This is a genomic window from Chitinophagales bacterium (assembly GCA_017303415.1).
Taxonomy (GTDB): Bacteria; Bacteroidota; Bacteroidia; order Chitinophagales; family Chitinophagaceae; genus SpSt-398.
Genome location: JAFLBJ010000001.1, coordinates 2,191,513 through 2,422,198 on the forward strand (window position 1 = coordinate 2,191,513; position 230,686 = coordinate 2,422,198).

The 230,686-nt window shown below is 46.2% G+C and carries 176 protein-coding genes and 1 tRNA gene (2 of these 177 running past the window's edge); 81 read left to right on the top strand and 96 right to left on the bottom strand.

What is annotated here, in order from left to right:
* The 4 genes from J0M30_09545 to J0M30_09560 all read right to left on the bottom strand — a co-directional run.
* Positions 1-80, bottom strand: the 5' portion of a protein-coding gene (locus J0M30_09545) for a glycosyltransferase family 2 protein (protein ID MBN8667732.1). It extends 823 nt beyond the left edge of the window; the window shows 80 of its 903 coding nt (coding positions 1-80); it begins with the start codon at positions 78-80; the stop codon falls past the left edge of the window.
* A gap of 43 nt (positions 81-123) precedes the next feature.
* Positions 124-1,248: a sugar transferase gene (locus tag J0M30_09550; GenBank protein ID MBN8667733.1), complete on the bottom strand. Its 1,125-nt coding sequence runs from the start codon at positions 1,246-1,248 to the stop codon at positions 124-126.
* A 45-nt stretch (positions 1,249-1,293) separates the two neighbouring features.
* On the bottom strand, positions 1,294-1,731 hold the full coding sequence (locus J0M30_09555) for a response regulator (GenBank protein ID MBN8667734.1): 438 nt from the start codon (positions 1,729-1,731) through the stop codon (positions 1,294-1,296).
* Positions 1,732-1,988: 257 nt separating this feature from the next.
* Positions 1,989-3,173, bottom strand: a complete 1,185-nt coding sequence (locus J0M30_09560; protein ID MBN8667735.1) for a glycosyltransferase — start codon at positions 3,171-3,173, stop codon at positions 1,989-1,991.
* An 87-nt stretch (positions 3,174-3,260) separates the two neighbouring features.
* Here J0M30_09560 and J0M30_09565 point away from each other — a divergent pair, with 87 nt between their 5' ends.
* The 11 genes from J0M30_09565 to J0M30_09615 all read left to right on the top strand — a co-directional run bounded on the left by J0M30_09565 (position 3,261) and on the right by J0M30_09615 (position 34,345).
* Positions 3,261-4,973: a hypothetical protein gene (locus J0M30_09565; protein MBN8667736.1), complete on the top strand. Its 1,713-nt coding sequence runs from the start codon at positions 3,261-3,263 to the stop codon at positions 4,971-4,973.
* A 279-nt stretch (positions 4,974-5,252) separates the two neighbouring features.
* On the top strand, positions 5,253-12,266 hold the full coding sequence (locus J0M30_09570) for a T9SS type A sorting domain-containing protein (GenBank protein ID MBN8667737.1): 7,014 nt from the start codon (positions 5,253-5,255) through the stop codon (positions 12,264-12,266).
* A gap of 241 nt (positions 12,267-12,507) precedes the next feature.
* The gene (locus tag J0M30_09575; GenBank protein ID MBN8667738.1) at positions 12,508-19,545 is read left to right on the top strand and encodes a fibronectin type III domain-containing protein; all 7,038 of its coding nucleotides are present in this window, start codon (positions 12,508-12,510) and stop codon (positions 19,543-19,545) included.
* A gap of 101 nt (positions 19,546-19,646) precedes the next feature.
* The gene (locus J0M30_09580) at positions 19,647-21,839 is read left to right on the top strand and encodes a hypothetical protein (protein MBN8667739.1); all 2,193 of its coding nucleotides are present in this window, start codon (positions 19,647-19,649) and stop codon (positions 21,837-21,839) included.
* A gap of 14 nt (positions 21,840-21,853) precedes the next feature.
* On the top strand, positions 21,854-22,966 hold the full coding sequence (locus J0M30_09585; GenBank protein ID MBN8667740.1) for an acyltransferase: 1,113 nt from the start codon (positions 21,854-21,856) through the stop codon (positions 22,964-22,966).
* 19 nt (positions 22,967-22,985) lie between these two features.
* The gene (locus J0M30_09590; protein MBN8667741.1) at positions 22,986-23,711 is read left to right on the top strand and encodes a methyltransferase domain-containing protein; all 726 of its coding nucleotides are present in this window, start codon (positions 22,986-22,988) and stop codon (positions 23,709-23,711) included.
* A 22-nt stretch (positions 23,712-23,733) separates the two neighbouring features.
* A complete protein-coding gene (locus tag J0M30_09595) occupies positions 23,734-25,098 on the top strand; it encodes a polysaccharide biosynthesis C-terminal domain-containing protein (protein MBN8667742.1) in 1,365 nt (454 codons plus the stop codon).
* Between the two features lie 112 nt (positions 25,099-25,210).
* Entirely contained in the window at positions 25,211-26,704 is a 1,494-nt protein-coding gene (locus tag J0M30_09600; GenBank protein ID MBN8667743.1) for an O-antigen ligase family protein, read from the top strand.
* The gene (locus J0M30_09605) at positions 26,701-27,417 is read left to right on the top strand and encodes a TolC family protein (protein ID MBN8667744.1); all 717 of its coding nucleotides are present in this window, start codon (positions 26,701-26,703) and stop codon (positions 27,415-27,417) included. The genes J0M30_09600 and J0M30_09605 overlap by 4 nt, the downstream gene beginning before the upstream one ends.
* A gap of 24 nt (positions 27,418-27,441) precedes the next feature.
* A complete protein-coding gene (locus J0M30_09610) occupies positions 27,442-28,602 on the top strand; it encodes an acyltransferase (protein ID MBN8667745.1) in 1,161 nt (386 codons plus the stop codon).
* 370 nt (positions 28,603-28,972) lie between these two features.
* Positions 28,973-34,345, top strand: a complete 5,373-nt coding sequence (locus tag J0M30_09615) for a T9SS type A sorting domain-containing protein (GenBank protein MBN8667746.1) — start codon at positions 28,973-28,975, stop codon at positions 34,343-34,345.
* 81 nt (positions 34,346-34,426) lie between these two features.
* On the opposite strand, the gene J0M30_09620 is transcribed toward J0M30_09615, so the two are convergent.
* From J0M30_09620 to J0M30_09635, 4 genes are read right to left on the bottom strand one after another with little or no spacing between them, the layout of a single operon-like run.
* Entirely contained in the window at positions 34,427-35,023 is a 597-nt protein-coding gene (locus J0M30_09620; GenBank protein ID MBN8667747.1) for an HAD family hydrolase, read from the bottom strand.
* A complete protein-coding gene (locus J0M30_09625; GenBank protein ID MBN8667748.1) occupies positions 35,020-35,751 on the bottom strand; it encodes an SDR family oxidoreductase in 732 nt (243 codons plus the stop codon). Before J0M30_09625 ends, J0M30_09620 begins: the two co-directional genes overlap by 4 nt.
* Positions 35,752-35,760: 9 nt before the next feature.
* Positions 35,761-37,095 carry an FAD-binding oxidoreductase gene (locus J0M30_09630; GenBank protein ID MBN8667749.1) on the bottom strand — a complete coding sequence of 445 codons (1,335 nt, stop codon included), beginning with the start codon at positions 37,093-37,095 and terminating at the stop codon, positions 35,761-35,763.
* On the bottom strand, positions 37,092-37,991 hold the full coding sequence (locus tag J0M30_09635; protein ID MBN8667750.1) for a decaprenyl-phosphate phosphoribosyltransferase: 900 nt from the start codon (positions 37,989-37,991) through the stop codon (positions 37,092-37,094). Before J0M30_09635 ends, J0M30_09630 begins: the two co-directional genes overlap by 4 nt.
* A gap of 142 nt (positions 37,992-38,133) precedes the next feature.
* Between J0M30_09635 and J0M30_09640 the strand changes: the two genes are divergently transcribed.
* The gene (locus tag J0M30_09640) at positions 38,134-39,789 is read left to right on the top strand and encodes a hypothetical protein (GenBank protein MBN8667751.1); all 1,656 of its coding nucleotides are present in this window, start codon (positions 38,134-38,136) and stop codon (positions 39,787-39,789) included.
* A gap of 138 nt (positions 39,790-39,927) precedes the next feature.
* A complete protein-coding gene (locus J0M30_09645; GenBank protein ID MBN8667752.1) occupies positions 39,928-41,622 on the top strand; it encodes a T9SS type A sorting domain-containing protein in 1,695 nt (564 codons plus the stop codon).
* A gap of 49 nt (positions 41,623-41,671) precedes the next feature.
* Here J0M30_09645 and J0M30_09650 read toward each other — a convergent pair whose 3' ends face one another.
* Complete coding sequence (locus J0M30_09650; protein MBN8667753.1) at positions 41,672-42,583, bottom strand: CPBP family intramembrane metalloprotease; 912 nt, start codon at positions 42,581-42,583, stop codon at positions 41,672-41,674.
* Positions 42,584-42,686: 103 nt separating this feature from the next.
* Between J0M30_09650 and J0M30_09655 the strand changes: the two genes are divergently transcribed.
* The 3 genes from J0M30_09655 (at position 42,687) to J0M30_09665 (ending at position 45,059) form a co-directional block, all read left to right on the top strand.
* On the top strand, positions 42,687-43,580 hold the full coding sequence (locus J0M30_09655; protein MBN8667754.1) for a hypothetical protein: 894 nt from the start codon (positions 42,687-42,689) through the stop codon (positions 43,578-43,580).
* A gap of 95 nt (positions 43,581-43,675) precedes the next feature.
* The gene (locus tag J0M30_09660; protein ID MBN8667755.1) at positions 43,676-44,626 is read left to right on the top strand and encodes a hypothetical protein; all 951 of its coding nucleotides are present in this window, start codon (positions 43,676-43,678) and stop codon (positions 44,624-44,626) included.
* Positions 44,627-44,651: 25 nt separating this feature from the next.
* Positions 44,652-45,059, top strand: a complete 408-nt coding sequence (locus J0M30_09665) for a Dabb family protein (protein ID MBN8667756.1) — start codon at positions 44,652-44,654, stop codon at positions 45,057-45,059.
* 3 nt (positions 45,060-45,062) lie between these two features.
* On the opposite strand, the gene J0M30_09670 is transcribed toward J0M30_09665, so the two are convergent.
* The 4 genes from J0M30_09670 to J0M30_09685 form a co-directional block, all read right to left on the bottom strand.
* Positions 45,063-45,986, bottom strand: a complete 924-nt coding sequence (locus tag J0M30_09670) for a sugar phosphate isomerase/epimerase (protein ID MBN8667757.1) — start codon at positions 45,984-45,986, stop codon at positions 45,063-45,065.
* Positions 45,987-46,054: 68 nt separating this feature from the next.
* Positions 46,055-46,885, bottom strand: a complete 831-nt coding sequence (locus tag J0M30_09675) for an MBL fold metallo-hydrolase (GenBank protein MBN8667758.1) — start codon at positions 46,883-46,885, stop codon at positions 46,055-46,057.
* A gap of 34 nt (positions 46,886-46,919) precedes the next feature.
* The gene (locus J0M30_09680; protein ID MBN8667759.1) at positions 46,920-47,234 is read right to left on the bottom strand and encodes a DUF1801 domain-containing protein; all 315 of its coding nucleotides are present in this window, start codon (positions 47,232-47,234) and stop codon (positions 46,920-46,922) included.
* 114 nt (positions 47,235-47,348) lie between these two features.
* Positions 47,349-47,882, bottom strand: a complete 534-nt coding sequence (locus J0M30_09685) for an SRPBCC family protein (protein ID MBN8667760.1) — start codon at positions 47,880-47,882, stop codon at positions 47,349-47,351.
* A 78-nt stretch (positions 47,883-47,960) separates the two neighbouring features.
* On the opposite strand from J0M30_09685, the gene J0M30_09690 reads away from it, so the two are divergent.
* From J0M30_09690 to pruA, 3 genes are all read left to right on the top strand, one after another.
* Positions 47,961-49,085 (top strand): hypothetical protein, encoded by a 1,125-nt coding sequence (locus J0M30_09690; GenBank protein MBN8667761.1) that lies wholly within the window; start codon positions 47,961-47,963, stop codon positions 49,083-49,085.
* A gap of 96 nt (positions 49,086-49,181) precedes the next feature.
* Positions 49,182-50,271 (top strand): peptide chain release factor 2 gene (prfB, locus tag J0M30_09695; protein ID MBN8667762.1). Its coding sequence is split into 2 segments (ribosomal slippage): positions 49,182-49,241 and positions 49,243-50,271, totalling 1,089 coding nucleotides; the frame shifts between segments, so codons are not numbered across the junction.
* A gap of 110 nt (positions 50,272-50,381) precedes the next feature.
* Positions 50,382-52,013 carry an L-glutamate gamma-semialdehyde dehydrogenase gene (gene pruA / locus J0M30_09700; GenBank protein MBN8667763.1) on the top strand — a complete coding sequence of 544 codons (1,632 nt, stop codon included), beginning with the start codon at positions 50,382-50,384 and terminating at the stop codon, positions 52,011-52,013.
* Positions 52,014-52,104: 91 nt separating this feature from the next.
* On the opposite strand, the gene J0M30_09705 is transcribed toward pruA, so the two are convergent.
* Entirely contained in the window at positions 52,105-54,936 is a 2,832-nt protein-coding gene (locus tag J0M30_09705) for a hypothetical protein (protein ID MBN8667764.1), read from the bottom strand.
* A 118-nt stretch (positions 54,937-55,054) separates the two neighbouring features.
* Between J0M30_09705 and pyrR the strand changes: the two genes are divergently transcribed.
* From pyrR to coaD, 6 genes are all read left to right on the top strand, one after another.
* The gene (gene pyrR / locus J0M30_09710; protein ID MBN8667765.1) at positions 55,055-55,579 is read left to right on the top strand and encodes a bifunctional pyr operon transcriptional regulator/uracil phosphoribosyltransferase PyrR; all 525 of its coding nucleotides are present in this window, start codon (positions 55,055-55,057) and stop codon (positions 55,577-55,579) included.
* Between the two features lie 270 nt (positions 55,580-55,849).
* Complete coding sequence (locus tag J0M30_09715; protein MBN8667766.1) at positions 55,850-59,140, top strand: TonB-dependent receptor; 3,291 nt, start codon at positions 55,850-55,852, stop codon at positions 59,138-59,140.
* Between the two features lie 21 nt (positions 59,141-59,161).
* On the top strand, positions 59,162-60,877 hold the full coding sequence (locus J0M30_09720; protein ID MBN8667767.1) for a RagB/SusD family nutrient uptake outer membrane protein: 1,716 nt from the start codon (positions 59,162-59,164) through the stop codon (positions 60,875-60,877).
* Between the two features lie 128 nt (positions 60,878-61,005).
* Positions 61,006-64,395 carry a VCBS repeat-containing protein gene (locus tag J0M30_09725; GenBank protein MBN8667768.1) on the top strand — a complete coding sequence of 1,130 codons (3,390 nt, stop codon included), beginning with the start codon at positions 61,006-61,008 and terminating at the stop codon, positions 64,393-64,395.
* Positions 64,396-64,440: 45 nt separating this feature from the next.
* Positions 64,441-65,367, top strand: a complete 927-nt coding sequence (locus J0M30_09730; protein ID MBN8667769.1) for an aspartate carbamoyltransferase catalytic subunit — start codon at positions 64,441-64,443, stop codon at positions 65,365-65,367.
* Positions 65,368-65,435: 68 nt separating this feature from the next.
* On the top strand, positions 65,436-65,927 hold the full coding sequence (gene coaD, locus J0M30_09735; protein ID MBN8667770.1) for a pantetheine-phosphate adenylyltransferase: 492 nt from the start codon (positions 65,436-65,438) through the stop codon (positions 65,925-65,927).
* On the opposite strand, the gene J0M30_09740 is transcribed toward coaD, so the two are convergent.
* Positions 65,918-66,541, bottom strand: coding sequence for an NUDIX domain-containing protein (locus J0M30_09740; protein ID MBN8667771.1), 624 nt, complete (start codon positions 66,539-66,541; stop codon positions 65,918-65,920). The genes coaD and J0M30_09740 overlap by 10 nt on opposite strands.
* A 22-nt stretch (positions 66,542-66,563) precedes the next feature.
* On the opposite strand from J0M30_09740, the gene J0M30_09745 reads away from it, so the two are divergent.
* Positions 66,564-67,199 (top strand): orotate phosphoribosyltransferase, encoded by a 636-nt coding sequence (locus tag J0M30_09745; GenBank protein ID MBN8667772.1) that lies wholly within the window; start codon positions 66,564-66,566, stop codon positions 67,197-67,199.
* Between the two features lie 21 nt (positions 67,200-67,220).
* Positions 67,221-67,562 carry a cation transporter gene (locus J0M30_09750; protein ID MBN8667773.1) on the top strand — a complete coding sequence of 114 codons (342 nt, stop codon included), beginning with the start codon at positions 67,221-67,223 and terminating at the stop codon, positions 67,560-67,562.
* 199 nt (positions 67,563-67,761) lie between these two features.
* On the opposite strand, the gene J0M30_09755 is transcribed toward J0M30_09750, so the two are convergent.
* Positions 67,762-68,208, bottom strand: coding sequence for an LEA type 2 family protein (locus J0M30_09755; protein ID MBN8667774.1), 447 nt, complete (start codon positions 68,206-68,208; stop codon positions 67,762-67,764).
* A 525-nt stretch (positions 68,209-68,733) separates the two neighbouring features.
* On the opposite strand from J0M30_09755, the gene J0M30_09760 reads away from it, so the two are divergent.
* A complete protein-coding gene (locus tag J0M30_09760) occupies positions 68,734-73,044 on the top strand; it encodes a PKD domain-containing protein (GenBank protein ID MBN8667775.1) in 4,311 nt (1,436 codons plus the stop codon).
* Between the two features lie 4 nt (positions 73,045-73,048).
* Positions 73,049-74,083 carry a type IX secretion system membrane protein PorP/SprF gene (locus tag J0M30_09765; protein ID MBN8667776.1) on the top strand — a complete coding sequence of 345 codons (1,035 nt, stop codon included), beginning with the start codon at positions 73,049-73,051 and terminating at the stop codon, positions 74,081-74,083.
* 19 nt (positions 74,084-74,102) lie between these two features.
* On the opposite strand, the gene J0M30_09770 is transcribed toward J0M30_09765, so the two are convergent.
* From J0M30_09770 to J0M30_09790, 5 genes are all read right to left on the bottom strand, one after another.
* A complete protein-coding gene (locus tag J0M30_09770; GenBank protein MBN8667777.1) occupies positions 74,103-75,821 on the bottom strand; it encodes a hypothetical protein in 1,719 nt (572 codons plus the stop codon).
* Positions 75,822-75,823: 2 nt separating this feature from the next.
* The gene (locus J0M30_09775; protein ID MBN8667778.1) at positions 75,824-76,207 is read right to left on the bottom strand and encodes a BlaI/MecI/CopY family transcriptional regulator; all 384 of its coding nucleotides are present in this window, start codon (positions 76,205-76,207) and stop codon (positions 75,824-75,826) included.
* A 181-nt stretch (positions 76,208-76,388) separates the two neighbouring features.
* The gene (locus J0M30_09780; GenBank protein ID MBN8667779.1) at positions 76,389-78,611 is read right to left on the bottom strand and encodes a sodium-translocating pyrophosphatase; all 2,223 of its coding nucleotides are present in this window, start codon (positions 78,609-78,611) and stop codon (positions 76,389-76,391) included.
* Between the two features lie 107 nt (positions 78,612-78,718).
* On the bottom strand, positions 78,719-80,251 hold the full coding sequence (locus tag J0M30_09785) for an NAD(P)H-hydrate dehydratase (protein ID MBN8667780.1): 1,533 nt from the start codon (positions 80,249-80,251) through the stop codon (positions 78,719-78,721).
* A gap of 94 nt (positions 80,252-80,345) precedes the next feature.
* Positions 80,346-81,581 carry a beta-lactamase family protein gene (locus J0M30_09790; protein MBN8667781.1) on the bottom strand — a complete coding sequence of 412 codons (1,236 nt, stop codon included), beginning with the start codon at positions 81,579-81,581 and terminating at the stop codon, positions 80,346-80,348.
* 111 nt (positions 81,582-81,692) lie between these two features.
* Between J0M30_09790 and serA the strand changes: the two genes are divergently transcribed.
* Both serA and J0M30_09800 read left to right on the top strand, forming a co-directional pair.
* Entirely contained in the window at positions 81,693-82,934 is a 1,242-nt protein-coding gene (gene serA, locus J0M30_09795) for a phosphoglycerate dehydrogenase (protein ID MBN8667782.1), read from the top strand.
* 101 nt (positions 82,935-83,035) lie between these two features.
* Positions 83,036-84,310 carry an NAD(P)/FAD-dependent oxidoreductase gene (locus tag J0M30_09800; GenBank protein MBN8667783.1) on the top strand — a complete coding sequence of 425 codons (1,275 nt, stop codon included), beginning with the start codon at positions 83,036-83,038 and terminating at the stop codon, positions 84,308-84,310.
* A gap of 14 nt (positions 84,311-84,324) precedes the next feature.
* On the opposite strand, the gene J0M30_09805 is transcribed toward J0M30_09800, so the two are convergent.
* The 4 genes from J0M30_09805 to gyrA form a co-directional block, all read right to left on the bottom strand.
* Complete coding sequence (locus J0M30_09805) at positions 84,325-84,840, bottom strand: hypothetical protein (GenBank protein ID MBN8667784.1); 516 nt, start codon at positions 84,838-84,840, stop codon at positions 84,325-84,327.
* Positions 84,841-84,852: 12 nt separating this feature from the next.
* The gene (locus tag J0M30_09810; GenBank protein MBN8667785.1) at positions 84,853-85,590 is read right to left on the bottom strand and encodes a Bax inhibitor-1/YccA family protein; all 738 of its coding nucleotides are present in this window, start codon (positions 85,588-85,590) and stop codon (positions 84,853-84,855) included.
* 227 nt (positions 85,591-85,817) lie between these two features.
* Positions 85,818-87,101, bottom strand: a complete 1,284-nt coding sequence (locus J0M30_09815) for a hypothetical protein (protein ID MBN8667786.1) — start codon at positions 87,099-87,101, stop codon at positions 85,818-85,820.
* A gap of 51 nt (positions 87,102-87,152) precedes the next feature.
* A complete protein-coding gene (gene gyrA / locus J0M30_09820; protein ID MBN8667787.1) occupies positions 87,153-89,717 on the bottom strand; it encodes a DNA gyrase subunit A in 2,565 nt (854 codons plus the stop codon).
* A 219-nt stretch (positions 89,718-89,936) separates the two neighbouring features.
* On the opposite strand from gyrA, the gene J0M30_09825 reads away from it, so the two are divergent.
* Positions 89,937-91,250, top strand: coding sequence for a hypothetical protein (locus tag J0M30_09825; GenBank protein MBN8667788.1), 1,314 nt, complete (start codon positions 89,937-89,939; stop codon positions 91,248-91,250).
* Between the two features lie 23 nt (positions 91,251-91,273).
* On the opposite strand, the gene J0M30_09830 is transcribed toward J0M30_09825, so the two are convergent.
* Positions 91,274-91,852, bottom strand: a complete 579-nt coding sequence (locus J0M30_09830; protein MBN8667789.1) for a PorT family protein — start codon at positions 91,850-91,852, stop codon at positions 91,274-91,276.
* A 55-nt stretch (positions 91,853-91,907) separates the two neighbouring features.
* Between J0M30_09830 and J0M30_09835 the strand changes: the two genes are divergently transcribed.
* Positions 91,908-93,191 carry a saccharopine dehydrogenase NADP-binding domain-containing protein gene (locus J0M30_09835; protein MBN8667790.1) on the top strand — a complete coding sequence of 428 codons (1,284 nt, stop codon included), beginning with the start codon at positions 91,908-91,910 and terminating at the stop codon, positions 93,189-93,191.
* Here J0M30_09835 and J0M30_09840 read toward each other — a convergent pair.
* Both J0M30_09840 and J0M30_09845 read right to left on the bottom strand, forming a co-directional pair.
* Positions 93,188-93,880, bottom strand: a complete 693-nt coding sequence (locus tag J0M30_09840) for an NAD-dependent deacylase (protein ID MBN8667791.1) — start codon at positions 93,878-93,880, stop codon at positions 93,188-93,190. The genes J0M30_09835 and J0M30_09840 overlap by 4 nt on opposite strands.
* A gap of 37 nt (positions 93,881-93,917) precedes the next feature.
* Positions 93,918-94,322 carry an EVE domain-containing protein gene (locus J0M30_09845; GenBank protein MBN8667792.1) on the bottom strand — a complete coding sequence of 135 codons (405 nt, stop codon included), beginning with the start codon at positions 94,320-94,322 and terminating at the stop codon, positions 93,918-93,920.
* 117 nt (positions 94,323-94,439) lie between these two features.
* On the opposite strand from J0M30_09845, the gene J0M30_09850 reads away from it, so the two are divergent.
* Positions 94,440-94,997 (top strand): fasciclin domain-containing protein, encoded by a 558-nt coding sequence (locus J0M30_09850; protein MBN8667793.1) that lies wholly within the window; start codon positions 94,440-94,442, stop codon positions 94,995-94,997.
* Positions 94,998-95,002: 5 nt separating this feature from the next.
* On the opposite strand, the gene J0M30_09855 is transcribed toward J0M30_09850, so the two are convergent.
* The 4 genes from J0M30_09855 to pdhA are packed head-to-tail and all read right to left on the bottom strand — an operon-like array spanning position 95,003 to position 97,960.
* The gene (locus J0M30_09855) at positions 95,003-95,722 is read right to left on the bottom strand and encodes a (Fe-S)-binding protein (protein MBN8667794.1); all 720 of its coding nucleotides are present in this window, start codon (positions 95,720-95,722) and stop codon (positions 95,003-95,005) included.
* Positions 95,723-95,741: 19 nt separating this feature from the next.
* Entirely contained in the window at positions 95,742-96,239 is a 498-nt protein-coding gene (locus J0M30_09860) for a 6,7-dimethyl-8-ribityllumazine synthase (GenBank protein ID MBN8667795.1), read from the bottom strand.
* Positions 96,240-96,250: 11 nt separating this feature from the next.
* The gene (locus J0M30_09865; protein MBN8667796.1) at positions 96,251-96,928 is read right to left on the bottom strand and encodes a tetratricopeptide repeat protein; all 678 of its coding nucleotides are present in this window, start codon (positions 96,926-96,928) and stop codon (positions 96,251-96,253) included.
* A 36-nt stretch (positions 96,929-96,964) separates the two neighbouring features.
* Positions 96,965-97,960: a pyruvate dehydrogenase (acetyl-transferring) E1 component subunit alpha gene (gene pdhA / locus J0M30_09870; GenBank protein ID MBN8667797.1), complete on the bottom strand. Its 996-nt coding sequence runs from the start codon at positions 97,958-97,960 to the stop codon at positions 96,965-96,967.
* Between the two features lie 80 nt (positions 97,961-98,040).
* On the opposite strand from pdhA, the gene recF reads away from it, so the two are divergent.
* Positions 98,041-99,123, top strand: coding sequence for a DNA replication and repair protein RecF (gene recF, locus J0M30_09875; protein ID MBN8667798.1), 1,083 nt, complete (start codon positions 98,041-98,043; stop codon positions 99,121-99,123).
* 17 nt (positions 99,124-99,140) lie between these two features.
* Complete coding sequence (locus tag J0M30_09880; protein MBN8667799.1) at positions 99,141-99,422, top strand: DUF721 domain-containing protein; 282 nt, start codon at positions 99,141-99,143, stop codon at positions 99,420-99,422.
* A gap of 11 nt (positions 99,423-99,433) precedes the next feature.
* Here the strand turns inward: J0M30_09880 and J0M30_09885 are convergent, their stop codons facing one another.
* From J0M30_09885 to J0M30_09900, 4 genes are all read right to left on the bottom strand, one after another.
* Positions 99,434-99,838 (bottom strand): CBS domain-containing protein, encoded by a 405-nt coding sequence (locus J0M30_09885; GenBank protein MBN8667800.1) that lies wholly within the window; start codon positions 99,836-99,838, stop codon positions 99,434-99,436.
* A 98-nt stretch (positions 99,839-99,936) separates the two neighbouring features.
* Positions 99,937-100,986 (bottom strand): ABC transporter permease, encoded by a 1,050-nt coding sequence (locus tag J0M30_09890; protein MBN8667801.1) that lies wholly within the window; start codon positions 100,984-100,986, stop codon positions 99,937-99,939.
* Positions 100,983-102,176, bottom strand: coding sequence for a DoxX family protein (locus J0M30_09895; protein ID MBN8667802.1), 1,194 nt, complete (start codon positions 102,174-102,176; stop codon positions 100,983-100,985). Before J0M30_09895 ends, J0M30_09890 begins: the two co-directional genes overlap by 4 nt.
* 38 nt (positions 102,177-102,214) lie before the next feature.
* Entirely contained in the window at positions 102,215-102,757 is a 543-nt protein-coding gene (locus J0M30_09900; GenBank protein ID MBN8667803.1) for a DUF1599 domain-containing protein, read from the bottom strand.
* Positions 102,758-102,805: 48 nt separating this feature from the next.
* On the opposite strand from J0M30_09900, the gene folP reads away from it, so the two are divergent.
* Positions 102,806-103,660 carry a dihydropteroate synthase gene (folP, locus tag J0M30_09905; GenBank protein ID MBN8667804.1) on the top strand — a complete coding sequence of 285 codons (855 nt, stop codon included), beginning with the start codon at positions 102,806-102,808 and terminating at the stop codon, positions 103,658-103,660.
* A gap of 22 nt (positions 103,661-103,682) precedes the next feature.
* Here the strand turns inward: folP and J0M30_09910 are convergent, their stop codons facing one another.
* Both J0M30_09910 and J0M30_09915 read right to left on the bottom strand, forming a co-directional pair.
* Positions 103,683-104,654 (bottom strand): FKBP-type peptidyl-prolyl cis-trans isomerase, encoded by a 972-nt coding sequence (locus tag J0M30_09910; GenBank protein MBN8667805.1) that lies wholly within the window; start codon positions 104,652-104,654, stop codon positions 103,683-103,685.
* Between the two features lie 29 nt (positions 104,655-104,683).
* Positions 104,684-105,691 (bottom strand): DHH family phosphoesterase, encoded by a 1,008-nt coding sequence (locus J0M30_09915; GenBank protein MBN8667806.1) that lies wholly within the window; start codon positions 105,689-105,691, stop codon positions 104,684-104,686.
* Positions 105,692-105,768: 77 nt separating this feature from the next.
* Here J0M30_09915 and J0M30_09920 point away from each other — a divergent pair, with 77 nt between their 5' ends.
* Positions 105,769-106,185: a nucleoside-diphosphate kinase gene (locus J0M30_09920; protein MBN8667807.1), complete on the top strand. Its 417-nt coding sequence runs from the start codon at positions 105,769-105,771 to the stop codon at positions 106,183-106,185.
* A gap of 50 nt (positions 106,186-106,235) precedes the next feature.
* Here J0M30_09920 and J0M30_09925 read toward each other — a convergent pair whose 3' ends face one another.
* A complete protein-coding gene (locus J0M30_09925; protein ID MBN8667808.1) occupies positions 106,236-107,204 on the bottom strand; it encodes a TraB/GumN family protein in 969 nt (322 codons plus the stop codon).
* A 33-nt stretch (positions 107,205-107,237) separates the two neighbouring features.
* On the opposite strand from J0M30_09925, the gene J0M30_09930 reads away from it, so the two are divergent.
* The 3 genes from J0M30_09930 to J0M30_09940 are packed head-to-tail and all read left to right on the top strand — an operon-like array spanning position 107,238 to position 112,991.
* Complete coding sequence (locus J0M30_09930) at positions 107,238-109,196, top strand: DUF3857 and transglutaminase domain-containing protein (GenBank protein ID MBN8667809.1); 1,959 nt, start codon at positions 107,238-107,240, stop codon at positions 109,194-109,196.
* Positions 109,193-111,109 carry a DUF3857 domain-containing protein gene (locus J0M30_09935; protein MBN8667810.1) on the top strand — a complete coding sequence of 639 codons (1,917 nt, stop codon included), beginning with the start codon at positions 109,193-109,195 and terminating at the stop codon, positions 111,107-111,109. The genes J0M30_09930 and J0M30_09935 overlap by 4 nt, the downstream gene beginning before the upstream one ends.
* Positions 111,110-111,128: 19 nt before the next feature.
* Positions 111,129-112,991 carry a DUF3857 domain-containing protein gene (locus J0M30_09940; protein ID MBN8667811.1) on the top strand — a complete coding sequence of 621 codons (1,863 nt, stop codon included), beginning with the start codon at positions 111,129-111,131 and terminating at the stop codon, positions 112,989-112,991.
* 13 nt (positions 112,992-113,004) lie between these two features.
* Here the strand turns inward: J0M30_09940 and J0M30_09945 are convergent, their stop codons facing one another.
* The 4 genes from J0M30_09945 to J0M30_09960 all read right to left on the bottom strand — a co-directional run bounded on the left by J0M30_09945 (position 113,005) and on the right by J0M30_09960 (position 119,787).
* Positions 113,005-114,921 (bottom strand): menaquinone biosynthesis decarboxylase, encoded by a 1,917-nt coding sequence (locus tag J0M30_09945; GenBank protein ID MBN8667812.1) that lies wholly within the window; start codon positions 114,919-114,921, stop codon positions 113,005-113,007.
* A gap of 123 nt (positions 114,922-115,044) precedes the next feature.
* Complete coding sequence (locus J0M30_09950; GenBank protein ID MBN8667813.1) at positions 115,045-115,914, bottom strand: outer membrane beta-barrel protein; 870 nt, start codon at positions 115,912-115,914, stop codon at positions 115,045-115,047.
* Between the two features lie 153 nt (positions 115,915-116,067).
* Positions 116,068-117,087: a dipeptide epimerase gene (locus J0M30_09955; GenBank protein ID MBN8667814.1), complete on the bottom strand. Its 1,020-nt coding sequence runs from the start codon at positions 117,085-117,087 to the stop codon at positions 116,068-116,070.
* Positions 117,088-119,787 carry a 4-alpha-glucanotransferase gene (locus J0M30_09960; protein MBN8667815.1) on the bottom strand — a complete coding sequence of 900 codons (2,700 nt, stop codon included), beginning with the start codon at positions 119,785-119,787 and terminating at the stop codon, positions 117,088-117,090.
* Positions 119,788-120,067: 280 nt separating this feature from the next.
* Here J0M30_09960 and J0M30_09965 point away from each other — a divergent pair, with 280 nt between their 5' ends.
* A complete protein-coding gene (locus tag J0M30_09965) occupies positions 120,068-120,217 on the top strand; it encodes a hypothetical protein (protein MBN8667816.1) in 150 nt (49 codons plus the stop codon).
* Between the two features lie 75 nt (positions 120,218-120,292).
* Here J0M30_09965 and J0M30_09970 read toward each other — a convergent pair whose 3' ends face one another.
* The 3 genes from J0M30_09970 to dnaK all read right to left on the bottom strand — a co-directional run bounded on the left by J0M30_09970 (position 120,293) and on the right by dnaK (position 124,289).
* Entirely contained in the window at positions 120,293-121,756 is a 1,464-nt protein-coding gene (locus tag J0M30_09970) for a VWA domain-containing protein (GenBank protein ID MBN8667817.1), read from the bottom strand.
* A gap of 137 nt (positions 121,757-121,893) precedes the next feature.
* Complete coding sequence (locus J0M30_09975; protein MBN8667818.1) at positions 121,894-122,100, bottom strand: hypothetical protein; 207 nt, start codon at positions 122,098-122,100, stop codon at positions 121,894-121,896.
* 281 nt (positions 122,101-122,381) lie between these two features.
* A complete protein-coding gene (gene dnaK / locus J0M30_09980; protein ID MBN8667819.1) occupies positions 122,382-124,289 on the bottom strand; it encodes a molecular chaperone DnaK in 1,908 nt (635 codons plus the stop codon).
* A 98-nt stretch (positions 124,290-124,387) separates the two neighbouring features.
* Between dnaK and J0M30_09985 the strand changes: the two genes are divergently transcribed.
* Positions 124,388-124,858: a DUF456 domain-containing protein gene (locus tag J0M30_09985; GenBank protein ID MBN8667820.1), complete on the top strand. Its 471-nt coding sequence runs from the start codon at positions 124,388-124,390 to the stop codon at positions 124,856-124,858.
* A gap of 65 nt (positions 124,859-124,923) precedes the next feature.
* Positions 124,924-126,351, top strand: coding sequence for a DUF4403 family protein (locus tag J0M30_09990; protein MBN8667821.1), 1,428 nt, complete (start codon positions 124,924-124,926; stop codon positions 126,349-126,351).
* On the opposite strand, the gene J0M30_09995 is transcribed toward J0M30_09990, so the two are convergent.
* Positions 126,338-126,850: a GtrA family protein gene (locus tag J0M30_09995; GenBank protein MBN8667822.1), complete on the bottom strand. Its 513-nt coding sequence runs from the start codon at positions 126,848-126,850 to the stop codon at positions 126,338-126,340. The genes J0M30_09990 and J0M30_09995 overlap by 14 nt on opposite strands.
* Before the next feature lie 179 nt (positions 126,851-127,029).
* Between J0M30_09995 and J0M30_10000 the strand changes: the two genes are divergently transcribed.
* Complete coding sequence (locus J0M30_10000) at positions 127,030-128,808, top strand: arginine--tRNA ligase (GenBank protein ID MBN8667823.1); 1,779 nt, start codon at positions 127,030-127,032, stop codon at positions 128,806-128,808.
* A 15-nt stretch (positions 128,809-128,823) separates the two neighbouring features.
* Here J0M30_10000 and J0M30_10005 read toward each other — a convergent pair whose 3' ends face one another.
* A complete protein-coding gene (locus J0M30_10005) occupies positions 128,824-129,849 on the bottom strand; it encodes a tetratricopeptide repeat protein (GenBank protein MBN8667824.1) in 1,026 nt (341 codons plus the stop codon).
* Positions 129,850-130,012: 163 nt separating this feature from the next.
* Complete coding sequence (gene glgB, locus J0M30_10010) at positions 130,013-131,983, bottom strand: 1,4-alpha-glucan branching protein GlgB (protein MBN8667825.1); 1,971 nt, start codon at positions 131,981-131,983, stop codon at positions 130,013-130,015.
* A gap of 156 nt (positions 131,984-132,139) precedes the next feature.
* Here glgB and J0M30_10015 point away from each other — a divergent pair, with 156 nt between their 5' ends.
* Together J0M30_10015 and J0M30_10020 are read left to right on the top strand one after the other, a co-directional pair.
* Positions 132,140-134,917: an outer membrane beta-barrel protein gene (locus J0M30_10015; protein ID MBN8667826.1), complete on the top strand. Its 2,778-nt coding sequence runs from the start codon at positions 132,140-132,142 to the stop codon at positions 134,915-134,917.
* Between the two features lies 1 nt (position 134,918).
* Entirely contained in the window at positions 134,919-135,665 is a 747-nt protein-coding gene (locus J0M30_10020; GenBank protein MBN8667827.1) for a GLPGLI family protein, read from the top strand.
* A 29-nt stretch (positions 135,666-135,694) separates the two neighbouring features.
* Here J0M30_10020 and J0M30_10025 read toward each other — a convergent pair whose 3' ends face one another.
* The 4 genes from J0M30_10025 to J0M30_10040 form a co-directional block, all read right to left on the bottom strand.
* On the bottom strand, positions 135,695-137,563 hold the full coding sequence (locus tag J0M30_10025) for a cyclomaltodextrinase N-terminal domain-containing protein (protein ID MBN8667828.1): 1,869 nt from the start codon (positions 137,561-137,563) through the stop codon (positions 135,695-135,697).
* Positions 137,564-137,570: 7 nt separating this feature from the next.
* Complete coding sequence (locus J0M30_10030) at positions 137,571-139,082, bottom strand: MFS transporter (protein ID MBN8667829.1); 1,512 nt, start codon at positions 139,080-139,082, stop codon at positions 137,571-137,573.
* Positions 139,083-139,233: 151 nt separating this feature from the next.
* Entirely contained in the window at positions 139,234-140,526 is a 1,293-nt protein-coding gene (locus tag J0M30_10035; GenBank protein MBN8667830.1) for a glucose-1-phosphate adenylyltransferase, read from the bottom strand.
* A gap of 12 nt (positions 140,527-140,538) precedes the next feature.
* Positions 140,539-141,957 (bottom strand): glycogen synthase, encoded by a 1,419-nt coding sequence (locus J0M30_10040; protein MBN8667831.1) that lies wholly within the window; start codon positions 141,955-141,957, stop codon positions 140,539-140,541.
* 110 nt (positions 141,958-142,067) lie between these two features.
* Here J0M30_10040 and J0M30_10045 point away from each other — a divergent pair, with 110 nt between their 5' ends.
* On the top strand, positions 142,068-143,699 hold the full coding sequence (locus J0M30_10045; protein MBN8667832.1) for an MFS transporter: 1,632 nt from the start codon (positions 142,068-142,070) through the stop codon (positions 143,697-143,699).
* 89 nt (positions 143,700-143,788) lie between these two features.
* On the top strand, positions 143,789-144,754 hold the full coding sequence (locus J0M30_10050) for an ROK family protein (protein ID MBN8667833.1): 966 nt from the start codon (positions 143,789-143,791) through the stop codon (positions 144,752-144,754).
* A 173-nt stretch (positions 144,755-144,927) separates the two neighbouring features.
* Here J0M30_10050 and J0M30_10055 read toward each other — a convergent pair whose 3' ends face one another.
* From J0M30_10055 to J0M30_10070, 4 genes are read right to left on the bottom strand one after another with little or no spacing between them, the layout of a single operon-like run.
* Complete coding sequence (locus tag J0M30_10055) at positions 144,928-145,890, bottom strand: phosphodiester glycosidase family protein (protein MBN8667834.1); 963 nt, start codon at positions 145,888-145,890, stop codon at positions 144,928-144,930.
* A gap of 52 nt (positions 145,891-145,942) precedes the next feature.
* Positions 145,943-147,868 (bottom strand): gliding motility-associated C-terminal domain-containing protein, encoded by a 1,926-nt coding sequence (locus J0M30_10060; protein ID MBN8667835.1) that lies wholly within the window; start codon positions 147,866-147,868, stop codon positions 145,943-145,945.
* A 23-nt stretch (positions 147,869-147,891) separates the two neighbouring features.
* The gene (gene lipA, locus J0M30_10065; protein ID MBN8667836.1) at positions 147,892-148,812 is read right to left on the bottom strand and encodes a lipoyl synthase; all 921 of its coding nucleotides are present in this window, start codon (positions 148,810-148,812) and stop codon (positions 147,892-147,894) included.
* A 19-nt stretch (positions 148,813-148,831) separates the two neighbouring features.
* Positions 148,832-149,611 carry a hypothetical protein gene (locus tag J0M30_10070; GenBank protein ID MBN8667837.1) on the bottom strand — a complete coding sequence of 260 codons (780 nt, stop codon included), beginning with the start codon at positions 149,609-149,611 and terminating at the stop codon, positions 148,832-148,834.
* 50 nt (positions 149,612-149,661) lie between these two features.
* Here J0M30_10070 and J0M30_10075 point away from each other — a divergent pair, with 50 nt between their 5' ends.
* A complete protein-coding gene (locus tag J0M30_10075) occupies positions 149,662-150,075 on the top strand; it encodes an OsmC family protein (GenBank protein ID MBN8667838.1) in 414 nt (137 codons plus the stop codon).
* On the opposite strand, the gene J0M30_10080 is transcribed toward J0M30_10075, so the two are convergent.
* The 6 genes from J0M30_10080 to J0M30_10105 all read right to left on the bottom strand — a co-directional run bounded on the left by J0M30_10080 (position 150,030) and on the right by J0M30_10105 (position 154,434).
* Positions 150,030-151,328, bottom strand: coding sequence for a DUF2851 family protein (locus J0M30_10080; GenBank protein ID MBN8667839.1), 1,299 nt, complete (start codon positions 151,326-151,328; stop codon positions 150,030-150,032). The two genes, J0M30_10075 and J0M30_10080, sit on opposite strands and share 46 nt — an antisense overlap.
* Before the next feature lie 113 nt (positions 151,329-151,441).
* On the bottom strand, positions 151,442-152,008 hold the full coding sequence (maf, locus tag J0M30_10085) for a septum formation protein Maf (protein ID MBN8667840.1): 567 nt from the start codon (positions 152,006-152,008) through the stop codon (positions 151,442-151,444).
* Positions 152,005-152,940: a geranylgeranylglycerol-phosphate geranylgeranyltransferase gene (locus J0M30_10090; protein MBN8667841.1), complete on the bottom strand. Its 936-nt coding sequence runs from the start codon at positions 152,938-152,940 to the stop codon at positions 152,005-152,007. Before J0M30_10090 ends, maf begins: the two co-directional genes overlap by 4 nt.
* A 31-nt stretch (positions 152,941-152,971) precedes the next feature.
* Positions 152,972-153,214, bottom strand: coding sequence for a Fe-S cluster assembly protein IscX (gene iscX / locus J0M30_10095; GenBank protein ID MBN8667842.1), 243 nt, complete (start codon positions 153,212-153,214; stop codon positions 152,972-152,974).
* 30 nt (positions 153,215-153,244) lie between these two features.
* Positions 153,245-153,580 (bottom strand): 2Fe-2S iron-sulfur cluster binding domain-containing protein, encoded by a 336-nt coding sequence (locus J0M30_10100; protein MBN8667843.1) that lies wholly within the window; start codon positions 153,578-153,580, stop codon positions 153,245-153,247.
* 86 nt (positions 153,581-153,666) lie between these two features.
* Complete coding sequence (locus J0M30_10105; protein ID MBN8667844.1) at positions 153,667-154,434, bottom strand: DUF2520 domain-containing protein; 768 nt, start codon at positions 154,432-154,434, stop codon at positions 153,667-153,669.
* Between the two features lie 77 nt (positions 154,435-154,511).
* Between J0M30_10105 and J0M30_10110 the strand changes: the two genes are divergently transcribed.
* The 4 genes from J0M30_10110 to J0M30_10125 all read left to right on the top strand — a co-directional run bounded on the left by J0M30_10110 (position 154,512) and on the right by J0M30_10125 (position 159,932).
* Positions 154,512-155,354, top strand: coding sequence for an alpha/beta fold hydrolase (locus J0M30_10110; GenBank protein MBN8667845.1), 843 nt, complete (start codon positions 154,512-154,514; stop codon positions 155,352-155,354).
* 9 nt (positions 155,355-155,363) lie between these two features.
* Positions 155,364-155,972, top strand: coding sequence for an SGNH/GDSL hydrolase family protein (locus J0M30_10115; GenBank protein ID MBN8667846.1), 609 nt, complete (start codon positions 155,364-155,366; stop codon positions 155,970-155,972).
* A 128-nt stretch (positions 155,973-156,100) separates the two neighbouring features.
* Complete coding sequence (topA, locus tag J0M30_10120; protein ID MBN8667847.1) at positions 156,101-158,701, top strand: type I DNA topoisomerase; 2,601 nt, start codon at positions 156,101-156,103, stop codon at positions 158,699-158,701.
* An 82-nt stretch (positions 158,702-158,783) separates the two neighbouring features.
* Positions 158,784-159,932, top strand: coding sequence for a glycosyl hydrolase 53 family protein (locus J0M30_10125; GenBank protein ID MBN8667848.1), 1,149 nt, complete (start codon positions 158,784-158,786; stop codon positions 159,930-159,932).
* Positions 159,933-160,003: 71 nt separating this feature from the next.
* Here J0M30_10125 and J0M30_10130 read toward each other — a convergent pair whose 3' ends face one another.
* Positions 160,004-161,437, bottom strand: coding sequence for a Gfo/Idh/MocA family oxidoreductase (locus tag J0M30_10130; GenBank protein MBN8667849.1), 1,434 nt, complete (start codon positions 161,435-161,437; stop codon positions 160,004-160,006).
* Positions 161,438-161,576: 139 nt separating this feature from the next.
* Here J0M30_10130 and J0M30_10135 point away from each other — a divergent pair, with 139 nt between their 5' ends.
* Together J0M30_10135 and J0M30_10140 are read left to right on the top strand one after the other, a co-directional pair.
* Entirely contained in the window at positions 161,577-162,443 is an 867-nt protein-coding gene (locus J0M30_10135) for a transglutaminase family protein (GenBank protein MBN8667850.1), read from the top strand.
* A gap of 9 nt (positions 162,444-162,452) precedes the next feature.
* Positions 162,453-162,950 carry a methylated-DNA--[protein]-cysteine S-methyltransferase gene (locus J0M30_10140; GenBank protein MBN8667851.1) on the top strand — a complete coding sequence of 166 codons (498 nt, stop codon included), beginning with the start codon at positions 162,453-162,455 and terminating at the stop codon, positions 162,948-162,950.
* A 59-nt stretch (positions 162,951-163,009) separates the two neighbouring features.
* Here J0M30_10140 and J0M30_10145 read toward each other — a convergent pair whose 3' ends face one another.
* The 6 genes from J0M30_10145 to J0M30_10170 form a co-directional block, all read right to left on the bottom strand.
* The gene (locus J0M30_10145; protein MBN8667852.1) at positions 163,010-163,504 is read right to left on the bottom strand and encodes a cytidine deaminase; all 495 of its coding nucleotides are present in this window, start codon (positions 163,502-163,504) and stop codon (positions 163,010-163,012) included.
* 29 nt (positions 163,505-163,533) lie between these two features.
* Positions 163,534-165,081: a signal peptidase I gene (lepB, locus tag J0M30_10150; protein ID MBN8667853.1), complete on the bottom strand. Its 1,548-nt coding sequence runs from the start codon at positions 165,079-165,081 to the stop codon at positions 163,534-163,536.
* Between the two features lie 128 nt (positions 165,082-165,209).
* Entirely contained in the window at positions 165,210-166,376 is a 1,167-nt protein-coding gene (locus J0M30_10155) for a sigma-54-dependent Fis family transcriptional regulator (protein MBN8667854.1), read from the bottom strand.
* Positions 166,377-166,630: 254 nt separating this feature from the next.
* The gene (locus tag J0M30_10160; protein MBN8667855.1) at positions 166,631-167,620 is read right to left on the bottom strand and encodes a pyruvate dehydrogenase complex E1 component subunit beta; all 990 of its coding nucleotides are present in this window, start codon (positions 167,618-167,620) and stop codon (positions 166,631-166,633) included.
* A 124-nt stretch (positions 167,621-167,744) separates the two neighbouring features.
* Positions 167,745-168,923: an acetyl-CoA C-acyltransferase gene (locus J0M30_10165; GenBank protein MBN8667856.1), complete on the bottom strand. Its 1,179-nt coding sequence runs from the start codon at positions 168,921-168,923 to the stop codon at positions 167,745-167,747.
* Positions 168,924-169,053: 130 nt separating this feature from the next.
* Positions 169,054-170,517, bottom strand: a complete 1,464-nt coding sequence (locus J0M30_10170) for a gliding motility-associated C-terminal domain-containing protein (GenBank protein ID MBN8667857.1) — start codon at positions 170,515-170,517, stop codon at positions 169,054-169,056.
* A gap of 254 nt (positions 170,518-170,771) precedes the next feature.
* On the opposite strand from J0M30_10170, the gene J0M30_10175 reads away from it, so the two are divergent.
* A complete protein-coding gene (locus J0M30_10175; GenBank protein ID MBN8667858.1) occupies positions 170,772-171,179 on the top strand; it encodes an RNA-binding protein in 408 nt (135 codons plus the stop codon).
* Positions 171,180-171,363: 184 nt separating this feature from the next.
* On the top strand, positions 171,364-172,503 hold the full coding sequence (locus tag J0M30_10180; protein MBN8667859.1) for a hypothetical protein: 1,140 nt from the start codon (positions 171,364-171,366) through the stop codon (positions 172,501-172,503).
* 64 nt (positions 172,504-172,567) lie between these two features.
* Here the strand turns inward: J0M30_10180 and pulA are convergent, their stop codons facing one another.
* On the bottom strand, positions 172,568-174,547 hold the full coding sequence (gene pulA, locus J0M30_10185; GenBank protein MBN8667860.1) for a type I pullulanase: 1,980 nt from the start codon (positions 174,545-174,547) through the stop codon (positions 172,568-172,570).
* 118 nt (positions 174,548-174,665) lie between these two features.
* Between pulA and J0M30_10190 the strand changes: the two genes are divergently transcribed.
* The 3 genes from J0M30_10190 to J0M30_10200 all read left to right on the top strand — a co-directional run bounded on the left by J0M30_10190 (position 174,666) and on the right by J0M30_10200 (position 178,590).
* On the top strand, positions 174,666-176,408 hold the full coding sequence (locus J0M30_10190) for a GMC family oxidoreductase (protein MBN8667861.1): 1,743 nt from the start codon (positions 174,666-174,668) through the stop codon (positions 176,406-176,408).
* Positions 176,409-176,436: 28 nt separating this feature from the next.
* A complete protein-coding gene (locus tag J0M30_10195) occupies positions 176,437-177,099 on the top strand; it encodes a gluconate 2-dehydrogenase subunit 3 family protein (protein MBN8667862.1) in 663 nt (220 codons plus the stop codon).
* Between the two features lie 78 nt (positions 177,100-177,177).
* On the top strand, positions 177,178-178,590 hold the full coding sequence (locus J0M30_10200; GenBank protein ID MBN8667863.1) for a Gfo/Idh/MocA family oxidoreductase: 1,413 nt from the start codon (positions 177,178-177,180) through the stop codon (positions 178,588-178,590).
* A gap of 6 nt (positions 178,591-178,596) precedes the next feature.
* Here J0M30_10200 and J0M30_10205 read toward each other — a convergent pair whose 3' ends face one another.
* From J0M30_10205 to J0M30_10255, 11 genes are all read right to left on the bottom strand, one after another.
* Positions 178,597-179,550 carry a leucine-rich repeat domain-containing protein gene (locus J0M30_10205; GenBank protein ID MBN8667864.1) on the bottom strand — a complete coding sequence of 318 codons (954 nt, stop codon included), beginning with the start codon at positions 179,548-179,550 and terminating at the stop codon, positions 178,597-178,599.
* Positions 179,547-180,296 (bottom strand): hypothetical protein, encoded by a 750-nt coding sequence (locus J0M30_10210; protein ID MBN8667865.1) that lies wholly within the window; start codon positions 180,294-180,296, stop codon positions 179,547-179,549. Before J0M30_10210 ends, J0M30_10205 begins: the two co-directional genes overlap by 4 nt.
* A gap of 79 nt (positions 180,297-180,375) precedes the next feature.
* The gene (locus tag J0M30_10215; protein MBN8667866.1) at positions 180,376-182,619 is read right to left on the bottom strand and encodes a PAS domain S-box protein; all 2,244 of its coding nucleotides are present in this window, start codon (positions 182,617-182,619) and stop codon (positions 180,376-180,378) included.
* Entirely contained in the window at positions 182,616-183,173 is a 558-nt protein-coding gene (locus J0M30_10220) for a GHKL domain-containing protein (protein MBN8667867.1), read from the bottom strand. Before J0M30_10220 ends, J0M30_10215 begins: the two co-directional genes overlap by 4 nt.
* A 15-nt stretch (positions 183,174-183,188) precedes the next feature.
* Entirely contained in the window at positions 183,189-186,365 is a 3,177-nt protein-coding gene (locus tag J0M30_10225; protein MBN8667868.1) for a PAS domain S-box protein, read from the bottom strand.
* A 240-nt stretch (positions 186,366-186,605) separates the two neighbouring features.
* Entirely contained in the window at positions 186,606-188,741 is a 2,136-nt protein-coding gene (locus J0M30_10230; GenBank protein ID MBN8667869.1) for an elongation factor G, read from the bottom strand.
* Positions 188,742-188,852: 111 nt separating this feature from the next.
* Complete coding sequence (locus tag J0M30_10235; GenBank protein ID MBN8667870.1) at positions 188,853-189,233, bottom strand: hypothetical protein; 381 nt, start codon at positions 189,231-189,233, stop codon at positions 188,853-188,855.
* A gap of 152 nt (positions 189,234-189,385) precedes the next feature.
* Positions 189,386-190,069, bottom strand: a complete 684-nt coding sequence (locus J0M30_10240; GenBank protein MBN8667871.1) for a DUF3575 domain-containing protein — start codon at positions 190,067-190,069, stop codon at positions 189,386-189,388.
* A 1-nt stretch (position 190,070) separates the two neighbouring features.
* Complete coding sequence (locus J0M30_10245) at positions 190,071-190,850, bottom strand: hypothetical protein (GenBank protein MBN8667872.1); 780 nt, start codon at positions 190,848-190,850, stop codon at positions 190,071-190,073.
* Entirely contained in the window at positions 190,847-191,404 is a 558-nt protein-coding gene (locus J0M30_10250) for a hypothetical protein (GenBank protein ID MBN8667873.1), read from the bottom strand. Before J0M30_10250 ends, J0M30_10245 begins: the two co-directional genes overlap by 4 nt.
* 151 nt (positions 191,405-191,555) lie before the next feature.
* Positions 191,556-192,458, bottom strand: a complete 903-nt coding sequence (locus J0M30_10255) for a hypothetical protein (GenBank protein ID MBN8667874.1) — start codon at positions 192,456-192,458, stop codon at positions 191,556-191,558.
* A 107-nt stretch (positions 192,459-192,565) separates the two neighbouring features.
* On the opposite strand from J0M30_10255, the gene dnaG reads away from it, so the two are divergent.
* Positions 192,566-194,599, top strand: a complete 2,034-nt coding sequence (gene dnaG, locus J0M30_10260; GenBank protein ID MBN8667875.1) for a DNA primase — start codon at positions 192,566-192,568, stop codon at positions 194,597-194,599.
* Positions 194,600-194,655: 56 nt separating this feature from the next.
* Here dnaG and J0M30_10265 read toward each other — a convergent pair whose 3' ends face one another.
* From J0M30_10265 to rpsO, 6 genes are all read right to left on the bottom strand, one after another.
* Positions 194,656-195,096, bottom strand: coding sequence for a hypothetical protein (locus J0M30_10265; protein MBN8667876.1), 441 nt, complete (start codon positions 195,094-195,096; stop codon positions 194,656-194,658).
* A gap of 198 nt (positions 195,097-195,294) precedes the next feature.
* A complete protein-coding gene (locus J0M30_10270; GenBank protein MBN8667877.1) occupies positions 195,295-196,104 on the bottom strand; it encodes a M48 family metallopeptidase in 810 nt (269 codons plus the stop codon).
* 93 nt (positions 196,105-196,197) lie between these two features.
* Positions 196,198-196,848: a glycerol-3-phosphate 1-O-acyltransferase PlsY gene (gene plsY, locus J0M30_10275; protein MBN8667878.1), complete on the bottom strand. Its 651-nt coding sequence runs from the start codon at positions 196,846-196,848 to the stop codon at positions 196,198-196,200.
* A gap of 79 nt (positions 196,849-196,927) precedes the next feature.
* Positions 196,928-197,740: a 50S ribosomal protein L11 methyltransferase gene (gene prmA, locus J0M30_10280; GenBank protein ID MBN8667879.1), complete on the bottom strand. Its 813-nt coding sequence runs from the start codon at positions 197,738-197,740 to the stop codon at positions 196,928-196,930.
* Positions 197,741-197,816: 76 nt separating this feature from the next.
* Positions 197,817-200,000, bottom strand: coding sequence for a polyribonucleotide nucleotidyltransferase (gene pnp / locus J0M30_10285; protein ID MBN8667880.1), 2,184 nt, complete (start codon positions 199,998-200,000; stop codon positions 197,817-197,819).
* A 70-nt stretch (positions 200,001-200,070) separates the two neighbouring features.
* Complete coding sequence (gene rpsO / locus J0M30_10290) at positions 200,071-200,340, bottom strand: 30S ribosomal protein S15 (protein MBN8667881.1); 270 nt, start codon at positions 200,338-200,340, stop codon at positions 200,071-200,073.
* Positions 200,341-200,606: 266 nt separating this feature from the next.
* Here rpsO and J0M30_10295 point away from each other — a divergent pair, with 266 nt between their 5' ends.
* Positions 200,607-201,224: a tRNA-(ms[2]io[6]A)-hydroxylase gene (locus J0M30_10295; GenBank protein ID MBN8667882.1), complete on the top strand. Its 618-nt coding sequence runs from the start codon at positions 200,607-200,609 to the stop codon at positions 201,222-201,224.
* An 8-nt stretch (positions 201,225-201,232) separates the two neighbouring features.
* A complete protein-coding gene (locus tag J0M30_10300; GenBank protein ID MBN8667883.1) occupies positions 201,233-202,252 on the top strand; it encodes a galactose mutarotase in 1,020 nt (339 codons plus the stop codon).
* A gap of 96 nt (positions 202,253-202,348) precedes the next feature.
* Here the strand turns inward: J0M30_10300 and J0M30_10305 are convergent, their stop codons facing one another.
* From J0M30_10305 to J0M30_10335, 7 genes are all read right to left on the bottom strand, one after another.
* Positions 202,349-203,350, bottom strand: coding sequence for a GSCFA domain-containing protein (locus J0M30_10305; GenBank protein ID MBN8667884.1), 1,002 nt, complete (start codon positions 203,348-203,350; stop codon positions 202,349-202,351).
* Positions 203,351-203,380: 30 nt separating this feature from the next.
* Positions 203,381-204,196: a hydroxymethylglutaryl-CoA lyase gene (locus J0M30_10310; protein ID MBN8667885.1), complete on the bottom strand. Its 816-nt coding sequence runs from the start codon at positions 204,194-204,196 to the stop codon at positions 203,381-203,383.
* A gap of 41 nt (positions 204,197-204,237) precedes the next feature.
* Positions 204,238-205,002 carry a 23S rRNA (guanosine(2251)-2'-O)-methyltransferase RlmB gene (gene rlmB / locus J0M30_10315; protein MBN8667886.1) on the bottom strand — a complete coding sequence of 255 codons (765 nt, stop codon included), beginning with the start codon at positions 205,000-205,002 and terminating at the stop codon, positions 204,238-204,240.
* Positions 204,986-205,543, bottom strand: coding sequence for an NUDIX hydrolase (locus J0M30_10320; GenBank protein MBN8667887.1), 558 nt, complete (start codon positions 205,541-205,543; stop codon positions 204,986-204,988). The genes rlmB and J0M30_10320 overlap by 17 nt, the downstream gene beginning before the upstream one ends.
* Before the next feature lie 78 nt (positions 205,544-205,621).
* Positions 205,622-206,902 (bottom strand): methionine adenosyltransferase, encoded by a 1,281-nt coding sequence (locus J0M30_10325; protein MBN8667888.1) that lies wholly within the window; start codon positions 206,900-206,902, stop codon positions 205,622-205,624.
* 79 nt (positions 206,903-206,981) lie between these two features.
* Positions 206,982-208,469 carry a DUF4270 family protein gene (locus J0M30_10330; protein MBN8667889.1) on the bottom strand — a complete coding sequence of 496 codons (1,488 nt, stop codon included), beginning with the start codon at positions 208,467-208,469 and terminating at the stop codon, positions 206,982-206,984.
* A 42-nt stretch (positions 208,470-208,511) separates the two neighbouring features.
* Entirely contained in the window at positions 208,512-209,327 is an 816-nt protein-coding gene (locus tag J0M30_10335; protein MBN8667890.1) for a glycogen/starch synthase, read from the bottom strand.
* A gap of 125 nt (positions 209,328-209,452) precedes the next feature.
* Here J0M30_10335 and J0M30_10340 point away from each other — a divergent pair, with 125 nt between their 5' ends.
* The 11 genes from J0M30_10340 to J0M30_10390 all read left to right on the top strand — a co-directional run bounded on the left by J0M30_10340 (position 209,453) and on the right by J0M30_10390 (position 221,771).
* Positions 209,453-210,313, top strand: a complete 861-nt coding sequence (locus J0M30_10340) for a pantoate--beta-alanine ligase (GenBank protein ID MBN8667891.1) — start codon at positions 209,453-209,455, stop codon at positions 210,311-210,313.
* 28 nt (positions 210,314-210,341) lie between these two features.
* Positions 210,342-210,686, top strand: coding sequence for an aspartate 1-decarboxylase (locus J0M30_10345; protein ID MBN8667892.1), 345 nt, complete (start codon positions 210,342-210,344; stop codon positions 210,684-210,686).
* Positions 210,687-210,695: 9 nt separating this feature from the next.
* The gene (locus tag J0M30_10350; protein MBN8667893.1) at positions 210,696-211,706 is read left to right on the top strand and encodes a flippase-like domain-containing protein; all 1,011 of its coding nucleotides are present in this window, start codon (positions 210,696-210,698) and stop codon (positions 211,704-211,706) included.
* A complete protein-coding gene (gene rfaE2, locus J0M30_10355) occupies positions 211,703-212,191 on the top strand; it encodes a D-glycero-beta-D-manno-heptose 1-phosphate adenylyltransferase (GenBank protein ID MBN8667894.1) in 489 nt (162 codons plus the stop codon). The genes J0M30_10350 and rfaE2 overlap by 4 nt, the downstream gene beginning before the upstream one ends.
* Positions 212,192-212,262: 71 nt before the next feature.
* Complete coding sequence (ppk1, locus tag J0M30_10360; GenBank protein MBN8667895.1) at positions 212,263-214,359, top strand: polyphosphate kinase 1; 2,097 nt, start codon at positions 212,263-212,265, stop codon at positions 214,357-214,359.
* Positions 214,340-215,230 carry an exopolyphosphatase gene (locus J0M30_10365; GenBank protein ID MBN8667896.1) on the top strand — a complete coding sequence of 297 codons (891 nt, stop codon included), beginning with the start codon at positions 214,340-214,342 and terminating at the stop codon, positions 215,228-215,230. Before ppk1 ends, J0M30_10365 begins: the two co-directional genes overlap by 20 nt.
* A gap of 36 nt (positions 215,231-215,266) precedes the next feature.
* The gene (gene panB / locus J0M30_10370) at positions 215,267-216,082 is read left to right on the top strand and encodes a 3-methyl-2-oxobutanoate hydroxymethyltransferase (protein MBN8667897.1); all 816 of its coding nucleotides are present in this window, start codon (positions 215,267-215,269) and stop codon (positions 216,080-216,082) included.
* Positions 216,083-216,165: 83 nt separating this feature from the next.
* Positions 216,166-217,689, top strand: a complete 1,524-nt coding sequence (locus tag J0M30_10375; protein MBN8667898.1) for an aldehyde dehydrogenase family protein — start codon at positions 216,166-216,168, stop codon at positions 217,687-217,689.
* Between the two features lie 83 nt (positions 217,690-217,772).
* Entirely contained in the window at positions 217,773-219,296 is a 1,524-nt protein-coding gene (locus tag J0M30_10380) for an OmpA family protein (protein ID MBN8667899.1), read from the top strand.
* Between the two features lie 204 nt (positions 219,297-219,500).
* Positions 219,501-221,231: a S8 family serine peptidase gene (locus J0M30_10385; GenBank protein ID MBN8667900.1), complete on the top strand. Its 1,731-nt coding sequence runs from the start codon at positions 219,501-219,503 to the stop codon at positions 221,229-221,231.
* Positions 221,232-221,258: 27 nt separating this feature from the next.
* On the top strand, positions 221,259-221,771 hold the full coding sequence (locus J0M30_10390) for a DinB family protein (protein MBN8667901.1): 513 nt from the start codon (positions 221,259-221,261) through the stop codon (positions 221,769-221,771).
* Between the two features lie 143 nt (positions 221,772-221,914).
* Here J0M30_10390 and J0M30_10395 read toward each other — a convergent pair whose 3' ends face one another.
* Positions 221,915-224,068 (bottom strand): carboxy terminal-processing peptidase, encoded by a 2,154-nt coding sequence (locus J0M30_10395; GenBank protein MBN8667902.1) that lies wholly within the window; start codon positions 224,066-224,068, stop codon positions 221,915-221,917.
* Positions 224,069-224,255: 187 nt separating this feature from the next.
* On the opposite strand from J0M30_10395, the gene J0M30_10400 reads away from it, so the two are divergent.
* The 6 genes from J0M30_10400 to J0M30_10425 all read left to right on the top strand — a co-directional run.
* Positions 224,256-224,329 (top strand) — tRNA-His (locus J0M30_10400).
* Between the two features lie 57 nt (positions 224,330-224,386).
* The gene (locus J0M30_10405) at positions 224,387-224,995 is read left to right on the top strand and encodes a DUF445 family protein (protein ID MBN8667903.1); all 609 of its coding nucleotides are present in this window, start codon (positions 224,387-224,389) and stop codon (positions 224,993-224,995) included.
* 142 nt (positions 224,996-225,137) lie between these two features.
* On the top strand, positions 225,138-227,774 hold the full coding sequence (locus J0M30_10410; protein ID MBN8667904.1) for a TonB-dependent receptor: 2,637 nt from the start codon (positions 225,138-225,140) through the stop codon (positions 227,772-227,774).
* 46 nt (positions 227,775-227,820) lie between these two features.
* Entirely contained in the window at positions 227,821-228,870 is a 1,050-nt protein-coding gene (locus J0M30_10415) for a Gfo/Idh/MocA family oxidoreductase (protein ID MBN8667905.1), read from the top strand.
* Positions 228,867-229,958 carry a glycosyltransferase gene (locus J0M30_10420; GenBank protein MBN8667906.1) on the top strand — a complete coding sequence of 364 codons (1,092 nt, stop codon included), beginning with the start codon at positions 228,867-228,869 and terminating at the stop codon, positions 229,956-229,958. Before J0M30_10415 ends, J0M30_10420 begins: the two co-directional genes overlap by 4 nt.
* A 62-nt stretch (positions 229,959-230,020) precedes the next feature.
* Positions 230,021-230,686, top strand: the 5' portion of a protein-coding gene (locus tag J0M30_10425) for a glycosyltransferase (protein ID MBN8667907.1). The gene runs 393 nt beyond the window's last position; the window shows 666 of its 1,059 coding nt (coding positions 1-666); its start codon is at positions 230,021-230,023; its stop codon lies off the right edge, out of view.

Below are 230,686 nucleotides of genomic sequence, written 5' to 3' on the forward strand. Positions count from 1 at the left end.
GAGTGAAGGAATTCGCAGGTTACGGGTGTTGTGTTCCACGTAAGTGTAACTATTGACACTAAGGGATTAGTGTTTGTCATGCTTCAGGTTTATAGGGACGAAAAATAATAAAAAAGAAACGATTTACACATTCGTTTTCTGAAATAATGCCTTGGGAGTCACTGCCATGATCTTCAGGTCGGAGATCAGGTTGTTCTTCCGGGCATAGTCGATATCCAGGGATATCCGGTCTTCTGCAGACATATCTTCCTGGCCTCTCTTTTTCACCTGCCACAATCCGGTGATACCAGCAGGGGCCATAAACCTTTCCGACCATTCATTGGTAGTAAGTGTTGAGGCTTCGTAGAGGGGAAGGGGGCGGTTACCCACGATGGACATATCGCCTTTCAGTACATTGAAAAATTGTGGAAGTTCATCAAGGCTTGTGTTTCGCAGAAAACACCCAACCTTGGTGATGCGGGGGTCATTTTTGATCTTGAAGAAACTTGCACCGGCACCATTGTTCAGGTACTGGTTCATTTGCTTCATTTCTGCCAATTTTTTGTCGGCATCCATAATCATGGTGCGGAACTTGTAAAAATTGAAAACCTTGAATCCTTTTCCAGCCCGCTGTGCGGTATAGAAAACGGGACCACGGCTTTCCACCCGGATAGCGATCGCGATCAGGATGAATACCGGCAGGAGGAAGAGGATGAGCAGGGAGGCGATCAATATATCCACAGCCCTTTTCACCAGGTAGTTAAAGCCATTTCCTACTTTTGTTATCAGGACCTGGTTATCGATGGTAATATTCGAAGCGGCTTTTTCCATCCGATATTTACCCACCTTGCTGAGAAATTTCACCTTATCCAGAAAAGCCTGGGTTTCGGATACCTCGGTGATATCGTCCACCAGTTTCATGCGTTGAAGCATATCGAACTGGACGGCATTCAGAAATTCTTTATTGTAAACAACAGGAATAAACGACAGCTTATAATGGCTCTTTAGCCAGGTGCAAAAACTGCTGAATTCATTCTCCCGAAAGGGGAAATTGATAATGATGGCCTCAGGAAGTTGGCTATCGTTCTCCATCAACCGAAGTAAGCGGGTCCTGGCGGAAATGTAGCTGTCAGCCATATAGCCGTTGTGTTTGGCGTTGGCCGATTTATGGAAATGGATGTGGAATAATCGCATTTCACTTCCGCTATCCATTTCGGGATGGCCATGCTTGCTGACGGGGTCAGGCAATATGGTAGTCAATGATTTCATGTTCAGTTGTCAATTTTCAAAGGGTTATAGAAAAAAGGGACGAGATCAGATACTTACTTTAAGGGACCCCATTTCAACATTGCTGAAATTGAGGGAAACATTACTGAAGGCGAATTCGGATTCCTGGATCGCTTCCTGAACACGCTTCTGTAAATAAAGCGGATCAAAGGGTTTCAGTAATACTTCGGTGACCCCCAGGTTTTTCAGGTGAGCCCGAAATTCGGGCGAATGATTGTTGGTAACTACGAAAACCGGAATGGAAAGAAACAAATAACTGCTTCTTACATGACGGAGAAAATCATAGTTAATGTCTTGAATATCATCTACGGATAGAATGATGGCGTCAGTTGCGCCCATTTGAAGACTGGCCATTCCGCTGATACAATTCCGATCGGATACGATCCGGTATTGTTTTTGCAGTACAGTTCTTAGCAAGAATGAAATTGCCTCACTCTTCTCAATTATCAATACTTTTCGTTTCATAGCGTAATTCCTTTGAACCAATAATTAATTTAATTATGGTATCGCATAGGTGGAGGCATTCAGAGGAATTCCGGATAGAGGTTTACGATAAGATGATATTGGAGGACAACATTTCAATTATTGAAATGCCAGGGTGGGTATTCAAAGGAAGGGATGGGTTGGCAGCAATAGTAGAATTGGCCATAAAAGTAGTGCCCAGTTCCCGAATTTCAAAATTCCCAAGCACGTATTTTAGTAAATACCCTTAAAGTGGTATGTTAAACCCCTCTTTTGGCCTTTTCCCACAAAACAGACTGATTTCCACGTAAATACCTTAAAAATCCCTGGTATAAGGAGAGGTTCATGAAGACAAAGTAGTAAGGAATCAACAATAACTTAATAATCGGGATACGTACTTTTACGATACTTACCAGCACAGCCAGTCCATAAAAAAGGACCTGGGCTATCAAAAGAACATCAAAAAGGGGAGAGGTGGTTTTTAGTGCCAGAATAATGTTCAATACGAGTATAACCGGAAGCAGAAACGGGCATACCACCCAGCGCAATACCCTGTGCGAAATGTACTGAAAGGAAGCTTTACCATACTTAAATATATTCAACAGGCCGGACAACATCACAACCGACTGAAAACCTCCGGCACTGATCCGGATCTTTCGTTTTCGCTCGTCTGCCAATGAAAAAGACGGTGCTTCGGAGGCAATGGCGGCAGGCTCGTAGACCACCCGATAACCCTTCATGCATACACGTAAGGAAAGAATAAAATCATCCAGGATGGTGCCTTCGTCCGGTCTTTCATACAATTCCTTTCGAAAAGAGAACAATTCACCGGCTGCGCCAACTACCGTATAAAAAGCTGAATCGAGTTTTTTAAGAAATGATTCATACTTCCAGTAAAATCCTTCTCCCGATCCTGCTTTATTGGTACCGTCCCGGGAAATAACCTGTTTCTCCCCAGCCACTCCACCTACCTTAGGATCTGAATAATGTCGGATGATGTTTCGGATGGCCTCGGGGTTCAGGCTTGTATTTGCATCACAAAATATGACAAGGTCATGCTTTACTTCCCCAACAGCCCGGTGCATGGCCGCGATCTTACCCCTTCTTTCGGGAGAATGCATGTGCCTGATACGGGGATGGTTCTTTAAGATATCGCCGGAATGGTCGGTTGAGCCATCCGTTATGAACAATATCTCCAGCCTGTCGGCCGGGTAATCCAGCGCATAGCAATTCCTGATCTTTTCTTCCAGAAAATCTGCCTCATTAAAACAGGGAACCACGAGGGAGGCACCGGGTGCAGGCTCAGGTAATTCCGCGATCTGCGTATTACCTCCACCAAACAGCTTCCTCAACTTTATCAGGAACCAGAGCAATATCCCGTATCCGACATAGGCATAAAAGACAATGAACAGACAGAAATAAAAAAGAATAATTAATAGCATCATACGGGTGATATTACTATTTTGGCAATAAAATTACTCTTATTTTGCTTTTTTCAACTTTGAAAAAGCAAGATTATCAAGATATTACCGATGAAAACAAATGTCTCGATATTTTTAACCCTCGTTTTTGCCACAATGCTTCGCTGGTGGTTGGGGTTGACCAACCCCTTGACCGGAATCGATGATGCCAATATCTATTTTGTATATGTGCGCAACCTGGTCGAAGGACATGGATTTGTGTACATTCCCGGAGGAGAAAGGGTAGAGGGCTTTACATCGATACTTTGGGTTCTTATTCTTTCTGTTTTGTACCTGATAAAATTCATACCATTTGAATGGTCGGTATTTGTGCTTTGTTTTTTTATCACCTGCCGAACCCTGACCGTTCTTCATAAATATATAAAGGATGAAACTGGCGAATCCTATCTGGCCTGGGGTGCTGTGTTATTCTTATTGCTAACTCCCGGTTTTTTGGATTGGAATGTTTTCGCCCTCATGGATACCTGTTTATGGATCTATGCCGTTGTACATGGTACCATATTATTGATCAAAGAAAAAAGATCCACCCGGGAACTTCGGTACCTTACTCTTATCTGTTTACTCTTACCCTTTATACGCCCGGAAGGTTTGCTATTCACCTTTGCACTTGGCGGTTTATTGATACTGTCATTCTGGTGGAAAGGTAAAGGCGCAACCAACGCAGGAAAAATCCCCCCGGTTCATTTTTTCATGCCACTCATTTTTGGCCTGATCGGTTTTTTGACGATCACAATTTTCCGAATTGTTTATTTTGGTTATCCCGTTCCCAATACCTTTTATGCCAAGGTTAGCATGTCGCTCATGGGAAATATCCGGCAGGCTTTCTTTTATTTTTACGATTCCCTGCGCCATACTACGTTTATCCCGTATTTATTATTCCCACTTTCGTTGATTTATTTCTTTATTAAAAAGGGATTTTGGGGTGCTTTGCGGGATTTTAAAGGTATTACGCTGATCCTCTTTATTTTTTTCTTTACGGTTTATCCTTTTCTTTCAGGAGGCGATCATTTCAAATATTCCCGATTTTTTCAAACAGCCTATCCGTTGATCCTATTATTTTTTGTACATACCACCGGAATGGCCTGGGTTCGTCTTCCAAAAATTACAAGCGCAGTGTTGGCCGTCTTATTATTAATGTTGTTAAATGGGAATTCAACTGATGAAGCCAGCTTTCAATCCGATGGATTAAAAAATACACTGACCGGGTATATTAAAAAATGGAAACCAGATATCTTCAATCGTTCCCAATTACAAGGCGAGTTTGATATAGCGATGAATGGACGGAATATTGGAAATACCCTCAACGATGTATTCTCGCCAGCCGATAGTTTCCCATCCCTGGGTGTAACTGCTGCCGGTGGGGTTGCTTATACCTACAAGGGAACGATCATTGATGTACTCGGATTGAATAATCTGGAAATGGCCCACGCTGAAAAGATCAAAACCGGTGTAAAGAACCATGGCTCTTTTAGCCCGCGTATATTCTATAAGCAGAAACCTGCCCTGTTTCTCACTTGGCCCGACCCTCTGACCAGGGAAATGAATCAAAACGAGGCATCCGCCAGGGCTTTTGATGGACTGATGCGTGATTCAACCGGATTTATCAACCGTATTTGCCGGAATATTTTCGCTGACAGCCTTTTCAACCAGAAATATTCTTTTGGTATGATCAAATCCACTAAGGGTCATATATATAGTTACATGGATAACAACCTTCCTGCTTATTTGGAGCAGCATGGTCTTTTAGTGGTATTTATTAAATAATCTTATCCACAATCGAATCTTAATACTTTCTTAATCAATTATTTACAATTTCAAAAAGTACTTAATTCTTTCTCCACTGATCTGGGTGTTTGTTAATTCCTATTTAAAGTGATAATTTCGATTCCGCGAAAACCATTCTGTCCACCTTCCTACCGAATTGCCTGATCCCCCCTCTAAGTAGTTTCACCTATAGGATCCAATCCTTTTCAAGAACGCAAGATTGTAAATTCTACTTATCCCTCGCTAAGCCACCTTTCTTTTATTGTTAAATCTTGCAAAATGAAAAAATTCTTACTCTGTGTCTTCCTTGGCATGTTCCTATTCATGACCGGGGGAGTGAAAGCTCAGACAGGGGTGTTCAATCCGGCCGACCCAGATGTAGTATTCACTACAACTAATCAGCCTGCGCAACCTGCCTGGAATTCCATTGCAAAATGGGGGCACACCAACCGTTTAAACTGGAACCCGTATTCGTATGGGTATCGCTGTTATTGGTTCAATGGTGTTCCGTTTCGGGTGAAATTCCCTAAATCCTACGCACACAATGTGGCGGATGGTAAAAAGTATCCGATGCTTATCTTCCTTCACGGTTTAGGTGAAAGAGGAACAGTATATGATAACGAATACCAGTTACGTCATGGTGGTCAGCAACACGCACAACGCGTGGATGATGGCACCTTTGACGGCTTTTTGCTATATCCGCAAAACACCGATGGATTCTTTAGTAATGGTGCCTTTGACATCATTGCACGGTTTGCGGATTCCATGGCAAAACATATCAAATTAGACATTAACCGGGTCGTTGTTTCCGGTCTTTCTTCAGGTGGTCAGGGTTCCTGGGGTTTTCTGGCGTATAACCCCCGGTTATTCGCGGCAGCTATGCCTATTTCTGCAGCTTCATTGGGTTATATAGCTCCAATGAATTCGCATATTACAGTTCCCATCTGGATCGCCAATGGAGGTCTGGACCCTGCACCTGCACCTTATACTGTTAATGAAGTGATCACCGCGTATAAGAATCTGGGGGGAAATATCCGCCAGTTCTTCTATCCAAATGGTGGACACGGTATTTGGGGAAATTTCTGGAATGATCCGGATTACTTCCCAGGGTTGAGTTCTTTTCATAAGGCTAACCCGCATGTTTTCTTTGGTCGAACCGAATTCTGTCCGGGTGACCCTGTAAGTGTCCGAATGGGCCTGCAGGCTGGATTCAATGCCTACCAGTGGAGAAAGGATGGGGTAGTGATCCCGGGCGCAACAGGTAATGAATATACTACCACAACTTTTGGTACATATGATGCCCGGTTCAGGCGAACCGCTACGGGTGAATGGAGTGATTGGTCACCCACCCCAGTGGTTGTCCAAATGAAAGCACCTACTATTACACCGCCCATTACGATCAGCGGACTTCGGAGTAATGTACTTCCTGCACCGGATGGAAGCACCACCGTGCCGCTTTCCGTACCGGATGATTATGTTTCCTATGAGTGGCGTCGTGTAAGTGACAATGCTCTTGTGGGTTCTACGGCTGTGGTCAATGTAGGCCCTGGAGCGTACCGTGTAAAAGTCAATGAAGAGTTTGGATGTACGAGCAGTTTCAGCCCGGATTTCACGGTGATCAGTGCCACCGGTTCCAATTTGCCTGATGGAGCATCCAGTGCGAGTGCACTTTCAACGTCTAATACATCTCTCCAACTGAACTGGAGTGAGAACCCGAATCCGGTCAACAATGAAACCGGATTCGAGATATACAGGTCTACCACCTCAGGCGGGCCCTATACGCTCATCGCCATCACAGCAGCAGATGTGTTGACCTATGCTGATAACAATCTGTTACCAGCTACCAAATACTATTATCTCATTCGTTCGATCAATAATAACGGTGCAGGCCCCAATACCCCTGAATTCAGTGGAACGACCTTATCGGATAGCCAGCTTCCGAGCGCTCCATCTAATTTGTATGTGGGCAATACATCACGCAGCTCAGTAACCCTTCGCTGGGGCGCTTCTACCGATGATGTGGGTATTGCACGTTATGATATTTATATCAACGGAAGTAAGGCCTACAGTACCTCCAATTTGGAATTCACCGTGAATGGTCTGGTGACCGGAAATACCTATGCTTTCACTGTGAGAGCAAGAGATATTGCCGGTAACCTTTCTCCGGCAAGTAACCAGGTAAGTGCGGTAGTTCGTTTGAATGGTCTTTACTACCGGTATGTGGAAGGAAACTGGAGTGTATTACCTGACTTCAACACCCTGACTCCGCTGGAGACAGGAATTACAGCAACGCCGGATATAAGCGTCGCCAATAGGGCGGATAATTTCGGTATCGTTTGGGAAGGATCTATACGGATCACCCAGGCCGGTAACTACTTCTTCCGTACCAACTCTGACGATGGAAGCAAACTCTATCTCGGTACCTTGAACGGAACAGTAAGCCCGTATAGCCACGCCGGAACAGCGCTTGTCAGCAATGATGGTTTACACGGAGCGCAAAATGCGACCTCCGCGAGTGTTAACCTGCAGGTAGGTACTTATCCGATCGCTATTGCTTATTTCGAAGCCACTGGCGGTAATAGCATCACGGTTAGCTGGCGGACGCCATCAACCGGAACCTCCTACGTGACCATACCAAGTTCTCAATTCACGGATGGTGGTAGTGCAGGTACCTCTCCAAATGATCCCAGCAATTTCACCGCAACATCCGGTGGGTTTGACCGCATCAACCTGAACTGGACGGATAACAGCAATAATGAGAATGGATTTGAGGTTTGGAGAAGTACAAATGCGGAAACGGGCTTTGTGATTGTTGGTCTTGCCTCTGCAAACAGCACTTCTTTTGTGGATAGCCTTGACCTGGATCCTTCCACCCGCTATTACTATCAGTTACGTGCGGTTAGCATTGGTGGACAGTCCAACTTTGCACCGGTTAACTCCGCTCAGGCCAACTGGAAATTCAACAATAACTATACCGATGCTTCTCCAAATGGCCGGACGCTGACGGCGAATAGCTCGCCAACCTTTGATGCAAATGATAAGCAGGAAGGCTCGCATGCCGTAAACCTGAATGGTTCATCACAGGATCTGACCATTAATACCGCTGCGGGTGATTATATCCGTGGAGGATACAATGCCAAAACAATCGCGCTGTGGATGCGTTCAGATGTATCAAACAGCAACCGCGGTATTTTTGATATTGGTGGAAGTGACGATGGTCTGGCCCTTCGCCTGAATGCCAACCAGATCGTTGCAGGCGTAGCCAGTAATAATAGCCGGGCAAGTATTAGCGCTCCTTATAACAGCACCGGATGGAACCATGTGGCACTTGTATATAGTGGCAACACCTTACGCCTCTATGTAAATGGCACAGAGGTGGCCTCCAATACGTCGCTTGTGTTTAGCTCCATTGGTACAACCAATGATGCTTCCATGATTGGGGATGATAATGGAACCACCGCGCTGAATACAACCTTTGGTAATTTTGACGGCCGGATCGATAATTTCAGCATCTATGGTTCAGCCCTGAATGCGACACAGATCCAGGCACTGATGAATGGAGAATTCGATCTCGTTACAGCGGTTACCGATCCTCTGCCGCCAGCACCTGGTGCGCCAACTTCGTTGGTTGCGGCAGGCGTAAGTGCACAGAGCATTGAGCTGAGCTGGAATGATAATAGCAACAATGAAACAGAGTTTGAAATATTCCGTAGTGTAGGCGACAACACCAACTACCGCTTATTGGCCACAAGGAGTTCAAATGCGGGAGCCACAGCCTCCTATGTAGATGAAGGATTGTTTAGCAATGTGCTTTATTACTATCAGGTGCGTGCGAAAGGCGCCGGCGGATTGAGCAGCTTCAGCAATGAATCCAGCAGCCGGACCCTGAACACCATTCCAGTAATAAACCAGGTAGCTGACTTCACGATACGGTATGATGTTCCGTATGTGCTGAACCTGACGGCTACCGATGGGGATGGTGAAAGTATGACCCTGGATCCAGGTACTTTGCCTTCTTTTGCGGTATTTAACCCCACAGGAAACGGAACAGGAACAATCACCTTTAGTGCAGCGTTGAGCCATCTGGGCAGCTATCCTGTACGTGTCATCGTAACCGATGTACAAGGCGGTAAGGATACAGCTGATTTTGTGGTCACCGTAAATAGCAACTATGTACCGGTGGTGAATGCGGTAACCAATGTTACCCTGGATGAAGGAGCGGTACAGGTGCGTAATCTGACCGCCACCGATCAGGATGGCAATGGCAGCTTGGTGTGGGATGGTACTGGGTTACCTTCATTTGTTCAATTGAACGATCTGGGCAATGGTCAGGCGACCTTGACAGTAAGCCCTGGATTTGCATCTGCAGGTGTTTATAATGTTGTATTAAAAGTAAATGATGGCAGTGGTGGATCAGGCACACGTGCGCTGGTGATCACAGTCAATGATAAAGATCCGGGTGGTGGTGTGTATTATGTCAATATGCTCAACCCCGGATATCAGGCCGCTCCAAGCCCATGGAATAATATCAGCAGTACGGCTACAGCAACCTTAACGAGTGAAGCAGGTCAAAGCGGTCCAGTAACCTTCTCGATCCTGAGCGCCCCCTGGAACAGCTGGTATGAAGGTGCAACAACCGGTAACAATAGTGGTATTGTACCTGATGCCGTAATTCGCGATTACTACTATTTTGGCATCTTCGGTGCACCTGAGACGGTTCAATTCCGCCTGGCAGGTCTGCCCCTTGGATACAAATACAATCTGCGAATCATGGGTAGTAGCCGTTGGACAGGTACCGCTAACAATGGTAGTACAGTTTATACCATCGGAGCACAATCACAAACCCTGAACGTTCAGAACAACAGCCAGAATATGGCCGTGTTCACAGGTCTTACCGCTGATGCAAACGGCTTTATCACCGTTACCATGAGCAAGGCCCCAGGCACACCAGTAGGTTACCTGAATGGTCTGATCCTTGAACAAGTGTTTGATGATGGTACAACACCTGTACTTCCCACTGGCCTTACAGCCCAGAACCAACCTGACGGATCTGTCAGATTGCAATGGAATGATGTGGCCTATAACGAACTCCGTTATAATGTTTATCGTTCGACAACAGAAAACGGTGTTTATACACTCCTGAACCCTGGAGCGGACAATGCAAATACGACCTCCTATATTGACGCCAGTGTGTTGAGTAGTACGACTTATTACTATAAGATCGAAGCTGTGAATGGTTATGGACCATCGGGTCAAACCGCCGCGGTGAATGTAACTACGGTAAACAAAGCACCGGTTCTTCCGGCCATAGGTGGTGTATTTGTGAAAACAGGAAATGTGGTGAATGTAAATGTCAATGGTTCTGATGATATAGGAGACGTGCTTACTGTTTCTGTCACTAATCTGCCTGCCTTCGCCAGCTTTACCCCAAGTGGTAATGGAACAGGCACCATCAGTGTGAGCCCGGGTAGCGATGACCTTGGCATCTTCAAAGATGTGAAGGTTACAGTAACGGATAACGCCGGATTGTCAGTAGAAAGATTGTTTGATATCACGGTAACAGATAATGCCACCCGCTCCTGGTATGTGAACTTTGTGGGTACCAAAGGAAGCGCTGAAGGGGTACAACCCTGGAATGATGTGAGTGGATTCCCCTTCAATAATCTGGTGGTAAACAACCTGCGCGATGACAACAATGCCAATACCCCAACCGGACTTCGTCTGGTACAAGGTTGGAGCGAAGGTTGGAATGGTGGTATGGTGACAGGTAACAACACAGGTGTGTTCAGTGATAATGTGTTGAAATCATCCATCTACGATGGCAACACTACCGCGAAGAACTTTGAATTGACCGGATTAAATCCCGCCAAGCGTTACAACGTAGCGATCCTGAGCTCGAATAACTCCGGGTTTAGCACACAGGCTACCTGGACCTCCGGCGCGCAGAGCAAGGTCTTCAATGCGGCGCATAATAGCACCAAGTTGATCCAGTTGAATGGACTTACCCCCAATGCAAGTGGTGTGATCTCGGTTTCTGGAACAAAAGCCGCAGCAGCCACTTATATTTTCATGAATGCATTGGTACTTGAAGAATATGATGCGTCCACAACGCCAATCCGTCCGCTGCGCCTATTTGCTCAGGCAGAAGGATTGAGAGTGAAACTGGAATGGTCTGACCGCAGTTATAACGAAACTGGTTTTGAGGTTTGGCGTAGTGAGTCGGGTGGAAGCTATAGCTTGTTGACAACCTTAGCCTCCAATGTGGAAGCCTATACCGATAACAGTGTACTGGCCAACCGTCGCTACCACTACCGTATACGTGCCATTAACGGCGCTATCCAGAGTGGATACAGCAACAGTGCAAGTGCTTATGTAGCGGAGAAGACTACGTATATCAACCTGAACCTGACCAATCCGGCAACAGCACCATGGAATAACACCAATAAAACACCGCTTTCCGGTGAACAGGTGAGCAATTTCAACGACAATGGTGGTATCAATACCGGTGTAGGGTTGATCATTACACAGGACTTTGGCGGTGCCTTTGACCAGGGTCTGACCGGAGGTACTACTTATCCCGATGCAGTTATGCTCACCAGCTGGTGGGTTGAAGGCCGCGGTGATGAAACAGGTATCCTGAAACTGGTGAACCTGAACCAGGCCAAACATTACCGGATCGGTATAACAGGTAGTTCTAACTGGTCGGGCGACTTCAGTGGTATTTACACCATCAATGGAGCCCATCGTTACCTGAATACACATAAGAACCAGAATAAGACGGTCTATTTCGAGAATGTAGTGCCAAATGAGAATGGAGAGATTTCCATCAGCATGACCGGTGAATCCTTTGCCAACTGGGCCTTCTGGGGTGCGATCATCCTCGAATCGTATGACGATGATGGAGGAAGCGGTGAACCCGTGATCAGCAACCGGAATGGTAACCTGAATGGTAATGTGACCGCTGAACCAGCCGATATGAACAGGAGAGGGGCAGGACAGGACGATCTGGCAGCAGAGAACCTGAATGGTCTGAAAGCCTACCCGAATCCGTTTGTAAATGAACTCCGTGTTCAGTTCAAACTTGAAACCAATGTCGAAAGAATGTCTGTCCATCTGATGGATATCAGCGGCAAAGTGGTGTACAAGAAAGAACTGGGATCCCTTACAGCCGGAACACAGACTCTGCAAATTGGCAGTGGTGGTGAACTCACTACGCTGAAGAGCGGTGTCTACCTCCTCCGGATCACTGGATCCAATGGTGCGACCTGGTTCTTCAAGTTGATGAGGAAGTAATTGATAATCAGGTAATCCTGACAAAACTTAAAAACCAAGCCGGGTTTCCGGCTTGGTTTTTTTATTAAGGTTCAATGAATTAGTGGGCTTGGAAAGGGTGTCAATTTGGAAATATCTCAAAGAATCATATCTTTGTTTATCCCTTCCTCGAAAAGCTGCACGCATTTATCTCCATTTCTTACTGGAAGCCTCATTTAATCACAACTATTTGACTTATTGAATTAGGCCAAACTTAATCTGTATGTTAAGAAAACTACTGTGCGCCTTTTTGGGGCTGTTCCTTCTTGTATCCTCATCCAACGCCCAAGCTGGTGCTCTAGACCCTGCCGATCCGGACATGGTCTTTACCTCCACCAACCAACCAGCGCTTCCAGCCTGGAATACCATCGCAAAATGGGGTCATACGAACCGGCTTTCCTGGGCCAATAAAACACCGTTCCAATATGGGTACAAGTGTTATTATTATAACGGGATGGTGTTCCGTATCAAATTTCCCAAATCATATCAGCATAATGTTGCCGATGGGAAGAAATACCCCATGCTTATGTTCTTACATGGATTGGGGGAGAAAGGTACGTTGTATGATAACGAGTATCAGCTTCTGCACGGCGGTTCCATTCACGCAGATAATGTGAACAACGGAAACTTTGATGGATTTCTTTTCTATCCACAGAATACAACCGGATTTTATACCGATGGGAATTTCATCAACATGACACAGTTGATCGATTCCTTTGTAAAATATATCAAACTCGATATTGACCGTATTGTGGTTTCAGGTCTTTCTGCCGGCGGCCAGGCTACCTGGGGTTTTACTGCGCAGTATCCGAAACTGGTGAGTGCAGCAATGCCGATCTCTGCAGCTTCACTGGGGTATATTCAGAATATGCCCAACCACATCACTGTTCCTTTCTGGCTTTCCAATGGAGGAACCGATGCGGCACCTGCCCCATATACTGTTAACGAGGTTATCACAGCCTACAATAATTTAGGGGGTTACCTTCGACAGTTCTTTTATCCAACACTTGGCCACGGGGTGTGGAATACTTATTGGAATGAGCCTGAATATTTTCCTTCCCTGAGTGTATTTCATAAAGCCAATCCGCTTGTTTACTTTGGCCGTACAGAATTTTGTCCTGGCGATCCGATCAGTGTGCGTATGGGTCTTCAGGCTGGATTTTTTGCCTATGAGTGGAGAAAGAATGGAGTAACTATTTCAGGTGCTACTGCCAGTGAATACACAGCTACCAGTTTTGGCACTTATTCAGCCAGGTTCAAAAGAACCTCAACCGGTGCCTGGTCTGAATGGTCTCCCGCACCCATTGTAGTTCAGGAAAAAACAGCAACTGTAACACCTCCCATCAGTATTGATGGCATGCGTTCTAATGTATTACCAGCGCCTGATGGCAGTACCACGGTACCGCTTTCTGTGCCCACCGGCTATACATCCTACGAGTGGCGCAGAGTGAGCGATAACGCATTGATGGGCTCCACCAATGTAATCAATGCGGGACCGGGTTCTTACCGGGTACGTGTTACTGAACAGTTTGGTTGCAGCAGCAGTTTCTCACCTGATTATGTGGTGATCAGCGCATCGGGTTCAAACCTTCCTGATGCCGCTTCCAACCCAACAGCCATGGCCGTGTCGAATTCCTCACTGCGCCTTGACTGGAGTGAAAACCCCAACCCGGTTAACAATGAGACAGGGTATGAAATATATCGGTCAACCACATCAGGCGGACCTTATACCCTGATCACTATTACCGGCCAGAATGTACTAACCTATACAGACCTGGGTCTTACCCCGGCCGCAAAATACTACTACCTGATCCGTGCCATCAATGGAAACGGAGCAGGTGCGAACAGCCCTGAATTTAGTGGCACCACTCAATCGGATTCACAGATTCCTACTGCACCAACCAGTTTGGCTGTAGTTGGAACCTCGCGTTCTTCTGTTTCTCTTTCATGGGTGGCTGCTACTGATGATGTGGGCATCGATAAGTACGATATCTATATTAACGGTAATAAAGCTTATACAACCAGCGGAACATCTTTCACGGTCAATGGACTTGAACAACAGACCGCCTACGGGTTCTCTGTTCGTGCCCGTGATTTCTCGGGAAATATTTCAGCGCCAAGTAACCAGGTGAATGCTACAACGATTATCTCCGGCTTCTCCTTTAAATATGTTGAAGGCACCTGGAATAACCTGCCCAATTTTACAACGACAACCCCTGTGAAGACGGGGTATACCAATTCATTTGATATTGTTTCGGAAAGATTGGTACCAGACGGATATGGTTTCCTCTGGGAAGGGGTAATCAATATCCCAACCTCAGGTACCTATAATTTCCGCACCAACTCAGATGATGGTAGCCGCTTGTGGTTAGGCGCACGCAACACTACTACCAGTCCTTATTCATTCTCTGGTACATCCACCGTGAACAATGATGGAGTACATGGTGCTCAAAATGCTACGTCCAGCAACCTGAACCTGACGGCAGGAACTTATCCCATAGCTGTAGCCTTTTTTGACCGCAGCAGTGGTGAGTCGCTGACAGTTAGCTGGAGGACTCCAGCAACCGGAACATCGTATGTAACCATTCCGCTGACACAGTTCACAGAGAACTTCACAGCTCCCGGAGGCAGCCCGGCCAATCCTTCTAACCTGGTTGCGACCTCTGCCAGCTATAATAAGATCAATCTTTCCTGGACCGATAACAGCAATAACGAAACTGGTTTTGAGATCTGGAGAAGCACAGAATCTGAATCTGGATTTACCACGGTCGGTTTTGCCGCAGCAAATACTACCAGTTTTGTAGATAGCTTCTCGCTGGCTCCTTCCACCCGCTATTATTACCGTCTTCGTGCCGTAGGTAGCGCAGGTGTTTCCTCCTTTATCCCGCTCAATTCAGCACAGGCCAATTGGAAATTCAATGGCAATTATGATGATGCAACTGGAAATGGAAGAACAGTTACACCAAATAATACACCCACCTTTAACAGCGCCGATAAGCAGGAGGGCAGCCATGCTGTGGAAATGAACGGTTCTACCCAGGACCTGACGGTTACCACTGCTTCGGGTGATTATATCCGTGGTGGTTACAATGCCAAAACGGTTGCATTTTGGATGAAAGCGGATGTGACCAGCTCCAACCGCGGTGTATTCGATCTGGGAGGTAATGATGATGGTTTGGCCATGTATATCAACGCTAACCAATTGATTGCCGGTATCGCCAGCAATAATACACGCCGCAGTCTGACAACCCCCTACAATAACACCGGTTGGAATCATATAGCGCTCGTATATAGCGGATCGACCCTGCGTTTATATGTAAACGGAACCAACGTTGCTTCCAATACCAGTCTCGGCTTTACTTCGCTGGGAACTACTACGGATGCTTCCATGATCGGTGATGATAATGGAACCAATGCACTCAACACAGGCTTTGGCCAGTTTGATGGTAAGCTGGATAACTTCATGATCTTTGGAAAGGAATTAAGTGCCTCGGAGATTGTGGACCTGATGAATAATGTCTATGATTATTCTACAGCTGTTACCGCAGCCCTTCCGGCCATTCCAGGAGCCCCCACTTCGCTCAATGCCTCAGGTATCAGTGCGGGTAATATTCAACTGAGCTGGAATGACAATAGCAATAACGAAACCGAATTTGAAATATTCCGGAGTGTAGGTGATAACAGCAACTATCGCTTGCTGGCCACACGTACCTCTAATGCAGGTGCAACGGCCACCTATGTGGACGAAGGCCTGTTTAGCAACGTACTTTACTTCTATCAGGTTCGTGCCAAAGGTGTAGGTGGACTCAGTGCTTTCTCCAATGAAGCCAGCAGCCGCACCCTGAACACAATTCCTGTCATTAATTCGATATCGAATTTTACGATCCGGTATGATGTACCGTATGTATTGAACCTGAGCGCCACTGATGGTGACGGAGAAAACCTGACACTTGATCCAGGTACACTACCTTCCTTTGCCACCTTTGCATCAACAGGGAATGGCACAGGCACCATTACGTTCAATGCGAATATCAGTCACCTGGGAAGCTATCCTGTCCGTGTCATCGTTACCGATGTACAGGGAGGAAAGGATACTACCGATTTTGTAGTGACGGTAAATAGTAATTATGTCCCCACGATCAACAATGTATCAAACCTTACGCTGGATGAAGGTGGGGTACAGGTAGTAAACCTGACAGCGAATGACCAGGATGGCACTGCCGGATTGGTTTGGGATGGCACTGGCTTACCTGCCTTTGTTCAACTTAACGATCTGGGTAATGGACAGGCTACGCTGACCTTGACCCCGGGTTATGCCGCAGCCGGAGCGTATACCATTGGCTTGAAAGTGAATGATGGAAATGGTGGAAGTGGTACAAACTCTTTTGTTGTGACCGTAAATGATAAAGATCCCGGAGGCGCGGTTTATTATGTCAATATGTTGAATCCGGGCTTCCAGGCAGCTGTAAGTCCATGGAATAATGTGAGCAGTACAGCTACAGTAGCCCTGGCCAATGAGGCTGGTCAAACCGGACCTGTAACCTTCTCCATACTCGATGCACCCTGGAACAGTTGGTATGAAGGCGCTACCACGGGAAATAACAGTGGTATCCTGCCGGATGATGTAATCCGTGATTATTACTTCTTTGGCATCTTTGGTGCACCTGAGACCGTTCAGTTCCGTTTAGCGGGTCTGCCTGCAGGCTATAAATATAACCTGCGTCTGATGGCAAGTAGCCGTTGGACAGGTGTAGCGGATAACGGAAGCACAGTATTTACAATCGGTGCTGAATCGCATACACTAAATACACAAAACAATAATCAGAACCTGGCCGTATTTACAGGGCTGACTGCGGACGCAAATGGCTACATTACTGTGACCATGAGCAAGGCTCCCGGTGCTCCTGTTGGTTACCTGAATGGATTTATTCTGGAGCAGGTATTTGATGATGGCACAAGCCCTGTACTGCCTACTGGTCTTTCTGCACAGAACCTGCCTGATGGAACAGTTGGTATACAGTGGACAGATGTTGCTTATAATGAAACCCGCTATGAGGTTTATCGCTCTACTTCAGAGAATGGTGTGTACACACTGCTGAACCCCGGAGCCGATAATGCCAACACTACATCATATGTGGATGCTACTGTATTGAGCAGCGCAACCTACTATTATAAGATCGCGGCCGTGAATGCCTACGGCACTTCGAACCAGACCAATGCTGTAAGCGTGACCACAGGGAATAAAGCACCCGTGTTTGCTGTAGTGGCCAATCAATTTGTTAAATCCGGAAACAGCAGCGTGCTCAACCTGACCGCTTCCGATGATGCTGGTGATGTATTGACGATGACGGTGACCAATCTGCCTTCCTTTGCTTCATATACAAGTACGGGTAATGGCACCGGTACCATCAACATCAATCCGGGTACTGATGACCTCGGAATCTATAAAGGTGTGAAAGTAACCGTGTCCGATAACTTTGGAGCATCGGTAGAACGCGTATTTGATATCAGTGTGACCGATAATGGTACTCGTTCCTGGTACCTCAATGTTGTAGGTACCAAGGGAACCGCAGAAGGCCAGCAGCCCTGGAATGAATTGGGTGGCTTCCCCTTCAGTGACCTCACCCTTTCAAACCTGAAAGATGATAATGATGCCACCACATCGGTTGGTTTCCGCCTGGTGCAAAACTGGAGCGAAGGTTGGAATGGTGGTATGGTAACCGGAAACAACAGTGGGGTATTTAACGACAATGTGTTGAAATCTTCGATCTATGAAGAGTCAACTTCACCCCGTAATTTCCAACTGACCGGTTTGAATTCGGCCAAACGGTACAACGTAGCTATCCTGAGTTCCAATAACTCTGGTTTCAATACCCAGGCTACCTGGACCTCAGGCAGCCAAAGCAAAACCTTTAGCGCTGCCCACAATAGCGACAAGTTGATCCAATTGAACGGATTGACCCCTGATGCAAATGGCACCATCCAGGTTACCATGACCAAAGCTGCCGCGGCCCGTTTTGCGTTCTTTAATGCACTGGTACTGGAGGAATATGATGCCTCCACCACACCGGTTCGCCCGCTGCGCTTGTTTACAGAAACAGAAGGTCAGCGTGTAAGGTTGGTATGGTCAGACCGTAGCTACAACGAAACCGGGTTCCAGATCTGGCGTAGTGTATCAGGTGGTAGCTTTAGTCTGCTTACTACCGTGGGCGCTAACGTGGAAAATTATACCGATAATTCTGTATCTACCAACCGTCGTTACCAATACCGTGTGCGCGCCATCAATGGGGCCACCAACAGTGGGTATAGTAATACGGCCAATGCCATGATCGCAGAGCGTATCGTATATGTGAACTTTACAGGTAACCAAACACAGGGCAGCCCCTGGAACAATACCACGATCGCTCCGTTCAAAGATCAGATCCAGGCAAATCTCCTGAACAGTCAGAACATCAATACAGGTATCAATCTTGAAGTGACCCAGAATTTTGGTGGAACCTTTGATGTTGGTACAACCACAGGTACAGACTACCCCGATAATGTGATGTTGACCAGCTGGTGGGTGGAAGGACGTGGAGATGAAACAGGTATCTTCAAACTGAAGAACCTCAATCAGGCCAAACACTACCGCATAGGTATTACCGGTAGCTCAGCCTGGGAAGGTGATTTCAGCGGAATCTATACCATCAATGGTACTCACCGCTACCTGAATACACACCTGAACGAGAACAAAGCAGTTTACTTTGAGCACGTGGTACCCAACGAGAACGGAGAGATCACACTCAGTATGACGGGAGAATCCTTTGCTAACTGGGCCTTTATCGGTGGATTGATCATTGAGTCCTATGATGATGATGGTCTGAGCGGCGAAGCGGTGATCAGCAATGGCCTCCAGGGTGAAACCGGGTATGTTGCTCCGGATGGAGACGGCGACGCTCTTGCAGCCCGTAGCACCCCAGCGAATACAGCCCCTGAGGCCGTAATCCTGAAAGGGGTCAGAATATCGCCCAATCCATTCATCGATGAGCTCAACCTCCAGATCAACCTGGAATCCGAAGCTTCGCATTTGTCGGTCCTGATGGTGGATTTGAGTGGTAAACGGGTGTACCGCAAGGAATTGGGTAAAACGTCGGCCGGGCCTCAATTGATCCGGATTGGGGCAGGAGGTGAGTTGTCCAGTTTGAAAACAGGTGTTTACATCCTTAATATCAATAATAACGGGCAATCCATCCAGACCTTTAAATTGCTAAAAAACAGATAAGGCCCTTACCACATATTATTTTCACAGTTTTTATATCCGGTATTTAGAAATACCGGATATTTTTTAGATTTTTGTTGAAAATCAAAAAGTTATTTCGCGTTATGGACCTGTTGTACCTGTTTCGCGTGCTGCTTAAGCGTAAATGGCTGATCCTGATCTTATCCTTTCTGGCTGCTGTCGCTACCTTTTTTCTGGTATTAAATCAAAAAGACAGCTACCAATCGGTGGCCCAGTATTCCACTGGTTTTACCGAAGAAAAGATCCGATTGGCTGATGGGACCACTGCTGTGGATCTTTTTACCGCAGACTCAAAATTCAATAATGTGATCGAGACCTTCCGGTCTCCACGGGTAATCGGTATGCTCTCATACCGCTTATTGATCCATGACCTGGAGAATCCCTCCCGCGCTTTTCGAACGATCAAAGACCAGGAAAAAAAACAGGCTCTCGAACAAAAATTAAAGAGTGATTCACTGGTAAAAGTGATCCGGAAAAAAATATCCCGCTCCGAACAGATCAGTCCGACCAATGAAGCTGATAAGGATACCTACGAGTACCTGAAAGTGTACGGATACGATTACAAAAGCCTGAATGAAAGATTGTCGATCAACCGGGTTGCCCGGACCGACTACCTGAATATTGTTTTCTCTTCTGAACATGCGGAACTTTCCGCCTTTGTGGTAAATACGCTGGGTAGCGAGTTCCTGAACTATTACCAGAACCTGAGTTCCGAGCGTACCCAGACCTCGGCCACCAATATCCAATCCCTCATTAATCAACAGCAATTAAGAATTGATTCGCTCAATTTTCTTCTCCGGGGCCAGAAAGTTAAGCAAGGGGCCATTGACCCGGTAACCATGAGCAAAACTGCCATGGAAACGGTTACCGGTCTTGAGTCTGACCTGGCCACTTCTACCGCGGAGTACAACCAGCATAAATTTCTATACGAAACTTATCAGAAACAGTTGGACGAAATGTTGAAATTGAGTGGGGGCGGTTCAAACTCTCAAACCATCATCAACCTCAAAAATCGTAGGGATAACCTGGCTGCTGCCAATTCCAAACTCACGATTCCTGATCCGGAGACAACCCGGGAGATCGCTGACCTGGACAACCAGATCCGGATCCTTTCCAGTTCTTCGTCCGGGAATTCTGCTAAATCAAAAGAGCGGATACAAGACCTGCAGAACAAGGTGAGTGAGGAAAGGGCCCTGATGGAAGGAGCCGAGTCCACTGTTAAAATCCTAAATACAAGGATAAATTATTATAACGGCAAAAGTAATATCAGCCCGGGAAGCATTGTTGATATCAACGCGTTAGAGAAGCAATTGGAGATCGAGTCCGATCAGCTGGCTACTTTGCGTGAAAGATATAATCAGGCCGAGGGTCTTGTGCGTGATGATCCCACCTCTAATTTTAAGCAGACCCTGGTAGGCCAACCAGCCGTTGAACCAGTGCCAAAGAATAAATTACTTAAAACAGGTTTGGCAGGAGCGGTTACCATGTCCTTGTTGGCCCTGCTGATCATCTTCACCGAACTTTTTGATTCCAGAGCGAAAACACCCAGTCAGTTTCAGAAGCAATTACCCGGTCGCCTGCTTGGTGTAGTAAATGCCATAAGTCTGAAAAAGGTGTTTTTGGATGAATTGATGTCGCAGGATTTTGATGCCGGCAAAAACCGGAAAGAGTATCTGTTTAAAAATTACATTCGGAAATTAAGGCATGAGGTACTCCAGTCGGGCAAAAAGATCATTTTGATTACCAGCACCCAGGTGGGAACCGGTAAGTCCACACTGGCCCAGGTTTTGGCCTATAGTTACCTCCAGAGTAAGAAGAAAGTATTGTTGTTGGATATGAATTTTAACCACAACACACTGACCGAGACCTTTCATCCGGCCAATAATATCACGGATCTTGACCTGGATAATAAGTTACCGGCATCGGAACTGGTCAGGACCCTGGTATGCGCCACTTCATCAGAGAACCTGTATGCCATTGGGTGTAATCAATCATCCGCCACACCTTCTGAAACGATCAACCTGGAGAAGTTCGGGCATTTATTGCATTATCTCCGGGAAGAGTTTGATGTGGTATTAGTGGAGGGCCCTTCCCTGAATGAAAGAGCCGACACACAGGAACTGATTGGGATATGTGAAGGGATCATTACGGTCTTTTCAGCCGATCATGCCATTGGTTCTACCGACCTTAAATCATTCAGGATACTCTCCGGGGTAGGGGACAAGAACCTGGGAGCAGTATTAAACAAGGTGCAAACCGAGAACATCAATTTCTAATTATTAACCCACCCATGAAAAGTGCGTCGAACCGATATGGATGGACGGATTATGCCAAGGGGATAGCCATCCTGTTGGTTCTGTACCGGCATGTTTTTGAAGGGATCAAGAACGCTGGTATGGATGTGGGTCCGTTTCTTTACCTGGAACACGCCAATATCGCCTTCTTTAGTTTCCGGATGCCGCTGTTTTTCATCATTGCCGGAATATTTATTTCTAAAAGTCTTGCCAAACGAGGCCTGCTTTCCTTTGTGGAATCAAAGATGAAGACCATCCTGTATGTATATCTTATCTGGACGGTCCTTCAGATCACGATGCAGATAATCTTATCCCAGTATGTGAATGCGAACCGGGGCTGGATGGATTATCTCTACATTTTTTACGCGCCCCGGTACCTCGATCAGTTCTGGTATCTCCATACGCTTTTCTTTGTGCTGATTCTCTACGCTTTTGTAAAAGAGAAGTTGAAGGTCACCATGCCCGTTCAAATAGCCATCGGTCTGGCGCTTTTCTTTATGTCCGGGTATTTTTACCGTACCGGCATCCAATTGTATTTTATCAATGATATTTTTCACCATTATATTTTCATGGCGACCGGTGATCTGGTGAGCAAATTCTTTTTTAAGCCCGATACATTTAAGAAATTAGGTCGTTGGTGGGTGCTATTGGCAACACTTCCTTTTTTTGTGCTGGCGCAGTATTTCTTTCTCAAGATCAACATTGCCCATATCGATATCGATAAGGGCTATCAATATATCGAGTTTTTTATTCCCTGGCTTTATTTACTGATCGCCTATACAGGATGTTTTTTTGTGATCGTCGTTTGTTTCCTTTTACAGAATTTGAACTGGCTCCCTTCGTTAAGGGCCTTTGGGCAGTACTCCCTTTATATTTATGCCTCCCATGTATTTGCCACCTCCTTTGTGCGGATCATGCTGGTGCGTTTTCTGGGGGTGGATTATATCCCGCTTATTTTGGCGGCAGGTATCCTGGCGGGAGCGGCTGTACCGGTGTGGCTGTACCGGATTTCGCCAAGGATAGGCATGCGTTGGTTGTTTGTGTGGCCTGAGAAACGGGAGGGAAAATTGATTTCCATGAAAGGTTTTGAAACGAAAAAAGTTGAATAATCTGCATAATTAAATTTATATGAAGTACAGAAACCCCCAGACCCGTTTTAAGTTAAAGATCGGCCCTTCTGAAAAGGTGCTCGAAGTGGGTGGAGGTCATAATCCGCACCCCCGGTCGAATATGGTCGTTGACAAATTCACCGATACCAATTACCACCGTAGTGCTGATATCAAGGTGTTAAAAGACCAGCAATTCATGGAAGCCGATGGGGAAAACCTGCCCTTTAAGGACAAGGAATATGATTATGTGATCTGTTGCCATGTACTTGAACATGTAGAGAACCCGGCCCGTTTTCTTCAGGAGCAATTCAGGGTGGCCAAAAGAGGCTACCTCGAAACGCCTTCTTTTATTGGTGAATACCTTTGTCCAAAGGAATCACACAAGTGGATCCTGCTGGAGAAAGATCATAAGTTATACCTCGTTGACAAAAAGAAGCTGGGCTTTCAGAATAATATTGATATGGGGGAACTGTTTCAACACTATTTTCCCAAGAACAGTCTAGCCTTCAAAATATTTGAACGTACCCACCCTAATATGATGACCGTTCGTATTGAATGGGAAGGTTCTTTTGAATATGTGATCGATCCGAGTGAGGAGGAGATCATGAAGTATTTTGGCAAGACATGGCCTTATGAATGGGGAGATGCTTTCTTTGAGAAGAGGTCACGCTGGTCAGATATGATGGCTTGTGTCAGGGCTTTCTTTGATATCCTTTATACTGTTTATTTGAAGAAAAGGGCCTGATTCCCGTACCCAATCACCCACATTGAAACGCCTTAAACAATCATATTGGATCTATTCCGGCTTTTTTACCGGCTTACAAAAGGTATCGGTACCTCTGTTCAGTATCGTTTATACAATTGTATTGGCCCATCGGCTTCCGAAAGTGGAGATGGGAGAGTGGTCGATCTTTTTGATCCTTTCCTCCTTTGTGGAAATGACCAGGGCCGGGTTGATCCGCAGCGCGGTGATCCGTTTTCTGAATGAAAAAAGACCTGAACAGGAAGAGAAGGATATTATTTCTGCAGCGTTGATCTGGAATATCATTATCACGCTGCTGGTCGGGCTATTATTGGTCATTTTTCACCGATCTATCGCCAGTGTTTTCAATTCCGTTTATTTTTCCAAGATCGTATGGATATTCTTTGCCGGCCTGATCCTGTTGATCCCTTTTTCACATATCGAGTGGATATTGATCGCGCGTTTAAGGTTCAATACGGTCTTTTGGGGGTATTTTATCCGTCAGTTCTTTGTGTTGCTCTCGATCCTAATATACAATCAGTTTACTGATCAGTTATCCCTTCCGGTATTGGCCATTTTATATTCCTCCGGGATTCTTTTTGGTTTGTTTTATTTTTTGATAAAGACAAAGGGTTATCTCATCCTGCATTTCAGTCAGCAGGTTTGGCGATGGGCCAAGGATATCTTCTCATTTGGTAAATATGTATTTGGAACCGTAGGGTCCATGTTATTCTTTCGTAGTTCTCCTCCCTTCCTGATCACTTCCTATTATGGGACCAGCCTGCTTGGGGGACAAAATATAGCCGACCGGATCACGAATTTTCTGGATATGCCCAGTCAGATCATGGCCGACCTGGTTTTTCCCAAGAATGCCCTGTTGAGTACCGAAGGTGATGCGGGCCGGATCAAGTACCTTTATGAAAAGGCCGTGGGCGTGGCTTTGGCGGTGGGTATTATCCCTTTACTGGTGCTGATCATTTTTTCTAAACAAGTTCTTTTTGTTTTTGGCGGGGCCAAATATTTCGATACCATACCCTACCTGCGTATTGTTTTACTATCTACCCTGTTCATGCCCTTTTTGAAACAATGTGGAATCACACTGGATTCAACCGGTAAACCCCGATTGAACTTTTTTATGAATCTTGGTGTCGCCGTGGTGAATATGATCCTCTGCTTTTTGCTTATCCCACCTTATGGATTGATCGGTGCGGCCATAGCCGTGGTCAGCAGTATGGCGATTGCAATGATTTTCATTCAGTACATCCTGCGGAAACATTATGGGATCAATGTGTGGAACAGTTTCCGGTATGGACTTGAATTCTATGTCACAGCCTGGGGCTTTGTGACAAAATATATTTTTAAAAGAAAACAAATTTCAAACAATGAGTGATCCCATACAGGACCAAGGTGGAAGAAATGACAGCCTGGCCGAGATCATTTCTTTATTGTTTGTGGCCATTGTCATGATCTATCTATTCTTAAAAATATTGTTCTTCTGATCCATGAACCTTTTTCGGGACATATCCACTGAAGTTGCCGGAAAGCGTAATAAGATCTTCCTGGTGTTCATGGCCCTGGTGACCGTGTTGGTGGCATTCCTGTTTTCCGAAGGGTTGGAATCCTTTGCAGTTTTGCTGGTGGTAGGGGGGATTGGCAGTTTTGTGGCCTGGATGTGTTTGGTAAAGACCTATTACGCGTTCTATGTATTGATCTTTATTTCATTCTTTGCCTTTTTTCCAGACCGGCTTTTGGGTACCAGTTTACCCGTAAGTACCGGAATTGAGGTATTGCTCCTGCTGCATTTTGTAGGCACCCTGATCCAATACGGAATGCGCGAAGGGGGCGGGCTGTTAAAAACACCCATTTCGGTCATCCTGATCATCTTCTTTTTCTTCTTATTGGTTCAGTTTTTTAACCCGGATGCCGGTCAAAATGGAGGCTGGTTGTTTTTTATGCGTCGTTATACCGGGTTTATGCTGATCTATATCATTTCCTACCGGATCATCAATACCCGGGAGAAACTCAAGTATTATATCAAATTTTGGGTGGTTATGTCCATGCTGGCCGCCCTCTATGGTTGTTACCAGCAGTTCTTTGGGCTCATGCCCTTTGAAATGCGGGACCTGCTCAGTAAACCCGAGGAGTTTGGACTATATATGCAAGGAGGGCTGCTCCGGAAATTTTCATTTCTATCTGATCCGGTCACTTTTGGGGTGCTCTGTGGTTCCATGTCCATCCTGACGCTCATTTTTGCGTTACGTCCCCAGCCCCGGAGGAAAAAGGCCTTGCTATTTTTGGCCACCTTTATTTTTGCCATGGGCATGTCCTTTTCCGGCACACGTACCACTACCATTATGATACCTGCAGGGGTGGCCCTTTATAGCCTGATGACGATAACAAACCGTCGGACCCTGATTCTGGTTTTTTCGTTTATTATGTTGGTTCTCTTTATCTTATATGCACCCATATCCAACCCGGTAATCGACCGGATCCGTTCTACCTTTTATGCCTCGAATGATGCCTCCCTTAATGTGAGGGATATCAACCGACGATATATTCAGCCTTATATTCATGAACATCCGATCGGTGGCGGGCTGATGACCACTGGTACGCCAGGAATTCTCATGAACCCCGATCACCCGCTGGCGGGGTTTCCACCAGACAGCGGCTTTCTGCTTTCTGCCCTGGAGATCGGGTGGCTGGGATTTTTGATATACATCCTGATGAATTTCTTTATAATTTACCAGGGAATTCATTTTTACTTTCGTATTCGGGACCCGGAAATGCGGGTGTACCTGATCGGGCTGGTCTGTGCCCTTTTCCCTATCCTGATCACTCAGTTTTCACAGGTCACGGTGGGGCAGATGCCAAGTGTCATTTTCATCTATTCGGTAATGGCCCTGTTCACCCGGATGCGTGAATTTGGCGAAGCCGCCGATAAAGAAACTAAAGAAGAAACCGTTCAAAACGATCACACATTTAACCAAACAATATGAGACCTTTCCTTTTAACCCTGGCCATTTTAGTAAATAGCCTTCTGTTTGCCCAGGATTTGAAAATAAATGCGGCACAGGACCAGCGACGTGATTCCCTGACCAAGGCATTACTGATCCGGTATGCCATGGATAATCCCTCTCTGCGGGCGGCTTCAGCCAGGGTGGAAACAGCCGAATATAATTTAAAGACCGCCAAGGTGGCCTGGCTTGACGCCGTGGCGATCTCGGGAAATATCAATGAGTTTGTGGTAAATGATAATCCAAACGCCAATTTCTTTCCTAAATATAACCTGGGTATCACCTTGCCCTTTAGCATTTTCGGGAAACAATCTAACATCAAAAAGGCGGCAGCTGCACAGGTGGACATGAATGTCGCCCTGAAACAGGATGAGGAGCGCCGGGTTGTAAAGGATGTGCTGACCCGCTATGCTGTTTACCAGGAAAAGAAAGATGTATATGAATTTCAGAAAAGGATCAGTTCTGAATTGCTGGGGGCCTACCAGAAGGTAAAAGAAGATTATGCCGAGGGAGTTGTTACTGAACTTGAGGATGTAAATAAGGCCTTTCAGGCGTATATAAATCAACAGATCGAAGAGCGGACGGCCAAAAAAGACTATGAAGTTTCCATCATTGATCTGGAAGCCGTGACCGGAGTGCCGATGGCTACCGTTCTTTCTACCGTAATGACCATAATGGAGAGCACGCCCAATTAATGATTATTTGTAAAGCCGCCCACCGTGCCTAAAAAACAAAGTATCTTCTTCCCGAACCTGGATGGATTGAGGTTCATTTGCTTTCTGATGGTCTTTCTCTTCCACAGTTACAAGACCCTTTTTGCCAATGTACCCGGTGCTGATTCGACCGTTGGTTTTCTGTTTCAGCACGGAGAGTTAGGGGTGAATTTCTTCTTTGTTTTAAGTGGGTTTCTCATCACTTTTCTGCTGATCCGGGAACGCGAGTTCACCGGGACCATCCATATCGGGAACTTCTATCTCCGCCGGATTCTGCGGATATGGCCCCTGTTCTACCTTTGTGTATTCATTGGATTTGTGATCTGGCCCTATCTAAAGAATTTTATGGGTGATGCGGTGGATGAGACCTCCAATCCTTTATACTACCTCCTGCTTATTAATAATTTTGATTATATCCATCAGCAGTCGATCAGTACCCAGCTCTTTCCCGACGCCCTTATCCTGATTGTACTTTGGTCGGTAGCGGTGGAGGAGCAGTTCTACCTCAGCTGGCCGGTACTGCTCCGGTTTATTGGAAAATCCCTTTACCCGATCCTTTTCATAGCCATAATTGCCTTCACGCTCTGGTTCCGGTGGAGATTCGCTTTTGCGCCTGAAGAGGACCTCCATGCCCGTGCAGTGCTGAAATTTCATACCCTGGCCGTGATAGGGGATATGGCCGTAGGTGCGCTAATGGCTTATAATTGCTCCAGGGAAGGCTGGCTCTACCGTTGGGTAAAAAGGATGCCCCGGTACCAAATGGTCCTTCTCTATGGTGCCGTTTTGGCCATCCTTCTTTTCCATCATATCCTTTTTCCGGAAGGCCTTATGATGGTGCCGGAACGACTGATCATCGCCATTATTTTTGGCCTGGTGATCCTGGAACAGAACTATGCTGAAAAATCTTTTTACAAGTTCTCTTCGTTTACCCGTATCAGTAAACTAGGTACCTACACTTACGGACTGTATTGTTACCATTTTTTAGTGATCAGTCTGATGAGTAAATTCTTTTCCAAATTAGGATGGGACGATAGTAGTTTTGCGCATGCGACCATCTATAGTTTACTATCACTTGCCTTTGTAATTATACTCTCCATCGTTAGTTATCGCTTCTTCGAAAAGCCTTTTTTAAAGTTAAAAGACCGTTTCGCATTTATTGTGAAATAAGCAGTATAAATAATTGATTTTTATATTATTGTAATAATACTTGATAAAGATCAATTCCACCTGTTCGGGGTATACGCTTAAGCAGTCTTGAGCAGTTTCCATTTCTTTTTCCCACTTTTCTAAAAATAATGTGAATAAGCAAAAACTGGATTGGTTTTTGGTTTATCTGCAAAGGAAAATTTACAGTCAGTTTTTTTGAAATGTGGAAAGGATAGTGAATAAAATTTCACTCGTAGAAATACGAAAAATATCAAGTGCTTTTAACTTTAAAATCAATAAAATTTAATCAACCTTGCAAACGTTAAGGTCATGTACCTAAAGACGGAATCCAATACCAGAGTTAAGGCAAAATCCAAAAGAGTAAAACCCTATGAAACCAATTTTCCGTTATCTCTTTCTGTTTAGTTTGATAATAGGACCCGGCAGGCAGGCATACGCGCAGTATGGATTGTTTGACAGTACAACGGTCAATATCAGCGTGAGCGGAGTCTACCCACTAGATGCACTTATTTATAAACCTTCTGATCTGGCCACAGCTCCTTCGAACAAGCGATGGCCACTTATCATCTTCCTTCACGGGGTAGGGGAAGCAGGCACAAATTTATCCAGTCTCCTCGGCACCGGATTACCCAAGAAGATCAATCAGGGACAACGTCCCATTCTGAAGTATGTGAACTTTGGTGGTTATACTACCGAGGCTTTTGTCATTTGCCCACAGAATGGTTCCTTTAGTTTGGATCCCAACAGGCTGCCTCCCTTGTTAAGGGATATGACCAGCCGTTTCCGGATCGACAGTTCCAGGATCTATCTGACCGGGTTGAGTGCAGGAGGAAATATCCTGGGCATGTTGGGTGGTTACTCCACTGCAGCCACGGATACCGCCATGAACAAATACATTTCGGCACAGTTTGCCCGTTCTCCCCACAATGGGAGCATGGTGCTGGATAGTGCCCACCGGGTTGGTCAACGCTGGAAAACTCCCACAGCTTTAATCTGTGGTGCAGTAAATGATGGTGGTACCGAAAACGCCTTCCGTCAGTTTTGTATCGATCTGCAGAACCGCCTTGACAACTATTACACAAATTCCTTTTATGAAGCTGTTGCCGGTTGGGGCCATAACAACTTTGATGTGACCTACGATACCGCCCGCCGGTATCCTTCGCTGGGCAATAGGAACTTCTATGAATGGTTGGCTCAATATACCAACACCTACGCTACTTCCTATAACGGGAATACCGGGAATAACCCGCCAACGGCTACGGCTGTGGCAGATAAAACCGTTTCCCTTCAAACCAGTTCCTTTACCATTTCAGGTTCAGGGGTAGATACAGATGGGAGCATAACTACTTACAACTGGACTAAAGTATCAGGTGGAACGGCCAATATCATCAATCCAGGAAGTCCAACTTCCACCGTCACCGGTTTTCAGGAAGGGACATATAAGTTTCGGTTAACGGTAACCGATAATGCCGGGGGCACCCATTTTGATGACATGTTGGTGCATGTGGTGGATAGTGGGCTATATAACACGTCCAATACGGATGCCTATACCTGCTCCAATGCCTTTCGGATCGTAGTGCTCGGTTCTTCCACTGCGCAAGGCGCAGGCTCGGTACCTTATTATGACAGTGCCTGGGCCGGGAAGTTCAGAACGTATATCCGTAGTAAGAATCCATCCATGGAATTGATCAACCTCGCTAACTCGGGGTATACATCTTATCATATCCTGCGTCCTACAGGCTATACTGCTCCTTCAGGTCGTCCAGCCGTGGATACAGCAAAAAATATTACCAAGGCCCTTAGCCTCAATCCGGATGCCATCATCATTAATCTGGCGTCCAATGATGCATACAATGGCTATACACTGGCCGAACAACAGGCCAATTTTGAGGCGACCATGGCTCTTGCCAATGCCGCCAATGTGCCTGTATGGGTTACCACCTCTCAGCCCCGGACAAGCATGATCGGGTCCAATATTCCTTTGTTGACCGCCTTTCGTGACTGGGTTTATACCCGGTTTGGAAGTAAGGCCATTAATTTTTGGGATGTTGTGAGCAATCTGGATAGTACCACCATCAATCCGATCTATTCGGCTGGTGATGGCATTCATATCAATAATTTAGGTCACCACGTATTGTATAAAAAAGTGGTGGAAGAACATATTCTGGACTCTTTATGTAACCGACTGAATGCTCCGGCTGCGAATATCGCTCCGGTGGCCAGCGCAGGGGCCAATCAAACTATCACCCTGCCGATCAGTGTGGTTACCCTTACGGGATCCGGAACGGATGCTGATGGAAGCATTGCTTCTTATAGCTGGACGAAAGTTTCCGGTGGCCCGGCCGTGATCGTCAGTGTTGGTTCAGCCGTTACCCTGGTTACCGGATTAACAGCGGGGACCTATGTGTTCCGTCTCACCGTAACTGATGATGACAATGCCACTGCTACAGCCAATGTTACTGTACAGGTGAACAATGCAGCTACTACAACTACTACTGCACCTACGGCCAATGCAGGTTTGGACCAAACCCTGGTGCTCCCTCAAAACTTTACCACCTTGTACGGTGGATGGCCTTCTTTTAGCAAAAAATCAGCTAACGGAGGACCGATCACCCAATGGAACTGGAGACAGATCTCCGGGCCCAACACCGCGATCTTAAGCAAATACGAAGAAAGAAACGTTTCGATATCTGCGGTTGACTCCGCTATCTTCCTCAAGGGACTAGCCCTTGGTACCTATGATTTTGAATTATCCATTACGGATAGTGCCGGTGGAACGGATAAGGATACCGTGCGGGTAACAGTGCAAAACTGTAACTATAACGCCACGCCCAAATCGATCACGATTTCCGCGGGTGTATATTGGCCCAAGGATGCAGCCGCCAATCACAATATCAGACCCGGTGATACCATCAAACTGAACGCGTCCACGATCAATGCCAATACCATTGACATCACGCTGGGAGGTTTTAATGGTTGCCAGGGACAGCCCGTTGTCATCATGCCGATCAATGGACAGGTGAATATGGGATACCTGCGTATAGCCAATCCAGGTGATGGCGCTGGTAATATCAAGGTGAGCTATCTCCACATCGATGGTAGCGGTGTTCCCAGCCAGAAATATGGTATACGCATGAAAGGGCTTGTGGTAGGAACTGCAGACCATGTGGAAGTAAATAATGTATCTATTACAAATTCCAACCAGATTGGTATTGCAACCGCAATTGCTGATAACGTGAACCTGGAAAGGTTATTCCCTGTTTTCTATCAGCGTGGACTTTATATTCACGATAACTATGTAGCCAACCATGCCAATGAGGGTATGTATATTGGAAGCACCAGTTACGGACCGGGTGGTTGGAACTATGGAAACCCCATTCAGGCACGGGGTGACAGTGTGTATGTTTACAACAATATCATTGAAAACACCGGATGGGATGCCATGCAGGTAGGTTCCTGTGGTTATTCTGAAATATTCAATAATTACACGAATGTATCGGGTACCTCAAATGTGGGTGGTCAGGTCAGTGGTATCAATATCGGTTCAGGTACTTACGGAAAAATGTATAACAACGTGATCCGTAAAGCAGCCGGGCAGGGTAGTGTGATCGCCGGATATGACAGCATTAAAGTGTATAATAACTACTTTGACAGCTGTTCTTATCTCAACACAACTGCCACCAATTTCCCCACGATCCTTTATTCATTTGGTAGCCATCACCAACCCGAGGCTGTTAACGCCCAACGACTGGTGATCACCAATAACTACTTCCGTAATCCCTACAATGCTGTTCGCGCCATTCAGATCACAGACTATAATAATCTGGCTGATCCTGGTCGCGTGGATTCCAACAAAGTATGTATGCCCAATCTGGGTTCGGTAAACCTCAGCAGTTTCATCTTTGTCAATGACAACCCGGGTAGTACAGCCATTGGAAATACAGCGGTTTGTACCTGGACTATACCTACTTTGCCTTTGGCACCGGTTTGCGGACCAACACTTGCAGATCCTTTACGCCAAAATTGTGGCAATACAGCCCCCAATCAGGCTCCCGTTGCGAATGCAGGAGCAAACCTGACCATTACCTTACCGGTGAATACCGTAACCCTGAATGGTAATGGTACCGATCCCGATGGGGTAGTTCAGGTGTATGCATGGAGAAAACTCACTGGCTCTACAGCCACTATAGTCAACCCTGCCTCTGCTCAAACTGCCGTGAATAGTCTGGTACAAGGTGTATATACGTTTGAGCTGACAGTAACCGACAACGGCGGACTTACTGATACGGATACCGTACAGGTAACAGTCAATGCGGCAGCTAACCAGGCTCCTGTTGCCAATGCCGGCCCCGATCGTACCATGACATTACCCACCAACAGCACAACGCTGAGTGGTTCGGGTACGGATCCGGATGGTTCTATCAGTGCTTATTTGTGGACCAAACTTACAGGCCCCACAACTTATACGCTTTCTTCAACCACGGTGGCGGTTCCAAACCTAACCAACCTGATTGAAGGTGTTTATACTTTCCAATTAAGAGTGACAGATAATGGCGGGCTGACCGATTTAGATACAGTCCAGGTAACCGTTTATGCCTCGATTCCTTCCAACCAGGTCCCGGTAGCCAATGCAGGTCCGGATAGAACGATTACCCTGCCAACCAGCAATACCACGCTGAATGGCTCGGGTACAGATACCGACGGTTCGATCAGCAGTTACCTATGGAGTAAATTGACTGGTCCCAATACCTATACCATTGTTTCACCCGCCAGTGCTGTTACGAATTTGTCGGGATTGGTTCAAGGAGTATATACGTTTGAAATAACAGTTATTGATAATGGAGGTTTGAGTGATAAGGATACCGTACAGGTAACCGTGAATGCAGCGCCTAACCAGGCACCTACTGCCAATGCGGGTCCTGACAGGAATATCACTTTGCCTACTAATAATACTACCCTGAATGGTTCAGGTACTGATCCGGACGGATCCATTGCTACCTACCAGTGGAGCAAGATTGCCGGACCTGGATCCTTTACCATTAACTCACCGGCAAGTGCGGTGACCAACATTACCAATCTGGTTCAGGGCATCTATCGCTTTGAATTGCGGGTGACCGATAATGGTGGATTAACCGACAGGGACACTGTTCAGGTAACCGTGAATGCTGCTGTAACTCCGACCAATCAGGCTCCCGTAGCCAATGCCGGAAACAACTTAACCATCACCCTGCCGATCCATTATTCTACTCTGACCGGTTCAGGTACAGATGCCGATGGTACCATTGCCGCCTATGCATGGAGAAAAATATCCGGACCTAACGAATACACCATTGTTAATGCATCCAGTGCAGTAACGGATGTGAACAGCATGGTGGCCGGGATATACCAGTATGAATTACGCGTAACGGATAACCAGGGTGCCTTTGGGTATGATACGGTTTCTGTAACGGTACTCGGTAACCCGAATACCAGACCCGGATTCCTGGAGTTCAAAGTCTACCCGAACCCTGCCACCGGCAATACAGCCAACCTGTATATGGCCTTTGACAGTACAGGTGAGAAGTATACGATCTGTGTATATTCAATGGTGGGCAAACGGGTATTCCAAAGCGAAACCCTGACAACCGTTCAGACGGGTGTCATCTACCCGCTGGATATTTCACGGTTAAGGAAAGGGGTGTATATCGTTCGACTTGTATTTGCTGATGAACGTCGAATATTTACCCGCTTCATCAAACAATAGAAATAGTAATTTCTTTGATACCCTAAAAGAGGCGCTGAAATTCAGCGCCTCTTTTTATTTTGGGAGGAGGATTATATCTGCCTAACTTCTAAAGGGTTTGTAAGACGGGTGGGTGGCCAGTTGCAACATGGGGCGATCGCCTTTGGAATCTCCATAGGCGAAAATTTCCTTGTATTCATCAAGGTTAAATTGTTCTTTTATACGAACCACTTTCTGATCCCCGTTGCAGTTTTTCCCTTCCAATTTTCCGGTAATGCGCTGGCCTTCTTCCGACAAAAGGCTTGAGATCAACCTTATTCCCATCTTCTCTGTCCAGGGATTGACCCATTGAAAAGCAGATGCCGAAACGATGACCACTTCATGGCCTTTATCCTGGTGCTCCTGCAAACGAGTAAGGGCAGCAGGTCTGATTAAGCCCGGGATCTTCTTCTCCCCAAAGGAATGACACAGTTCCTGAAAGTCGGAGGAAGAAAGCCCACCAAAAAAATGGCCAAGCAATCTTTCCTTTCCGGTTTGTGCATCTACCAATCCGGTTTTTACCGCGGTTAGGAGGGGAGACAGCCAACACATGCCTTTATAATACTGAAAGGGGCCTTTGCTGAAGCGTATCAACTCCAGCATGGTATCATGGGTAGTGATGGTACCATCGAAATCAAAAAAGGCAATTGTTTTCGTCACAATTTCTTCTTTTTGAACATGGATTCAGGAACAAGTTTGATGATCAGCATGATCCATTTCCAGAACCATTTCACATAGAGCACATTTTTTTTCTTCCGAATGGCCAGGAAAACCTTGTCAGCCACCTGATGGGGTTGTGCGGTTAGTAATCCTGGCAGGGCCAGTTCGGCTGTCATTTTTGTATTGACAAATCCAGGCAGTACGGTTAACACATGTACCTGGTGGTGGTATAGGTAATTTCTCAATCCGCTGAGATAGGCTGTAAAACCGGCTTTGGCGGATCCATAAATAAAATTGCTCTGGCGGCCTCTTTCCCCGGCAACGGAACTGATTCCGGCAATGACCCCTTTCTTCATTTTGGCATAATCCTGAGCAATGATATTAAGAATGGATACCGCGCCTGAATAATTCGTATGCAGGGTTCTTTCGGTTAAGCTCCAATCTGTCAAAGCCTTTTCATTATCGGTCATATACCCAAAGACGCAAACGGAAACATCCGGTTTTGCGGGCAGGCCTGCGTAAAAGGCGGCATGTTCATTGGGTTGCATCGCATCAAATCGGTGTGTCGATACAGGAACCTGAAAACGAATCGAAATATCTGATCGGGCAGGTTCCAGTTGATCCGTATTCCGGGCTGCTAACTGAATAGCGTATCCTTCCCTGGCAAAGCGGTGGGCGATGGCCAGTCCGATATCTGAGGTAGCACCCAGGATGAGGACGGTTTGCATATGGTCGGTTTAGTTGGTGGTGATTTGTAAACGGTCGGATTGAATGGAACGGAATTTCTGTTCGGGATCATATTGACGCAGGATGCCGACAAATTCATCAAAGCGATCATAACCCTGGCGAAGCGTTTCGGGTTTCATGCGGGCATCTTTGGATAAATAAAGCCTGCCTCCACATTCCAAAACGATCTTGTCCATTTCATCCAGGAATTCGAAAAGTCCTTTGCGAACGGGGAAATCCAGGGCCAGGGTGTATCCCTTTGTGGGGAAGGAAATGAGATCGTCCTGATCGCCAAAGACCTTTAGTACGGCCAGGAAGGAACCCCATCCACGTTTGCTGATCTCGGATAGAATACGTTCTAATCCATCACGTCGCTCCATGGGGAGAACAAACTGGTATTGAATGAACCCCTTTTTACCATACCCTCTGTTCCAGTGCAGTATGGCATCGAGAGGATAAAAAAATGGTTCGTAGGAAACGATATTGTTAAGCTCCCGTTTGGTGTTTTTATTATAATAAAGAAAATTGAAAAGCTTTACCGTGATCGTATTCAACACCCAGGAAGGCAGATTGAAAGGGAAGGTCAGTTGTTTCTTTTTTGGAAGAGCCAGGGGATCATTTTTCCGTTTGTCTTTCAGCTCGTCCAGTTTGGTGTGCTCACCGAGTATGAGTATACTCCGGCCAAATGCCTTTCCTTTTTTCAGGCAATCGATCCAGGCCACTGAATAGGTATAGTGGGCATATTGATCAAACAACTCCAGTACATCGGTCAGGTTTTTGGCCTTTACTTGTTTTTGCGTGATATAGGAAGTTTCGATCTTTTTAAGTTTGAATTTAACCCGGGTAATAACACCGGTAAGCCCCATACCCCCGCAGGTCGCTTCAAACAGATCGGGGTATTTTTCGCGGGAGCAGGTGACCAAACCCAGTTTGGCCGTATAGATATCCATTTCTACAACGTGGCGGGATATAGCGCCATCCACATGGTGGTTTTTTCCATGAACATCACTGGCAACGCCACCTCCGATGGTGATGAACTTGGTGCCGGGTGTTACAGGCAGGAACCAGCCTTTGGGAACAATAATCTCCAGGATCTTGTCCAGGGTCAGACCAGCCTCGCAATCGAGGATACCGGCTGTTGTATCAAAGGACAATACTTTTTCGAGCTTTGTACACGTAATCGTGTTCTGGGCCAGGGAGGCGTCGCCATAGCAGCGACCATTACCCCGCGGAATGATATGGGTTCTGTTTTCAAGGAGGCCGGGCAGGTCTTCTTTCCAGCTAAAACTTTGATCATCGCTCGCAACCACCGGGTAATTTCCCCAATTAGCGATATTCTTTTTCATCGTATTTTGAAAGGTAGTTTATCAACGTACAAAATGACAAAAAAACTGGCTACCCATAGAAGTAATGTCAATTGGATGAATCGGTCTCTATACAGGATCTTCGTTGGTGATCCTGAATCGGCTTTTACAAAGATAATCTGTAAATACCGCATGATACCTGCCAACATGAAAATACAGGTATAATACAAGCGGTAATTATTATCAAATTGCTCGTAATTCTTCTTTACCTCGTCCGACATGGTGTACATGAAATAGGCTACAATGATCACAGAGCAGATAAGGGCGATCAATACATTCAGGAACTCCAGGTTATAGCCTTTGATGGCTTTCCGCATATCGGTGCCGGATTGAAGTTTCAACAACACATCATCCCGCCTTTTTCCAACGGCCATAAACAGGGCCAGCAGGAACACCATGATATTAAGCCATTCGGTAATGGGAATCCCCGATAATACAGATCCACCTTTGATACGCAAAACAAAACCCACGGCAACGATCATGATATCCAGTATAGGTATCGTTTTCAATCCAAAGCTATAAGCCAGGTTCATCAGAAAGTAGATCGCCAGCACCAATACGAATTTCTCACGGGCAAAATAGGCGATGGTAAAGCCGGCGATAAGCAGCATCACCAGAATAGCGATGGCTACAGGTTTACTTACCGAACCAGAGGCCAGAGGTCGCTTTGATTTGGTAGGGTGCTTGCGGTCATCTTCTATATCCCGGTAATCATTAATTATATAAATCGCGCTGGCCACGAAACAGAAACTGAAGAATCCAGGCAAAACCGCCAGGATCTTGTCCAGGTCAAATATGGCCTGAGCAAAAAACAGGGGTACAAACAGGAAGAGATTCTTGGCCCAGTCCTTTGGCCTCAATAACTTAATAAATTCCAATTCATTATAATTTGAGCCGCCAAATTAATAAGGAAAACCCAAAGTAGGAAGCAGATGCCCCTGAATAATCCAATGCTAACCCATAATTAATTTTTACGGAAGCCTTTCATTTTTAAGGACTTAAAACTATCTTGCCCCACAAATGTCAAACTTAACCACGCGATTTCAGGGTCTTTTTGACAAACTCTTGCAAAAGGGCTGGGCCGAATGGGCCATGATCATTCTTTTGGCCATGGTGCCTCTTTTTACGCATTTTCCTTTTCGGGTGAATATATTTCTGTCCTGGGAAGGCGCTTATCGGCTTTATGAGGGACAGGTGCCGTATCGTGATTTTGGTATTCCGATGGGGTATATGTATTGGGTGGTTCCGGCAGTTTTCTTTAAAATATTTGGCCCTGCCATGATTACACTGGTAAAGGCCCAGGTGTTTATCAATATTATTTCCGGATTTGCCTTCCGTTCGATTTTAAAGAGTCTCGGTTTGGACAGGGGCATTCGATTTATCGCGTTGTTTGTGTATTGTGTGTCGTATTCTTTTTTCAATTTCTGGCCCTGGTATAATCATACGGTGATCGTATATGAGTTTGTGACCCTTGCCTTTCTCTTTCGTTATCTGGGCACACCCGGTACTGGCTGGAGATCCTGGTTGAATCTGATTGGTGCAGCCTTGTTCACGGGCATTACCTTTATGACCAAGCAGGATGTAGGGGGGATGACCCTGCTGCTTGGGCTGTTCTTTTTAGCCTATGGATGGTGGCTTGACCGCCGTTTCAAGCCGGTGCTTGTGTATCTGATCGCTACTGCATTCTTTTTATTCCTCTTCATATTCCCCTTTCTGAGTTATTCCTTTGGCTATTGGTTCAACCATGGCCAGCCACCGCATACAGCGCGGTTTTCGATGGGTGATATCATTGGCGATTTCTTTAATCATTCCCAATGGATCAAGTTCTATCTCTTGTTGATCCTGCTATTTCTCCTCGGAAAAAGAACAAAATGGTTGGCTTTTCTTAAGGATCGGAAAAATGGGTTATTCTTTTTTCTGGTCATTGCTATCCTGGGCGAAGCGGTAGTGATACAAGTGACCAGTTATACCCCTCCGGACAATAATATTTTCTTTCACAGTTTTGCCATTGCCTATTTGTTGTTTTTGGCGGCTGAGGTATTTGATATCCGCTTTTCTCAGTTGCGTTATTTTTTCCCGGCATTATTGGGTGTTGCGCTTTGGTGGAGTGGGGTATTCTGGAAGTACCTTGACCGGTTTACAGCCCGTTCGGCAGGAAAGGAAGAAACAACACAGGCTGTTTCCGGCGAAAACCTGGTGAACAGGAATACATTCATGATCACTAAAGACAGTTCGATACCAGAGGCCCAATGGGTATTTTCCGATATACCGGTCTTTAAAGGGATCTATATGCCTGCCCCAACCGTGGAAGGGATAAAGAGGATACAGGCGATGCCAGTCTGGAAAGAAAAGGGTAGTGAGGTGAATGTTTTGAATATGACTGAGCTTACACCATTGGCTGAAGCGATTCCCTTTAAGTTGGAACGGAGCCCTAATTATCCACTTTGGTATCATTTAGGTGTTTCCATGTTCAATCGGGAGGCAGAAATGTTTGAAAAAAGAATCGGGCAAAAAGAGTATGATGTTGTTTTTTTTGAATACATAAAAGGACTGAATAACTTCTATCCATTCCGCGTAAGAGACTCCCTGCAAGCTCATTACCACAAAATTGATTCATTTTATGCGCCCCGTCGCGGCATGGAAACCATGGGAATCATTGAGATATACACCAAATAGGTAATTTCCTCATTCTTTAAAATATAATGATTTCCGCTTCATTAAGTTGGAAAAAATGGTTTATTTTACAGCTCGATCTCCAATCCGAGGAAAATCCTTAATCCCCGCCCTCCCATTTATTTATTTAATTCCGCAATTATGAAACAAAATTTACCTTTTGTAACCTTTTCTTTTGGATTGACCCGCCGGATTTTCAGGAGGACGCTGATCTCTAAAATGGTAGCCTTCGCCAGTTTATTCCTGCTTTTACAACCTGCTGCCCGCTCACAAGGCAGTGGTAGTGCTGTACAGTTTGATGGAGTGGACGACTACGCCCTCATCTCCACACTATCCTTTAATTCCTCCTACACCAAGGAGGCCTGGGTTTTCTTTACCGGGACCAATGCAACATTTTACAACATTGTTTCCGGACAGAACACTGCATTCTGGGTGAATGGTGGATTTCTTTCTGGAGGCCACCTTGCCACCGGATTTACACAGATCCAGGATCCAACCCCGTTCCCTACAAACGTGTGGACACATGTGGCATTGACCTATGATGCCGGTGTCAACGAATTGCGTTTGTATAAAAACGGGATTCTGGTTGCCGGACCTGTAACACCAGGAGCTTTTGCCGAAGGGCAACAGCAGATAGGCGCTTATTTTGATGGAACCTTTTATATTTTCCCCTGGCTGGGTGCCATGGATGAAGTACGTATCTGGGATGTAGCCCTTACTCAAGCCGAAATCAGGGACTATATCTGCAGCAAAGTGACCAATACCCATCCCCAGTATGCCAACCTGGTTGGATACTACAAAGCCGATGAGGGAAGCGGAGCCATATTAGGAGATGATCTGGGTATCAATGACGCCTCCCTGGTCAACGGCCCTACATGGATCACTTCAGGTGCTTCCATTGGAGATGCCAGTACACATGACTACGTAAATGCCACCAAAACAGCCAGCATTACTTTTGCCGGTACCGGCGAAAGCCTGACTGCCACCAGCACTTCTGGTGCACCTGATGCCATTCACGTTTACCGCGTAGATGCCGCCCCAGCCAATGCTACCGGCATTGCAGGTTTGGGCGATAACAATAAATATTTTGGTGTGTTTCAGGTTGGCGGAACGGCCCCACAATACACAGCCGTTTATTTTTACAGTAATATTCCTCTTTTCCCGGATGAGACCGTTGTACGTCTCTTTAAGCGTTCTGGAAATGATGCCGCCTCCTGGGTCAATTCCTCCGCTACCCAGGATCAAGGTGCCAATACGATGACGGTAACCGGCGAAAGCACAGAATACATTCTTGGTGCTACAGGTTATTCGCTTCCCGTAACATTTGGTTCCTTTAGCGCCAGCCGGGCCAGAAATGGCGTTCAGTTGTCCTGGAGCACGGTTACCGAAGTAAATAACTCCGGATTTGTTATCCAGCATTCAGGAAATGGGGCTCAGTGGACCGACCTTACTTTTATAGCCGGGGCTGGTAACTCTGCCACCGAAAAAAGATATGGATACCTGCATACCTCACCGGTAAAAGGATCTAACTATTACCGGATCAAACAGGTGGATATTGATGGCCGCCCAACACTCAGCGAAACCCGCTTTGTGAATGTGGTAAACAAGGCCGGTATTACTGTCTATCCTGTTCCTGCCTCTAATAGCGTGACCATCGATATTAACAAAGAAGGCCTGTTGAATACAGAAGCCCGCTTAATTGATGTACAGGGTAAAGTCATGAAGCGTATCATCATCAGCAATGTTCAGGAAACAGTCTCCCTTGAGGATCTGATCAGAGGAGTGTACTACCTGCAATTTGCCGATGGAACCGTTCACCAGGTGGTGAAACAATAGGAAGTAAGTATCAACCAACACAATGGCCCCGTCAAAAGCGGGGCCATTCTTATTTTAACAGGTTTCCCAAATATCCGCCCCCCTCCATCATCCAGGCAATACCGAGGTGGACGATCAATCCTCCGATCACCGACCGGGAATGATAACTCACTATTCCCAAAAGCAATCCGCCTCCAAAAGAACTGATACATTCAAACAGGGGCTTCCCAAAATGAATGGTGCAATAAAAACAGGCCATTGGCAAAATCGCATCGCGACCGGCAAACCGGGCAAATGAAAAGATCAGAAAGCCACGAAAGAATACTTCGATCCCAATGAAATCACTTCCATAAGCCAATTCAAAAAGGAACTTTTTCCAGCCCGAATTTTGGGCCCCTTCCAAATAGGGGAGTACCACTTTTAATTTTGGATACATGGCCAGAAAATCGGCTTGGGTGGAGGCAAAAACCACCAACGGGATCATTAGAATCAACATGTATAAATAAGGCCTGAGTGGGGTAGAACGCCAGGTGAGTCCGAAAAAAGAGGGATCCGTTTTTTTATAAAATAAAAATAACACACCAATTATCAGCAATAAGCGGGAGGGCCAGTAAAGAATGTAATCCCAATAATCATTCTTATTTCCCGGTAAGAACCAGGACGCCGGTGGACCAAATCCAGATTTCAGCGAGAAAAGGATCACGGCCGTAAAAAATAGCAACAGGAATTTTGGTTGTTTCCAATAGGAAGCATCATTAAACCATGAACTGAGGAGATAAGGGAGACCAAATGATAAACTAAATAAGAGTATCCGGCCTGTAACACCAGCTCCCGGAAGGCCCGGTAAATTGGTCAGCCATGTTTCCAGCCCATATTTATAATTCAAAAAAATAAGCAGGGCGATAAAGCATATACACAGGGCTAAGAGCCTCTTATTCAGATGCCTTTTGTAGTCTGTCAAATATGGCCAGATGATTTTCATACGTATGGAAAAGTAGTTTTTTTTAACGGGGTATTAAACTTTTTTCATGCAACCCCTTCTTAAAATACGTACTCCATTTCTGAACCCTTTAAAACGTATAGCCATGAAATTTTTAGCCATGAAGAAAATGAGCACGTTGTTGCTCTCCGCTTTACTCCTTGTTTTTTTATACTCCTGCCAGAAGGAGAATAGTGCCAACACTTCAGATAACCTGACTGCAGAAGAAGCGGTGACCTATTCTGATGAAGGCATGGCAGCCGAAGCCAGTTTTGATGATGTTAATGATCTCGCTTTGTCCGCCGCCGATGAAGAAACCAATGCGCGCGAAGGAAATTCCAATGGCCGTCTTTGGTTATTTGCTGAACTCCGTCTTCGTATCGGACAGTGTGCAGAGATTACCGTTACACCCGATGATTCCACCTATCCCAAAACTGTTGTGATTGATTTCGGCGATGGTTGCCTGGGCCTTGATGGAAAGTTTCGCCGGGGTGCGCTGGTGTTGAATTTTTCAGCACCGATTCGTCAGGCAGGCGCTGTGGTATCATTGACCTTCCGTGATTTTTATCTCAACCGTGCTCACCTGGAAGGCACCATCACCTACAAAAATCAAAAAGAAAATGGGGTGCATAAATACAGTATCACGGTTGAAAATGGAGCCTTTACCTTACCAAACGGACGTGGTTTCAAATTTGAAGGTGCCCGCGTAGTCACTCAGGTGTCAGGTATGGATACCCGCAGTATCCGGGATGATGTGTACAAGATCGAAGGCCGCTCGAAGACTCTTTACAATAATGGCCGTGAGGTTGTATTGACCACGATCGATCCGCTGATCAAAAAGATCAATTGCCCCTGGATCTCTGAAGGCACTCTCAAGATCCGTATTAATGACCGTGTATTTAAACTGGATTATGGTTTCCCCAACAACGGCGATTGCGATGATAAAGCGCTCCTGTTGTGGAACAATGATCTTGATCAGAAAGTGATCACCTTACCCTAAAGCATAAACAGCCCCCTCATGTGATGGTCCTCCCCGAAAGGGGAGGACTTTTTTTATGGAAATCCTTCCGTATTTTTATTAAACAAATAACTGATATGAGAAAATTCCTTCTTCCATTCTTTTTTCTTTTTTTCCTTGCCCTTCATTTTTCCGCGTCTTCGCAAAAGGTTAATGGATGTGGGTTTAAGGTGCCTCCCCGGTCCTTGTTAAAAACACGGTTTGCCTCAGTTTATGAAGCCAGGGATATCATTCGAAACATGCTGGATACCATCAAATGGAAGGAGAATTTTAGCGTAAGAGAATCCAATGGTATTCAGAATGCCTATGCCACCATCATTCAAGGTGTGCGGTGGATCGTGTATGACAATAATTTTCTGGAAGATATTGACGAATATGCGGCCACAAAATGGGCTTCCATCAGTATTCTGGCCCATGAAATGGGGCACCATTATTATAACCATGTAGTGTCGAGTCAGGGGAGTACTCCGCCCAGGGAGATCGAGGCCGATGCATTTTCAGGGTTCATCATGGCGAAACTTGGGGCGAGCCTGGAACAATCCATAGCCGCCATGCAAACGATTGGAACTGACAAAGCCAGTTCCACCCACCCGGCTAAGAAAGACCGCCTGGATGCCATAACTCGTGGCTGGAACGCCGGGAAGGCGAATAGTGTGCCTGTTTCTGGTACGGGTAGCGGCGCGGGTACAGGAACAGGAACCGGAACAGGTTCGGGTTCAGGTTCAGGAACAGGCAATCCCACCACGCCGAGTACACCTCCAGCCAGTGATCCAAGCTGGATCTACCTGACAATCCAAAGCAGTAAGAATGAAACCGTTTACCTGAGTGATGATGGAAAGAAATTTCAGGCCGTGGAGATCAAACAGGGGCAGCCCTTTGTGTTCAAGTATGATATTTATAATTATGGGTGGCTGCGCCTCCCTTATTATAACGGATACCGGGTGTTCAAATTAATGCATGGAAAAGACTACAGCATCTTATGGAACAGGAGAAAAGGGATATGGACCGTAGTGGAAGTAGGGGATTGATTCTTTAAAAATTAAACAGAAAAATATGGCAATATCGCGTCGAAAATTTTTAGGCAATACAGGAAAGGCCGCTTTTGCCCTGCCTGTACTTTCATTGGGTAAGGCCAGTACTACCGGAGAGATCGAATACCCTTTTGTACACCAGGTATATGTATGGCTAAAAAATCCGGATTCGGAAAAGGACATTCAGGCCTTGGTGGAAGGTATGCGGAAACTCGCTGCGGTTAAGACCATACGGCAGTATCATATTGGATTGCCGGTAAAATCACAACGAGATGTAGTGGATTCCAGCTATACGGTTTCCTGGTTGGTATTATTTGAGAATAAAGAGGATCAGGATGCCTATCAGGTCGATCCCATACATCTGAATTTTGTTAAGGAGTGCTCGCCGCTATGGAACAAAGTGGTGGTGCATGATTCGATCCGTGTATAAGGATTATTTCTCGTACCCCCATTTTTTCATCACAGCCAGGTCTTCACGGGCGCAGTCCAATGGCGCTTTGCCCTGGTAGGATTCCTGTTCAATGATGTAATGAACATTCTTGGTGTTTTTGCGGATCATATCGATCACCTCCTTGAGGTTTACAATGCCTTTACCCAAGACACAGCTTTCATATTTTTCATGTCCACCACCCGAGGCAGGAATTTCATCTTTTACGTGCAGTGATTGGAACCGTCCGGGATATTTTTTTACAATATCCATGGCTTTGGCACCTCCATTGTACAGATTTCCTGTATCCAATTGCTGGATCACATAGTTAGGGTCTGTATTATCAAGGATCAATGCGTACATGGATTTTCCATTCAATTGTTGGCTGAATTCAAAGTCGTGGTTGTGATAGCCGAATTTCATACCTGATTTCTGGCAGAGCTCACCACTTTTATTGAAGACATCCATGAAACGCATGAGTGAATCATAATCTTTGCGTTGATCCATTTCCAATGCCGGACTGATCACGTATTGTTGTCCCAGCAAGGCTGCATCCTCCACCGTGTATTTCCATTCATCGGTAAAATCCCTGGTGTTTTCATTCCAATGGCTGGCACGTAATACCGTATGGCCACTTGGCATTTTCATGCCCAACCCTTCGAGTAGTTTTTTGAAATCAGCCGGTGTGTAACCATAAAATTTCCGGTTCACATAATTTGCATGTTCCACATATTTATATCCCATCGAGGCCAATTGGGTAAGGGTACCTGAGGGATCTTTATGCATATCATCCCGAACGGAATACAGTTGAATGCCTACCAGTTCGGGTGTTTGTATTGCCTTGTCTTTCCAAAATTGATTCAAGGCCAATAGGCTTCCTGCGGTGAAATAAGAACCCTGACGAAGGAATTCCCGGCGGGATTGTGACATACATTTTTGTTTTTGGTATAGGGAAGATAGGTAATTATTCTGTTCCCTGGCACGGAGAGGATTCCAGGTTAAAAAAGAGAAAGTTGTTCTGGTTTCCGATAGGGTTTGTAAATGGAAATAGTTTCTGTACTTAAAACAGGTAGGTCAAATACCGGGCTTGGTGCATACCGCGAGGCAACATGCAAATGGGTTCTGCCCATATGCGGGGCGAAAAGCTGTTCAACCCGTTTTGGGTCATTGTTATTTTGAGATAGGTGGGAGAGTACAAGGTGTTTAAGTTCCGGGTGCCGGTTTTGGGTAAATAGGTTCAGGGCTTCGTCATTGGAAAGATGCCCTTCACCATCGGAGATGCGTTTTTTAAGGTGGAGCGGGTAAGCTCCGTTCATGAGCATATCCCGGTCGTAATTGGATTCCAGAAAAGCGGCCTGACATTGTTTAAAATAATGTATCACTTTTTCACAGGTCTGTCCAATATCAGTAAGCACAGCCACATGCGTACCGGCGGTAGAAACAACAAAACTGTGCGGATCGGCGGCATCGTGGTATTTCCGGAAAGGGAGCACATGCAGGTCGCCAATGGGCACACTTTCTTCGCTTTGAAACCGAAAGAGGCGGGAAGGGTCGAGGTTCAGCCGCCCTGAACGTTGGGTGCTTTCCGTAATATATACCGGAAGCGCATATTTTTTTGCGAGTACGGGAAGGCCACTAATGTGGTCGGAATGTTCATGGGAAATAAAAATGGCTTTGACCTTGTCAATTTCCAAACCCAATTGATCCATTCGTCTGATCGTTTCCCGGCAACTGATGCCTGCATCGATCAATACCGCGGCTTTGTCCGTTCCCACATAATAACAATTTCCATTGCTTCCTGAATTTATCGATGCGATCTGTAAACCCATTTTAAATAATAAATAATTCGCGGTGTCTCTGTGGTTACTTTTTAGATTTTGGCTTAGCTTTTTTCGCAGCAGCTTTTTCTTCATTCTGTTTCACCCTGAACTTAACAATTTCAGTTATCAGATCGAGGGGGAGGGGCTTGTCCAGCGGAAACTGGATCGTTCCTTTGGAAAATTGGTAGTTCTTTATCTCTTTGACAAAGGCTTCTACGCCAACGGCCCCCGGGTAGAATCCTATATGTTTTGCGTATCCACCAAAATAAACAAGGGGTCCAGCGTGCTTATAGGCCGGCATCATGTAGCTGATCGATTCCTCGGCTTTGGGTGCGGCTGCGCGAATGGTTTTTCGCATTTGCTTAAGCAGTTTCTGGGTCGGGGCCGGGAAGCCTTCAATATAGGCTTCAACTGTGGCGGCAACAGGGCTATTCTTGCGCAAGTTTGATCGGTTTTGGATTATCGATGAGGATTAAATTTCGAGTTTCTTTTTCAGGTTTTCAAAATTCTGGGTCATGTCTTTACCCACCAGTTTATCCATCATGAGGTTCATCACATTCATAGGAAACTTTGTCCGGCCATAAAGCTCCTGTGAAACCTTTGTCTGCCCTTCGCCAACAGTTTCAAACCGGGTACGCGCCCAGTTGGTGGCCTCGAATGGCTTTTTGAACCGCAACTCCACTTCTATTGATTCCCCTTCCTGCATTTTTATGATCTCCTGTTCTCCTATCCCTACATTCTTATCGTCACTTTCCCAGGAGGATCTGAAACCAGGCGTTCCATCGGTACCGGTATATACTATTTTGATCTTTGGGTCACGCATGACCCAAACACTATATTGCTCCTGGTTTCGAATGAGTTTTACATAGTCAAATACGGCTTGCCGGGGGCAGTTTATTAAGACTTCCTTTTGTACAGAAAAGTCTTTTTTGACCAAAAGAGCGGTCACGAGGAAAAGGGCTAAAATACCCCCGACCACATACAGGAGGATGAGTAAAAATTGCATTGGGTTTTCGTTTGGTGACCCCCTAAAGCTACCAATTTCGGGAAATTGTAACTACTTTTATCCCACAATCCACATTTTATGAAAAAAACAAGCCTCTTGTTTCTGGCCATTCCATTTTTGTTTTTGCTTGCCTGCAAATCCACCCGCAAGCTGTATGAACAAGGAGATTATGAAAAAGCCTTTTATTCGGCCATCGATGACCTTAAAAAGAACCCCTCCAATAACAAGGCCCAGGCCATTCTTCCCGATGCATATTCTGCCGCCAGCCGCCTCCATCTTAACCAGATAAAAAGTTCGAGTAATGGGAGTGCGAATAATATCCAGAAGCTGGATGCGATTTATACATCCTATCTGGCCCTTCAGCGTATGTACAATGCTGTGCAAGGAACACCGGGTGCTTTCAATCTGATCCGCGCGGAAGACTATGCTTCAGAACTCGAAGCAGCCGCGCAGAATGCCGCCGATCTGCACTACGAACGGGGTATTGATTTCATGAGCCGGGGGGGAAAGAAGAACGCTCAGAAGGCCTATGAGGAATTCAGTGACGTGGATAGTTATATGCCCGGATATAAGGATGTAGTGGAGCGAAAAGAGGAAGCGCTTGATCTGGCCCTGACCCGTGTTGCGGTGAACAATATCAACCAGCAGTTTGGATTTTACAATGTCAATGCAGCATATATGGACAATGAGATTCTGCGTGACCTTAATAATTTGGGAGATGATAACTATTATGTTTTTTATAATGAATATAATTCTGCCTTGAAAGATATCAGGGTAGATCAATTCATGGACCTGATGATGTCTGATATCTGGTTTGGCAGTCCTTCCTCCAATAAATATTCCTATACTGTTTCCAAAGAAGTCACGGTTACGGGGCCCAAAGATTCTGTGTACAAACAAACCGTCTATGCCACTGTCAATGTGGAAAGGCAGGTCGTGGAGGCCCGGTCGGTCATGAGCTGCCGGGTAACGGATGCCGAAACCCGCCGAATCATTATTACCGAACGGTTTCCCGCCAAATATACCTGGGAGAATCAATTGGGTTCATTTACCGGCGACTCCAGGGCCTTATCGGAAAAGGATAAGGCGATCATCAACGGGAGTTTTAAAAACCCGCCATCTTATGATGACCTTTACCGCGAATTGACCCGGCAGATCATGTCGGAATTCACGAGGAGAATGAGGCAGGTGTATGCTTTGTGAGACGTGAGGGGTGAATCGTGAGGCATGAGGCTTCTCACGCCTCACGCCTCACGCCTCACGCTTCACGTCTCACGATTTCTTCCTATCTTCGCCGCTATGACAGCAGAAAAATTGAAAGATTTGCGGTCCCGTCTTGACGGGATAAGGAGGTTTCTTTGACGTCGAGAACCGTCAACAGAAAATAACGCACGAAAAACAACTATCGCTTAGTCCCGGTTTCTGGGATGACAACAAACGCGCGACTGAGATCATGAAGAATATCCAGCAGAATGAATACTGGGTAAAACTTTATGAATCTACGGCATCGGCAATTGAAGATTTCTCCGTTCTATTTGATTTTTGGAAAGAAGGTGAAGCCACTGAAGAAGAGGTCAGGGAGGCATTTGAAAAAGCAGAATCCGGCGTGGAAGATGCGGAATTCAAAGGTACCCTGAACAATCCAGAGGATGAGCTGCCGGCTGTACTACAGATCAATAGCGGTGCGGGGGGAACAGAAAGCCAGGACTGGTCGGAAATGCTCGCCCGGATGTATCGAATGTATGGGGAGAAGCAAGGCTGGAAGGTGACTGAACTCGATTGGGTTTGGGGTGATGGGGCAGGGATCAAAACCTGTACCCTTCAATTTGAAGGCCCGTTTGCCTATGGCTTTCTGAAGGCTGAGAGCGGAGTACACCGCCTTGTGCGTATTTCCCCATTTGATTCCAATGCCCGCCGGCATACTTCTTTCTCCTCCGTATTTGTTTACCCGTTGGTGGATGATACGATCAATATTGAGATCAAAGACAGTGAAGTGAAGATGGAAACTGCCCGTAGTGGTGGTGCCGGTGGACAGAATGTAAACAAGGTGGAGACCAAGGTATTGCTCACGCACATCCCCACCGGTTTTGTAGTGGTTTGCCAAACGGAAAGAACCCAGTTAGGGAACCGCGAAAAGGCCATGCAAATGTTGAAGAGCCGTTTGTACGAAGAGGAATTGCGGAAACGGGAGGAATTGAAGAATGCGGCCAATGCCAATAAACGGAAAATTGAGTGGGGCAGCCAGATTCGCAGTTATGTTTTCCATCCTTATAAAATGATCAAAGACCACCGCACAGATCATGAGACAGGAAATATTCAACCAGTGATGGATGGTGAGTTGGATGGGTTTATAAAAGCGTATCTGATGCAATCTGCCGAGGAAGGTTAATGACTCGATTGTCAGGGTTTATTCCGCGTTTTATCTGATGTAATTTCGACCTTTAAAAATAAAACCAGCACCTAAAATATTCAAATTCTCAAATCCTCAAATTATTTTATATGAGCTTTGGAACTTTCTCTTACCCGATGCCGATCAATGAGCCAGTACTCAATTATGCCCCCGGTTCTGCCGAAAGAAAAAGGCTGAAAGAAGTATTGGCGGAGTTAAAAGGTCAGACGATTGATGTGCCGATGTATATCGGCAGGGAAGAAGTAAGGACTGGTAAAAAAGTGGCCATGCATCCACCTCATGAAACCAGTCATACCCTGGGTCATTTTCATGCAGGGGATGAAAGCCATGTACACCAGGCGATCGATGCGGCTTTGGCAGCGCGCGAATCCTGGGCAGCGATGAGTTGGGAGAACAGAGCGAATATATTTCTAAAGGCAGCCGACCTGATGGCCACCCGGTACCGCCCCTATATGAATGGTGTGACCATGTTGGGACAAAGCAAGAATGTTTTTCAGGCGGAGATCGATGCGGCTTGTGAGCTGATTGACTTTCTGCGGTTCAATGTTCATTTCCTGAGTGAGATCTATAAGCAACAACCTATCAGTGGCCCGGGTATGCATAACCGAATGGAATATCGTCCGCTTGAAGGTTTTGTCCTTGCCGTTACCCCTTTCAATTTTACAGCTATCGGGGGCAATCTGCCTACCTCTGCCGCGATGTGTGGTAATGTGGTCGTGTGGAAGCCTGCCAATACACAGGTATATGCCGCCCAAATGACCATGCGTATTCTGAAAGAAGCGGGATTGCCCGATGGTGTCATCAACCTCATTTATGTAGATGGCCCCACTATTGGTAAGGTTTGTTTTAATCACCGTGATTTTGCCGGGGTACATTTTACCGGCTCTACAGGCGTTTTCAATAACATGTGGGAGACCATTGGTAAGAATATGTCCAACTACCGGTCCTATCCGCGAATTGTAGGTGAAACAGGGGGTAAGGATTTTGTGATCGCGCATAAAACAGCGGATGCCGATGTAGTGGCGACCGCCTTGCTTCGTGGTGCGTTTGAATTCCAGGGACAAAAATGTTCTGCTGCCTCACGTGCCTATATTCCCTCCAATCTGGCTGCAGCAGTTAAAAAGAAACTGATAGACGGTGTGAACAGTTTTAAGATGGGATCCGTTGAAGATTTTTCGAATTTCATCAATGCAGTAATCGATGAAAAGAGCTTTAATAGCATCAAACGATATATTGACAATGCCAAACAGGATCCCCAGGCGGACCTATGGGTAGGCGGCGTATGTGATTCTTCGAAAGGATGGTTTATTCAACCAACGGTCATAGAAGCAAAAGACCCGAAATATGTAACCATGTGCGAAGAGATCTTTGGGCCGGTATTGACGGTGTACGTTTACCCGGAAAATGAATTTGAAAAAACCCTTGAACTGCTGGATAATACCTCACCCTATGCGCTTACAGGTTCAGTGATCTCCAAAGACAGGGAAGCAGTGGAACTTGCTACCAATAAACTACGAAACGCGGCCGGTAATTTTTACATCAATGACAAACCTACCGGGGCGGTAGTAGGCCAGCAACCTTTTGGCGGCGCCAGGGGAAGTGGTACCAATGATAAGGCCGGATCTATCCTCAATCTGTATCGTTGGTTAAGCCCGCGTACGATCAAAGAAACATTTAATCCGCCTGTGGATTACCGGTATCCGTTTATGGCGGGGGAGTGATTTTCGTGAGATGTCAATCGTGAGACGTGAGTCGTGAGTTCATACTCACGACTCACGACTCACGTCTCACGTCTCTCACGTCTCACGCCTCTCACCGCTCACGCCTCACTGTATCCCCCGAAGGTTTCTTCTTGTTTAACAGTTTGTCCAGTGTGTTCTTTACTTTTTGCTCCGATTTCTTTTTGGTATCCTCGAGGGGTTTGCCAGAAGCGGTATCTTTTATGGCTGTGGTATCTTTCCCAAAGAGTTTATTCTTGAGTTCGTTTTCAATCCCTTTTTTAATATCGTTCGTGATTTCTTTTTTCAGTGCATTTGCTGAATCCTTAATCATGGCTTTGGCGCTGTCTGCTTTTTCTTTGGCAAAATTCAGGGCCTGATTTTTTAGTTCTTCAGCTGCATTTCCTGCCGCTTCCTTGAGTTCTGTTTTAAGGGTAGGGTTGGTCAATGTACCACCCATTTTCATCAGCAGGTTAACCGTTTCACCCATATTCATCGGAACGCCTTTTGCTGTTGCTTTGGCTGCCAGCTCATTTACCAATGAGTTGGCTTGATTACCCAGGTATTTGCGTGGGACCTTCATTTGAACGATATAATCTATGGATTGGTCAAGCCCATGCAATCCACCAATTTCCATTTCGATGTCCTTTACTTTTACCGTAAATGGTTTGACCAATACTTTTCCATTGGCAAATTCAATATAGTTTTTTACATCCTTTATGCTGATCTCTTTTAACTGGTCGATCTGCAAGGTGCTGGCGATCTTCTCCAGGGGTTTGAATTTACTCAGAAAACCATCCAGCAGCAGGAAATTACCCTTTCCGGTCAGGGTATTGAACAAAGGCATCATATCACTGCCCAGGTTGCCGGTCATGGTAAATTCAGAGGACAGGGTTCCTCCGATAAATTGCCCGATGGGCATGAGTTTTTGTACGGTATTAAAGGCGAGGAATGCTTTTTGGGCATCAACTTTATCAATGTCGTAGGTGATGGCAATAGCCGGATCTTTCTTGCTGTTTAAAGTAGAATAAGAACCGTTAAAAGTAATATCACCCCCTAATGCCTGTGCCTTCAGGTTTTTTAAGGTAACGGTTTCATCGGCGATAGACAGAGCCCCTTCAATGTTTTGGTAATCGACTTTGTCGTATATAACTGAACCCGCTTTTGCAAGTATTGACAGGTCAATTCCTTTGGGAACTTCAAAAGCTCCGGTGGAGGTCGTCGTCGTATTGGTATCTGTAGTGGAGGAGGTTCCCATCCAATCATTCAGGTTCATCCGGTCGGCACTCAGGTTGAGTTTTCCTTTCATCACCCCTTTGTTGGTAAGGAAGCCTTGAATATTGTCCAGGTTTCCTCCTGCTTTGAAATTCGTATTCATGTATTTGCCAGCCACATCTCCGGCCAGTGACATGACCGTAATGGGTTTGGACAGGCGCACATTGAAATCAAATGGATCGGTACCCCATTCCAAATGCCCCTGTGGAATATCAACGGTGGTTTCATCCGCAATGCCCGATTGGTTGGTGATAACAGCATGGAGTTGACCATTCCGGATCGGCTTTTCCAGGTCGGCCGAGGCATACATCAGGTCACGCAAATCGAAGAACCCACCCGCTGAAAAGTTTCCCTTTTGCGATTGCAGGGCAGCCATACTTCCTTTGGCAAAAACATCCGCATCCAGTATCCCGGCCAGTTGTGTTTTTTCAGGGAGTTTAATATAGCGACCGATGCTGGAAAGATCGATCCGGCCCTTTACCAGGGCGTCGAGGTATTGTAATGTCTCCGGATTTTTAAATAGCAATTTGAAATCCAGAGGCTGATTATCCATTTTTAAATGCCCCCGGGAGATATCAAGAACAGCATTGTCAGGCTGACCGTCGGGATTGGAGGCGAGCAGGGCAATCTGTATATCGGAAACAGGTTTGGGCAGATCGGGATATTGAAAGAATCCATCCTTTACTTCTGCTTTAACTTCATAGGCAGGCATTTCTACCGGACTGTAACGGCCCTTTACAAAGCCTTGAAACAAGGCCTTTCCGCTTGTTTTAATAGACTGAAAATCCTTTGTGTAGACTGCAGGCACCAGCGACAGCAGGTCTTTGAATTCTGTAGACGGTGCATTGAAACGTATATCCATCAAATAGGAACTGTCGCTTTCCAATTGAAAGAAACCATCTGTCTTTATTTCCAGGTTATTAACCTTGACCAACGCATTCGCAAAACTGTATTTGCTCGTTGCCAGATTGGCCTGAATATCGCTGGTAATATGTGCTTCATTACCCGCCAGGTAGGGGATGCCCCCATAGTTAAATGAAACAGATTGTGCGTCGGTTTGGGTTTTCAGTACGAAATCCTCAGCCATCAGATCGCCGCTTCCTTCGTGGTTTAACCCTTTTACTTCCGCTTTCATGCCTGCGGGTTCATCCTGATAATACAGGTAGGCATCGGTGATTGTGTATTCCTGCAAATTCACTTTAAAAGATGAGGAACTGCTATCAGTGTCAGTGGTAGCGGTATCGGGTTTGGTGATATCCCAATTGGCAAACCCTTCCTTGTTTACCAGCAAATGAATTCGCGGCGACTTCATATCTACCGACCGGATCTTCATATCCGAACCTTTCAGGAAACTCAACAGATTAACCGATACCCCGATTTCAGGCGCTGCCAATAAAGTATCTCCGGCAAAATTTCCGGTACCCGCGACAGAGAGGTCTCGCAATCGCAGGGAAACCTGGGGAAATTTCCTGAAAAAAGATATATTAAGGTCCTTAAAATCCACCACCGCGATCAGGTTCTGATTGATCTCCTTTTTGGCCAGGGTCAGGATCTTGTTTTTAAAGAGAAATGGCGCGGCAAAGGCAAAGAGAACGAGTACAAGGAGTACGATGCCGGATATCTTTAAGGTTCTGAGGAGAATTTTCTTCATAGTATTGATTTTGAACGGGAGATGTAAAATTGCAAATATGAGGCCAGATACGCAAGGGGTTGCATGTTATTGATTTTGAATTTGATGCCCTGAGCCCTAATTTTAGGAAAATTTACGTGTGAAGACCATCCTGAATGAACAGCAACTGGACCTGACCATCCGTCGATTGGGGCATCAGATTCTTGAGAACAACGCCGATCCTGAGCAATTTGTCCTGATTGGCCTGCAACCCCGGGGGATTTACTTCAGTGACCGTATTGTTCAGATCATTCGTAAAGAATACCCCGGTAAGAATATTTACTATGGCAAATTGGATATTACTTTTTACCGCGACGATATCCGCAAAGAACTCCATGTGCCAAATCATACAGATATTCCTTTTTCCATCGAAAACAAGACAGTCATTTTGATGGATGATGTACTCCATACGGGCAGAACCATCCGTGCGGCACTTGATGCCCTTTTAGATTTTGGACGACCCGCCAAAGTGGAACTTTGTGTACTTATTGACCGTCGGTTTAGCCGGCAACTCCCCATCCAACCTGACTATACAGGAAAGGCCATTGATTCACTGATGGCGCAAAAGGTCATTGTCCACTGGAAGGAAAAAGAAGGCAAAGAGGCGGTTGACATACTTGATTGACCGTATTTTTCCGGTTTTTTCACAGGTGTGAATATCTATTTTTAAAAGAGAATGGGTTTCCCGTCCTCCATTTAGTTCTATTTCACATACTGTTTTGCTGATTCCTTATACTTTATTAGCAGGTACACCAACTGTTTAGCCTTTTTGTGCGATTTAGAACAGTTGTTAGTTAAACAATAAGATTAATACCTCTTTTTTAAGAATAAGTTTTCATTAAATTTACCTTGCTTTTGTAACGAATTGCTTTTAAATCTAAAAACTGCTTGCTTTATGGCAAAAAACACTTGTCGTCATGGCGCTATGCCAAGACGCCTCTCTTTGCTCCTATTCTCCATTTTTTTAACGCTGGCGGCCTGGGCACAAAAAACTGTAACGGGTACTGTTACAGATAAGGGATCTCCTTTGCCCGGGGCTACGGTTACCGTAAAAGGAACTGCTGTTTCCACGGTAACCAATACCAGTGGTTCATTTTCCATCGCGGTTCCATCGGGAAGCACTGTACTGGTAATTAGTTATGTAGGTTATCAGACCACGGAAGTGAATGTGGCCTCTATTAGCCAGGTCAGTATTTCGCTGACCGAACAGGTTATTACTGGTGAGACAGTGATCGTAACCGGTTATTCTTCGCAGCGAAAGAAGGATATTACGGGTGCGGTGGCGGTGGTCAATGTAAATGACCTGAAGTCGCAACCAACCTTTGATGCACAGTCACAATTACAAGGACGTGCTTCCGGGGTAACGGTGATCCAGAATGGTGTTCCCGGTTCAGGGGCCCAGGTTAGGATCCGTGGTCTGGGTTCTTTTAATAACAACAACCCGTTATATGTTGTAGACGGGGTGCAAACGGGGAGCATTTCCGGTCTCAACCCGAACGATATTGAAAGTATGCAGGTGTTGAAAGATGCGGCCTCTGCCTCTGTTTACGGGGTGCGTGGTTCCAATGGTGTAATCATTGTGACCACCAAAAAGGGCAAAAAGAAAGGGGTTTCTGTGACCTATGACATGTATTATGGTTCCCAAAATCCCGGAAAGGGTTTTGACCTCCTTAATGCCCAGGAAGAGGGCGAATTGTATTTTCTGGCGCGCCAGAACAGCGGTCTTGCTGTAACAGGTTCGGTTTACGGAAGTGGTAGTTCTCCGGTATTACCCGATTACATTTATTATTCCGGTGCCCCCAATAATGGAGTGCCGATCATGAGTGGAAACGCCGGGGTTAATCCCAGTCTCTATTCACTCAACTATAACCAACTGGGTGATCCGGGATATACACCTTATATCATTGTACCCGCCAACAAGGCAGGTACCAACTGGTATGATGAGGTTACCCGCAATGCGCCGATCACCAATCATAATATTTCAGTCAATGGGGCAGGGGAGAACAGCCGATACCTGCTTAGCCTGAACTATTTCAATCAGCAGGCCATTTCCGAGTATAATTTCTTTAAAAGATATACCGCCCGTTTGAACTCAGAATTTTCAATCCTTGACAGAGTACGGATCGGCGAAAACCTGCAGATTTTTGCTACCGAATCCAATCGGCCAGCCAATAACGATGAAGGAGGTATCATTGCCCAGACCTTCCGTCCCATGTCCATTATCCCTGTATATACCATTGTACCGGGTGATTTTGCCGGAACAGCCGGTGGTAGTGGTTTTGGTACCTGGGGCAACGCCAAAAACCCTCTTGCCGTTCTGTATCGTAACCGGAACAACCGGAATAACGATATGAACATCTTTGGTAACGTTTATATGGAGATCGACCTGATGAAGAATTTGACCTTCCGCAGCAGTTTCGGTGGTGCGATCAACTATAATAATTCATTCACCTATCCTTTCATTGAATACGAACACACGGAGAATAATGCGAATACCACTTATTCCGAGAATTTTATTCGTAACAATAACTGGATATGGACCAACCAGGCCTCCTACAAAGCAAGTTTTAAAGAGCATGACCTCAACGTGGTCGTAGGTACAGAGGCCCAGAAATCAGGCGGTCGTCAGGTGATCGGTTCTTCAACCGGATACTACAGTTATGATTACCTGCCTTTCCTCAACCTGTCGAACGGTTCCACACAAAACCTGAGTGGTAGTGTGATCTATACTCCTGTTACTACACAATCCTATTTTGCAAAAGCGGATTATTCCTTTGAAGGAAAATATCTTGCTTCTCTTACTGTACGTCGTGATGGTTCCTCCAAATTTCTGGATCCCAATAAATGGGGTACATTCCCCGCCTTCTCTCTGGGTTGGCGCATTTCCGATGAAGATTTCTTTGGGGATGTAAAATGGGTGGATGACCTGAAGATCCGTGGTAGCTGGGGTAAAATGGGTAACGAGGCTGCCCTCGGCGCCTCCAACGCCTTTACCACATTTGGTAGTAACCGCCAAAGCTCCTGGTATGATCTGACGGGTACACAAAGCTCTCCCCAGGAAGGTTTCTTCCTTTCTTTTGTAGGAAACGCCCTGGGTAAATGGGAGCAAAGTGTTACCTCCAATATTGGTTTTGATGCCACTTTATTCAACGGATCTACCGATGTGATTTTTGACTGGTATCAGAAAAAAACGATCGACCTTCTTTATAATCCTGCCGGTCAGGCCATCGCTGGTGCGGTTGCCGCTAATAACCCGGCATTCCGCAATGTAGGCAGCATGAAGAACTCTGGTGTTGACCTGATGATCACCAACCGGAAGAATATCAACCGCGACCTGCGTTTGATTTCTACGCTGACCTTTACTACCTATAAGAATGAGATCACCGGGATCAACGGAACCCAACAGTTCTTTGATTTCAACAGTCCTGCCAACGAAGCCAACCGTATCGGTAGCAATGCCACACGGAACTTCGTCGGTAGCCCCCTGAACACTTATTATGGTTATCAGGTGGTAGGTCTGTTCCAATCTGCTTCTGATGTTTCTTCTTCTCCCACTCAGGCAGGTGCAGGCCCGGGCCGTTTCAAATATGCGGATATCAGTGGACCTGCTGGTAAGCCGGATGGAGTAATTGATGCCAATGACCGGACCATTATCGGTGATCCTAATCCGGATTTCAGCTATGGTCTTAATCTGGCGCTTGAATACAAAGCCTTTGATGTTTCAGCCTTCTTCTATGGAGCAGCCGGAAAACAGTCTTTCAACTTTGTTCGGTGGTGGACTGATTTCTCCAGTGGTTTCCCAGGCGGACGCAGCAAGCGTGCCCTGTATGATAGCTGGTTGCCCGATGGTAGCCGCCCCAATGCTACAACCCCCATTCAGGAGGTTACACAAACAGCTGGTGGATTCAGTACCTCCGGTTCTGTAAACTCTTATTATGTGGAGAATTCAGGTTTCTTCCGTTTGCGCAACCTGCAGATCGGTTATACCCTTCCTGCCAGCCTGCTTAGCAAAGTGAAGATATCTAAGGCCCGTCTGTATGTTCAGGGAACAAACCTCTTCACCATTACCAAGTACACTGGTCTCGATCCCGATATCGTGAGTTTTGACGACCGTGCTGCCGGCGTGGATGTAGGTGCCTTCCCAACTGTAAGACAATTCATCATTGGAGCGAATATCAATTTCTAAGACCCTAATAAAATGTTATATATGAAAAGTAAAAAACTGATCCTGCTTGTGGCGGCAACGACCTTAATCTCGTTGGTCGCTTGTAAGAAGGGTTTCCTGAATGTAGATCCCAAAGGTGTATTGGATGAAAATACACTGGCGACTGAAAAAGGAGTGAATAAACTCCTGCTGTCTGCCTACGCCATGCTGGATGGACATGATGGTGGATTGAACCTGGGTGGAGAATGGGGATCCAGTGGTTCCAACTTCCTGTATGGAGCCATTGGTGGCGGTGAAGCCAACAAAGGTTCTGACCCGAATGACCAGGCCCCGAATATGACACCTGTACAACGACATGATGCCACCTCTACCAACGGAGGGCTGAATGATCGTTGGAAAGCTTTGTATGAAGGTGTAAAACGGACCAATACCGTATTACAGGTGCTGGCCAAGGTGCAGAACATCAATGATGACGCCAGAAAAAGCCTCGCCGGTCAAGCCCGCGCACTGCGTGCCTGGTACCATTTCATGGCTAAAATAACCTTTAACAAAGTGCCTTATCTGGATGAGCAGATCGATGCTGATCTGGCAAGTGGCGCTATCCTGGGAGTTACCAATGAAACAGATATCTGGCCCCAGATCGTGACCGATGCCAAATTTGCCTGGGAAAATCTTCCGGCCAATATGGATGCCGTAGGTCGTATCAACAAATGGGTGGCTGGTGCTATCTATGGTAAGATACTGTTGTTCACCAAAGATTTTACTACTGCCAGAACGGTATTGAATGATGTGGTGGCCAATGGAACAAACCCCCTGGGTGTAGCCTTTGACCTGACGACCAATTATGATGATAATTTCAATGTGGATTTTGATAACTCGCGCGAGTCGGTACTTGCATTCCAGGCCTCTTCGAAAGACAATGCCGGTGCGCGTAATGGTAACTGGGGCGACTTATTGAATACACCCGCTACCAACCTCGGTGGCGCCGGATTCTTTTGCCCCACCTACTGGTTCACCAACAGTTTTAAAACAGATGGAAATGGATTACCTGTAACCAATCCACACAATACCGATGTACTGGATCCTGCAGGTATGGCCGGATATACACAGTATAGCGGGAATGTGGATACCAGGCTCGACTGGACCATTGGCCGTAACGGTGTTCCTTACCACGACTGGGGTACCTTCCAGACAACCTGGAGAAGGGATGTATCAGCAGGCCCCTTTGCCAACAAGAAAACCGTAATCCGCCAGTCTCAGGTAGGAGCTACACATGATGCCAGTGTATGGTTCTCTGCAGGGGGTGTGGCCCTGAACATAAATTATATCCGTTTCTCGGATGTGATCCTGATGGCGGCTGAAGCCGAGATCGAAGGAGGAGGCTCGCTCGCAACAGCACAAACCTTGATCAACCGTGTACGTAACCGTGCAAAAAATAGTTCTGTGGTCAGCTTTCCCAACACCTACGGAACTCCCCGTACAGAACCTTATACCGCTGCATTTGCCAACCAGGACGCTGCCCGTACTGCCGTACGGTTGGAGCGTACCCTGGAGTTAGGTCTTGAAGGCTGGCGTTTCTTTGACCTGGTTCGCTGGGGTATTGCCGCCACTGAACTCAATGCCTATTATACCTATGAGAGTGCCATGCCTTACCAGGTGATCCTTGTGCCCAAGCCGACCTACGCGTCACCAGCGCAGGATTTCTACCCGGTACCGCAACAACAAATTGATTTAAGCAATGGATTTATTAAACCATAAGCAGTAGTCAGTCGTTTCATCCTTCCTTCAAATAGGTAAAGCCTTCGGGCTTTGCCTATTTGATTTTTTGGACCTTTCATATATTAGCATTTCGCTGCATAACCAACGAATTGAACAATTACCCACTCATGAGAAATTCAAGGCGCCTGTCAATTTTTTACGGCTTGGTCTTCTTGTCTGTCATGATCTGTTCCTGTGAGGAAAAGGATGGCCTGTTTGTACAAAAAAGCCCTGACCAAACCGGCATTGAGTTTACCAACCAACTCTTTGAAGATGATTCCATCAACATCTTTGACTTTGCCAATATTTACAATGGGGGAGGTGTAGGCGTTGGAGATTTTAATAATGACAGTCTCCCGGACCTGTATTTCACCGGGAACATGGTTTCCAATAAACTCTATTTGAACAAAGGAGCCTTTCGCTTTGAGGACGTAACGGAGGTTTCCCAGACCACAGGTGGAGGAATATGGAGCAGGGGAGTGGCTGTGGTAGATATCAACAATGACGGATGGATGGATTTGTATGTTTGTGCCACGGCAAAACATGATCCGCTCAAACGGATCAACCTCTTATATGTAAACCAGGGCCTGAACAATAACAAAGTACCGGTGTTCAGGGAATTGGCGGCGGAGTATGGACTGGCTGACACTTCTTCCAGTACCATGGCTTATTTTTTTGACTATGACAACGATGAGGACCTTGACCTCTATATCGCGGTAAACCATATCATCAAGGATGAATATGCGAATAAGTTCCGAAAACGTAACCTCAATGGAGAACACCCGAGCACGGGAAAATTATTTCGAAATGATTGGAATGATTCACTGAAACATCCCTTTTATACAGATGTGTCACGTGAAGCAGGGATCCTGATCGAAGGCTATTCCCATGCGGCAAACATTTTTGATGTCAACCAGGACGGATGGCTTGATATTTTTGTAGCCAATGATTATATCTCCAGCAATGTGCTGTACATCAATAACCGGGATGGCACGTTTACTGACAGCCTGTTAGACTATTTTAAACATGGTGCCGCTAATTCCATGGGCTCCGATGCCGTGGATATGAACAATGATGGTTTGGATGATGTGATCGAGGTAGATATGGCGCCGGGTGATAACCTTCGTCGAAAAATGTTTCTCAACGCTAACAATTATCTCACCTATCAGAACAGTGATATGTACGGGTTCCAATACCAGTATGTACGCAACATGCTTCATTTGAACCTTGGCCCATCCCAGCGTGAGGGAGATACAATTCGTCATCCGGAGTTTGCCGAGATCGGTTATTACGCGGGAATTGCCCAAACCGATTGGAGCTGGACGCCCCTGGCTGCCGATTTTGACAATGACGGATATCGCGATATTCTGTTCTCCAACGGGTTTCCCAAAGACATTACCGATCATGATTTCATTGTGTACCGCGAGGATGCAGGCACATTGGTTACCGACCAGGAAATGATCGATGAAATACCCGTGGTTAAGATCCACAATTTTGTGTACCGGAATAATGGCGATCTCCGTTTCACAGACATGACCGCCGAGTGGGGAATGGAAGAACCTACTTTTTCCAATGGGGCTGTATATGTGGATCTGGACAAAGATGGCGATCTGGATATTGTGATGAACAATATCAACGACCCCGCCGGAATTTTTGAGAACCGCCTTGCACCGGTTAAGAAAAATGGGTTTATTCAGGTGGAGCTTTCAGGCCCGGAAAAAAACAGGCAGGCAATTGGTGCCACCATAACCTTACATCAGGGAAAAGAAATACAGTATTTTCATTACAATCCATATCGTGGATATATATCTTCTGTCAGTTCACAGGTACATTTTGGATTGGGGGGTAAACCCATTGATTCGGTAGTGATCCAATGGCCGGGAGGCAAAAGGTCCGTTTTTTTAGCGCCGGCAGAAAATTCAACCATAAAGGCCAATATAGCGTCTGCAGGACCGGCCATTAAAACAAACAGGGACCATGCTGATTCATGGTTTACCGAAGTGACCCGAAGTGTGGGGATCGATTTCCGGCATCAGCAACGCGATTTCATTGATTTCAATATTCAGAAATTATTGCCACATAAGTTTACGGAAGCCGGCCCCCGTATCGCTACAGGTGATATGAACGGGGATGGTCTGGAGGATTTTGTGTTGGGAAGTTCGCCGGGTTTCAGTCCAATGCTTTTCTTTCAGGACCAGGATGGCAAGTTCAGCGAGGAAGCCTTGTTAACCGGGGATCTGGCCGCGCGAAAGAGATCGGATGATCAGGGTCTTTTGTTATTTGATGCAGATGGGGATAGCGATCTTGATCTGTACATAACCGCAGGTGGATACGCGTATCGAAATGAAGATATAGGTTACCAGGATCAGTTCTACCTTAATGACGGGAAAGGTCTGTTTAGGCCTGATAGCAATGCCATCCCTATCCGGAATGTGAGTAAATCCTGTGTACGGGCAGCGGATTTTGATAAGGATGGCGATCTTGATCTCTTTATCGGTGGAAGGGTAAAACCCTGGAATTACCCCCAACCCGTACCCTCATTTATATTTCGAAATGATTCCAGGGATGGTAAAGCCCGGTTTTCCGATATCACTTCCACCATTGCCCCCTTCCTGAAGAACCTGGGGATGGTCACGGATGCCTCCTGGAGCGATTTTGACGGCGATGGCTGGACCGATCTCCTCCTGGCCGGAGAATGGATGCCCCTGACCTTCTTGCGCAACAATAAAGGGGTTTTCGAGGATATGACCACCAGGACAGGCATCGGTGATCGTTCAGGATGGTGGACCAGTCTCTGTAGCGGGGATTTTGATAAGGATGGGGATTTGGACTTTGTGGCTGGAAACCTGGGGGAGAATTCCTATTACAAAGCTTCTCCTGCATACCCCGTATCCGTGTATGCCAAAGATTTTGACAGGAATGGAGTTACGGAAGCTATCCCGACCAGTTTTATCCGGGGAAAAGATACCGATAAAGAAGGACAGGAATTTCCGGCCCATACCCGGGATGATATCGTTGACCAGATGCCCTTCATCAAGAAACGGTTTCTGTCCTATCGTTCCTTTGGCTCAGCTACTTTTCATCAGCTATTTACTCCCGCTGAATTACAAGGGGCCCTACGATTAAAGGCCAATTGCCTTCAGAGTCATTATATCCGGAATGACGGGGGCGGAAAGTTTAGTTTACATCCACTACCGGCCATGGCGCAATATTCGGTGGTGAATGCCCTGGTGACCGCCGATTTCAATGCAGACGGGAACCTGGACCTTTTCCTTTCTACCAATGATTATAGCACTGAACCCGGGAATGGGCGATATGATGCATTACGTGGGCTTGTTCTCCAGGGGGATGGAAAAGGAGGCTTCAGGCCATTGTCCATGATGCAAAGCGGAGTGTGTATTCCCGGTAATGGGAAATCCGTGGCAGGGTTAAAGGCCGCAGATGGTTCCCGGCTTATTGTTTCCAGCCAGAACAGGGGAGCGGTACAGGTATTCCGGCAAAGGGATGGTAAGAAATAATTGGCCCGAACAGGTTTTGGGAATTTGCTTTATCTTCGCTTTTTAATGAGCCTTTCTACCAAACACCTGCTGGGTATTAAAGATCTTACCCCGGAAGATATTCAGACCATTTTACAAACCGCCCAACAGTTCAAAGAAGTTTTGCAGCGACCGATTAAAAAAGTGCCCTCCCTGCGGGATGTCACCATCGTCAACCTGTTTTACGAGAATTCTACGCGGACACGCATATCTTTTGAACTGGCAGAAAAAAGGCTATCTGCCGATACCATCAATTTTTCAGCATCTGGCTCCTCCGTTTCAAAAGGAGAAACTTTACTGGATACGGTCAATAATATCTTATCCATGAAAGTGGATATGGTTGTAATGCGGCACAGTGCCAGTGGAGCCCCGCATTTTCTGGCCAAGCATATTCCGGCCGCTGTGATCAATGCCGGTGATGGAATCAATGAACACCCGACGCAAGCCCTGCTCGATGCCTTATCGATACAGGAGAAGTTAGGATCGCTTGCCGGGGTTCGGGTGGCCATCATTGGGGATATCATGCACAGCCGGGTGGCACAAAGCAATATTTATCTGCTGAAGAAAATGGGGGCGGAAGTGATCGTGTGTGGCCCGCCAACCCTTATCCCCAAATACATGACCGAAACCTTTGGCATCCGCGTGGAGTATGACCTGCGTAAGGCTTTGGAGTGGTGTGATGTGGCCAATGTGTTACGGATACAATTGGAAAGACAAAATCAGGTGCTCTTCTCCTCCTTGCGGGAATACAGCCTGGCTTATGGTATAAACCGCCGAATATTGGAAAGCCTTTCCAAACCGATCACCATCATGCACCCCGGTCCGATCAATCGTGGTGTAGAACTTGACAGCGATGTAGCTGATGGGCAGCAATCCCTTGTTTTACAACAGGTAGAGAATGGCGTGGCGGTCCGTATGGCAGTGCTGTACCTGCTTTCCAACCGGCAGAATTAATTTCGTCATTTACCATTTATATCCCATCTTAGTCCCTGCTAACGGCCTGCTGCCGGAAAATTTAAATTATGGAAAGGATCTGTCTTTTTCCCGGGACATTTGACCCTGTCACACTTGGCCATGTGGATATCATTACCCGCGCCCTGCCATTGTTTGACAAGATCGTTGTTGGGATCGGTACCAATACCGGAAAATCTCCCATGTTCACAAGTGACCAACGACTGGGATGGATCAAAGACCTTTTTGCAGAGCATCCCTCGGTAGTATGTACCACTTATGAGGGACTGACCATTGATTATTGTCGCAAGATCAAAGCTCGCTTTATCTTGCGGGGCATCCGGTATGTGAGCGATTTTGAATATGAAAAAACGATCGCTGATGCCAATCGGCAATTGGACAAGAATATTGAAACCATCTTTCTCACCTGCGAACCCAAGTACACTTCTGTTGCCTCTACCATTGTTCGGGATATCATCCGAAATGGGGGCGATGCCAGCGCCTTCCTGCCCGAAGTGGTGGCGCAATCCGTATTAAAAAGTGGGAAAGGGGTTCAGTCCTGAAGGGTCAGTATCACATCGCGAACAGAGGGGAACATCTGTGGGAAATAGGTTTTGGCTTCAGCCAATCCCACCCACCTGACCTCCGTAATATCTTCTTCAGCCTGGGCTGTCAAAACCTGATCTTTCGGGGCTTTCATCCGGAACCAATTTGATTCTTTTAAAATAAAACGCGTGCCTTCGTGGTAGGTATGATAGGTGGTAAGCAACGGCGAAACCAATTCCAGTTCCTTTATTCCGGTTTCTTCCCTCACTTCACGTAAGGCACAATCTTCAATGCGCTCGCCTTTATCCAGTTTGCCTTTGGGCAGATCCCAGGAACCCCTTCGAAAGATCAACAACAATTCATTTTCCGGCGTTAATACGGCACCTCCACCAGCCACGAAAAGGGTGAACTTTCGAAAGAACTCTTTCTTTAATTTCTCCAGGTCTTTATGAAAAAATACACCGGCATGAATGGCCGGTTGTTGTATTTCATGGATCATGGATTTGATGGTATGCGCATCCAGTTCATCAATAAAGACCGCATCATCGTGATGAACAAACGGCTCGATCTCCTCATTGATTTCATCGCAGAGATACAGGGGTTTATCCTCAAAGTAAATTTTCAGATACATAGCTTTGGTTTACCTTCGCCGCATGACCGATGCGAAAATTGTTGCCGAGAAACTATTACAAGTTAATGCAGTTAAATTAAGTCCCCAAGCCCCGTTTACCTGGGCAAGTGGATGGAAGAGCCCGATCTATTGCGATAACCGACGGATCCTTTCTTTTCCTTATGTGCGTGACTATATCAAATCAGAGCTTTGCAATGTAATTTTTGAACGCTTCCCCGAGGCTGACCTGGTGGCGGGTGTGGCGACCGCAGGGATCGCCTGGGGAGCCATGGCAGCCGATCAATTAAAACTTCCCTTTGTTTATGTGCGTCCCAAACCCAAGGAACATGGAATGGGGAATCAGATTGAAGGGTATTTTGAACCCGGGCAAAAAGTAGTAGTGGTCGAAGACCTGGTATCCACAGCCAAAAGCAGTTTACAGGTGGTGGATGTGTTGAAAGCAGCCGGGTTGACCATCGAAGGGATGGTATCAATATTCACCTATGGCTTTCCACAGGCTACGGAAGCATTTGAAAAAGCAGGGGTCACCTATTTCCCGCTCACTGATTATACCCATTTGCTGGAGGCAGCAGGCGCCAAAGGCCAGATAGAGCCAGGACAACAAGAAATATTGTTAAAATGGCGTCAGGACCCTGCGAATTGGACAGGGGTTTTGTAATTTTCCTTTCAAATACCTTCTATGCGAACTGTTATCCTGCTTTTCCTGGCCATCGGCGGCTTAACCTTATCTTCTTCGGCCCAAACCAAGGCGGTAGAAACAATCAAAATTAAGACGCCTACAGTAGGCTGTGAGGCTTGTAAAACAAGGATCGAAGAGTACCTGAAACGTTATGACGGGGTAACCTATGTAAATGTGAACTGGCGAAAGAAGGAGACCATGGTGAAATTCTTAACCAACCGGATCAATGCCGAGACCATAAAGGCGGCTATTGCCAATGCCGGGTATGAAGCCGATGAATACCCCGCCAATCCGGATGCCTATAACAAGCTTCCAAAGACGTGTAAACATGTGGGGGGATAGTGGTTGGATTAGGGATGTTGGATGTTGTATGGTGGATGTTGGTGATTCATATCATTCAAGGTTAAATAAGAAGAGGGGCCTGAATTTCTTCAGGCCCCTCTTTATTTGTCATTAACTTTAAACATTCTCCACTATCATCCAACACCCAACATCCAACATCCAACATCCAACATCCAACATCCACCATCCAACATCCTCTTCAATCTTCCCTAACTTCCTGTTTTCCCTCAAAAAATACCGGGTATTTTTTATAAAAACCCGCTTTCCCCACTTTTGTCGTACCCTCAACCTTTAGTTGAAGAGGCGTATTCATCAACATGGCGAAGCTATGTTTTAGCAGGGACCCTGAGGCCGCGGTCATCCGGATAGGGATGCTAAAGGATGATTTTGCCGGGATCTTTATTTTTTCTTCCAGTCTGGCTTTGCCCAGGTATTCATTTTCCACATACACATCGAACTCCGCATCCTTCATGGTCACCCCAAATCCGTTGGGGTTAAAATAATCCAGATGAAACCGGATCACTGATTCTGTGGCACCAATGGAGTGGACTTTGAATTTGGATATGCCCTGATAGTCGGGTGGTTTGGCCGTTCGGCAGGAGACCAGGAAGAGCACAATAACCAGTACGGGAAACGATCGCTTCATAATACAAATCTGCATGAAAAATAAATAGCCCGGGTAGGAAAGGGGAGGATTGGGAAGGATTTAAGAAATAGTTCCCGGGACCATGTTTTTTTAGCTGGCTAATTTTCTTGGTTTTTTTATAGAATTCCAATTTAAAAATCAAACCAAATATATTAGTAAATACAAATTTGAATTAAAATAAACATAATCAATGATTAAGAATATTTGTTTCAACTAAAATTAACGGTATAAAGTGCCGATTTTTCCTTCATTTTACCCAAATTCCTGTTGTATTCAACAATGTATATTTATTTGCTCTATGATGCTCATTTAAAATATAATAGCATGGATGTTTGAAATTTTATGTTCAATCGTATTTCATATACAAAAAAAGGTACATGAAATGACCTGAAAAAGGACTTCAAAACCTTCTTCAATCAACTGGCATACAGTCCATTTGTGCAATAGTAGTTTTACCTACAGGTTATACTATCTTTTTGTTAACTTGGGACTCATTTCAGGACAGTTCAGGACATTGAAACACGCATGAGTAAAAGATTTTTGCTGTTTGCCGTATTCTGCACGGCAGCATTGACCCCGCTTTTTGCCCAGGATTTTTCCAATAAAGGAAAAGAATTTTGGCTTTGTTTTCCGTCTCATACCCCTTCGGGCGCCAACCAGGCACAGATGGCTTTGTTCATCACTTCGGATAAGAATTCCTCGGGAACCATATCCGTAAATGGGTTCAATACCACCTTTACGGTGAATGCCAACCAGGTGGCTGGCCCCATTAATATCCCATACAGCAATGCCCATATCAACTTCGGAGAATCCGGGGTTGTCGTGAATAAAGGCATCCATGTATTGGTGGATCCGGGTAAACCACCCGTAGTGGTTTACGCCCATATCTATGCGGGTTTCCGCTCCGCGGCATCCCTGATCCTGCCGGAGAATGTATTAGGGAAGAAGCACTTTGTTGCCACCTTTTACCAAAACAGTACTTCGGGGTCAAAGTCCCAATTTCAGGTCATAGCGGTGGAACCGAATACAACGGTCCGATTCCGCCTGCGCCGAAATGGGGTACTCAATGCACTTTCTACCACGATGGTCTTGACCAATCCCGGGGATGTGCTTCAGATCCAGGATGACCAGGACCTGACGGGAACCTTGGTGGAGTCAATTGCCATCGGATCAGAGACCTGTAAAAAGATCGCTGTATTCTCCGGTAGCTCCTCTCTGGCGATCGGAAATGGAGCTCAAATGGGCGGGTCTTATGACCCCTTATATCAGCAATTGTATCCTGTCAATACCTGGGGAAAGAGTTTTGGGGTGATTCCTTTTGCCAATAACCCCAATGGATTTCACTATCGGGTAATTGCTTCGGAGGATAACACGGATATTGATATTGGCTCAGGACCGATTATTACCTTAAATGCCGGTGAGTTTTACCCGGCTTCGTCTGCGAATCCGGCTCCTGTGAACACTGCCTTTCTGATCACGGCAAGTAAACCGGTCAGTTGCATGCAGTATATGATGAGTTCCGATGCGGCAAATGCCAGCAATGACCTGGGTGACCCGGATATGGTGGTCCTGAACCCGGTGGAGCAGAATATCAATGACATTACGATATTCTCATCCACGCTGCAACAGATTTCACAACGTTACCTGTCGGTATATATCCAAACGGCAGCTTCCGGAAGTTTTCGAATTAATAACGTTCCTCCGGTTTCGAACTTTTTACCCATGCCTGGCGCACCCGGCTATTCTTACCTGGTTGAAAACCTGAGTAACCTGGCCAATCCTTCGTTTCGGTTAACGGCGGATAGCGGTTTCAATGCCATTGCCTATGGTCTTGGAAACTTTGAATCCTACGCCTATTCGGCCGGAACAAATGTGCGTGACCTCTATCAGTTTGTATCGACGCAAAATACCTATGCCACGGTCAATTTTCCTGCGGCCTGTAAGGGTGCCCCTTTCTTTTTCTCCATTGTATTCCCTTATCAGCCTACCTCCATCCGGTGGCAGTTCAATGGACTTTTCCCGGATGTGACCCTGAACAGTCCGGTAGCCGATTCTACCTGGGTGATCGGTACACGTACCGTATACAGGTATAAACTTCCGACCCCTTACATGGCGAATACGGTGGGCACTTTCCCTATTAAAGTACTGGTGCAAAACCCTACGGGAGATGGATGTACCGGGGAACAGGAAATTGATTATGACCTGCAGGTCTTTGCTCCGCCCACCGCCAACTTTAATTTTACAACCAATGGTTGTGTGTCGGATAGTGTATCCTTCTTTGATGTCACCAATACCGATGGACGTGATATCATTAAATGGTCATGGATCTTTAGTGACGGACAGATCGATTCCATCAAGAACCCCAAACACAAATATGCCTCCGCGCCAAGCTATAATGCCCGATTGAGTGTGATCACGGATGTAGGTTGCGTTTCCGATACGATGACCAAAACGGTCATATTAAATGATGAACCGATTGCTAAATTTGGCGCATCGGCTCCGTTCTGTACAGGCCGGACCATCACCTTCTCGGATACTTCATCTGTATCTAACGGCGGTACCCTGGTTAAATGGTACTGGGACTTTGGTGACGGATCACCCTTATTGACCGCAACCACAAACGCGAATCAAACACATGTTTACAATACACCCGGCACCTATGTGGTCAAACTAAAAGTGGAGACCATCACGGGTTGTCAGAGTGAAGAGTTCCCCCGAACAATTATAATTCACCCCAACCCGGTAGCCAGTTTTGCATTGCCCAATGTTTGTCTGCCTGCGGGTACAGCTTCTTTTATCAATCAATCTTCCATCACTGATGGTTCGCAGGCCTCCTTTACGTATGCCTGGAATTTTGGGGATGGTAATACCGCCGGAAATATTCTAAACCCTGTCCATACCTACACCGGAACGGGACCTTATACGGTAACACTTTCGGTGACTTCCAATAATGGTTGTGTGGATGACAGTGTTCGTTTATTAAATACGATCTATGCCCAACCCACAGCCAATTTCGCCGTGGACAAAGCGGAGGTTTGTCTGGGTGGAACATTTAATTTCACGGATCAAAGTACCGCACCAAACAGTTCAATAACGCAATGGTCCTGGGATTTTGGTGATGGAGGAACCTCCACGGTGAACAATCCTTCCAAAACTTATACCAATCCGGGTACCTATACAGTTACATTAACTACGACCTCCGCGATCGGTTGCCCGTCCACGACCAAGACAATGAATGTAACCGTGAATGCGCTGCCAACTGCCCAATTCTCGATCAGTGGGGCTACCTGTGTCAATAAAAATGTTTCACTGGTAGATGCCTCAGTTCCCAATTCCGGGAATATCAATAAATGGTCATGGAATTTTGGCGATGCCTCCAATGCTGTCCTGACCAATGGGGCAGCTTTTAATCATATTTATAACCAGACAGGGCCTTATACGGTTACCCTCCAGGTGGAAACGGATAAAGGTTGTGTAAGCACAGTAACAAGTAATAACCTTACAGTGCATGTAAATCCACGGGCAGGTTTTATTGCTCCCGAGGTATGTTTGACCGATCCTTCGGTAAACTTTACGGATACCAGCTCCATTTCAGCCGGATCCATCGCTGCCTGGAACTGGAATTTTGGCGATGCCAATGCTACGGCGGGTAACCCCAACACATCCGGCCAACAGAACCCATCGCATATTTATTCTGCTACCGGAAGTTATACGGCTCAATTGATCGTTACATCAGATCAAGGGTGTAAGGATACTCTTTCCAAACCCTTTGATGTGAACAGTGCGATTCCGAAGGCTGACTTTAATATCCGGAACAATGCCGCTTTGTGCAGCAATCAGGATATCACCATTGAGAACCTCTCGTATGTGGTGGGCTATGGTAATATAGTTAAGCTGGAGATCTACTGGGATGCCGGCAATGACCTGAGTTTGTTCACGGTGGATGAAACCCCAACACAGGGTAAACAATATTCCTTCCGTTATCCTGAATTTGGCACACCTGCTTCGAGGAATGTTACCATCCGGGTGATCGCTTATTCGGGCGCCACCTGTCTCGAACCCTTGGATAAGACCTTTACCCTTTTGGCTACACCAGAGGTGGTATTTGATCCTGTAAATGGGGTTTGTGCGGATGTATCGCCCTTCCAGCTGACACAGGCCAGTGTGATCAATGGATTACCCGGTTCGGGGGTATTTACGGGTCCGGGTGTTTCTGCCACCGGATTGTTCAATCCTGCTACCGCTGGTTCCGGCTCACATTTGATCCGATACACCTTTACCGGTACAAATGGTTGTGTCAATTTCAAAGAACAAACCGTACCTGTAAATCCGGTTCCTGTGGCAAATGCAGGGCCCGACAAATTCCTGTTGCAAGGCGGTGTGGTGCAATTGACGCCGGTATTAAATGCCAACTTCCCGGTCAATTATCTTTGGACACCTTCCACCGGATTGGATAACCCCACGATTGCCGATCCCAAAGCTTCTCCGTCGGATGACATTACATATACCCTTACGGTAACTTCCGATTTTGGTTGTACCGATCAGGACCAGGTATTTGTGAAAGTGCTGAAAAGCCCGGTTATACCAAATATCTTCAGTCCGAATGGTGACGGGGTACATGACCGTTGGGTCATTGAATACCTGGATACTTATCCGGGTGCTACGGTAGAGATCTATAACAGGTATGGCCAATTGGTGTACAAGTCGGTAGGCTATACCACACCATGGGATGGCACTGTCAATGGTAAACCAGTTCCGGTGGGCACCTATTATTATATTGTTGATCCGAAAAACGGCCGTAAACGCATGGCCGGATATGTGGACGTAATCAGATAAGAAAATGAGAAAAGGATTATTATTCTTATTCGTGAGTGGGTGGCTGGTTCCTGCAATGGCCCAGCAGAAGCCCCACTATACACAGTATATTTTGAATCCCTATATCGTCAATCCGGCGATCACGGGGATCGAGAATTACTGGGATGTAAAAATGAGTGCCCGTGACCAATGGGTGGGCTTAACGGGTGCGCCCCGAACGGCCTATCTGACCGTGCATGGCCCACTGGGTAAAAATGACTATCGCACCTCCGCTACTTCCTATAGCATCCCCGGGCAAAACCCCCGTGGTAAATATTATTGGGAGAATTATACCGCGGCTGAACCGCATCATGGAATCGGGATGACGGTCATCAATGACAAGACCGGAAGTTTTAACCGGTTTACCACCTATGCTTCCTATGCTTATCATATCGGGATTAATCCAACAACAAACCTGTCAGCTGGTTTTTCTGCCGGATTTACTACGGTAAGTATCGATAAAACCAAACAGGATTTTGGTGGTGGCGATCCATTTGATCCCGCCACCGGTGCAGCTATCTCAGGTGAATTGAATAAATTGAAACCTGATATCAGTGCCGGGCTCTGGTTATATTCACGCGATTATTTTATCGGCTTGTCGGCCCAACAGGTGGTTCCGCAGAATATTTCATTTGTAGATGATGCGGCCATAGTGGAGAAAGGCCGCGCTGTGCCCCATCTTTTTCTGACCGGAGGATATCGTTTCCTGCTTACGGAAGATATCAATATGGTGCCTTCGATCATGACCAAATATATACGCAGTTCTTCCCGCCGGGAATTTCAGGTAGAAGCCAATGTAAAAATGCAATACCGTGACCTGTTCTGGGTAGGGGGTAGTTACCGTTTGGAAGACGGATATGCAGGTATGTTAGGCGTTAACGTAGGCAATACGTTTAATATTGGCTATGCGTATGATCTAACTACCTCCAATCTCAATACAGTTAGCCGGGGCACACATGAGATCATGATCGGTTTCCTGATCGGGAATAAATACAGCGAAGCCTGTCCGCGGTGCTGGTAATACAGAAGATAAAAGGGGATTAAAGGCGAACGATCTTACGTGTCCTGACCTTCTTGAGCTGGTCCATCTCTTTGCGTAGTCTCTCTTCTTCTTTCTTTAATGTTTCCAGACTCAGATCCGTATCGGGAATAGATGCCAGTTCGTATGATTTCATCAGCCCTTCGAGTGTCCTTACCTTTTCCTGGGCTTTTGCTACTTCATGGATCACACTGTCCATTTGAATACCGGCCATCGCCATATCCAGCTTCCCATTTAATTGTTCCCAATTGATCTGTTCATATTGAAGCCGGAGTTTTTTCTCCAGGTCGGCCCAATCCTGCGCATTGAATTGCGCCAGGTGTGCTTTTTTCATTCGCTCTTGTTCCAATCGGGTCAGGGCATCCGCGTATTGTTTGCGCATCTCTTCCCATTCCATCTCCTGTACAAGGCGACGTGACACCTCTACGGCATTATCCACTTCAGCTTCTTCCTCCGCTGTCAATACAGGCTCCACAGGTTCACGGAAGCTGACGTATTGGTAGGCAGGGTCATTATAGGCAGGATAACGGACATATTCCTGTTTGACTGCTTCTGGGCTGGTTGATTGGAGCAGGGGTGTTTTTGCTTCGGTAAATGCTGCCGGACGGACCGCTGCCAGTGCTGATTTTGGCAATTCCACCTCTTTTATTTCTTTCTTGTTGGAAGGCCAGGTAAAATGTCCCGCCACCCATTCGTGCAACGTAAGACCTCGCGCTTTATCGTTTGCAGGAGTGTGGAGTACAAGAACCTGAGAGAATAACACCAACAGGATTGCGGAACAAATACCTGCGATATGACCCGGTGTCCACCATTTTTTGACAGTGGGTATCCCCACAATCTGCTCGACCCTTTTCATCAAGCCTCTGTTGCCGCCAGTGGCAGCCATGGCCATCGAAAGAGCCTGTTTCTCTACGCCTGGCCAGCCCTTTTCCAAAGCTAATAGCGCCGTGGCATAAGAGTGGGCATTGTATCCAAACTGGATCACCAGTTGATCACAACTGGATTCGCGGTCTTCTTCGATCTGTTGAATCATCCATCGAACAAAAGGATTGAAGTAAAGCAATGATTGTATGATGGTGAGCAGGAAGTTGAACAGATAATCTTTTCGACGGATGTGCGCGAGCTCGTGCAGCAAAACGGATTCCATCTGCCGCATATCCAGATGATTTACGGCAGCCAGGGGGATCAGGATCATGGGCCGGAGAAAACCAACGGTAACAGGCGACTTGACCAAGGAGGATATCCAAACCTGAACGGGTCTCCGTACTCCAATATAAGATGACATGCGGGCTGTGAATATTTTCCATTCCCCTTGTATCCGGCTTAACCCATGCTGACGGATCAACTGCAGATACCGGTAATTGATAATGAATTGCCGAACGGGAACCACCAATAAGGCGAGGTATAAAATTCCGGCATAGGGGAGAAGGGGCAACAGATTAGCACGCACCTGTGCGATCAAATTGTCATCACCTAACTGGGCAACAAATAGGCGGGCGTCGGAAACCTGACCAAAGGAAGTAAATAAAGTGAAAAGGAACCAAACAAATCCACCTAAAACAAGACCCGTGGCGATTCCGGTACGTACAGAGGACCGGAGCCTGGGGAACAGGAACAGCACAGCCCGGAAAATAACCCATATAAGGGCCATTTGCCAAAAACTGTTCAGTATGGCCCAACCAAGGGAAAGCAGAAAGTTGGATGCTGGCAAAGCAGGCATGCTTACTGTTTTTTCAGGTTATCCAATAACGCCTGGATCTTTTCTAATTCTTCGGGACTGGTTTTATTATTTCCCAGGGCCTGAATGACCAACTGGGTAGGCGATCCGCCAAACAGCGAATCGATCATTTTATTCAATAAATGCTTCTGGGTCTTTTCCCGGTTCACGGCAGGCTGATAAACATGACTGCGCATGGAATTATCCCGCTTCACGAGACCCTTCTCATTCATTATCTGCATGAGTTTCAAGGTCGTGGTATAGCCGGCTTCCTTGGTTTTGGAGAGTTCCTCATGTACCTCCCTTACCGTGGCCGTGCCCTTGTCCCACAGTACCTGCAATATTTCCAACTCACTTTCGGTGGGCTTTATATGCTTGCTGTTTGACATAATGGTAAGTAATTGTAATTCGAATATACGAGTTTTTTCGTATTCTGGATATTTGGTAACCTTATTTAAGATTTTTTAACATCCATTAAGGTATGACGCAAGGAATGTCAAAAGGTTACAAAAAAAAGCCCCGATGTAGAAACACCGGGACTTTGTAATGGTTCTGATTAGACTCTTCGAGTTATTTTGACGGGTATTGCACCGTAACAGACGGGTTGGTTTCCACATTTATCTTGTCCACTTTTACCTCTTTGGCGGTTGTGCCATGGTGGGATCCACCTGTACCATGAACCTGGGCCAGGGTGGGGGCTATAACCAGGGAAACGATCGACATCAGCTTGATCAGGATGTTCATTGAAGGGCCGGAGGTGTCTTTAAACGGATCACCTACGGTATCACCTGTAACAGAGGCTTTATGTGGTTCTGATTTTTTGTAATAGGTTTCGCCATTGATCTCAACCCCTTTTTCAAATGATTTCTTGGCATTGTCCCATGCACCACCGGCATTATTTTGGAACATTCCCATTAACACACCACTCACCGTAGCACCGGCAAGAAATCCTCCCAATGCTTCGGGTCCGAGTACAAAGCCGATGATCAATGGGGAGATGATCGTGATAGCGCCAGGTGCAAGCATTTTCTTAATGGAGGCATCGGTAGAGATGGCCACGCATTTTTCGTATTCCGGTTTTCCGGTTCCTTCCATGATACCCGGAATGGTTTTGAACTGGCGTCTTACCTCTTCCACCATGCTCATAGCGGCTTGTCCTACCGCCTGAATTGCCAGAGAAGAGAATATGAAGGGTATCATACCTCCTACAAAGAGGGAGGCCAATACATCGGCTTTATAAATATCAATGCCATCAATACCTGCTACGCCAACAAAAGCGGCAAAGAGTGCCAGGGCGGTGAGGGCAGCGGAGGCGATCGCAAATCCTTTACCAGTGGCTGCAGTTGTATTTCCTACAGCATCCAGTACGTCTGTTTTTTCGCGAACATCAGGAGGTAATTCGCTCATTTCAGCGATACCACCGGCATTATCAGCGATTGGCCCAAAGGCATCGATAGCCAATTGCATAGCTGTAGTGGCCATCATACCGGCTGCTGCAATGGCTACGCCATACAGGCCAGCACAGTAATAGGAGCCCCAGATACCACCGGCAAGAACCAGGATAGGTAACATGGTTGATTCCATGCCCACAGCGAGTCCGCCAATTACATTGGTGGCATGACCAGTACCCGATTGACGGACGATGGTCAATACCGGGCGTTTGCCCATGGCAGTATAGTATTCGGTAATGATGCTCATTAAGGTACCCACAACCAGACCTACGGCGATAGCGCCAAGGACACCCCATTTGGTAAAGTCATGACCACGCAGGGTCAGGGTTTCGGGAAGAATGAATTGCACCAGGAATATTGAAGCAATGGCGGTCAATACGATCGAGCCCCAGTTACCCATGTTCAGGGCCTTCTGGACAGTAGAGGTATTGATACCGGCATTTTCGGAGATACGAACAAACCAGGTTCCTACTATAGAGAAAAGTATACCTACGCCCGCGATCAGCATCGGGAGCAGGATGGGGGATAATCCGCCAAACTGGTCATCATGGGCAATGGTTTCCTGACCAAGTACCATGGTGGCCAGAACGGTGGCTACATAGGATCCGAAAAGGTCGGCACCCATACCTGCCACATCACCCACGTTGTCGCCTACGTTATCGGCAATGGTGGCGGGGTTGCGGGGATCATCTTCGGGGATACCGGCTTCTACTTTACCTACGAGGTCAGCACCTACATCGGCCGCTTTGGTATAGATACCACCACCTACACGGGCAAAGAGGGCGATGGATTCGGCTCCTAATGAAAAACCGGTCAATACTTCAATGGCACGGACCATTTCAGGACCATTTACCGAAGCACCATCCGGAACAAAGATCATTTTTAAGATAATGAACAGGCTACCCAATCCAAGTACGGCCAATCCGGCAACACCCAGTCCCATTACCGAACCTCCGGTAAAAGATACGTTCAGGGCTTTGCTCAGACTGGTACGGGCGGCCTGGGCCGTACGCACATTACTCTTGGTAGCGATCCGCATACCGATATAACCTGCAGTAGCGCTAAATACAGCGCCAATGACAAAAGCGATGGAGATGGACCAGTGCGAACTGGGGTTTGCCGAAGCCATGATCCCTAACAGGATCGCCACGATCACAACAAAATAACCGAGGATCTTCCATTCGGCACGGAGAAAGGCCATAGCACCATTGGCAATATAGGTGCTGATCTCTTTCATACGGTCGGTGCCTGCATCCTGCTTAGCTACCCACTTGAATTTCACATAAGTGTAGAGAAGGCCGATCACGGCCATCAGGGGAACGACGTAGATCAATTTATCCATAAACAGGTGGTTCTTAAACTACTTTTTAAAGGACGGCAAAGATAGGGGTTGGAACCCGAAATTGGAAGCTGGCGCTCAGAATAATATAGATCGATTTTTTATTGGTTTTATAGCTCAATTATCCCCTCATCCGGACTGGTAAGCAGGGAATAGGCGGCACCGATATGGTCAATCAGGTCGCTGGCAATCAGGGAGGGTTCGGATCCGGTCTCTAAAGCCATGTCCCCGGCTAATCCATGAAGGAAAACCCCCAGCAGGGTCGCCTCCCCGGAGGTATAGCCTTGTGCCAGTAACGCGGTCAGAATTCCGGTTAGGACATCGCCGCTACCGGCAGTGGCCATACCCGGGTTTCCGGTGGAATTGAACCAGGCTGAGCCGTCCGGCAGGGCGATAAAGCTATAATGACCTTTTAAAACAATATTCATTTGCCGCCGTTCAGCTACCTCTCGTGTTTTGGCTATCCGTTCAAAATCGTTGGCGGTTTTCCCAAAAAGCCGCTCCCATTCGCCCGGGTGTGGGGTTAGGATGGAATCGCGGGGTACAAATTCCCAGAGTTCAGGGTATTTTCCCAAAAGTGTCAAGGCATCGGCATCAATGACCATGGGCCGAAGATGGGTATTACATACCTGCCGAAACAGGTCCCTTTGTTTTTCTCCAAGCCCGATCGCTGGTCCGATCCCCAACCCCTGGTGGTCAGCCAAAGGATAGTAACCTTCGATCTCATTGCCGGAACCACTCACCCTGACCATGGCTTCTGGGACCGCTATTTGAAGTATATCCAGACCCGTAGCCGGTACATAGCAGGTTAGTTTCCCCGCACCAGACCGCAGGCAGGCCCTGGCCGCCAGTACAGCCGCACCCATGCTCCCGGTACTTCCGGCTAACAGGGAAGCATGACCGAAATTTCCTTTATGGGCATACCTGTCGCGTTTCTTTAACAAACCGGAGGCGATCTTGAGGGTAACCAGCGTAAATGCAGGCGTGGTGGTCTCTTCAAACCCGGGATGAAGACCGATATCCAATACGGTTACCTGACCAACATGAAGCCCGTTTTCCGGGACGAGCAGGGCAGGTTTCAGGGTTTGAAAACAAAGGGTATGAGTGGCCCAAATTGCGGTGTTTCCCTTTGAGGACTGGTCAACCGATAAGCCACTTGGTATATCGATGGAAATGATGGGGCAATTGGATGTATTGAGATGATGAACGAGGGCAGCGCTCAATCCCTCAAGAGGACGGTTCATTCCCGAGCCATACAAAGCATCTACTACCAGGGTCCCGATTGGTATAGTGGGAAATTGTGATTCTTCCTGAAGGAAATGAATATGTCCGTTGAGTGGATGTAGCCGTGCCAGATTGGTTTGAAAATCGGGAGTACCCAGGTTACCAAATTCAAGAATATACGTGGAGGTGGGAATTTTTCTGGATAATAATAACCGGGCCAGGGCCAGGCCATCACCACCATTGTTTCCTTTGCCACAAAAAATAAATACCGGTGGAAAGGATGTCAGCAAACCTTCCTGTTCCATCCAGTCCAGACAGGCCTGAGCGGCCCTTTCCATCAGGTCAATGGAGGCTACAGGTTCGTGGGTAATTGTATATTGATCCCACTGCCGGATTTGCTCCGCACGGTAGATCTTCATGGGAAATACGTTTCTTTAAAGTTGGGAAACTATTTCCAGAATCAATATGATTTTGTGTACTTCCTGGGACTATTCGGCCCGGGTGAAGGGAACATTAATCCTTTTTGGCTACCAGGGGTGCCGGAGAGCCCATATCACCCGGTTTTTCCTCGGCCTGAACCATCAGCGATTCTTCCCCTGCATCCTCCTCGTTGTCTTGCAGGTATTGACCAAAGATGTCATAGGCCTTACGCGCTGTGCGGTAAATATTGCTGTTGTATTTATTGCCTACAATGATGATCGTTACTTTTTCTTCCGGCAAATAAGCAAAGGCACTGTTATTCCCATGCCAACGGCCATTGTGGTAATAAACGGTCTTCTTATTGGGAAGGGTGATCATTCTCCAGCCCAAACCATAATTATGCATCGAAGGTCTTTCCAGGCTATGGGGTGTAAGCGCCAATTGAAGCATGGAATCGTTGACAACCTCCTTGCCATGTACGGCGAGGCTCCATTTTAAAAGATCGGATGGGGTGCTGTAAATATTTTTATCTCCGTAAGTGTCATCGGCAAAATCAAGTCTCCACAAGGCGCCATTATATTGGAAACTTGGGGTGACCGTTGTTTCCATGTCGGGGGTATACACATATGTATCGGTCATACCCAGCGGCGTGAAGATCTTTTCCTTCATATAGACCGGATATGGTTGACCAGTGACCTTTTCAATGATCAGGGCAAGCAGGACATAATTCGTATTGCAATAGCTGAACCTTGAATTCGGTCTTGATTCCTTACCCGGTTTCATGCTATACAGTGCATCCAGTACGCCCTGGTTACTGATCCGGATTTGTTTGTTCCATTTTCCTTTCTCCAAAAAATACAGGTAGTTGGGTATGCCGCTTCGATGCGTCAATAACAACCGAACCGTTACGCCGGGGTAAGGAAAACCCGGGAAGAATTCTTCCAGCGGTTGATCCAGTTTTACCAGGCCTTGTTCTACCAATTGAAGCATGGCCATACCAGTCATGGTCTTTGACGTGGAGGCAATATGAAAAGCAGTATGCTCGTGAATGCTGTCTTTTTTACGCAGGTCAATCCGGCCATGATAGGTTTCATAAACCACTGTTGAATCCTTGGCCACGAGGATGGCTCCATTAAAGCCGCGTTGAAGCAGGTTGGCTTTCATAAAATCCGCAACCAGGTCATGATATTTTGCGTAGTTGGCGGTGGAGGCGGGATCGGTATAGGCCAGGGTGGGGGAGAGTGTATCAGGATGCTTGTCCCTTCCGGAGACCGTGCATCCTGCCCATATTATGCCCAGGAGGGCGGCTATAATCAGATTGTTTTTCAAAAGAAAATGATTTTACAGTTGGACTTCCAACAAATATAATGCTAAAGCCCTGTAAAACGAATGTTAGTAATACGTTTTTTCAATCGTAATTTCCGCATCTTTGCATGCATTATGAGTACTTCACAGGGAAAAACAAGTTATCCCAAAGACAAGATCCGCATTTTATTCCTGGAGAATATCAGCGATACAGCGGTAAAGAATTTCAAAGTTCATGGTTATGACGGGGTTGAAAAAATCAGCAAGGCCCTGACCGAAGAAGAGCTGATCAAAGAGATCAGGGATGTTCATATTCTGGGTATTCGATCCAAGACTCAAATCACTGCCAGGGTATTGGAAGCGGCCAATAAATTACAAGCCATTGGCTGTTTTTGTATTGGGGTTAACCAGGTTGATTTGCGTAAAGCGACTGAAAAAGGGGTAGTTGTTTTTAACGCCCCCTATTCCAATACACGATCGGTTGCAGAATTGGTCATCGGGCTGGCGATCATGTTGATCCGGCGTATACCCGATAAGAACAAAGCCGCTCATGAAGGCATCTGGATGAAAGATGCCAAAGGGAGTTTTGAACTCAGGGGAAAAACACTGGGAATTATCGGGTACGGAAACATCGGAAGCCAGGTCAGTGTATTGGCTGAATCCATTGGCATGAAAGTGTTGTTTTATGATGTAGAGACCAAACTTCCATTGGGAAATGCCACGGATGCAAAATCATTAAAGGAACTCGTCAGTAAATCGGATGTGATAACGCTTCATGTACCGGAGAACAGCCAGACACAAAATATCATCAATAAGAATTTATTAAAGCATTTCAAAAAGGGTGCGATCCTGATCAACTATGCAAGAGGAACGGTAGTTGACCTCGAGGCTTTGCGCAAAGGCATACTTGATGGACATATTGGCGGCGCGGCGGTGGATGTTTTCCCCTGGGAACCCGAAAAAAATGGCGATCGTTTTCAAACACCTTTGCAAGATCTGCCCAATGTCATCCTGACCCCGCATATTGGTGGCTCTACCGAAGAAGCGCAACAAAATATCGGAGAAGATGTAAGCGCCAAATTGCACAATTACCTGGAGAAAGGAATCACCTTTGGCTCCCATACCGTTCCTGCTCTGGCCCTTCCCCCACAGGAAGGCGCGCACAGGATCCTCCATATTCACCGCAATGTACCGGGTGTACTCTCGGCCATCAACACCCAATTATCCAAACACAATATCAACATTGTTGGCCAATACCTGAAGACCAATGACAGCATCGGGTATGTGGTGCTGGATGTCGATAAGAATATCTCCGGCCGGGCCCTTACTTTACTACGTGAGGTAAAAGAAACGATCAAAGTGAGAATGCTCTATTAGACTGATAACGAATACCTAATTTCGATAGGTTATATCTACTATAATTTTAATTTCAATAATTATTGAAAATTTCATAAATTTGTGTCATAAAACCAAATGACATGAAAGTAGTGATTGCAGGGGGTGGATTTGGTGGTTTGCGATTGGCTCGGAAGTTGAACAATAAACCGGGAGTAGAGGTTTTGCTGGTAGACCGATTCAATTATCACCAGTTTCAGCCCTTATTTTATCAGGTGGCGACAGCCGGATTGGATGCGAGCAATATTTCCTTTCCCTTGCGCAAGGCATTTCACAATAGCCGGAATGTCAAATTCCGATTGGCGGATATTCTGGAAATAAGGTCAGCAGGCAAGGTATTGGTGACCGACAAGGAAGAGATCAGTTATGATGTGTTGGTATTGGCAACAGGCGCGGATACAAATTTCTTTGGTAATAGTGGATTAGGGGAAAAGGCCTTTCCGATGAAGTCAACAGTGGAGGCTTTACAGATACGGCACCGGCTGATACAGAATTTTGAGGATGCCCTGCGGGTAACCGATCCCGAAGAATTGCAACGGCTGATGAATATTGTAGTTGTAGGCGGGGGGCCAACCGGTGTTGAACTTTCGGGTGCCCTGGCTGAAATGAAACGCTACGTATTACCCAAGGATTATCCCGAATTGGATTTTACCAAGATGAATATCTACCTGCTTGAGGGTTCGGGAAAGACGCTCGGAACCATGTCTGAAGCCTCCTCCAGGCAATCCAAAGAATATCTTGAAAAGCTGGGTGTTAACTTGTTAACCGGTACATTGGTTAAAGATTATGATGGGAAAGATGTTTTCCTGCAGGAAGGAGGAACAATTCCTTCCGGGTTAGTAATCTGGGCGGCAGGCATCAAGGGAAATGTACCAGGCGGTATCGGGGAAAATGAATTGGTCAGAGGAAACCGTATTCGTGTAAACCGTTATTGTGAGGTGGTAGGTCATGATGGAATATATGCAGTTGGAGACCTGGCCTATATGGAGACCCCGCTTTATCCCAATGGACATCCCCAGGTAGCACAAGGTGCGATTCAGATGGCGGACCTTATTGCGGGGAATTTGTTGCGTGCCTTGAAAGGAAGAAGCGATAAAAAAGAGTTTGAATATGTAGACAAAGGATCCATGGCAACAGTGGGAAGGAACCTGGCAGTGGTTGACCTTTCAAAACCCAAATGGCATTTTGGTGGGTTTCCAGCCTGGATGGTGTGGATGGGCCTGCATCTGATGTTGATCTTAGGTGTGAAGAACCGCCTGTTTGTTTTTCTCAACTGGCTGTATAATTATATTACTTACGACCAGAATTTGCGTTTGTTATTTCGGGAGTTTTATCGAGATAAGAAGGTTAGCCAATAGCTGTCAGCTATTACCTAATGACCAATTTTCTTCAATATTTTTCTTCCTCTCGACCTGAACGCCGGTGTTTCAGCGTCCCATTGTGTTTCAATGATGGTGGCGAGTTCCTGTTTGATCTCGGGGTAGGTTTTGGAGAGGTTATCCAATACTGTGAGCGCAAAGGCTTTTACAGCGGCGGCCTCGTTGATACGCATGATATAATCAAAGCAGAGATTCATGATCTCCCCATGGTATTTTGCTGGGATATCAAGGTCTTGCATCAGGCGCAGGCTGTTTCTTTTCACTGCAACATGCACCAACGGATCCTGCATGAATTTGATCAGTTTACCCCAATGTTTATGTATAAGAGTGGGATGTGCCTCTACAGCATAGCTTACCGGCCAGGCAGCCCGTTGAATGACACGGTATTCCTTTCCTGTAAACAAGGTAAATAACTGGTCAAAACGCTTCTGGTCACTTCCGATCCATTTTACGATCCGGTTACACTGGGCCTTGGAGTGTTCAGCGAGAAGCGCTTCGCGGATATCCATATAATAATTATATCAATCCCGTCTTCCACCAAAAAGACGCAGCAACATGAGGAACAGGTTAATGAAGTCAAGATAGAGGGTCAATGCACCCATGATGGAACGTTTGCGCACTTCAACGGCTGGGGTTCCTTCCATTTCAATGCCTTCACCAATACGTTTCAGTTTTTGTACATCGTAAGCGGTCAGTCCGGTAAAGACCATGACACCGATAAAACTGATAATATAATCCATGGTACTGCTGCCCAGGAAGATATTGATCACAGAGGCGATAATGATACCGATCAGTCCCATAAACATGATCCGGCCAAAGGAGGTCAGGTCTTTTTTGGTGGTATATCCCATAAAGGCCATAACGCCGAACATAGCGGAGGCGGATAAAAAGCAGGCAACCACCGATCCGATGCTATATACAAGAAGAATAAATCCAAAAGTGATTCCATTGATGGCCGCATACACGAGGAACAAGGTCACCATAAGCGGTGCGGAAAGCCGGGAATATCCAAACGACATCAGTAATACAAAACCCAGTGGCGCAAACATGACGGCGTAGAAAAGGATCTTGTTACTGGCCAGTGCGACGATCCATTCCTGGTTATTGGCAAACATATAGGCGACCAGGGCAGATATCCCGAGCGCGATAAACATGAACGTGAACACATTCGCCATGAAATTTTTAACGGTAGCTTGTTCGCCCACCTGGGGGAGAACTATTTGAGTCTGCTGCGAATGATTAGGCGATTGATAATCCATCTGTAATGATTTATTTGATATAAAGATAGTTGATTTACGGGTTGTCTGAAAGCTCCTGCCAGCCACAGGCCACCCAGTCATAAATTTCTTATAATTTATATTATGTTAAGTAGAAAAATCCTTCATATTACTACCCAATCCCTGTCTGAGTCATTTCAGGCTCCTGTCTGGGGAATAAAAAAGCCGGGTGATTACCCGGCTTTTGAATTATGTGGCACCCCTATCGTTTAGAGGATCTTTTTCATTTTATCGCGGTACTCATCAGCCTTTTCGGGCATCTTTTTCGCGTCGTAGCAGGCGGAAACGATCTCAGCGATCAGTTTCCAACTTCCTTTCTCACTGGCTTTGATATCGGACTTGTGTTCGTAATAATCGTAGCTGGCCAGTGCATAAGGCAGCAGCACATCAAACTTCTGGTTGATCTTATCGCGGAGGTCGTTGCGTTTCTTTTGATCAGCCGGAGTCTGGCCTTTGATCAGGCGTTGCTCTTCCTGCATATCAAAGGTCAGGTTGTACAGGTGGCGGGCCATTAGTACATTGGCTTCATGACCATCGGTTTGTTGCTTGGCGGCCAGGGCTGCATTCAGGGTCTCTTCGATCTTTGTCTGAATCTGTTTGTAATCGGCGGGTTTGGTATCTGACGTGTACGCAAAGTTAAAAAGTTCCACGGCGTAGTTGTACAGCAGGAAATAATTGCCGGGATACTTCTTGGACACTTCTTCATATTTGGCGAAGCGTTTAGGCATATCGGTCTCCCCTGCTTCATCCACCTGAACCTGGATCCAATAATAATTTTCGGGGTACAATTGCTGCCCCAGTGAAAGATATTTTTCGGTATTGGCCTTATCCCCTTTTTCCATATAATGCTCAACCAGGAACTGGTAGATATTCATATAGTCGGGGCCTCCAATTTTAGCATCCGCGATCTGGCTATAGTATCCAACCGCTTCATCCACCTTCTTGGCGTTGTAGGCGGCGGATGCAATGTTTTGTACCATGGACGTATCAAAGGCCGGGAAAGAAAAATCGGATTGACCGTTATTATAAACAAACCCTTTTGACTGGATGTATTTTTCTACTTCCCAGGCTTTCTTAAAGTTTACCAGGGCTCCTTCAAAGGTTTTGTTATTAAAATCATTTACGGCCAGACTGAAATACCCGTTATAGATATCAAATAAGCGGACATTCTGTTCCAGGGTTCCCAGGATATTCTTGGGATCGATTTCCAGGTGTTTTTTGTATGCTTCAAATGCCTCCCATTTTCCGTCTGCCCCGTTGAGGAGCCCGGCGAGGGCGGCATCTTTGGACACTTCATTGTAAACGACGGATTTGTAATACCAGATCCCTTCGTTCTTTTTCATGCTTTTCTCATTGGCCATGTATTTATCTACCATATCCTTGGCCTTGGTCCAGTCCTGTTTTCCGATAGCTTCCTTGATATCATCGATCTTCTGACCGAATACCATTACGGCGAAGAAAGCAAGCAGGGCCGTTAACGTGAATTTTTGCATTTTCGAATGTTTATAATAAAAGATTGGTTAAGCCTTTTTTACCTAATTTGATCACTCAGCAGATGGATTTTCGTTTCCAGGGGTTGCGTCAGGTGTCAGATTCTCGGTGCCGGCAGTCCCATTTTCTTCTCCGGGTTGTTCGTCGATCCGGGTGATGGCGGCGATCTCATCGCCATTATCCAGACGGATCAATTTAACACCCTGGGTGGCCCTTCCCTGTTCACTGATGTCAGCTACTTTCATCCGGATGGTCACTCCGCTACGGCAAGTGATCATCAGGTCATCCGAATCGTTGACGCCAAGTATCCCGACCAATTTACCAGTTTTTTCGGTTACGTTGATCGTTTTCACGCCTTTTCCTCCCCGATTGGTAATCCGGTATTCATCCACGGCTGTCCTTTTTCCGTACCCTTGTTCGCTCACCACCAATACAGTCTTAGATGCTTCCGTTACAGGATTTACACATAGCATTCCGATAACCGCATCATCGGCTTCATCCACATCAATCCCTGCAACACCAATGGCACCACGTCCGGTGGGTCGAACTTTTTCTTCGGGGAATCGAATCGCCCTGCCGCTCTTCACGGCCATCATGATCTCGCACTGGCCATCGGTAAGTTTCGCATCCAGCAATTCATCGCCTTCTATAATGGTGATGGCATTGACACCGGTCTGGCGCGGACGGCTAAAGTCTTCCAGTTCCGTTTTCTTGATGATCCCTTTCCGGGTGCAAAGCACAATATCATGGCCTTTTACAAAGGTTTCATCTTTCAGGTCTTTTACATCAATTACCGCACGTACCTTATCATCCGGGGGTATCTGCACCAGGTTCTGTATGGCGCGTCCTTTACTGGTCTTCTCCCCTTCCGGAATCTCATACACATTCAACCAATAACAACGTCCTTTCTCTGTAAAGATCAGCAGGGTATGGTGGGTAGAGCAGACAAAGAGGTGTTCGATAAAATCTTCTTCCCTCGTTTTACCTCCAATTGATCCTCTTCCTCCGCGACGCTGGGCCCGGTATTCTTCGGCAGGGGTGCGTTTGATATAACCGAGGTGGGAAATGGTGATCACTACATCCTCTTCTTTGATCAGGTCCTTTATTTTTACTTCATCATCGAGGTAGGTGATCTCGGTCTTGCGTTCATCCCCAAATTTATCTTTGATCTCGATCAGTTCGGCTTTGATGATCTCAAACCTTTTTGCTTCATCGGACAACAGGTCTTTCAGGTAAGCGATCAGCTTCATCAATTCATCATATTCTTCCCGGATCTTATCACGCTCCATGCCGGTGAGGCGTTGGAGACGAAGTTCGAGAATGGCTTTTGCCTGGATTTCATCCAATCCCCAGCCTGCATTGACCAGGTTTTCTTTGGCGATATCCGGCGTAGAGGAGGCCCGGATCATCGCGATCACTTCATCGAGGTGATCCAATGCGATGAGGTAACCCAGGAGCAGGTGGGCTTTTTTCTCCGCTTCTGCCAGTTCGTATTTGGTTCGGCGAACCACTACCTCATGACGGAATTCAATGAATTCGGAGATAAGATCCCGGACATTAAGTGTCCGTGGTCTTCCTTTTACAAGGGCGACATTATTGATACCATAGCTGGTTTGGAGCTCGGTATGTTTGTAGAGTTGGTTGATGATGACATTGGCGATCGCGTCCCTTTTCAGGTCGATCACGATCCGGGTGCCTTCTTTTTCGTTGGATTCGTTGTTTACGTGGGCTATACCGTCGATCACCTTTTCATTGACCAGGGCACCGATTCTTTCGGTAAGGGTGTCGCGGCTTACCTGGTAGGGCACTTCGGTAATAATCACCTGCTCACGTCCCGAAGGCTTGGTATCGACATGGAGTTTTCCGCGGAGTACGACCCGGCCCCGCCCAAAATGCATGGCGGCCTTCACCCCTTCCATTCCATAGATGATACCCCCGGTGGGAAAATCAGGACCTTTGACATGTTGCATCAAACCTTCCACGGTGATCTCCCGGTCATCAATATAGGCGATACATCCATCGATCACTTCGCTCAGGTTATGGGGCATCATATTGGTGGCCATACCTACGGCGATACCGCTGGAGCCATTGATCAATAACTGGGGTATCCGGGAAGGAAGGACGGTTGGTTCCTTTTCGGTATCATCAAAGTTGAACTGGAAGTCAACTGTATCCTTCTCAATGTCATCCAGCAGGCTTTCAGCAAGTCTTTTCAGCCTGGCTTCGGTATAACGCATGGCTGCAGGGCCATCTCCATCCTGGGTACCAAAGTTTCCCTGTTTGTCGATCAGCGGGTACCGCATATTCCAATCCTGGGCCATACGCACCATGGCGTCGTAAACGGCAGTGTCCCCGTGAGGATGGTATTTACCCAACACTTCCCCGACGATACGGGCTGATTTCTTAAAAGGGCGGTTAAAATTGATCCCCAATTCATTCATGGCAAAGAGGATCCGGCGATGGACGGGTTTGAACCCATCCCGGACATCCGGCAGGGCGCGTCCGACTATGACCGACATCGAATAATCGATATAGGCCGTCTTCATCTGTTCCTCAATATTGACCGGAATGATCCGGTCCTGATCATTGGTTTCCTGTGGCACTAAGCTTTCGTCCATACGTTCTTATTAAGGGCTTTTTTTTCGGCTTTTTTGCGGTCTGCAAATGTACCGGAATTGGCCCTAATACCGACCCGGAATCCGGTGTTTTTTAGGCCTAATTTATCCACCTGTGTTGGTCTGGCAAACCCTGGCCAGACACCCGATATAACAAGGCTTTTACATTATCGGGTATGTTTTTTTCGTAGTTTTATCGCAGTACCAAACTCTGGACGGGTTATGTCAACTTACCGCATGCTTCGCAGCAATAGGGAGATAGGGCCTTATTCGCTGGACGAGATCATTTCCCTTGGACTAAAGCCCTACGACCTGATATGGGTTGATGGGAAAAGTGCAGCCTGGCGATATCCCAGTGAGATCGCTGAACTGAAGCCCTACGCCCCCGTAGTAGAGGAGCAGCCTTATGACCGGTTCTTCAAACGCCCCATCGCCTCGCAATCCCAGCAGGAAAAAAAGGAACCTGTCGTGGAAAAGCAGGATGCCAACTCCAGCAAATCAGAAGAACCCCAACCCGAAAAGAAACCTGCCTATTCTACCATTGTGGTGGTGATGCCCAAAAAGGATAATACCCGCGTTACGGTTATTAAACCCGTGGAAAAAGCCACTGAAATGGTGACACCAAAGGAGAAAGAACAGCCTGTCGTAAAAATTGAAGATACTCCCCTGATATCCCTGGAAAAGACGGAAGAACCCGAAGTTGAAGTGGTTCAAATGGAGACGAAAATGGAGCGGTCGCTGGACGAGATCAAGGAAATGTATGTAAAGACCTTGCATGACCGGAAAGAGAGATTCAGTCGTCGCAAGCGATTCAATAATGCCGGCCGGTATGCATTGGCCGCGTTTTTTGTGGGAGTGCTTGGAACACTGGTTTACCTGACGCTGACCAATAAGCCCCCCCAACCGGAGGCCTTTGGGGCCAATACCCAGGTGAACCCGGTGCAAAATGAAACAGAGACACAGACACCCGGTTTATTTCCTGCGGTGAATCTGGAAACCGCTAACCAGGGTGAAAGCCTTCGTGAGGACTTACAGGAACCAACTGTGAACAATCCAGGCAAAAAACCAGGGGGTAAAAATAATCCGGCCACTACCCCACTTATCGAGCCGGGACAGGACAAAGAAGATCAATCTATCACGGAGCAGAAACCAGTAAGCTCTTTGGAGGCAGATACCCGGGAGAAAAAGACAAGGAATGAAAAAGATGGAATCCCTCGTTCCTCCGAGGAGTTATCCCGGCTTGTGTCTGTCAATGCCAATGAATATAAAAGGGCCGCTTTTGGCGGGATCAAGGATCTGCAATTAACAGTCTCCAACAAATCCTCCTTTGTGTTGGACCAGGTGCTGGTCGAATTATCTTATCTCAAGCCCAGTGAATTACCTTTAACCACCGAGACGATCACTTTCCGGTCGGTAGCCCCTAATGGTTCAATGACCATCAAGATTCCCGATAATAACCGGGGAATCAAGGTGACCTATAAGATAAAACAGGTCGTCTCGGGTGAATGGAGTGAGGAATGGGCAAAGAATGAATGACAATGGCCATAGGGTAAGGAAAACTATTTCCCGCCACCAAGCCCGATCATCAACGAGATCTGCAATACTCCGTTCTTAAAATCTGGATCGATGGAACTGCTCGTAAAGTCTCCCACTTTCGACAAACCCGCCATGTAGCGTGCTCCCAATCCAAATCCGGATTTTCCCTGAATGCCTAAACCGGCACCAATGGAGAGATCCAGATCTTTGGCAAATTCATTGAAAGTCTGGTTGCCTATATCTTCACTGATCTTAAAGGAGACCTGAGGGCCTGCTTCCAGGTAGAAATTTCCTGATGGTTTAAATTTCAGCATAACAGGGACAGCGATATATGTAGCTTTCCAGGTTTCTGTATTTCCTGCATCTTCTAATTTGGACCCTTGGGAAGAGATCAAAACTTCGGGTTGTACCGACAATCCGGCAAATTGAATATTGAGATAAGCACCGCCATGAAAGGCCACGATGGCTTTGTTCTTTATGGTTCCGAAATCGCCTCCGGTGAAATTGGTGATATTAGCTCCGCCTTTTAATCCAAAATGCAGGGATTGGGAAGAAGCACTTACTCCGGCGAATAAGAGTCCGAGGATCAGAATTCTTTTCATATACCAAGATTTTTATAAAATTAGTACAATCTTTGGACCAGAATAAATTTATTACATGCATCAGATATTGTTGTTGGGTGCCGGAAAGTCAGCTACGGTCTTAATTGATTATCTTTTAGAAAATGCAAGTCGGGAAAACTGGTTCCTTACCCTGGCAGATATGAACCTGGAGGCTGCTAAAAACAAATTGGGGAGCTCTCCCCATGGAAAGGCAGTTGCAATCGATATTCAGCAGCCAGAAGAACGAAATAAGTTTATTGCTGCATCAGATATTGTTATATCCCTGCTCCCTCCCACTTTACACCAATTAGCCGCCTTGAGTTGTGTGGAAATGGGGAAACACTTACTTACGGCATCGTATGTCGACGAATCGATCCAAAAATTAGCTAATGTCATTGAACAAAAAGGATTGCTTTTTTTATGTGAAATGGGTTTGGATCCGGGTATCGACCACATGAGCGCGATGAAGATCATTGATGGAATTCATGCCAAGGGTGGTAAGGTCAATCGTTTCCTATCTCATTGCGGCGGGCTGGTTGCACCGGAAAGCGATGATAACCCCTGGCATTATAAGATCAGTTGGAACCCGCGCAACATCATCCTGGCGGGATCAGCGGGTGCAGTTTATAAAGAAAATAATCAGGAGACACGAAAACCCTATACACAGGTTTTTGAATCCTGCCCAGCTATCTCTGTACCGGGTCTTCCTGCCCTTGCCTGGTATCCCAACCGCGACTCCCTCGCCTATATTCCACTTTATCACCTGGAAGAGGCGCATACCTTTATTCGCACCACCCTGCGCTATAAATCCTTTTGTGAAGCCTGGCAGGGAATTGTAGCGGCCGGGTTGACCAGTGTGGTGGATAAAGTAGAACCTGGCACTACATATAAAGACTGGTCATCCGGATTAAGCAAGGTGCAAAAGGAGAATCATTTTGAAGCCTACTCATTTCTGGGCCTCTTTGATGACCGGAAGATCGAACCTCCTGTGCGTGATTCCGCCACCATCCTTCAGGAACTGACCGAACAAAAACTGATCCTGTCCCCTTCTGATAAGGATATGATCGTCATGATACACGAACTGGAATATGAAATAAATAATCAGCCCTACCAGTTGACCAGCCACCTGGTGGTTAAAGGCAGGGACCATCTGCGTACAGCCATGGCAAAAACGGTTGGACTCCCATTGGGAATCGCGGCCAAATTCATTTTAAATGGAACTATCCGTTCAAAAGGGCTAAAGATACCTACCGAATCCGCTATTTATTTACCCGTACTTAAAGAGTTGGAAAAGGAAGGAATTTGTTTTGAGGAAAAGCAAGAAACTATTAGCTATTAGCCTCCGGACTTTAAAATTTTTATCAGATCTGAAACTCCTTCTGTTGCCGGCTTTTCAATGGTTATCAGGTTTTGTTGGCGGGACGTGTAGGGAATCCTTTTATCAATGATGAATTTTGGAATGGCAGGTTGCGCAAAATCTACCAGTCCAGCTGCCGGATATACCACGAGGGATGTGCCTACTACCACAAAAATATCCGCTTCACGTACCAGCGGAACCGCGGCATCCATCATCGGGACCGATTCGCCAAACCAAACAATATGCGGCCTGAGTTGCGCTCCATCTTCCGCTGTATCTCCAAGCCTTATATCTCCTGTGATGGGGTAGATCAGTTTTGCATTGGATTCGCTACGCATTTTCAAAATCTCCCCATGAAGGTGCAGGACCCGGGTGGAACCGGCCCTTTCATGAAGGTCATCAATGTTTTGTGTAATGATGGTTACGTCAAAATCTTTTTCCAGTTCGGCCAGTCCTGTATGCGCGGCATTGGGTTTCGCTTCGAGTACTCCTTTTCTTCGCACGTTATAGAATTCAAGCACCAATTCCGGATCCTTTCGCCAGGCTTGAAAAGTGGCCACGTCTTCTACCCTATATCCTTCCCACAGGCCATCACTGTCGCGAAAGGTTTTCAGACCACTTTCCGCACTAACTCCCGCACCTGTTAACACTACCATTTTTTTCATATCCAAATTTAGGCGTAAAACTTACCGCAAAGCCTTTATGATGTTACATTCCTGCGAGTTCGAGAATGATCTTGTATTCTTCTTCGGTGACGGGTTGAACGGATAAACGGCCTAATCGGATCAGCGCCATGTTGGCCAATCTTTTGTCCTTTTTAATGGTATCCAGGGAAACCGGCTTCTTTAGTTTTTTATAGGCTTTAAGGTCTACAGCGACCCAGGCCTCTTCATCCGTAGTAGGGTCCTGATAAGATTCCTTGGCTACTTTTGCTATGCCCACGATCTCGAGACCTTCATTGCTGTGATAATAAAATACCTCCTCCCCTTCCTTCATCGATCTCAGGTTATTCCTGGCAGCATAGTTACGTACCCCATCCCACATCGTTTGTTTATCTTTTTCAAACTGATCCCAGGAATACTTAAACGGTTCTGATTTAACAAGCCAGTACATAGTTGGTTCTTTAGTTACAAATTCATTACGAAAATAAAATTTCTTTTCATCTGGCAATCCAATCTTTCTCCACCTGCGTATCTATTGCAAATTGTTTCACCAAACCTCAAACAAACTATGAAACGGATCAAACAATCAGCTTTACTATTTTTGGCCTCTTTGTTTTTCATCCAAACACAGGCTCAGAAAGAGAACACGGTTGAAGTAGGCGGCGCCCCCATGTATCCTTCGAAAAACATTGTGGAGAATGCGGTCAATTCAAAAGACCATACCACGCTGGTGGCTGCTGTGAAGGCGGCCGGCCTGGTGGAGACTCTCCAATCTGATGGACCTTTTACCGTATTTGCTCCTACCAATGCAGCCTTCGACCTGTTGCCGAAGGGTACAGTGGAGACCCTGTTGAAACCAGAGAATAAAGCCACATTGACCAAGGTACTAACCTATCATGTTGTGTCTGGAAAGATCGATGCCAAAGAACTGGTGCGTCGCATCAAAGAAGGCAATGGAAAAACAGAATTGACCACTGTTGCCGGAGGAAAACTCTGGGCCATGATGGAAGGTAAGAACGTGGTATTAAAAGATGAGAAAGGTGGGATGGCTACCGTGACCATCAAAGATGTTTATCAAAAGAATGGGGTGATCCATGTGATCGACCATGTGGTCCTTCCCCAATAATTGAACTACCATCCACTGGCGAGTACATCTGCCAGGTGCATTGTCTGCAGGGCATGTCCGTTTTTTCGGATATAGCCCTGCAGGTGCATCAGGCAGGACAGATCGGTAGAGATCAAGTATTGTGCTCCGGTAGCCAGGGCATTTTCCACCTTCTGCTCACCCATGGCCACGGAAATGGATTCATATTTAACGGCAAAGGTTCCACCAAAACCACAACAGGTTTCCACATCGTTCATTTCAACCAACTCCAATCCCTTTACTTTCTCCAATAACTTCCGGGGTTCTTTTTTTATGCCACATTCCCGTAGCCCGGCGCAACTGTCATGATAAGTGGCTTTGCCTTTCAGCGTGGCACCGAGATCGGTAACCTGCAGAACATTTACCAAAAACTCTGAGAACTCATAGATGCGACCGGTGAGTTCCTTTACTTCATTGTGACGGGAAGAGTTATCAAACAGCTTGGTGTAGTAGTTCCTGACAAAACCAACGCAACTCGCACTGGGGCCGACAATGTACTCTGCCTCTTTGAAATCATCTACAAATTTGGCTCCTACGGAGCGTGCCTCATCCCAAAAACCCGCATTGAAAGCAGGTTGCCCGCAACATGTCTGGTTTGTATTGTAATTGACCACACAGCCTGTTTTTTCCAGCACCTTGACCATATTAAAGCCGGTTTCAGGATAAAGCTGGTCAACAAAACAAGGTATGAAAAGATGTACGTTCATGGTGTTCCGGGGAACGGGTTCATTTGTTCAAGTTACGCGAAAAGGCGATCATTTTCAGGGCGGTGATTGCCGCTTCTTCGCCTTTATGTCCATGTTTTCCACCCAGTCTTTCCCGCGCCTGCTCTTCATTATCTACGGTCAGTACCCCAAAAATGGTGGGAACAGGAAGGAGTAGGTTGAGTTGGGTGATGCCATCGGTGACCGACCGGCACACATATTCGAAATGGGGTGTTCCACCCCGGATCACACAACCCAGGGCGATATAGGCATCTGGTTTGTGCTTTACACTGACATTGTCCCAATGCTTCTTAATGGCAAAGGGGATCTCTATAGCCCCTGGAACGATCAGGGTTTCCAGGCTTTTTACTTTTTCATTCTTAAAATAGCGAAGACAGCCATTCTCGAGTTCATCGGTAATCGCGGCATTCCATTCTGTTTTGACCAAAACAATACAGGCATTCTTTTTCAGAATGCCTGCAGCTGTATTCAATAAGTTACTATTGCTTATATCCGCCATAGAAGAAGCTTTTACAGGCCTCCAAGTTTACCCAGATACTTATCTGCTTCACTACCGGCAGCGGTCCTGGGGAATTTTTCTTTCAATTCTTTGAAAAGTTCAATGGCTTCTTTTGTCTTGCCCGTTTTTTCACAGAGCATTGCAGCCATGGAAAGATATACGGCAGAATTCTCCTTGTCTTCTGTGAAATGACCGGCTGCCTTTTTATACAGATCGATAGCCTTGTCATTTTTGCCTTGTTCGGACAGTACATCGGCATGCAGCTTAAAGGCGGTTGCCTGTAACATTTTCTGATCTGTGTGGAAATCCGAGATGTATTGTTCGGCTTTGGCAAAATCACCGGTACGGGCATAGCAATCGGCCGCATATAAGCGAGCCAGGTTGCCTGCGGGTGTATTGCCATATTTGCTGATCACTTTTACAAAACCCGGATTGATCAGGTCTCCATTCAGGGCTTTCTGAAGTGAATCCCTGCGATAATACTCTTCTGCTTTAAAGAGGGCATCTTCTGCTTTGGCAAGCAAGGGTTCTTTGTAGAATTTTTTATATCCGATGTAGCCACCGGCAATTAAAATGATCAGGGCACTGGCGATCAGGATGGGGCGTTGGTATTTTGACCAAAAATCTTTGGCCTTTTCCACCACTACCTCATTGTGGTCTTTTTCGATCACCTGGTTCTCTTTCGACATATCTGTTGGGTTTTTTTATAAAACGGTTGATTGTTTTTAGTCTACAATAAACGGATAGTTCTTATCCACATAAATATCTTTCAATACTTCATCATCATCCGGCCAGGGGCTTTCTTCTGCAAAGCGAACGGATTCATTCACGATATCATCCACCCGGGCATTGATACCATTGATCTCTTCCTGGGATGCGTGTTTTTGCTGGAGGATGGTTTGAAGAACCTGTTGAAGCGGGTCTTTGTCTTTGTATTCGTCCACTTCTTCTTTGGTACGGTATTTCTGAGGATCAGAAATCGAATGGCCTTTGTACCGGTATGTTTTCATTTCCAGCAAGGTGGGGCCATCACCCTGACGCGCTCTTTTTACAGCGCGGGCTACTGCTTCATGAACGGCTTCGGGGTGCATGCCATCAACAGCATCACCAGGCATTTCATAAGCATCGGCCAGTTTGTAAATATCGATCACATTGGAAGTACGCTCTACGGAGGTACCCATGGCATAGTTATTATTCTCGCAGATGTAGATCACCGGAAGTTTCCAGAGCATGGCCAGGTTGAATGATTCATGCAGGATTCCCTGGCGGGCAGCGCCATCACCAAAGAAACAGAGCACCACATTGTCGGTGCCTTTGTATTTTTCTGCAAAGGCCAATCCCGTACCGGTTCCGATCTGTGCGCCTACGATACCATGACCTCCAAAAAAGTTTACATCCTTCCCGAAGAAGTGCATCGAACCACCTTTTCCTTTGGCATTACCTGTTGACTTGCCATAAAGTTCTGCCATACAACTGTTGACAGAAACCCCTTTGGCAATCGCAAGACCATGATCGCGGTACGCGGTGATATAAAGATCTTCCGGACGTGTAGCGGTCATACATCCCGCGGCAATGGCCTCCTGTCCTACATAGGCATGAAAAAACCCACGGATCTTTCCTTCCATTTTGTACTTTTCTTCCGCCATCAGCTCAAACTGGCGGATCAGTTGCATCAGTTCGTACCAGTACAGGTAAGTCTCTTTGGAAAATTTTGTCGCCACCGGCTAAAATTTTGAGGTGCAAAAATAGGGAATCAGGCGTGGAAATTAGGATTTTTACAGCATAAATTTACACCCCCATCGTGTTGAAAATTAATTCCATATCGTTGGTCCAGTTTAAGAACTACGCAAACCGGACTTTCTCCTTCCCCGAGCGGGTCACGGGTATTTGTGGGCGGAATGGAGTGGGTAAGACCAATCTGCTGGATGCCCTGCATTATCTGTGCTTTACAAAAAGCTATTTTACCCGTCAGGATGGGGCTTGTGTTCGGCAGGGAACATCGGGCTTTCGGCTTGAAGGACAGGTAGATTACAAGGGTATGACGGAGAAAGCTGTATGTCTTTTGCGGGAAAACGGGAAAAAGGAGTTTTCCATTGATGGGTTGGCCTACGACCGTTTTTCTGCCCATATAGGGCGTTATCCCTGTGTGATCATCGCTCCGGATGACATGGAGATCATTACGGGAGGGAGTGAGGACAGAAGGCGGTTCCTGGATGCCCTGCTCAGTCAGGTTGACCCGGAATACCTTCAACACCTGATTCTTTATAACAAAGTGCTGGTACAGCGCAATTCCCAGCTTAAACGCATGGCGGAATCGGGGCAACAGGACCTGGCCTTGCTGGAGGTGCTGGACAAACAGCTTATTCAGGAAGCCGGGCCGATTTTTGAAAAAAGACGGGATTTCCTGGTTTTGTTCCTTCCTATGGTCAAACAGGTGTACAATGAGATTTCCGGGCAATTTGAGGATGTAAGTCTGATTTATGACAGTGAAATGTTGGAGGCTGGTTTGGACGAACTGTTGAAACTGACCCGGAAAAAGGACCTGGCCCTGCAGCGCACCACCTCCGGTATTCACCGGGATGATATCGAGATCCAGTTTGGCGGAATGGCCTTTCGCCAAATTGCTTCCCAGGGGCAACGTAAGAGTTTGCTATTTGCCCTGAAACTGGCCGAGTTGGAGGTCCTACTTCAGCGAAAAGGGTTTCCTCCCCTGCTTTTACTGGATGACGTATTTGAAAAACTGGATGAGGACCGGATTGCCAACCTGCTCGAACGGGTTTGCCTCCACCATGAAGGCCAGGTGCTGATCACCGACACCAATGCCGAACGTCTTGCTGCCCATCTTGACCAAACGGGTATCCCCTATTCCCTCCTTGACCTTTGATTCAGTACCTTTGACCCATGGGCGAATTTTCACTGGGCGAAGCCATTCAATCCTTTCTGGCCAAAAGCCGGATCAAAGGTTCCATCCAATCCCTTCAGATCGAAGAGATGTGGGAGGAAATCATGGGGAAAACCATTGCCCGCTATACCGAAAGCATTCGCATTTTTGGCGATAAACTGGTGATCCGTACAGATGTGGCCCCTTTACGCACGGAACTAAACTTTCAAAAGGAAAAGATCAAGACCCGGGTAAACGAAGCCCTTGGAGAAAATAAGATACAGGAAGTCATCATTCAATAAGCCTTGGTTTCTCAACTCAACTCTACTCGTCGGCTGAGCAAGGCATCCAGGAGATCATCTACGGAAAGTATTCCCCTGAAATCAAAATTATCAAATACCGCCAGGAAGCGTGACTTATGCTGGTGTAGCAACCGGATGCATTTCTCTACGGTATCACCGATCATGGCTGTGGGGAACCGGGTTTCCAAAACATCCCGCACTTTCAGGTTTTGAACCGGGATCTTTTTCATGAGGCTTTTGGCCAGTATCTCATGATCAGACAGGATTCCCATAAAACAATTATTATCTCCCAGTACGATAAGATGATCGGTATTTTCATTGGCCATTCGATGAAGTGCATCATCGAGTGGTTCGGTTGGACCGATTGTATGAAAATTGGGTGATTTTTGATTAAGCAGGACACTGATCTTTTCCATAGTTGAATGGGAAGTTTTTGCCCCTATTCAAGTTAGGACAATATTCCTGACAGAAAGCATGATACTGGTCAGTTCTTTGTCTGAATACCGCCATATTATTATTTTTTTCGAATGCGGGGATCCACCCAACCGTATAGGATGTCTGCCAGTACATTGACCAGGATGAAAAAAGTGGCAGACAAGAGTACCGAGCCCATGACGACTGGGAAATCCAGTTTCTCAAAAGCATCGACGGTAACCTTACCAATTCCCTGCCAGCCAAATATGTATTCAATAAAAAAGGCACCTGCAAGCAGTTCGGCAAACCATCCGGTAACCGCGGTGATCACCGGATTCAGCGCGTTGCGCAAGGCATGTTTGCCAATGACGCGCATTTCAGAAAGACCTTTGGCCCGGGCGGTCCTTATATAGTCCTGTTGCAGCGTATCCAGCATGGAGCTACGGGTCAATTGCGTAATGATCGCGAGTGGCCGGATGCCAAGGGTAAAGGCGGGCAGGATAATATTTTTCAGGGTTAGTCTTCGCTCCCCCGTAAGTTCATCCATTTCAAACCAGTTGCCGGTCAGGTGAAGTCCGGTAAAATCACTCCATACAAATCCAAACAAATAAGCGATCAGTATCCCCATGAAAAAAGAGGGGGCCGAAATACCCAGTATACTGGTGAAAACTGCTGAACTGTCCAACCAGGTATCCTTCTTTACAGCGGAAAGTACGCCAAGCGGGATGCCTAGTAATACAGCGATCAACAGGGCTGCCGTGGCCAGCATCAAAGTGCCTGGCAGCGCTTGAAGCAGAATACTCCCCACCTCCTTCTTTGACTGATATGACCGGCGGAGATACGGCCATTTGACCGCCAGGGTGGTTTTTTTCCCAATGAAAATACCCTTCAGCCCTTTTTTGGTTATTTCCTCCCGGTCGTGAATGGCCAGGGGTGAGATATCATTCATGTACAGTAGAAATTGCTTCCACTTAGGTTGGTCAAGGTTCAATTCCTTTCGGATATTTTCGCGGGTCAGGGAATCTCCGCTTTGTCCCAATACAAGCCGTGAAGGGTCACCAATTCCCTGAAAAAGAAAAAACACAAGCATGACGACCCCGGCCAGTACCAGGCCCCCATATAAGAGGCGTCTAATGATCAGACGGATCATGGTGTCTGTAGGGTGTCGGTTGAATTGAACAATGTATCAGGTTGGATTGGTTCTTCAGGATAAGGAGGTGTTAGCGGCCGCCTGTTGCCCAGCGTAAACAGGAGTCCAAATACAGTACGCTGGCTCCATTTATTCTCTACCCTTCCGCGATTAAGCAGGTAATAGGTAGGCCAGGAACGGGCAGCGGTGCGAATGGCAGTGAAATCGCAGGAAAAAATGGGAAGGTCATCCATTCCCACATCCTTTAGATCTGCCTTTACCGATTCGATAGAGGTAGTGACCAAACATACCGGGATGAATTTCGTATTTGCTAATTCCACAACCGGTCGTAGTTTCTCTTTCCAGTTCCCGGGCATTTTGCCAAGTTCTTCCACGAAGACCAAAATAGCCTGTTCATAATTCAGGATGATGTCGGTGGAATCGGCACCCGTTATACCCCGGAGGGCAAAGCCTTTGATCGGGGGTTCGGCATTTCCTTTTCGAACCAGTTTATCAATACGGTCAATATACTTGTAGGTTTTGAAATCGGCCGGTAATTCTGTTGGTGAAAATTCATACCTCGTACCGTTTTTCTCATAGATATACCGAATGGCAAAACTATCGGTCAATGCCCCTGTCGGAGGCTTCATTTTTTCCGGGATGCTGTTCCCTTTTTTGAATGGAAGGCAATCAATGGGAGGTAAAAAGGCCCAGGCATACCATTGCAGGCCTGCACTCAGGATCACCGACATGCCCAGAAGGACATGCGTGGCCCGGTTGCTGAAAAGAGGCTGGATAAATTTTTTCCCAATCAGTAAGACCAGGATCATAACCAGTAATACCAGGTCCTTGATAAAGGAGGTCTTTGAGGTAATGGGAATACAATCTCCAAAGCAACCACAATTCTTGAATTTGCCCGAGAAGTGGGCATAGCCGGTTAGGAAAGTAAAGAAGACGATTAAAAGCAAGAGTAACCAGACGATCCATTTGGCTTTCCAACCCAATAGTAAGGCTACACCGGCAACGATCTCAAAGGCGATCATGGTGACGGACAGTGCCAGGGTATAGGAATTAAGGCTCCCCCATCCCCACAGGTCAAAAAACTCCTGCATCTTATAACTCAGCCCCAGGGGATCTATGGCCTTTACCAGTCCCGAAAAAATAAAGAGAAGGCCGACGATGACCCGTAAAAGTTGAATGATGTATTTCACGCCTTTGGATTTATGCGGTGTGAAAATAGCCAATAATTCTATGCTTTATCGGGATAAAGGATCAAAGCGAATACCGCATAGTTGATGATATCAAAATAATTGGCATCGATCCCCTCACTGATCAGTGTTTTCCCTTCATTCGTCAAAATTTGCCGGATGCGTTGGAGTTTCATAAGGATCAGATCGACGAAACTTTCCTGGCTCATACTTCTCCAGGCCTCGCCATAATCATGATTTTTATCGGCCATCAGCTGTTCTGCCTGCAAAACATATTTGTTGTACAAGGTTTCGACATGTTCAGGGGCCAGTTCTTCGGGGTCTTTTTCGGTCAGTTGCAGTTGCATCAAACCGATCACTGCGTAATTGATAATTCCCCGGAATTCGCCAGGGATATCATCGGCTACCTTTTGTTGTTTTTTTTCCTGAATGGTGCGTATCCGTTGCGCTTTGATGAAAATCTGATCAACAATTGAAATGGTACGCAGAACCCGCCAGGCCGTGCCATAGTCACGGGTTTTTTTAATAAAAATATCCTTGCTTTGCCGAATGGCCTCTCCGTATTGCTGATGGGTGTCCGTCATTGGTCTTTATTCTATACTTTAGCTTCAAAAGTAACAAACTACCCGCGAATGTTCACATGGAATTGCAAAGGCAGACTGGTGGAATGGGAAGGCCCGTTGGTGATGGGGATATTGAATGTGACCCCTGATTCCTTTTACTCCGGAAGCCGGAAAAACGAGGAAAAAGAATGGATTGATACGGCAGACCGGTTCCGAAAACAGGGTGCTTTTATCGTAGATATTGGGGGGCAAAGTACCCGTCCGGGTGCGGATAAACTTGGTGTGCAGGAAGAGTTGAAGCGTGTGATCCCTGCCATTCAGGCGGTTCACGAGGCCTTTCCCGAACTCCTGATATCAATTGATACATTTTATGGCGAAGTGGCAAGGCAGGCGGTAAATGCCGGCGCCTCTATTGTCAACGATGTCAGTGCCGGCGCCATTGATCCGGATATGATTCCGGCGGTTGCCTCCCTGAAAGTGCCGTATGTATTGATGCATATGCCCGGAACGCCCCAGGATATGCAATCAAAAACAACGTATACCCAGATTGACCTTGACCTGCTTGATTTTTTTACCCAAAAGATAAAAGTCTTAAAGGAACAGGGTATTCATGATATTATACTTGATCCCGGATTTGGTTTTGGGAAAACGCCCGAGCAGAATTTTTCCCTTATCCGGTATTTGCCCGTTTTCCACTCTCTGGGGTATCCCCTTCTATTGGGGGTATCACGCAAATCCACGATATACCGAACGCTGGGCATTACAGCCGAGGAAGCGCTGAATGGCACCACCGTGCTACATACTGCCGGATTACTAAACGGAGCAGATATACTCCGTGTGCATGATGTACGGGAAGCGGTTGAAGCGATCACGCTGGTCAGTCATTTAAAAGAAAAACCTGCCGGTATGGCCGGCAGGTTTTAATAAATTCTTCGAAGATTTTTGGTTATTGGCCTCCGGGCACGATGTCGGGTTGGGCAATTGGCTCATCCGATACTTCGAGTACCTCGATATCAAAAACAAGGGGTTCAAATGTCTTTCCACCAGGCCCAGGCTGGCTGCCATAGGCCAGGAATCCAGGTATGAACAATGTGCCTTTGGCACCCTGGTTAAATACCACCAAACCTTCATCCCAGCCATGGATAACGCCTCCGACACCTACCTGAAGCGGGTAGATATTTGATTCAAAGGTGCTGTCATTGGCCATCAGACGACCCGAATATTTGATCCGGGCATATTTGCCGGCATTCAGGGCCGGGCCGGTACCGGGATCCTGGATCGTGTAAAACACACCAGATTCGGTTTTCTTGGCATTGGTAATATTCTTCTTTTTCAAATATTCTTCCACTGTTTGGATGCCGCGGGCAATTTCACCTGATTTTTGCATTTCTTCCAGGTTCTTCTTGCGTGTTTCAGCTACCTGGGTCATCTGTTCTTTCAGACGACGAGGCATATCCTTTTTCATTTCACGGGTGTATTCTGCCTGGGCAAGGGAATCAACTGTATACACTTCAATGATCCGGAAGCTGGTAACAAAGCGGTCGCCTTTTTTTACATTCATATTGATCTGTGCGCCTCTCTTGATGAGTGAATCCACCATCTCGATCGCCACAGCGCTATCCCCTTTTCGCATTAAAGGAAGGAGCTCGAGAATGCTGTACTGCGTGTTGGGCGATACCTCTACCCGGGCAAAACCGGGCATTTTGCCATGGCTGTCATACAATACAGAATCATTGAATTTGCGTACATAATCAAACTTAACGGCCCACCCGGTTTTCAGCAAAGAATCCTTAGGGTCACCTTTGGCAAACAGTTGGTAAACCAGTCCGCTTTTGGTTTTTTTAAAGGATCCCTGGTTGCAGGCTGTAAAGGCCAATATCAGGAAAGGAATTAATAAGAGCAGGGGCTTTTTTTGCATGTTTTTGTTTTTACTATTGAGTCAGAGTGTTATTCGAGTAAGTGTTTGTTTTCTTTGAGTGCCTGTTTAAAATCAGCAACAGTTTGCTCAATGCTCTTGGAACTTCTGCCACCGGAGGCGTTGTAGTGACCGCCGCCTTCAAAATATTTACGGGCAAAGGTATTACAGTCAAATTCCCCTTTGCTGCGGAAGCTCCATTTTCTTTCCTCGTCACGGTCGATCACAATGGCCACCATTTTAATGCCCTGGATGGTTTGTGGGAAATTGACCAGCCCTTCCGTGTCGCCCGTCTTGATATGGAACCGCAGAAGATCTGATTTGGGCACGGTAAGCAGTACGGTATTGTATTCATACATCACTTCCATGCGGTGCAGGAGCACATGGCCGATAAAGCGAAGACGGTTTTCCAGGTAATTATCAAAAAGCTGGTCATGCACATGCATGTGTTCCAATCCACGTTCCTTCAGATCGGCCACCAGGCGATGCACCCCGGCATGGGTAGAGGAAAACCGGAACGATCCGGTATCAGCAATGACACCCGCGTAAATACAATCGGCAATGGAGCTATTGATTTTATCCGCATTCCCGGAGGAGATGATCAGGTCATAGATCATCTCACAGGTGGAGGATTTAGAGGTATCACTGATGCCGTACTGGAATGTGGCCTCATCGGGTTCGCGGTGGTGATCGATCAGGATCTTGGTACAATCCAGGGCTGCTAATACCGGCGCAAGATTTTTGGTCCGGTCGAGATGGTTAAAATCGAGGCAAAACAGCCAGTCGATCCCTTTCAGGGCTTCTTCGGCTGCGGCGCGGTGCCGGTCAAAATCTATCACTTCTTTACAACCTGGCATCCAGTTCAGCCAGCCTGCCCAATTGGTTGGGGAAATGACCTTTACCTGGTGCCCCAGTAGCTGGAGAAAGGCAGAAAGGGCCATAGCGGAACCCATCGCATCCGCATCAGGTTTTTGATGCATGGTGATACCCACCTTTCGGGGGATGTGTAATTCCGGAAATAGATCAGCAAGGGGTTTCATAAAACGGTGGCAAAAGTAGCTTTAATTTAGGAATTATCGTCGGAGATTCTATCTTTGCGGCGCAAAACACACACAATATGAGTAATCGTACACTTACCATGATCAAGCCCGATGCCATGAAAAGAGGTTATGCCGGGGCCATCCTGGACATGATGATCCAAGCGGGTTTTAAAGTCATTGCCCTGAAACAAACCAAACTGAGCGCGGAAAAAGCGGGTGAGTTTTATGCGGTCCACAAAGAGCGCCCCTTTTATGGAGAATTGGTAGATTTTATGAGCAGCGGACCCATTATCGCAGCGATCCTGGAAAAAGAAAATGCTGTCGCTGATTTCCGGACCCTGATCGGCGCTACCGATCCGGCCAAAGCCGCAGAAGGAACCATTCGTAAAAAATTTGCCAGTTCCATCGGCGAAAATGCTGTTCACGGCAGTGACAGCGATGAGAACGCTAAAATAGAAGGTGACTTTTTCTTCTCCGTTCTGGAGCGGATCTGATCCCTTTTGCAATGAATAAGTAGAACCCGTTCGCCAAAGGCGGACGGGTTTTATATTTCCTGTACAGGAACTACTTTATACGCTACCTGATTGTTCACAGGCTCGATCGAATAACCGGCGTCCCGAAGTAACTGGATCAATCCGTTCTTTCCTGGTAAATGCCCCGCTCCTACCGCGATCACAAATGTTTTATCCCGTAACAGCGTTTTAAGTTTGACCACCCAGTTACGGTTTCGGTTATTCAATAACAGGTCTTCAAAGTTGGCCACACCCATGTCTTCCTGATTGATCAAGGCTTCGAGTTTTTCAAGGTCCTGTGATTTGTAGGCATTTACCATGGTTTTATAGTCCTCAAGGTCTGTATTCACAGAGGCCGTGTCTGCATCAATATACCGGACCAGCAGGTCCGCTTGTTGTTTATACGGGATAGAATCAAAAATGCTCATTTGGTAGGCCAGGGTCTCCAGTCCATTGATCTTTTTCTTGTTCTTTTTTGCCTCGTTCATGATCACCTGCTCCATGGCGATATTTTGGTCGCAGGGAAGATTGTCCTGCATCAGCGTGGATGCGGCAAGGAAGGGTTTGTATTGCTCCAGCATGGAGAATGGCAATAATCCTCCCTTTTCAGTAAAATAGGCCTTTACTTTCTGATAATTTTCCTTGTCCAGCAGGTCAGCAAGGGTTGTATCATTTTTCATTTTCATACCGGTCATGGCCCCCATCATTTCCACCAGGTTATCCATATCTACTTCAAAATAAATACCCTGACTCCTTCGGATAGCCGACCGGAGGCTATCGCTTAATAGTGCATCTTCTTTGCATAACACATGGATGGTTCCAAAAAGATAAGAGGGCTGGGTCATCCCGTTTCCGGTAATGCGCCATAGCAGGGTCTTTTCCAGCGGGGAGTTTTCAGGGGTGGTTACAGTTTTTCTGGACGATCCGCAACCCATATTGACCAAGATCAGGAATAGCGCTATTATCAATTTGTAAACTTGCAGAGTTTTTAAAAAATTCATTATTTTCATTTCTTAATCATTAAATCTTACCAAATGAGAAAAAGCCTTCTTTTTCTTCTCCTGGCTTTCCTGGCCATTCACCTCAATGCCCAGAAGGTCAAAGATACAGAGATTCCCCCCTTCGGTACCGTTGACAAGTCTGATCTGGAACTGACCCAATGTTACTTTGATCCTGATGCAGAAGCCATGATCCTGTTGGAGGATGGCGAGCTAGCTTATATTGACGGGATCGGAATCGTGTTGGAAAAACGGATACGGATAAAGATTCTTAAAAAAGAAGGTCTTGATCGGGCTGATATTCATTTACGATATAATAACAGTGATAAGGACCAGAGTATTCGTGATATCGCAGCCCAAACCTATAATCTGGATCCATCCGGAAAGGTCGTTATTGCCAAGGTGGATAAGAAACAGATATTTGACAAGAACATCAACAAGCGTGTGGCTGAAAAAGTTTTCACTTTTCCTGAAGTGAAAGTGGGCAGCATCATTGAATACAAATACAAACACAATGGTATTGGATTGATCAACTGGTATTTCCAGCATAGTATACCGGTGAAGGTGAGCCGCTATGTGCTGGACTTTCCTGATTATATTCAGATGCGCAATACCCCTTTTTGCTCCAGAAAGTATGAACACAAGGAAGAAAGTAAAGGGGCCCGGGTAGCACAGTCCTATCTGATGAAAGAGATACCCGGTTTTCGCAATGAAAGTAATGTGATCAATGAAGAGGCTTATATGGATCGGTTGGAAACCACCGTGTCTGCTTATAAAGAAGCCAGTGGATTGTGGAAAAACAGAAATGTCAATTGGATACAGGTGATCCGTTTTCTGATGGAAGATGAGGATTTTGGGATACAATTGAAAAGGGATATTCCCCGTACCTCTGATCTGGATCTGGAATTGGCCCAGGTAAAAGATGATTACAACCGGATGAAAACAATTCATGCTTATGTACGGAAGAACATGACCTGGAATGAGTACTATGGCATATGGGCTCTGGATGGCGTGAAAGCGGCCTGGAAGGACAAAAAGGGAACAGCTGGTGAGATCAATCTTATTCTGGTGAATTTACTTCGCAATGCCGGTCTGGATGCTAAACCCGTTTTGGTGAGTACCCATGATAATGGCCTCGTGAACGCCACTGATGCCGGGACCTATGATTATCCGGGTTTCAACCAGTTCAATAAAGTTTTAGCGCATGTAACCATCGGAGGAAAGGTATATGTGCTGGATGGTTCTGAAAAGGAGACCCCTACTCATCTCATCCCCAGGGAGGTGTTGATGACCGAAGGACTGGTCATTGAAAAAATTGATACAGGTGAATGGGGATGGGTAAATCTGTGGGACCCTGCAGAAACCTATAAGGAAGTTTTTGTACTTAGTGGGCATGTGGAAGCCGATGGAAAGGTCAGGGTCAAGGAAGATATTACGAGTATTGATTATTCCCGGTTGCGCAAGATAGGATTGGTCAGAAAAGGGGAAAAGGAATTCAGGGATCGGTTTTTACATGGAGATGATCCCAATATTCAAATTGACAGTTTGACCTTTGAAAATAAGGAATCCGATTCTTTACCGCTGGTACAACATATTCAGTTTACAGAATCCCTTAATGGTACAGGAGATTATCTTTTTCTTTCTGTAAATAAATTCACCGGGTTGGAGAAGAATCCCTTCATCGCTGATACCCGTCAGGCCGATGTATTTTTTGGGGCTAATCAATCCTACCTGATCACGGGGAATGTATTTCTTCCGGAGGGATATGAATGGGATGCGCTGCCAAAAAACCTTCGTATGATCATGCCGGATACGAGCATTTCCATTACCCGGATTTCCCAGGTTTCCAATGACCGGCTTTCCATGCGGATCACCATTGATTTCAAGAAACCCTTCTTTTCCGTTCAGGAGTATGGTGCCTTTCATGAATTTTATAAGCAATTGTTCGACATCCTGAATGAACAATATGTGATCAAGAAAAAAGCCAGACCATGAAAGTTGGTTTCCATAAATTCTTCTGGCTTTCAATTTTTATTTTAGGAGCCAGTTCGGTATTTGGTCAGCAAATTGGAGCAGTGGGTGCTTTCACACAGGCGGAATGGGATATGAAAGCCTGTTCCTTTGATCCGGAAGCGGCAGCTGTTTATTTAGACTATGAAGCAGTCACAGATTATGATGCGGAATATCGAATGATCACAAAGTATCATGTGCGTTTGAAGATCCTTAAGGATAAAGGCATTTCAGCCGGCGATGTGATCATCCCATTTTATCACAGGGAGGATTTTGAAAGTATTACAGATATCGAAGGCGTTTCTATATCTCCAGATCCATCCGGGAATCCGCAAATGAATCACATCGATAAGAAATCCATTTACACCAAACAAGAGAATGAATTCTATAGTACGATTCGATTGGCCTTTCCTGCCGTTAAAGCCGGAACGATCATTGATTACAAGTTTATCAGCACAAAAAAGAACTATGGAGGATTGGAGAATTGGGTGTTCCAACATGAGTATCCGATAATTCGGAGTAAGTATTACCTGGTGATTCTGAGCAATTTCGAGTTTAGTTATTCGGTCATGAAGCAGGCCCAATACAGAGTCGATGTTAAAAATTATCCGGAAAAAGGGGCTATTTCATTTGAAATGAGAAACCTTCCTGGGTTTTTGGATGAAGCCTACATGGATGCCCGTAAGGATTACCTCCACCGGGTAAATTTTCAACTTTCGAGAGACCGCAACGGTAAAAAATACATGCAGGATTGGGATCATGTAGCACAGGAATTTTGGGCAGATCGGGATTTTGGAAAGCAATTGGATGAGAAAATTCCAGATGCCCGGTCGTTTATTATGGGCTTACAGAAGGATCCTTCCCAGGTTTCAAGAATGATTTCCATTTACCATCATCTTCAAAAGAATTTTACCTGGAATGGAATTGAATCAAGGTATTCAATTGAAGGGGTAAGGAAGACCTGGGAAAAAAAGACAGGAAGTTCGGGTGATCTTAATTTGTTGTTACTAAACCTGCTTCAACAGGCAGGAATTGAGGCTGAACCTCTTTTGGTAAGTCGAAGAAGGCATGGAAAGGTCTATAAAGAAATACCTTTTGCGGATCAATTTAGTACCGTTTTTGCTTATGTTATCCTGGACGGGAAGAACTATATCCTCGATGCGTCAAACGAACTGGGTGACCCCTTATTGTATCCAGTATCCGTTCTGAATACAACCGGATTGGTCGTGCGAAAAAAAACAGGTTTATTATTCGATATCAAACCGCAGACATTATATTCCACCATGTCCTCCATCAGCTTAAAATTTTCGGGTGACCAGTTTGAAGGAGAAGGATACCTGGCATGTATGGGTTATGCAAAATATGTGCGGCTTAGTGACTGGAAGTCATCTCCCGCAGAATACCAAAAGGAATTTACTAAAGGAATTGATGAAATTTCCTTGTATGATTTTAAAGTGACCAATGACGAAGCCGATACCCTTGCCCTGGAACATCGATTTAAATTTAAACTACCTGCTACTCAAACCGGAGACTACCTGTTTGTGCCTATGGACCTCTTTTCGGGGCTGGATGCTGCCAATCCGTTTATCAGTACCAACCGGTTTAGTGATATTAATTTTGGGTTTAATCAACGATTTCTTTTAAACCTGATTATTGATATCCCGGAGGGGTATATGTTGGAAGGACTGCCAGCTCCAGCGCGTATCACAGATCCCAGTAAGAGTATCGTCTTATACAGGGAAGCTGCTATGCAGGAAACCACCGGAAAAATCATGATGCGATTTGAGCTGCAGTTCAACCGAAGTAGTTTTTTTAGTAATGAGTACGATATGGTCAAGGAATTATATAAAAGGATATACAATCTATTGGACGAAAAAATAGCCTTTAAAAAGAAATGACATGCACAAATACCTGTTTTTGTCGATATACATATGTGTGGCATTGCTTACCAACGCGCAAACGGTCTCCTATGATCTATCCTCTATTCCAGATTCAGTAAAAAAGGATGCCAGCGTGGTCACCCAATATGATCTTCAACGTGTGATCGTGGAAGAACAGGAAAAGGCGACCTATACCCGAAAACGTATTTTTAGTGTACTTAGTGAACAGGGAAAGGAAGCCCTGATGGTGTATGTTTATTCTACCAAATACGTCAACCTGGATGACCTCGAGCTAAAGGTCTATGACAAAACGGGGAAACAGATTTCAAAATACAAGAAAAAGGATTTGATGATGGAGGCAACGGGAGAAGGCCTGGTGGAGGATGGAGCTTATTATTATGTAAGTGTACCGGCCCCCTCCTATCCCGTTACCTTGGAATTGGACTATGTCATTAAATTCAAGGGAACCCTCAACCTCCCTTCGTTTCAAATTCTACGCCCGGGCGAATCAATCGTATCCTCTCTTTTTGAAGCCATCATACCAATGGAGCTTGGTTTAAGATATCGACCTAAAAATATTTCGATCCAACCTACCATCCGTGATCTTGGAAAATCAAAGTCCTTTTCCTGGGTTGTAAAGAACCTGCCTCCTTTTGAGTATGAGGAAGGTGCTGTAATTTATGGAGATCGCTACCCCTCCGTAGATATTGCTTTAAACAAATTCTCACAATATGGTTACCAAGGTGACCTGAGTTCATGGAACCAGTTTGGGCAGTGGATCGGAGGACTTTACAAGGGACTTGATGCTTTACCGGAAGAAAGAGTTCAGTTTTTTCGTGACCTCGTAAAAAATGCCGGATCTGATAGAGAAAAGGCAAGCATCTTGTATAAGTATATGCAAGAAAACTTTCGGTATGTTAGTATTCAATTGGGAATTGGCGGATTAAAACCATTCTCAGCAACCTTTACTGATGAAAAGAAGTATGGAGATTGTAAGGGACTCAGTAATTATATGAAGGCCGCTTTGGCCTCGGTTGGGATTCGCAGTCACGTGGCTATCATCAATGCAGAATACAATGCACTTCCAGTTGAACCGAGTTTCCCGGCAAACGATTTTAACCATGTCATCCTCTGTATTCCTCAATCCAAAGATTCAATTTGGTTGGAATGTACCAGCAGTACTGCCGCGTTTGGAGAATTAGGAACATTCACAGAAAATCGAAATGCCTTGCTGGTTACTGAGAATGGCGGCGTATTAGTACCTACCCCAAAGAGTAAGGCAGAGGCCAACAGTTTTCTTATTCATAATAAGATTGATCTTTCGGCCGACGCTTCCGGAATGATCGAGTCCAATTTTCATTCAACGGGGGCATTTAAGGAAATGATCGATTATATCCTGAAAGAGAAAAAAGATGACCAAAAGGAGTCAATCGTTTTTACACTTGGGTTTAAACAACCAGATGATTTTTTGATGGCCAAAGAGAAGGAGAAGGTCAATTTGAAACTCCAGTTCGAAAAAATCCCGGAGTTTACAGCCGGCAATAAAATTTTCCTCGCAACCCACCCGTATAAATTATGGACCCGGGTGATGCCCAAAAACGATAACCGAAAGCTGGATTATTATTTCCAAAACCCTTTTATTCATCGGGATACCACCCAGATCAAACTACCTGATGGCTTTTTGGTGGATGCCTTGCCCAAACCACGAGAGTTTAATAATGCGTATGCAGCCTATCGTTCAAATTATTGGTTTGATGAAGCCAGTAAGACCATCCACAGTGTAGTAGAGTTAAAATTATTACAGCACCGCATCCCGGCCAGTGATTTCAAACTCGTTAAACAATTCTTTGAAGAAGTGTTAAAGGAGGAGAAGCAGCGGATTGTGGTGAAGAAGTCGTGAGGCGTCTCACACTTCACGCTACCACCGCCTCTTCCCCATACACCTGATCCTTGAATTGCAGGGAAGGCGATGGAAGGAATTCCCCGAGACCTAACCCGGCCCATTTCTCATCAACCGAACGAATAGTATCAGGGGCGGCGACAATGATATTGGGCCAATCCCGGTGAAAATCGTCATGTTCCTTTGTCTTTCTTGTTCCATCAAGGCCCATGCAGGCAAAGAGTTTACCACCAGCGGCTAATTCTCTTTGGTGCAGGAAATGATCTCGTTTTGGATCAAGGTTATTGCAAAAACGCCAGAGAGCTGTTCCCAAATGACGGGCATTCACGGTATGCTCTACGTAGAGGATCAATTTTATACTTTCCAATTCAGGACGACTACAGAGACGCTCGTGGAGGTCGGATACATGGCCTTTTCTGTCTTTTTTTATGGATACGATAAGACAGGGTATTTGATTATTGAGCAGTTGGCTGTTCACTGAAATGATCTCGGGGAAGTTATTCACTACCTCATCTGTCCAACCTTCTCCACAGGATTTCCATTGATAGCGCTCATCGATCTCTTCTTCTGTTTTTTTGGTTCCATCCATGCACATTTTTCCCCCAAATCCCAGTTTACTGCAACTATGATCCAGAACGTCCATCGGCCCCTGGGAAAAATAGAGATCGGTTGCCGGATTCAGGTTCCGGAATATCTCTTGTGAAAGTGGCAGATAATCACTGATCGGTGTTTCCCCATCCGCCAGCACCAGTATCTTATTAAACATCATTTGACCCGCACCCCACATGGCATTCATCACTTTCTGACCCTGGCCGGCATATTCCTTGTTGATCTTCGTGATGACAAGGTTATGAAATACGCCTTCTACCGGCATATCCATATCCATGATCTCGGGCACCATGGTCATTTTGATCGGGGCCAGAAATATCCTTTCAGTGGCTTTTCCCAGCCAGGCATCTTCCTGCGGCGGAATACCTACGATGGTAGCGGGATAGACCGCATTTTTTCGGTGTGTAATGGCGGTAATGTGGAACCTGGGGTACCAATCAGGTAATGAATAATAGCCGGTATGGTCACCAAAGGGTCCTTCCCAGATCAATTCTTCAGCGGGGTCTACATAGCCTTCAATAATGAAATCTGCATCGGCAGGAACTTCGATTTCAGGTTGGGAGATGCATTTTACCAATTCCACTTTCTTTTTGCGCAGAAAGCCAGCCAACATGTATTCATCAACATTCTCCGGCAGCGGAGCGGTGGCAGAATAGGCATATACCGGATCTCCACCCAATGCCACGGCAACAGGCATGCGTTCTCCTCTTTTCTTGTATTCATTGAAATGTTTGGCCGAAACCTTGTGTTTATGCCAATGCATGCCGGTTAATTGTGGCCCAAATACCTGCATCCGGTACATACCCACATTCCGGGTTTGTGTATGGGGATCTTTGGTGTGAATGATGGGAAGTGTGACAAATGGCCCTCCGTCTTTTGGCCAACAGGTAATTACCGGAAGTTTGGTGATATCGGGATCCATGATCACCACTTCCTGACATTCCCCCCTCCCTTTTATTACTTTAGGCATCCAGGAAGCAAACTGCCCGAGCTTTGGGAGAACTTTTAGTTTGTCGAGGATACCTTCCTTTGGAGCGGACAATAATTTAAACAAGGATTCGATTTCTCTGGCCACATCATCGAGGTGTTGCACACCCAATGCCAGGCACATCCGTTTTTCACTACCATAGGCATTCATCAGAACCGGAAAATCGTAACCGGTGTTTTCAAATAGAAGGGCTTTCCCGCCACCGGGTGTCTTGCTGATTCGGTCGGTTACCTCAGCGATCTCGAGTTTGGGGTCTACATAGGTCTTGATCCTTACCAATTCGCCTGCCTGTTCGAGTACCTGAATAAAATGCTGCTGGTTCTTGTATGCCATTGTCAATTGTATATTACAAAAGTAAATTACAATCGGCACTTATTAATGTTTAACCTGGAGGGGTAAGATGACAGATGACGGATGATAGTCATCTGTCATCTTATTCTCTGTGGTCAAGAAAGCTTAAAGAGGAACTGTCGGACAGGCATTACGGTTTCTTCTTCCCGGCCGGTAGCGACCATCATCTCCGGTCGTTTTTTTACCGATACGGAAGCTGACATTCAGGCCAGTGAAGTAATAGATATCCTTGTATTTCTCTCCACCACGCTGGGCACCTTTGGCGGGAATATTGGGGTCACCGCCGGGTAATTCATCTCCCCGGTAGGCCAGGGAGGCTGCCAAAGGACCGCGGGCATTGATCAGGTCATTCGGGTCGGCATAATTGGTGCTGACATCATCCAGGTAATCGGTCCAGGTCTTTCGAAGACCTACCTCCAACCCCACCCGGATGTCATCGGTGATGGCATATTTGAAACCTCCTCCAAACGGAAGGGAGAGTTGCAGCCTTGAATAGGGTTCTTTATTGTATCCGGCCAATCCCTGCCCTTCGGTTCCCAACGGCTGAAGAAAGCGTTTGGTGCCGGAAGAATCCAGGGTAAATGGATTGAAATGAAAAAGGGCCACCCCGCCAAAAAGATAGGGAGACCACCGTTTGTAATAGAGGTTATTAAAATAGAATTCACCCACCAGACTTAATTCGGTAATAGAGGTTTTGGCAGACAGGTTACGCGCTACCAACACATCCTTTTCCTGGTATTTATCATTTCCCTGAATACGCGCGTGTGTCAACCCGCCACGTAATATGATCTGGTCAAAAAGTTCATAACTCAGGGTAATTCCAATATGGCCATTGGTTTGGCGGAAGTCATAATACTTGTCTACCAGGTCGCCCTGATAGTTTGAGAGGCCTGTGGCCAGCCCCACATGCAAGTCCTGTGCCCTTGATGAAATGGCAAGGAATAAGAAAAATGGTATTGTCCAGAAAGTCTTCATAGCTCAGTTTTGGGTTAACTAACAAAAATGAGGCCTGATTCACCGTCCAATCACTCAACGTATTTAGTAACCGTTTGGTGCCGACTTGTATGTTAGTAAAACCTTAAAAAAATGGGGTATCAGATCCGAAATAGGTCTATACAAGGTAGGAAATTAAAACGGTTCGGTCAAGCTAATACCCAACCCGGCTTCCACGGGGAGTGTATACGAACCATTTTGGTAGGAAAGCCCTGTGGCCAGGTCTTCCGCCAGAAGTAAAGGTCCATCCATATCGAGGAAATCGACCAGCGGAGCCAGATGGGCCATGGCAGCAGAACCGATGCTGCTTTCATTCATACAACCGATCATAATCTTCAGACCTTGTTCGCGGGCCTGGGTGATCATGCGGCGGGCTGGCGTAATGCCGCTGCACTTGGTCAGTTTGATATTGATGCCATGAAAATGACCAGTACATTTTTTTACATCTTCTTCGCCCACACAACTTTCATCGGCGATCAGTGGCAAAGGCGACCAGGCGTATAATTTTTTCATGCCCTCCCAATCGTCCTTGTGCAGAGGTTGTTCCACCAGTTCAACTCCAAGATCTTTGAGTTTGGGGATCCGGTCCATGGCCTGATCCAGGGTCCAACCCGAATTGGCATCAACCCGAAGTATCGAATCGCTATGGCGGCGCAGGGCTTCCACCATCTCCAGATCATTGTCTGTTCCTACTTTCACTTTGTAGATGGGCCAGGGTTTTTCTTCCATTTTGGCCACCATATTCTCTACGGTATCGATGCCGATGGTATAGTCGGTCAACGGTTGATTGGATGTATCGATCTGCCAGAGTTGATGGAGGGGTTTTCCTTTCCATTTGCCAAAAAGGTCCCAGGCGGCAATATCCAGTGCACAAACGAGAAATGGATTTTGCGGAAGGAGATGATGCAGGTAATGCCAATATCTTTCCGGATCGGTAAAGGCAAATTTTTCAACAAATATCTTTTTCCTTTCCAGGTCTTCGATCATTTTCTCCACCGGGATATTGTAGTAGGTAATGGCCGGGGCCTCGCCATATCCACGTACACCAAAATGCTCCAATTCCACTATGAGAGTGGGTTGATGCGTTTTTGTTCCCCTCGAAATGGTAAAGGGGTACCGGAAAGGGAGATCATATCGTTTGTAGCGTACTTTCAATTATGCGTTGTTCCTTCCTGAATGATGTATATAATCGGCCAGTTCGCGGTTAAAGTCTTTTTCTTTGATCAAATCCTCAAGGGTCAGATGCATGCGGTAACGCCAGTAATGTTTAGGGTTGGCCGGAATATTGATCCTTTCCTCATGTGGGTTCTCTCTTCTTATCAATTCATTCATGCCCAGGATATCCTGTAATTGGAAGATACTCCACATGGCGGGTGAATATAAGTGTTGTAATACAATGGCTCGGTTGATCCAGGCTTCGCAGTAATAAGGGGCGTCTCCACCCTGCCCCAGCTCCTGATTGAAGAATCGTTGGATCCGGGTCTTATCTTCTTCCCACCAACCCCGAATGGTACTCATGTCATGGGTGGAAGGGGTCACAACGGATAGATAAGGTGCAGAGGCCGGGTTAAAGAAATCTGTCTTGGAATCTTTGGGCATTCGTTGTATCTCGAGACTCAGGATTCCCAATTGCTTCATCACATCGGGTACACAGGAAGGCACCATACCCAGGTCTTCTCCGCAGATCAGCATATTGGTGGCACGCTTCAAATAAGGAAGCTTGTGCATCGCTTCTGTTTTCCAAAACTCATCCTGCCGTTCGAAGAAATAATTGACATAAAGATCCTTGAGCTTCTGTTGTGTCCCGGCTTCCAGGTACCGGAAGGAAATGGTCCTGTCCATCGCGATCCGGAAATGATAGTTTTCCGGCCGGTCAGGGTCTTCAAACAACAATACATTGGAGATGAGGTCAAACAACACAAACTTGATCCGGCGATTGGATTCGGTTTGTTCAAGCCCGGCAAAGTGGGCCTCCACTTTTTTCTGTGTATCGAATTCGGGACGGAGGGCATAGCTTCCCCATCCATTACCTGATAAATAATTTGATTTTACTTCTTCAAAAAGATCACCGGCGAGTTCACCCAGCACATCATCTGTGATAAACGGTTTAGTATATCGCTGCTGATCAAACCAGATCCCTCGTTCTCCAAATTCCTGAATGGAAACCGGGATCGCAGGTACAAAATGACCCATGATTCCCTCACGCGCATGTTCAGGAATGGCCCAGATGCGAAAGAAACCAAGAATATGATCGATACGGAAGGCGTCGAAATAATTGCTCATTTGCTCAAAGCGCTTTCGCCACCAATCAAAGTGGCCTTCCTGCATCTTTTTCCAATTGTATGTGGGAAAACCCCAGTTCTGTCCCTTGATGGCAAAATCATCTGGAGGAGCTCCGGCCTGGTTGTTCATTTCATAGAGCTCAGGAGCCATCCAGGCATCACAACCATAACGATAGATACCAATGGGGATATCTCCTTTAACGATGATGCCGTGTTTATGCGCATAGGCGGTGGCCTCTTTTAGCTGGCAATGCAGGTGGTATTGAATAAAGTATTGGAGACGGATGGTTTCCCGGGCAGCAGATCCTGCCTGGTCCAGTTTCCTGATCTCTTCCGGGTCATAAGTGGAGTGTGTTTCCCATTCATCAAAATGAGCCGTTCCATATTTATCGCGCAGAAAACAAAAAGCAGCGTATGGTACAAGCCAATGCGCATTGGCCGAATAGAATTCCTTATAGTCTTCATCCTTAAAGATCCGGTCACCATCCTCTTCGTACAGTTCTTTCAGAATACCCAATTTGAATTTCATCACGGTTTCATAATCGACCCCATCGAATTCATTCAATTGTTTTTGCTTTTTTCGGAGCAACTTGATCTTCTCTTCCTGTTTTTTGCCGGCTACGGTTTCCAGGTTAATAAATAAAGGATGCAGGGCAAAAGCGGAAATAGCCGCGTAGGGATAGGAATCCTCCCAGGTATGCGTGGCGGTAGTGTCATTAACGGGCAGGATCTGCACCAGTTTCATCCCTACCTGACGGGCCCAGTCAACCAATAATTGGATATCGGTAAATTCCCCCACACCAAAGCTCTTTTTACTGCGCAGACTGAATACGGGTATGGCCACCCCCGCCCCTTTCCAGGTATCATTGGGAAGGTGAATAAATCCGTCGTGGATATAGGTCAGGCGCTCTGTTCCGGCCGTTGTATGCAGGATGCGGTTATCCCCGGTTTCATACCGCACAAACTTCTCCTCCTTCGTATTGTAAACGCCATATTTGTAGGCAATAGGAAAGGTTTCCGCATTCAGGTCAAGCCTGGCTACCTGCCAGTGACCATCCCGGCCCATGAGGATGGGGTTTTCTGTGTCCCAGTCCCTCAACTTCTCCCCACTTCCCACCAAACAGACCACTTCGTCCTTTTGAACCAAGGGGGCTTTGACGCGAAAAACATGGGAAAAGACCTTATCCTGTCCACTCCCGGATTTTTTGCCCTGTTTTTTAAGCAAAACCTCAGTGAAAGGCGCGGTAAAAAAGCAGTTTTCATACTCCCCGGCATGATTCCAGGTATCCACCAGCACGATCTCCCCTATCCCCTTTTTAGGGATATCGATCACCCGGTCAGTACCCCATTCGGGAATGATCTCTCCGTCTTCCCTTTTTAATATGTATTTGTAATGGTAGGTCCCCGAGCCGGGTTCCGCTATCTCAAGCGTAGCAGTCCAGAATTCATCATTTAAGTAGGTCATGGCAATGGCCTCCGAATCCAGGTCGGTTTCAGGAGAAATGCCATTGTCACTGATCCATAGCGTTTGCCCAAACGATGTATGAAATCGCAGGTAAAACTGTATTTTCATGCCAGTTGGTTGGTAGTAAGGGGGGCAAATTTCGAGGAAGCAAGCAATCTATCCAACTCCATCTGTCCCGTTGAACAAAACTTTTATCTGTGTACTTAGTACACATTGTAAAATAACGAAAAAAGTTTCTGAAAATCCCTGATGAGCCAGGATTTTTGAGAAAAATATGTTTTCAGGGCTTGTTTTGGGATTAAAGGATTTAGGGGATTGATTATTGGGGTTTTATTTTCAATTTTCAAATTGGCAAATAGCCTATATATTTGCGCAAACTTTTTACCGCATGGAAAGAAAATCCACCCTCCTACCCTGGCTTGGTTTTTTTGTATCAACCGCAGCGCTTGTTTTTGCGATCTATAGCCATTGGGAATGGTTGACCCTGATTCTTCCTTTTGTGACTACTTTTTTTGTAAAGGCCATGCGTATCATGTAAGCAACCAAAATCGCTATATAGGAAAGGGGAGCCCGGATAACGGACTCCCCTTTTTCTTTGTTTCATAAGTTAAGGTCAGTTTCCTTTCTTGCCCCTTATTTTGTAGTTGGTGGAACGGCTTGATTTCTGCATGTACTTGACAGAATCGGCACTCATGGTTTCCACTTCCTTTAGCTGATTGGAATAGGATTCATTGACCGATTTCATTTTCTGGATCTCCACGGATTTACTGGCATAACCACTATTTACGATCAGGAATTCCTCGTTATCTTTTACCAGCTTTCTGGCCTGGTCATAGTTTCCTTTATCTGCTTCCAGCATGGCGATCTCCATTTTTTCGTTGGTTACAAAAAGTACGATCTGCTGCATGACCGGTTCATTGAAATAGGTCAGGTACAGTTCGCGGTCGTTGGAGGGGTTTAGTCTGTTCCGGTTTTCCATGGTCATTCTTTCCCGGGTGCTGACATCGTCATAAGAAAGCCGGCAGGTGAAATCCAGGGCTACATTGGCATAATCGTCGATGCTAAAGCGCATCAGGAAACCGCGGGTTTCTTCAGAAAAGAGATCCCGAAGTTGAATGACCAGTTCCTGGTTCACCTGTTCATATTTAAAGGCAAATGCTTTGTCCACTTTTATACCACGGGGTAAACGGATACGCAGTTCTGCATTTTGGGCCGCTACGCTCATCAGGCCATTTAACTCTTTTTCAAAGATCCCGGCCATGTTTTCGGGGTTATCAATGAAGTAATAGTTGCCGGAACCTGCTTCAGCCATATCGGTCATCAGCAGTTCATTGTAATCCAACCCTACCCCAAATGTGGAAACGGTAATACCGTCTCTGTCTTTGAATTCCTGCACTTTGCGGCGGATCTCGTACATAGATGTAAGTCCTACATTGGCCAGCCCATCACTGATCAGCAAGACCCGATTTACATAATTTTTCTTGTAGGTTTCTTTGACCTGGTGGTAACCCATTTCGGTCCCTCCCCACAAATTGGTGGAGCCGCCCGTTTCGATCCGGTTAATCTTGGTGAGAATGGATTCTTTATCGAGTACACGGGTAGAGGATTGGAGTAATTTGACATTGTCATCGTACACCACAATGCTTACAAAGTCATCTTCCGACAATTTATGGATGATATCACGGGCTGCTTTTTTGGCGTAGGCCAGTTTATCTCCACTCATTGATCCGCTGCGATCGATCACAATGGAGAGGTTGAGCGGTGTCTTTGCCCCATTTTCATTGATGAATTTATCCAGTTTGGTTTCGAGGTAGAGGTATCCTGTTCGCTTGATGGTATCGATCTGATAATAATCATTATGCAGACCGGAACTAAAGTGGATCACTCCTTTTTGGGAGGTTATGATCTTCCCTTTATGGTCTTTAGCGATACCCAGGTCGGGTATGGTGGTATCTGCGGCGGAAGGGGGGAAATTTCGACCAATGGTCTTTTGTTTCTGCCGTATACTTCCAAAGCCAACGATAAAGCTGCCCAGCAGGACCAGCCCTGTAGAAAGGAAAAGGGATCTTTGCGTCATGGTTGATAGGTTTTTATACCGGATGCAACCACACCCCTCTTTGCATATCGCTTCCCCTGAATTTTTTTAACCAGAGAAGTGCTTTAACGCTTTACTAACAAAAACGTCCCGCTGTTGGCGGGACGTTTGTCTTAAAATTAGTTCAGGTTCCATTTGCGGATCATCGCGCTGGCCGAACGGGCTTTGCGGTGACGATTCCACATTTCTGCGGCCGTGAAACTTCTTTTTTTGTGGTTTACGTTGGCTTCAATTTCATTCGCCAATGTTTCCTTTACTTCTTGTGCCAGTTGTTGTTTGGTTTCTTCGTTCAACTGCACAGTTGATTGCATGACAATGCTCTTCATAAAAACTCCTTTTTTTGATCTGTCGTTAATTAATCGTCTGAGCGAAACGGAAGTAAAAAAACCAGGGGCAAGCTGTGTAGGACTGGTTTAGGTTACGGTTCTGCGTTCTTCTTGAAGTTGATATCTAACTTGCTCAGCTTATTGCGCTGCAAATATACGACACCTGGGTTGTTTTTGCAAATGATGAGGCAATGAAAATGTTAAGAACCTGTAAAAATGGGTTAAAAAATAAAAGCCAACAGCTATAAGCTATTGGCTTTTAAGATTTAATCACGTGTGTTTTATTTTACTTCTTCAAATTCGGCGTCTGTTACATTTTCACCGGCGGTATTTCCGCCTGCCTGTTGTTGTTCTCCTCCGGCATTGGCACCAGGTTGTGCGCCTGCCTGCTGCGCTTTGTAAAGTTCTTCGCTGGCGGCAGTCCAGGCGGTGTTCAATTCATTGGTGGCAGTTTCAATTGCACCAAGATCTTGCGCCTTATGGGCATCGCGGAGTTTAGCGGCGGCGGTTTCAATGGCGCCTTTCTTATCTGCAGGGATCTTATCGCCGTATTCTTTGAGTTGTTTTTCGGTAGAGAATACCAGGGCATCAGCGGCATTCAGTTTTTCCACCCTTTCTTTTTCGGCTTTGTCTGTGGCTTCATTGGCTCTTGCTTCGGCTTTCATCTTCTCGATCTCTTCTTTGGTCAAACCACTACCTGCTTCGATGCGGATCTTTTGTTCTTTGCCGGTTCCTTTGTCTTTTGCAGTTACATGCAGAATACCATTGGCATCAATATCAAAGATCACTTCGATCTGCGGAACTCCTCTTGGAGCCGGTGGGATGCCATCGAGATTGAATATACCCAGGCTTTTATTGTCTTTGGCCATACCTCTTTCTCCTTGAATCACGTGGATCTGTACGCCTGGTTGGTTATCTGAGGCGGTAGAGAATACTTCTGATTTTTTAGTCGGGATGGTGGTGTTGGATGGAATGAGCGGGGTCATTACTCCACCCAGTGTTTCGATACCCAGGCTCAGCGGGGTGACATCGAGCAATAACACATCTTTTACCTCACCTGTTAAAACGGCACCTTGAATAGCGGCCCCTACGGCTACCACTTCATCGGGGTTAACCCCTCTGTTGGGTTTCTTGCCAAAGAATTTTTCAACGATCTCCTGCACCTTGGGGATACGGGTGGAACCACCAACCAGAATAACTTCGTCGATCTGGGAGGCATTCAATCCGGCATCTTTCAGGGCTGCTTCGCAGGGTTTCAGGCAACGTTCAAATAAATTATCCGCTAACTGTTCGAATTTGCTGCGACTCAGTTTTTTGACGAGGTGTTTAGGTACTCCGTCGATGGCGGTGATATAGGGCAGGTTGATCTCTGTTTCCGAAGAGGAACTGAGTTCAACTTTTGCTTTTTCTGATGCTTCTTTCAGGCGCTGGAGGGCCATGGGGTCTTTGCGCAGGTCGACTGCTTCTTCTTTTTTGAATTCATCGGCCAGCCAGTCCATGACTACTTTGTCAAAATCGTCACCTCCCAGGTGGGTATCACCGTTGGTGGATTTTACCTCAAATACTCCGTCGCCCAATTCTAGTACGGAAATATCAAAAGTACCTCCTCCCAGGTCGAACACGGCCACATAATGGTCTTTTCCGCCTTTATCCAGGCCATAGGCCAGGGCGGCAGCTGTAGGCTCGTTTACAATACGGCGCACATTCAGACCGGCGATCTCACCCGCCTCTTTGGTGGCCTGGCGCTGGGCATCATTAAAGTAAGCCGGAACCGTGATAACGGCTTCGGTCACTTCCTGGCCCAGGTAGTCTTCAGCGGTTTTCTTCATTTTTTGAAGCACCATGGCGCTGATTTCCTGTGGCGTGTACAATCTGCCATCTATGTCAATACGAACGGTATTATTGTCACCTTTTGCCACTTTATAGCTCCAATGGCTGATCTCCTCTGTCACCTCATCAAAGCGGCGACCCATGAAGCGTTTAACGCTCATGATGGTGTTTTGGGGGTTGGTGATAGCCTGGCGTTTGGCCGGGTCACCCACTTTACGCTCCCCATTCTTCAGGAAGGCCACGACGGAGGGAGTGGTACGGCGTCCTTCTTCATTGGCGATCACTACCGGCTCATTGCCTTCCATAACGGCAACGCAACTGTTTGTTGTTCCCAGGTCTATTCCAATAATCTTTCCCATATAGTTCTTCTTTTATGATTCAATTTAACTTCTCAATGATAGTGCCACGGGCCGGGAAGGTGAAAAAATGTCATATCTTCATTACCCAATCGACGGATATGGAATGGTTATGGATCATCCTTGGCATCTTACTGATTCTTACGGGTATAGCCGGTAGCCTGCTCCCCCTTCTTCCCGGACCACCCATTGCATTTGCGGGGCTTTTGGTCCAGCAATTCCGCGATCCTGACCCTTTTTCCACCCGATTTTTGGTGATATGGGCTGTGGTGGTGGTTATCACCCTGGTACTGGATTATGTGATCCCGATCTGGGGAACCAAAAAATTTGGCGGCAGTTCATATGGGGTCTGGGGCTGCACCCTCGGGTTTTTGGCCGCATTCTGGATTGGACCCTGGGGAGTTATCATTGGACCTTTTGCCGGGGCCTTTATCGGGGAAATGATCGCTAAAAATGACTCCAAGCATGCTCTCAGGGCAGCCTGGGGTTCATTTGTTGGGTTCCTGTTTGGTTCCCTTTTGAAATTGGTGGCCTGTTTTGTGATGTTGTACTATTTGCTGGTTAGCTTGTAGAAAGAGCTTTTAGTGATTGGCTAATAGTTCTTCATAATTTATAATCAATAATCAATAATTTTTCAGTGAACCCGATACGCACCCTACTCTTACTTCTTTCCTTGTTCATACTGGCCACTACCCATGCGCAAAAGATTATTCCGGATAAACCGCTTTTGTCGCAAACGGATTTCAAATTGGATTCCTTACCCTACTCCGAGATCAATTTACCCATTCAGATCGACCTGAAACCCATTTACCTGATGGCCGAAAAGAATGTGGATACCCTCTTTTCCTCCCCCAACTGGCCGGATGGCTGGGTGGAAAGTGGTTGTGATACCCGATATAAATACCAGTTTCGGCGGGGGCCCCTTCGGTTAAAAGGGAGCAGCAACCAGCTTGACCTTGATTTTACAGGATACTATAAAATTATTGGGTCTACACGTCTTTGTGTTGGTGGGGCGGTTCTTTCACCCTGGACCAGTCCCTGTAGATGTGGATTTGCCGAAGGTGACCGTCGGGTGGAAGTAGGCTTTACAAGTAAATTGGCCATCCAGTCCAATTATAAATTACTTAATTCAGTGATCCGGAAGGAACCTGTAGCCGTGGATAAATGCACGGTTTGTTTTTGGGGTCAGGATATCACCGACCAGGTCATGAAGGGAATGGCGAGTGAACTTGATCTTTCCAAGAAAGCCATCACCGATTCATTTGGAGTGGTTGACCTTAAACCACAGGTACAGCAGTTTTGGAACCAGCTATCAGCCTCCTATAACCTGAACGGATTAGGGTGGTTAAAAATGAACCCCCAATCCCTGCGGCTGAACCGGTTTGTGATCCGTAATGATTCGTTGAACCTGGCGCTTGGATTGGTTGCCCGGCCGGTTATCTCTTTTGAAAAACCGGAAGACCTGCCTACCCTGGTACCCAACCTTTCTGCAGCTTCAGTAAAAGGCGGATTTAATATCTTCCTGGATGCGGTGCTAAATTATGACTCCCTTAGTCAGTTGCTCAATCAACAGATGATCGGGAAGACCTTTGATCTCAATAAAGGGTTGATCAAAAAAAAGATCACCATTAAAGAGTCCAGGATCTATGGAATCGGAAATGAAAAGGTCATCATCAAGGTTACTTTTAGTGGATCCAACTCAGGAACCGTGTATTTAACCGGTAAGCCATTTTTTGATTCGGCCAGTCGTAAACTCGCCATCAGCGAGGTGGATTTTGACATCAAGACGCGGGCATTCTTACTCAAAAGCGCGGAATGGTTGTTTAGTAAAAAGATCATTCAATCCATTGAAGAGAATTCACGGTTTGACCTGGGTAGCTATATCGATTCGGCTATGGCAATGGCTAATCAGCAGATCAACCGTGAATGGGTAAAGGGTATTTCCAGTTATGGGCAATTGGACAGACTGACGATGGTAGGAATCTATCCGTTGTCCGATAAATTGGTGATCCGCAGTAACCTGGGTGGACAACTGGCCGTGAAAGTAGGGACTATTGAGTTTTAGCCTCGACCTTATTGACCCGAAACGTAAAGAATCGTTGTATCACATAGCTGGTCAGAATCACTACTATGGTGGTGATGACCTGGGAAAGCATGACAAAGATGTGTAGCTTTTCCACCAGGAATTTCAACATAATATAGTTCAGGGTAAGGGTAAAAAGGAAAGAAAAAAGATATCTGAACAATTGGCTTCTGCCCCGAACATTGGAGTCGCTAAAGACCACATATTTCATCAGAAAAAAACCAACGGGAAAACTGACACAGAAAGAAAAGAAAAGAGCAGCCGTATAGGCGGTAAAAGCATAAAAACCCAGATCGAGCATTTGCTCACGTAGAATGAATTTGAAGAAGACATAATACACTAACAAACCAAGTACAGTATTCCCTCCCCCACAGGCGGCATATCGAAAGGTTTGAATATCCATCCATCTCCTAAAAGGCGGATAAAAAAAATCGATCACGGGGATCAATAGTTCACGAGCGGAATGGATGTGCCGGTGCATTGGGCAAAAATAATCAAGAATTAAGAATTAAGGAAGAAACGAAGGATTTTGGTCGTAAGACGTGAGTCGTGAACCGTGAGACGTTGGCCAAAACTCACGTCTCACGATTCACGACTCTCGTCTCATGCCTCACTATTCACTTAAAAACATTGCTTATTTTCGCAAAAAAACTGGCTTTCATGGCTTTAGTTCATCAAATAAGAAAAATTTGTGCCGCGACGATTGGGGATCTGTATGGTATACAGGTAAAGGAATCCGAGGTTGCTATCAATGAAACCAAGCCAGAATTTGACGGGGATTATACCCTGGTATTATTTGGATTTGTCAAATCACTGAAAAAATCTCCTGAGCAATTAGGTAATGAAATAGGCCAGGCATTGCTGGAAAAGAATAGTGAATTGTTTTCCTCCTTTCAATTAATTAAAGGATTCTTGAACCTGTCCGTAAGAGACAATTTCTGGATACAGTCTCTTGAGTCAAACTATGGGGTGGCAGATTTTGGCAGCAAGTCCTCCCTGGGCCGCCGGATCATGGTGGAATATTCTTCGCCCAATACCAACAAGCCCTTACATCTTGGCCATCTGCGAAATAATTTCCTGGGTTGGAGCATTGCTGAGATCTATAAGGCCACTGGGTTTACCACTTTTAAAACCTGTATTTCCAATGACCGGGGTATTCATATTTGCAAGAGCATGGTGGCCTGGCAATTGTTTGCCAATGGGGCTACCCCTGCCAGTACCGGCACCAAAGGAGATCATTTTGTAGGTGATTATTATGTCCGTTTTGGACATGAACACAAGCAACAAGTTGCCGAACTGATCGAAAAAGGGTTGACCAAAGAAGAAGCAGAAAAGCAGGCGCCGATCATGCAGGCCGCTCAGCAAATGCTGGTGGATTGGGAAGCAGGAAAACCCGATGTAGTTGCGCTATGGAAAGAAATGAACAGTTGGGTATATTGGGGATTTGATGTGACCTATAAACGGATTGGTTCAGATTTTGACAAAACCTATTTTGAAAGTGACACCTATCTGCTGGGAAAGAAAGCAGTGGAAGACGGACTCGCCAAAGGTGTATTTTATAAAAAAGAAGACGGCAGTGTCTGGATCGACCTGACTGCCGACGGGTTGGATGAAAAAGTGGTTCAGCGCCGGGATGGAACTGCGGTTTATATCACCCAGGATATTGGGTTGGCGGAACAGAAGCAGGCCGAGTTTGATTGTGAGCAAAGTATCTATGTGGTGGGTGACGAACAGAATTACCATTTTAAAGTCCTGAAACTTATTTGTGAAAAATTGGGAATACCTGGAGCGGCCGGTATCTACCATTTAAGTTATGGTATGGTAGAACTTCCGTCGGGCCGGATGAAGACACGCGAAGGCACCGTAGTGGATGCGGATGATATTGTTGATGAAATGGTAAAGGTGGCCAGGGCCAAAACAGAGGAGTTGGGCAAGGTGAAGGATTTTACACCCGAGGAGTTGGACTCTTTGCATGAAATGATCGGTCTGGGGGCGCTTAAATTTTTTATACTCCGTGTTGACCCGAAGAAGCGAATGATCTTTAACCCGGAAGAATCCATCGATTTTCATGGGTTTACCGGGCCTTTTGTACAATACACCCATGCCCGGATACGATCCATGTTGCGCAAAGCACCCATAAATAAAAGCGTTCCAACGGGTGAAGGTGAACTTTTCAAATTAGAGCGTGAATTAATCCGCAAACTGGAGCAATATCCGGTGATCCTGGATCAGGCTGCCCTGGAACATAACCCTTCCCTATTGGCTATTTATGCGTTTGAAGTGGCCAAACAATTCAATACATTTTACACCGAACATTCCGTATTGAATGCAGAGACGGATGAGAAAAAGCAATTGCGTTTGAAAATTTGTGCGTTGACGGCAGAGGTGATCAAGAATTCAATGGGGCTGTTGGGGATTGGCGTGCCGGAAAGGATGTAATTATTTTAATGGCATTTACATACCCATCATTTGTTTCTTCTGCTTCAGATTCGCCAGTGAAGGATCCATTTCGATGGCTTTATCGCATAGCATAGTTCCCTTGTCCTTTTCTCCTTTCTTTTGATAACACATTCCGATCATGTAAAGGGCGGAAGCGTTCTTTTTATCGTATTCCAACATTTTATCCCAGTACTCCATGGCCAGGTCAAATTTGCCGGCATAGTAATAGGATTCAGCTACGAGGTTGAGAATATTGAGGTCGCTGGGTCTTTTCTTTAGTAGTTCATTGAAGATCTTCAACCCTTCATCCAGATTGCCTGTATTGAGATAGGCGATACCCAGATTGTAGTGGTAGTCGTTTGATTTTTTATACCCCTTCTCTCCTGCCTGTAGCAGATATACCAGGGCATTCTTGTTATCGCCCAAAGCATAGTGGATCATCCCCAATTCATAGATCCATTCCGGGCGCGAAGGGGTCAATTCAATGGCTTTGATATAATGCGGGATTGCGTATTTATAATTGAACATATCGGCATAGCTTCTGCCGATGAGATAGGGAATCTCTCCGTTCCCGGGTTCTTCCTTCTGTGCTTGTTCCAGGTAGCGAATCCCATCGCCATAGTTTTCCTGGTTGTAATAGGTTTTACCCAACATATAACTCACTTTGGCAGTTGCGTCTTTCTCTTTTAATAGCTGGGCATAGCGGATGACATCGTCATGATGTTTCAGGTTGTAGGAGATCTGAAGTAAAAGTTGGTAATGGGTGGCTGAGTTCTCCCCCATTTTTTCCAGTTTCTGCATCATTTCCTTGGCCTGGGCATATTTTCGAAGGTCAAATAAAATGGAGGCTAATTCAGAAACGATCTGTTTATTGTTGGAGTCGTAATGATAGGCTTTGTCGAGGTGTTTCCACACTTCCAGTTTACGCCCTGCCTTTTTTTCAGCTAAACCTTTTTCCAGAAAGAATTGAGCACTATCGGATTGTGCCAAAAGGGACCCCGAGAGGAGGAGTAATAGAAATATCTGGTAGTAGCGGTTCATAGGAAAATTGTTTTGGTCGATTCAGCCGGGTATTAAATGTAAACCATCCGTCCGAAAAGTCCTAATCTCAGACGGTAGAATCGTCTAAAAATTGTGCTGGAAGGGCGAAAATTATGGGAATAGTGGGATTCCCTTAGTAATTAGTAATCAATAATTAACCATTCTACTTTAACACGATCCCTGCCAGAGGGGGAAGGTGTAGGGTGAGTTTGTAAACCATGTTCTCCTCGTCGACCAGTTCGGAGCGGATCTCGGGGTTAAACGTATCCCCTGTTCCCCAGTATTTCCGGTCGTCGCTGTTGAAGATTTCGGTGGTATAGGTATGTCCGTGGACATAAATTTCCCAATCCCGGCGAACCACGGGGGTCATATTCAAAATAACAAGTACATCATCGGTCTTCTTTTTGCCTTTTCGGCGATAGGCTATAACCGATTCGGCCCGGCGATTCAGGTCAACCCATTCAAAACCATACATGGTGAACTGGTTCTTGTAAAGGGCGGGCTCTCCCCGAAGGAGTTTATTCAGGTCGGCCACACAATCTTTCATGCGTTTGTGGCAGTCGTGTTCCAATAGGCCCCAATCCAATTCGGATTTATAATTCCATTCAGAGGTTTGCCCGAATTCACAACCCATGAACAGCAGTTTTCCACCTGGATGCGTCCACATATAGGTGTATAGCAGCCGAAGGTTTGCAAATTTCTGCCATTCATCGCCCGGCATTTTATAGATCATGGGGCTTTTGCCATGGACCACTTCATCATGGCTATAGGGAAGCATGAAGTTCTCATCATAATAGTACATCATGCTAAACGAGAATTTATCCTGGTGAAATTGCCTGAACATGGGATCGATCTTGAAATAATCCAATGAGTCGTGCATCCAGCCCATCATCCATTTCATTCCAAAACCCAATCCGTCTTCAAAGGTGGGCCTGGAAACACCAGGCCAATCGGTGGCTTCTTCGGCAATGGTTTGGACATCCGGAAAATCCCGGAAGATGGTTTCGTTCAGGTCTTTGATAAATGCGATAGCTTCCAGGTTCCCATCACCACCATATTCATTCGGTTCCCATTGGCCATGTTTTCGGGAATAGTTTAGTTTGAGCATGGAACTGACGGCATCCACCCGGATACCATCAATATGAAAAAGATCAAACCAATACCGGGCACTGCTGATGAGAAAGGATTTTACCTCTCCCCTTTTGTAGTTGAAGATATAGCTGTTCCAGTCCGGATGAAATCCTTTGCGCATATCGGCATATTCATAGGTATGGGTACCATCAAACATGAATAGCCCGTGTGCATCATAAGGAAAATGGGAAGGTACCCAGTCAAGGATCACACCTATCCCCGCTTCATGACAGGCGTCAATCATACGCATAAATCCCTGGGGGTCGCCAAAACGGGAAGTGGCAGCAAAGAATCCGGTGCATTGGTATCCCCAGCTTCCATCAAAGGGATGCTCCATTACGGGCATGAATTCTACATGGGTGAATCCCATTTCCTGTAAATAAGGCACCAATCTTTCCGTGATCTGTTCATATGTGTTATATACCTCCTCATTGTTTTTATCCGGCCGCATCCAACTGGCCAGGTGCATTTCGTACACACTCCAGGGTGCTTCGAGGGAATTGTGCTTTTTTCTTTTTTTCATCCATTCCTTATCCGCCCAGTCATACGATGTGTCCCAGGTGATCGAGGCTGTATTCGGCCGTTTCTCCCAGAAACGGGCAAAGGGATCGCCTTTATCTGTTTCAATCCCTTTAAATCCGACGATATGGTATTTGTACACCTCTCCCAGGTTAAATCCTGGAATAAAACCTTCCCATACTCCACTTTTGTCCCAACGGGGATTGAGTTCATATTCATGATTTTTCCAATCATTGAAATTTCCTTTCACAGAAACCGAGGTGGCATTTGGGGCCCAGACACAGAAATACATCCCCCATTGGTCGTTTACCTGGATGGAATGGGAGCCAAATTTTTCATATAACCGATAATGGGTGCCTTGCTGGAAATTTCGGATATCGTCTTCAGTTAGGAGGGAGTAATTCCAAACTGGTTTTGATGTGTCCACATATTCCACTTCTTCATAGCGTTTGGATTTTGCTGTTTTCTTTTTGGAGGAAGCCATGTATGTGGTTTTAGCAGAAATGGAAGAATGGTAGTTGAAATCCCGGAATAAACCCGGTTTAACGTAAAATTAAGGATTAGTGGTTTTGAATCCGTATGGAATTAATGGAATTTAGCATCTTCGAATTTTTCGCAAAACCACCCGTAAAGCAATTGCATGAGATACCGTCTGCCGGCCTTCTGTATAGGCCTCCTTTTTTCCTTTTCTGCCTTCTCTCAAAAATCACAGTTATCCGGAGTCATTTTGGACAGTTTTGAAAAGAAAAACCTGGGTGATGCCGTCGTTTCCCTTGTCAACAAGAAGGATTCCACGCTTTACCGGTTTGTACGAACCAAAACCGATGGTTCTTTTTCCTTTCAAAGTTTGGATACAGGTAATTTCTACCTATATATTCATTATCCGAAATATGTTGATCATGTGGAGGATATCCGTCTTGGAGCTGGCGAAATGCTCAATTTAGGGTCCATTCCCGTCATTCCAGCCAGTAAATTACTTGAGGAGGTGATCGTGAAGCAAAACCGGGCGATCCGAATGCGTGGGGACACCATTGAATACACGGCTGACAGTTTCAAGGTTAGAGACGGGGCATCGGTAAAAGACCTTCTCCGGGTGATGCCGGGACTACAGGTAGATAATAAAGGCCAGGTAACGGCTCAGGGTCAGAAAGTAGAGAAAGTGCTGGTGGATGGGGAAGAATTCTTTGGGGATGACCCGGCTGTGGTAATAGAGAACCTGCGGGCCGATGCCATTGATAAGGTTCAATCCTTTGATAAAAAAAGTGAGCAGGCGGAATTTACAGGTGTCGATGACGGAAGTCGGTCAAAAACACTTAACCTGGTGCTGAAAGAAGATAAGAAAAAGGGCTATTTCGGCAAGGTGGTTATTGGGGGTGGAACCGAGGAACGATATTCTGAAGAGGCCATGCTGAACTTTTTTAAGGGGAAAAAGAAATTTTCCGTGTATGGAATCGCTTCCAATACGGGTAAGACCGGTTTGGGCTGGCAGGACAGGAACAAGTTTGGCGAAGGAGATGATTTTGGCGATGCGACCGTGGAAATGGGTGCCGGTTTCATCATGATCAGCAGTGACGGGGATGATGATTTTGGGGATTGGTCAAATCGGTATTATGATGAAGGGATTCCCCGTACATTCAAAGCAGGAGCACACTATTCGAACAAGTGGCTGAAAGACCAGCAGAATATGAACCTGAACTATACAATTCGGGATATTAAGAACGAGGCCATTGGAAATTCGCTGACAAAATACATTCTACCTGATTCCGCCTATTATTCCCGCGAAAACCACAAAAGTGGTTCTCAGGAAACCAGGCAACTCGCCAGTGGGTTATATGATATCAAGATCGATTCTTTGGCTTCCATTCGGTTCAAGCTGAATGCCAAAAAGGAAAGAAAAACAGGGGCTACCCTTTCAAATACATTATCACAGGATGAAGACCTGAACCTGGTCAATGATAACAAAATTGATAACTCATCCGAGTCGACCAACGAAGCCTACCTGGCCAGTTTACTATGGAGGCAGAAGTTTACCAAAAAAGGGAGGACACTTTCCCTTTCGCTTTCACATAAGTACAATGAAGGAAATTCGACCGGGTTCCTTTTTTCCACAACGGATTTTTATAGTGGCTCTGCCAATCCCTATCTCCGTGATACCGTGGACCAGTTCAAATCGAATTTTTCCAAAACCCTTACCACCAATTCCAAATTGGTGTACACCGAACCTGCCGGAAAGAAAGCACTGGTTGAATTCAACTACGCGTTTAGCCGTATCGGCAGTGATGCCGACCGCCGGAGTTTTGATAAAGTAAACGGGAAATATACTGGGCTCAATCAGGAATTCAGCAATAAATACAGCCTGAATTATCATTCCAACAGCGCCGGGTTCAAGTATCAGTATAACGGGAAGAAACTCGTAGCGAATATTGGAACCAATTTGGGTCTGGCCCGATATGAGCAATTTGATTCTTTGGGAAAAAAGGTAAATGACCTGAAATATACCAACCTCTTCCCTACCAGCCGGATAACCTATAAGATGGCGGCCCAGCGCAGCCTGAACCTGACCTACTCTGGTTCTCCTCAACCACCCAGTTTGGACCAGGTCAACCCCATTCGTGAGAATACCAATTCCTTGTTCATTCAGGAAGGGAACCCCGATCTGGAACAGGCCTTCCGGCATAGTGTGTCTCTGTTCTTTAGTGATTTTAAGCTGTTGACCGGTAGAAATATCTGGATCAATGGTTCCTTTAGTTCTACCAATAATGCCATTGTTAGCAGTCAGGTTACGGTCAACGGTGTTACCACACAGAAGTACATTAACACCAATGGCAATTTTGATTATTATTTTTACAGCTCCTATGGTTTCAAATTGAAGAAGACAGAATTGAACCTGGGTGTTAACCTGCAAACAAATGGGGGCCGGTTTGTGAATTTTGTGAATGGTATTTCAAATACCAGTAATAACAATACAACCGGGCTGTCTTTTAGTGTTTATACATATAAGGAAGACAAATATGATTTCAATGCCAATGTGGGATATAATTTAAATACATCCCAGTCAAGCATTAATCCAAACAAACTCAGCTTCTGGAGTCAGGACCATAATGCAAGTGTCAACGTTTATATTACGAAAAGACTGAGGATCGGCTCTGATGTGAATTTCTATCTCCGTGAAAAAACGGATGCTTTTGACGGGAATAATAACTTCACTGTTTGGGGAGCCACTTTGAATTATCAGGTATTTAAGAAGAAGAACGGCGAGTTCCGACTGGAAATGAATGATATCCTGAATCAGCGTCGTGGTTTTGAGAGGGAGTTCACCCTGAACCGAGTATATGAAAGGAACTTCAATCAATTGGGACGATATGGCATGCTGAGCTTTGTATGGAATTTTACTAAACAACCTGGAACAACAAAATAATATGAGAACAAGGATCCTCCTCATTCTATTTCTGGCTTTCTCCCTGGAGGGAATGGCACAGACCAATTTTATCCGCAAGGCCAAGATCGAGTTTGAACGAAAAACAAATACACATCGTTTGTATTTCTCAGGGGAAACCGATTCCTGGGCTGATGAGTTCAAGAAATTAATACCTCAATTCCGGACAGATTATTTTGATCTCCTGATCGATGAGGGCAAGTCCATCTATCGCCCCGGTCGTGAAGTGGAACAAAAGAATTCGGGATTCTTTGAAAGTCCTGCCATTACCAATACCGTTTACACCGATCTGTCCAAAGGAGCTTCCACCAGCCAGAAACAGGTATTTGAAACACTTTTTCTCCTTCAGGACTCCTTAAAAAAATACACCTGGAAACTGGAGCCTGAAACGAGGACCATTGCAGGCTATGAATGTCGTAAAGCGATCACCCGTATCTGTGATTCGGTGGTAGTGGTAGCTTTTTACTCAGATGAGATCGTTCCTTCTGCCGGACCTGAATCCTTTAATGGGTTACCGGGTGCCATCCTGGGTCTGGCTGTTCCCCGGCTGTACACCACCTGGTTTGCCACGAAAGTGGAAGTGTTATCCGATAAGGATGAGAAATCAATTCTTCCTCCCAGTAAGGGAAAGAAAGCCGATGATAAGGTCATGGTCGCGACGGTTGATGCGGCCATTAAAAACTGGGGCGATAAGTACCATGACCGGTCGATCTGGTTCATTACCTTATAGGATATAGCTATTAGCTAATAGCTATAAGCTTATTTAAGTAATTCAAATACGACACCTTCTTTCGCCGGAATGGAATACCCTTCCAGGTTAAGTATCTCGCCTGTTTGAATATTTCTCATTTTGGTAAAACCTTTCACGCGCTCCTGATAGATACTCCAATCAGGTGTGTAGGCACTATTGCCTGTATTGGTAAGCACCATTACGGTTTGTTTCTCGTCATATCTGAAGTAAACATAGGTGGCATTCCGGACCACATATTGCATGGTCTTTCCGGAGGTGATAGCCGAGGAATTTTTTCGGAAATGAAGAAGTTTGCTCACATAATTGAAAGAGGTATTCTCCATATCTGTCCTACCTGCGCTGGTAAACTTATTTTTTGGATCATTGGCCCAACCACCCGGGAAATCATATCGCACTTCCGCATCGGTCGGGTTCTTAAAATTCTTCATCAGGATCTCCGTGCCATAATACAATTGCGGGATTCCACGCATAGTGAGTAACCAGTTGAGCCCCCATTTCATTTTATTCCAATCCTCCCCTATTACGGAATATATCCTGTCCATGTCATGGTTATCGAGAAAGATGCAATTGTTCATGGGGTTTTTATACACGATATCCTGCGACAGGGTCATATAGAGCCTGTTTACGCCTTCCGTCCAGCCAAAGGGCTGGTTCATGCCTGCATGCATGGCAAAACAAAGAGAGAAGTCGATGGCGCCAGGGGCATTGTGTTTGAATTCAGTATTGATCTTATTTTGGACGAAGTAGGCATTGGCAACTACGGTATTGGCCCAGGCTTCCACAAAGGTGGTCAGTTTGGGAAATTCTTTGGCAAGGGCCGCATTCAGTTTATTGACAAAAGGTTCTTCACAATACTTGTAGGTATCGATCCGGAATCCGTCAAACCCGAATTCTTCGGTCAGCCAAATGGCATTTTGGATCAGGTAATTGGCTACATAGGGATTGTCCAGGTTCACATCGGGTAAATGAGGGGTAAACCAGCCTTTCGCCATATTATTTTTGTCAAATGCAGAGCCATAAGGATCAAACATGGATTCTTCGCGGTGATTAGGGCCTGTAAAACTTGGCCAGCGATTGATCCAATTTTCTTCCGGAGCGTCTTTATTCATCCAATGCCAAAGTCCTACGTGGTTGTAGATCGCATCCTGTATGATCTTCAGCCCTTTCGCATGTGCAGCGTTTACCAGGGCCTTGTATTCTTCATTGGTGCCAAAACGTGGATCGATCCTGTAGTGGTCGGTGAACCAATAGCCATGGTATCCGGCCATATCATTATTGCCTTCATGTTCTTTAGGCATATCATTTTCCAGTACCGGGGTGAACCAAAGAGCGGTGATCCCGAGATCGTTAAAATAATCCAGATGGTCCTGAACCCCTTTGATATCTCCGCCGTGACGTGCGTATTTATTGTTCCTGTCACTGCCATTGTCTCTCAGGTTTGGAAACGCATCGTTGGACGGATCGCCATTGGCAAAGCGGTCGGGCATGAGCAAATAGGAAACATCTTTGGATGTGACTCCCATAACCCTTGTCTTTCCATTTTGGGTACTCCGTGCTTTCAATTCATAATTGATTATAGTTTTCCCCGGGGTAATGCCAAAGAATTCAAATCGGAATTTCTGCGGCCTGGCGGTTTTTGAAATTTCCAGGTCAACGGCGAGGTACTTTGCGTTTGTGAAATGGTGAACCTTTATAACTTTTACATCCGCCGAAGTGGATCGAAATACAAGTTTATTCTTCGGGATTTCTTTTTCTGCTTTTATAAGCACCTGCAGTTTATTGTTTTGCATCCCTGCCCACCAATGCGAAGGATAAATGGTTTGGGAAAACAAAGTGCCAGTTAACAGCAACAGGAAAAGAAAACATAATTTTTTCATACAATTACTATTTGTCTTTGATACGAAGCGTAAGCAGTCCACCCAGGATCATGGAACATCCACCCACCACAATGGTCATGATGGCATTTCCGTCAAAGAGGTGCCTTGTCAAAAATCCAAGTAAGGTGGCAGCAAGAATCTGGGGTATGACGATAAAGAAGTTGAATATGCCCATGTAGACGCCCATCTTTTTAGCAGGAAGGGCTTTTGTCAACATAGAATAAGGCATGGCAAGAATACTGCACCAGGCGAGGCCAATACCGGCCATACTGATGATCAGCAATTGCTCATCCTTGAAGAAATAATAGGAAATCAACCCTAGTCCTCCGCCCACCAGGGCAATAAGGTGTGTTACAGGACGCGAAAACTTCTTCGCCATCACAGGAAGGAGAAAAGCGAACAGGGCAGCAAATCCATTATAGCAGGCAAAAAGTACACCCACCCAATTACTGATCTTATTGTAATCCGCCGATGTTGTATCCGTGGTATTATAGAGATGCTGCGCCAATGCCGGAGAGGAATAGATCCACATGGAAAAGAGCGCAAACCACGAAAAGAACTGAACAACAGCCAGTTTTTGCATAGTGGGCGGAAGAAAGTTCAGGTCATCCATCACTTCGACAAAACCATTTTCTTTTTTCGCTCTGGCAAAGAAGGAAGCGACAATTTGTAAAATTCCAAAGACCAGAATACCTCCGGTCAGTACATAGAGTTCTTTTTCCAGGTTTTCGGAGGGGCGGGAATTATAGAAATATAAACCACCTGTAAGCAAGGCTCCGATAAAACTCCAAATGATTCCTTTCTGCAGAAAACGATCAGCCGGTGTTTTGATCTGAACATGGTTGTCTTCCTCTTTAATATCTCCAAAGGCCTTCATTTCCTCCGGCGAGTACTCGCGGGTGGTAAATACAGTATAGGCGATCGCTGCAAGAAATACAACGGCTCCAATGATAAATGAGATCTTTACTGAATCCGGGATCATTCCGGCAGCGGCTTCGTTCTGCACGCCAAAGGCCGTTAAGACGTAAGGCAAAATAGAGGAAACCACGGCACCAATCCCAATGAAGAAACTTTGCATGGCAAAACCAGTGGTCCGTTGTGAATCAGGAAGCATATCTCCCACAAAGGCCCGAAAGGGTTCCATGGATACATTAATGGACGCATCCAATAACCACAACATCACCGCAGCCATCCAAAGTGCACTTACATTGGGGAAAATAAAAAGGGCAAGGGATGCACAAATGGCGCCGGCCATAAAGAAGGGGCGTCTCCTACCCCATTTGCCTAACCAGGTTTTATCACTAAAATGGCCAATGATCGGTTGAATGATCAATCCCGTCAACGGTGCCGCGATCCACAAAATGGGGATCTCCTCGATCTTGGCTCCCAGAGTCTGAAAGATCCGGCTGACATTGGCATTTTGTAAACCAAAGGCAAACTGGATCCCAAAGAACCCCACACTCATGTTGATGATTTGCCCAAGACTTAGCCTGGGTTTGACGGAAGGAAGAAGCGACATGGCAATCGTTATTTAAATAAAGGTAAGCCCTATTTTAATTAATATGTAAAAAAGACACATTAAAAATTACCCCCTCAATCCCACTCTGGTATTCCATACAATTCGTGAAATCCAATCAAACCAGAAATTCGTCTAATTCGTCAATTCGTGTCTAGATAACGAAACCATTTGGGATAACCGCCGCTTTTTTAATCACCACGATCCCATCTTTAACTGTGTAAAGCGGTTGGTCAGTATTTTCCAGGTGTGGCCCTCCATTGATCCGGACATCATCGCCTATGCGGCAATTCTTATCCAGGATTGCATTTTTGATATAGCATCGGTTACCGATACCCAGCAGGGGGACCCCATGGGAACGGTCACTCTGCATGTCTTCGAGTGTTTCATAATAATCATTCCCCATCAGGTAGGAATTGACTACGGTTGACCCGTTACCAATGCGGGAGCGGATGCCGACTACGGAGCTTTCCACCCGGGAGGCATTGATGATACAGCCTTCGGAAACAACTGTTTTTTCGAGTGTGGTACCGCTAACTTTAGCTGGAGGCAGCATGCGCGCGCGGGTATAGATGGTTTGGTCGGAGTCAAACAGATTGAACAGCGGCAGGTCTTTTGTCAGATCGAGATTGGCTTCAAAAAATGAATAGATATTTCCGATATCCGTCCAATAACCTTCATACTGATAGCTGGCTACCTTGTATTTCTCGATTGATTGGGGAATGATCTCTTTACCAAAATCGGTGGCGTCTTTGTATTCGGTCTGCAACAGGTCGAATAATAATTTTCGGTTGAAAATGTAAATACCCATGGAGGCGAGATAGACCCTGCCGGTTTTTTTCATTTCTGCGCCGGTGTCGCTGACCCAATCTGCGAGGACCTCTTTTTTGGGTTTCTCTACAAAGGAGGTGATGAGTCCGTCCTTTGATTTCAGGATACCGAATTCTGGTGCTTCCCGGTCGGCCACCGGAATGGTGGCAATGGAGATATCGGCTCCCAGGGCTTTATGGTTCTCCAGCATTTCTGCGAAATCCATCTGATAGAGTTGGTCACCCGAAAGGATAAGAACATAATCGCTTTCAAACGGTGCGATATGACGCAATCCTTGTCTTACCGCATCGGCGGTACCCTGGTACCAGGTAGGGTTATCCGGTGTTTGTTCGGCGGCGAGGATATCTACAAAGGCCCGGCTAAAGGGGCTGAAATGGTAGGTATTCTTGATATGCCGGTTGAGGGAGGCCGAGTTGAACTGAGTAAGGACGAACATACGTCCGATCCCATTATTCAGGCAATTCGAAATAGGAATATCCACTAACCGGTATTTGCCCGCAATCGGTACGGCGGGTTTGGAACGGCTGGCGGTAAGTGGGTAAAGGCGGCTGCCTGCCCCTCCCCCTAAAATGACGGATAATATTTCTGTGGAGTGTGTGATCGTTCTGATAGCCATAACCGTTAGATTTTATTTGAGTGACTCATATAGCGATAAATAAGTGTTGGCGGAAGAATCCCAGGAATGATCCAGGTTCATCATGTGGTGGCGCATCCAGTTGTACAATTCTTTTTTGTGTGAATACAGATCTATGGCCCGGCCGACAGAATAGGTGATATCGCCGACATCGGCATTATTGAACCGGATTCCGAAACCCTGGTAGTCACCAAAATCGGTCACCGTATCTTTTAAACCCCCGGTACTTCTTACCAGCGGAACTGTTCCATACCGAAGGGCATACATCTGGTTCAATCCACAAGGCTCTACCCTGCTTGGCATGAGCAGGAAATCGGCACCGGCATACATCAGATGGCTGAGTGGCTCACTGTATCCGATATAGGTATTTACATACCCTTTGAACTGGCTTTTTATATGTTCGAGGTTTTGCTCTACCTGTGGTTCACCCGAGCCCAGCACCAGAAAGTTGGCATTGCCATGATGCTGGTAAATGGAACTGGTGATGGCATCGGGCAAAAGATCGGCCGCCTTCTCTCCAACCAATCGGCCAATGAAAACAAATAGCGGTTTATCTACATCCAGACCAAACTGGCCACAGAGTTCGAGTTTATTTTTTTTCTTGCCCTTATTCACTTCTTCGGGATCATAGTTGGTCGCGATCAGGCTATCCCGGGTTGGATCCCACACATCATTGTCGATCCCATTGAGGATACCCACGCTTTTCCCTTTTTCATATTCAAAAAGGTTTTCCAACCCGTTCGACATGTATTTCAATTCATCGAGGTAACTATTGCTAACCGTAGTGACCTTCCAGGCATTCTTTACTGCAGCGGCAAGGGGATTGATCGTATTGTTCCATTCAATAAGTCCGGCCTTCCAATTGTCCCATGGCGGAATATAGTGGCTTTTGTCCCATCCCATCCAGCCCTGATACTGGGCATTATGTACAGTGAAAACGGTAGGAATATCGGCCAGGCGGTTGAAGCCATAACAATATTTCAGCATGAAAGGGATCATGCCGGTATGGTGATCGTGGCAATGGATGATATCCGGTTTATGTTCCCATCGGGAGAGCCAGTCACAGAAGGCGATCTGAAACGACATGAATCGCTCGGTGTCATCATCATAACCATAGATCTTTTCCCGGTCAAGCAGGCCATTGATATCAATAAGATAAAGGTCGAATCCGAGTTTATTGGTTCGTTCTTTTATGACACTATAATGAAAATGCTGACCACCGAGTGCCTGTCCGCCTTCATGAACGAGATCCCAGTCATTTTTATAAAGAAAAGGTGTGCGGTACATGGGCATGACCACTTTTGCAACATGACCGGCTTTTGTCTGGTATTTGGGAAGGGCTCCCACCACATCACCCAGTCCCCCGGCTTTGGCGACCGGGTAACATTCGGCAGAAACGTGAATGATTTCCATAACTACCTCAAATTAAGTGGTTTTTTGATAGGATGATTATTTGGTTTAAAAATTTTTCGATAAGGTTTTTCCTTACCTTTCGTTTTAAATCAAAAATTAATTCTTGCTGTATGAATCAGGAAACAAAATGGTCCCAGTTTGGTACCTTAATCACCGTCTTTTTCTTCTGGGGATTCGTAGCTGCCAGCAACAGTATTTTTATTCCCTTTTGTAAGAAATTCTTCAATCTGGATCAATTGCAATCGCAGTTGATAGGTTCTGCTTTTTACGGGGCCTATTTTTATGGTTCCCTGATTCTATATGTGCTCTCCGCCCTTGTTGGATTTGACCTGCTTAATAAGATCGGGTATAAGAAGGGGATCATATACGGACTTCTCATTTCGGTGGTTGGCGCCCTGGCGCTGGCACTTATCAGTACCTCCGCCCATCCTACTTTTGGAATGGTGCTTGTTGCATTTTTTATCATTGCCCTTGGGTTTTCGCTGCAACAGACATCCGCTCAGCCATTTGCCATTGCCCTTGGTTCGCCCGAAACAGGTGCTCACCGGTTGAATATGGCCGGTGGAGTCAATTCCTTTGGTACCCTTTTGGGACCTCTGGCCGTATCCTTTATGCTTTTTGGCTCGGCTACCTCCACAAAGGAGGCGACTATCGGCAATATAGAAACGGTTTATTTCTTTTTAGCCGGGTTGTTTACCCTGGCTGCCATCATATTTGCCGTGGCTAAATTGCCCAAAGTAACGAGTGATGAACATTTGGAGAAAAGTCCAAAGGCCATGCGTGTCTTGTTGATTATTGGTTTGGTATTCCTGCCGGTTCTTTTTGCCGACGCCATTCGTGAGCAGACCGGTATACCTAAATCCTATGTGATCTATGCCTCTTTACTGGTCATCCTTTCCATTCTGTTCGGATCAATGTTTACGGCCGCTAAGAACAAATCCGGCTGGGGCGCCATGCAATACCCACAGTTGGTACTTGGCATGATCGCCATCTTTGTATATGTTGGTGTAGAAGTGACCATTGACAATAATTTCGGAGCCTTTTTAAAGCGCCCTGAGTTTGGCGGGTATGATGAAAAACACAATTCCCACCTCATTGCCCTTTACTGGGGAAGTTTAATGATCGGCAGGTGGACCGGAGCCGTGAGTGTATTCAATTTAAGCAAACGGACCAAACAGTGGTTGGTTGGACTTGTCCCCTTCCTTGCCTTTGGTATCATTTGTCTGGCCAATTATCTGAAAGGGAACGATATTTCGGATTATAAATATTATCCGATCATGATCCTCTTACTGGTAGGTGCGAATTTATATTCACAGGAGAAACCCGTGAAATTGCTGACCACGGTTTCCATTATGGCCGCTGCCTTTATCCTGATCTCTCTCTTTACAAACGGGATGGTGGCTAACTATTTGATCATTGCCTGTGGTCTTTGCTGTTCTGTTATGTGGCCCTGTATCTTCTCACTGGCCGTTGCCGGTATTGGCAAATACACCAGCCAGGGTTCCTCTTTCCTTATCATGATGATCCTTGGTGGGGCTATCATCCCACCTGCACAGGGAGCGTTGATCGACCTGGATCTTGGTACTGAGGTAAACGGTATCACCACCGGTCCGTGGACACATATGTCTTATATTGTTCCCCTTGTTTGTTTTGCCTATCTCGCCTGGCATGCCATGAAGAGTAAAGCAGAATTGAAAAAGCAGGGTATTGATTTTGACCAGCAAGTATCTGCGGGTCATTAACCAAATAAAAATGAATTTGTATCTTTCCCGTCCCGTTAGTTTTAACGGGACTTTTTTATTCAAAAACCACAAGGACTATGGCAAAGAAAATGATCAATGAGCAGTTGGCGATCGGTATTGATATTGGCGGAACCGGAACCAAGTTTGGTATCGTGGACAGAAATGGAAATGTACTTTTCTCCAGTGAACTGGCTACCCGGAACCATGCCGACATCGATAGTTTTATCAGTGAGCTTCATGAGCGATTGATGGAATTAGTGGAAAAGGCCGGTGGTGTAGGAAAATTCAAAGGCATTGGTGTAGGTGCACCGAATGGAAATTTTTATACCGGCACCATTGAATATGCCCCCAACCTGCCCTGGAAAGGGATCATCCCGCTGGCCAAAAAGGTCCAGGATAAATTTCATCTGCCGGTTACCGTAACCAATGATGCCAATGCGGCTGCCATCGGCGAAATGATGTATGGCGCTGCCAAAGGCATGAAGGATTTTGTGATGATCACCCTCGGTACCGGTGTGGGTAGCGGATTTGTGGCCAACGGCCAATTGATCTATGGACATGATGGTTTTGCCGGAGAACTCGGTCACAATATCATCATCCCCGATGGTCGCCTGCATGAAGGCACAGGTAAACGGGGTTCACTGGAAAGTTATGCTTCTGCTACTGGGGTTACCCTTACCGCCCTTGAGGTATTGTCAAAAAGTACTGAGGATAGTCTGTTACGCCAGGTGCCAGCGGAAGAAATGAGTTCCAAAAAAGTATATGAAGCCGCTATCCAGGGAGATAAATTGGCCAAGGAGATTTTTGAATATACAGGCCGGATCCTTGGTATTGCCCTGGCGAATACGGTGATGAATTTCAGCCCCGAAGCCATTATTCTGTTTGGCGGACTCACCAAAGCTGGTGACCTTATTCTAAAACCCACCAAAGAACATATGGAAGCCAATGTGATCGAGGTATTCCATAATAAAGTAAAAATATTGATCAGTCACCTGAAAGAAAGTGATGCGGCTATTCTTGGCGCAAGTGCGTTGGTGTGGGATGGAACGAAGTAGAGAGACGTGAGACGTGAAGCGTGAGACGTGAGACGTGAGACGTGAGACGTGAGACGTGAGACGTGAGACGTGAGACGTGAGACGTGAGACGTGAAAAATATTTTGGGGTTGTAAGATATGGGTTTTAAGTTTCACTATTCACTATTCACTATTCACTTTTAACCACTCACGCCTCACGTCTCACGTCTCACGATCAAAAACACCCCCGGCACGGCCCGCTGTCCTTCCTTATCTGAAGGTTTGATCGTTTCTTTTCCGTTTATCAAAAGGCAACTACTTCCTCCCCCATCCAGGTTCATGGCTTCTATGCAACCGATTTCTTTGAGCATTTGGGCAAGTTGGGTAAGGCTGGCTCCTTCGGCCAATCCGGGCATTCGTCCCTGCACGACCAACAACACTAATTTTCCATCGGCCGTATAACCCATTGCGGAGCGTGGATGTTTGTCGTCTATGGCTTTTCCGGCAAATTTCCCTTCTTCATTATTGGTGATCATAATTTCCCCATTCTGGACCAAAACAGGACCCCCTCCTACTGCCGCGATTGGTTTCCATTTACGCCACCCGGTATAGGTGCCGGCAAAAAATGAAAAATCTGTATCCTTGATCGAATCCCTGATCAGGGAGGGTACAGGGTTTTGAAGCGCCAAAACTTTTCGGCTGCCCGAATCAGTCCAGGTCCAGGCTATATCCGCAGTTCTGTTTTTAAAAATACCGATGGCGCTTCCCAAGGGGTGACGCCAGGTCAACGTATCCTTGCCTCTTCCGGGCAGCGAGTGGATATTATAGGCAACCAGTTTTTTGTCTTTGATGATCAGGTTAAGGTTTTGATGGGTTTGAAAGGAAAAGAAGGTCGTATTGATCACCGCCAGGGCTTTTTCATTTTTTTGATAAAATTCTCCGGGGGTGAGTCGGCGCTTGTAGGTGGTGTCCGTTTTGAATTGAAGTTGTTTATCTTTTAGATCAGCGATCAGGTAATAGGCGATATTAGGTTTGCCATCTACCAATGATTCCGTTTTATATACCTGAACGGAGTTTGGTAACGGATTATATTGGTCGGTGACGTTTTGCCATTGTAACTGGGCATTGGAATGAATGGACAGAATGGAAAATGGTAATAGCAGCAACAGGAGTTTCATACAACGAAATTAAACAATTTACCGGGAGGGCAAGAGCGACGGAAAGGCTCTGTTAGCGAATGAGGGTGAAGATACCTTTCATCTCATATTTCTGGCCAACGGCATCAACAGCTTTAAGAATCCACACATAGGTGCCAACGGGTTGCGGCAGGCCTTTTAAACGGCCATCCCAGCCTTCGCCGATCTGTTTGGTGGAATATACCTGTTCTCCCCATCGATTATAGATCGTAAAGAAATCAACCTGGGCGATACCGATAAAACGTGGACGCAGAAGATCATTTAACCCGTCACCATTGGGAGTGAATCCGGTAGGAACATAAATAGCGGAGCCTTTGAATACGGTGATATAGATCGAGTCTTTATCAACACATCCTTCGGGGGTAGTTACGGTCAATTCATATTCCTGGTCATTCTGGAGTGTTACAACCGGGTTGGAAATACCAGGGTTACTTAATCCGATCGGTGGACTCCAGGCATAGGTCGATCCACCTGTAGCGTGGAGCATGGCGGGTACATCCTTTAGGAGGATCGTGTCGTTTCCGGCAAAGGCTTTAGCTTCCAGTATACGCAGGGTATTGACTACTGTATCCGACAGGCATCCCTGATCAGATAAAGCCCATGTCTTTAAGGTAAATGTTCCAGGCCTGGTGTATGTATGGTTGGGCGATTGAACATTGGCGGTAGTGCCATCACCCAGGTTCCAATTCCATTGGGTGATATTGGCGGCCATTTCAGTACGTGTGGCCGAAAGTGATACAAGTTCATTCAAACAAGCATCCGGAGTAAGCGTGGTGAATGCCGGAACGGGATGAAGCAGGGCATTTTTTCGGATGGTATCAGACTCGCACCCGTATACCGAGCGTACCACCAACGCCAGTTCCGGATTTCCGGCAGGGAGATCGAAGAACTGTGGTTGCTGTACTCCGGAAACCGCGGAGCCATTTAACAGCCATGTCCATTGGTTGATGGCACCAACTGAATTGGAGGAAAGATCGGTGATGCGAGGTGGATCACCTGCGCATGTATCTTCTACATTGAAATCGGCCACAGGTTTGGAACCGATCACGATCGTTTTGCGTAACGTATCGCTGACACAGCCATCCAATCCTGTGATCACCAGTTTGGTTTCATAGATTCCGGGCTGGCTATAGATTTTTGGCGGTGGGTTCTGTTGGGTACTGCTGGTGCCATCTCCAAAGTTCCAGTAATAGGATTGAATGGGGCCAAAGGATTGTGACTGGCTGGTGAAAAGGATCGGATCCAGGTCACAACTGGTGTTTGTAGTTCCGAGACTGGTAGAGAAAACGGGGTTTAGTGCTGTACAAAACTGTTGCAGGTTATTGGAACCACCGGTAGCCGCACTAAATCCCCAATACACCATCGGGTCATTATTGAAAATTGTAGCCACAAGGTCAGTTCTGGTTTCCACTCTTAACTCCCCATCAAAATAGGAACGGAGATACTGGGAAACGGGATCCCAGGATATACGTAAAACGTGCCACTGGCAGTCTTCAATATTACCGTTGACCGAAGAAGCTTGTACCGGCCCTGCGAGATCGGCACCATGTCCTATGACACCATTGGCCTGAATGCTGATGTGATCAAATACCGGGTCATTGTCTTCTGTATTCTGCCAGGTATCGAGCAGGATACCCACGGAAGGTACTACGCCGGCAAAGCCGAGTCCGCCTCCGGAGGCGCCGAGGCTGGTACTAATGGGTTGAAGCATGAAGACGATCCCATCGGCTCCATCTGCATCTTTACAACCCAGATAAACATTGAACCAAAAATCAAAGGGTTGACGAAGATCGATCTTATTGGCATTCCATACACTACCACTCTGGGTATTCACTGCATTGGTTAGTGTATAGCAATTACAGGAATTTCGGATCGCATTACCATTGAGGATATACTGTGCCTTTAAGTCCAAAAAGGCCAGCAACAGGCAACCTATCGTGATGATCGTGAATTTCCTCATTTTCTTAAGCCTCAAAAAATCGTTTAAAGCCGGCCTGCTTCCCATTCCCGGCGGCCGATCTCTGGGAACACGTGTTTTTCACTGTGATAGGAGGATCTTACAAGGGGACCGCTTTCTACATAGTCCAGGCCCATTTCATAGCCCAGATCGCGGTATTCGGCAAATTCATCGGGATGTACAAAACGATCTACCGGCAAATGTCGGCTGGTAGGTTGGAGGTATTGACCAATGGTGACCACATCACATCCATTATCCCGCAGGTCGCGGAGTGTTTGGATGACCTCTTCTTTTTTCTCACCCAATCCGAGCATAATGCCACTCTTGGTGCGGATACCGGCCTCTTTCAGGGTCTTGATCACTTCCATGCTTCGCCAGTATTTAGCCTGTATACGCACCTGACGGGTGAGTCTTTCCACGGTTTCAATATTATGGCTGATCACTTCAGGTGCCGCTTCTGCTACCCGGAGGATATTCTCTTTTTGTCCTTTAAAATCAGGGATCAGTGTTTCGAGGGTGGTATCCGGGTTGAGTGTCTTAACCGCTTTGATCGTGTTGTACCAGATGATGGAGCCACCATCGGGTATCTCGTCCCGGTCGACCGAGGTGATCACCGCGTGTTTGACCTTCATGAGGTGAATGGCTTCTGCGACCCGCTGGGGTTCATCCCAGTCCACAGGTTCAGGGCGGCCTGTTGCAACGGCACAGAATCCGCAGCTGCGGGTACAGATATTTCCAAGGATCATGAAGGTAGCGGTTCCGGCACCCCAGCATTCGCCCATATTGGGGCAATTGCCGCTTTCACAAATGGTGTGTAGTTTATGATGGTCCACCAGCCCCCGAACATGCTTGTAATTATCTCCCAGAGGTAGTTTCACCCGAAGCCAGTCCGGTTTCTTTACCCTAGGTTTCGCCGGGGTGGCGGATGATACGGGTAGTTCTGTCATGAAGGCAAAAATAGCACGATTACTTGCGACGACCAAACAGGATAGCAAGGTGGCCCTGGAAGAAAAACTGGTTCTCCTTTTGAAACAGCATCAGGGGCACTTTTCCGGCATAGAATTCAGCGCTAATCCCTGCTTCCAGCCCGGATACCGTTTCGTTGAAACGGCCCCAGTCAAACCGGATGGCGGCTTTGGCAAAGGCCCCGGGTTTGATTTTCATTTCGCCCCAGCCTTTTCCGATGCCCGCCGCGCCATCAATTGGGCCATCTACAAACTTGGCGCTATCGGCAGGTGAATATTTGATGGTTTCAATAAAGCCCCCGTTATTGTATCGGATATAATAGGGTCGAAGAAGACCAACGGATAAACCGCCGGAATAAACACCCATAACTGCAATCCCATTCTTATTTCCTTTTTGGCCAAGTACACGCTGCTGGCCTACGCCAAGTTTAAGGTTGTAAAAATTATTGATCTTGCCGTAGATGTATGGATTACCAAAAAAGACAAATTTCTTGTCTTCTTTTTGGTGTTTGGTTTCATTGAACTCAATACTGTATAACATCGAAACATTTGGCGTCTTGCTCCGACCGAGCTCATAAAATCCGCCAAAACCGTTTGATCTTAACTGTATGGCAAATATGTTCTGCTTGTGGTAAACAAGAACGCCTTCCTCCTCCTGTTTCACCATTTCGTTGATTTTATTGCGGCGGGACTCGCGTTTACTATCGCGGGTAGATTTTTCCTGTGCAACAGCGGGTACCCAGGCAATCAGAATAAGAATTGGCAAAAGGAGTTTCTTCACGGGGATTCGTTTTATTTCTTAGTAACGTAAATTTAGGGCAAATTCCTAAAATGACAGCTACGGTTCTTTATGAAGGTGAATTGCGTACGGTTTGTACCCATTTAAAAAGCGGAAGCCAGTTTGAAACAGATGCCCCAACGGATAACCAGGGCAAAGGGGAACGCTTCTCTCCCACCGACCTGGTGGCCACCAGTTTGGGTGCTTGTATGGTCTCTATCATGGGGATAAAGTCCCGCGCGATGGGGTTTGACCTCAATGGCATCAGCATAGATGTAGAGAAGATCATGTATGCGGATCCCCGGCGGATCGGCGAGTTAAATTTAACATTTCATATACCTGAAAATCTGGTTTCATTGGACACCAAATCCAAAACGATCCTGCGAAATGCGGCGGAAACCTGTCCGGTCTTTAAATCCATTCACCCGGATATCAAGATCCGTGTGGATTGGGGGGCCTGGTCCTGATTTTCCTTTAGCAGGTAATGACCGATCATACAATCCAGACAACGTAGCTGGGTGCAATAATGGTTATGCAGTTCGGTCAATGCCTGGGCATCAAAGGCATTGGCTCCCTGAATACCCAGCAAGCCAAACCCCCTGCAAATCCGGTGTTGTTCTGCCGGCAATGCAGAAAGCCAGTCCAATGCTTTTTCCTGGAAGCGAAATTCGTTTTTGCACTTCCCAAACGTGTATAAAAGCGGACAGACCGTATTGATCAGGATATTTTCAATCATGGATTGGCCCAGATTTTTTGCACAGGGAACCGTTGTGTCTTCAAAGCGATAATGATCATGCCAATAGTTCCCAGCTGTTACAGACAACCATTCCCGGATCTCCTCTATCTGATCAGCCGTCTGAAACCGGGCGAAGAAATGTTGGTAACGACTTATCAGTATAGCCAATTGGGCCAGCCGAATGGTGGGAAAATTTCCGGGTCGCATCCGGGAGAACTTGATGGGTTCGTGAATTGACTTTAGCCCGTATTTTTTTCGCAGGAATCGGAATTCCTTCTGTAATAAGCGGGGATAGGTTTCATGAAAATGTTGTTCAAGCAAACCCGCTTGTCCCAAAAGAAGGGCTTCTATCTGATACGGTTGATTTTGGTGACGGTTCAGCAGGGACAGTGGGGTCGCTTGAGCCAGTGCCTGAAAGGCCGATCCATTCACTTTCCCTCCAAAGTTTCCAGCCAGCATCCACCAACAGGTTTCCTCCCAATGAAAATGATTCTCTTCCAGCTTGAGAAGGATCGGTTTTGATTTGTGTTCCATGCGTTCTACCATCAATCGCTCCTTCCATTTTAACCAAACCTCTTCACTGACCCGGGAAATTGACCTTTCACAAGGAATGAACTGACCAACCTGAAGAAGTTGCTTGTATCTCTCCAGGAGAATAAAGGGAACACGTCCGGAGAGTTCCAGAACAGGTATATCGTTTACCGGTTGATCATGTTCCCACACAACATGAAGGATTACATTTTTGTAGTGTGGGTCTGATCCATGACCATGTTTTGTCCAGTCACTCGTGCGGAGATGCATTTCAACATGACCGGCCCATAGTTGATCGCCGATACGGATGCGGGCATTGGAAAAATCAGGACCTTGATCGTGATTCAAGATGCCCGGATGGACCACTTGAATGACCCCTCCTGTGGTAGTTTGGAGTTGGGCATGATCGTAATACTGGAAACGCCAGATATACTGGATGAGCTTTTCGTTCATAAGGTAAGGTTGGCCGTAAAGGTACAGCGAGAGACTTGGGTAAATAAGGGCATTACTGCGAAACAGAAAGGATGTTTCCGCGGTAGAAATTCATGGATAAACCCGACCAATAATTATACGGCGAATTCTGCCAGCGCTTTTACCACGCGGCTAACTGGTAAGCCCATTACATTGTAGAAATCACCCTTTACCGATTTTATACCCACGACCCCGATCCATTCCTGAATGGCATAGGAACCGGCTTTGTCGTACGGCTTATACTTATCGACATAGTATTCGATCTCGGAGATGGTCAGGGAATGGAATTCAACTTCAGTGATATCGGCAAAGGCGATTTCTGATTCGCCTTTGCGCAGTACAACACCTGTTACCACCTGGTGTTGTGAACCGGACAGTGCCAGGAGCATACTCACCGCATCTTCGCGATGAACGGGCTTGCCCAACATCGCTTCACCTAAAAAAACAATGGTATCAGCCGCGATCACAATTTTATCCTCATCCACCCGGGGTTGAACTGCCAGGGCTTTATTACGGGCTATATGGATGGCGATATCGGCAGGGGCCAGTCCGGGTGGATAGGTTTCATCTGTTTCTGAAACCACCACTTCAAAGGGTATTTCCGCCCATTCCAACAATTGACGTCGCCTGGGCGATTGGGAAGCGAGTATGACAGGGTTCATAAATAAAAATAAAAAAAGATCATGGAGAGAGTTCCGGTAAGCATTACTGCCTTGGTCAGGGAGCTTATTTTTCCATAGTCTTTGGGTTCTTTGGCCTGAAACAATCGATACAGGATCAAGGCCAGTGGTACGATCACCAGCACCAGATTATATATGGCCGGCCACCACCAGCGAAAGGGAAGTACATAGATCTCAAGAATCGAAAGCCCTGCGAGCAACACGATCACCCAAACGGTGACGTATACCCGCGTCGAGTTCATACCCCATACCACCGGCATCGTCTTACACCCATACCTACTATCACCCGGGAGGTCTTCCATATCCTTGATGGCTTCGCGGACAAGGGAAATGATAAAAGCAAAGGCTGCATACAGAAAGGTGAGCCGGAAGAACTTTGGATCGATCATCAACACCCCGTTATCATATACATAGCCCAGGGGAAATTTGGAGAAAAAGATGATCAGGATGGTCCAGGCAGTCAGCAGGGAAATAACAATATTGCCAATGGCCAGTGTTTTTTTATAATTGGTGGAATAAAACCAGAGCAGGATCACACAAAATACATTGGCCATGACAAGATGTGGAAACTGAAAAAAGGGCAATGCGATTATTGTAAGTCCGATACCGGTTACGCTTAACATGAAATGCCAGGCGATGGCCCAGCGACGGCTGATGATCTTGTCGACCACTACCCTTTCGGGCTTGTTGACCTCATCGATATTAATGTCAAAATAATCATTGATGATATATCCGGCAGCGGCGATCAGCAGGGAGGCCAAAACAATGAGAATGAAACGAAGGGTATCATTCCCGGGTACATTATCTCCATAAATCGGAAGGTAGATACAGTACTGAAACAGGACCTGAGTAAGCGCAATGAAAAGGAGGTTAGGCAGGCGGACCAATTTAAAAAAGGCGGCGATTAACCTCATAATTTGATTTTGGGATAGGACCCGAAATTAGTTATTTCTGGTTATCTCTCCATTCATATACCCAGGAGCTTTGAATCATTTCCAGATGGCCTTCATTCGACTCTTCCCTTTTACCTACAAAATTCGGAAGGGTAAGCACCCATTCCAACAGGTCGGTAAAGCGGACCCGGTAGATCTTGGATTCGGTAAACTCATCGCCGAACTTCTCATAGAGTTTGAGGGCAATATCTTCGTAGTCATTCCAATGGATCGGGGGTTCGTAAGCCTGCGACATTATTTGTATTTTAAAATAGCTAAAGGTGTTTTATTCGCCCAGGAATTGAGTCTGGTCAGGAAGGGTCACTTCGATCTCCCCTTCTCCATCCAGTAATACACATTGGCAACCCAACCTGGAGTGCAGTCGTGGGTTTACAGCCCGGTCAATGAAATCCTCTTCCCGGTCACTGAGTTCTTCCACAAATTGTTCTCCTTTTTCCAGGTACAGGTGACAGGTACTACAGGCACAGACACCGCCACAATTATGGTGCAACTCGATATTATTATCCAGTGCGATCTCGAGCAGGCTTTGCCCGGGTTCGATCCCTTGCAGGGTGACCGGTTCCAATCCTTTTTGTTCAAACTTGATTTTTAGTGTATACATCGCTTCCTTTCCTTTTCGGGGGGCAAATTTACCGTAAAAACAAGGAAAGGGTTTACTTGTTTGGGAAAAACTGAAAATTGGTCCGATCAGGCCTCTCCCCGCTTTATTTGAAGGGAAAAGAAAGTGTAAACCTCTTTCAGCTGGGGATGGTTATCCAGCAGGGCAAGGTGTTTTTGGATGGTTTCTTCATCTCCCCGAATAGCGGGACCCGTTTGGGATTTTGAAGGGGAAATTTCCTTTACCCGGGTGGCTGTTTCTTCGATCAGGGGCCATAGCAGGCGGAAGTCCAGGTTTTCTTTCCGGCAATATTCTTCTGCCAATTGGTAAAGATGATTGGTAAAATTATTAACCACCACGGCTGCCACATGCAGGCGGATCCGTTCATCCAATGTTGAAGGTCGTGTTTCTTCGCCCGCAATACTGGCCGCCAATTCCTGCAGAACCTGTCTGGCTTTTGGGGTCGCCCCTTCTGTAAAAACAGGAATTTCCGGTAAGAATATCATTTCTTTTCGCAGGCTTTGCAGGGGGTAAAAAACACCATGATGAGGGCTTACATCCTTTAATACATCCATATTGACAGATGCAGCGGTATGCGCAATTACTTTATCCGGCAGAAGAAGATCTTTGGCCAATTCGGCTATGGCGTGGTCACTAACCGCCATCACATATACATCTCCGTGTTGTGAAATCAGGCTGAGATAATTGGCCGATTCCGTATCCCATTCGTAGGCCAGTCGGGAAGCTTCCATTGAATTTCGGCTAAGCACCTGAATAATGGTATGTCCGGCAGCACGGAATTTTCTTCCCAAAACGGCCGCTACATTTCCCGAACCAATGATCACGATCTTTTTCATGAAATTTTTTCTCCCAAATGGGGACTTACCTTTGCCTCTCCGATCCGGGATTAGACATAAAGGTAATTGTTCCTCCAATGAAACTGGCACAAAGATTAGCCCTCGGTTATGTCCGGGGAAAACTGAAGCTTCTTTCGAAGGTCTCCAAGCGTAAAGCAGCGGAGAAGGCGTTCGAACTATTTTGCACCCCTCAATCGAGGAACCTCAAAAGAAGGCCACCCATTTTCAAAGAGGCAGAACTGATCCAGGAAAACTTTCAGGATTACAAACTGGTGGGCTATCGATGGAATAAAGGGGGGCAGCGAAGGGTGTTGATCATTCATGGATTCGAATCTTCAGTGGTAAATTTTGACCACTATATCAAACCCCTGATCCGAAAAGGGTACGAGGTACTGGCCTTTGATGCTCCGGCGCATGGCCGAAGTTCAGGCAAACAGATCAATGCATTAATTTTTCGCGATTTTATACTTCATATAAATAAACAATTTGGGCCCATTCATTCTTTTATGGCGCATTCCTTTGGCGGAATGGCATTGGGGCTGGCGCTGGAGATGATACCCCATGATGATGCATACCGGGTAGTGTTGATTGCTCCTTTAACGGAAACCACTACCTCTATGGGTACATTCTTTGATCTTTTGCGTATCGATCCGGCCACACAGGCAGAATTTTCTGCCCTGATCACACGGATGGCGGGAAAGGATCCCGCCTGGTATTCGCTACGGCGGGTCATGCCAAACCTGAAGGCCAGGGTACTCTGGTTTCATGATGAGGATGACGCGCTTACCCCCTTGCGGGATGCGGAAAGAGTAATGGCTGACGGTCACCCGCATGTTGAATTTGTGATCTCAAAAGGCCTTGGTCATCGAAGGATATACCGGGATAATCAGGTGAAGAAACGAATAGTGTCCTTTTTATAAAATAGTAATATGACAAATCAACGCTATACCCTGTTATGCCTGGGAGATTCTTATACGATCGGGGAATCAGTGATGATTCACGAGAGTTTTCCCTACCAGGTGGTGCAGGCTTTACGGGAAAAGGGCATCGAATTCATCGGCCCGGAGATCCTGGCCAAAACGGGTTGGACCACCGATGAGTTGTTGTCCGCTATAAATGGATACCGGTTTTTAAAGGGGTATGACTGGGTGACCTTGCTGATCGGTGTCAATAATCAATACCGGGGAAGGGATAGTAGTAACTACCGATCTGAATTGGAGGTATTGATGAAAAAAGCCATTCAGCTCGCCGGTGGGCATTCAAACCATGTGATCGTTCTTTCGATTCCGGATTGGGGGGTAACCCCCTTTGCCGACGGGCGTGACCGGGCCCGGATCAGCCGGGAAATAGACCAGTTTAATGAGGTAAAAAGGGAAATGGCCGGGACTTTGAGGGTACATTATATAGATATTACCCCGGGAACACGGGAGGCTGTGGAAGGCTCGCCCTGGATCGCCGCTGATGGTTTACACCCTTCATCACGGGAATATACACGTTGGGCGGTTGCTGTATCGGGCTTGATTGACAGTCATTTATAATGAAAATTTGTTGCATTTACCATATCCTTCATCTTAACATAAAATGAAAATTTGCGATTTCTATACTATTATTGCAAGATTCAGGGCGGTGTGGAACCCTTTGAAAGACTAAAACCCATTTTGAATTCATGGCGAAAAACCTGTTAATAGTCGAGTCCCCTGCGAAAGCAAAAACCATAGAAAAGATCCTCGGAAAGGATTTTGAAGTGAAGAGTTGCTATGGACATATTCGCGACCTGGAAAAGGCCGAAATGGGTATCGATATTGAGAATGATTACAAACCTCGCTATATCATTCCGGCAGATAAAGAAAAGGTTGTCAAAGACTTAAAGAGTTTAGCGAAAAAATCAGATGAAGTATGGCTGGCAACGGATGAGGACCGTGAAGGAGAAGCCATCAGCTGGCATTTGTGTGAAGTTCTGGGTCTGAATCCAAAAACCACCAAACGGATCGTATTTCATGAGATCACCAAACCCGCTATTCAGGCAGCGGTAAAGAATCCACGATTTCTGGATATGAACCTGGTGAATGCCCAGCAGGCCCGTCGGATCCTTGACCGCATTGTAGGTTTTGAATTAAGCCCTGTGCTCTGGAGAAAGGTGAGTATGCGGAATAACCTGAGTGCCGGACGGGTACAGAGTGTAGCTGTTCGCCTGATAGCCGAGCGGGAAAGAGAGATCAATGCTTTTGCCTCAAACAGTACCTTCAAAATTGAGGCCCAATTCAGTTCACAAGATACCACCGGTAAATCGGTAAACTTTATAGCCGAAGGCAAGAAACAGGATTCGGTTTCCGATGCGGAAGCTTTTCTGCAAAGCTGTACCGGTGCCACGTATACCGTAAGGGATATTCAGGTAAAACCGGGAAAGCGCTCCCCTGCTCCACCCTTTACAACTTCTACTCTGCAACAGGAAGCCAGCCGCAAGCTGGGGTATGGCGTTTCGCGTACCATGCTGCTTGCGCAGAAACTGTATGAGAACGGGCATATCACTTATATGCGTACGGATAGTGTGAACCTGAGTGATACTGCGTTGGGCGATATTACCAATACTGTGAAGGGGATGTATGGTGACAAGTATCATCAGTTCAGGCGGTTCAAAAATAAGAATGAGAGCGCGCAGGAGGCCCACGAAGCCATTCGCCCTACCTATATGAATAATACACAGGTAGGTGATCCGGATACCCAGCGTTTATACGAGCTGATCTGGAAACGCACCATGGCCAGTCAAATGGCTGATGCCGAATTAGAAAAGACCATTGCGAAGATCGATATATCCACAAATAAAGAAGAGTTGACCGCCAGCGGCGAAGTATTGAAGTTTGATGGTTTTCTCAAAGTTTATCGGGAAGACCGGGATGACGATGACCTGGCGGAAGAAGAAAAAGAAGGTATGTTGCCACCCTTAACGGTTGGGCAAATACTTCCGCTTCGCGAGATGACCGCTACTGAAAGATTCAGCCGCCCATCTCCGCGCTTTACAGAAGCATCGCTGGTTAAAAAACTCGAAGAACTTGGTATCGGCCGACCTTCCACCTATGCCCCTACCATTTCCACGATTTTAAAAAGAGGGTATGTGGAGAAGCGTGATAAGGAAGGTGTGAAAAGAGATTTCCGGGTGTTATCCCTGAAAAAAGACAAGATCACGACGAGGGTCGATCAGGAAAACACTGGCGCCGAGAAATCAAAACTCTTCCCTACCGACCTTGGATTGGTAGTGACTGACTTTTTGAAACAGTACTTCGATGATATCATGGATTACAGTTTCACAGCCCGGATCGAAAGTGAGTTTGATGAAGTGGCGGAAGGAAAGATCAAGTGGAGTGAAATGATCAATGATTTCTATAACCCTTTTAAAAAGGATGTAGAAAAGACCATTGAAACGGCTGAGCGTGTGAAAGGAGAAAGAGAATTGGGTACCGATCCTGAATCAGGTAAGCGCATTGTGGCCCGGATGGGACGTTATGGCCCCATGGTACAGATCGGGGAAGCTGATGCAGAGGAGAAACCACGTTTTGCCGCCTTGCGCAAAGACCAAAGCATTGAAACCATCACGCTTGATCAGGCGTTTGAACTCTTTCAATTACCCAGGACACTGGGAGAATATCAGGGACAGGAGGTCGTGGTGAATATAGGCCGGTTTGGCCCCTACGTACGGTTGGGTGATCAGTTCATTTCCATTCCCAAAGGAGAAGATCCGCTGGAGGTTTCGCTTGACCGGGCCGTAGAATTGATTGCTGAAAAGCAAAAAGCAGATGCCCCCGTAGCCTTTTATAATGAAAAGCCGGTGACCAAAGGAAAGGGCCGTTTTGGTCCGTATATCAAATGGGATGATATGTTTATCAATGTCCCCCGGCGGTATGATTTTGAAAAACTCTCCAAAGCAGATATCGATGAATTGATCGAAGCCAAAGTGGAGAAAGAAGCCAATCGGTTTATTCAGCGTTGGCCGGAGGAAAAAATATCGGTGGAGAATGCCCGATGGGGTCCCATTATCAAATTTGGGAAGAAGATCATTCGGTTACCCAAAAAGGCGGATGACACAAAATATACCGCGGATGACCTGGCAACCGTGAGCCTCGATGAGGTAAAGAAAATGATCGAGGTGGTGGATCCAAAAGCCTTTGCCAAAAAATCAGGCGGCCGTGTGGCAGCGAAGAAAGCGGCTAAGAAAAGCCCCGCTCCCAGGAAGAAAGCGGCTGTAAAGAAAAAGGCAGCGAAGAAAAAATAATTCGATTTCTCGCCTCGCCCGCAGAGGTTCGTTGCGAGTGCAACGAGAAACCGATCATACGAGTACCTTAATATTAATAGGAATGAAAAAGTATGGTTTTGTGCTTTTGATGCTCTCCTTTTTCTCCTGCAAAGACAAAAAGAAAACCGATCCGGTAGAAACACCCGTTTACCACAATTGGAATTCATTCAGCATGGGTGCGGATCTCTCCTTTGTCAATAATATTCAGGCACACGGCGGACAATACCGCGTTAACGGTGTTCAACAAGATCCTTTTCAGATACTCAAAGACAAAGGCGCCAATACAGTTCGTGTCCGTTTATGGCATAACCCTCTATGGGTAGCAAATCTCAATGCGGGCACCTATTATCATGATCTATATGATGTTGAAAAGACCATCAAAAGGGCTAAAGACCTGGGGATGGCCGTAAACCTTGATTTTCATTATTCCGATACCTGGGCAGATCCAGGTCACCAGGAAACGCCAGCCGCCTGGGCAGGACTTACTCTTCCTGTTTTAAAAGATTCCCTTTACAATTATACCCTTGCGGTTCTCAATTATTTAAAATCAAAGAACCTGACACCTGAAATGGTACAGGTAGGAAATGAAGTGAACGGTGGCATGTGCTGGCCAGTGGGAAAAGTAGATGCGGGGAACTATGATAATTTTTCTGAGTTATTGAAATCCGGGATCAAAGCGGTTCGGGATTTTTCTCTCACTTCCACCATCAAACCTAAGATCATCCTGCATCAGGCCCAACTCCATTCAGCTCATTGGTGGTTACAGGGAATTACGGCAAAAGGGGTTACTGATTTTGATATCGTAGGCCTTTCCCATTACAGTAAATGGGCGACCGTCAATAGCATGCAGGCGATCACAGACACCTTAAAGGCGTTAAAGACACGATTTGGAAAACAGGTGATGATCGTTGAAACAGCCTATCCCTGGGCTGCCGGAGGAAGTGACAGCTATGGAAATATTTTTTCCGCTACGGATACAGCTCCCGGTTATGGACTTTCCAAAGATGAACAATACCGTTATCTGAAAGACCTTGCATTGGCTGTATACAAGGGAGGTGGTATTGGTGTCCAATACTGGGAACCTGCCTGGATCAGTTCATCGATGAATGATGGATATGGCATCGGTTCTTCCTGGGAGAATTGCGCACTCTTTGATTTTTCCGGGAACATCATGTCGAGCGCGGAGTATATGACGATTAAATTAGAATGATAACCAGGATTATTGGAATACCCGGATTCCACAGAATCTGCGAAATCAGCGCAATCTGAATAATCAAGGTATCAATCCACCTTCAAATCCCCCCACCCTGCTCTATAGGTTCTCTTCACAAACTGATTTGCCGCTTCAAAGTTGGTGATCTTCATATTCTCTCCATCCCACATCAATTGCTTGCGACCGTTGAATTTCTTATTGCCTTTGGTGTCGGTTTCGTAATGATTATAACTCAACACCGCGAGGTTACCCATCAACACGGTTTCAGTCAGAGGTCCCGATTGGGAGAATGGAGAACTGGTATAAGCTCCATAGCCTTGTTTACAAGCTTTCACCCATTGGTTCTGGTGACCTTCCGACCCGCCTTCAACAAAGGGGAATTTTGATTTTGGCAGTTTGGCTGTCTTCATCAATTTGGTTGGCAGAAGCGTGGCATTGCGTCCAAACAGACCTGCCATGATTTTTCCTTTGGTTCCTTCAAAGAGGATACCACCATCCCATTCGGCAAAATTTTCGTCAGGAAGTAATTCCTTCGGACGTTGGGGTTTGATCCCTCCATCATACCAGATCAATTCCACCGGAACCATTTTATCCCGGCGTGGGAACTGGATATGTATCTTGGCTGAAGGAGGAAAACTTCCTTCATAGAAGCTTTGCTGGAAGAAACCGGTATAAACAGATGTAACACTACATTCTACAGAGGTTGGATATTTGAGTTTAAGCGCGCGGTAAGGCACATCCATGAAATGGCATCCCATATCGCCCAGGGAGCCTGTGCCAAAGTCCTGCCAACCTCTCCAGATGGCTGGATGATAAGCGGGGTTGTACGCTCTTTGAGGAGCGGTTCCCAGCCAGAGATCCCAGGAGAGTTCTTTGGGTACCTCAAAATTTCCAGTGGGCATAGATACGCCCGATGGCCAGGTGGGGCGGTTGGTCCACACGTGAACCGTATGAACATCTCCGATCACACCCGCCTGAATCCAGGTTTCCACCATCCGGGTATCATCCCCACTGCTCCCCTGGTTTCCCATTTGTGTCACCACCCGGTATTTCTTTTCGGCCAGGGTGAGCATGCGCGCCTCATAAATATCATGGGTGAGAGGTTTTTCCACATAAACATGTTTGCCCAATTCCATGGCTGCCATGGCCTGAATGGCATGCATATGGTCGGGAGTGGTAATGATCACCGCGTCGATGTTTTTATGTTCCTTTTCGAGCATTTCCCTGTAATCGCGGTAAAATGGGGCATTGGGCCATTTCTTCCGTCCATTTACGGCTTGTCTTTCATCCACATCACAAAGTGCGGTTATATTCTCTGCACCATTGTTCCAGGCATAGGGAAGGTTTACCTCCGCTTTACCTCCCACACCGATACCGGCAATATTGAGTTTATCACTGGGAGGAATATACCCTTTTCCCAAAACATGGCGGGGTACGATAAAAAAACCAGCGGCAGCCAGGGAGGTATTCTTCAGGAATTTACGGCGGGAATTGACAGGCATAGCAGACGTTTTGGCTAAAATAAGAAATTAGCGGAAGAAATGGACAAATAAAGGGGATGTACAACTCAATCCACAACTGGGGAAAATTATATGGAGAGATATTCGTTATGAAGAATGAATTTTATATTAATTAATAAGCATGGAACCCAACAACGAGCTATCCGCGTTATTTACCTTGATCGATGATCCTGATGAGGAAGTATTTGGTCTGGTATCGGAAAAGATCATTGATTATGGGAAACCTGTGATCCCCAACCTGGAACATTTATGGGAAACAACGCCTGATACAGGCATACAGGAGCGGATCGAATTGCTGATTCACCGGCTTCATTTTCGTGACCTCAAAGAAGATTTTCGTCAATGGAATATTGCAGGGCATCACGATCTTTTGCTGGGCGCCATGTTGGTGAGCAAATTTCAATATCCCGATCTTACCACTGCTCCTATCCTGCTTGAAGTAGAAAAGATTCGGCGGAATATCTGGCTTGAACTCAATAACTATCTGACCCCGTTGGAACAGATCCGGATCGTGACAAGTATCCTGTACAGCTATTATGGATTGAAAGGGACTGAGATCAATTACCAGGAACCCAACGAATTTCTTATTCACAAAACGATCGAGGCCAAAAGAGGTAATCAGTTGAGCAATGGGATATTATACCTGGTGTTGAGTGAATTATTGGACCTTCCTGTCAAAGCGGTCGGTCTTCCCAAGCAATTTGTGCTGGCTTATTTCAAACCGGGTTATTCGGATGAAAAGCTGGACGATCATCGGGAAAAGATCGAATTTTACATTGACCCGACCTCCGGACTGGTTTTTACCCATCAGGATGCGGAGAATTATTTCCGGCGGTTGGCTGTTCATCCCGTTCCGGCTTTTTTCAAACCGTTGAGCAACCGAATGATCATTCAGTACCTGCTTACCGAAATGGGTAAATGTTTCAGTTCGGAAAAGGACCTGTATAAACAAACCGAACTCCAGGAGCTTTCGGATCTGCTGGATTAGGCGATCCATATGGACGATTCAGTTTCCACATATTATCACTCCCCTGTTGGCCTGTTGAAGATCAGCAGTAACGAAACCTATATTCAGGAAGTAAGTTTTTATGACAAAACAGAGGTGCATGAACCTCGTCATCGTCATTTACCGGAGGTAATGGTACATTGCGTGGAACAATTGATACAGTACTTCAATGGGGCCCTTCGGCAATTTGATCTTCCGATCAAACAGGAGGGTACAGCTTTTCAACAGGATGTCTGGAATCAATTGATGACGATCCCTTATGGGAAAACGATCTCCTATCTTCAACTGGCGCGTCAATTAGGTGATGCAAAGGCCATTCGCGCCGCTGCCAGTGCCAATGGCAAGAACCAGATCGCGATCATTGTTCCCTGTCACCGGGTTATAGGCTCCAATCGAAGTTTGGTGGGATATGCCGGAGGATTGTGGCGCAAGAAATGGTTATTGGAACATGAGGCGAAGTATGCGTATGGGATCCAAACGCTTTTCTAGAAATAAGAAATCAGAAATAATAAATAAGGAATAAGGAAGGCGACCCACCTCCTTATTCCTTATTTCTTTTTCTTTATCTCCTGTCCTGTAAATGCCATGGGCAGCAATTCCATGGCACTTGACAATATAATCACTGGTCCTGTTTTTCCTCCCAGTATCAAGCGGATGGGTTTACCACTTCTTAATTCATATTCAGCAAGGGATTGTCTGCAAATACCACAGGGACTGATGGGGTGGTCACTGGTACCCTGTTCAGTGTCGTAGGTGATGGCCATGGATTCGATGGTGGCATCAGGATGCATGGAACTGATGGCGGAGAGCAACACACGTTCGGCGCAGATACCTGCAGGAAAAGAGGCGTTCTCCTGGTTGGTGCCGGTTAATACCTTTCCGTTGTGCAATTTTGCAGCCGCTGCTACATGGAAGTGTGAGTAAGGTGCATAGGAGGCGGAAGTGGCCTCATGTGCTTTTTCCAGCAGGTCACGGTCAGCTTTCTCCAATTCTGCTGCCGACGCAAATTCCTGGTATTCCGTTGTCAATTGACGAGGCTTCATACCGGTCTGTTTTTAGGTGAAAAAATCCCCTACCTGACCATTTTGAAGAACCGGTTCCACCGGGGGCCCTTGCCCTTTTCAAAGCTGAACCAGATCATCCAGGCCTTTCCTACCACATGGTCTTCGGGAACAAATCCCCAGTAGCGACTGTCCTGCGAGCCCATGCGGTTATCTCCCATCATCCAGTAATAATCCATTTTAAAGGTGTACTGGCTGGTGGCAGTTCCGTTGATATAAAATGTATTTCCTTCCCGGCGAAGGTCATTGTGTTCATAGTGTCCAATAACCCTTTCATACACTGCATAATTTTCAGGTGTAAGGGTAATGGTTGCATTTTTTTTCGGGATCCAGATCGGACCGAAATTATCCCGTGAATAATGATGGAGGGTGTCGTACGGAAATGTAGGTTCATCTCCTCCGGAATAATCCAGTTTGATGTCCTGGATCAATCCCGCCTGTGTCATTTTCTGCCGGGCCTTTTCGGTCAGCAGCATATGGTAAACATTGGGGGCGCTTACCAGTCGGTAATCATATTTCTCCGCATCGAGGTTATATTCCTCTTTCATGATGTCGGGATCAAGGTAGGAATTGCCTTTGATCGTAACGATATAATTCATTTGGGCATCGGGGGCGAGTTCCTGTTTTTGACCATTGATGTATACCAGTCCATCCCTGATGGATAAGGTGTCACCAGGAATACCAACACAACGTTTGATATAATTATCTGTTTTATCTACGGGATGCACGGCAATGGGAAAAGTTTCCGGATCATTAAAAACCATTTGAGCAAATGACTTTTGTTCCGGACTTCCATTGACCATCCAGCGCTTCAATTCATAATATGGTCGGGCAGATTGAAAGTCTTTGTGGTTGATGACGGTATCCCCTGCCGGGAAGTTGAATACCACGGCATCGCCTCGTTTTACGGGAGCGGCAAACCACCGGATATAGGGGATTTTGATCCACTCCAGATAGGATTTTCGTTTAGAAGCCGGGAGATAGTTGTGGATAAAAGGAACTGATAAAGGCGTATTGGGTACCCGGGGTCCATAACTCAGTTTGCTGACAAACAGAAAATCATTTACCAGCAGTGATTTCTCCATCGAGGGAGTTGGAATGGTATAGGCTTCAAAAACAAAAAGCCGAATAAGGGTGGCCGCTACAATGGCGAAAATGGCTGCATCCACCCATTCACGCCACCCAGCTTTTTTATAATTTCTCACCGCTTCGGGTCCGGAAAAACGCAGGTTTTTTTCTGCAGCCAGAACGGGAAAATAGATCGGCGCAAACAGGGAGGCCATGGTATGCTGGCCAAAACTGAATTTACCAAAGAGTTTGACAAACTCGATGAATATTCCCATACTGATAAACCAGCCCGCTACAGGTATGAATTGCCAGAAGACCCAGTGTTTGGGTCGTTGGGCGATTTCCTGCATGATCCAGGTATTGTAAAAAGGTATATAGGCTTTCCAGGCAGGGACACCGGCTTTTTGAAAAAGTCGGGCCAGACCAAATGAAGGAAGGAAGACGAGTAAAGTGCCGATGAGGTAAATGACCAATAAATGCTGAAAAGGCATTGGTGATTGTTTAAAGTCAACAAATTTATTACAATAATCCTAAAGCAATCAGGTTCTTTATTCCTGCATATAAGTCGGCCGATCGCCCTGTTTGTAACAGCGACAATCAGAATATTTTGTTAAGGAACTTAATGATGCTTGGGGGTCACATAATTCCTGACATCTTCAGCTGTGATCTCTTTGCCCGAAAGGATGACCAGCCGTTCTACCACATTTCGTAGTTCGCGGATATTTCCCGACCAGTTATAGTCCTGGAGGCTACGGATAGCATCGGGATGGATCAATTTTTTGGCTATACCGTATTCTGTACAGATATCTGTCAGGAAATGGTCGGTCAACAGGGGTATATCGTCTTTCCGGTCGTTCAGGGATGGTACATGAATGAGGATGACGCTCAACCGATGGTATAGGTCGAGGCGAAAATGTTTGTCTTCCACCTCCCGAAGCAGATCTTTATTGGTAGCGGCGATCACACGCACATCCACGTTGATTTCTTTATCACCCCCTACCCGGGTGATCTTGCCTTCCTGCAGGGCGCGGAGTACCTTGGCCTGGGCGCTTGCACTCATGTCGCCTATTTCATCCAGGAAAAGGGTGCCACCATTGGCCTGTTCAAATTTTCCGATCCGTTGTTTGATGGCAGACGTAAAGGAACCTTTTTCGTGTCCAAACAGTTCACTTTCGATCAATTCACTCGGGATGGCTGCGCAGTTCACTTCCACCAGTGGTGCCCCGGCCCGGTTGCTTTTTTCATGGATCCAACGGGCCACAAGTTCCTTACCCGACCCGTTCTCACCGGTGATCAATACCCGGGCATCTGTGGGGGCCACTTTTTCAATGGTTTCCTTGATCCGCAGAATAGGGTCAGACTGTCCTACCATATCCTGAACCTTACTGACCTTACGTTTAAGGACACGTGTTTCGGTGGCCAGGTTGCGCCGGTCCATCGCATTCCGTATCGTAATGAGCAGGCGGTTTAGATCAGGTGGCTTGGCGAGATAATCGTAAGCCCCCCCTTTTACGGCCTCTACAGCGGTTTCAATATTGCCATGGCCGGAGATCATGATGATTGGTACATCCGGGTTAGCTTCACCTGCTTTTTGAAGGAATTCGATGCCATCCAATTTGGGCATCTTAATATCACAGAGGACCACATCAAAACTCTTTTCCCTGAATTTCTTCAATCCCTCCTCCCCATCAGAGGCTTCCTCTATCTTATATCCCTCAAAGGATAGGATCTCGCTCAATGTCTTACGGATCGCTTTTTCATCATCAATGATCAATACGTCTGCCATGCTGGGTATTTAAGGCGGTAAAATTAAGGCAAAAGAGGTAAGCCCGGGAAAAGGAAGGATATGCGTGGGCTATAAAAAAATAGAGGCTGGATAGAAATCCGGCCTCGTTGTAAAATCCAATATCCTATGAAAAACCATTACAAAGATGTAAGGAAAACCTGAAAGCCAATAATATTGACGTGGATTTATTTATTCACATGTGTCTTGAAAACACGGGAATAAATGGTGTTGCAACGATGATCCGGATCGTGGTCTTATTTTTTCAAATACATGACCTCTTTGACCAGTTTTACGGTGCGGGGTACATCCGGCAAAGCGGCGGCTACCAGGTTGGGGGCATAGTGCAGGGGTGCGTCGGCAGCCGTTATACGGCGAATGGGCGCATCTAAGTAATCAAAGCCTTCTTTTTGTATCTGGTAGCTGATTTCGGAGGAAACTGACCCAAAAGGCCATTGTTCCTCGACGATTACGAGTCGGTTGGTCTTTTTGACACTTTCAAGGATGGTCATCCAGTCCAGTGGACGGATGGTGCGGAGGTCAATTACTTCGGCATTGATCCCTTCTTTTTCCAGTTCGGAAGCGGCACCCAGTGCCACTTTCATCATTTTATTGAAGGAAACGATGGTGACATCGGAACCTGCTTTTTTGATGTCAGCTTTGCCCAGTTCGATATAATATTCATCATCGGGAATCTCCATTTTATCTCCATACATCTGTTCACTTTCCATGAACATGACGGGATCTTCCTCGTACCGGATAGCCTGTTTCAACAAACCTTTGGCATCATACGGGTTGCTGGGGGAAACCACTTTGATACCTGGAATATTGGCATAAAGCGATTCAAAAGCGGTGGAGTGCTGGGCGCCAAGCTGTCCGGCAGAGCCATTACCTCCGCGAAAAACGATTGGGCAATTTACCTGACCTCCACTCATTGCCAGCATCTTACTGGCGGTATTTAAAATTTGATCCAAGGCCAGAACAGCAAAGTTCCAGGTCATGAATTCAACGATTGGACGCAGGCCATTTTGGGCAGCACCTACTCCAACAGCCGTAAATCCAAGCTCGGCGATGGGGGTATCGATCACCCTTTTTGGTCCGAATTCGGCTAACATTCCCTGGCTCACCTTATAGGCCCCATTGTATTCCGCTACTTCCTCTCCCATCAGGAACACCCGTTCATCTCTCCTCATTTCTTCGGTCATGGCTTCCCGGAGGGCTTCACGAAAGGCAACTGTTCTTCCCATGCTAATGCAGATTTTTTAGGGGGCAAAAATAGGGAATATTGGTTATAATTTTTGCTTTGTTAAAGGGCTTGAGACGTGAGTAGTGAGACGTGAGTTTGGGTAAATTCAATAATCAATAATCCCCTCAGGCTAGTTCAATGACCATGGCCGAGGCTCCCCCACCCCCATTACAGATTCCAGCGGCACCATACCGGGCCTTGTTGGCCTTTAGCACATGGATAAGGGTAACAATGATGCGGGCACCGGAACAGCCCAGGGGATGTCCCAGGGAAACAGCCCCACCATGAACATTGACACGGGCGGGGTCAAGCTTCATCCGTTTGGTATTCTCAATACCCACGACGGCGAACGCTTCATTGAGTTCCCAGTATTCGATATCCTCCATTTTCAGACCTGCCTTGGCCACCGCTTTGGGTACGGCCAGGGATGGTGTTGTGGTAAACCATTCAGGGGCCTGTTCAGCATCGGCATAGGATCGGATAATGGCAATGGGTTTAAGTCCCAGGGCCTCGGCTTTTTCCTTGCTGGCCAGTACCAGGGCTGCCGCGCCGTCATTCATCGTAGAGGCGTTGGCGGCCGTCACTGTGCCATCTTTTATAAAAGCAGGATTCAGGGTCGGGATCTTGTCAAATTTCACATTAAAGGGTTCCTCATCCTTTCCAACAATGATGGGGTCTCCCTTACGTTGCGGGATGGGAACAGGAACAATCTCTGCCGCAAAAAGCCCCTTTTCCCAGGCGGCTTGCGATCTTTTATAACTCTCTATGGCAAAAGCATCCTGTTCTTCGCGGGAGATGCCGCAGGTTGAGGCACAAAGTTCAGCCGCATTTCCCATGGCTTTTCCGTCATATACATCCGTCAAACCATCTTTGGCCAGGCCATCTATCAGGGTGGTATTTCCATATTTATTTCCCCAGCGCAGATTCTCGGAGTAAAAGGGAACATTGCTCATACTCTCCATTCCACCGGCCACAACGATATCCGCATCTCCCAATAAAATACTCTGGGCTGCCTGGGCAATAGCTTTCATTCCACTCGCGCAAACCTTATTGACCGTTGTGCAATTCACTTCATTGGGGAGACCGGCGAACTTGGCTGCCTGGCGGGCAGGAGCCTGGCCGAGATTGGCCTGTATCACACAACCCATCAAAACATCCTGTACCTGATCGGGCGAAACACCCGCTTTTTCCAGGGCCCCTTTGATGGCAATGGCACCCAATTGGGTTGCTGATAATGACTTAAGCGCACCACCAAAACTTCCCATGGGGGTACGTACGGCGGAAAGGATATATACCTCTTTCATTATTCGTTGGATTGAAAAGCAAAGATAAGGGGGAAGCGTGAGAGGTGTGACGTGAGTGGTGAATGGTGAATGATGAATAGTGAACTAAAAAAACACTTAATACTCATTATTATACTGGATATTGAAAGTTTTATCGAATAAGTACAAACAATCCTTTCATCAGTTCCCGGCCTTTTGGAAACTGGATAAAATAAACGTACGTACCAGTGGGTTGAGGCAGGCCACGGAAGTTACCATCCCAGTCAACCCAATCTGAGGAAACAGCATATACAAGCTGCCCCTGCCGGTTAAACACCTGTACCTGTCCACCCAGAGAAGGATCGAGAAAGGGAATTCGCCAACGATCATTTAGCCCGTCATTATTGGGCGTAAAGGCTGTTGGAACAAAAATTCCGGCCACCACCTTAATGGACATCGCGTCTGATTGAGGGCATCCAAATGCGGACACGGCACTTAATGTATAGAGTATATCCGCTGGCGGACGCGCAATGGCATTGGCATTTGTTGGGTCATTCAGATAAAGAGGGGGTATCCATTCATAAACAGGGTCGTCCCCTGTGATCGTGGCAGCCATTCGAATGGAATCACCCAGAAACATGACCCGATCGGGGCCGGCATTGACCAGCGGTTTGGGCCTGACATTAATAATAATCGTATCGGAAGCTATACGACAGGCACGAATTCCTGCGGAACTGAGTTCGGTCACAGCCAGCCGGTACCAATAGGCTCCCGGGTTAATGGGATTTACCTGATAGTTGATGGAATTCGCTCCCGGTATGTCGAACCAGTTTTGGCCAGAATCATTGCTTGATTGCCATTGGTACACCGGAGAAACATATGCCGATGAAATGTCGGAAGTAAATGAATAATTTCCGGTTTGTCCTTCACATACATCGATGGTGTCTGAATAACCGACTACGGAAGAAGTTATCGTTGGGCCACATGGCCGAAAGGTGATATCATCCAGGGCCAGGTCATTTCCAATTCCACCCGGGGCATTATTGGTGATACGCAAAACGATGCTGGCATTGAGCAATGGGGTGGTAAAATAAAAACCATATTGCAGCCATTGCGGGCTGTTGGTTTCTGTCAGGTCACCAGTTGAAAAAGACTGCAATACAATACCCGAAGTGGTTTCTATGCGGAAAGTAAGATTGGGTTTGATGCCTGGATTTCGCAATACATTCATCACCCAGGCGGCGAATTCGTAAGTGGTATTGGGACAGAGATCGGTTACCGTGGCTACAAAAAAATCGCCGGGTGTAAAACTGGCATTTACCAGAAAAAAATTTCCGTTTCCTGTATGGTCATTGTTTACCGTATGCCAGGCATTGCCAAAACAGCCCGAGGTTCGGTTGGTTATAGTATAAAATCCGTCATCCGGGCAGGAAGAAGCGGTATAGGTATAGGCTGCAGGCGGAGCATAGCCGCCGGTACCTGAACCACTGCCAAAAGTGATATTGATAACCGGATCGCCCAGGCTGCCATTACAAAGTTGTGCATGACTAAATAAGGGGAACGCTCCAAGCAGGAAGAAAAACCCGATGGCAGAATATAAAAACGAAGAACAGGCACGAATTGCCGCAGGATGCATAATGAGTGTGGCTTGGAACAGCTAAAATAGGCTGTTTTCAACCAAACTACAATGACCAATCGAAATGAATTATTCAAGCTGGCCATTTTTATTTATGAAAGCCATTGGAAATTGAAAGAACCCTTTTTGTGTACATTTTACAAGGTAAATCATCAAAAAAACGGTGAAAAAAAACCTTTTTATCGGTTATATTTTGTAAGTTACTATCACTTGGTATATCATTTGATTGCCTACATTTACAAAAATTATATTTTATGAAACTCTTTGTTGCCGGTCTGCCTTATGATATGGATGATGCGGAGCTGGAAGAATTCTTTGATAAGTTTGGGAAAGTCTTATCTGCCAAGGTGTCGATGGACCGGGAGACGGGCAAAAGCCGTGGATTTGGTTTTGTGGAAATGCCAAACGATGACGAGGCCAATGAGGCCATTGAAAGTTTGAATGAATTACCCCTTGGCCGGAATAAGGTAATGGTTGTGAAAAAGGCCGAAGACCGTCCAGGTGGCGGTTCTGGAGGCGGATTTCGTGGTGGTGGCCAGCGTGGTGGAGGTGGATTCAACCGTGGTGGAAGCGGCGGTGGATTTAACAAAGGTGGTGGTGGAGGATACAACAAAGGCGGCGGCGGTGGAGGATACAACCGGGATCGCGATCGTAACTACTGATTTAAACCTGATTAATAAGATAAAAGCGAGGGCATTTTCCCCTCGCTTTTTATTTTAAGACCCTTTTACCCCCCTTGGGTGAACTTAGCCACAAGTTTTGCACATAGGCAAAAAGTAATACTACGATAACATGCAACCCTAAGGCTTGCTTTCGCTACTTTTAGCCCGTCTAAACCACCCGAACATGAAAAGAAAGAATCTGCTGGTTCTGTGCGGCCTGTCGCTTTTTGCCCATTCTTTATCGTTTGCCCAAAACGATTTGAAAATGAAGTTCCGGAATTCTACCGTGTACGCCGGCATTGAAGTAGGATCCAAAGGGGTAAAGATCAGTTTGCTGGAAATGGGCAAGAATGCCAAAACGAGCGGGGCCATCAATCCCCTCAAAGATTCAACTACAAATACCGACTTTATCACTTTTAGTGATAGCACCTTTAAGGCTACGCTCAACGGGTTGACCGGACTTTATACGACAGCCAATGCAACCTACTCCGTGCCCGCCAGCCGAATATTTACCGTGATCAGCAGTGGGGTAAAGACCATGGCGGATAAGGAGCAAAAAAGTGATTGGGTTACCCGCCTGATCGATTCTTTCCGTGTGCGTATCGGTGATCCCAAGCGGGAGGTCGCTATTATCGACCCCATTGGAGAAGCCCGTCTCTCCCACTTAGGTATCGTGCCGTCCAACAGGCGTTTCACCACATTCCTGATCGATATAGGAAGCGGAAACACAAAAGGAGGCTATTTCCCTTATGGAAATCTGAATGAATTCAAACTCTTTGAACTTACCTGGGGAACCAAGAGTACCACCAATGCAGCGGAGAAAGCTGTGGGTGACGACAAAACACTGGAGAACTATCGCCGGCAATTGACCCGGGTACTCACTGGTGCTGAGAATAATGAAATCATTTATGCCGTGAATTCAAGCGGTGCTTATCCGCTTAGTGACAATGTAGCCTTTAGTGGTGGTATTGCCTGGGCTGCTGCTACCCTGATGTATCCGGAGAAAACGGATGAGGCTGTTATCTCGGTAACCTATTCCGATGTGCTCAAATTCAGCGAAAGACTCTATAAAGAATACAACACCCTTTCAGATGCAGCGATAGTCAAAGCCATTACCGATCCCAATGTTGACAAGGCACTGGTAGCTAAAAATGTAAAAACGGTCAACAAAGTATTCGATCAGCGCTCCATGATTGCCGGCACCGGATTACTCCTGAAGATCATGCGCCAGTTCTCTTCGGTGTATGAGAGCAAAGGGTTCTACCTCGTTAAAAACGGGCAGGTTGGCTGGATATCGGCGTATGTGGATGAGGTGGTGGAATGAAAAGCGTGAGACGTGAGACGTGAATCGTGAGACGTCTCACGCCTCACGATTCACGTCTCACGATTCACGTCTCAAATAACACCCACGCCACCGAAGCCATCACCTCCACCTCGCCACTAATTCGGGCGGGTTTCACCAGTTGATTGTTACGGATATACTGTTTCCATTTCCCCGGGGGAAGGGTAATTTTCTTGCTGCCATTGGCGCCACTATAGATCACCAGTATGCGTTTCCATTTATCTCCCACTGCCGCGCCGTTCAGGGTATAGGCCAAAAGGTCATCGCCGGTATTTTCCAGGAAATAGAGATTTTCACGGATCAGGTTCGCGGATTCCATGCGGAATGCCGGGTGGGAACGACGCATTTTTACCAATGCCTTTACATAATCAAAAACATCCTTGTTGGTGGATTTGAGTCCCCAGTCAATGGCATTGATGCTATCGGGGGAATCAAAGGAATTCTCTACCCCCCTTTTGGTGCGGAGAAATTCAGTGCCTGCGTGAAGGAATGAAATACCCTGCGAGGTCAATACGATGGTCAGGGCCAGTTTGTGCATGTCTGTTCTTTCTGCGGTCGATTTGTTGGGGGCAGAGATCTTTAATTTATCCCAAAGCACATGATTGTCGTGGCATTCACAATAGGTCACAGTTTGATAGGGCTCGGTTGAATACGGCACTTTGGAATAGTTGACCTTGGCATAGTTCACCTGGGGATGTGGGCAGGAAGCCACCACGCCAAATTTGATGGATTCGAGGGACTTGCTGTTGCCATTGACGAAGCCCTGGTTTTCGTGTTCGAATACACTCCCTTTTATTCCATCGCGGATATCGTCACTAAATACAGCTATGCGATCTAACGCAGATACATTGGCTTTGAGTGCGCGTTCTGCATCGGGCAATGGAGAAGCGCCTGCCGTCCAGCCCTCCCCATAGATAAGTATGTCGGGACGAATGCGATGGAGTTCCTGCGCGATCAGGTTCATGGTTTTGATATCATGTACCCCCATCAGGTCAAACCGGAATCCGTCTATATGGTATTCATTTACCCAATAGAGTACCGACTCAAGCATGAATTTTCGAACCATATATCGTTCACTCGCTATTTCATTGCCACAGGCGGTAGCATTGGAGAATTGGCCCTTATCATTTTGCCGGTAATAATAACCAGGTACCAGTTCATTGAAATAGGAATTCTCGGTAAGCCGGGTATGGTTGTATACTACATCCATCACTACACGCAAACCATTCTGGTGAAAGGTCTTTACCAATTGTTTAAATTCTCTTATCCTGACCGAACCATCAAAGGGATCGCTGGAAAAGGATCCATCGGGTGTATTGTAGTTGAGTGGATCATATCCCCAATTGTATTGAGGAAGCTCCGTCCGTGACTCATCAATGGAATAAAAATCAAAAGAAGGAAGCAGGTGCACATGTGTTACGCCCAGGTCACGGATATGATCCAGACCGGTGGAAAGTCCCTCCCGGTTACGGGTCTTCTTTTCCGTTAACCCCAGGTATTTTCCTTTTTGTTGAATACCCGAACTGCCGTGGATGCTGGCATCCCTCACTTGTAATTCATACAAGACTGCGTCCGTTTTCTTTTCAAAGGCCGGGCTTTTTTCTCTCGACCATCTGGCCGGGTTTGTTTTGGCCAGATCAATCACCTGGGCCCGTTTGCCATTTACCCCAACCGCCCGGGCATATGGATCAGGTACCTCTGCACTCCATTTTCCTTTGCGTTTTACCTGGAAAACATAAAACCTTCCTTTCAGGTTTCCAGTGGTGGCATATAGCCAGGTTCCACCTTCATCCGCCATCATATTTTTTGTTTCCATGGGTTCCCCTCCTACTCCCTCAGCATAAAATCGAATACGGGCCGAATCGGCCAGGGGGGCCCATATACGAAATGAACTGGCCAATGGTGTGTAGGTTAAACCCAGATCCGTACCGTCATAGACCGGATATTCGGCAAAGGCGATGGATTGCGACTTTGTAGATGCAGACATGGTGGAGAACAATAGGGTGAAAAGCAGAAATTTCTTCATATCGGGGAATTTGGCAGAACTAACACAAAGGTTGGATAAAATAGGCATACAGGAATTGTTGATTTGCGATTTTTTATTATCGTTTTTCTGTAAATTCACCACCACTTATTAACATAACATGGGAGATCTCCAAATAAAGAAAACGCCAAAGTCATACGACGCCGTCATTGTTGGGTCTGGAGCCGGTGGTGGTATGGCCGCTTATACACTTGCCAATGCCGGATTAAAGGTTTGTTTGCTTGAAGCAGGGCATGCCTATGATCCCCAAAAAAATATTACCCAATTAAAGAACCCCTGGGATTCACCCCGCCGGGGTGCTTCCACCAAATACAGGCCGTTTGGTGATTTTGATGCCTGTTATGGAGGTTGGGACCTGGATGGGGAACCTTATACCAAAAAAGATGGAACACAATGGGATTGGTGGCGTGCCCGTATGGTGGGTGGTCGTACCAACCACTGGGGGCGTATCTCCCTGCGATTTGGTCCAAAGGATTTTAAACGAAGAAGTATCGATGGACTGGGTGACGATTGGCCAATTGGGTATGAAGATGTAAAGCCGTATTATGACCGGGTGGATAAGTTGATCGGGGTTTTTGGCACCAATGAAGGATTGGAAAATGACCCTGACGGTTTTTTCCTGCCCCCTCCCAAACCCCGTCTCCATGAATTGTTTATTAAGAATGCGGCACAAAAAGCCGGTGTGAAAGTCATTCCCTCCCGACTTTCTATTCTAACTAAAAAGATCAATGAAGACCGGGGTGAATGTTTCTACTGTTCGCAGTGCAGCCGCAATTGCAGCATTGCCAAAGCGGATTTCTCCTCTTCGAATGTACTGATCAATCCCGCCTTAAAAACGGGCAATATCGATGTGGTAACAGAAGCCATGGTGCGTGAAGTACTTACCGACAAGGAAGGACTGGCCACCGGGGTTTCCTATATCAACAAAGCAGACATGCAGGAGTACCAGGTAACGGGGCGTACGGTGATACTGGCCGCCAGTGCCTGCGAAACCTCACGGATCATGCTCAACTCCAAATCACCTCGTCATCCCAATGGCATTGTTAATTCAAGTGGTGTGGTAGGGAAATACCTGCATGATTCCACCGGTGCTGCTATGGGTGGCATCCTTCCCGATCTGCTGGGACGTAAACGTTATAATGAAGATGGTGTGGGAGGTATGCACGTGTATTCTCCCTGGTGGTTGGACAATAAGAAATTGGATTTTCCCCGTGGATATCATATTGAATATTGGGGAGGCATGAGCCAGCCCGCCTATGGTTTTGGTTGGGATATTCATGGCCTCAATGGCAAGTATAAAGTAAATGGGGTGCAAAAACAGGCAGGTGGATATGGTAAATCACTTAAAGAAGATTATCGTTATTTCTATGGTGCTGGTGTAGGTATGGCGGGCCGGGGTGAAGCTATTCCCACCGCGGATAATTATTGCGAAATTGATCCCAATGTGGTTGACCGTTATGGTATCCCCGTTTTGCGTTTTCATGTAAAATGGAGCGAACATGAGATCAAACAGGCCCGGCACATGAAGGAGACCTTTAAAGAGATCATGGATGCCATGGGTGCTGTCATCACCTGGGGTGATACAGATGGCCCGGAGAATGACTGGGGAATTTCCAAACCGGGTGAGATCATCCATGAGGCTGGAACCGCACGTATGGGCAGCAACCCCAAAACTTCGGCGCTTAATGGCTGGAATCAGGCGCATGATTGCAAAAACCTGTTTGTGGTGGATGGTGCAGCCTTTACCTCACAGGCAGACAAGAATATCACCTGGACGATTCTGGCATTGAGTATGCGGGCCTGTGAGTATATCATTGATCAAATGAAAAAACGCAGTTTATAAATCAGGCATCAGCCTTTAACGAAAACCTATGGACAGAAGAGAATCCCTACGTTTGTTAGCCACCGGCGCGATCGCCGGGGGATCACTGCTGGCAGGTTGTAATGACAAAGACGGATCACCTGCAACGGCGGGAAATCCCGATGACATCAAATTCAATCTTGACCGTGCACCGGAAGAACAGGAAAGGGACAGCAAGCTTATGCGGGAGACTTTCTTTACTCCGGAAGAAATGGTGACCATCGGCATCCTGGCTGATATCATCATTCCAAAAGATGAGGTGAGTGGCAGTGCCACGGATGCCAAAGTACCCGACTTCATTGAATTCATTGTAAAGGATATGCCCTCACATCAAAACCCGATGCGGGGTGGGCTTCGCTGGTTGGATGTTCATTGCCTGAAGGAATATGGTAAACCGTTTAGCGCCTGTTCCAGTGCCGATCAAATGAAAGTGGTAGAAGCCATAGCGTATCCAAATAATGTTAAACCTGGTTTTGAACAGGGGGCCTCTTTTTTTACCCTAATGCGCAATCTTACTGCCACTGGTTTTTATACCTCGGAGATCGGTGTAAAAGATGTAGGGTACGTGGGCAACACACCTAACAAATGGAATGGTGTACCCTATGATGTACTCAAGCAATATGGTTTGAGTTACACCGATAAGGAAAACCAGGAATGTGTCAAATATGATTGATCATTTCTTTTTTCATTTTTTATAATTCAGGCCCTCCCCTTTTACAAATTATCAACTAATTAAATTACTTAAATAACCATGTCATCCCGTCGCAAATTCATACAACAAACCTCCCTGGCTGCTGCCGGGTTTATGATCGTCCCCCGCCATGTGCTGGGTAAAGGATATATCGCCCCCAGCGATAAACTTAATATTGCCGGAATTGGAGCAGGAGGAAAAGGGCAAAGCGACCTCGCTGAGTTTGCCAAGAGTCCACACGTAAATGTGGTGGCCCTTTGTGATGTAGATGACCGTCAGGCAGTGGCCTCGCGTAAGAAATTCAGCAATGCTCCTTATTACAAAGATTTCAGGGAGATGCTGGCAAAAGAGCATAAGAATATTGATGCTGTTTCGGTATCCACGCCGGATAATACGCATGCCGTGGCTACGATCGCGGCCATGCAATTGGGAAAACATGTGTACACCCAAAAGCCGCTTACCCATGATATTTACGAAGCCCGGATGCTTACGGAAGCTGCCAAAAAATACAAGGTAGTAACCCAGATGGGCAACCAGGGAGCTTCGGGTGATGGGGTACGGAGAAGTAAGGAATTGGTGAATGCAGGTTTAATAGGCGATGTGCATACCGCATTGGCCTGGACCAACCGCCCGGTATGGCCTCAGGGCATCCCCACCCCTACCGGGAAATATGATATACCTGCAGAACTGAACTGGGATCTCTGGCAGGGACCAGCCAAGTCTATTGACTACAATCCGGCTTATCTCCCTTTTAACTGGAGGGGTTGGTGGGCCTATGGTACCGGTGCGTTGGGCGATATGGCCTGTCATATCATGGACCCTATCTATCGCATTTTACCTATTTTATATCCTGATTCAGTAGAATGCTCCGTTGCAACAGTATGGAGAGAAATGTGGAATGACACCCAGAACCTGGATGCCTGTCCGCCTTCTTCGATTATTCACCTGAATTATCCGCGTACTGATGGAAAGGGAAATATCAAAGTATCCTGGTATGATGGTGGTCTGCTGCCACAGCGTCCGGATGAATTATTGCCCGAAGAGGCTTTTGGCAACTGGGATGGTGGTGTGTTGCTGATCGGGTCAAAAGGAAAGTTGCTGATGGATTGTTACGGTGCCAATCCCCGGTTATTGCCCACGAAGTTGATGAAGGAGACCAATCTTCCCGGGGAAACAATTCCCCGTGTTAAAGAAGGCCATTACCTGCAATGGGTCAATGCCTGTATCGCGGGGTATGGCAAAATGGAAACCAGTTCGCCCTTTGAATTTGCAGGGCCATTTACCGAAAGTATTTTGATTGGAAACCTGGCCATCCGTAGCTGGATGTTGAAAAATCCAAAACTGAAAGGTTGGGAAGATAAATATCTTGGGCGCAAAAAACTGATCTGGGATGCCAAAAATATGCGCATCACGAATTTTGATGAAGCCAATCAGTTTGTGAAAAGGGAATACCGGGAAGGCTGGTCTTTATAACAAGGATCAATTATCCCGCCTGTTTCTAAACGCTTCCGTCTTGCGATTGATCTCATCCGCCCGATGGGCCAATCGGGCACCGAAGGCTTTTCGTAAACGGCTCATATATCCTTTACTAAACCTGTTCCCTCCTACCTGGATACTTTTAAGTCTTTTCAGTTTACGGAGAGGTTCCAGGGGTAATTCTTCCAATTGGTTATTGCCCAGGTTGATGGATTCCAGATCCTGCAAATCACCCAATCGTTTATCGAGTAAACGGATCCGGTTGTACTCAACTCCCAATCTTCGTAATTGACGGATCCTGAAAACGACAACGGGCAATTTCTCAAAACGGTTCATGGCCAATTGGAGGGTTTGCAGCTTTTGCATTCCCGATAATTCATCCGGAAGGTCATTCAATTCATTGCTTACAACCATCAGGGTGTGTAGTTGCCGCAGGCGTCCTATGCCGGCTGGAAGTGTGCGCAGCTGATTGAATGAAAGGTCAAGCCAACGCAGGTTGGAAATATCACCGATTTCATCCGGAACAACGGCAAGGGTACTTCCCTGCAGGTCCAATTGTGCCAGACTTTTCCATTCTCCCAAATTGACCGGCCATGCTTCGAGCTGGATACCCCGGGCTGAAAGCACTTCTAATTTGGAAAGCTTTGTAATACTCTTTGGAAATTGTTTTATCGGATTATTGTCGAGCCGCAAATAGGTTAGTTGTGAAAGCGATCCGAGGAATTCAGGTATGACGGAAATCTCATTGTCACCCAGATCCAGTTTTTTCAGTGCGGTCATCTGTTCAATGCCTGTGGGAAATTCAGTCAGTCCAGATGAGGAAAGGTTGAGGAATTCCACCGCTTGCGGATCGGCCAATGCCGCTTTAAGGTCGTTGAAGTATCCCTTCTGCGGTTGTGCCAGCAGGGAATTTGCCAAAAGCAAAAAGAAGGATACTATGGTCCAATTTTTTTTCATGGGTTGGTTGCAGGATCAAGGATATTGGCCCCCCACCAGGATTGAAAATCCTCCTGGGTGACCACTACATTATTTAAAAAGCCCTGATCGGCTACACGCATTCCTATGATCTCCTCATTTTCATCCCGCACATATTCCAGGAAGATAAAGGAATGGCCATAACTGCTCAGGTTGTTTTCTTCGGAAGGGTTATTGATGCCTTTTAGCACTTTCATGAAATCGGAGGCATATACAAAGGTCTGGACAACCGCACCGGGTTTTAATTCTCCTTTCCAGATCATCTTCTCATCTTTGATGGTTCCTAATTTGGCCATCTGCAAGGCCCCGGCACTACCGGTTGCACGGATGTTGGGAATACTTCTCCATATCTCATTGTCTTGTGAATTGATATTCCAGGTCCAGTCAAATACCTGGCGAGGGGAAAGATAGGCTGTAGCCATAGTGGAGGGCAGCCATTCATACAATCCTTTTCCGGTAACTTGTTGAAAGGCCTTATTGACCCGTTCCTTTGCGATCTTGAAGCAAAGGCCGCCACAGTTTTTTTGAGAATCGGGTAATTGCCAGAAATTGACCACTGTCCTGCCACCTACCTCATTCATGGGTGGGTGATCATGGCCTTTAGCCAGTTCAAAAAGACGTTGCTGTACCGCTGAAACGGGTTCGCCGGAGGGCAGGCTTTCCATCCGGAAGGATAGTAATCCGGCCGCGAGCAGGAATAAGATCATGGTTATCAAGGTCCGGTTCACGAGGTACAGGGATTTTCGGGTATTAACGGAACTTTGATCGTATTTATTGAGCAAGGTTTAAACCCTGGAATAAGTCCATTTACCCTTTCCCATTGGATGGAACCTCCACATCCTCCAAAACATGGGGAGTGATGGGTATCTCCACCAGCAGCTGGCAACCTTTTCCCGGTTCGGACAGCACAAGGGCGGTGCCATTATAGGATTCAGCGCGGTTATGTACATTGGTTAGTCCGATTCCATTTCGTTTATGCGTGGTATCGAACCCTACCCCATTGTCTTCGATCCGCATACTGATAAATCCTTCGAAGGCCTTTATCTGTAAATTAATCTCCGAGGCCTTAGCGTATTTATCAATGTTGTGCAGTTGTTCCTGAGCGATACGGTAAAGTGTTTCCTTAACCAATGCAGGTATTTCCTGTTCCAGCACTCCTTCGATCTTCAGGTTTGTTTTCCTTTCCACATTGTGATATTGGCTAAGGAGATTGGTCATTTCATCTCCCAGGCTGCTTTCTGCAAACCGGGGCATGACCATTCGGTGCGACAGGTTTCTGGTTTCCGTGATAGCTTCTTGAATATTCTCTAAACTCTCCTGAATAAATGTGTTGGATTTGTCTGGATGTGAAAGGGAAAAGGCCAGTTTCATTTTTATGGCAGCCAGCAATTGACTAATGTTGTCATGTAGCTCCCTGCCAAGTTCATTTCTTTCCTTCTCCTGGCCCCTGATCATAGCCCTGGTAATTTTCTTTTGCTCCTGTAGTTTGAGTTGGAGACGTTCCTGTTCCATCGCTTTCAATTTCTCCTGCGCTTTAATGCGTTCGGTAATATCCATCATGGCCCCTACCATTCGGAATGGTTTGCCATCCCCAGTAAACAGTGTATATCCGCAATCCAGCACATGTGCGATATCTCCGTCCGCTTTAAGAAATCGGTATTCATCATTCCAATAGGCTTTATTCTTTCGAATGAATGAATACATTCTACTTACAACTCTTTCTTTATCATCCGGGTGGATCCGATCATCCCATGACCTGAAATCAAGCGGTGTCGTTTCCCTGTCATAGCCAAAATGGGTGTAGTAGTTGTCGCTCCACCAAAACTTATCGGTCAACAGGTCCCAGTCCCAGATGATATCATTGGTAGCCTTGGTGACCATTTCAAATCGTTCATTCTGAAGGCGAATTTCTTCTGCCGACTTGCGCATGGCTGTGATGTTACGCGAGAAACAGGCCGTTCCAATGACTTCCTCTTTCTCATAAACAGGGTAAAAAGAAATTTCAGCCCAGGTATCCTCCGGTAGGTCGAAATGCTCCACCACGGTGAATGCCTCCCCTTTCATGGCCCGATGAAGATAATCCTCGAATGACTTAATATTGATGTTGGCCAGTTGCGGGTCATAAAGGGATAATCCCTTAAAAGGTTTTACGCCGGTTAACCATTCCGCCCATCTGTTAAAGGAATTATTGGAAGTAATAAGCCGGCATTCCTTATCCATGCTCCAAATCAGGTCTCTGGTATTATTTATAAGCGACTGAAGGTTATTATGATCAAATTCAATTTGCCGATGGGCCAATATGCGGTCCGTAATATCCCTTCCTACAGCCATAAATTCTCCCCCGGGGAGTTTTCGTATTACCAGTTCTACTTCAATATGGCCTCCATCTTTGGCCTGTATCCGACGATGCTGAAATACAGGTTTATCATCTTTTACCAAATTCATGTCAATCGGCTGATCAGCCAGTCCTTCGGCTTCTAGCAAGTCAGAAATGTGCATGGCTTGCAGTTCCTGAAGCGTATAGCCGGTGTTTAAACAGGCACTTGAATTGGCATCTACTATTTGGCCTGTAGCAGAATAGATCAGGACCCCGTCAAAAGCTTGCTCCACCAGGGTTCTGTATTTTTCTTCGCTTGCTTTTAATTGTTCGGTAACCAGGCGGCTTTCTTTTTCGGCCTGGTGTTGTTTGATGGCCGATTCTATCGAATTAGGCAGGCGCTCAGGCCGGTCTTTAAGAATGTAATCATCGGCCCCCTTTTTGATCATGGAAACGGCGAACTCCTCGGAAACAGTGCCGGTAACCATGATAAAGGGAATGGGCAAATCCATGCGTTTAAAATCTTCCAAGGCCTCCGTAGCGCTATACCGGGGCAGTTCATTATCAGCGAGAATGACGTCAGGTGAAAAAGTTTTAAGGGCATCGAGATAATCGGTTCTGTTCGATACCCAATGGTATACAATGTCCATTCCCGAGCGTTTGAGCAGGCGAATGGCCATTTCTGCATCCAGACGATCATCTTCTAATAGAAGTACCTTTAAAGGAACTTTCATGATCTATTAGATTTAGGTGGTGTAATATTTTCCAGTTGCTTGTCATCCAATTCAGGAAGGGTAAAATAAAAGCATGCACCTGCATTTTCCGCACTGGTGGCCCATACCCTGCCTCCATGTTTATTTATTATTTTTTCAACAATGGCCAACCCCACCCCGGTTCCTTCAAATTCATCTGTGGTATGGAGGCGTTGAAAGACTTTAAATAGCTTATTGACGTATTTCATATCAAATCCAACCCCGTTATCTTTCACATAAAAAACGGTTTCTCCATTCTCTTTATACGCGCCGATTTGGATAGTGGGCTGCGGATTTCCCCGGGAATATTTGATCGCATTACCGATCAGGTTGATCCATACCTGCCGAAGCGAAGTGATATCACCGTAGCTGGAATGAAGCTCCTGAATATCATAGGATACACGATTCGTTTCCGTTTTCTGCTCCATGGAAGCGATCAATTGATAAATCATTTCCCGGGTATCAAATCGTACTTTTTCCAATTCCTGCCTGCCCAGGCGCGAGAAACTCAGCAGATCATCGATCAGGTTTCCCATCCGTATGGTATTCTCTTAGATGATGCGCGTGATCCGTTTGGCTTCATCATCCAATTGAGAGGCATAATCCTCCTGTAAAATATCGGCAAATCCATTGATGCCCCGGAGTGGTGCACGCAGGTCATGGGAAACTGAATAGGCAAATGACTCCAATTCCTCATTCGTTTTCTGCAATTGGCGGGTTCGAATCCTTACCTTTTCCTCCAGTTCTGCATTGATGTTCTTGATTCGTTCTTCTGCATGTTTTCGGTCTGTGATGTCCAGGTGAAACCCATCCCATACTATGCGACCGTCATTTATTACCCGGGGTGTAGAGACAATAAGTAACCACCTGATCCCATGCGATTGGGAACGAGCCCTCACTTCGATTTTAAAAGGCGTCATGTTTTCATAGGACTCCAATTCGCGCTGAATAAAAGCAGGTCTGTCTTCCTCCAGGATCATGTCATATAAAATGGAAGGATCTTTGATTACTTCTTCTGGAGTTCGTCCAGTCAGCCGGGTTACTTCTGAACTTACCATGGTAAATTCCCGGGTGCCATCGGTTGCCCCGATTAATTGAAAAATCATTACACCAGGCAGGTTATTACTTAAGGTTTGAAGCTGTGCCCCTTGCTCAAGTATCTTTTCTTCCTGATTTTTACTCTCCGTATTATCCATTATGATTCCATGCCAGATAATAGATTGTTTGTTTTCCCGTATTGGGAGCGAGTGCGCTTTTAACCAGCGAAGACCCTTCACCGGGTGATGATACCTGAACTCTTTTTGGTAAGGCTCCAGGTATTTAGCTGATTTAATAATACTATTTACCAGTTCAAGCCGGTCTTCCGGACAGGATTCTTTAAGAAAATCTTCAAAACCGGCATTTATGACCTCTGGGGAGTATCCAAAGATTTCTAAAAAGGCATTGCTACCGTATACAAAGCTCATCTTGTTTTCCCTTTCTAACCGGAAGGAATAGATAAGGCCGGGTGAGGTAAGCGCAATCGAAGCCAGTTTATCCCGCTCTTCTTTCAATGCATTGATGGCATTCACCCGTTCAGTAATATCCACCGAAAGCACGAATACCCCTTCAGGTATTGGTTGGAAACTCAACTCAAACCAGGAAGTTGTACCATCCGGGTAAACAAATTTGTTCTCCAGGTGCTGCGGGGTTCTATCTTCAAAACATCGTTGGAATACAGCGTGCAATTCGGTATCTTCTATATTTGGATAAATATCGAATATTGAAAAACCAATTAATTCCTCCCGTTTTCGGCGGGCCTGTTTAACTACCGCGTTATTTACGTATAAATATCTCCACTCAAAATCCAGGATCTGAATCCCTTCCAGCATATTATCCAGGGTTTCCCGATAACGTATTTCATTTGACCGAAGCAGGTCTTGTGCTTCCTTTTTCTCCGTAATGTCATTGGCGAGGATCAAACGGGATTTTTTACCCTCAAATTGAATATGATGCGCAATGATTTCCACCCAGATCAGGGAGCCGTCTTTCTTCTGATGTTGCCATACGCCCCGATAGCCATCATTCAGCTGTTTAATATTTGGATTATTTTCGCGTCGGAAGGAGTCCCGGGTGTTGACCGGTCGAATATCCTCTGCTGTCATGGACAGGAATTCTTCCCTTGAATAGCCATATTTCTGAATGGCCATTTCATTTACATCCAGGAATTTAAATGTCCCAACCTCAATTACCCACATCGGTATGGGGTTATGGTGAAAGAGGTACCTGTATTTTTGTTCCGATCTCCTGATCTCATCGGTCCGGATGCGGACCTTTTCCTCAAGGGATTCATTACTTTGCTTCAATTGATATTCCAACGATTTCTGCAAACTGATATCATGACTTACGGAAATGAATCCAGTCACCATTCCCGATTCGCTCAGAATACTGGTAACGGACGTTAAAACAGGAACTTTGCTCCCGTTTTTATTGATCTTGTAAACTTCACCTGTCCACCCCCCGGTATCTGCCAGGTGCTTTGAAACGGTTTCCAGCCAACCCGATTCCGGTTCATACGATACCAATTCGGTGGCTTTTCTTCCGATTACTTCTTTCGCGGTGTATCCAAACAACCGCTGTGCTCCATAATTCCAGCTGGTGATCGAAAAGTCGGGGCCCATAGTATAAATTGCTTCTTTAGCCTGGTTAACCTGACGGGAAAGAGAATCTAATTGCATGCGCTCCTCCAGACGGCCCGTTATATCCCGAATAGAGGCCGCCATGAGTGTTTCACCATCCGTTTTAATGGGAGCCAGTGAGATATCTGTCATGACGATTGATCCATCTTTTCTCATTCCAGGTAATTCCCTGCCTCCTTCCTTGATCCGTTGGTTGTGCTGCCGCATGTATTTTTCGCGCAATTGCTCATGGGCCCGCTGCATGGTTGGGGGAAGGAGCATCTCAATTCGTTTACCAATCATTTCCTCCCGGCGGTAACCAAAAATTTCTTCCGCCCTCCAGTTTACCATTTTTATATTTCCATCCTCACCAGAGATAATAAGTGCATCCGGAGCTGCTTCTACCAGGGATTTAAATTTATCCTGATCCTGTTTCTGAAAGATTACCCCTTTGAGCACTCTCGAATAAAATACCAAACTTAACCCCAGTACCAGAATCAGAAAACCATATAGCAGATTGTTCAACCTGACGATATACGTGGAAAAGAATTCTTTCCGGTTGACCAGAATGGTCATTTCTTCATCCTCTATATTTCTGGCAAATCGTCTTATTTGTGTGGTGACAGACAAATTCTGTTCAAGTTCCACCCATCTGGCCGCGCTATCATGAAGACCCGCCTTATCAAGACGAATCAAGATTTCTGCATTTTGAACACGTATTTTTACATACTTATCCAGTGAATCGATCCATTTAAGTTGATTGGGGTTATCGGCAATGGATGAACGAAGGATAGCGATCTGACGATGAATGGAGTCCTTCCCTACTTCTGTTTGAAGCAAGTGCTGGGCGTTTCCTGTTAGTACAAAAGTGCGGGCCCCATTTTGAATATCCATGGAGGCTGTCATCAGATTCCGCAAGGTGGTCAAAACAACCCGCGAGCGTGACAGCATATTTGAGGTATTGCGAATCTGTTTCTGCTGGTACAAGGAAAACCCAAAGACGAGTAGGATCGTCAAAAGCGCTGTGATCAATGACGCTTTAATGATCTGTTTGGTGATAAGGAAGTTCACAGTGAAATTGGTGGTGGTTTACGAATAGCAATTAAATGAAGAAATACCGGAGATTAACTGATACAGGTCTTTAAATCTCCTGATTTAGACCATAATATTAGGTATTCATATACGAAAGACCTGTGGTAACGGTAACCGTTACCCAAAAAATAAGTGTTTTTACTTAGATGACTGATTCCCAAAAAAGGCTGTAAAAAAAAGAGCCTCCTGAGAGGCTCTATACAGTTTTGATAAAATGTATCAGGCCAATTCCAATTTTTCTTCTTTATTGTACTCTTCGGTTAGTTTTTTCTGGAGTTCAAACGATACCGGAGCGTACTCCTGAAAATGCATTTTGAATTTGGCCCGACCCTGCGTAATGCTTCGGATTGCGGAAGAATACCCATCCATTTCCGCCAGGGGAACACGGGCAATGATTTTTTGGAAATGTCCTTCGGTATCCATGCCTTCCACAATGGCACGACGGGTTTGAAGGTCACCCATAACGGATCCGGTCAGGTCATCCGGGCAAAGCACTTCAACATGGTAAATGGGTTCGAGTAATTGAGGGTCGGCCATATTGAAAGCGGAGCGGAATGCCTGCAGACCAGCGATCTTGAAACTGATATCATTGCTGTCTACCGGGTGCATCTTCCCATCAAATACTGATACCCGAATGTCCCGCACATAGGACCCGGTCAACGGACCTTCCTGCATTTTTTCCATTACCCCTTTCATGATCGAGGGCAAAAAGCGGGTATCTATGGCGCCACCCACTATGCAATTGTAGAATACCAGTTTACCACCCCAGTCTAGTGGATATTCATCCCGTCCTCTCACGTTCAGACCTTTTGGATCCGGCATTCCTTCATACCAGGGTTCGATCCGCATATGAACCTCTCCAAATTGACCGGCGCCTCCTGACTGTTTTTTATGCCGGTACATGCTTTCGGCCATTTTCCGGATGGTTTCCCGGTAGGGTATCCGTGGGCGTGTGAATTTAACTTCCACTTTATGGAGGTTTTCGATCTTCCACCGGGCTACGGCAAGGTGCATATCGCCCTGGCAATACACCAGGGTTTGTTTCAATTCAGGGGATACTTCCACCAGAAACGTAGGATCTTCTTCTCGTAACTGATGTAGTGCCTGCGCCAGTTTTTCCTCGTCACCCTTTTTAGCGGGTTCAATGGCCACGCTGAGATTAGGGTTGGGGAATTGTATGGGGTCTAGCTCCAGGTTCTTGCCTTTGATATGCAAGGTGTTGTTGACGTGCGTGTTTCTAAGTTTAAGCGTTGCACCAATATCTCCGGCAACCAACTCATTGACCGGAACCCGTTTGTTCCCTTCCATTAAAAAGAGCTGGTTGAATTTCTCGGTAACACCTGTGGATTCATTTACCAATTCCATGGCGGACTTCAGTGTACCGGAGAATACCTTGAAATAGGACATATCGCCCACATGGGGTTCTGAAACAGTTTTATAAATGAATAAGCAGACGGGGCCGTTGGGGTCACATTCAAGTTTATCCCCTGCAGAGGTCAATTGGGGAGGCATTTCATTGGCACTTGGACATACATTATCGATGAAACCCATCAGGCGCCCACTCCCCATATCGCGGACTGCAGATAGACAGAACACAGGGAAGATATCGTGGTTAATGAGTGAGCGTTTCAATCCAACCCGCATTTCATCCTCATCCAATTCGCCTTTTTCGAGATAATGTTCCATCAGGGTCTCATCATTCACAGCAACGGCTTCAACGAGGTCCTGGTGTAGTTTGTTGGCGCGTTCTTTTTCTTCTTCGGGAATGGGTAGTTTTTCCGGTTTACCTCCTTCCATCGGAAACTTGTACATCGTCATTTTAAGTACATCGATGATGGCGTTGAATCCAAGTCCCTGGTTGAGGGGGTATTGAACCACGGTGACATGAGGGCCAAAATGATCACGGGCCTGCATAACGGTTCGATCAAAATCGGCTTTATCCTGGTCGAGTTTATTTACCGCCAGGATCATTGGGGTTTTAAATTTTTCGGTGTATTCCCAGATCACATCGGTTCCTACTTCAACGCCCATGGAGGCATTGAGGAGCATGACACCGGTGTCGGCTACGCGAAGAGCGGAAATCACTTCCCCTGTAAAATCATCATATCCTGGTGTGTCAATGATATTGATCTTATACCCTTTCCATTTGGTGTGCATGAGTTTGGAGAAGATCGAATTACCTCGCTCTTGTTCCAATTCATGATAGTCACCAACAGTATTCTTTTCTTCAATGGTGCCGCGGCGGTTGATGATCCCTGCTTCAAACAGCATACATTCCGCTAAGGTGGTCTTACCAGTACCGGCATGGCCCAGTAAGACTATATTTTTTACGTGTGAGGTATCAAATTCTGGCATGGCAATAGTTTTAAATGTTGAGTGGCAAATTTTTTAAAGAATAGGGGATTTGCCCATGAACCCCGTTAGTTCATGCGGTGAAAAAGATCAGTTGGGCGGATTATCAGTCTTCTATTGCGTTCGGTGAGTGAAGTCGGTAAAGGCCTGACGGAGTTCATTGAGTGTAAGCTCCAGGCGGTTATGTTCTTCAAGGAGTGATTCGTGGTCTTGCTGTGTTTCTTCTGTGATCTGGCCCTGATGGGCGACGGATTCAAAGCTAACACGTCGGTCGTGTGCTTTAACCAATTGTTTCAGGTCGTGAATGTTGATGAGCTGGATGTGAAACTGGTTGTGGTAATGTTCTACTTCGGTGAGTTGTTCGCGGGAGAGAGGGCGGTTGGCAAGTTCCTGGAGTTGGCTTTTGAACCCGTTGATCTGTTCGCGTTGGGAACGAAGTGAAGCCCTCCAGTCACTGCATTCCCTGGTCATAAGCGAGATGTCTGTTTGCACCATGGGATTTGATTTAGAAATGAAGAAAATAGGTTTTCGTCCAAATCGTCAATTACTCTTTCGTTGATTTCCCTGGTCGGATTGATATGATCTAATTTACACCCCTATTTCAGTAAAAACAAGTGATTTTTATGCACATGACCAATATCAGAAGCTCACCTGACGGAAAGTTTATATACAATTTTGATCCCACCGGGAAGATAAGGAGAAGGTACACCTTCGGATTCCCAGGGGAGTCGTTCGTCATCCGTACCAAAGACAGGTATGGTAGTTGGAGGTATTCCTTTTGCCTTGAATTGATGGAATTTTACACCCAATCCTGCATATAATTCCAAAGATACAGGACCGCCATTTCGGGAGAGGGGAACTTCGAATCCTCCCTTTAGGGCTATGCCCAATTCCTTCTTTACTTCCTTATAATTCACCAACATATAGTAAGCGCAGTTTCCCTGAATGCAGTTTACCCCAACTGTGGTTTCCTTCCGGTACTGAACCTGTTTATATAAAAGGTCGAACGCATGAAAAGTGCGCCTTAATCCAAATAAAAAACGGTTTGTATGATATCTGATTTCCTGGCGCCATTTCCATCCACGCAAATTTTCCCCATAACCTAAACGTTGGTAAGGGTCCAAAAACAAATACCCAGCCTCCCCTATCACAGTCCATCGGGGAGCAAAACGATAACCTGCCCCGGCATTGATTCCCGCATCTGCATCGATCAATCCAAGTGGATGAAAACGAATCGTCCAATCCCCTTTTTGAAATAATCCTTGTCCGTTGGTTTGAAGCGTACACATCATCAGCCAACAAAGCATTAAGGCAATAAATTTTGGCGTCATACTAATTTTGTAGAGACGAGACTAACTGAGGTTGTAAAGGATTGGTGCCAATATCATACAACCTAAACCCGCCTGCAACCTGCGCGATCAAAATATTCCCATAGGGAATGACATCATAAAAGGTTTCACCTGTGATCAATCCCAGGTCTATCGGATTGTAGGGTTGAGTAACATTAAAAATATGCAGGCCTTGCTCTCTTTCACATACATATAGCGCACTGTCTTTTACACCAAGCCCTTGGGGGGAGTAAAGGTTCATCACATTTTTTAAGACTGGCAGGGCCGGGTTTTTAATATCATATACCTGTAAGGCCGAATTACCCAACCCACCCCTGCCGCTACAGGGACCTGTAAGTTGAACACGAAGTGCTGCATAAGCAACGGAGTCTTTTACATAGATGGGGTCACAAGCCATCGACAGCGTATAATCTGATTTGGAAAGTCGTTGGGGCCTTGCTGGATCTTGTAAAGAATAGATATACATGGAGGAGGAAGACCCGATAAAAAGTTTATCCTGGTACGGGAAGATCGTTTCGATATTCAAACCTACCTCTGTTATATCCTTATACACAGGCCGGTTGGGATCGGTAATTTCAAATGATTTCAGGCTGGTATGGTCCACTACATACAGAAAATTACCAGCAATGGTAAATCGGGCCGTTGAACCCCCTGCACCCGTTGGATTGGCCGCCAGCGATTCCCCTGTTTTGGTACAGGAAATGGGTATGACCAGTATCAAAAGGGTTGAAATGGTCATGAATAAGGATAGTTTGTTTTTCATTTCCAGCAGCGGGGGTTGGTGAGCGTTTGTTTTTTCCAGCTAACTATAATGCCCTTCCCTTCCTGCGGGCATTCAAACCAGGTGGTTTCGTGAGTGACCGTATTGGAAGGTGGGCTTTGGGTGATCAAATCAGGAAATACATTTTCTGTCCGGCTGACAAGTTTTATATCATTCAGGTTCCGGATATCGATCACCACCAGATCAGCCAGGTTGTTGGTATAAAGAAACCCGCTCTTTTCGGTTACCTCTTTACATAAAAAGGATTTGATAAATGCCAGTTTCCGGGGGTTTTGCGGATCAGCATAGTTGATTACGTGGATACCGGAATCAAGTTCAACTTGAAACAAGAGGCTACCCGTAGTGTATAATTTGCCCCCATTGATGATCGTACGTGGTGCAGTGGACGTAATCGTCTTTAGTTCAGCCAGGTTGGTGGCATATACCGGTACATAACCTTCCACTTGTCTGGGTGGTCCGGAGTCAACAGGGTCGCAGGAAATGATGGAAAAAACGATACATAGGGAGTAAAGGAAAGGTAATGGCCTTTTCGTCATAAAGCAGGTTTGAGGCTGTGACCTCAAATATAGGGAGAGGTTTAATGAGGGATGAAAAAAAGATGACGGAGGACAGATGAATGATGACAGTTGTTATACAATTCTGTCATCGGTCATCCGTCCTCCGTCATCAAACTTCGATCCTCAGATATTATCCTCTTTTCTTCCTTACAGTTGTTCTTTGGGCTTTTACTTTACCACCCCTTCCACGAACGGTGGTGGTGGTTTTAACGGCTTTATTTCCACGCGGTCCTGTAACCGTGGTACGGGTACGGGTCACACGGTAATGGTTAACAGCGGTAGCGTGCCGGGTACGCACGTAGACCGAGCTGACCCGGACAGGGCGGTAAAAGGCATGACAGCGGGCAACACGATGGGTGCGGACTACCACGAAATGACGATGATGGAAGACCCGGCGGGGGTGCCAAACAGACCAGGCAAAGGGTCTCCAGGGCCGGTACCAGGTGGGGTAATAATGCCAACGCCAGGGAGAGATCCAGGGCCGGTAAACAGGTCCGTACATAAACCTGACAGAAGGCCAGAACCAAACATTGACCACAACCCGTGCAGGTGTGTACAATCCCGATACCGCATAGGGGCCCTTTCCATCTTCTTCAACCTCATCTCCCCCATTGGGTTCCACGATCAATTCTTCTCCAAAAATTTCTTCATCCCCAATGATTTGCAGGACGGCGGAGGTATCTCCGGTCTTTTCGATCTCGATCACGGCAATGTCCTGGCTTTCATTTTCTGAAACAGGTACCTGTAGTACCAGAGCATGCATATCTTTTTCCGATTTATCTACTACCCGGATATAATCCACTTCCCCATCCCCATTCAGGTCCAGGTTATTGACATTATTATCCGATGTATTGATCAATTTTTCAAATTCCTCAGGGGAACCTGCCTTTTGGAACATGGCGAGGGCTCCTTCAAGGCTGAACTGATCGCCTGGGGTTCCGGTGGAATCCGGGCGGTCTGTCTCCTGGGCCAAGGCATTCAGGCCCAATAAGGTGGTAAGGGTCATAGAGAGTACGAAACGGGCTGCTTTCATAAAAAAAGTTTTCAAATAGACTGGATTTGGAATAGTAGGTTTAACGAAGGCCCCAATTAGTTATTGCTTATAGGAATAGGGCAGTTTGCCTATATTCGCAGTCCCCCATGATCTCCCAAAATTCCATACAGGAAATATTGAACCGCATCGACATCATTGATGTTGTCGGGGGATTTGTGAAATTGAAAAAACGGGGTGCTAATTATCTCGGACTATGTCCTTTTCACAATGAAAGGACGCCATCCTTTACCGTTTCGCCAAGCAAAGAGATCTATAAGTGCTTTGGTTGCGGCCGCAGTGGCAATACCATCAGCTTTGTGATGGAGCACGAGAAATACAGCTATGTCGAGGCCTTACGCTGGCTCGCCACAAGGTATGGGATCGAGATCGAGGAGACCTTTGCTTCGGATGAACAACGGCAGCAGATGCAGGTGGCCGACAGCCTGTACATCATCAACCAATTTGCGCAGCAATTTTTTACCCGTATCCTCTTTGAATCTGAAGAAGGGCAGGATATCGGGCTGAGTTATTTCAGGGAACGGGGGTTTCGGGAAGAAACGATCCGGAAATTTCAATTGGGTTATGACCCCGAGCAACGGGATGCCTTTGCCAGTGAGGCCCTCAAAGCCAAGTATAACCCCGAGCTCCTGGTGAAGTCGGGGTTGGTGGTCTTCCGAAATGAACAATACCTGGACAATTACCGGGGCCGGGTGATATTCCCGGTGCATAATCATAGTGGTAAGGTATTGGGATTTGGCGCTCGTATTTTAAAGACCTCCGACAGGGCCCCTAAATACATCAACACTCCGGAGAATGAGATCTATGTTAAGAGTAAGATCCTTTACGGGTCATACCAGGCCCGACCGGCCATAGATAAAGCGGATGAGTGCTTATTGGTGGAAGGGTACACCGATGTGATCTCCTTACACCAGGCGGGGATTGAGAATGTGGTTGCCAGCGGGGGTACCTCGCTCACGGTGGACCAATTAAGGTTGATCCGAAAATATACCAACAACCTGACGATCCTCTACGATGGTGATGCGGCGGGTATCAAGGCCGCTTTGCGTGGACTTGACCTGGCCCTGGAAGAGGGACTGAATGTGAAGCTGGTACTCTTACCCGATAAAGAAGATCCGGATAGCTATGTCAATGCTGTAGGGGCGGCAGCTTTTACCGCCTATGTCAACCAACATAAAAAGGATGTGATCCTTTTTCAGGTAGACCTTGCCCTACGGGATACCGGTGATGACAGCACCAAGAAGGCCGCCCTGGTCAACCAGGTGGCTGAGACCATATCCCGGATCAATAAAACGGAAGATTTTACCAAGCAGCAGGATTATATTCAGCAATGCGCCAACCTGCTTAAGATCGAAGAAGCAGGGCTGCACGCCCTCGTAAATAAGTTCATCCGCGAACGGGTGAACGCCATGGAACGGAAACAGGCCAACGAGGAAAGGTTGGATACAGCCCTGCCTGGTCAGGTCAGGGAGCCCGGAAATTATGATGATGCCACTTTTAACCTGTTGTTTCGGGATGACCTTCAGGAAAAAGAATTTGCACGGGTATTGCTTGAATTCGGAAAACGGATGATGGAGAACCGGGATACCGTAGCCCATTACCTGCTTACGGAAATGAATGACGAGGAACTCTTTGATAACCCAGAAGTCCTGCACTTGATGCGTGAGTTTCGTGACTATGTAGACAAAGGCAGGGAAATACCGGACAAAAGCCATTTTATCTATCACCCGGACCTGAAGCTGAGTTCCTTTGCGGTTTCCCTGCTTAATTTTCCCTATGAGGAAAGTGAACACTGGAAGCAGGAGCACAGTCAATCCACCGGTTACCAGCGTCAATTGTTTGAGCAGCGGTATGAGGATTTTATCCGTACCGTTGGTGTGGGAAATGAAAAGGAATTGCAACAATACCTGAAGATCCAGGAAGACAGGACCCTCGAGGCTGTTGATTCTGCCCTTAACTACCTTAAGCTTAAAAAGATCCGTCGCCTGCTGGTACAAAACCAGGAAGACCTGGAAAAGCCTCATACTCCCGAAGAATACCTCAGCATACACCGGGCTCACGAGCACCTTAAGCAAATGGAGCAGGAACTGACCCGGAAAATGGGTACGGTGATCTTAAAATGAAGAACCCGCGATAGGTATTTCCTTCGCGGGTCCGGTTACTTACTAATAATTTAAAATCAGGCTTCGATGGCGGCTGCCGGCTCGGCATTGCGCATCCTGACGGAAACTGAACGCCCGGGTTTGTCAAACCGGGTAGCACTCCATACATGGTCGAGCACCACTTCTTCTCCACAGGAATAACCGGCGGTCGTCAGCTTGTCCCAGCTGCAGCTGCGGTTCAGATCGGTAACGATCTTGGAAGAAGACTTTGGTGAAGCGATCCAAAGCTTGGAATCACTCTTCAATGCAGGCATTACCTCTTTCAGAATGCTGTTAAGCTGAGATTCGTTTACGGCAAACAATAACGCAAAATCGATCTTCCGGCTTTTCAGCAGCGGGGTCACGTTTTTAGCGAAAGAAAGCTTGCAAAACTGTTTCTCAATGGAGGAAGGTAAACCCTGGATCAGAAGATTTTTTTCGTCAGCCAGATCCAACTTTTCAAAAATCGTTTGTGACATACCTTATTAAGGGGTTTTAAGGGGTTTCCGATACAATCCAGTAATAGTTATGGGGTAGGTAGCGGACTCGCAAACAGGCTGCAAAAATACAAAATAAATACCGGAGTTCTTATATTTTAAAAAGAAATATCCCTTTAAATGCCTGATTTAAAGGGATATGCTTAACTGAAATCAATTTTTTAGTGATATAGATGTCTTTTATTTCTGTACTGGCTTATAATAACTTAGGGCTTCTTCCATATACTTCTGAAGCTGTTCGATCCGCTTGCCCTCACTGGGGTGGGTGCTCAGAAATTCAGGTGGTTTCTGGCCACCGCCTGCTTTTTCCATCCTTTGCCACAAGGGAATGGCTTCCTGGGGATTATAACCAGCCATGGCGGCGAAATTCAATCCCCAATGATCGGCTTCCAATTCATGCTTGCGCGAAAAGGGAAGCATGACACCGACCTGGGCACCTATGCCAAAAGCGGTCAGGAATGCGTTTTGTGTTTCGGCGGGCTTACTGGATAAGGCCACCTGCAAACCCATTTGAACGGCCTGTGCCCCGATCTGCTGGCTCATACGTTGGTTTCCATGTTGTAAAAGGGCATGGGAAACTTCATGTCCCATAACTACTGCCAGGGCTGCTTCGTTTTGTGTGATCGGGAGTAAACCGGTATAAACGACGATCTTTCCCCCCGGCATACACCAGGCATTGACTGCGGGGTCGTTGACCAGATTGTATTCCCATTTGAAACCGGTGAGTTTATCGCTCATGTTTTTGGAGGCATAATATTCTTCCACGGCTTTGGTAATGCGTTGCCCTACCCTTTTCACCATATCGGCATCTTTACTCATATTCGTGGCAACAACTTTATTGGCTGATAGGAATTGAGTGTATTCAGTTGTGGCCATGGTCTGCAATTCCGTTTCGGGAAGCAGCGTGAACTGGCTTTTTCCGGTAAGTGCATTTTTAGAACAGGAAAAAACAATTAGGGCGAGCAAAGGAAGGATAAGCTTTTTCACGATGATTATTTTTAGAATAGATCAAACAATGATTGTACCAAACCAGATGAGCTGCACGTAATTAAGGTTGCAGTAAGGTACGATTTTTTAAGTGGATCAGGGTCTGCGGCGTTCCCGGCGGCGGTCACGATGTTTGAGGATGGGAACCTTGCTTTCGCTGCCACGGAGCAGACGGCCGATATTCTTTTGGTGGGTGACCAGTACCATGAGACTGACAGCCACCGCAAAGATCCGGTAGAAGTCATTGTCTACATTAAAGATCACCAGGATAAAAATCGGGAAAGCGATACTGGCGAGAATGGAGCTTAAGGAAACAAATCGGGTGAGGTATAAGACCAATAAAAAGACCCCGACGCAACTTACAGCGGTCAATGGAGATATGCCTAATACAAGTCCAAATATGGTGGCTACCCCTTTGCCCCCTTTAAATTCTGCCCAGATGGGGAAGATATGCCCTACAACAGCAGCCAGTCCAAGGCCAATTTGCAGGTTGGTCATTTGCGTTTCGTGGCCAATATAAAAAGGTAAAAGAAAGGCGAGCCTGACAGCTACGATCCCCTTCAACATATCAACGATCATCACAAATGTCCCCCAGCAAGGTCCAAGGACGCGATAAGTATTGGTGGCACCGGCATTACCGCTTCCATAGTCCCTGATGTCAACGCCAAAAAAGTGTTTACTCACCCAGACCGATGTAGGAATGCTGCCAATCAGATATGCCAGAACTATCAATAACAGTTCGTTCATAGAAGCTTGGGGTTAAAGTTGGAACACAAAGATAACGATTTGAGGGAAAAGTTAATATAAAATTAACCCTCAGGCCTCTTTATCCCTTGAAACTGAGGCATATCCAGCCTGCCTTTTCCATTCGGTCCATGAATTTTAAACCTTCATTTTGGGCCCCGGCCAATATATCCTCTTCATCCGTGGTCAGAAGCCCGCTTAGAAGCATGGTTCCACCTGAAGTTAAACGATCGGCGAGGCTTTTGAAGTGCCCGGTGATTACATTTTTATTAATATTCGCCAGTATAATTTCAAACTGACCTTCCGTGGGTACATGGTCTGCCAGTTCCCATCGGATATGATGGCAATTGTTGGCCTCTCCATTTTCCTGTGCATTTTCCATACTCCAGGTGTCATTGTCAATCCCCAGCACTTTGACGGCGCCTGCCTTTTCAGCCAGAATAGCCAGAACGCCGGTTCCTGTCCCAAAATCAAAGACCTTTTTCCCGGTAAAGTCGATTTGTTCCATACGTTTCATCATCAGCCAGGTGGTGGCGTGATGACCGGTTCCAAAACTTTGTTTGGGGGTGATCACGATCTCATACCGGACGTTTTCTACAGGGGCATGAAACCCGGCCCTTACCGCGCAGAAATCATCAACCATTACCGGTTCAAAGCTCGACTCCCAACGTTGGTTCCAATTGATATAGGGAACAGTGGTTACGGTGTAGTGATCTGTACCGGCCATCGCCTTCAGGTTTTCTTCCTGAAACTCATCTTCCGGTATATAGGCCGAAAAACGGTCTTCCGTTTCCTCAAACCCTTCCCACCCTGCTTCTGAAAGCATGGCAATAAGTATATCCACTTTTTCGGGTGAAAGACCTTTAAAATCGACTTGTATATATGCCTTGTTCATAAAATAAAAAGTGCCTCTGGTTGCCTGGTAAAATTAGCACCAGGAAGCCAAAGGCACTGTATGCGTTTATTCGTGCTTAATTATTCTCCGGCTGTCCGCCCTGGGAGGGGTTATTCTCCTGGCGTTCAGGTTTGGGGATAAGCGCTTTTCTGGAAAGTTTGAATTTACCTGATTTAGGATCGGTTCCGATCAATTTTACTTTGATGCGGTCGCCTTCTTTCAGTACGCCATCGAGTGTTTCCAATCGTTTCCAGCTTACTTCAGAGATGTGAACCAACCCTTGCTTACCAGGCAGGAATTCTACGAAGGCACCAAAAGGCATGATGGATTTAACAGTTGAATCGTACACATCTCCAACGGTGGGGATAGCTACGATACCTTTGATCCAATTTTCAGCCCTTTCCACACCTTCTTTATTTGTACCGAAGATGCTTACTTCACCCATGTTATTCTTCTCTTCGATATTAATAGTGGTTCCGGTTTCACGTTGCATTTCCTGGATCACTTTACCACCAGGTCCGATCACAGCGCCGATGAATTCACGATCAATGAACATCTTCAACATGCGTGGTGCATGGGGTTTCACTTCGGAGCGTGCTTCAGGCTGACAGGCATACATGGCATCCAGGATATGCAGACGACCACGACGTGCCTGGTCAAGTGCTTCACGCATTACATCCATGCTCAGGCCATCTACTTTGATGTCCATTTGCACGCCACAGATTCCATCACGGGTACCCGTTACTTTGAAGTCCATATCACCCAGATGATCTTCATCACCAAGGATATCAGTCAGGATCGCATATTTTCCTTCTTTGCTGATCAATCCCATGGCCACACCTGACACGTGTTTCGGAATGGGAATACCTGCATCCATCAAAGCGAGAGAACCGGCACAAACGGTCGCCATCGAGGAGGAACCATTGGACTCGAGAATATCACTTACGATACGAACAGTATAGGCATAATCTTCGCCGGGCATCATTTGCTTCAGTGAACGCATGGCCAGGTTACCATGTCCAACTTCCCGGCGACCAGGTCCACGCATCATCTTTACTTCACCGGTAGAGAAGGGAGGGAAATTATAGTGTAAAATGAATTTAGAGTAATCTGAAGTGGCTGCACTTTCAACCAGCAATTCGTCGAGAGGCGTACCCAGGGTGACCGTGGTCAGGGATTGAGTTTCTCCCCGGGTAAAGAGTGCAGATCCGTGTGGAGTGGGTAATACGTCTGTCTCCATATCGAGGGGGCGAACCTGATCCAGTTGACGGCCATCAAGACGAACCCGGTCATTCAGGATCATATCCCGTACCACATGGTATTGAAGATCGTGATAATAATTCTTGGCTTTTTTAGCGATCGTATCATCGAGCTTCTCTCCTTCGGCAACATTGTATTCTTTCGTCAGGTATTCGATCAATTCCGTTTGAATGGCATCGAATTTATCAGACCGCTCGTGTTTTCCAAGGGCAGATTTGGAAACTTCGTACACCTTAGGTTTAGCAAAGCCTTCCACTTTTGCGAGCAAATCAGTGTCTACCACAGGAGGCGTCACTTCACGTTTTGGTTTTGCACCGGTCATTTGCCTTAATTCTTCCTGGGCTTTGATCTGGATACGGATGGCATCGTGGGCGATTCCAAGCGCTTTTACCAGGTCTTCTTCCGAACACTCCTGTGCTTCCCCTTCCACCATCATGATATTCTTTTCGGTGGCAGCAATGATGAAATCAAGGTCAGCTTCTGTCAGCTCACTTCGGGTGGGGTTTACTTTGAATTCTCCGTTGATACGTGCAACACGTACTTCGGAAAGGATCTCCTGAATGGGAACATCCGATACGGCAAGTGCGGCAGAAGCAGCCAGGCAAGCCAGTGAATCGGGCATTACTTCCGCGTCGGAAGAAACCAGGGTCACGAGTACCTGAACCTCACAGAGATAATTTTCGGGGAACAGCGGACGAAGTGCCCGATCGATCAGTCGGCTGATCAAGACTTCGTAATCGCTTAACCGGCCTTCTCTTTTAAAAAATGATCCGGGGATACGACCGGCAGAAGCAAATTTCTCCTGATAGTCTACTGTAAGCGGGAAAAAGCTTTGTCCTTCTTTCGCCTCTTTGTTAGCCACCACTGTAGCCAGCAGGATGGTATTTCCCATGGATACAGTAACTGCGCCGTCGGCCTGGCGTGCCAGGCGACCAGTACCCAGGGTGATCTGACGACCATCGCCCAGGTCAAATGTTTTATTTATAGCTTGAGATAACATGAGTATTGTGTAAAGTAAATGAAATGCAAAAAACCCTCCTGAGTGGAGGGACTTGCGAATTGAAATATGTTTACTTCCGGAGGCCGAGCTTCTCGATCAGGGCGCGGTAACCAGTCAGGTTGTGCTTTTGGAGATAGGTAAGCAAACGTTTTCTTCTACCTACCAGTTGCATCAGGCCACGGTGGGTGGAGAAATCTTTTTTGTTGGCCTGGAGATGGCCGGAGATCTGGGTGATTCGCTCAGTCAACAGAGCGATTTGGCCTTCAATTGATCCGGTGTTTCCTTGTTTTCCACCGAATTCAGCGATAATGGAGGCTTTTTTTTCTTTTGTTACAGGCATCTTTGTTTTTTTTTAGAATGTCATCCGATTAAATATCCGATTATTTAAGGCGGCAAAGGTAGTGGATTTCAAGGGAAAAACCAATTTGGACCAGGATTTGGGGATTTGCCGTATGCCTAGGATTTGGGGCACCCGGATGAGATCTGCATCACTGGAATCCTGGATGGAGTGGGATCACAATATACACGACAAGTAACCACCCGCGAAATCCGGAAAACCGGGAAATCCCTGCTAGCTAAATACCTAGAAACCACTACTTTTGACCAATGGAAACCGCTTCGTATTCCGAATCTACCCGGAATATCCTGGGTCTGCAATTGCCTACCGATCCGCGTTGGGTGGACCTGGCCGGACTTTCCCTGGAAGAAATCCTGACCGACCATGCCTGGTGTGAGCAAAAGGCGGCAACTTCCTGTATCTCAATTATTCAAAAAAACAGTGATAAAAGTGACCTGGTCGCGGCCCTTTCCCCGATTGTAACGGAAGAATGGGGGCATTTCCGGATGGTGCTGGCCGAGTTGAAGAAACGAAACTTATCCCTGGGACCTCAACGGAAGGATGAGTACGTCAACCAGTTGGTTGATTTTCATAAAAAAGGAGGCCATTGGAAGGACCGCTTTCTGGATAGCCTGCTACTGATGGCTTTGATCGAGGCAAGAAGTTGTGAACGGTTTAAACGACTGAGTGAGGGAATTGATGACCCATATCTTCAACAATTTTACCGGCGTTTCATGGAAAGTGAAGCCGGGCATTATACGCTGTTTATTGACCTGGCGGAAACCTACCTCGATATAGAAAAAGTACGTAAACGCTGGAAAGAATGGCTTGTTTTCGAAGGTCAGATCATTCAAACGCTCAAAGTACGCGGTGACCGCATCCACTAATACAAAAAATGATGATTGAAAAAACCTTAGCCTATATCCATCCCAATGGGAAAGAAGTTTTCAAAGTTGTGTTGACCAACCAAAACGGGATGCGTGTAAACATCACCAATCTTGGTAATATCATTTCCGCATTGGAATTCAATGGAGTCAATCTCGTGCTGGGATTTGAAGACCTGAAACATTATCTCTCACCGGCCTATCTGACCTCCTACCCTTTTCTCGGTGCCGTAATCGGTCGTACCGCTAACCGTATCAAAGACGGCAGGTTTGAACTAGATGGTAAATCTTATCAGTTGGCCCAAAACCTGGGGCGTGACAGCCTGCATGGGGGAGTTGAAGGTTTTGATAAAAAAGTATGGGAAATAATAGCGATCAACGAAGAAGAGAATAGCGTGCGGTTTCGGTACAAGAGTCCGGATGGAGAAGAACATTTCCCCGGCAATCTAATCATAGACCAGGAGTATAAACTTACCGAGTCCAATGAACTGATCATGGATTCATTTGCCGAAACAGATGCTCCTACCCTGATCAACCTTACACACCACGATTATTTCAATTTAAATGGAAGTGGCAGTATAGGAAAACATCGGGTACGGATAAATGCCAGGGAATACCTGGGTCAGGATGATCAACTTGTAGCAGACGGAAGAAAGATACCTGTTGAAGGCACCGTTTATGATTTTCAAACCACCAAGGAGGTCCTCGCTAATAAGCCGGAGTATGACCAAAGTTTTTGTATCCAGGATGCTGATGGTAGTTTGCAATTGGCCGCCGAAGCCACGGGAGACGTTACTGGCATTTCATTACAGGTGTTGACCACTGACCCCATTGTTCATTTATATACCGGAAGCGGACTACCAGAACTGGAGTTTGATGGTAAAAAATATTTCGGGCCAAGTACCGGTTTTTGTTTTGAAACCCAGAAAGAGCCCAATGCCATTAATATACCTGGTTTCTCCAATACAGTGTTAAGGCCGGGGGAAAGATATTTTCAGCGGGTGGTGTATGGTGTGAGACGTGAGGCGTGAGACGTGAGACGTGAGTTGTGAGAAACCTCACGTCTCACGTCTCACGATTCACGAAACTCACCTCTCACGCCTCACGAAGCTCACGTCTCACGAAGCTCACGCCTCACGAAAATACTCTATCTCCTCCCTCAAATCCACCATTGGATATTTCTCCTGTAATGCCTGGGCGAGTTGAAGATGTTGTTGTAAGAATTGTTGGTGTGCCTTAGTTGCTGCCTGAAAGGCTTTGTGATTTCTGGCTATGACAATTTTTCTGATCTCCTGGCTTAGCCATTTGGATGGTTCATCGACCATGCTATCCATGAATTTTTCCATCACAAACTGTGTGGCGGGATAATTGGGATGAACCATATCAATATCATAAAACCGATAATCCCTCAACACATCGATCACGAGTTCATAAGCCGGGAAATACCAGGTGTTGTCAAATTTATTGACCAACTGATGAACAGATTCCAATAGCCGGGCTTTACTTCGGTTGTTCTCAACCACGCCATCCCGAATATGCCGTACCGGGCTTATGGTAAAGATCAATTTCAATTCCGGGTTAAAGGCGCGCAGCCGATGGATCAATTGATCAAGAGCGGCCGTAGTTTCAGCGATCTCCATCATGTGCTTTTGAAACCATTGCCCGGGTGCCCGATGGCAATTAGCCACAGCTGAACCTGTCGATAAGGAGGCTTTATCCGCCTGATCGGTCAATCTGTAACTAAAGGAAGAACCCAGGGTGATGATCAGCCACTCTGCCTGACGAAGAAAAGCGTGCGCATTTTCCTGCGACCGGTTGATTTCTTCAAGACATTCTTCCTTCCTCATATGCGAAAACCGGGAATGATGATGCCAGGTCGCCCAAACCTCATTCAAATAGAACAGGTCATTGGCAGTGTACTTTTTTCCCTCAATGTATGATAGAAGACTATGACAAACACTGGCCGGATCGAAAAGGATGCCATGAGGATTTTGCAATACATCAAATTTCAATTCCTGCAAGGCCTTTCCAATGTGTTCGGTAAAACAGGACCCTATGAGCATGATCTTTTGCCCATACCGAATCTGTTCCTCCGGCTTTTTGATCTGAATATCTAGTTGAAATTGCATGTGGTTTAGCTGCTTTATTCCTGCTCCCATTTACTGAAAGATATCTTCTGCCATCGGAAGGCTATCTAACAACACCTGTTGATCTATCCCCATGGAAACCCCTTTTTCCCGAAAGAAGGAAACGATATTCAATGTATCCAAATTTCCGACCAGTTCATCATCAGCCATGGGACAACCGCCAATACCCTTGATGGCACCATCAAAGCGACGACATCCTGCCTTCCAGGCTGCTTCCAGTTTTTCTTTCCAATTGTCGGGGCGGGAATGCAGATGAACACCGATTTCAGTTCCGGGAAAGGATTCCACGAGGTAGCCGGTCATATCATACACTTGTTCCGGTGTGGCAATGCCCACTGTATCCGCCAGTGAAATGATGCCGATATCCATGCCTACAAGTCGGTTTACCCATTCAAATACAATGTCCTCATCATACGGGTCGCCATATGGATTTCCAAACCCCATTGAAATATATACCACGAGTTGCTTTCCTTTTTCAACACACAGATCCTGGATATCAGCCACCCGTTCAATGGCAGTTTCCATGCTTGCCTGGGTATTTCTTTGCTGAAATGTTTCAGAAACGGAGAAGGGAAATCCAAGAACATCGATCTGTTCAAAGGAGGCGGCTTGCTCTGCACCACGCAGGTTGGCAATGATCGCAAGTAATTGGGTGGATGAACCCGATTTATCCAATCGGGCAACTACCTCCGCAGTATCTGCCATTTGAGGAATGGCCTTGGGCGAAACAAAACTTCCAAAATCGAGGGTGTGAAAACCTACCTTCAGAAGTTGGTTCAGGTAGCTGATTTTCTTTTCTGTCGAAATTGGTTTTTTCCAACCTTGCATGGCGTCGCGTGGACATTCAACCAGATGAATACGCTGTTCAATCAAGGTAAACGTTGTTTTAATGCTTCATAAAGTATCATTCCCGCTGCTACGGACACATTCAGGCTTTCAAAATTTCCTACCATGGGGATCTTCATGGTTTCATCACAGATCTTCATCAGGGCCGGATAGACGCCCTTTTCTTCCCCACCCATGACGATAGCGCAAGGTTCTTTAAAATCACAATCAAAGAGTGTTTTTTCTGCGGTCATTTCGCTGGCAAATACACGGATTCCGTTCAGGTGCAACTCATCTACTGCTTTCATCAGGCTGTTGACCCGGCAAACAGAGATCAATTCAAGGGCTCCGGCTGATGCTTTTATCGCATCTTCCTGCAAGGGAGCCACTCCTTTATCCGGTATCACCAGGGCCTGTACGCCCATACAAAGGGCAGTACGTGCAATGGCCCCAATATTCCGCACATCGGTGATACCATCCAATAACAGGAACAAGGGGGTCTCCCCTTTTTCCACAACAAAACTGATCACCTGCTGTAATTCGAGGTATTGTATGGCCGCGGTAAAGGCAATTACGCCCTGGTGGTTTCCCCGGCTTATGCTATTTAATTTCTCTGGCGGCACATATTGTATCGGCACCTGGTGGTCCTTTGCCAATTCCCGGATCAAAGCAATGGAATCACCGGATGCATTCTTTTGCATCAATATCTTATCAATCGCTTTTCCTGACCGGATGGCTTCCACCAGCGGTTGTCTTCCTAATACCAGCGAAGATTTCTTGGGTCTTGGTCTTTTATCCGATCTCTCCATTCAGTAACATGAGTTTAACCTTAATAATAGCAGCCACCGAGATGGCATCTGTGATCTCTCCCTTTTCTACCATGGCAAAAGCCTCCTCAAAAGGTAATTTTCTAACCATCAATTGTTCTGTCTCTTCTGGCATGGCCTCCCCCTGTTTTAAATCGCGGGCGAGGAACACTTCGCTGATCTCATCGGAGCAGGAATTGGAGAGGTGCATGGTAAGGATTTTTTGCCAGGCCAATGCTTCCATTCCGGTCTCTTCTTTTAGTTCGCGTTTTGCTGACTCCAGCGGGTCAACCCCCATTTCTCCACCACCTTCGGGTATTTCCCAACTGTATTGGTTCAGGGTGAAACGATATTGCCCAACAAGATAAGTGTTCCCGTCCTCATCCAAAGGCAAAACACCAATGGCAATATTTTGGAAATGCACTTTTCCATAGATTCCCTTCCCTCCATTGGGGTTCAATACGTCATACTCCGTCACCTTGATCCAGGGATTCTCATAGATGGCTTTTTCGCCCAATATCGTCCAGGGGTTGGTGGATTCCATACTGTGAAATTAAAAAACCTCCCCGGTATGGAGAGGTCTTTCTTTATAAACTTCTTTTTGGTGAAAAAACCGCCGGACTTATTTCAATCCAAAAGCCCTTTTCACTTTGTTTACATAATCCAGTTTTTCCCAGGTAAACAACTCAACGGTCACTTTTTTCTCATTGTCTTTCCCTTTGTTGAAGGTTTTTACTACCTCTTTTGGCTCACGACCCATATGACCATAGGCGGCTGTTTCACTGTAGATAGGGTTACGTAATTTAAGGCGTTGCTCGATGGCATACGGGCGCATATCGAAGATCTCTTCTACTTTGCGTGCGATCTCTCCATCGCTCATGTCTACTTTAGCCGTGCCGTATGTGTTTACATACAGACCACAGGGTTTAGCTACACCAATGGCATAGGAAACCTGAACCAGTACTTCATCACAAAGACCGGCAGCCACCAGGTTCTTGGCGATATGGCGGGTAGCATATGCGGCAGAACGATCCACTTTGGAAGGATCTTTTCCACTGAAGGCTCCACCACCATGTGCCCCTTTTCCTCCATAGGTATCTACGATGATCTTTCTTCCGGTCAGACCAGTATCTCCATGAGGCCCGCCGATTACAAATTTGCCGGTGGGGTTGATATGGTAGGTGATCTTATCGTTGAATAATTTACGGAGTGAAGGTTTCAGTTGTTTCTTCACCCGGGGGATAATGACTTCGATGATGTCTTTGCGGATCTGGTCCAGCATTTGTTTATCGGTGCCAAAATCATCGTGCTGGGTAGATACCACAATGGTGTCTATACGCACGGGTTGGTTATTGTCATCGTATTCAATGGTTACCTGGCTTTTGGCATCCGGACGCAGGTATTTCAATTCTTTTCCGGCACGACGGGTTTTGGACAATTCCTGAAGGATCTTATGTGCCAGGTCAAGGGCCAGGGGCATGTAGTTATCCGTCTCTATTGTAGCATAACCAAACATCATACCCTGGTCGCCGGCACCTTGTGCGTTGGCTTTGGCTTCAAAGCTCAATTTCTTTACGGTACGGTCAACACCCCGATTGATATCGGCGCTTTGCTCATGAATGGCTGAGAAGATTCCACAGGAGTTGGCTTCGAACATGTATTCAGCCTTGGTGTATCCGATGTTACGGATCACTTCCCGGGCAATATCCTGAACATCCAGGTAGGTTTTCGATTTCACCTCTCCGGCCAATACCACCTGTCCGGTAGTAACGAGGGTTTCGCAGGCGACTTTTGACTGCGCATCATAAGCCAGGAAATTATCGATCAGGGCATCGGAAATCTGGTCGGCTACTTTGTCAGGATGACCTTCTGAAACACTTTCAGAGGTAAAGAGATAGGGCATGTTTGTTAATTGTAATTAAGCAAAAAGGTTTGGGCGCAAAGATAATAGCCCATTTGATACTTTACCAATGAAGTTCAGACTAAATTTTAGAGTAGATGATCCGTAGTTTCATTCGCCGGGTGGGGTGAGCCGTACCACCGAGTCTGACCCTGCCCGTAACATAATTATTGTTCAGGGTTTGGACATAGTTGGTAAAATTGCCCGAATTATCAAAGTTATTGAGCCGGATCGAGTCGGTACTATACCTGTGCGACATCATCCTGAAATCCATGACCTTCTGCCCTTCAGTTACGATTTTTTGTACATAACGGGTGAGGTCAAAGCTCCAACGGGCCACATCTTTACCCGATCCATTGGGAACGGTGTTACCATAGGAGCCAAATGAAGCCAGGTTCAGGGTACCGCTTCCACCTGGGTAGAGATCATAAGGGATGACCCGGTAACTACTGATGCTGGAGTCGTAGGCATCCATCCAGATGGATTCCGGGGCGAAGAAAATATCATCACTGGGGTCATATATCTGTTCGGCCACGAGCTCTGCCCGGTGAACCAAACGGTTGCTAACATTTTGAAGACCAGGGATTTTGATCGTTGCGTAGGATCCCGGTGAGTTGATCAGATAAACAAAATCATCCGCCGCAGGGGAATTGGCAGCTGCTTCAAGGGGTGAACCTGTGAAGTCACGCTTCACATAATTATGTGAGGCACAACCAATGGAAGAAAATATGCTATAAGGTGAAAATGTAAAATAGCTGACCGTTGTATCCGGCTGGCCATTCTTTGGATATCGATAGTAAAAGGCCAGTTTGGTATTGGGTGCATTGGCCAGGGCAAAGGCCATCAGGGCATTTCCCGATCCGGCCGCAGATTCAATGGCTAACCCTTTAAAATAGGTGTTCAGTAATGAATCACTTTTATAGGCACCTCCTGCGGTCGAGTCATAATCCAGCATGCGTTGTCCAAAAAGATCAGACAGACGAATACGGAGTTGGCTGACCGTAGTATCCTTATATGCCTTTACGGTGTCCTTTAAATTTTGCGGAACAATGGTTCTGGAACCCAACAGGTCACCGTTGACAAAGGTGGTAGATTTTACCAGGTAATTCGAATCCGCCCGGAATACATTGGTCGGTATATTCGCGATCTCGTACACGTTGATGGTCTGAGGAATGGTGGTATCACCATAGGCTCCCTTATAATCCAAAACAAGCACCACAGAGTCGATCGTCAGGCTGTCTGCCCGCGCAAAAGCATGGGGAAACAGAGTGGGTTTGAGTTGAAGGTAGATACGGGCATCGGTCTTGCCAAAGAAGGGATCATTAGAGATCTGTCCCAGAAAATGTATCTCGGAAGAGAGCATCCGGATTGAATCTTCATTGTCACCGAAAATACCATTGTAAACCTCTACATTCAGGACGGTATCAAAGGTGTTGATATTATCCACTGCAGGGATCAGTCCCGAACCGATATCCGTAAAGGCATTAATCCTTTTACACGCGGTAAAGATGGTGACGCCGGAAAGCAGGGAAACAATAAGGAAAAAGAGGACCAGATGCTTGTTCTTCACGGGGTTATAATTATTTTACCGGTATAAATTGGAGGTTGATGTTTACTTGCCTGCAAGGTCGCCATACAATTGCAAATAGTCTGTTAAATCAGACTCTGCATTATATAACAGGGTTTTCTTTCCTTTCACTTTGGTGAATTCCTCCACCAGTTTCTTATCGATCTTTTCATCGCCAAAGGTAATGGCGTCTGCATAGGTGGCTCCCCCTCTGAAAAGGGCAGTATTGGTACCATCCTTATATACTTCCAGGTCCTTTTCCTTGATATTCGCATGGATCAGGGCCTTTTTGAGCAGACCGGGGCCTAATTTTTCCTTGAAGGTATTTTGTCCGATGGTATAGATCACTTTACTGTGGGCAAATACAGGCTCCTTTTTGTAAACGGTTTTGAGGAAAGCGGGCACCAGTCCGGTCATCCAGCCACTGCAATGGATCAGATCGGGAGGCCATCCAAATTTCTTCACGGTTTCGAGGGCGCCTTTACAGAAGAAAACGGTACGAATATCATTGTCGGGATACCATTTTTCCTGTTCATCATGATAAATATATTTCCGCTTGAACAGGTCTTCATTATCCAGAAAATATACTTGCAGGCGGGCATTGGGGAGAGAAGCTACTTTGATCTGAAGCGGGAGGTCATCATTTTCAATCGAGATATTGATCCCGGAGAGCCTGACCACTTCATGAAGGCGGTGCCGGCGTTCGTTGATCACCCCAAAACGAGGCATGATACAGCGCACCTCATATCCATTATCATTCGCTTTTATTGCCAATTTGTTCACCGTTTCCGAGAATTCAGTGAATTCGAGGTACGGCGACATCTCGCTGGCAATAAATAAAATTCTTTTCTTTGCTGACATGTTTTTCGCTGTTTGATTAATCCGCCTGAATTAGCTTACTTGTTGCACAGAAAGCCGCAAAGGTAATTAAATTCTTGCTAATTGCGGGATAAGGGAGCTTAAGAACCACCATACTATACCAAATGATGATCATTTTGAAGCATACCGGGGACTTGAATCGCTATCTGACCAGTCACCGGAAAAGGGGTAAAAAGATTGGATTTGTCCCTACCATGGGGGCTCTTCACGAAGGACATATGTCGCTGATTCGCAAATCCCGGGGAGAAACAGACCTGACAGTTTGCAGCATTTTTGTCAACCCCACACAGTTCAATGATCCGGCTGACTATGAAAAGTATCCGGTCACGCTGAGCCAGGATATTCAAATGCTGGAAAAGGAAGGATGCGATGTATTATTTATGCCCTCCCGGGACGAGATCTACCCCTCGGGCACCCGGGAATTAAAGACCTATGAACTGGGTTTTCTTGAAACAGTTTATGAAGGAAAATACAGGCCCGGTCATTTCCAGGGGGTTTGCCAGGTAGTGGAAATTCTGGTTGCTGCCGTAAACCCCGATCTGCTCTATCTTGGACAAAAGGATTATCAACAGTGCATGGTGATCGCCCGCATGCTGGTCATCACCGGTCGTCAGGAAATAGAACTCCGACTCTGCCCTACCCTTCGTGAACCAAATGGATTGGCGATGAGCAGTCGTAACCGGAGATTATCTGCGGAGGAAAGACAGCAGGCGGCGGCTATCCAGGAAGGATTACAAAAGATCAAACAACAAATAAAACCGGGAGAAACCAGTTCCATTACAAATAAAATAACAGATGGTCTTCGGGACCAGGGGTTTCAGATTGACTATTTTGAAGTGGCGGATGCCCGGACACTGGCGCCGGTTACTGTTTGGGATGGAAAAAGCGAACTTGTTGCCCTGGCAGCTGTTTTTCTGGGAGGGGTACGGTTGATCGATAACCTTCTTATCCCTGTCTCAAGTAGTTGATTACGAATTATTCTTAATTTTGTTCCTTATGCAGATACAAGTGCTGAAATCGAAGATCCACCGGGCAGTTATCACGGAAGCCAATTTGAATTATGTGGGCAGCCTGACCCTGGATGAAGATATGATGGACGCAGCCCATATCATTGAGAATGAAAAAGTGCAGGTGGTGAATGTGAATAATGGGGAAAGATTAGAGACCTATGTCATCCGTGGAAAGAGAGGTTCAGGTGTATGTTGCCTGAACGGACCGGCTGCGCGAAAAGGCGCTGTTGGGGATATCGTAGTTGTTATCTCCTATGCCCTGATGGATTTTGAAGAAGCCAAGCAATTCAAACCCTGGTTATTGTTTCCCAAAGAGGGAAATAAGGTTTAATCCCTCCCCATGAACAAAAGGCTGCGTACGATATTTCAATACCTGTTTTTTTTCGGACTGGGTATATTTCTGATCTGGTGGTCCATACGGGGACTTACAGATGATCACAAAGCCCATATACGTTCGGCAGTCAGGGAGGCCAATTATCTCCTCATGGTCCCGGTGTTTGGGATCATGATCCTGGCGCATTTCTTTCGTGCACTCCGTTGGAGATTGCTGATCCAGCCCATGGGGTATCATCCTTCCATTCGAAATACTTTTTTTGCCGTAATGATCGGTTACCTGACAAATCAGGCCTTGCCGAGATTGGGTGAATTCATCAAGTGCACCTTTTTGTTTCGTTATGAAAAGGTACCCGTTGATAAATTGATTGGCACGGTTATCCTCGAAAGGATCATAGACCTCCTTTGTCTCCTGATCGTTTTTGGCATCACCCTATATTTACAACCAGGCATCTATTCCGACCTGATGAACGCCTTTTTTAATTCATCGCCCAATGGCGTTGTGCAGGAAAATAAGATTGAAGGTTGGGTGATCGGTTCGATCACTATCGGAGTAGTGCTGATCGTGATCATTCTTTGGATGTTGGTAAAAAAGAAAACGATTAAAGATGTCATTGAATTGGGGAAACAAATTCTTTTACGAATTTGGAATGGCATCAGTACCATTCAGCATTTAAAAAAACGGTGGGAATTCCTGTTTCTGACCTTTGCCATCTGGTTTCTTTATTTCATTGGAGGATATATAGGTTTTAATGCCCTGAAAGAAACTGCTCAATATGGAGTTCCTGAAGCCTTTTCTATCCTCAGTGCCGGAAGTGTGGGCATGGTGGCTACCCCGGGAGGTATTGGTGCGTATGCGGTGTTGGTACAAAAAACCATGCAGGTGTATGGATTAAATGAGGGCACGGCACTTGCCTTTGGTTGGTTGATCTGGCTGGCACAAACCACAGTTATCCTGCTCGGAGGATTTGCCAGCTTTATCCTGATGCCTCACCTTAATAAGAAAAAACAAAAATGAAAGCGACCGCCCATATCACCCAGAAAATCGTTTCGGTGGATGTATTGATCACCCGCATGGCTGCCTGGAGGGTGACCGGGAAAAAAGTGGCTTTTACCAATGGCTGTTTTGATCTTCTTCATCAAGGTCATATCTATTCCTTATCTGAGGCTGCTCGTCAGGCTGATTACCTGGTGGTGGGTTTGAACGCAGATGGCTCTGTCCGTCGGCTCAAAGGGGAAGGACGACCCGTCAATGACCAATACTCCCGTGCCCTGATCATGGCTTCGCTGGTGATGGTGGATGCAGTGGTTCTCTTTGAGGAGGATACTCCATTGGAACTTATCTCCCAGATAAAACCAGACGTGTTGGTCAAAGGCGGTGATTATACCATTGATCAGGTGGCAGGTGCCAAAGAGGTTATTGCCGCTGGAGGCAAGGTTGTATTCAACCCGATCCTGGAGGGTTTTTCTACCACATCTATCATTGCAAAACTTGCCCGTTAATCCGGGAAAACTTAACATTCACAAAAAGGCTTGTTCATTAATTTTACCCGAATCGGAAAAGTAAGCATGGCATGAGTGAACAAAAAGCAAAAACGATTTATCGGGATATCAGTTGGCTGTCTTTTAATGCCCGTGTACTGCAGGAAGCGGGTGATCCATCTGTTCCATTGCGGGAACGGATTCGGTTTCTGGGTATCTTCTCCAACAATCTGGATGAGTTCTTTCGGGTACGCGTAGCTACCATTCGTCGGATGATCCAATTTGGAACGCGGCTCAAGAATATGTACCTCGAGTCCAATCCACAGCATATCCTGGATCAGATACAAGGTATTGTACTGGACCAGCAAAGAGAATTTGACCGGATATGGGAGGATATTGTTGAACAACTTCGGGACCAAAAAATATACCTGGTCACGGAACGACAATTGAACAAAGACCAGAAGGATTTTGTACGGCGCTATTATGACGAGGAGGTCAGTTCAAATGTGATTCCCCTGATGATCCAGAGTATCCCCAGTTTTCCCTACCTGCGCGAAAAGTCGATCTACCTCGGGGTGGTCATGTGGAAAAGGGATTCCGCGTTAAAGAAAAAATATGCCTTGATTGAAGTGCCGAGCCGTGTGTTTGGACGTTTTATCCAGCTTCCTTCACCCAATCCGGATGAGCACCATATCATCTTATTAGAGGATGTGATCCGTTTTAACCTGCCGGTAATCTTCTCCTATTTTGGATATGACCGTTATTCTTCACATGTATTTAAAATTACGAAGGACGCGGAGATCGATATCGATAATGATATTTCCACTTCCCTTATCCAAAAACTCGAAAAGGGATTAAAGAACCGGCGGAAAGGAAAACCCGTGCGTTTTGTGTATGATAAACAAATGGACCCGGGTCTGTTGGAATTTCTGATCAGTAAGTTGAACCTGGCCAGAAAGGATAGCATCATTCCCGGGGGGCGTATCCATAATTTCCGGCATTTCATGGATTTTCCCGACAATGTCTTTCAGGTTAAAAGACAGCGGAGGAAACCATTCCCCCACCCGGCCCTTCGCAATGGCAAAAGGATCACGGAAACCGTATTGGAGGGGGACCTGATGTTGCACTTTCCCTACCATTCATTCAACCCGGTGATCGACCTGTTGCGCGAATCGGCGATCGACCCGGATGTTACAGCCATTAAAGTCACCGCCTATCGCCTTGCCCCTAATTCAAAAGTGGTCAATGCCCTGATCAATGCGGTAAGGAATGGCAAACAGGTGACAGTGATGCTTGAACTTCGTGCCCGGTTTGATGAGGAAGCGAATCTGGCCTGGAAGGAACTGCTGGAAGAAGAAGGTGTCAAGGTATTGATCGGTATCCCTAACCTGAAGGTGCATGCCAAGCTTTGTCTCATTAAGAAAAGAGTAAAGAATAAAACCATTCAGTACGGATTTGTAAGTACAGGTAACCTCAATGAACGTACTGCCAAGGTATATGGTGACCATTGCCTGATGACGAGTAACCGGCGGGTTATGGCTGATATCAACCGCATTTTTGCCTTTCTGGAGAAACCTAAGAAAGGGTTGGCCATACTCAAAAATTGCAGCATGATCATTCCCAGTCCGGGAATTGTGCGCAAAGAAATTGAGAAGCTGATTCAATTTGAGATCAAGCAGGCTAAAATGGGGAAACCTGCTTCCATTATTCTTAAGATGAACTCCCTGTCGGATGAAGGGTTGATCTCAAAACTTAATGAAGCAGCCCGGGAAGGTGTACAGATCCGTATGGTGATCCGGGGTATATGTTGTATGCTGACTGAGAACCCGAAATTCAAAGCGCCGGTACATGCCGTCAGCATCGTGGATGAATATCTTGAACATGCACGCGTGTGGGTATTTCACAATGCAGGCAACGAAAAAGTTTACCTATCTTCGGCCGACTGGATGGTAAGGAATATTGACCATCGGATCGAAGCCACCTGTCCGGTATTGAGCCCGGAGATCCAACAGGAACTCAAGGACATTCTCGATATTCAATTCAGTGGCAACGTGAAGGCCCGCATCCTGAACAACTCGTTAAGCAATGAATATGTTCGTACGGGGAAAAGACGGATTCGCGCCCAGATCGAGATCTATAATTACCTGTATAAAAAAACTTTAACCTCTCTTGAGACTGGCAGCCATTGATATTGGAAGTAATGCAGCAAGATTACTCATCAGCGATGTGATCGAAAATGGAAACCAACGTCCGGAATTCATAAAAATGACCCTGGTGAGGGTACCCCTTCGCCTCGGTTTTGATGTGTTTGAAAAAGGTACCATTACACCGGTCCGGGAGGAAAAGATCATCAAGACCATCAAATCCTATCGCCATCTTATTGATGTGTATGATGTAAAGCACCTGAAAGCCTGCGCCACATCTGCCATGCGCGATGCTTCCAATGCGGAGGAGATCATTCGCCGGGTCAAATTGGAAACCGGGATCGAAATTGAGATCATCAGTGGACAGGAAGAAGCCTCCTTTATTTACGAGAACCATGTGGCGGAAAGTATGAACAAGGATGAGTCCTACCTCTATATTGATGTAGGTGGTGGCAGTACCGAACTCACTTTCTTTAGCGATGGGAAAATGGTATTTAAAGAATCCTTTAATATCGGAACGATCCGTTTGCTCAAGAACCAGGTCAATGAATCACAATGGGATTCCATGAAGGAATTCATCAAGTCCAAAACCAAAGGACATCACCATGTGACCGCCATCGGATCGGGAGGAAATATCAACAAACTTTTTTCCCTGTCCAAGAAAAAGGAAGGCAAACCCCTGCATCTTGAATTACTCCGCGACTATTACAAAGAATTTAGCAACCTGACCCTTTCACAACGAATGATGTTGTATAAATTAAGGGAAGACCGTGCCGATGTAATAGTTCCTGCCCTGCTGATCTATATCAACGTTATGCGCTGGGCCGATGCCGAAGAGATTTATGTCCCCAAAATAGGCCTTGCAGATGGCCTCATTCATAATTTATACGAAGAGGTGAAGTCCCCCATTTCCTGATGGGATTTGACTAATTTTGTCCTTCAAATCCCTCATATGTCCGTAAATAAGGAAGTCAAACGCATTACGACCAATACGCTGAACAAAATGAAGGCATCGGGTCAGAAGATCGCTATGATCACCGCCTACGATTTTTCCTTTGCCCGGTTATTCGATGAGGCAGGGATCGATGTGATCCTGGTGGGGGATTCAGCCTCCAATGTCATGGCCGGTCACGAAACCACCTTACCGATCACGCTGGATCAAATGATCTATCACGCGGCTTCGGTTATCCGGGGCGTGGAAAGGTGTCTGGTTGTAGTAGACCTTCCTTTTGGCTCCTATCAATCCAATTCGGTGGAGGCCCTGGCTTCAGCCATCCGGATCATGAAAGAAACCGGTGCGCATTCCCTGAAGCTGGAAGGCGGTGAAGAAGTGCTTGAATCAGTGAACCGGATCGTATCTGCAGGTATTCCGGTGATGGGACATTTAGGATTGACCCCTCAATCCATCTATAAATTTGGTACCTACTCCGTTCGGGCCAAAGAAGAGGCCGAAGCGGAAAAATTAAAAAAAGATGCCCGGCTGTTGGAAGAAGCCGGTTGTTTTGCTATCGTACTTGAAAAAATACCTGCAAAATTAGCCAGGGAAGTTTCCGAAAGCCTGACCATACCAACCATAGGTATAGGTGCCGGACCGGATTGCGATGGACAGGTATTGGTGATGCATGATATGCTTGGGATCAATACGGAATTCAGACCTCGTTTTTTACGTCAATATCTTGATCTGCATGGTTTGGTGAAAGGCGCTGTACAACATTATATCAGTGATGTAAAAAGTGGGGAATTTCCGAATGAGCAGGAACAGTATTGACCAGGATTTTAGGATTAATGGATTATTAGGATTTGATTTAGGGATTTTATGAAGCCTATTATTTGAAACGATAAAATTACCATATGGACTTTTTAAAGGCACTAAAGATCGGGGAAACGAATAAAGGAATTAGTACAGGTAAAGAATGGTTGGATACCACCGGTGGAAGCCTGGTTTCAACCTCACCAGTAGATGGAAAAGTCATTGGCGCGGTAACATTAGCCGATAAGGCAGCTTATGAAGCGGTGATCAATAAGGCTCAGCAGGCGTTTACCTATTGGAGAACAGTGCCTGCTCCCAAGCGAGGCGAAATAGTACGGCAGATTGGTGAAGCACTCAGGGCGTATAAGGAGCCACTGGGAAAACTGGTTTCCTATGAAATGGGTAAGAGCTTACAGGAAGGATATGGAGAAGTTCAGGAGATGATCGATATCTGTGATTTTGCCGTGGGATTGTCCCGGCAATTACATGGGTTGACCATGCACAGTGAAAGACCCCAACACCGGATGTACGAACAATGGCACCCGTTGGGTATTACCGGTATCATTTCCGCATTTAATTTTCCTGTTGCAGTATGGAGTTGGAACAGTATGCTGGCCTGGGTATGTGGGAATGTTTGTATCTGGAAACCATCTGAAAAAGCTCCCCTTTGTGGTGTAGCTTGTCAGCATATCGTCAATGAGGTTTTTGAAAAGAATGGGATACCTGAAGGGGTGAATTGCCTGATTACCGGAGGAAGGGATGTTGGAGAATGGATGGCGGCGGATATCCGTATCCCACTGATCTCAGCAACCGGATCCACCCGTATGGGAAAGGCAGTTGGGGCTACGGTAGGCGCCAGATTGGGGCGTGCCCTGCTAGAACTAGGGGGAAACAATGCAATTATCATTTCGCAGCATGCCGACCTGGATATGGCCATACGGGGTGCCCTGTTTGGAGCGGTGGGTACCGCGGGTCAACGATGCACTTCCACCCGCAGGCTGATCATCCATGAGTCGGTCTATGAGCAGGTAAAAGAAAAACTGATCGCGGCCTATAAACAACTTCATATCGGTGACCCATTGGATGAGCGCAACCATGTGGGCCCCCTGATTGATAAGGATGCTGTAAAAATGTACGAACAGGCAGTGAAAGCTTGTCTGCAAGAAGGTGGAAACTTTATCGTGGAAGCCAAGGTGCTGGAAGGAGATGGTTTCGAAAGTGGCTGCTATGTTCAACCCTGTGTAGCGGAAGCACAACCCCATTATGCAATTGTACAGCACGAGACCTTTGCCCCCATTTTATACCTCCTGAAATACTCTACCATCGAGGAGGCCATTGCCATACAGAACGGAGTACCCCAGGGTTTGTCATCGGCGATCATGACCCTCAACCTTCGGGAAGCGGAACGTTTTCTTTCGGCGGCCGGGAGTGATTGTGGCATCGCCAATGTCAATATCGGTACCTCCGGGGCCGAGATCGGCGGGGCTTTTGGGGGTGAAAAAGAAACAGGTGGTGGACGTGAAAGCGGAAGCGATGCCTGGAAGGCCTATATGCGCCGGCAGACCAATACCATCAACTATGGTGACCAACTGCCTCTGGCTCAAGGGATCAAGTTTGATCTTTAGCCTGTAAAACTTTGATTTACAGGATAATATTTTCGAAGTTTTTTCGTTATTCCCCTATCCAATTCTGTGTAAAACACGTCCTGATGAAAAAACTTCGACTTATTGTCCTTTTGACGATCGCTACTCCCCTGTTTTCATTCTCTCAATTGAGGGTAGCCTTGGTGGGTGGTCCGCATGTATCTACCATCAAAGAAACTAATAATCTGCCTGGTTGGGATTCTATTAGCCGGGGGTATACAGCCCGCACCGGTTTTCACATCGGGTTTACCGGAGATCTGCAACTTGGTCAGAAATCCTCCTTTTATTTTCAGCCTGGATTTGTATTTTATAACAAAGGCCGTAAGTATTCCAACGCAGCCGACAGTTTTTATACGTCTACTGATACCAGTTTTGCAACCCGCTATTACGTCGATGGCGCCCAATATCTTAATTATATTGATATTCCTTTGAACATTGTCTTTAAGAAGAAGATCGGGGAAAATGCAAAATTCCTGATTGGCGGCGGCCCTTATCTTTCCTTTTTCTATAATGGGGTTGAAAAAAGAAGCAGCAATCTGGTGGGAGTTGATTTCAAATCGGATGAGAACAATGACCTGGCTGTGGGTAAAGGGACAGATAAATACCGGACCATGGATATTGGGTTCAACGCACTTGCCGGAATCGAGTTTAAGAAAATATTCCTGACTGCTCAATACAGCCGAAGCATCACTGATGTATATCAAGCCTCCTATCCGGGGTCCTTTAAACACCAGGTGATTGGTGCCACATTGGGGGTATTTATTGGTCAACCGGTTGACCTTTCTGATAAACCCAAGGACCGTGACAATGACGGCGTAATCGATCTGGTAGATCTTTGCCCTGAAGAACCCGGTACGGCTTTAACCCAAGGCTGCCCGGATACGGATGGGGATGGAATTGCCGATCAAAAAGACAAATGTCCGGGGGTAAGTGGTTTGTTGCGGTATGAAGGATGTCCCATTCCGGATAGTGATAAGGATGGTGTGAATGATGAGGAAGATGAATGTCCACAGGTGGCCGGATTGGCGGAATTCAAAGGCTGCCCTGTTCCTGATTCGGATGGCGATGGGGTCAATGACAAGGAAGATAAATGTAAGGATGTGGCCGGTCTGGCTAAATACCAGGGCTGTCCAATTCCGGATACCGATGCGGATGGCGTAGATGATGAACAGGACCGTTGCCCTGATGTGCCCGGGTTAAAAGAGAACAATGGCTGCCCGCCCGTGAAGGAAGAGATCGTGGAAAAAGTGAATTTTGTGGCCCGTCAGATCCAGTTCAAAACCGGTAAGTCCATCCTGACCGATCCGTCAAAGAAATTGCTGGATGAAGTGGCTGAATTATTGAATACCCATCCTGAACTGCAGATAAGCATTGAGGGACATACCTCCAGTGAAGGTGACCCCCGTTATAACCAGCGCCTGTCAGAAACCCGGGCCGAGGCGGTCAAAAACTACCTCCTGGCAAAAGGGGTGGCCGCCGACCGGTTAGCCAGTGCCGGATATGGATCGAGCCAGTTATTGAACCAGGAAAAAACCGCCGCTGAAAGATCCCTTAACCGCCGGGTCGAATTAAAGCTCAAAAACAATTGATAACCATAGTTGTTAAAATCTCCCGGTCAGGCAACCGGGAGATTTTTTTTTCCGTCCATTAACCGGTATGGGAAACCCGGTTCCTCCTCTTCGGATTGTCATTTTGGATGAATGGTTAGAACCTATACATGAATATTAGTTAATTGTGACGTGCCAAAAGGGAATTCCTCTATTTTCGCACCTCCTTAAAAAACAAAGATTCGAATGAAGTTCAAATTCCTCGCACCGATTGCAGCCATGATCTGCTTTATTGCCGTATCCCCCCTCTCCTATGGTCAACTGACCGAAGAAAAGGTTCCCAATGGATGGCATTTGAAGGACGCCCAGAAAGATGGGTTTTCCGGTATCAGTTTAGACAAGGCTTACGAGTTTGTCAAAGGCCGTAAGAGCAAGACCGTTATCGTAGCGGTGATCGACTCGGGTGTAGACACCACCCATGAAGACCTGAAAGGTATTCTCTGGGTAAACCCCAAAGAGATACCAGGAAATGGAAAAGACGATGATAAAAACGGGTATGTGGATGATATCAATGGCTGGAATTTTCTGGGCGGACGTGATGGACGTAACGTAAAAGAAGATTCCTATGAAGTACATCGTGTTTATTATGGCTGGAAAGACAAATATGAAGGAAAGGAAATTGATGTTAAAAAATTAAGCGCCGAGGAAAAATATCAATATGAAACCTGGTTGCGTGCCAAACAGGAAATGGAAGAATCAAAAGCAAAGGGGAAAGAGACGAATGTAGAATCTCTGAAGCAGGATTATACCGATACCAAACAGAATTATGAGGATGTGGTCATGATGGACAGTTTGCTCCAATCGCACCTGGGTAAGAAGTCGTTTGGCTATGATGATATCAAGAATATTTCCAGCGAGGATAAAAGCATCAAAAGGGCTAAGGCTGTATTTACTTATTTGATGGAGGCCAACAACCTGAAGGATAAAGAGAACAGGGATATCCTGCAAGGTTTTGGCGAATATGTGGAATACCTCGCGGGTGAAGTACGCAAAGCTGAGGCCGGACAAAGCGCTCCCATTGATTATCGGGGTTCGGTTGTCATGGATAAGTATGGTGACATAAAAGATCAGTATTATGGAAATGCTGATGTAATGGCGAGCACCCCCTTTCATGGTACCCATGTTTCGGGTATCATTGGTGCTGTGCGAAATAATGGTCTGGGTATTGATGGTGTAGCGGATAATGTACGGATCATGTCCATTCGGGCAGTACCTGATGGAGATGAACACGACAAAGATATTGCCCTGGCCATTCGTTACGCGGTGGACAATGGCGCACAGGTGATCAATATGAGTTTTGGAAAATATTTCTCTCCCGAAAAGAAATGGGTGGATGAAGCTGTTCAGTATGCATCCAGCAAAGGAGTACTTCTGGTGCACGCGGCGGGTAATGAATCAAGAAATGTGGACAGTATGCCCAGTTTTCCCAATGCATATTTCTGGGACAATGGCAAGAAGGCCACCAATTGGATCAATGTAGGTGCCAGCGGAGATCTTGGTCTGGATCAGATGGATCCAAATGGTGAAAAATACAATTCCCTTACCGCGTCCTTCTCCAACTATGGTAAGCAGGATGTGGATGTTTTTGCTCCCGGCATGAAGATCTATTCCACCATTCCCGGTGGCAATACCTATGGCATTGCCCAAGGTACCAGCATGGCTGCTCCGGTTGTTGCCGGTATGGCCGCTTTTATCCTCTCCTATTTTCCTGATCTAAGTCCCGAGCAAGTAAAATTTGTGATCGAGTCCTCTTCTACCAAGACCGATCAGTTGGTACGTATCCCAGGCACCAGTAAAGATGTACCCCTGAGCCAGATCAGCAAGACAGGCGGGTTGGTAAATCTTTATGAAGCTGTAAAACTGGCGGCTACCTTGAAAGGCGAGCGGGGAAATCCTTCGAATAAGAAACCGTTTTAAAAAAAATTAGAAATAAGGAACCAAACCATGCCACGTCCCGACCTCAGCCGCGTCACCCATTTTTATCATAAATACATTCAACTTGTCACTGAAGATGACCTGTTGACCGCTTTTGAAGCCCATTCTGCCCCATTCATTTCTTATTTAAAATCCATTCCGGAGGAGAAAAGACTGTACCGGTATGCCCCTGGTAAATGGAGTATACAGGAAATGGTGCAGCACCTCGTGGATGCAGAGCGTGTGTTTTCCTACAGGGCCCTTTGTTTTGCCCGTATGGATACTCAACCCCTGCCAGGTTTTGATGAAAATCCCTATGCCGAAGCTTCACGCGCGGATAGCCGGAATTGGAATGAACTGATGGAGGAATTTGAGTGTTTGAGAAAAGCGACCATCCTTCTCTATCGGTCCTTTAATGCGGAGCAACTAGAAGCAGGTGGTATATCGTCCGGAAATCTGAAAAATTATGTGCTGGCATTGGGGTTTGTGATTTTGGGACATTGTGCCCATCACCAATCAGTTTTAGAAGAAAGATACTTATAGGATTTAGCGCAGCATACGCAAAGAAAAAGAGAACGCGGCGGCAGTTTAACAATCGATGTTAATCTTGCCGCCGCGTTCTTTGTCATTTTACTTTCGTCGGGAGAATCTACCCGGAATTCCAGGTAATTCGTATACCCAATGTTCTAAAATGCTTTCTTTCCATCTCCCTGCCCTTTGCCCAGGGCCAAATTCCGCTGGGTGATCATATCGGTCATGATCCGGGAAGCCTGGTCGAGGTAAATATCTTTCTGCAGGTTTTTAATCCAGTTATTAAAGCGTTCCTGTTTGGCTGTATCTCCGGCAAAGCGGTCAGCATCCTTAGGCAGGGAACTCACATTCATGTTTTGCTCCAGTTTTTTCAGGTTCTCGATTTGGCGAATGGTCGAGCTGATCTTTTTTTGCTGGGCCTTATACACATCCAGTTTAAGTGGTATCTCTTTTTCGCTCTGACGAGCCAGCCAATCGGTATTTTCCCGGATCATATTGAAGGCCACGTTATTTTCTACCCTTTCCTTACTCAACTGCCGGATATTCGTCAGGTCATATCCCGGGTTCCAGGGAGAATAATTGGCTTTGGATATTTCATCCCAGGGAAGGGCGTCCGGATCATCTTTTTCCCGCAGCTTAAGGTATTCATAGTTGTCGGGAAGTACAATATCAGAATTAACCCCTCTCAACTGTGTGGAGCCGCCATTGATGCGGTAGAATTTCTGCAGGGTCAGTTTGATTGTTCCGATATCTGAATTGGCGGTCAGGAATCCCGAAGAGGGATCAAGACCGATGTTTCGCTGTACGGTTCCTTTACCATAAGTGCTGGTACTTCCGATCACGACACCCCTGTTATAATCTTGTATAGCGGCAGCAAAAATTTCTGATGCAGAGGCACTGAATTCATTGACCATCACGGCAAGCGGACCATCGTATAAAATATTGCGGTCACGGTCTTCGAGGATACTGGGTTTACCATCCCGGTCTTTTACCTGAACAATGGGCCCCTTGTCAATAAACAACCCGGCCATTTGCACCACATCATAAAGCGATCCTCCACCGTTATTGCGGAGGTCAAGGATAATGCCGTCTACATTTTCTGCTTTGAGTTTACGTACTTCATTGGCTACGTCCACAGCACAACGCGCTCCATTGGGACGCTCAAAGTCTGCATAGAATTCAGACAGATATATATAGCCGATTTTGGAGAAAGAATTTTTTACAATGGCGCTCCGCGCAAATGTTTCATCCTGTACAATTTCATCCCGGATCAAAGACACGGGTTTGATGGTACCATCCTGTTTCTTCAGGGTAAGGTTCACTTCCGTTCCTTTTTTACCACGAATCACTTTTACAGCATCTTCCACTTCATATCCGATCAGGTCGATCGGCTCTTCTTTTCCCTGTGCTACTTTCAGAATGATATCTCCTGCCTGTACTTCACCCGATTTCCAGGCGGGGCTACCAGCCAGCAGGGTATTGATCTTGATATTGCCTTCATCATAGATCAAGGAGGCGCCGATTCCATAGAAACGGCCACTCATCTGTTCATCAAAATAGCGTTTATCTACCGGGGGGAAGAAATCGGTATGCGGGTCCATCGACTTGGTGATGGTGTTCACGAAATAGCTGAACTTCTCATCATTGTCGAATTTATTGCGGTAACGGTCAAAGCTCCGGTCCATGATCTTCATAACCTTTTCCCTTGCCTCTTTTTCCAGCTCTTCATCGGTTTTCACCACAAATCCTTCTACCCCTTTGTTCTTTTCGCGGATGTCTAAAAGATCTGCATAACGCTCCAGCGATAGATATTTCAACCTTTTACGCCAGGCTTCTTTTCTTTCGCTCTCCGTTTTGGAAAACCCGGTCTTTTCTCCATCCAGGTTAACCGATTCTTCGACTGTGAAATCAAATGGCTGTGATAGTACCTCTTTATAAATCAGGGAAGCCTCTTCCATCCGTTTGTTGAAAACAGCAGCGGTGGCGAGGAAGAATTCAACCGGGGCGCCCTTGATCTCATCATCGATACGGGTTTCATATTTCCGGAGCGACTCAATATCGGAGGTCAGGAAGATATTACGGGCAGGATCCAACTCGCCGAAATAGCGGATAAAGATCTTTTTTGAAAATTCATCATCAATGGTCTTGGGACTGTAATGCCCTTCCATGAGCATGGCCCCAACATTTTTCAGCACTTTTTCATAGTCACCCGGAGGGTTATTTTCGCCAGTACCCAGGGAACGGAAGGCCAGGAACACACCCGCTACAATCAGCAGCACGAGGATCGGTAATCGTTTCATATCAGACATGTATTTTAATGCATTACGCATATGACCAAAAATAACGTAAAAACAGGGTTTTTAATATGCCCCGGCCTCTCTTAACAAAGGTTTTTGATGAATGGTTCTGAGGCGGTTAGAATCGGCAAAACGCAAAAACTTTGGCCCAATAATTTTTTACCTGCGTGGTTTTTGCTTATTTTTGCCGCCCAAAACGGTGATCATAGCTCAGTTGGTTAGAGCATCAGATTGTGGTTCTGAGGGTCGTGGGTTCGAGTCCCATTGGTCACCCTTCCCAACCCCGGGTATACAAAATCAGGTATCCGGGGTTTTTAATTAGTCAATCCCATGAGTTTCTGGTACATACTTATTCCACTTTTATCGGCATTTATTGGCTGGTTCACCAACTGGATCGCCATAAAAATGCTGTTTCACCCCCGGGAACCCCGAAAAATCCTGTTTTTTACCATTCAGGGTGTGTTTCCAAAAAGACAGGCTGCCTTTGCCCAAAAATTGGGGAAACTGGTAAGCGATGAGCTTTTATCTTTTTCCGACATCAAAGACAAGATCAGCAACCCGGAAAACCTGGAGAAAGTGATGCCGGTGATCGATAACCATATTGACCATTTTCTGCGCGTCCGGCTAAGTGATCAAATGCCGGTGATCAGCATGTTTATCGGGGATAAAACGATCAATTCCTTAAAAACCCTGTTCATGACCGAGCTTCGGGAGCTTTTTCCGGTCATAATGCAGAAATATGCCGATAATCTCCAGGGGGAGATCGATCTGGAAAAGATCGTTACCGAAAAGGTGGCTGGATTTTCCTCGGATAAACTGGAGTCCATCCTCAACCAGATCATGAAAAAAGAGCTGGGTTTTGTGGAAATTCTGGGTGGGGTGATCGGGTTCCTGATCGGTGTGCTTCAGGTGATTATCACTCTGCTAACGGCTGGTTAACAGGATGAACGGTAAAAGTTCTCTTCCGGAAAGGCATCTAATTCCCTGTTCACTTTTATCAAACCAAATTTCATTTCGATTGTCATAGGCTTTTTGCTGTGCCAATCAATTACTTATAGAGAGAAAACCTACAAAAAAAGTCATGAGAAAATTTGTCACACTCGTATTAAGCCTTTTCCTGATCCAAACCCTTGTCCAGGCCCAGATTCCCGGAGCAGCCAATGGTAACCGTGGTGGCCAGCAAATGAATGGCCGTTTTTACGGGAAGGTCATGGATTCTTTACTCAACAAAGGGATTGATGGAGCTTCGGTCCAACTGATCCAGAATAAAATGGATACGGTAACCAAAAAAAGAAGGGATTTCGTGATCGCAGGTATGCTTACCGGATCCAATGGCGATTTCAGCCTGGAAAATGTCCCCCTCTTTGGTCAGTACAAATTACAGGTTACGGCAATCGGCTATAAGGTCATGGAGCAGACCGTCAAATTTGATATAAAGATGCCCGACCGGAACGCGATGAGCAGTGGGGATATGAGTGCCATGCTCAATATGGCGGATAAGGATCTGGGAAATATCAAACTTACGATCGATGCCCAGGTTTTGGCCAACGTTACCATTTCTGCCGATAAACCTCTCATGTCACTGGGAATTGACCGGAAAGTGTTCAATGTGGAAAAGAGTATTACCTCCGCAGGCGGAACGGCTGTGGATGTGATGCGGAATATTCCTTCTCTTTCAGTTGACCTCGATGGAAATGTGACCCTGCGTAATGCAGCGCCTACCGTATTTGTGGATGGCAGGCCTACTACCATGCAATTGGACCAGATACCTGCCGATGCCATTGAATCAGTAGAACTGATCACTAACCCTTCCGCTAAATTCGACGCTTCGGGTGGTACCTCTGGTATCCTGAATGTGGTGTTGAAAAAGAATAAAAAAGTGGGTTATAATGGTAGTGTCCGGGTTAATATGGACAGCCGGGGAATGCCTGGTGCCGGTGCGGACATCAACGTGCGTCAGAATAAAGTGAATTTCTCGAGCAGCATCAACTACTTTAATAGAAAATCCATCAGCAATGGTTTCACCGAGCGGAATACCTTTGTAGGAAACCCTCCTAGTTTACTGGAGCAGGTGGACAAGAATTTTAACCGTGGGCGTATGGCTTTTGCCCGTGCCGGATTTGATTATTTCATCGACAACCGAAATACACTTTCTTTAAGCGGAAGCATGGGTGGTGGTAAATTCAATTCAAGAAACTACAGCGACCTGTACACCACTTTTAACAGTACCCCTATTTCCGAACTTTTTGGTCAGCGTAACTCTTTTTCAGCCAGCGATTTTCGGTTCAAAGGGTTGCAAGGCGGATTCAAACACAATTTCCCTAAGCCCGGTCGTGAGTGGACGGCCGATGTTACTTTCAACCGCAGGGATAATATGAATGACAACGATATCTTCACCGATTATTCAGCATCCAAAGGAGCGCCTGTAGATAGTTCTTATATACAACGTCAGGTAAGTGAAGGCTTTGGTAGTAACCTGGTGATTCAGACCGATTTTGTAAACCCGATTTCAGATAACTCCAAGCTTGAAATGGGTTTACGGATGGCCTATAATGATAACAACTCGGTAAACAATATCTATCAATTCGATCAAGGTTCTGGCAATTATATCCTGTCCAGCCTGTTGTCGAGTGATTTCAATAGCCGCTCTACCGTTTATGCGGCCTATGCCACTTTTACCAATAAGATCAAAGATTTTGGATACCAATTAGGGTTGCGGGCAGAAAGTTCCACCTTTGATGGGAATATACCGAGCAAAGGAACCCCGTTTGAAATTGATTTTCCTCTGAGCTTTTTCCCCAGTGTATTCCTGAGTCAGAAGATGAAGAATGATCAGGAATTGCAACTCAACTATTCTCGCCGGATCAATCGTCCAGGCTTCTGGCAATTGTTCCCCTTTATTGATTATTCCGATACCCTGAACCTGAGCCGTGGTAACCCCGGATTGGAACCAGAGTTCACCAACTCGATCGAATTGTCTTATCAGAAACTATTTAAGAACCGGGATAATTTTCTGGCCTCTGTCTATTTCAAAAATACCAATGGGCTGATCACGCGTAATCAGATCCTGGAGACCAACCCCTCTTCCGGAAAGGAACAATTGGTTAACACCTATATCAATGCAAACTCCAGTTATATCACCGGTTTGGAAATGACCATGAAGAATAAATTGGCCAAGTGGTGGGAACTGACCAGTAACCTGAATCTCTTTACTTCAAAGATCGATATTGATGATCCTACCATTCCCGACCAGGAGCAATTCTTTAGCTGGTTTGGAAAGATCAATAACACGTTTAAGTTGGCGAAAAACCTGAACCTGCAATTATCAGGTGAATACCAATCCAAAACCATTCTGCCTCCCGGAGGTGGCGGAGGCCGTTTTGGTGGTGGTGGAATGTTTGGCCAAAGTGCTTCCACTGCACAGGGCTTTATCCGCTCCAATTATTTTGTGGATGCCGGTCTGCGTTTCGATTTCCTCAAGAACAATATGGCTTCGATTTCCCTCAATGTAAATGACATTTTCCGCAGCCGTCGTTCCTGGGTGTATTCGGAGTCGGCTTATTTCACACAAGATGTGTTTCGCCGTCGCGATCCGCAGGTTTTCCGTCTGAATTTCAACTGGCGTTTTGGCAAGTTTGATCCCAATTTGTTCAAGCGTAAAAACCTCCGTGGCGAACGGGAGGGCATGCAGAACATGAGTGAAGGGATCGGTATGTAATCCGGCTTTATTATCAACACCGATAGGAATACCCATGGCTTAGGTCATGGGTTTCTTTTTGGTATCTTTGGCGCTCATGGATCTTCAATTTGCCATTGTTGGTTGCGGGAATATTGCCCCGCGTCATGCGGCCCAGATCGTCCGTCACGGAAAGCTGGTGGCGGTTTGTGATATTTTACCTGAACGGGCAAAAGCATTGGCCCAGACCTATTCCTGTCGGGATTATACCTCCTTTGATGAGATGCTGGAAAAGGAACCAACTGTCAATGTGGTTGTAGTAGCCACCCCGAATGGATTACATGCAGAACATACGATAAAATCGCTTCAGCAGGGCCGGCATGTGCTTTGTGAAAAACCGATGTGTCTTTGCTCCCCTGCTGGATGGAGCATGCGGGATACGGCTCATTTTTTCCGTAAGCAACTCTTTGTGGTCAAGCAAAACCGGTTTAACCCCCCTGTTCAGGCCGTAAAAAAATGGCTGGATGAAGGCAAACTTGGAAAGATCGTTGCCATTCAGATTAATGGTTTTTGGAACCGCCCCGCCTCTTATTATCAACACAGTTGGAAAGGGAGTCTTGATATGGATGGTGGTATCCTGTTTACCCAATTCAGTCATTTTATAGATCTGCTCACGTGGTATTTTGGAGAAATTAAAGAAGTACATAGCCTCCGGAAAAACCTGTTGTTGGAGGGTCTCATCGAGACCGAAGACAATGTTGTATGTGCAGGCGAAATGGAAAACGGGGCTTTGTTTACCCTTCATTTTTCGGTAAGTAGTTATGAGCAGAATATGGAAGGCTCCATGACGATCCTGGGTGAGAAAGGCTCGGTAAAAATTGGCGGCCAATACCTGAATACCCTTGAATATAAAACCGGGAATGGATTGGAGGGGGAAGTAGCAGGTGACTCCCGCTCGGCCAATGATTATGGTACGTATGTGGGTTCCATGAGCAATCATGATCTGGTGTACGAGCAGGTGGTGGCGCGTCTCAATGGACAAACGGGTTTATATACAGGTGCTGAAGATGGTTTGCGTACCGTTGCCGCGATTGAAAAGATCTATCGTTCCTGCAACCCTTCAAACCAGGTTTCTTGAAACGTTTACTCTTCACAGTCACCAATGATCTTCGGTATGATCAACGCATGGGCCGTATTTGTGGTACCCTTGCCACGCAAGGCTATGAGGTGGTTTTGATTGGCAGAAAGAGGAAGGACTCCCCTGCCCTGGTTCCAAGACCCTTTCAACAAAAACGGTTGCGTTGTTGGTTTTCCCGTGGACCGCTTTTCTATGCAGAGTATAATATCCGCTTATTTTTCTTCCTTCTTTTTCAAAAGGCTGATCTGATCTGCGGGATCGATATGGATACCCTTCTCCCGGTTTATTGCGTTTCGCGATTGCGGGGGATACGCCGGGTATATGATGCCCACGAATTCTTTTCGCAAATGGAAGAAGTGATAAGCCGGCCACGGATATATCGCATCTGGCATGGATTGGAAAGATGGCTGATCCCACGATTTCCCAATGGTTATACCGTTTGTCTTTCAATTGCAGAGGCATTTGAAAAGGAGTTTGGTGTGCGCTATTCCGTTATCCGAAACCTCCCTCACCAAAAGGTGACGCAAACGAATACAGATCGGGAGCCATTTCTTTTATACCAGGGGGCTGTTAATAAAGGAAGGGGATTGGAACAACTGCTCGAAGCCATGGACGGGATTGAGATTCCACTTGTGATAGCCGGTGATGGGAATGCAATGCAGGAGATCAGGCAGATGATCGCGCAAAGAAACCTTTCTGAAAGAGTAAGGCTGACAGGTATGTTAGAGCCGGAGGCATTACGATCCTACACAAGCCGGGCCTTGATCGGGATCAATCCCTTTCAGCGACAGGGCCTGAACCAGTATTTTTCCCTGGCCAATAAGTTCTTTGATTATATTCAGGCTGGTTTGCCCCAGGTAACCATGAATTACCCGGAATATGCCCGGGTCAATGGCCAGTTTGAGGTAGCCGTATTAATAAATGACCTTTTACCTGAAACGATTGCCAAGGCGGTAAACAATTTGTATCATGATCCTGTTCTATATAACAGGCTTCGTACCCAATGCCTGCTGGCAGTCACCCAGCTAACCTGGGAAAATGAGGAGGTACAGTTGGTTGGTTTTTATGAGACATTATTCCGGCTTTGAGTGAAAGAAAATTACATATCATTTGCCACGACATCCCCTACCCGCCGGATTATGGAGGCGCCATGGATCTTTTTTACAAGATCAAAGCCTTACATGAGCAGGGTGTAGGAATCATTCTCCATTGTTTTGAATACAAGCGTAAACCAGATCTGGAATTAGAGAATTATTGTGATGAGGTGCATTACTATCCGCGTGCCACCGGGTGGAAAAGTGTTACCGGACATAGACCCTATATCGTTCAATCAAGGCGGGTACCTGCCCTGTTAACACGCCTTGAAAAGGATAGCCATCCAATTTTAATGGAAGGCATTCATTGTACGGGGTTCCTGAAGGAATTAATGGAAAAGAACCGAAAGGTATTTCTGCGTGCGCACAATGTGGAATCGGTGTATTACCGACAGTTGGCGCGATGTGGGAAGTCATTTTCAAAAAAATTGTATTACCGGGTGGAGAGTTGGCTCTTGAGGCGCTATGAAAAAAGCCTTCCGGACAGCTTACCAATTTTATGTATCTCTGAAAAGGATGCCTGCACATTCAGGGAAGCATTTGAGAAAAAGAACGTTTCGGTATTGCCTGTGTTCATTCCCTGCCAGGAAATAACCGCTGAACAAGGCATGGGCAGTTTTTGTCTCTACCACGGAAATCTTGAAGTGGCCGAGAATGAAAAAGCCGCACTCTGGCTATTGGAACAGGTGTTCACCAAGATCCGGCTTCCCTTTGTAGTTGCC

Excerpts from the sequence above, each read along its gene's own strand:
- J0M30_09550 (MBN8667733.1), bottom strand. The coding sequence starts at position 1,248 with ATGAAATCATTGACTACCATATTGCCTGACCCCGTCAGCAAGCATGGC.
- J0M30_09600 (MBN8667743.1), top strand. The coding sequence starts at position 25,211 with ATGAACCTTTTTCGGGACATATCCACTGAAGTTGCCGGAAAGCGTAAT.
- J0M30_09745 (MBN8667772.1), top strand. The coding sequence starts at position 66,564 with ATGACCGATGCGAAAATTGTTGCCGAGAAACTATTACAAGTTAATGCA.
- J0M30_10200 (MBN8667863.1), top strand. The coding sequence starts at position 177,178 with ATGTCATCCCGTCGCAAATTCATACAACAAACCTCCCTGGCTGCTGCC.
- J0M30_09720 (MBN8667767.1), top strand. The coding sequence starts at position 59,162 with ATGAAAAGTAAAAAACTGATCCTGCTTGTGGCGGCAACGACCTTAATC.
- J0M30_09915 (MBN8667806.1), bottom strand. The coding sequence starts at position 105,691 with ATGAAACCCCTTGCTGATCTATTTCCGGAATTACACATCCCCCGAAAG.
- J0M30_10305 (MBN8667884.1), bottom strand. The coding sequence starts at position 203,350 with ATGCAATTTCAACTAGATATTCAGATCAAAAAGCCGGAGGAACAGATT.
- J0M30_09655 (MBN8667754.1), top strand. The coding sequence starts at position 42,687 with ATGAAATTTTTAGCCATGAAGAAAATGAGCACGTTGTTGCTCTCCGCT.
- glgB (MBN8667825.1), bottom strand. The coding sequence starts at position 131,983 with ATGGCTTCCTCCAAAAAGAAAACAGCAAAATCCAAACGCTATGAAGAA.
- J0M30_10125 (MBN8667848.1), top strand. The coding sequence starts at position 158,784 with ATGAAAAAGTATGGTTTTGTGCTTTTGATGCTCTCCTTTTTCTCCTGC.
- J0M30_10195 (MBN8667862.1), top strand. The coding sequence starts at position 176,437 with ATGGACAGAAGAGAATCCCTACGTTTGTTAGCCACCGGCGCGATCGCC.
- J0M30_09590 (MBN8667741.1), top strand. The coding sequence starts at position 22,986 with ATGAAGTACAGAAACCCCCAGACCCGTTTTAAGTTAAAGATCGGCCCT.
- J0M30_09650 (MBN8667753.1), bottom strand. The coding sequence starts at position 42,583 with ATGAAAATCATCTGGCCATATTTGACAGACTACAAAAGGCATCTGAAT.
- J0M30_09855 (MBN8667794.1), bottom strand. The coding sequence starts at position 95,722 with ATGAACGTACATCTTTTCATACCTTGTTTTGTTGACCAGCTTTATCCT.
- J0M30_09890 (MBN8667801.1), bottom strand. The coding sequence starts at position 100,986 with ATGATCCGTCTGATCATTAGACGCCTCTTATATGGGGGCCTGGTACTG.
- J0M30_10145 (MBN8667852.1), bottom strand. The coding sequence starts at position 163,504 with ATGAAGCCTCGTCAATTGACAACGGAATACCAGGAATTTGCGTCGGCA.
- J0M30_10230 (MBN8667869.1), bottom strand. The coding sequence starts at position 188,741 with ATGCCAGAATTTGATACCTCACACGTAAAAAATATAGTCTTACTGGGC.
- J0M30_10135 (MBN8667850.1), top strand. The coding sequence starts at position 161,577 with ATGGAACCCAACAACGAGCTATCCGCGTTATTTACCTTGATCGATGAT.
- J0M30_09575 (MBN8667738.1), top strand. The coding sequence starts at position 12,508 with ATGTTAAGAAAACTACTGTGCGCCTTTTTGGGGCTGTTCCTTCTTGTA.
- J0M30_10160 (MBN8667855.1), bottom strand. The coding sequence starts at position 167,620 with ATGGGAAGAACAGTTGCCTTTCGTGAAGCCCTCCGGGAAGCCATGACC.
- J0M30_10080 (MBN8667839.1), bottom strand. The coding sequence starts at position 151,328 with ATGAACGAAAAGCTCATCCAGTATATCTGGCGTTTCCAGTATTACGAT.
- maf (MBN8667840.1), bottom strand. The coding sequence starts at position 152,008 with ATGAACCCTGTCATACTCGCTTCCCAATCGCCCAGGCGACGTCAATTG.
- J0M30_10180 (MBN8667859.1), top strand. The coding sequence starts at position 171,364 with ATGAAAAGAAAGAATCTGCTGGTTCTGTGCGGCCTGTCGCTTTTTGCC.
- J0M30_10190 (MBN8667861.1), top strand. The coding sequence starts at position 174,666 with ATGGGAGATCTCCAAATAAAGAAAACGCCAAAGTCATACGACGCCGTC.
- J0M30_10265 (MBN8667876.1), bottom strand. The coding sequence starts at position 195,096 with ATGTCACAAACGATTTTTGAAAAGTTGGATCTGGCTGACGAAAAAAAT.
- J0M30_10245 (MBN8667872.1), bottom strand. The coding sequence starts at position 190,850 with ATGAAAAACAAACTATCCTTATTCATGACCATTTCAACCCTTTTGATA.
- J0M30_10035 (MBN8667830.1), bottom strand. The coding sequence starts at position 140,526 with ATGGCTATCAGAACGATCACACACTCCACAGAAATATTATCCGTCATT.
- J0M30_09625 (MBN8667748.1), bottom strand. The coding sequence starts at position 35,751 with ATGCAAACCGTCCTCATCCTGGGTGCTACCTCAGATATCGGACTGGCC.
- J0M30_10295 (MBN8667882.1), top strand. The coding sequence starts at position 200,607 with ATGGAAACCGCTTCGTATTCCGAATCTACCCGGAATATCCTGGGTCTG.
- J0M30_09975 (MBN8667818.1), bottom strand. The coding sequence starts at position 122,100 with ATGAAGAGCATTGTCATGCAATCAACTGTGCAGTTGAACGAAGAAACC.
- J0M30_09730 (MBN8667769.1), top strand. The coding sequence starts at position 64,441 with ATGAGCCTTTCTACCAAACACCTGCTGGGTATTAAAGATCTTACCCCG.
- J0M30_09765 (MBN8667776.1), top strand. The coding sequence starts at position 73,049 with ATGAGAAAAGGATTATTATTCTTATTCGTGAGTGGGTGGCTGGTTCCT.
- J0M30_09835 (MBN8667790.1), top strand. The coding sequence starts at position 91,908 with ATGCATCAGATATTGTTGTTGGGTGCCGGAAAGTCAGCTACGGTCTTA.
- J0M30_09670 (MBN8667757.1), bottom strand. The coding sequence starts at position 45,986 with ATGTCACAATCCCGCCGGGAATTCCTTCGTCAGGGTTCTTATTTCACC.
- J0M30_10110 (MBN8667845.1), top strand. The coding sequence starts at position 154,512 with ATGAAACTGGCACAAAGATTAGCCCTCGGTTATGTCCGGGGAAAACTG.
- topA (MBN8667847.1), top strand. The coding sequence starts at position 156,101 with ATGGCGAAAAACCTGTTAATAGTCGAGTCCCCTGCGAAAGCAAAAACC.
- J0M30_10045 (MBN8667832.1), top strand. The coding sequence starts at position 142,068 with ATGAATCAGGAAACAAAATGGTCCCAGTTTGGTACCTTAATCACCGTC.
- J0M30_10050 (MBN8667833.1), top strand. The coding sequence starts at position 143,789 with ATGATCAATGAGCAGTTGGCGATCGGTATTGATATTGGCGGAACCGGA.
- J0M30_10390 (MBN8667901.1), top strand. The coding sequence starts at position 221,259 with ATGCCACGTCCCGACCTCAGCCGCGTCACCCATTTTTATCATAAATAC.
- J0M30_10415 (MBN8667905.1), top strand. The coding sequence starts at position 227,821 with ATGGGTTTCTTTTTGGTATCTTTGGCGCTCATGGATCTTCAATTTGCC.
- J0M30_10325 (MBN8667888.1), bottom strand. The coding sequence starts at position 206,902 with ATGCCCTATCTCTTTACCTCTGAAAGTGTTTCAGAAGGTCATCCTGAC.
- J0M30_10205 (MBN8667864.1), bottom strand. The coding sequence starts at position 179,550 with ATGAAAAAAAATTGGACCATAGTATCCTTCTTTTTGCTTTTGGCAAAT.
- J0M30_10140 (MBN8667851.1), top strand. The coding sequence starts at position 162,453 with ATGGACGATTCAGTTTCCACATATTATCACTCCCCTGTTGGCCTGTTG.
- J0M30_09580 (MBN8667739.1), top strand. The coding sequence starts at position 19,647 with ATGGACCTGTTGTACCTGTTTCGCGTGCTGCTTAAGCGTAAATGGCTG.
- J0M30_09750 (MBN8667773.1), top strand. The coding sequence starts at position 67,221 with ATGCGAACTGTTATCCTGCTTTTCCTGGCCATCGGCGGCTTAACCTTA.
- J0M30_09775 (MBN8667778.1), bottom strand. The coding sequence starts at position 76,207 with ATGTCAAACAGCAAGCATATAAAGCCCACCGAAAGTGAGTTGGAAATA.
- J0M30_10380 (MBN8667899.1), top strand. The coding sequence starts at position 217,773 with ATGAAAAAACTTCGACTTATTGTCCTTTTGACGATCGCTACTCCCCTG.
- J0M30_09810 (MBN8667785.1), bottom strand. The coding sequence starts at position 85,590 with ATGGATTATCAATCGCCTAATCATTCGCAGCAGACTCAAATAGTTCTC.
- J0M30_09830 (MBN8667789.1), bottom strand. The coding sequence starts at position 91,852 with ATGAAAAGAATTCTGATCCTCGGACTCTTATTCGCCGGAGTAAGTGCT.
- J0M30_09680 (MBN8667759.1), bottom strand. The coding sequence starts at position 47,234 with ATGCGAAAAACCATTCGCGCAGCCGCACCCAAAGCCGAGGAATCGATC.
- J0M30_09985 (MBN8667820.1), top strand. The coding sequence starts at position 124,388 with ATGGAATGGTTATGGATCATCCTTGGCATCTTACTGATTCTTACGGGT.
- J0M30_10405 (MBN8667903.1), top strand. The coding sequence starts at position 224,387 with ATGAGTTTCTGGTACATACTTATTCCACTTTTATCGGCATTTATTGGC.
- J0M30_10075 (MBN8667838.1), top strand. The coding sequence starts at position 149,662 with ATGACAGCTACGGTTCTTTATGAAGGTGAATTGCGTACGGTTTGTACC.
- J0M30_09885 (MBN8667800.1), bottom strand. The coding sequence starts at position 99,838 with ATGGAAAAGATCAGTGTCCTGCTTAATCAAAAATCACCCAATTTTCAT.
- J0M30_10300 (MBN8667883.1), top strand. The coding sequence starts at position 201,233 with ATGATGATTGAAAAAACCTTAGCCTATATCCATCCCAATGGGAAAGAA.
- J0M30_10155 (MBN8667854.1), bottom strand. The coding sequence starts at position 166,376 with ATGGCAGACGTATTGATCATTGATGATGAAAAAGCGATCCGTAAGACA.
- J0M30_10170 (MBN8667857.1), bottom strand. The coding sequence starts at position 170,517 with ATGCATCCTGCGGCAATTCGTGCCTGTTCTTCGTTTTTATATTCTGCC.
- J0M30_10320 (MBN8667887.1), bottom strand. The coding sequence starts at position 205,543 with ATGGAATCCACCAACCCCTGGACGATATTGGGCGAAAAAGCCATCTAT.
- J0M30_10375 (MBN8667898.1), top strand. The coding sequence starts at position 216,166 with ATGGACTTTTTAAAGGCACTAAAGATCGGGGAAACGAATAAAGGAATT.
- J0M30_10250 (MBN8667873.1), bottom strand. The coding sequence starts at position 191,404 with ATGACGAAAAGGCCATTACCTTTCCTTTACTCCCTATGTATCGTTTTT.
- gyrA (MBN8667787.1), bottom strand. The coding sequence starts at position 89,717 with ATGGACGAAAGCTTAGTGCCACAGGAAACCAATGATCAGGACCGGATC.
- J0M30_10220 (MBN8667867.1), bottom strand. The coding sequence starts at position 183,173 with ATGGGAAACCTGATCGATGATCTGCTGAGTTTCTCGCGCCTGGGCAGG.
- J0M30_09665 (MBN8667756.1), top strand. The coding sequence starts at position 44,652 with ATGGCAATATCGCGTCGAAAATTTTTAGGCAATACAGGAAAGGCCGCT.
- pnp (MBN8667880.1), bottom strand. The coding sequence starts at position 200,000 with ATGTTATCTCAAGCTATAAATAAAACATTTGACCTGGGCGATGGTCGT.
- J0M30_10130 (MBN8667849.1), bottom strand. The coding sequence starts at position 161,437 with ATGCCTGTCAATTCCCGCCGTAAATTCCTGAAGAATACCTCCCTGGCT.
- serA (MBN8667782.1), top strand. The coding sequence starts at position 81,693 with ATGAGTACTTCACAGGGAAAAACAAGTTATCCCAAAGACAAGATCCGC.
- J0M30_10410 (MBN8667904.1), top strand. The coding sequence starts at position 225,138 with ATGAGAAAATTTGTCACACTCGTATTAAGCCTTTTCCTGATCCAAACC.
- J0M30_10015 (MBN8667826.1), top strand. The coding sequence starts at position 132,140 with ATGAGATACCGTCTGCCGGCCTTCTGTATAGGCCTCCTTTTTTCCTTT.
- J0M30_10090 (MBN8667841.1), bottom strand. The coding sequence starts at position 152,940 with ATGAGGTTAATCGCCGCCTTTTTTAAATTGGTCCGCCTGCCTAACCTC.
- J0M30_09900 (MBN8667803.1), bottom strand. The coding sequence starts at position 102,757 with ATGACGGACACCCATCAGCAATACGGAGAGGCCATTCGGCAAAGCAAG.
- J0M30_09845 (MBN8667792.1), bottom strand. The coding sequence starts at position 94,322 with ATGTACTGGCTTGTTAAATCAGAACCGTTTAAGTATTCCTGGGATCAG.
- J0M30_10335 (MBN8667890.1), bottom strand. The coding sequence starts at position 209,327 with ATGTCAGCAAAGAAAAGAATTTTATTTATTGCCAGCGAGATGTCGCCG.
- J0M30_09945 (MBN8667812.1), bottom strand. The coding sequence starts at position 114,921 with ATGGCATACAAGAACCAGCAGCATTTTATTCAGGTACTCGAACAGGCA.
- J0M30_10385 (MBN8667900.1), top strand. The coding sequence starts at position 219,501 with ATGAAGTTCAAATTCCTCGCACCGATTGCAGCCATGATCTGCTTTATT.
- pruA (MBN8667763.1), top strand. The coding sequence starts at position 50,382 with ATGAGCTTTGGAACTTTCTCTTACCCGATGCCGATCAATGAGCCAGTA.
- J0M30_09910 (MBN8667805.1), bottom strand. The coding sequence starts at position 104,654 with ATGCAAAAAAAGCCCCTGCTCTTATTAATTCCTTTCCTGATATTGGCC.
- iscX (MBN8667842.1), bottom strand. The coding sequence starts at position 153,214 with ATGTCGCAGGCTTACGAACCCCCGATCCATTGGAATGACTACGAAGAT.
- J0M30_09560 (MBN8667735.1), bottom strand. The coding sequence starts at position 3,173 with ATGATGCTATTAATTATTCTTTTTTATTTCTGTCTGTTCATTGTCTTT.
- pulA (MBN8667860.1), bottom strand. The coding sequence starts at position 174,547 with ATGAAGAAATTTCTGCTTTTCACCCTATTGTTCTCCACCATGTCTGCA.
- J0M30_09930 (MBN8667809.1), top strand. The coding sequence starts at position 107,238 with ATGAGAAAAAGCCTTCTTTTTCTTCTCCTGGCTTTCCTGGCCATTCAC.
- J0M30_10240 (MBN8667871.1), bottom strand. The coding sequence starts at position 190,069 with ATGACGCCAAAATTTATTGCCTTAATGCTTTGTTGGCTGATGATGTGT.
- J0M30_09725 (MBN8667768.1), top strand. The coding sequence starts at position 61,006 with ATGAGAAATTCAAGGCGCCTGTCAATTTTTTACGGCTTGGTCTTCTTG.
- dnaK (MBN8667819.1), bottom strand. The coding sequence starts at position 124,289 with ATGGGAAAGATTATTGGAATAGACCTGGGAACAACAAACAGTTGCGTT.
- plsY (MBN8667878.1), bottom strand. The coding sequence starts at position 196,848 with ATGAACGAACTGTTATTGATAGTTCTGGCATATCTGATTGGCAGCATT.
- J0M30_09570 (MBN8667737.1), top strand. The coding sequence starts at position 5,253 with ATGAAAAAATTCTTACTCTGTGTCTTCCTTGGCATGTTCCTATTCATG.
- J0M30_10345 (MBN8667892.1), top strand. The coding sequence starts at position 210,342 with ATGCAGATACAAGTGCTGAAATCGAAGATCCACCGGGCAGTTATCACG.
- J0M30_09785 (MBN8667780.1), bottom strand. The coding sequence starts at position 80,251 with ATGAAGATCTACCGTGCGGAGCAAATCCGGCAGTGGGATCAATATACA.
- prmA (MBN8667879.1), bottom strand. The coding sequence starts at position 197,740 with ATGAACAAGGCATATATACAAGTCGATTTTAAAGGTCTTTCACCCGAA.
- J0M30_09815 (MBN8667786.1), bottom strand. The coding sequence starts at position 87,101 with ATGCAAAAATTCACGTTAACGGCCCTGCTTGCTTTCTTCGCCGTAATG.
- J0M30_10005 (MBN8667824.1), bottom strand. The coding sequence starts at position 129,849 with ATGAACCGCTACTACCAGATATTTCTATTACTCCTCCTCTCGGGGTCC.
- J0M30_09935 (MBN8667810.1), top strand. The coding sequence starts at position 109,193 with ATGAAAGTTGGTTTCCATAAATTCTTCTGGCTTTCAATTTTTATTTTA.
- J0M30_09640 (MBN8667751.1), top strand. The coding sequence starts at position 38,134 with ATGTCAAACTTAACCACGCGATTTCAGGGTCTTTTTGACAAACTCTTG.
- J0M30_09800 (MBN8667783.1), top strand. The coding sequence starts at position 83,036 with ATGAAAGTAGTGATTGCAGGGGGTGGATTTGGTGGTTTGCGATTGGCT.
- J0M30_09675 (MBN8667758.1), bottom strand. The coding sequence starts at position 46,885 with ATGGGTTTACAGATCGCATCGATAAATTCAGGAAGCAATGGAAATTGT.
- folP (MBN8667804.1), top strand. The coding sequence starts at position 102,806 with ATGTTCACATGGAATTGCAAAGGCAGACTGGTGGAATGGGAAGGCCCG.
- J0M30_09715 (MBN8667766.1), top strand. The coding sequence starts at position 55,850 with ATGGCAAAAAACACTTGTCGTCATGGCGCTATGCCAAGACGCCTCTCT.
- J0M30_10350 (MBN8667893.1), top strand. The coding sequence starts at position 210,696 with ATGAACAAAAGGCTGCGTACGATATTTCAATACCTGTTTTTTTTCGGA.
- J0M30_09825 (MBN8667788.1), top strand. The coding sequence starts at position 89,937 with ATGTCAACTTACCGCATGCTTCGCAGCAATAGGGAGATAGGGCCTTAT.
- J0M30_09780 (MBN8667779.1), bottom strand. The coding sequence starts at position 78,611 with ATGGATAAATTGATCTACGTCGTTCCCCTGATGGCCGTGATCGGCCTT.
- J0M30_09605 (MBN8667744.1), top strand. The coding sequence starts at position 26,701 with ATGAGACCTTTCCTTTTAACCCTGGCCATTTTAGTAAATAGCCTTCTG.
- J0M30_09615 (MBN8667746.1), top strand. The coding sequence starts at position 28,973 with ATGAAACCAATTTTCCGTTATCTCTTTCTGTTTAGTTTGATAATAGGA.
- J0M30_09705 (MBN8667764.1), bottom strand. The coding sequence starts at position 54,936 with ATGAAGAAAATTCTCCTCAGAACCTTAAAGATATCCGGCATCGTACTC.
- J0M30_09950 (MBN8667813.1), bottom strand. The coding sequence starts at position 115,914 with ATGAAGACTTTCTGGACAATACCATTTTTCTTATTCCTTGCCATTTCA.
- J0M30_10175 (MBN8667858.1), top strand. The coding sequence starts at position 170,772 with ATGAAACTCTTTGTTGCCGGTCTGCCTTATGATATGGATGATGCGGAG.
- J0M30_09995 (MBN8667822.1), bottom strand. The coding sequence starts at position 126,850 with ATGCACCGGCACATCCATTCCGCTCGTGAACTATTGATCCCCGTGATC.
- J0M30_10340 (MBN8667891.1), top strand. The coding sequence starts at position 209,453 with ATGATCATTTTGAAGCATACCGGGGACTTGAATCGCTATCTGACCAGT.
- J0M30_09585 (MBN8667740.1), top strand. The coding sequence starts at position 21,854 with ATGAAAAGTGCGTCGAACCGATATGGATGGACGGATTATGCCAAGGGG.
- J0M30_09685 (MBN8667760.1), bottom strand. The coding sequence starts at position 47,882 with ATGCAATTTTTACTCATCCTCCTGTATGTGGTCGGGGGTATTTTAGCC.
- J0M30_09805 (MBN8667784.1), bottom strand. The coding sequence starts at position 84,840 with ATGGATATCCGCGAAGCGCTTCTCGCTGAACACTCCAAGGCCCAGTGT.
- lepB (MBN8667853.1), bottom strand. The coding sequence starts at position 165,081 with ATGCCTTTTCAGCATTTATTGGTCATTTACCTCATCGGCACTTTACTC.
- J0M30_09660 (MBN8667755.1), top strand. The coding sequence starts at position 43,676 with ATGAGAAAATTCCTTCTTCCATTCTTTTTTCTTTTTTTCCTTGCCCTT.
- panB (MBN8667897.1), top strand. The coding sequence starts at position 215,267 with ATGTCCGTAAATAAGGAAGTCAAACGCATTACGACCAATACGCTGAAC.
- J0M30_09760 (MBN8667775.1), top strand. The coding sequence starts at position 68,734 with ATGAGTAAAAGATTTTTGCTGTTTGCCGTATTCTGCACGGCAGCATTG.
- J0M30_10020 (MBN8667827.1), top strand. The coding sequence starts at position 134,919 with ATGAGAACAAGGATCCTCCTCATTCTATTTCTGGCTTTCTCCCTGGAG.
- J0M30_10000 (MBN8667823.1), top strand. The coding sequence starts at position 127,030 with ATGGCTTTAGTTCATCAAATAAGAAAAATTTGTGCCGCGACGATTGGG.
- J0M30_09630 (MBN8667749.1), bottom strand. The coding sequence starts at position 37,095 with ATGAAAAAGAATATCGCTAATTGGGGAAATTACCCGGTGGTTGCGAGC.
- J0M30_10255 (MBN8667874.1), bottom strand. The coding sequence starts at position 192,458 with ATGAAAGCAGCCCGTTTCGTACTCTCTATGACCCTTACCACCTTATTG.
- J0M30_10115 (MBN8667846.1), top strand. The coding sequence starts at position 155,364 with ATGACAAATCAACGCTATACCCTGTTATGCCTGGGAGATTCTTATACG.
- J0M30_10025 (MBN8667828.1), bottom strand. The coding sequence starts at position 137,563 with ATGAAAAAATTATGTTTTCTTTTCCTGTTGCTGTTAACTGGCACTTTG.
- J0M30_09645 (MBN8667752.1), top strand. The coding sequence starts at position 39,928 with ATGAAACAAAATTTACCTTTTGTAACCTTTTCTTTTGGATTGACCCGC.
- J0M30_10060 (MBN8667835.1), bottom strand. The coding sequence starts at position 147,868 with ATGAGGAAATTCACGATCATCACGATAGGTTGCCTGTTGCTGGCCTTT.
- J0M30_09770 (MBN8667777.1), bottom strand. The coding sequence starts at position 75,821 with ATGCCTGCTTTGCCAGCATCCAACTTTCTGCTTTCCCTTGGTTGGGCC.
- J0M30_09920 (MBN8667807.1), top strand. The coding sequence starts at position 105,769 with ATGAGTAATCGTACACTTACCATGATCAAGCCCGATGCCATGAAAAGA.
- J0M30_10395 (MBN8667902.1), bottom strand. The coding sequence starts at position 224,068 with ATGTCTGATATGAAACGATTACCGATCCTCGTGCTGCTGATTGTAGCG.
- J0M30_09690 (MBN8667761.1), top strand. The coding sequence starts at position 47,961 with ATGAAAAAAACAAGCCTCTTGTTTCTGGCCATTCCATTTTTGTTTTTG.
- J0M30_09960 (MBN8667815.1), bottom strand. The coding sequence starts at position 119,787 with ATGAAAATACAGTTTTACCTGCGATTTCATACATCGTTTGGGCAAACG.
- ppk1 (MBN8667895.1), top strand. The coding sequence starts at position 212,263 with ATGAGTGAACAAAAAGCAAAAACGATTTATCGGGATATCAGTTGGCTG.
- J0M30_09850 (MBN8667793.1), top strand. The coding sequence starts at position 94,440 with ATGAAACGGATCAAACAATCAGCTTTACTATTTTTGGCCTCTTTGTTT.
- J0M30_10310 (MBN8667885.1), bottom strand. The coding sequence starts at position 204,196 with ATGCAAGGTTGGAAAAAACCAATTTCGACAGAAAAGAAAATCAGCTAC.
- J0M30_10105 (MBN8667844.1), bottom strand. The coding sequence starts at position 154,434 with ATGAAAAAGATCGTGATCATTGGTTCGGGAAATGTAGCGGCCGTTTTG.
- J0M30_09755 (MBN8667774.1), bottom strand. The coding sequence starts at position 68,208 with ATGAAGCGATCGTTTCCCGTACTGGTTATTGTGCTCTTCCTGGTCTCC.
- lipA (MBN8667836.1), bottom strand. The coding sequence starts at position 148,812 with ATGACAGAACTACCCGTATCATCCGCCACCCCGGCGAAACCTAGGGTA.
- J0M30_09925 (MBN8667808.1), bottom strand. The coding sequence starts at position 107,204 with ATGAATTTTTTAAAAACTCTGCAAGTTTACAAATTGATAATAGCGCTA.
- coaD (MBN8667770.1), top strand. The coding sequence starts at position 65,436 with ATGGAAAGGATCTGTCTTTTTCCCGGGACATTTGACCCTGTCACACTT.
- J0M30_09865 (MBN8667796.1), bottom strand. The coding sequence starts at position 96,928 with ATGTCGAAAGAGAACCAGGTGATCGAAAAAGACCACAATGAGGTAGTG.
- J0M30_10235 (MBN8667870.1), bottom strand. The coding sequence starts at position 189,233 with ATGGTGCAAACAGACATCTCGCTTATGACCAGGGAATGCAGTGACTGG.
- J0M30_10100 (MBN8667843.1), bottom strand. The coding sequence starts at position 153,580 with ATGTATACACTAAAAATCAAGTTTGAACAAAAAGGATTGGAACCGGTC.
- J0M30_09970 (MBN8667817.1), bottom strand. The coding sequence starts at position 121,756 with ATGACGCAAAGATCCCTTTTCCTTTCTACAGGGCTGGTCCTGCTGGGC.
- J0M30_09860 (MBN8667795.1), bottom strand. The coding sequence starts at position 96,239 with ATGGCGGATATAAGCAATAGTAACTTATTGAATACAGCTGCAGGCATT.
- dnaG (MBN8667875.1), top strand. The coding sequence starts at position 192,566 with ATGATCTCCCAAAATTCCATACAGGAAATATTGAACCGCATCGACATC.
- rlmB (MBN8667886.1), bottom strand. The coding sequence starts at position 205,002 with ATGGAGAGATCGGATAAAAGACCAAGACCCAAGAAATCTTCGCTGGTA.
- rfaE2 (MBN8667894.1), top strand. The coding sequence starts at position 211,703 with ATGAAAGCGACCGCCCATATCACCCAGAAAATCGTTTCGGTGGATGTA.
- J0M30_10055 (MBN8667834.1), bottom strand. The coding sequence starts at position 145,890 with ATGAAACTCCTGTTGCTGCTATTACCATTTTCCATTCTGTCCATTCAT.
- J0M30_10165 (MBN8667856.1), bottom strand. The coding sequence starts at position 168,923 with ATGAAAGAGGTATATATCCTTTCCGCCGTACGTACCCCCATGGGAAGT.
- J0M30_09555 (MBN8667734.1), bottom strand. The coding sequence starts at position 1,731 with ATGAAACGAAAAGTATTGATAATTGAGAAGAGTGAGGCAATTTCATTC.
- J0M30_09565 (MBN8667736.1), top strand. The coding sequence starts at position 3,261 with ATGAAAACAAATGTCTCGATATTTTTAACCCTCGTTTTTGCCACAATG.
- J0M30_10215 (MBN8667866.1), bottom strand. The coding sequence starts at position 182,619 with ATGAAAGTTCCTTTAAAGGTACTTCTATTAGAAGATGATCGTCTGGAT.
- J0M30_09740 (MBN8667771.1), bottom strand. The coding sequence starts at position 66,541 with ATGTATCTGAAAATTTACTTTGAGGATAAACCCCTGTATCTCTGCGAT.
- J0M30_09880 (MBN8667799.1), top strand. The coding sequence starts at position 99,141 with ATGGGCGAATTTTCACTGGGCGAAGCCATTCAATCCTTTCTGGCCAAA.
- J0M30_09965 (MBN8667816.1), top strand. The coding sequence starts at position 120,068 with ATGGAAAGAAAATCCACCCTCCTACCCTGGCTTGGTTTTTTTGTATCA.
- rpsO (MBN8667881.1), bottom strand. The coding sequence starts at position 200,340 with ATGCCTGTAACAAAAGAAAAAAAAGCCTCCATTATCGCTGAATTCGGT.
- J0M30_10040 (MBN8667831.1), bottom strand. The coding sequence starts at position 141,957 with ATGGAAATCATTCACGTTTCTGCCGAATGTTACCCGGTCGCCAAAGCC.
- J0M30_10030 (MBN8667829.1), bottom strand. The coding sequence starts at position 139,082 with ATGTCGCTTCTTCCTTCCGTCAAACCCAGGCTAAGTCTTGGGCAAATC.